This window comes from Archangium primigenium, assembly GCF_016904885.1.
Classification (GTDB): domain Bacteria; phylum Myxococcota; class Myxococcia; order Myxococcales; family Myxococcaceae; genus Cystobacter; species Cystobacter primigenius.
Genome location: NZ_JADWYI010000001.1, coordinates 1,820,513 through 2,051,198, shown reverse-complemented (window position 1 = coordinate 2,051,198; position 230,686 = coordinate 1,820,513). Strand labels below are relative to the sequence as shown.

At 71.7% G+C, this 230,686-nt stretch carries 173 protein-coding genes (2 of these 173 cut by a window edge); 93 read left to right on the top strand and 80 right to left on the bottom strand.

The genetic code is table 11. The features are described from left to right. Positions 1-2,576 carry the 5' portion of a serine/threonine-protein kinase gene (locus tag I3V78_RS08705; protein WP_204485909.1) on the bottom strand. It extends 121 nt beyond the left edge of the window, so 2,576 of the gene's 2,697 nt are visible here — the first part of the coding sequence; the start codon lies at positions 2,574-2,576; the stop codon falls past the left edge of the window. A 99-nt stretch (positions 2,577-2,675) separates the two neighbouring features. Here I3V78_RS08705 and I3V78_RS08700 point away from each other — a divergent pair, with 99 nt between their 5' ends. Further along, positions 2,676-3,626 carry a hypothetical protein gene (locus I3V78_RS08700; protein ID WP_204485902.1) on the top strand — a complete coding sequence of 317 codons (951 nt, stop codon included), beginning with the start codon at positions 2,676-2,678 and terminating at the stop codon, positions 3,624-3,626. 205 nt (positions 3,627-3,831) lie between these two features. Next, positions 3,832-5,115, top strand: a complete 1,284-nt coding sequence (locus I3V78_RS08695) for a hypothetical protein (protein ID WP_204485899.1) — start codon at positions 3,832-3,834, stop codon at positions 5,113-5,115. Positions 5,116-5,639: 524 nt separating this feature from the next. Here I3V78_RS08695 and I3V78_RS08690 read toward each other — a convergent pair. Further along, positions 5,640-6,635: a serine/threonine-protein kinase gene (locus tag I3V78_RS08690; protein ID WP_338023502.1), complete on the bottom strand. Its 996-nt coding sequence runs from the start codon at positions 6,633-6,635 to the stop codon at positions 5,640-5,642. Positions 6,636-6,767: 132 nt separating this feature from the next. Here I3V78_RS08690 and I3V78_RS08685 point away from each other — a divergent pair, with 132 nt between their 5' ends. Next, on the top strand, positions 6,768-7,520 hold the full coding sequence (locus I3V78_RS08685; protein ID WP_204485897.1) for a hypothetical protein: 753 nt from the start codon (positions 6,768-6,770) through the stop codon (positions 7,518-7,520). Here the strand turns inward: I3V78_RS08685 and I3V78_RS08680 are convergent. After that, on the bottom strand, positions 7,423-8,586 hold the full coding sequence (locus tag I3V78_RS08680) for a 4-hydroxyphenylpyruvate dioxygenase family protein (protein ID WP_204485895.1): 1,164 nt from the start codon (positions 8,584-8,586) through the stop codon (positions 7,423-7,425). The genes I3V78_RS08685 and I3V78_RS08680 overlap by 98 nt on opposite strands. A 50-nt stretch (positions 8,587-8,636) precedes the next feature. Then, entirely contained in the window at positions 8,637-9,284 is a 648-nt protein-coding gene (maiA, locus tag I3V78_RS08675) for a maleylacetoacetate isomerase (RefSeq protein ID WP_204485892.1), read from the bottom strand. A gap of 156 nt (positions 9,285-9,440) precedes the next feature. On the opposite strand from maiA, the gene I3V78_RS08670 reads away from it, so the two are divergent. After that, entirely contained in the window at positions 9,441-10,025 is a 585-nt protein-coding gene (locus I3V78_RS08670) for a TIGR02265 family protein (protein ID WP_204485890.1), read from the top strand. Between the two features lie 16 nt (positions 10,026-10,041). Here the strand turns inward: I3V78_RS08670 and I3V78_RS08665 are convergent, their stop codons facing one another. Both I3V78_RS08665 and I3V78_RS08660 read right to left on the bottom strand, forming a co-directional pair. After that, the gene (locus I3V78_RS08665) at positions 10,042-11,079 is read right to left on the bottom strand and encodes a hypothetical protein (RefSeq protein ID WP_204485887.1); all 1,038 of its coding nucleotides are present in this window, start codon (positions 11,077-11,079) and stop codon (positions 10,042-10,044) included. A gap of 207 nt (positions 11,080-11,286) precedes the next feature. Beyond that, a complete protein-coding gene (locus I3V78_RS08660) occupies positions 11,287-13,761 on the bottom strand; it encodes an FG-GAP-like repeat-containing protein (protein WP_204485885.1) in 2,475 nt (824 codons plus the stop codon). 444 nt (positions 13,762-14,205) lie between these two features. On the opposite strand from I3V78_RS08660, the gene I3V78_RS08655 reads away from it, so the two are divergent. From I3V78_RS08655 to I3V78_RS08620, 8 genes are all read left to right on the top strand, one after another. Beyond that, on the top strand, positions 14,206-14,934 hold the full coding sequence (locus I3V78_RS08655) for a response regulator transcription factor (RefSeq protein ID WP_204485883.1): 729 nt from the start codon (positions 14,206-14,208) through the stop codon (positions 14,932-14,934). Then, positions 14,931-16,331: a HAMP domain-containing sensor histidine kinase gene (locus I3V78_RS08650; protein WP_204485881.1), complete on the top strand. Its 1,401-nt coding sequence runs from the start codon at positions 14,931-14,933 to the stop codon at positions 16,329-16,331. Before I3V78_RS08655 ends, I3V78_RS08650 begins: the two co-directional genes overlap by 4 nt. A gap of 152 nt (positions 16,332-16,483) precedes the next feature. Next, on the top strand, positions 16,484-17,794 hold the full coding sequence (locus tag I3V78_RS08645; RefSeq protein ID WP_338023501.1) for an efflux RND transporter periplasmic adaptor subunit: 1,311 nt from the start codon (positions 16,484-16,486) through the stop codon (positions 17,792-17,794). A gap of 15 nt (positions 17,795-17,809) precedes the next feature. Continuing rightward, entirely contained in the window at positions 17,810-18,553 is a 744-nt protein-coding gene (locus I3V78_RS08640) for an ABC transporter ATP-binding protein (RefSeq protein WP_204485876.1), read from the top strand. Further along, complete coding sequence (locus I3V78_RS08635; protein WP_204485874.1) at positions 18,550-19,782, top strand: ABC transporter permease; 1,233 nt, start codon at positions 18,550-18,552, stop codon at positions 19,780-19,782. Before I3V78_RS08640 ends, I3V78_RS08635 begins: the two co-directional genes overlap by 4 nt. After that, positions 19,782-21,143 (top strand): TolC family protein, encoded by a 1,362-nt coding sequence (locus I3V78_RS08630; protein ID WP_204485871.1) that lies wholly within the window; start codon positions 19,782-19,784, stop codon positions 21,141-21,143. Before I3V78_RS08635 ends, I3V78_RS08630 begins: the two co-directional genes overlap by 1 nt. A 40-nt stretch (positions 21,144-21,183) precedes the next feature. Continuing rightward, positions 21,184-22,071, top strand: a complete 888-nt coding sequence (locus I3V78_RS08625) for a hypothetical protein (protein WP_204485869.1) — start codon at positions 21,184-21,186, stop codon at positions 22,069-22,071. A gap of 83 nt (positions 22,072-22,154) precedes the next feature. Beyond that, entirely contained in the window at positions 22,155-23,543 is a 1,389-nt protein-coding gene (locus tag I3V78_RS08620) for an MFS transporter (RefSeq protein WP_338023500.1), read from the top strand. 4 nt (positions 23,544-23,547) lie between these two features. Here the strand turns inward: I3V78_RS08620 and I3V78_RS08615 are convergent, their stop codons facing one another. The 3 genes from I3V78_RS08615 to I3V78_RS08605 form a co-directional block, all read right to left on the bottom strand. Further along, positions 23,548-24,318, bottom strand: a complete 771-nt coding sequence (locus I3V78_RS08615) for a 3-hydroxybutyrate dehydrogenase (protein ID WP_204485867.1) — start codon at positions 24,316-24,318, stop codon at positions 23,548-23,550. A gap of 22 nt (positions 24,319-24,340) precedes the next feature. Further along, positions 24,341-25,720, bottom strand: coding sequence for a hypothetical protein (locus I3V78_RS08610; protein ID WP_204485865.1), 1,380 nt, complete (start codon positions 25,718-25,720; stop codon positions 24,341-24,343). A 104-nt stretch (positions 25,721-25,824) separates the two neighbouring features. Next, on the bottom strand, positions 25,825-27,270 hold the full coding sequence (locus tag I3V78_RS08605) for an esterase/lipase family protein (protein ID WP_204485863.1): 1,446 nt from the start codon (positions 27,268-27,270) through the stop codon (positions 25,825-25,827). A gap of 200 nt (positions 27,271-27,470) precedes the next feature. On the opposite strand from I3V78_RS08605, the gene I3V78_RS08600 reads away from it, so the two are divergent. Both I3V78_RS08600 and I3V78_RS08595 read left to right on the top strand, forming a co-directional pair. Next, the gene (locus I3V78_RS08600; protein ID WP_204485861.1) at positions 27,471-29,549 is read left to right on the top strand and encodes an extracellular catalytic domain type 1 short-chain-length polyhydroxyalkanoate depolymerase; all 2,079 of its coding nucleotides are present in this window, start codon (positions 27,471-27,473) and stop codon (positions 29,547-29,549) included. Between the two features lie 255 nt (positions 29,550-29,804). Beyond that, the gene (locus I3V78_RS08595; protein WP_239576353.1) at positions 29,805-34,790 is read left to right on the top strand and encodes an ATP-binding protein; all 4,986 of its coding nucleotides are present in this window, start codon (positions 29,805-29,807) and stop codon (positions 34,788-34,790) included. Here I3V78_RS08595 and I3V78_RS08590 read toward each other — a convergent pair. The 3 genes from I3V78_RS08590 to I3V78_RS08580 all read right to left on the bottom strand — a co-directional run bounded on the left by I3V78_RS08590 (position 34,766) and on the right by I3V78_RS08580 (position 36,730). Then, complete coding sequence (locus I3V78_RS08590; protein WP_338023499.1) at positions 34,766-35,728, bottom strand: class I SAM-dependent methyltransferase; 963 nt, start codon at positions 35,726-35,728, stop codon at positions 34,766-34,768. The two genes, I3V78_RS08595 and I3V78_RS08590, sit on opposite strands and share 25 nt — an antisense overlap. A gap of 155 nt (positions 35,729-35,883) precedes the next feature. Then, a complete protein-coding gene (locus tag I3V78_RS39855) occupies positions 35,884-36,153 on the bottom strand; it encodes an acyl carrier protein (protein ID WP_204485859.1) in 270 nt (89 codons plus the stop codon). 94 nt (positions 36,154-36,247) lie between these two features. After that, a complete protein-coding gene (locus I3V78_RS08580) occupies positions 36,248-36,730 on the bottom strand; it encodes a GspE/PulE/PilB domain-containing protein (RefSeq protein ID WP_239577439.1) in 483 nt (160 codons plus the stop codon). Positions 36,731-37,000: 270 nt separating this feature from the next. Here I3V78_RS08580 and I3V78_RS08575 point away from each other — a divergent pair, with 270 nt between their 5' ends. Beyond that, entirely contained in the window at positions 37,001-37,378 is a 378-nt protein-coding gene (locus tag I3V78_RS08575) for a SpoIIAA family protein (RefSeq protein ID WP_204485854.1), read from the top strand. A gap of 92 nt (positions 37,379-37,470) precedes the next feature. Then, positions 37,471-38,721: a phosphoglycerate dehydrogenase gene (serA, locus tag I3V78_RS08570; protein WP_204485850.1), complete on the top strand. Its 1,251-nt coding sequence runs from the start codon at positions 37,471-37,473 to the stop codon at positions 38,719-38,721. Between the two features lie 27 nt (positions 38,722-38,748). Here serA and I3V78_RS08565 read toward each other — a convergent pair whose 3' ends face one another. The 3 genes from I3V78_RS08565 to I3V78_RS08555 form a co-directional block, all read right to left on the bottom strand. Continuing rightward, entirely contained in the window at positions 38,749-39,351 is a 603-nt protein-coding gene (locus I3V78_RS08565) for a Uma2 family endonuclease (protein WP_420840449.1), read from the bottom strand. Between the two features lie 88 nt (positions 39,352-39,439). After that, positions 39,440-40,840, bottom strand: coding sequence for an FAD-binding oxidoreductase (locus tag I3V78_RS08560; protein ID WP_204485845.1), 1,401 nt, complete (start codon positions 40,838-40,840; stop codon positions 39,440-39,442). A gap of 78 nt (positions 40,841-40,918) precedes the next feature. After that, entirely contained in the window at positions 40,919-41,710 is a 792-nt protein-coding gene (locus I3V78_RS08555; protein ID WP_204485842.1) for an SRPBCC family protein, read from the bottom strand. 141 nt (positions 41,711-41,851) lie between these two features. Between I3V78_RS08555 and I3V78_RS08550 the strand changes: the two genes are divergently transcribed. Together I3V78_RS08550 and I3V78_RS08545 are read left to right on the top strand one after the other, a co-directional pair. Continuing rightward, the gene (locus tag I3V78_RS08550; protein WP_204485840.1) at positions 41,852-42,499 is read left to right on the top strand and encodes a hypothetical protein; all 648 of its coding nucleotides are present in this window, start codon (positions 41,852-41,854) and stop codon (positions 42,497-42,499) included. Between the two features lie 11 nt (positions 42,500-42,510). Next, positions 42,511-43,077, top strand: a complete 567-nt coding sequence (locus I3V78_RS08545; RefSeq protein WP_204485837.1) for a hypothetical protein — start codon at positions 42,511-42,513, stop codon at positions 43,075-43,077. Here I3V78_RS08545 and I3V78_RS08540 read toward each other — a convergent pair. Beyond that, positions 43,071-43,727: a hypothetical protein gene (locus I3V78_RS08540; protein WP_204485835.1), complete on the bottom strand. Its 657-nt coding sequence runs from the start codon at positions 43,725-43,727 to the stop codon at positions 43,071-43,073. The two genes, I3V78_RS08545 and I3V78_RS08540, sit on opposite strands and share 7 nt — an antisense overlap. Positions 43,728-43,878: 151 nt before the next feature. On the opposite strand from I3V78_RS08540, the gene I3V78_RS08535 reads away from it, so the two are divergent. From I3V78_RS08535 to I3V78_RS08520, 4 genes are all read left to right on the top strand, one after another. Then, on the top strand, positions 43,879-44,952 hold the full coding sequence (locus I3V78_RS08535) for a ketopantoate reductase family protein (RefSeq protein WP_204485833.1): 1,074 nt from the start codon (positions 43,879-43,881) through the stop codon (positions 44,950-44,952). Positions 44,953-45,010: 58 nt separating this feature from the next. Beyond that, complete coding sequence (locus I3V78_RS08530; RefSeq protein WP_338023498.1) at positions 45,011-45,697, top strand: lytic transglycosylase domain-containing protein; 687 nt, start codon at positions 45,011-45,013, stop codon at positions 45,695-45,697. A 58-nt stretch (positions 45,698-45,755) separates the two neighbouring features. After that, positions 45,756-47,420 carry a vWA domain-containing protein gene (locus I3V78_RS08525; protein WP_239576352.1) on the top strand — a complete coding sequence of 555 codons (1,665 nt, stop codon included), beginning with the start codon at positions 45,756-45,758 and terminating at the stop codon, positions 47,418-47,420. 81 nt (positions 47,421-47,501) lie between these two features. After that, positions 47,502-47,759, top strand: coding sequence for a hypothetical protein (locus I3V78_RS08520; RefSeq protein WP_204485828.1), 258 nt, complete (start codon positions 47,502-47,504; stop codon positions 47,757-47,759). On the opposite strand, the gene I3V78_RS08515 is transcribed toward I3V78_RS08520, so the two are convergent. Then, a complete protein-coding gene (locus I3V78_RS08515) occupies positions 47,756-48,694 on the bottom strand; it encodes a hypothetical protein (RefSeq protein ID WP_204485826.1) in 939 nt (312 codons plus the stop codon). The two genes, I3V78_RS08520 and I3V78_RS08515, sit on opposite strands and share 4 nt — an antisense overlap. 30 nt (positions 48,695-48,724) lie before the next feature. Then, on the bottom strand, positions 48,725-49,231 hold the full coding sequence (locus I3V78_RS08510) for a DUF1993 domain-containing protein (RefSeq protein WP_204485824.1): 507 nt from the start codon (positions 49,229-49,231) through the stop codon (positions 48,725-48,727). A gap of 118 nt (positions 49,232-49,349) precedes the next feature. Here I3V78_RS08510 and I3V78_RS08505 point away from each other — a divergent pair, with 118 nt between their 5' ends. Continuing rightward, complete coding sequence (locus tag I3V78_RS08505; protein WP_204485822.1) at positions 49,350-50,708, top strand: S41 family peptidase; 1,359 nt, start codon at positions 49,350-49,352, stop codon at positions 50,706-50,708. Here I3V78_RS08505 and I3V78_RS08500 read toward each other — a convergent pair. Together I3V78_RS08500 and I3V78_RS08495 are read right to left on the bottom strand one after the other, a co-directional pair. Next, entirely contained in the window at positions 50,692-52,359 is a 1,668-nt protein-coding gene (locus I3V78_RS08500) for a M14 family zinc carboxypeptidase (protein ID WP_204485820.1), read from the bottom strand. The two genes, I3V78_RS08505 and I3V78_RS08500, sit on opposite strands and share 17 nt — an antisense overlap. An 11-nt stretch (positions 52,360-52,370) precedes the next feature. Continuing rightward, the gene (locus I3V78_RS08495; protein WP_204485817.1) at positions 52,371-53,111 is read right to left on the bottom strand and encodes a glucosamine-6-phosphate deaminase; all 741 of its coding nucleotides are present in this window, start codon (positions 53,109-53,111) and stop codon (positions 52,371-52,373) included. A 192-nt stretch (positions 53,112-53,303) separates the two neighbouring features. On the opposite strand from I3V78_RS08495, the gene I3V78_RS08490 reads away from it, so the two are divergent. The 14 genes from I3V78_RS08490 (at position 53,304) to I3V78_RS08425 (ending at position 69,191) form a co-directional block, all read left to right on the top strand. Next, entirely contained in the window at positions 53,304-54,341 is a 1,038-nt protein-coding gene (locus I3V78_RS08490; RefSeq protein ID WP_204485815.1) for a 6-phosphofructokinase, read from the top strand. A 116-nt stretch (positions 54,342-54,457) separates the two neighbouring features. Further along, positions 54,458-54,943, top strand: a complete 486-nt coding sequence (locus I3V78_RS08485) for a DUF6321 domain-containing protein (RefSeq protein WP_204485813.1) — start codon at positions 54,458-54,460, stop codon at positions 54,941-54,943. Positions 54,944-54,997: 54 nt separating this feature from the next. After that, on the top strand, positions 54,998-56,512 hold the full coding sequence (locus I3V78_RS08480) for an MATE family efflux transporter (RefSeq protein WP_338023497.1): 1,515 nt from the start codon (positions 54,998-55,000) through the stop codon (positions 56,510-56,512). A 552-nt stretch (positions 56,513-57,064) separates the two neighbouring features. Continuing rightward, a complete protein-coding gene (locus I3V78_RS08475) occupies positions 57,065-58,288 on the top strand; it encodes an inositol-3-phosphate synthase (RefSeq protein ID WP_204485812.1) in 1,224 nt (407 codons plus the stop codon). A 3-nt stretch (positions 58,289-58,291) separates the two neighbouring features. Further along, positions 58,292-59,224 carry an HD domain-containing protein gene (locus I3V78_RS08470; RefSeq protein ID WP_204485811.1) on the top strand — a complete coding sequence of 311 codons (933 nt, stop codon included), beginning with the start codon at positions 58,292-58,294 and terminating at the stop codon, positions 59,222-59,224. 66 nt (positions 59,225-59,290) lie between these two features. Continuing rightward, positions 59,291-60,316, top strand: a complete 1,026-nt coding sequence (locus I3V78_RS08465) for a Gfo/Idh/MocA family protein (RefSeq protein WP_239576351.1) — start codon at positions 59,291-59,293, stop codon at positions 60,314-60,316. Then, positions 60,307-61,143 carry an MBL fold metallo-hydrolase gene (locus I3V78_RS08460; protein ID WP_204485809.1) on the top strand — a complete coding sequence of 279 codons (837 nt, stop codon included), beginning with the start codon at positions 60,307-60,309 and terminating at the stop codon, positions 61,141-61,143. The genes I3V78_RS08465 and I3V78_RS08460 overlap by 10 nt, the downstream gene beginning before the upstream one ends. Further along, positions 61,140-62,630 (top strand): YcaO-like family protein, encoded by a 1,491-nt coding sequence (locus tag I3V78_RS08455; protein WP_204485808.1) that lies wholly within the window; start codon positions 61,140-61,142, stop codon positions 62,628-62,630. The genes I3V78_RS08460 and I3V78_RS08455 overlap by 4 nt, the downstream gene beginning before the upstream one ends. A gap of 44 nt (positions 62,631-62,674) precedes the next feature. Then, complete coding sequence (locus I3V78_RS08450; RefSeq protein WP_204485807.1) at positions 62,675-64,159, top strand: YcaO-like family protein; 1,485 nt, start codon at positions 62,675-62,677, stop codon at positions 64,157-64,159. 3 nt (positions 64,160-64,162) lie between these two features. Then, positions 64,163-65,029, top strand: a complete 867-nt coding sequence (locus I3V78_RS08445; RefSeq protein ID WP_204485806.1) for a sugar phosphate isomerase/epimerase family protein — start codon at positions 64,163-64,165, stop codon at positions 65,027-65,029. Next, a complete protein-coding gene (locus I3V78_RS08440; RefSeq protein ID WP_204485805.1) occupies positions 65,026-66,309 on the top strand; it encodes a glycosyltransferase family 4 protein in 1,284 nt (427 codons plus the stop codon). Before I3V78_RS08445 ends, I3V78_RS08440 begins: the two co-directional genes overlap by 4 nt. Further along, positions 66,306-67,088 (top strand): PIG-L deacetylase family protein, encoded by a 783-nt coding sequence (locus I3V78_RS08435; protein ID WP_204485804.1) that lies wholly within the window; start codon positions 66,306-66,308, stop codon positions 67,086-67,088. Before I3V78_RS08440 ends, I3V78_RS08435 begins: the two co-directional genes overlap by 4 nt. Positions 67,089-67,152: 64 nt before the next feature. Continuing rightward, positions 67,153-67,974, top strand: a complete 822-nt coding sequence (locus I3V78_RS08430) for an aldose epimerase family protein (protein ID WP_204485803.1) — start codon at positions 67,153-67,155, stop codon at positions 67,972-67,974. Between the two features lie 11 nt (positions 67,975-67,985). Further along, complete coding sequence (locus I3V78_RS08425; RefSeq protein WP_204485802.1) at positions 67,986-69,191, top strand: threonine synthase; 1,206 nt, start codon at positions 67,986-67,988, stop codon at positions 69,189-69,191. A 6-nt stretch (positions 69,192-69,197) separates the two neighbouring features. Here the strand turns inward: I3V78_RS08425 and I3V78_RS08420 are convergent, their stop codons facing one another. The 6 genes from I3V78_RS08420 to I3V78_RS08395 form a co-directional block, all read right to left on the bottom strand. After that, positions 69,198-70,241 (bottom strand): imm11 family protein, encoded by a 1,044-nt coding sequence (locus I3V78_RS08420; RefSeq protein ID WP_476756485.1) that lies wholly within the window; start codon positions 70,239-70,241, stop codon positions 69,198-69,200. A gap of 213 nt (positions 70,242-70,454) precedes the next feature. Next, positions 70,455-71,762 (bottom strand): AHH domain-containing protein, encoded by a 1,308-nt coding sequence (locus I3V78_RS40115; RefSeq protein WP_476756484.1) that lies wholly within the window; start codon positions 71,760-71,762, stop codon positions 70,455-70,457. After that, a complete protein-coding gene (gene ddpX, locus I3V78_RS08410; RefSeq protein ID WP_204485799.1) occupies positions 71,759-72,358 on the bottom strand; it encodes a D-alanyl-D-alanine dipeptidase in 600 nt (199 codons plus the stop codon). Before ddpX ends, I3V78_RS40115 begins: the two co-directional genes overlap by 4 nt. A 3-nt stretch (positions 72,359-72,361) precedes the next feature. Beyond that, complete coding sequence (queC, locus tag I3V78_RS08405; protein ID WP_204485798.1) at positions 72,362-73,063, bottom strand: 7-cyano-7-deazaguanine synthase QueC; 702 nt, start codon at positions 73,061-73,063, stop codon at positions 72,362-72,364. Continuing rightward, positions 73,050-73,670, bottom strand: coding sequence for a hypothetical protein (locus I3V78_RS08400; protein ID WP_204485797.1), 621 nt, complete (start codon positions 73,668-73,670; stop codon positions 73,050-73,052). The genes queC and I3V78_RS08400 overlap by 14 nt, the downstream gene beginning before the upstream one ends. 12 nt (positions 73,671-73,682) lie before the next feature. Further along, a complete protein-coding gene (locus I3V78_RS08395) occupies positions 73,683-83,228 on the bottom strand; it encodes a tetratricopeptide repeat protein (protein WP_204485796.1) in 9,546 nt (3,181 codons plus the stop codon). 228 nt (positions 83,229-83,456) lie between these two features. Between I3V78_RS08395 and I3V78_RS08390 the strand changes: the two genes are divergently transcribed. Further along, positions 83,457-86,048 carry a protein kinase domain-containing protein gene (locus I3V78_RS08390; protein ID WP_204485795.1) on the top strand — a complete coding sequence of 864 codons (2,592 nt, stop codon included), beginning with the start codon at positions 83,457-83,459 and terminating at the stop codon, positions 86,046-86,048. Positions 86,049-86,051: 3 nt separating this feature from the next. Here I3V78_RS08390 and I3V78_RS08385 read toward each other — a convergent pair whose 3' ends face one another. The 3 genes from I3V78_RS08385 to I3V78_RS08375 form a co-directional block, all read right to left on the bottom strand. After that, a complete protein-coding gene (locus tag I3V78_RS08385; protein ID WP_204485794.1) occupies positions 86,052-86,792 on the bottom strand; it encodes a CHAP domain-containing protein in 741 nt (246 codons plus the stop codon). Between the two features lie 74 nt (positions 86,793-86,866). Further along, entirely contained in the window at positions 86,867-88,018 is a 1,152-nt protein-coding gene (locus I3V78_RS08380) for a methanobactin export MATE transporter MbnM (RefSeq protein ID WP_239576350.1), read from the bottom strand. A 9-nt stretch (positions 88,019-88,027) separates the two neighbouring features. Continuing rightward, entirely contained in the window at positions 88,028-88,891 is an 864-nt protein-coding gene (locus I3V78_RS08375; protein WP_204485793.1) for an MbnP family copper-binding protein, read from the bottom strand. 143 nt (positions 88,892-89,034) lie between these two features. Here I3V78_RS08375 and I3V78_RS08370 point away from each other — a divergent pair, with 143 nt between their 5' ends. Beyond that, positions 89,035-89,877: a GNAT family N-acetyltransferase gene (locus I3V78_RS08370; RefSeq protein WP_204485792.1), complete on the top strand. Its 843-nt coding sequence runs from the start codon at positions 89,035-89,037 to the stop codon at positions 89,875-89,877. On the opposite strand, the gene I3V78_RS08365 is transcribed toward I3V78_RS08370, so the two are convergent. Beyond that, entirely contained in the window at positions 89,861-92,173 is a 2,313-nt protein-coding gene (locus I3V78_RS08365; RefSeq protein WP_204485791.1) for a TonB-dependent receptor family protein, read from the bottom strand. The genes I3V78_RS08370 and I3V78_RS08365 overlap by 17 nt on opposite strands. 117 nt (positions 92,174-92,290) lie before the next feature. After that, entirely contained in the window at positions 92,291-93,769 is a 1,479-nt protein-coding gene (locus I3V78_RS08360; protein ID WP_239576349.1) for an NHL repeat-containing protein, read from the bottom strand. 176 nt (positions 93,770-93,945) lie between these two features. On the opposite strand from I3V78_RS08360, the gene I3V78_RS08355 reads away from it, so the two are divergent. Beyond that, positions 93,946-95,166: an imelysin family protein gene (locus I3V78_RS08355; RefSeq protein WP_204485789.1), complete on the top strand. Its 1,221-nt coding sequence runs from the start codon at positions 93,946-93,948 to the stop codon at positions 95,164-95,166. After that, entirely contained in the window at positions 95,159-96,562 is a 1,404-nt protein-coding gene (locus I3V78_RS08350) for an HTTM domain-containing protein (RefSeq protein WP_204485788.1), read from the top strand. Before I3V78_RS08355 ends, I3V78_RS08350 begins: the two co-directional genes overlap by 8 nt. Before the next feature lie 20 nt (positions 96,563-96,582). On the opposite strand, the gene I3V78_RS08345 is transcribed toward I3V78_RS08350, so the two are convergent. The 7 genes from I3V78_RS08345 to I3V78_RS08315 form a co-directional block, all read right to left on the bottom strand. Beyond that, complete coding sequence (locus tag I3V78_RS08345; RefSeq protein WP_239576348.1) at positions 96,583-98,040, bottom strand: methyl-accepting chemotaxis protein; 1,458 nt, start codon at positions 98,038-98,040, stop codon at positions 96,583-96,585. 20 nt (positions 98,041-98,060) lie between these two features. Next, entirely contained in the window at positions 98,061-98,675 is a 615-nt protein-coding gene (locus I3V78_RS08340; protein WP_204485786.1) for a RedB protein, read from the bottom strand. A 46-nt stretch (positions 98,676-98,721) separates the two neighbouring features. Then, positions 98,722-100,398 carry a hypothetical protein gene (locus I3V78_RS08335; RefSeq protein WP_204485785.1) on the bottom strand — a complete coding sequence of 559 codons (1,677 nt, stop codon included), beginning with the start codon at positions 100,396-100,398 and terminating at the stop codon, positions 98,722-98,724. Between the two features lie 36 nt (positions 100,399-100,434). After that, on the bottom strand, positions 100,435-105,828 hold the full coding sequence (locus I3V78_RS08330) for a hypothetical protein (protein WP_204485784.1): 5,394 nt from the start codon (positions 105,826-105,828) through the stop codon (positions 100,435-100,437). 100 nt (positions 105,829-105,928) lie between these two features. Further along, positions 105,929-106,777 carry an acetylglutamate kinase gene (gene argB / locus I3V78_RS08325; RefSeq protein WP_204485783.1) on the bottom strand — a complete coding sequence of 283 codons (849 nt, stop codon included), beginning with the start codon at positions 106,775-106,777 and terminating at the stop codon, positions 105,929-105,931. Next, positions 106,774-107,838, bottom strand: coding sequence for an N-acetyl-gamma-glutamyl-phosphate reductase (gene argC / locus I3V78_RS08320; protein WP_204485782.1), 1,065 nt, complete (start codon positions 107,836-107,838; stop codon positions 106,774-106,776). Before argC ends, argB begins: the two co-directional genes overlap by 4 nt. A gap of 105 nt (positions 107,839-107,943) precedes the next feature. After that, positions 107,944-108,630: a GIN domain-containing protein gene (locus I3V78_RS08315; protein WP_204485781.1), complete on the bottom strand. Its 687-nt coding sequence runs from the start codon at positions 108,628-108,630 to the stop codon at positions 107,944-107,946. Positions 108,631-108,806: 176 nt separating this feature from the next. Between I3V78_RS08315 and I3V78_RS08310 the strand changes: the two genes are divergently transcribed. Next, positions 108,807-109,310, top strand: coding sequence for a GNAT family N-acetyltransferase (locus I3V78_RS08310; RefSeq protein ID WP_204485780.1), 504 nt, complete (start codon positions 108,807-108,809; stop codon positions 109,308-109,310). 3 nt (positions 109,311-109,313) lie between these two features. Here I3V78_RS08310 and I3V78_RS08305 read toward each other — a convergent pair whose 3' ends face one another. Further along, on the bottom strand, positions 109,314-110,159 hold the full coding sequence (locus tag I3V78_RS08305) for a hypothetical protein (RefSeq protein ID WP_204485779.1): 846 nt from the start codon (positions 110,157-110,159) through the stop codon (positions 109,314-109,316). Positions 110,160-110,270: 111 nt separating this feature from the next. Here I3V78_RS08305 and I3V78_RS08300 point away from each other — a divergent pair, with 111 nt between their 5' ends. Then, positions 110,271-110,936 (top strand): endonuclease III domain-containing protein, encoded by a 666-nt coding sequence (locus I3V78_RS08300; protein WP_239576347.1) that lies wholly within the window; start codon positions 110,271-110,273, stop codon positions 110,934-110,936. Here the strand turns inward: I3V78_RS08300 and I3V78_RS08295 are convergent, their stop codons facing one another. Beyond that, positions 110,937-112,106 carry a phospholipase D-like domain-containing protein gene (locus I3V78_RS08295; protein WP_239576346.1) on the bottom strand — a complete coding sequence of 390 codons (1,170 nt, stop codon included), beginning with the start codon at positions 112,104-112,106 and terminating at the stop codon, positions 110,937-110,939. A 350-nt stretch (positions 112,107-112,456) separates the two neighbouring features. Between I3V78_RS08295 and I3V78_RS08290 the strand changes: the two genes are divergently transcribed. After that, a complete protein-coding gene (locus tag I3V78_RS08290) occupies positions 112,457-113,041 on the top strand; it encodes a GAF domain-containing protein (RefSeq protein WP_204485777.1) in 585 nt (194 codons plus the stop codon). A 3-nt stretch (positions 113,042-113,044) separates the two neighbouring features. Here the strand turns inward: I3V78_RS08290 and I3V78_RS08285 are convergent, their stop codons facing one another. Further along, the gene (locus I3V78_RS08285; protein ID WP_204485776.1) at positions 113,045-113,293 is read right to left on the bottom strand and encodes a hypothetical protein; all 249 of its coding nucleotides are present in this window, start codon (positions 113,291-113,293) and stop codon (positions 113,045-113,047) included. 84 nt (positions 113,294-113,377) lie between these two features. Here I3V78_RS08285 and I3V78_RS08280 point away from each other — a divergent pair, with 84 nt between their 5' ends. Beyond that, entirely contained in the window at positions 113,378-113,803 is a 426-nt protein-coding gene (locus I3V78_RS08280; RefSeq protein WP_204485775.1) for a hypothetical protein, read from the top strand. 97 nt (positions 113,804-113,900) lie between these two features. Then, positions 113,901-115,721 (top strand): AMP-dependent synthetase/ligase, encoded by a 1,821-nt coding sequence (locus I3V78_RS08275; RefSeq protein WP_204485774.1) that lies wholly within the window; start codon positions 113,901-113,903, stop codon positions 115,719-115,721. Between the two features lie 11 nt (positions 115,722-115,732). On the opposite strand, the gene I3V78_RS08270 is transcribed toward I3V78_RS08275, so the two are convergent. The 3 genes from I3V78_RS08270 to I3V78_RS08260 form a co-directional block, all read right to left on the bottom strand. Then, the gene (locus tag I3V78_RS08270) at positions 115,733-116,023 is read right to left on the bottom strand and encodes a hypothetical protein (protein ID WP_204485773.1); all 291 of its coding nucleotides are present in this window, start codon (positions 116,021-116,023) and stop codon (positions 115,733-115,735) included. Between the two features lie 88 nt (positions 116,024-116,111). After that, complete coding sequence (locus I3V78_RS08265) at positions 116,112-117,896, bottom strand: M48 family metallopeptidase (protein ID WP_204485772.1); 1,785 nt, start codon at positions 117,894-117,896, stop codon at positions 116,112-116,114. 137 nt (positions 117,897-118,033) lie between these two features. Then, positions 118,034-118,369 carry a hypothetical protein gene (locus I3V78_RS08260; protein WP_239576345.1) on the bottom strand — a complete coding sequence of 112 codons (336 nt, stop codon included), beginning with the start codon at positions 118,367-118,369 and terminating at the stop codon, positions 118,034-118,036. A gap of 249 nt (positions 118,370-118,618) precedes the next feature. On the opposite strand from I3V78_RS08260, the gene I3V78_RS08255 reads away from it, so the two are divergent. The 4 genes from I3V78_RS08255 to I3V78_RS08240 all read left to right on the top strand — a co-directional run bounded on the left by I3V78_RS08255 (position 118,619) and on the right by I3V78_RS08240 (position 124,398). After that, entirely contained in the window at positions 118,619-120,163 is a 1,545-nt protein-coding gene (locus I3V78_RS08255; RefSeq protein ID WP_204485770.1) for a DEAD/DEAH box helicase, read from the top strand. Continuing rightward, positions 120,160-121,557: a PDDEXK family nuclease gene (locus I3V78_RS08250; RefSeq protein ID WP_204485769.1), complete on the top strand. Its 1,398-nt coding sequence runs from the start codon at positions 120,160-120,162 to the stop codon at positions 121,555-121,557. Before I3V78_RS08255 ends, I3V78_RS08250 begins: the two co-directional genes overlap by 4 nt. A gap of 102 nt (positions 121,558-121,659) precedes the next feature. After that, positions 121,660-123,336 carry a bifunctional metallophosphatase/5'-nucleotidase gene (locus tag I3V78_RS08245; RefSeq protein ID WP_204485768.1) on the top strand — a complete coding sequence of 559 codons (1,677 nt, stop codon included), beginning with the start codon at positions 121,660-121,662 and terminating at the stop codon, positions 123,334-123,336. An 87-nt stretch (positions 123,337-123,423) separates the two neighbouring features. Then, a complete protein-coding gene (locus I3V78_RS08240) occupies positions 123,424-124,398 on the top strand; it encodes an alpha/beta fold hydrolase (protein ID WP_204485767.1) in 975 nt (324 codons plus the stop codon). Here I3V78_RS08240 and I3V78_RS08235 read toward each other — a convergent pair. Both I3V78_RS08235 and clpP read right to left on the bottom strand, forming a co-directional pair. After that, positions 124,390-124,782 (bottom strand): hypothetical protein, encoded by a 393-nt coding sequence (locus tag I3V78_RS08235; RefSeq protein ID WP_204485766.1) that lies wholly within the window; start codon positions 124,780-124,782, stop codon positions 124,390-124,392. The genes I3V78_RS08240 and I3V78_RS08235 overlap by 9 nt on opposite strands. Positions 124,783-124,849: 67 nt before the next feature. Next, positions 124,850-125,461, bottom strand: a complete 612-nt coding sequence (gene clpP, locus I3V78_RS08230) for an ATP-dependent Clp endopeptidase proteolytic subunit ClpP (protein ID WP_204485765.1) — start codon at positions 125,459-125,461, stop codon at positions 124,850-124,852. A gap of 168 nt (positions 125,462-125,629) precedes the next feature. Between clpP and I3V78_RS08225 the strand changes: the two genes are divergently transcribed. Then, positions 125,630-126,376, top strand: a complete 747-nt coding sequence (locus I3V78_RS08225; RefSeq protein WP_204485764.1) for a hypothetical protein — start codon at positions 125,630-125,632, stop codon at positions 126,374-126,376. 1 nt (position 126,377) lies between these two features. On the opposite strand, the gene I3V78_RS08220 is transcribed toward I3V78_RS08225, so the two are convergent. Further along, on the bottom strand, positions 126,378-126,947 hold the full coding sequence (locus I3V78_RS08220) for a CPCC family cysteine-rich protein (RefSeq protein ID WP_204485763.1): 570 nt from the start codon (positions 126,945-126,947) through the stop codon (positions 126,378-126,380). A gap of 194 nt (positions 126,948-127,141) precedes the next feature. Between I3V78_RS08220 and I3V78_RS08215 the strand changes: the two genes are divergently transcribed. Then, positions 127,142-129,001, top strand: a complete 1,860-nt coding sequence (locus I3V78_RS08215) for a glycoside hydrolase family protein (protein ID WP_204485762.1) — start codon at positions 127,142-127,144, stop codon at positions 128,999-129,001. Between the two features lie 15 nt (positions 129,002-129,016). Here I3V78_RS08215 and fumC read toward each other — a convergent pair whose 3' ends face one another. After that, positions 129,017-130,414 (bottom strand): class II fumarate hydratase, encoded by a 1,398-nt coding sequence (gene fumC, locus I3V78_RS08210; protein ID WP_204485761.1) that lies wholly within the window; start codon positions 130,412-130,414, stop codon positions 129,017-129,019. A 166-nt stretch (positions 130,415-130,580) separates the two neighbouring features. On the opposite strand from fumC, the gene I3V78_RS08205 reads away from it, so the two are divergent. After that, positions 130,581-131,003 carry an MOSC domain-containing protein gene (locus I3V78_RS08205; protein WP_239576344.1) on the top strand — a complete coding sequence of 141 codons (423 nt, stop codon included), beginning with the start codon at positions 130,581-130,583 and terminating at the stop codon, positions 131,001-131,003. Positions 131,004-131,006: 3 nt separating this feature from the next. Here the strand turns inward: I3V78_RS08205 and I3V78_RS08200 are convergent, their stop codons facing one another. After that, a complete protein-coding gene (locus tag I3V78_RS08200; RefSeq protein WP_204485759.1) occupies positions 131,007-131,570 on the bottom strand; it encodes a Uma2 family endonuclease in 564 nt (187 codons plus the stop codon). Positions 131,571-131,908: 338 nt separating this feature from the next. Here I3V78_RS08200 and aceA point away from each other — a divergent pair, with 338 nt between their 5' ends. Then, complete coding sequence (gene aceA, locus I3V78_RS08195; RefSeq protein WP_204485758.1) at positions 131,909-133,195, top strand: isocitrate lyase; 1,287 nt, start codon at positions 131,909-131,911, stop codon at positions 133,193-133,195. Here the strand turns inward: aceA and I3V78_RS08190 are convergent. Both I3V78_RS08190 and I3V78_RS08185 read right to left on the bottom strand, forming a co-directional pair. Then, positions 133,192-136,380 (bottom strand): ATP-binding protein, encoded by a 3,189-nt coding sequence (locus tag I3V78_RS08190; RefSeq protein ID WP_204485757.1) that lies wholly within the window; start codon positions 136,378-136,380, stop codon positions 133,192-133,194. The two genes, aceA and I3V78_RS08190, sit on opposite strands and share 4 nt — an antisense overlap. Next, positions 136,377-137,633 carry a metallophosphoesterase family protein gene (locus tag I3V78_RS08185; RefSeq protein WP_204485756.1) on the bottom strand — a complete coding sequence of 419 codons (1,257 nt, stop codon included), beginning with the start codon at positions 137,631-137,633 and terminating at the stop codon, positions 136,377-136,379. Before I3V78_RS08185 ends, I3V78_RS08190 begins: the two co-directional genes overlap by 4 nt. A 255-nt stretch (positions 137,634-137,888) precedes the next feature. Here I3V78_RS08185 and I3V78_RS08180 point away from each other — a divergent pair, with 255 nt between their 5' ends. The 4 genes from I3V78_RS08180 to I3V78_RS08165 all read left to right on the top strand — a co-directional run bounded on the left by I3V78_RS08180 (position 137,889) and on the right by I3V78_RS08165 (position 142,766). Continuing rightward, positions 137,889-140,633: a CHAT domain-containing protein gene (locus I3V78_RS08180; protein ID WP_204485755.1), complete on the top strand. Its 2,745-nt coding sequence runs from the start codon at positions 137,889-137,891 to the stop codon at positions 140,631-140,633. 141 nt (positions 140,634-140,774) lie between these two features. After that, positions 140,775-141,410: a hypothetical protein gene (locus I3V78_RS08175; protein ID WP_204485754.1), complete on the top strand. Its 636-nt coding sequence runs from the start codon at positions 140,775-140,777 to the stop codon at positions 141,408-141,410. 20 nt (positions 141,411-141,430) lie between these two features. After that, on the top strand, positions 141,431-142,108 hold the full coding sequence (locus I3V78_RS08170; RefSeq protein ID WP_204485753.1) for a hypothetical protein: 678 nt from the start codon (positions 141,431-141,433) through the stop codon (positions 142,106-142,108). Positions 142,109-142,133: 25 nt separating this feature from the next. Next, positions 142,134-142,766 carry a hypothetical protein gene (locus I3V78_RS08165; protein ID WP_204485752.1) on the top strand — a complete coding sequence of 211 codons (633 nt, stop codon included), beginning with the start codon at positions 142,134-142,136 and terminating at the stop codon, positions 142,764-142,766. Positions 142,767-142,773: 7 nt separating this feature from the next. Here I3V78_RS08165 and I3V78_RS08160 read toward each other — a convergent pair whose 3' ends face one another. Continuing rightward, the gene (locus I3V78_RS08160) at positions 142,774-142,962 is read right to left on the bottom strand and encodes a type 2 periplasmic-binding domain-containing protein (RefSeq protein WP_204485751.1); all 189 of its coding nucleotides are present in this window, start codon (positions 142,960-142,962) and stop codon (positions 142,774-142,776) included. A gap of 211 nt (positions 142,963-143,173) precedes the next feature. On the opposite strand from I3V78_RS08160, the gene I3V78_RS08155 reads away from it, so the two are divergent. After that, on the top strand, positions 143,174-145,246 hold the full coding sequence (locus I3V78_RS08155; protein ID WP_204485750.1) for a tandem-95 repeat protein: 2,073 nt from the start codon (positions 143,174-143,176) through the stop codon (positions 145,244-145,246). A gap of 77 nt (positions 145,247-145,323) precedes the next feature. Next, entirely contained in the window at positions 145,324-146,733 is a 1,410-nt protein-coding gene (locus tag I3V78_RS08150; protein WP_204485749.1) for an OmpA family protein, read from the top strand. A 55-nt stretch (positions 146,734-146,788) separates the two neighbouring features. Here the strand turns inward: I3V78_RS08150 and I3V78_RS08145 are convergent, their stop codons facing one another. Beyond that, a complete protein-coding gene (locus I3V78_RS08145; RefSeq protein ID WP_204485748.1) occupies positions 146,789-147,673 on the bottom strand; it encodes a LysR substrate-binding domain-containing protein in 885 nt (294 codons plus the stop codon). 98 nt (positions 147,674-147,771) lie between these two features. Between I3V78_RS08145 and I3V78_RS08140 the strand changes: the two genes are divergently transcribed. Together I3V78_RS08140 and I3V78_RS08135 are read left to right on the top strand one after the other, a co-directional pair. Beyond that, positions 147,772-148,575, top strand: a complete 804-nt coding sequence (locus tag I3V78_RS08140) for an SDR family NAD(P)-dependent oxidoreductase (protein ID WP_204485747.1) — start codon at positions 147,772-147,774, stop codon at positions 148,573-148,575. Between the two features lie 119 nt (positions 148,576-148,694). Then, positions 148,695-149,210 (top strand): peptidylprolyl isomerase, encoded by a 516-nt coding sequence (locus tag I3V78_RS08135; RefSeq protein WP_204485746.1) that lies wholly within the window; start codon positions 148,695-148,697, stop codon positions 149,208-149,210. Between the two features lie 48 nt (positions 149,211-149,258). On the opposite strand, the gene I3V78_RS08130 is transcribed toward I3V78_RS08135, so the two are convergent. Next, positions 149,259-149,807, bottom strand: a complete 549-nt coding sequence (locus tag I3V78_RS08130; protein ID WP_204485745.1) for a hypothetical protein — start codon at positions 149,805-149,807, stop codon at positions 149,259-149,261. A 207-nt stretch (positions 149,808-150,014) separates the two neighbouring features. On the opposite strand from I3V78_RS08130, the gene I3V78_RS08125 reads away from it, so the two are divergent. Then, on the top strand, positions 150,015-150,908 hold the full coding sequence (locus tag I3V78_RS08125) for a lysozyme family protein (protein ID WP_338023495.1): 894 nt from the start codon (positions 150,015-150,017) through the stop codon (positions 150,906-150,908). Between the two features lie 75 nt (positions 150,909-150,983). After that, entirely contained in the window at positions 150,984-151,565 is a 582-nt protein-coding gene (locus tag I3V78_RS08120) for a hypothetical protein (protein WP_204485743.1), read from the top strand. Positions 151,566-151,580: 15 nt separating this feature from the next. Here I3V78_RS08120 and I3V78_RS08115 read toward each other — a convergent pair whose 3' ends face one another. From I3V78_RS08115 to I3V78_RS08100, 4 genes are all read right to left on the bottom strand, one after another. Next, positions 151,581-152,861, bottom strand: a complete 1,281-nt coding sequence (locus tag I3V78_RS08115) for a TIGR04013 family B12-binding domain/radical SAM domain-containing protein (RefSeq protein WP_204485742.1) — start codon at positions 152,859-152,861, stop codon at positions 151,581-151,583. A gap of 107 nt (positions 152,862-152,968) precedes the next feature. After that, positions 152,969-154,504, bottom strand: coding sequence for a S8 family serine peptidase (locus tag I3V78_RS08110; RefSeq protein WP_204485741.1), 1,536 nt, complete (start codon positions 154,502-154,504; stop codon positions 152,969-152,971). 72 nt (positions 154,505-154,576) lie between these two features. Further along, a complete protein-coding gene (gene mug / locus I3V78_RS08105) occupies positions 154,577-155,155 on the bottom strand; it encodes a G/U mismatch-specific DNA glycosylase (protein WP_275583477.1) in 579 nt (192 codons plus the stop codon). Between the two features lie 32 nt (positions 155,156-155,187). Beyond that, entirely contained in the window at positions 155,188-156,195 is a 1,008-nt protein-coding gene (locus I3V78_RS08100; RefSeq protein ID WP_338023494.1) for a polysaccharide lyase family 20 protein, read from the bottom strand. 270 nt (positions 156,196-156,465) lie between these two features. Here I3V78_RS08100 and I3V78_RS08095 point away from each other — a divergent pair, with 270 nt between their 5' ends. Further along, the gene (locus I3V78_RS08095; protein ID WP_204485739.1) at positions 156,466-157,491 is read left to right on the top strand and encodes an arginine N-succinyltransferase; all 1,026 of its coding nucleotides are present in this window, start codon (positions 156,466-156,468) and stop codon (positions 157,489-157,491) included. On the opposite strand, the gene I3V78_RS08090 is transcribed toward I3V78_RS08095, so the two are convergent. Beyond that, a complete protein-coding gene (locus I3V78_RS08090) occupies positions 157,488-158,573 on the bottom strand; it encodes a transglutaminase domain-containing protein (RefSeq protein ID WP_239576343.1) in 1,086 nt (361 codons plus the stop codon). The genes I3V78_RS08095 and I3V78_RS08090 overlap by 4 nt on opposite strands. Between I3V78_RS08090 and I3V78_RS08085 the strand changes: the two genes are divergently transcribed. Next, positions 158,563-161,721 (top strand): ABC transporter substrate-binding protein, encoded by a 3,159-nt coding sequence (locus tag I3V78_RS08085; protein WP_204485738.1) that lies wholly within the window; start codon positions 158,563-158,565, stop codon positions 161,719-161,721. The two genes, I3V78_RS08090 and I3V78_RS08085, sit on opposite strands and share 11 nt — an antisense overlap. A 19-nt stretch (positions 161,722-161,740) precedes the next feature. Here I3V78_RS08085 and I3V78_RS08080 read toward each other — a convergent pair whose 3' ends face one another. The 5 genes from I3V78_RS08080 to I3V78_RS08060 form a co-directional block, all read right to left on the bottom strand. After that, complete coding sequence (locus I3V78_RS08080; protein ID WP_204485737.1) at positions 161,741-162,358, bottom strand: DedA family protein; 618 nt, start codon at positions 162,356-162,358, stop codon at positions 161,741-161,743. Positions 162,359-162,374: 16 nt separating this feature from the next. Next, a complete protein-coding gene (locus tag I3V78_RS08075) occupies positions 162,375-163,469 on the bottom strand; it encodes a radical SAM protein (protein ID WP_204485736.1) in 1,095 nt (364 codons plus the stop codon). Beyond that, positions 163,466-163,705 carry an anti-sigma factor family protein gene (locus I3V78_RS08070; protein WP_204485735.1) on the bottom strand — a complete coding sequence of 80 codons (240 nt, stop codon included), beginning with the start codon at positions 163,703-163,705 and terminating at the stop codon, positions 163,466-163,468. The genes I3V78_RS08075 and I3V78_RS08070 overlap by 4 nt, the downstream gene beginning before the upstream one ends. Before the next feature lie 66 nt (positions 163,706-163,771). Next, entirely contained in the window at positions 163,772-164,386 is a 615-nt protein-coding gene (locus tag I3V78_RS08065) for an RNA polymerase sigma factor (protein WP_204485734.1), read from the bottom strand. A gap of 34 nt (positions 164,387-164,420) precedes the next feature. After that, the gene (locus I3V78_RS08060; protein ID WP_204485733.1) at positions 164,421-165,002 is read right to left on the bottom strand and encodes a DNA-3-methyladenine glycosylase; all 582 of its coding nucleotides are present in this window, start codon (positions 165,000-165,002) and stop codon (positions 164,421-164,423) included. 133 nt (positions 165,003-165,135) lie between these two features. Between I3V78_RS08060 and I3V78_RS08055 the strand changes: the two genes are divergently transcribed. Further along, positions 165,136-166,683 (top strand): 4-alpha-glucanotransferase, encoded by a 1,548-nt coding sequence (locus tag I3V78_RS08055; RefSeq protein WP_204485732.1) that lies wholly within the window; start codon positions 165,136-165,138, stop codon positions 166,681-166,683. Between the two features lie 61 nt (positions 166,684-166,744). Here the strand turns inward: I3V78_RS08055 and I3V78_RS08050 are convergent, their stop codons facing one another. Next, the gene (locus tag I3V78_RS08050) at positions 166,745-167,071 is read right to left on the bottom strand and encodes a hypothetical protein (RefSeq protein WP_204485731.1); all 327 of its coding nucleotides are present in this window, start codon (positions 167,069-167,071) and stop codon (positions 166,745-166,747) included. A 199-nt stretch (positions 167,072-167,270) separates the two neighbouring features. On the opposite strand from I3V78_RS08050, the gene I3V78_RS08045 reads away from it, so the two are divergent. Together I3V78_RS08045 and I3V78_RS08040 are read left to right on the top strand one after the other, a co-directional pair. Further along, positions 167,271-169,481, top strand: a complete 2,211-nt coding sequence (locus tag I3V78_RS08045) for an autotransporter assembly complex protein TamA (protein ID WP_204485730.1) — start codon at positions 167,271-167,273, stop codon at positions 169,479-169,481. After that, positions 169,478-174,208: a translocation/assembly module TamB gene (locus I3V78_RS08040; protein WP_204485729.1), complete on the top strand. Its 4,731-nt coding sequence runs from the start codon at positions 169,478-169,480 to the stop codon at positions 174,206-174,208. Before I3V78_RS08045 ends, I3V78_RS08040 begins: the two co-directional genes overlap by 4 nt. Before the next feature lie 3 nt (positions 174,209-174,211). On the opposite strand, the gene I3V78_RS08035 is transcribed toward I3V78_RS08040, so the two are convergent. From I3V78_RS08035 to I3V78_RS08020, 4 genes are all read right to left on the bottom strand, one after another. Further along, the gene (locus I3V78_RS08035) at positions 174,212-174,484 is read right to left on the bottom strand and encodes a hypothetical protein (RefSeq protein WP_204485728.1); all 273 of its coding nucleotides are present in this window, start codon (positions 174,482-174,484) and stop codon (positions 174,212-174,214) included. Further along, positions 174,471-176,186, bottom strand: a complete 1,716-nt coding sequence (locus I3V78_RS08030; protein ID WP_338023493.1) for a chloride channel protein — start codon at positions 176,184-176,186, stop codon at positions 174,471-174,473. The genes I3V78_RS08035 and I3V78_RS08030 overlap by 14 nt, the downstream gene beginning before the upstream one ends. A gap of 122 nt (positions 176,187-176,308) precedes the next feature. Further along, entirely contained in the window at positions 176,309-178,324 is a 2,016-nt protein-coding gene (locus I3V78_RS08025; RefSeq protein WP_204485726.1) for a HEAT repeat domain-containing protein, read from the bottom strand. Continuing rightward, the gene (locus I3V78_RS08020; RefSeq protein ID WP_204485725.1) at positions 178,321-178,740 is read right to left on the bottom strand and encodes a response regulator; all 420 of its coding nucleotides are present in this window, start codon (positions 178,738-178,740) and stop codon (positions 178,321-178,323) included. Before I3V78_RS08020 ends, I3V78_RS08025 begins: the two co-directional genes overlap by 4 nt. Positions 178,741-179,013: 273 nt before the next feature. Between I3V78_RS08020 and I3V78_RS08015 the strand changes: the two genes are divergently transcribed. The 11 genes from I3V78_RS08015 (at position 179,014) to I3V78_RS07965 (ending at position 191,672) form a co-directional block, all read left to right on the top strand. Further along, positions 179,014-179,190: a hypothetical protein gene (locus tag I3V78_RS08015; RefSeq protein ID WP_204485724.1), complete on the top strand. Its 177-nt coding sequence runs from the start codon at positions 179,014-179,016 to the stop codon at positions 179,188-179,190. A gap of 109 nt (positions 179,191-179,299) precedes the next feature. After that, positions 179,300-180,763 (top strand): sensor histidine kinase, encoded by a 1,464-nt coding sequence (locus I3V78_RS08010; protein WP_204485723.1) that lies wholly within the window; start codon positions 179,300-179,302, stop codon positions 180,761-180,763. Further along, positions 180,760-182,172 carry a sigma-54-dependent transcriptional regulator gene (locus tag I3V78_RS08005; RefSeq protein ID WP_204485722.1) on the top strand — a complete coding sequence of 471 codons (1,413 nt, stop codon included), beginning with the start codon at positions 180,760-180,762 and terminating at the stop codon, positions 182,170-182,172. Before I3V78_RS08010 ends, I3V78_RS08005 begins: the two co-directional genes overlap by 4 nt. A gap of 88 nt (positions 182,173-182,260) precedes the next feature. Beyond that, positions 182,261-183,718 carry a choice-of-anchor D domain-containing protein gene (locus tag I3V78_RS08000; protein ID WP_204485721.1) on the top strand — a complete coding sequence of 486 codons (1,458 nt, stop codon included), beginning with the start codon at positions 182,261-182,263 and terminating at the stop codon, positions 183,716-183,718. A 59-nt stretch (positions 183,719-183,777) separates the two neighbouring features. Continuing rightward, positions 183,778-184,422, top strand: a complete 645-nt coding sequence (locus tag I3V78_RS07995; RefSeq protein ID WP_204485720.1) for a glutathione S-transferase family protein — start codon at positions 183,778-183,780, stop codon at positions 184,420-184,422. Positions 184,423-184,618: 196 nt separating this feature from the next. Then, positions 184,619-186,517 carry a lipoxygenase family protein gene (locus tag I3V78_RS07990; protein ID WP_204485719.1) on the top strand — a complete coding sequence of 633 codons (1,899 nt, stop codon included), beginning with the start codon at positions 184,619-184,621 and terminating at the stop codon, positions 186,515-186,517. Positions 186,518-186,703: 186 nt separating this feature from the next. Next, complete coding sequence (locus I3V78_RS07985; protein WP_204485718.1) at positions 186,704-187,156, top strand: hypothetical protein; 453 nt, start codon at positions 186,704-186,706, stop codon at positions 187,154-187,156. A 193-nt stretch (positions 187,157-187,349) separates the two neighbouring features. Then, on the top strand, positions 187,350-188,153 hold the full coding sequence (locus tag I3V78_RS07980; protein ID WP_204485717.1) for a hypothetical protein: 804 nt from the start codon (positions 187,350-187,352) through the stop codon (positions 188,151-188,153). 69 nt (positions 188,154-188,222) lie between these two features. Next, positions 188,223-189,545 carry a magnesium transporter gene (gene mgtE, locus I3V78_RS07975; protein ID WP_204485716.1) on the top strand — a complete coding sequence of 441 codons (1,323 nt, stop codon included), beginning with the start codon at positions 188,223-188,225 and terminating at the stop codon, positions 189,543-189,545. A gap of 11 nt (positions 189,546-189,556) precedes the next feature. Then, on the top strand, positions 189,557-190,762 hold the full coding sequence (locus I3V78_RS07970; RefSeq protein WP_338023492.1) for a cytochrome P450 family protein: 1,206 nt from the start codon (positions 189,557-189,559) through the stop codon (positions 190,760-190,762). A gap of 10 nt (positions 190,763-190,772) precedes the next feature. After that, positions 190,773-191,672, top strand: coding sequence for a YIP1 family protein (locus tag I3V78_RS07965; RefSeq protein WP_204485715.1), 900 nt, complete (start codon positions 190,773-190,775; stop codon positions 191,670-191,672). Here the strand turns inward: I3V78_RS07965 and I3V78_RS07960 are convergent. Next, positions 191,669-192,712, bottom strand: coding sequence for a hypothetical protein (locus I3V78_RS07960; protein ID WP_204485714.1), 1,044 nt, complete (start codon positions 192,710-192,712; stop codon positions 191,669-191,671). The genes I3V78_RS07965 and I3V78_RS07960 overlap by 4 nt on opposite strands. A gap of 105 nt (positions 192,713-192,817) precedes the next feature. Beyond that, on the bottom strand, positions 192,818-195,481 hold the full coding sequence (locus I3V78_RS07955) for a VWA domain-containing protein (protein ID WP_204485713.1): 2,664 nt from the start codon (positions 195,479-195,481) through the stop codon (positions 192,818-192,820). Between the two features lie 163 nt (positions 195,482-195,644). On the opposite strand from I3V78_RS07955, the gene I3V78_RS07950 reads away from it, so the two are divergent. Beyond that, a complete protein-coding gene (locus I3V78_RS07950; RefSeq protein WP_204485712.1) occupies positions 195,645-197,864 on the top strand; it encodes a patatin-like phospholipase family protein in 2,220 nt (739 codons plus the stop codon). Between the two features lie 22 nt (positions 197,865-197,886). Here the strand turns inward: I3V78_RS07950 and I3V78_RS07945 are convergent, their stop codons facing one another. The 3 genes from I3V78_RS07945 to I3V78_RS07935 are packed head-to-tail and all read right to left on the bottom strand — an operon-like array spanning position 197,887 to position 201,985. Then, positions 197,887-199,632: a vWA domain-containing protein gene (locus I3V78_RS07945; protein WP_204485711.1), complete on the bottom strand. Its 1,746-nt coding sequence runs from the start codon at positions 199,630-199,632 to the stop codon at positions 197,887-197,889. Then, the gene (locus I3V78_RS07940) at positions 199,629-200,495 is read right to left on the bottom strand and encodes a DUF58 domain-containing protein (protein WP_204485710.1); all 867 of its coding nucleotides are present in this window, start codon (positions 200,493-200,495) and stop codon (positions 199,629-199,631) included. Before I3V78_RS07940 ends, I3V78_RS07945 begins: the two co-directional genes overlap by 4 nt. Then, the gene (locus tag I3V78_RS07935; protein WP_204485709.1) at positions 200,492-201,985 is read right to left on the bottom strand and encodes an ABC transporter permease; all 1,494 of its coding nucleotides are present in this window, start codon (positions 201,983-201,985) and stop codon (positions 200,492-200,494) included. The genes I3V78_RS07940 and I3V78_RS07935 overlap by 4 nt, the downstream gene beginning before the upstream one ends. 89 nt (positions 201,986-202,074) lie before the next feature. Here I3V78_RS07935 and ileS point away from each other — a divergent pair, with 89 nt between their 5' ends. The 5 genes from ileS (at position 202,075) to I3V78_RS07910 (ending at position 209,526) form a co-directional block, all read left to right on the top strand. Then, positions 202,075-205,809, top strand: coding sequence for an isoleucine--tRNA ligase (ileS, locus tag I3V78_RS07930; protein ID WP_204485708.1), 3,735 nt, complete (start codon positions 202,075-202,077; stop codon positions 205,807-205,809). A gap of 65 nt (positions 205,810-205,874) precedes the next feature. Then, the gene (locus I3V78_RS07925; RefSeq protein ID WP_204485707.1) at positions 205,875-206,399 is read left to right on the top strand and encodes a gamma-glutamylcyclotransferase; all 525 of its coding nucleotides are present in this window, start codon (positions 205,875-205,877) and stop codon (positions 206,397-206,399) included. A gap of 84 nt (positions 206,400-206,483) precedes the next feature. After that, a complete protein-coding gene (locus tag I3V78_RS07920; protein ID WP_204485706.1) occupies positions 206,484-207,869 on the top strand; it encodes a DNA/RNA non-specific endonuclease in 1,386 nt (461 codons plus the stop codon). Then, positions 207,866-208,654 (top strand): hypothetical protein, encoded by a 789-nt coding sequence (locus I3V78_RS07915; protein WP_204485705.1) that lies wholly within the window; start codon positions 207,866-207,868, stop codon positions 208,652-208,654. Before I3V78_RS07920 ends, I3V78_RS07915 begins: the two co-directional genes overlap by 4 nt. After that, positions 208,636-209,526, top strand: a complete 891-nt coding sequence (locus I3V78_RS07910; protein WP_338023491.1) for a type VI immunity family protein — start codon at positions 208,636-208,638, stop codon at positions 209,524-209,526. Before I3V78_RS07915 ends, I3V78_RS07910 begins: the two co-directional genes overlap by 19 nt. Before the next feature lie 6 nt (positions 209,527-209,532). Here I3V78_RS07910 and I3V78_RS07905 read toward each other — a convergent pair whose 3' ends face one another. From I3V78_RS07905 to I3V78_RS07885, 5 genes are read right to left on the bottom strand one after another with little or no spacing between them, the layout of a single operon-like run. Continuing rightward, positions 209,533-210,429, bottom strand: a complete 897-nt coding sequence (locus I3V78_RS07905) for a hypothetical protein (RefSeq protein WP_204485703.1) — start codon at positions 210,427-210,429, stop codon at positions 209,533-209,535. Then, positions 210,426-211,406 (bottom strand): ABC transporter ATP-binding protein, encoded by a 981-nt coding sequence (locus tag I3V78_RS07900; protein ID WP_204485702.1) that lies wholly within the window; start codon positions 211,404-211,406, stop codon positions 210,426-210,428. The genes I3V78_RS07905 and I3V78_RS07900 overlap by 4 nt, the downstream gene beginning before the upstream one ends. Further along, positions 211,403-213,151 (bottom strand): hypothetical protein, encoded by a 1,749-nt coding sequence (locus I3V78_RS07895; protein WP_204485701.1) that lies wholly within the window; start codon positions 213,149-213,151, stop codon positions 211,403-211,405. The genes I3V78_RS07900 and I3V78_RS07895 overlap by 4 nt, the downstream gene beginning before the upstream one ends. After that, entirely contained in the window at positions 213,144-214,139 is a 996-nt protein-coding gene (locus I3V78_RS07890) for an AAA family ATPase (RefSeq protein ID WP_204485700.1), read from the bottom strand. Before I3V78_RS07890 ends, I3V78_RS07895 begins: the two co-directional genes overlap by 8 nt. 19 nt (positions 214,140-214,158) lie before the next feature. After that, positions 214,159-215,466 (bottom strand): hypothetical protein, encoded by a 1,308-nt coding sequence (locus tag I3V78_RS07885; protein WP_204485699.1) that lies wholly within the window; start codon positions 215,464-215,466, stop codon positions 214,159-214,161. 289 nt (positions 215,467-215,755) lie between these two features. Between I3V78_RS07885 and I3V78_RS07880 the strand changes: the two genes are divergently transcribed. Both I3V78_RS07880 and I3V78_RS07875 read left to right on the top strand, forming a co-directional pair. Beyond that, on the top strand, positions 215,756-218,752 hold the full coding sequence (locus I3V78_RS07880) for a SusC/RagA family TonB-linked outer membrane protein (RefSeq protein ID WP_204485698.1): 2,997 nt from the start codon (positions 215,756-215,758) through the stop codon (positions 218,750-218,752). Between the two features lie 6 nt (positions 218,753-218,758). Continuing rightward, positions 218,759-220,141 (top strand): RagB/SusD family nutrient uptake outer membrane protein, encoded by a 1,383-nt coding sequence (locus I3V78_RS07875; RefSeq protein WP_204485697.1) that lies wholly within the window; start codon positions 218,759-218,761, stop codon positions 220,139-220,141. Positions 220,142-220,210: 69 nt separating this feature from the next. On the opposite strand, the gene I3V78_RS07870 is transcribed toward I3V78_RS07875, so the two are convergent. Continuing rightward, positions 220,211-222,010, bottom strand: a complete 1,800-nt coding sequence (locus tag I3V78_RS07870; RefSeq protein WP_204485696.1) for a M20/M25/M40 family metallo-hydrolase — start codon at positions 222,008-222,010, stop codon at positions 220,211-220,213. A gap of 112 nt (positions 222,011-222,122) precedes the next feature. Here I3V78_RS07870 and I3V78_RS07865 point away from each other — a divergent pair, with 112 nt between their 5' ends. From I3V78_RS07865 to I3V78_RS07845, 5 genes are all read left to right on the top strand, one after another. Beyond that, a complete protein-coding gene (locus I3V78_RS07865; RefSeq protein WP_204485695.1) occupies positions 222,123-222,548 on the top strand; it encodes an SET domain-containing protein-lysine N-methyltransferase in 426 nt (141 codons plus the stop codon). A 60-nt stretch (positions 222,549-222,608) separates the two neighbouring features. Then, on the top strand, positions 222,609-224,318 hold the full coding sequence (locus tag I3V78_RS07860; protein ID WP_204485694.1) for an NHL repeat-containing protein: 1,710 nt from the start codon (positions 222,609-222,611) through the stop codon (positions 224,316-224,318). Positions 224,319-224,554: 236 nt separating this feature from the next. Further along, the gene (locus I3V78_RS07855) at positions 224,555-227,566 is read left to right on the top strand and encodes a serine/threonine protein kinase (RefSeq protein ID WP_239576340.1); all 3,012 of its coding nucleotides are present in this window, start codon (positions 224,555-224,557) and stop codon (positions 227,564-227,566) included. A gap of 8 nt (positions 227,567-227,574) precedes the next feature. Continuing rightward, positions 227,575-228,723 (top strand): peptidase associated/transthyretin-like domain-containing protein, encoded by a 1,149-nt coding sequence (locus I3V78_RS07850; protein ID WP_204485692.1) that lies wholly within the window; start codon positions 227,575-227,577, stop codon positions 228,721-228,723. A 9-nt stretch (positions 228,724-228,732) separates the two neighbouring features. Beyond that, positions 228,733-230,686, top strand: partial view of a DUF4215 domain-containing protein gene (locus I3V78_RS07845; RefSeq protein ID WP_204485691.1) — the 5' portion only. It continues 1,238 nt past the right edge of the window; only the first 1,954 of its 3,192 coding nucleotides appear in the window; the start codon lies at positions 228,733-228,735; its stop codon lies beyond the right edge, outside the window.

The following is a 230,686-nucleotide window of genomic DNA, read 5'->3' as shown; positions in this document are numbered from 1 at the left end:
ACGAGCGCCTCGCGCGCCTGCCCGTCCCCCCGGAGCGCCCGGGCCAGGGCGAAGCCGGACTCGGCGAGCGCCTCGGGCTCCACGGACGCGAAGGACACGGCCTGGCGCAGGGGCGACAGGGCCTCGCGCACCCGGCCCAGGCCCAGGAGCGCCTGGCCCACCCCGTCATAGGAATACTGCAGGGACGCGTCGTCCGGCGCGAGCACCCGGCGCTTGTCGGCCAGGGCGCGCTGGTACACCGCCAGCGCCTCCGGGTAGCGCTTGAGCCCGAGCAGGCTCTGGCCCTCCTCGTCCCGCGCCTCCGCGGTGCGCACGTGCGCGGGCCCATGGAGCGCCTCGTGCCGCCGCACCACCTCGCGCACCTGCGTGAGCGCCCGCTCCAGCTCCCCCTGCTCGCGCAGCGCCCAGGCCAGCGCGTAGTGCGCCGTGACGGTGTCGGGGTGGAGCGCGCCCAGGCCCTTGTCCAGGCGCGCGAGCGCCTCGCGCAGCACCTCCACGCCCCGCGCCGCCTGGCCCTCCTGCACCAGCACGCGGCCCAGCATCACCCCCAGCCGGGCCCGCCGGGGATGCTCCGGGGGCAACACCCGCTGCCACACCGCGCCCGCCCGCTCGAAGAGGGCCCGCGCCGCGGGGAGCTGTCCGCGCGAGAGCGCCAGGTGGGCGCGGTTGAACAGCAGCCCGCCCTCGAGCAGCGCGTCTCCGCCCATGCGGCGCAGCGCGGCCTCCGTCCAGCCGCCCCACTCCTCCGCCGTGTCGAAGTGCTCGCGCCGGGTGTCCACGTAGAGCAGCCGCCCGAGCGCCTCCGCCTTCACGCGCTCGGCCCGGCCCGCCTCGGCCTCGTGGGCGGCGCGCACCAGGTCGCCCCGCGCGGCCTCCAGCTCGCTCAACTGGAAGCGGAGCCAGCCGCGCTGGGCATGCGCCTCGGCCATCAGCGGCGCGTAGCCCGTGTTCTCCGCCGCCTCCACGAGCGGCCCCACCGCCTCGCGCGCGGGCGCGTAGCGGCCCGTGTCCACGAGCACCTTGAGCCGGGCGAGGCGCTCGTCCAGGGCGGCAATCCGCTCGCGCTGGCCCGCGTCCTCGGGCAGGCGCTGTCGCTCGGCGAGCGCCTCCACGTTCTCGCACTCCCCCAGCACGGGCAGGGCGAGCGCCGCGTCCACGGACTTCTCCACCAGGGTCCCGTCCGCCCGCGACAGCTCGTCCACCAGCGCCCGCACGTCCTGGCGGCGCCGCTCCAGACACGCCTCGCGCCGCTCGAGCAGCGCCTCCGTCTGCACCCCCCGCAGCTTCGTGGCCTCGCACGCCGCCACCCGCTGCGCGCTCCAGGCACGCGTGTACCCGTCCAGCACCCCGGCCACCCGCCCGGAGACGTCCGGGGCGAAGGCCAGGCCCGTGGCGGCGAAGGCGCCCTCCACCCGCTGGCGCGCCGCGGGGTTCCACACCTCGGCCATGAGCTCCCCCGCGCCCACGCACACGCGCGAGCGCTGGTACACGGCCGTGCCCACGAGCGACACGCCCACCACCCCCGCCGCCGCGGCCGCCATCCACCCACGCCGCCGGCGCAGCCGGGCCTCCTGGCTGAGCGCCGCGAGCAACTCGCCCATGGACGCGAAGCGCTGGCCGGGCTCCACCGACAGCCCCCGCATGAGGGCCTGGCGCACCCAGGCGGGCACCGGGCTGTCGCGCGGCGGCTCCAGGATGAGCGGCGGCGCGGGCAGGCGCGCGCGGGCCTCGCGCCGCGCGGCCCGGGTGGGCGCGGCGCCGGGCGTCTCGCCGGGCGACTCCGCGACGACGCCGGACTGCACGGCCCGCCGCAGCGCATCCGGCTCGAAGGGCCGCTGCCGGTAGAGCGCCCAGTAGAGCGACACACAGAAGCTGAACTGGTCCGAGCGCACGTCCACGCCCGCGCCCCGGAACTGCTCGGGGGACATGTAGTTGGGCGTGCCCATGACCGAGCCCGTCTCGGTCAGGTCCACCTCCAACATGCGGTGCTCCACGCCCGCGGGCAGCAGGCCCGCGGCCTGGAACAGGGACGTCTGCTCCTGCTCGCCCTTCTCCACCTGGCGCGCCAGGCCGAAGTCGGTGACGAAGACGCGGCCCCGCCGGTCCATCAGCACGTTGCCGGGCTTGAAGTCGCGGTGCACGAGCCCCGCCTCGTGCGCGGCCAGGAGCCCCCGGCCCGCGTCCACGAACTTGCCGAGCACCTCGCGCCACGCGGGGCGCTCGTTCGCGCGCAGCCACTCGCCCAGCGTCTGGCCCTCCACGAGCTCCATCGCCAGGAAGACCTGCTCGCCCCACACGCCCACGTCGAAGATGGGGATGACGTTCGCGTGCGACACCCGCGCCATCGCCTGCGCCTCGCGCAACAGCCGCGCCCGCGCGTCCTCCGAGTTCGCCCGCCCGTCCGCGCGCAACAGCTTGAGCGCCACCGCCCGGTCCAGGTCCGGATCGTAGGCCATGTACACCACGCCCATGCCGCCCTCGCCCAACTGCTTGAGCAGCACGTAGCGGCCCACCTGTTTGAGCGCGGGCACCGCCTTCTTTCCCCGAGGCCGGGAGGAGACCGTCTGTTCACTCATGCGTCGTTCCCAGAATCCTTCTCCCGTGAAGTATCCCCCGCGCCCTCTCGGAATGTAAGATGGAATTACCGGGAAGACGGTTTTCACTGAGAGAGCACCATGAACTTCAAATTCTCGATCAAGGGCAGTGGGAAGATGAGCGCGAGCGTGAAGTCCCCGAGCGACCCGACGCCCTCGAAGGCGGCCGGCAACACCGCCTCGGGCGCCCCCGGGACCGCGCCGCACAAGCCCTCGGATGGCTTCGAGCCCACGTCCGCTTCCGGCCAGTACCTGGCGAGCCTGGACAACGGCATGGTCATCCGCATCACCTACAGCGGCAACGGCACGGGCTCGGGCTCGGTGTCCAACAACGGACAGCTCCTGGCGCGCGCGGGCGCGGACCTGAGCAACGACCTGGCCCAGGTGCAGCTCACCAAGGGGGGCTGGAGCCAGACCACGCCGCCCTTCACCCAGCAGACGCTCGACGACTGCGGCCCCGCGGTGGTGAGCATGCTCGCCGCCTCGCGCGATCAGGTGCGCTCGCGCGACGGCAAGGTGCAGATGGGCGAGCTGAGGAACATGTCGCTCCAGGACGGCAAGGCGGGCAGCTCGCCCAAGGAGATGGGGCGGATGCTGGCGTCGGCGGGACTGGAGGTGACCCAGGGCGTGGCGCACACGGACCCGCGGCTCATCTCCAAGCTGGACGCGTCGCTGCAGCAGGGCCACAAGGTCGTCGCCCTGGTGGACTCGGACAAGATCGACAAGGGCGGGGGCACGGGGAGCGCGGGCACGGCCCACTGGGTCATCGTCGATGGCAAGGACGAGAGCACCGGCAAGTACCTGGTGAAGAACCCGGCCACGGGCAAGGACTACTACCTGTCGCCGCAGCAGCTCCAGGAGGCCTTCACCGGCGGCGGCCACAAGGGCGGCGGTTTCGTCTCCGTGAAGGCCAACACCCACGCGAGCTCCCAGCGCCTGCGCGCGCAGAACACGCTGTACGCCGCGGCGCTGGGCAACACCCCGGGCACCGGCTCCAAGGGCGGCAAGAACGTGAGCATGTCGGGCATCTGAGCCCGCCCCCCCGCGGCGCTCGCAGCTGGCGCCACCGGCGCGTGTCGCGGCGGGGTTGAGGGATGCAGACGGCAGGTGAGGCGGCGGATTGAGGTCTGAAGACAGCAATCCGCCGGGCGCTTCCGAGGGAGGTGGTCAGCGCACGGGGTTGGCCCATCGCTTGCTCAATGTCTCGGCATCCACTCGCCGCACCCCCGAGGCTCCCATGCGCTGCTCTTCTTCCTTCTCCTCCTCCACCACCGTTCGCGTCTCCTCCTCCTGCACCAAGACCCCGCCCAAGGCGCCTGGGTGCACCAAGCCCGCCCCGACGCCCACGCCCGCTCCGGCACCGGCGCCCACCACGGGCCACGGTGGCGGCTCGGTGTTCGAGCCCTCCAAGCCCTCGGCCAGCGACAAGGTGCGCGCGCAGGCCGTGAGCCAGATGGACGCGCTGCTCAACGCGCAGGCCAACCGCAAGCAGGGCTACAACGGCGCCGTCGTCGTCCAGGACGCCTTCAACGTCGAGCGCTCCACCAACACCAATCCCAAGTCCTCGCGCTACAAGGCCGCCCAGGCCCAGGTGAAGTCGCACGAGGCCCTCGAGCAGCAGCAGCTCGCCCGCCTCTCGCCCCAGGAGAGCGCGCGCTATGCGACGGTGCGCCAGGAGCTCGCCGCCGCCAACAACCCCGTGGCCACGCTCGCGCTCCAGAAGCTGCTCGTCAGCGGCCGCCTGGAGAAGGGCTCGGACTTCCTCAACGAGGGCTCCGTCCTCCAGCACCTGTCGGACATCGCGCAAGGCAACGACATCGAGCGGCGTGTGGACCGACAGACGCTGCTCACCGACCTGGTGCAGGAGCTGGCCACCCCGAGCGCCATCAACCAGGGCGCGCGTGGCACCTGCGCCCCCACGGCCATGACCATCGGCCTGAACATCGAGCGGCCCGCCGAGTACGCGCGCCTCATCAAGGCCGCCGCCAGCACCTCGGGCAACGTCAAGCTCGCCAACGGCACCACGCTGCCGCGCGAGAAGGACACGGCCTTCAAGGATGACGGCTCGGGCCGGGCCCTCACCCAGCGGCTGCTCGCCCCCATCTTCATGGAGGCCTCCAATGGCGACCGGGACTACCGCGACTCGGCCTCCAAGGAGAACCGCAACGCGGGCGCCACCGCCCGGGGCCTCGATGCCCTCTACGACGCCGTCTATGACCACAACATGTCCTACGACACCAACACCAAGGACCGCGCCAAGCTCATGGACCGCATCCGCTCGGAGCTGGCCGAGGGACAGAACGTGCTGGCCGGCATCAAGTACCGCAACGGCGGCCACCAGCTGCTCGTCACCGGCCTGGAGAAGCACCAGGGCAAGGAGTACGTGAAGTACATCAACCCCTGGGGCCAGGAAGAGCGCATGGCCGTGGCCGAGTTCCAGTCGCGCATGAACGGCATCAACTACGACACGCGCCCGGCCAAGACCCTCATCCAGGAGAACCGCGCGTTCCTCGCCGCCTGAGTCCCCGTCCCGATTGAGTCCTCCAGCCCCGCCCGGGACACGCTCCGTGGCACCGGGCCTCGGGCGTTCGGAGACAAAGGCCCCTCCGGTCCGGAGCCAATCGTTGTCACCGTGTCCGTTTTCACCAACATCCCTCCTTTTCGGACATGGTCCGTCGTCATCGCGCCCCGGGCGTCCCCGCGTCCACGCTCGTCGGAAGCGCCTTCGACTTGGGGACGGGCCAGAGGCACTGGTCCTTGTACGCGACGGTCTTCCGCGGACAGGCCGGAGGCCGCTGCCAGAGCCGATGCCACATCCACCGGACAGCTCCACCTCCAATCCGTCTTCGCAGAGAGCCAGCTTCTGGTCGCGGGCGGGCTGAGGCGGCGGCTCGGAGGGGCCAGGCGCGGACTCCACGCGCAGGTCCGTGACCCACGCCGCGTCGGGGACGCTTCCCCCCGGCGCGAGCCGCACCAGGGGCAGCAGCATCAAGAGCGCCGCCGCGGCCCATCCCAGTCCCGGGGGCCAACGCCACCGCCCTCGGGTCACGGGCGGCGCGTGGACCTCGTGGGCCGAGGCCTCGGCGGCCGGACGATCTCGTGCTCCTGTGCATCCCACTCGAAGATGGGTGCGTCCCATTCCGGGTCCGTCTCCTCGGAGGCCGCGAGCAGGGCCGCCGCGAGCGCCGCGCCGTCCGGATGGCGGGCCCGGGGGTCCTTCTCCAGCAGCCGCATGACGATGTCACTCAAGGCCCGGGGGACACGCGGGTTGACGCGCGAGGGCGCGAGCGGCAGCACGTGCACGGAGGCCGACAGCAGCACCTCCGGGGGCCAGCCCTCGGGAAAGGGATGGTGCCCGGTGGTGGCCCGGTAGAGGCAGATGCCCAGGGCATACAGGTCATCGGCGGGCTGGAAGAGGTGGCGGACCCCGGCCTGCCTGGAGCTGCGCCACAGGGTGTAGGCCGCCTCGGGGCTGAGGAGATAGGGCGTCGCGGGAGGCAGGGGGCCGGTGGTGAGGGGCGGAGCGCCCTCGTACCAGCCCGCGCCGAAGTCGAGCAGTACCGGCTGCCCGTCCGAGGCGCGCACCCGGATGTGCTCGGGCTTGAGGTCTCGATGCAGCACGCCCCGCGCATGCAGCTCGCCCAGCGTCCGCGCCACCGTGGCCCCCACGAGGGCCAGTCGCCGGAAGGTGGCGCCGGACTCCGCCCAGGCGTCCAGCGCCTGGCCGGGCACCCAATCCATGACGATGCCCAGCCAGCCCTCGCGCGGGCGGGGCCAGCGGGCACAGCCATGGAAGCGCACCACGTGGGGATGGGCCGCCCGGCTCATCATCAACGCCACCTCGCGCTCGGCCCGCTTGTCTCGCGCGTGCAGGGAGAGCTTGAGCGCGTGGAACTCACCTGGACGGGCCCTGTCCTCCACCCGGTAGACCGCGCCCTGCCCGCCCACGCCCAGCGCCTCCACCACGCGCCAAGCGCCCACCTGCGAGCCCGGCCTCAAGGCCTCGGGCCGAGGCGGCCCCGCTCCCTGACTCGTGGACACGCGTGCACCTCCCAGGCGCGCCCTACCACGAGGTGACGGCGGAAGTCACCTCGCGCACAGGACCCACGACCTCCCGTGCGGGGCGCGCGGCCCCGAGTGAGGGATGCAGACGGCAGGTGCGGCGGCGGATTGATGTCCCCAGACAAGGAGCTGGGGGCCGCCACCAATCCCGTGGCCACGCTCGCCCTGCAGAAGCCGCGCGTCAGTGGCCGCCTGGAGAAGGGCGCGGACTTCCTCGACCAGGGCTCCGTGCTCCAGCACCTGTCGGACATCGCCCGGGGCCACGACCTCGACCGGCATGTGGATCGACGGACCCTGCTCACGTGGGCCCCCATCTTCATGGAGGCCTCCAACGGCCAGGACGACTACCGGGACTCGGCCGCCAAGGACAAGCGCAACGCGGGCGCCACCGCGCGGGAGCTCGACGCGCTCTACGACGCCGTCTACGGCCACGACATGGCCTTCGACACGCGCAACAAGTCGACGTGGATGGACCGCATCCGCTCGGAGCTGGCCCAGGGGCAGAGCGTGCTGGCCGGCATCAAGTACGGCTCGGGGGGCCACCAACTGCTCGTCACCGGCCTGCAGAAGCACCAGGGCACGGAGGACGTGAAGTACATCAACCCCTGGGGCCAGCACGAGCGCATGGGCCGCCGCGGAGTTCCACTCGCGGATGAACGGCCTCAACTACGACACGCGCCCGGCCCCGGCGCTCCTCCAGGAGAACCGCGCGTTCCTCGCCGCGTGAGCCGGCGGGAAGCACTTCCCGCCGACCCGTGGAAGCCGCCTAGACGCGGCCCTCGGCCTTCTGCGCGCGCTCGATGCTCTCGAACAGCGCGCGGAAGTTGCCGAAGCCAAAGCCCTGGTCTCCCTTGCGCTGGATGAGCTCGTAGAAGAAGGGCCCGGCCTGCCGGTCCTTGTAGAGCCCCGCCGCGTCCTGCATGAAGATCTGCAGCATGTAGCTGTGCTCGCTGCCACCGTCGATGAGCACCTGCAGGTCGCGCAATTCCTCCACGTCCTCGTCGATCTTCTTGATGCCCAGCTTCTGGATGTGCTCGGGCAGGCCGTCGTAGTAGGAGCCCGGCGTGGGCATGAAGTTCACGGCCTTCTTGTCGCGCATCTCGCGCACCGTGGTGAGGATGTCCTTCACGATGAGCGCCAGGTGCTGCACGCCATCGCCCCGGTGATCCTCGGTGAAGAGGTTCACCTGCGAGGCCTTGAAGAAGGGGCGCAGAGGCTCGTTGTTGGCGAACTTCACGCGGCTCGCCGGATCCCACATCACCTCGGAGCGCAGGCCCGAGCCGTGCGCGCGCTTCTGCTGCGCCTTCACGTCCTCGGTGTGGAACTGCACCTCCCAGAACTTCTCGAAGCCCATCACGTGCTCCATCCACAGGAGCATGGGCTTCATCGTCTGGAAGTTCGTCGTGATGTGGTCCACGTGGCTGAAGCCGTAGCGGTTGTGGCCGCCGCGGGGCTCGGCGTGCGCCACGAAGCCCGGGTACAGGGGCTCGTAGCCGTCGCGCTGGATGAAGCGGAAGGTGGTGTCACCAAAGGGCGTGGTGATGGAGAACTGCGAGAGCTTGCCGCCCTTGTCGTCCGTGAAGTGCTCGATGTCCGTGATGAAGGTGGCGCCGCGCTCCTCGAGCAGGCGGAACGCCTTGTTCACGTCCTCCACCTGGAAGTTGAGCGTGCCCACGCCGTCCGGGTGCTTGCGCAGGTAGCGCCACGCGCGGCCGCCCTCGCCCACCGGCTGGCTCACCACCAGCACGATCTGCCCGGCCTGGAACACGGCCGACTTCTGCTTGCCCCGGGCGTCCAGGTCCGGCGAGGACACGCCCCGCTCGGTGAAGTCCAGCCCCTTCACGTAGAACTGGCGGCTGCGCTCCAGGTCGTTCACGTACCAGTGGATGCTCTCCAGCCCCTTGATGCCCAGCGATTCGAGCTTCGCCATGTGTCGGCTCCTTGCGTGCTTCGGATTCAAAGATGCGATGTCCCGGCGCGTCAGGCCGGAACGGCGTCGGGCTGCCGGTCCGCGTGGGCGGCCTGGAAGGCGGCGAGCCCCGCGCACGCCGCCTCGACGCGCGTGAGCAACCCGTAGGGCCCCAGGTCTACCCCGAACCGCCGCGCGGAGTAGAGTTGGGGCACGAGGCAGATGTCGGCGAACGACACCGCGTCGCCCACGAGGTAACGGCCCGCCGTCCGCTCGGCAAGCGCCTGCAGCGCGCCGAGCCCCCGGTCGATCCAATGGGCGGTCCACGCCCGGTCGTCCCCGTGGAGCTCCGCCTTGACGCGTTGGGTCACCATGAGGTTCTGCAGCGGCTGGATGCCCGAGTTCACCACCTCCGCCAGCATGCGGGCGTGGGCCCGGCCGAGCGCGTCGGCGGGCAGCAGGGCGGGCGACGGGTAGCGCTCCTCGAGGTACTCGAGGATGGCGAGCGACTGGCTGAGGTGGTGGACCCGGCCCTCGTGCTCGAACTCGAGCGTGGGCACGGTGCGCAGGGGGTTGAGTGCCCGGTAGGACTCCGAGTGCTGGGCGCCCCCGTCCTTCACCAGGTGCACGGGCACGTACTCGTAGGCGAGTCCCTTGAGATGCAACGCGATGCGCACGCGCCAGGAACACGAGGAACGCCAGTAGTTGTGCAGTCGCATCCCGCAGCCACCTCGCCCGAGAAGGGTCCGTGGGGAGTCCGTGCTCCCCGCCCCCGGCTTTTCCGCGCCGGAGCACGGGGTGTCAAGCGGCGCCCGATTTTCCACGCCTCGATTTTCCACTCCATGAGGGGTGCCCTATAGACTCCGCGCCGGAATATGCCCTCGAACAAGACCGAATTCGCCGCGCGTGTCGCCCTCACCAAGCCCAACGATGGAGTCCGGGGCATCTTCTTCCGCGTCGTGTTCGAGCTCCTCGAGAAACGGGGCGGGCCGGAAGCGCTGCGTCAGGTGCGCGCCCACGAGGGCCTGGCGCGGGAGATGAAGGATCTGCGCACCTACCCCGCGGCGGACTACCTGGCCATGCTCTACAGCGCCGCGGACGTGCTCGAGCCGAAGGTGGGCGCCGAGGATCAGGTGTTCAACGCCTGTGGCCGCGCGTGCCTGCACAGCTTCTCCGGCGGCATGGGGCAGATCGTCTTCGGCATCCTCGGCAAGGGCAACCCGCAGCGGCTCTTCGCCCAGACGCCCATGGCCTTCAGCACCGTGGTGACGTACGGCCAGCGGGAGCACGTGGCCACGGGCCCCAACACGTGCCTCATCCGCTACCGGGGCGACATGCAGCCCCCCTCCTACCACGTGGGCATCTTCGAGGCCGCGCTGGAGACGCTGGGCATGACGGGCCTCGTCACCGCGCAGCCGCTGGGGCTCGACTCGGTGGACTACCACATCAGCTGGACGTGAGCCCCGGCGCCGGGCGTCAGCGCTCCAGCGCCGTGAGCGTCAGCTCCATGGTGCCCACCACCCGGGTGCCCACCGAGGCCCAGCAGTCGAAGTGGTGCTCGCGGCCCTCGCCGCCCAGCCGATGGGCGTCGAAGCGGACCGTCTCCCCGGCGTAGGCGAGGCTCTCCGCGCGCACGTTGCCACTCTTGACGAGGTAGCGCGCCGAGTCGTTGCCCAGCCACTGGCGCAAGAGCGTGCCCGCCAGCCCGGACAGGCCGCTCATGACCACCGCCACGGGCAGCACCGGGTAGAGCGCGAAGTGGCCCTTGCACAGCTCCGGCCCCACCGGACCGAGCGTGCCGCGCAGGCACTCGCCCTCGCGCACCAGGTCGCGCAGCGGCGGGGGCTCGCGGTGCGGGTTCTGCCGCAGGGACAGGAAGTCGCCGGGGCCCGCGTCGCGCGGCGCGCGCTCGCCCCGGGGCTCGCGGCGCAGTTCCTGGCGCGCCCCCTGGAAGAGCCGCTGGAAGGCCGCCGCCGACAGCACGTTGAAGTCCACGTTCATGGAGAAGAGCGGTTGGCCCTCGGCGCTCGACAGCAGCGTGAACGCGCTGGCCGTGCGCCGCTCCTTGAACTCCGCCTTCGCCTGGCCCCACAGCAGGCCCGGCGCCCGCGGCAGCGGCCCCTCGTGCAGCCGCTCCACCCGCGCGCGCCGCGCCAGGTAGTAGTGCTGCCCCTCCTGGGGATTCACCCGCGACACCGCGCACGAGCCGAGGATGGCCAGGTGCCGCCCCACCTCCGCCGCGCTGATGGGCGAGGCCTCCGCGCCGGGCTCCATCTCCACCGGCACCCGCGCCGTGAGCTCGCCCCGCGCGCTCTCCATCACCTCCTGCAGCGCGAAGTAGGGGTCCCGCACGCAAATGCGCGAGTAGAGCACCTGCCGATCCAACGCCACGAGGGGCTGCTCCCGGGGGTTCGCACAGGCCAGCCCCCACAGCGTGTTCAGCGCCGGCGTCGCCAGCTCGGCGATGGACGAACAGCGCGAAATGGCCAGGGAGGAGCGCAGGACATGACTCACGCGGGAAACTCCTTGGGAGAAGTCAGGGCGGAGGTCCCTGACGACATCATCGGTGTCGGAACGGACACGGGTGCAGCCTACCCCATCCCACCCGGAGGGAGGTACAAGGCAGCTTTACCGTATCCACGGATTCCAACATCTCCCCGGAGTTTCCCCGCGAGTCCGGGGGACCCCTCCGCGTCCGGCGCGGAGGGGTCCCCTCGGGGACTACAGGGAGATGCCCACCTTGATCCGGATGCCGAAGTTGCAGGAAGCGGAGTTGCCGGAGGCATCCTGGGCGGTGCAGGTGACGCGCGTGAGGCCCGGCAGGAAGAGGCCGCCGGAGGGGTGCGAGCACGTGACGGGCACCGCGCCGCAGTTGTCGCTGGCGGACACGGCGTACTGGAGGGAGAGCCCGATGCCGCCCAGGCCAATCTTGGCCTCCAGGCCGAGGGGGCAGGTGATGGTGGGCTTGGTGGTGTCCACGAGGGTGACGTGGCCCACGCACTGGCTGCTCGCCTCGCCGTCCGAGGCCGTCAGCGTGACGGCGTGCCTGCCGGGGCCGAAGCTGGCATTGGGCGACTGGGTGAGCGTCAGCGGCGAGGGGCCGTGATCGGGATCATGGCTGCCGTTGTTCACGCTCGCCTGGGACCGGCAGGACGCGTCGGCGACCACCGAGACGTCGCGGCAGAGGGCCACGGGCGGCACGTTCTTCGCCGGCTCCCCGCCGCCCGGCGTACCGCCATCGCCCTCGCCGGGCGTGCCGCCGTCGTTGCCCGGGCCCTCACCGTCGCCCGGCGTACCGCCATCGCCCTCGCCGGGCGTGCCGCCATCGCCCTCGCCGGGCGTGCCGCCGTCGTTGCCCGGGCCCTCACCGTCGCCGATGACCGGACCGCAGGAGAGCTTGGCCGTGGCGGAGGCGCTGTTGTTGTTCTCGACGCACTCGCGGTCCCGGCCCTGGCCCGTGCCGTCATCGTCCACGACGGCGTAGAGCGTGCTGCCCGCGGCCGCGTCCGCGGCCGGCACGAGGGCCACGGCGTCCACGGTCTCGCCCGGAGCCAGGGGCTCGGTCAGCTCCGCCACGCCCAGCAGCGTGCCACCCGAGGCGGGGTTGCCCTGGTAGAAGGCCACCTTGAGGCCCGCGGCCACCGGGGCATCGCCCTGGTTGTGCACCTGGGCGCCCAGCTCGAGCCGGCCCAGCAAGTCACAGGCGGAGGACAGGCCCGACACCACGAGGTCCGCGGCGTCATACGGCCGCCCCTCGCCGCTCACGTAGTGGGCCACGTTGGCGCGGAACGCGTTGAGGCGCGGATCCAACCACGACGCCCCGGCGCCGGTGGCGGGGATGGCGCCGTTGTCGCGGACGTTCGTCACCGAGTAGGCGTGCTGGTTCCAGAGCCCGCGGGTGCCCGCCCAGCCCTCGGTCGCGTCGCGGAACACGCGCACGCCGCGCTTGTCGCCATAGGCGAAGTCGTTGGTCACCACCACGATCTCCGCGGCCCCGTCCCCGTCCACGTCCACCACGAGCGGGTTCTCGTGCGCCGTGGCCGAGCCGTTGAGCGTGGACCAGCGCACCGCGCCCGTGGCCGCCTCGTAGATGCGCAGCGTCGTCTCGTCGCCGAAGATGATCTCCAGCGCGCCGTCCCCGTCCAGGTCGAACGCCGTGGCGCCCGTGCGCGCGGAGCTCTGATCCTGGATGGGCGAGGTCCACTTCACGCCGCCATCGGACGCGAGCACGGAGAAGAAGCGCTCGCCGCCCACGGCGATCTCCGGCCGACCATCCCCGTCCACGTCCACGAGGAGCGGCGGTCCGCCGTGGCCCCCGCCGGGCACGTCCACGCTCCACACGAGCGAACAGTCGTCGTCCATCAGGCTCACCTTGCCGTAGCCCGAGATGACCACCTCGCCCGCGGGATCCGCGTCGAAGTTGCCCACGGCGGCGAAGCCATGGGGGATGTCCGGGTTGGCGCACTTGAGCGAGCCGTCATGCCGGTAGATGGCCCGGTCGTTGACGAGCTCCTGCTGGCCGTCGCCGTCGATGTCCGCCGCGAAGGAGATGGGGCCGGTGTACTCGGCGCCCCCCATGCCGTCCGAGCCCACCCACTTGAGCGCGCCCGTGTTCGAGTAGACCCGGTTGCCGTCGAGGATCTCCACGGTGCCGTCGCCGTCGAGGTCCGCCAGCGAGGGGCCCCCCCACTCGTTGTAGTCGTACGCGTCCGGCGCCGAGCGGAACTTGAAGGCGCCGTCGTTCTCGAAGCAGATGATGCCGCGGCCGTCCTCGGGGATGCCGCAGATCTCCACCTTGCCGTCGCCGTCGATGTCTCCGGCGGCCAGGCTCGTGGCGGGCTTGGTGCGCACCGCGGGATCCACCGCCGCCCACAACTCGCGCCCGTCATCGCCGCTGATGGCCCGCGGCACGCCGTCCTTGGAGTACTCGGCGCCCTTGAAGGAGTTGAACACGATGTCCGGCACGCCATCGCCGTTCACGTCCACCACCACCGGCGTCATCATCACCTGGCCGTACTCGGGCAGCGTCCCGCCGCCGGACCAGGCCCACTGCTGCTCGGGCTCGAAGTGGCCCGTGAACGGCGGCGGCACCTCGCAGCGCGCCGTCAGCGCGTCGCGGCCTCGCGCCCGGGGCTCGGGAGTGGCCTCCGTGGATTGGCAGCCCAGCGAGGTCATCATCGCCGCCAACGCGAGCATCAGCCCGCGCTCGTACCGCCTGCCTGCCTTCGAAAGGTGCCGCTGGGGTGTCTGTCTCATGGCGCTCCTGGTCGGGGGGTAGACCAGGAAATCAAGAATTCGGACCCCGTGTCTCGACTATTTTGAGCATGAACAGCCCTCCCGGAATTCTACACTTTTCCCTCTCGGACGCGTGTCTGGGTAGGCCTTCGCCCGACACCCAACAGAAGACAGTCGGATTTCGGCGGATGTGTGCGAATCCAGCCAGGAAATATTTCGTCATCGGGCCGAAGTGCGCGGGACATGTGGCGCGGCCAGGGTTCCACTGCGCCCGGGAGGGCTCCGTCCGCTCGCCCCTCCCTCGAGCGGCGGAGCATGATCCCCTCCCGCCTCCCGGTCGTATCTTCCCTCCGGGAGCGCGGGCGGCGAGGACGAGGCAGCGTGCAACAGGAGGCAGCGAGGTCCATGGAGCCGACGACACAGAGCCATCCGGAAGAAGGCGTCATCCAGGTGTTGCTGGTGGAGGACGACGAGCGACTGGCGCGGCTCACCAGCCGCTACCTCCAGGAGCACGGCCTGCTGGTCACCGTGGCGCGCACGGGGCCCGAGGGGCTCACCGAGGCCAACCGCCACGCCTACGACATCATCCTGTTGGATTTGATGTTGCCGGGGCGCGATGGCATCGACGTGTGCCGCGAGCTGCGCGGCCGGAGCGACGTGCCCATCATCATGGTGACGGCGCGGGGCGAGGAGGTGGACCGGGTGCTCGGGTTGGAGACGGGCGCGGACGACTACCTGCCCAAGCCCTACTCCTCGCGCGAGTTGCTCGCGCGCATCCGCGCCCAGGTGCGCCGTGCCCGGGGCCGCGCGGGCCCCTCGTCCCAGCCCATCCAGGCGGGGAAGCTGTCGTTGGATCCGCGCAGCCTGCGCGCCACGCTCAACGGCAAGGTGCTGCCGCTCACCACCTATGAGTTCGGGCTGTTGCGCGTGCTGGCCGAGCGCGCCGGCCGGGTGCTCAGCCGCGAGCAACTGCTCGACCTGGTCAAGGGCAACGCCGATGAGGTCTTCGACCGCTCGGTGGACGTGCACATCTTCCGCATCCGGCAGAAGATCGAGGAGGACCCGCGCAACCCCAAGCTCCTGCGCACGGTGCGCGGCGCGGGCTACCTGCTCGCCACGGGGGACGAGACATGACGTCGCGCCGCCGCCGGGTCACCGGACGGCTCCTGTTCCGCATCGGGCTGGTGTGCCTCGTCCAGTTGCTGCTCTTCATCATGGGCATGGACCTGGTGCGCCGCTCCGCGCTGGAGGAGCCCTGGCGGCGGGGCCTGGAGCGGACCATGGCCTACAACGTCTCGGAGTGGGCCCCGCTGCGCGGCCAGCCCGAGGCGCTCCAGGCGGCCCTGGACAGGGTGCGGCGGCGGCTGGACATGCGGGTGTCCCTCCTCGGCGTCGACGGCCGCCTCATCAGCACCAACACCCGCCGCGACTTCGCGCCCTTGCCGCCCGAGCAGCTCGAGCGGCTCGGGCGCGAGCGGGTCATCACCTATACGGAGAAGTCGGCGGACACGCCGAAGGATCGGCCGGAGCGGCTCGTGGCCGTGGCCATCCCCGAGACGGGCCCGCTGGAGGCCTACGCCATCCTGCGCGAGACCAAGCCGCCCCCGCCCCCCACGCACATGATGGCGCTCATCGGCGTGATGCTCGCCTGCACGGCCATCACCTCGCTCGTGTTCGCCCAGACGCTGGCCATTCCGCTGCAGCGGCTGGCGGGCGCGGCGCGCGCCTTCGGCGAGGGCAAGCTGGACACGCGCGTGGGCATGCGCCGCCGCGACGAGTTCGGCCAGGTGTCCCAGGCCTTCGACGAGATGGCCGAGCGCATCACCCTGCTCTTGCGCTCGCAGAAGGAATTGCTCGCCAACGTGTCGCACGAGCTGCGCACGCCCCTGGCGCGCATCCGCGTGGCGCTGGACCTGGCCAACGAGGGGGACGCGTCGCTCGCGCGCGAGTCGCTCGCGGACATCGCCGAGGACCTGGGCGAGCTGGAGCGGCTGATCCAGGACGTGCTCACCACGGCCCGGTTGGATCTCACCACCGGGCAGACGCCCGGCGCCACGCCGCCCCTGCGCCGCGAGCGCGTGGAGGCCCAGGTGCTGGTGGACAAGGCCGCGGCGCGCTTCCGCTCCGCGCGCCCCGAGCACCGCCTGGACGTGGCGCTGGAGCCGGACCTGCCCGTGCTGGAGGCGGATCCGGTGCTGCTCCGCCGGGCCCTGGACAACCTGTTGGACAACGCGGGCAAGTACTCCGAGCCGAACACCACGGTGCGGCTGCGCGCACGTGTGTCCGGCGGCGGCCTGGAGGTGGTGGTCGCCGACGAGGGCATCGGCATCGACGCGACGGACATGCAGCACCTCTTCACGCCCTTCTTCCGCAGTGATCGCAGCCGGGCGCGCAAGACGGGCGGCGTGGGGCTCGGGCTCGCGCTCGCCCGGCGCATCGTCGTGGCCCATGGGGGCTCGTTGTCCCTGGAGAGTCAGCCGGGACAGGGCACCACGGCCCGCGTCCAGTTGCCGGCGGCGCCCCGGGCCTAGCGGGCGGGCGAACAAGCTCCCCCCTCCGCGTCACATATCGTAATTTGGCCTTCATCTATCGAAACGCGCCAAAGCCTATTCGTTGGACCATGAGGCCCATGAGCGAGTTGCCCCGACGCGAAGAGTCGTCCCCGTCCCCCAGAAGTCCCTCCGTGTCCGGTGAGCCCCCTTCCACGAAGCGCGCCTCCTGGCGGCGCTGGCTGACCTGGGGCGTGATCCTCGCCGTGCTCGGCGGGGGGGCGTTCTGGTTCATGCGGCCCCAGCCGAAGGATCCCTCGGCCGGCCTGGAGCTGGCGGACGTGCAGCGCCGCACCGTCGAGGCGCGCGTGACGGCCACGGGCACCCTGTCCGCCCTGGTCACGGTGCAGGTGGGCAGCCAGGTGTCCGGCCGCATCCAGGAGATCCTCGTCGACTACAACTCGCCGGTGAAGAAGGGGCAGGTGATCGCGCGCATCGATCCCCAGCTGCTCCAGGCGGCGCTGGAGCGGGCCAAGGCGAACCTGCTGTCGGCGCGCGCCAACGTGCAGCGCGCGCGGGTGGAGGCGGAGAACGCGCGGCGGCAGGCCGAGCGCGCCAAGACGCTCCGGGCCCAGCAGTTCATCGCCCAGCAGGACCTGGACACCGCGGAGGCCACGGCCCAGGCGGCCCAGGCCCAGGTGACGTCGGCCGAGGCCTCGCTCGCCCAGGCCCAGGCGGCGCTCAACGAGGCCGAGGTGAACGTGCGCTACACCACCATCGTGTCGCCCACGGACGGCATCGTCATCTCGCGCAGCGTGGACGTGGGCCAGACGGTGGCCGCCTCGCTGCAGACGCCCACGCTGTTCACCATCGCCGAGGACCTGGCGAAGATGCAGGTGGACACCAGCGTCTCCGAGTCCGACGTGGGCCGGCTCAAGGACGGCATGCCCACCACGTTCACGGTGGATGCCTGGCCGGGGCAGAACTTCGAGGGCGTCATCCGGCAGATCCGCAACGCCGCCCAGACGGTGCAGAACGTCGTCACCTACGACGCCGTCATCGACGTGAAGAACCCGGACATGAAGCTCAAGCCCGGCATGACGGCCAACGTCAACATCACCACCGCGCGCGCCGAGAACGCGCTCACCGTGCCCAACGCGGCCTTGCGCTACCGGCCGCCCGCGCCGCCGCCCTCCGCGGCGCCCGGCGCCAAGGAGGGCCGTCCGGGCCGCCCGAGCGCGGCGCCGTCCACGCCGCCCCCGCCCGGGAGCAAGACGGTCTACGTGCTGCGGGACGGGCGCCCCACCCCCGTGCCCGTGAAGGCCGGGGTGACGGACGGCTCGTACACGGAGGTGGAGGGCGAGCTGAACGAGGGCGACCGGGTCATCACCGGGCAGTCCGCGGGCGCCCCGGGTGCGGCGGGCGCGCAGGGTGGCGGGCAGCGGCCGGGCGGGGGTGGCATGGGCGGCGGCATGGGCGGCGGCCGCGGTCGCGGCCCGTTCTAGGCGGGAGACTCGGACATGACGGGCAACCAGGAACGCGAGGAGCTCATCGCGCTGCGCGGCGTGAGCAAGGTCTACCGCACGGGGGACGTGGAGGTGAAGGCGCTGCGCCACGTGGACTTCACCGTGGCGTCCGGGGACTTCGTGGCCATCATGGGCTCGAGCGGCTCGGGCAAGTCCACGTTGATGAACATCCTCGGGTGCCTGGACCGGCCCACCGCGGGCGAGTACCTGCTGGACGGCCAGGACGTGGCGCGCTTCGACCGGGACGCCCTGGCGCGGGTGCGCAACCGGACGCTGGGCTTCGTCTTCCAGAGCTTCAACCTGCTGGCGCGCACGAGCGCCCTGGAGAACGTGGAGCTGCCCCTGCTCTACGCCGGCGTGCCCGCGCGCGAGCGGCATGCCCGGGCCCAGGAGGCGCTCGAGCGCGTGGGCCTGGGCGCGCGCCTCGACCACCACCCGCGCCAGCTGTCCGGCGGCCAGCAGCAGCGCGTGGCCATCGCCCGGGCGCTGGTGAGCCGTCCGCGCGTCATCCTCGCCGACGAGCCCACGGGCAACCTGGACTCGCGCACGAGCGTGGAGGTGATGGCGCTCTTCCAGGCGCTGCGCCACGAGGGCATCACCCTGGTGCTGGTGACACACGAGCCGGACATCGCCGGGTACGCCGGGCGGGTGGTGGTGGTGAAGGACGGACTCATCCTGTCCGACAAACGGCAGACGCCCATGACGGCGCGCGTGCCCCTGGAGGAGGCCGTCCCATGAACATCCTGGAAACGCTCATGCTGGCGGTGCGCTCGCTCTTGCGCAGCAAGATGCGCTCGTTTCTCACCGCGCTGGGCATCATCATCGGCGTGGGCGCCGTCATCGCCATGGTGGCCATTGGCGACGGGGCGCGCGCCAACGTGCAGAAGGTGTTCGACTCCATGGGCACCAACCTGCTCATCCTCCTGCCCGGCTCCACCAACTCCGGCGGCGCGCGGGGCGGCTTCGGCACCCAGCCCTCCATCACCTGGGACGACCTGGAGGCCATCCGCACGCAACTGCCGAGCGTGCGGGCCGCCGCGCCCGAGATGCGCACCAGCGCCCAGGTGTTCAGCGAGGACCAGAACTGGACCACGAGCGTCACCGGCACCACGCCCGACTTCTTCGGCGTGCGCATGTACAGCATCGATCAGGGCCGGCTGCTCAACGAGGCGGACGTGGAGTCGGGCGCCAAGGTGGCCGTCGTGGGCCAGACGGTGGTGGAGAAGCTCTACGGCTCGGGCTTCAACCCGGTGGGCCAGGTCATCCGCATCAAGAAGATGCCCTTCACCATCGTGGGCATGACGGCGCGCAAGGGGCAGTCCCCCATGGGCCAGGACTACGACGACAGCATCTTCGTGCCCGCCACGTCCTTCCAGCGCCAGCTCCAGTCGCAGAGCCTGGGCAAGTTCATCACCGGCATGATCTACGTGCAGGCGGACGCCACCTCCGGCACCGCCCGGGCCCAGCAGGAGCTGACCACGCTCCTGCGCGAGCGCCACCGCATCGCGGACGACGGGCAGAACGACTTCGACATCCGCGACCTGTCGGAGCTCGCCAACAACCGGCAGCAGAGCACCGAGACGCTCAGCCTGCTGCTCGCGTCCATCGCCGCCGTGTCCCTGGTGGTGGGCGGCATCGGCATCATGAACATCATGCTGGTGAGCGTCACCGAGCGCACCCGGGAGATCGGCGTGCGCGTGGCCGTGGGCGCCCGCCCCCGGGACATCCTCCTGCAGTTCCTCATCGAGGCCCTCACGCTGTCCCTGCTCGGCGGACTCATTGGCGCGGGCGTGGGCATGGGCGTGGCGAACGTGCTCGCCCAGCAGTTCCAGTGGCCCCTCCTGGTCCGGCCCGACGTCATCCTCGTGGCGCTTGGCTTCAGCGCCCTGATTGGCGTGGGGTTCGGCCTCTACCCGGCCCGCAAGGCGAGCCGACTCGATCCCATCGACGCCCTGAGGTACGAGTGATGCGCGCTTCCCTTCCCCTCGCCCTGCTGCTGCTCGCCGCCGCGCCCGCGAGCGCCCAGACGCCCGCCGCTCCGGCCCCGGCCCCCACTCCGGCAGCGGCTCCGGCCGCCCCGGCCCCCGTGCGCGTGCTCACGCTGCGCGAGGCGCTCCAGAACGCCCAGGAGCGCCAGCCGCAGTTGCGCCAGGCCCAGGCGAGCACCGCCGCGGCCAACGCCCGCGTGGACCAGGGCTTCTCCTCGCTCCTGCCGCAGGTGAGCGCCAACGCGGCCTACCAGCGCTCGTTCTCCAGCGGCACGACGTTCGGCACCACGGACCCCACCTCCGGCATCATCCGCCGCGAGGGCTTCAACGTGGGCCTGTCCGCCAACCAGCTCATCTGGGACTTCGGCCGCACCACGGGCCGCTGGCGCGTGTCCCAGCAGACCGCCGCGGCGCAGAAGGACACCGAGACCCAGACGCTCGGCAACGTGCTCGCCAACGTGCAGACGGCCTACTTCAACGCCCTGGCGCAGCAGGTGCTCGTGAAGGTGGCCGAGGAGACGCTGCAGAACCAGCAGACGCACCTGGACCAGGTGCGCGCCCAGGTGCAGGTGGGCACCCGCGCGGAGATCGATCTGCTCCAGCAGCAGACGCTGGTGGCCAACGCCAAGGTGCAGCTCATCCAGGCCCAGGGCAACGCCGCCGCCACGCGCGCCGCGCTCAACCAGGCCATGGGCGTGGAGGGCGGCACCGACTACGCCGTGCAGGACGAGGTCGTGGACCTGGTGCAGGGCGAGCAGCGGCCCCCCGAGGAGCTCGTGGACGTGGCGCTCCAGAACCGGCCGGACCTGTCCGCGGCGGCGCACCAGCTCGCCGCCCAGGAGCAGCAGTTGTCCGTGACGCGCTCGAACTTCTTTCCGAGCTTCAACGTCTCCGTCGCCGCGACCGAGTCCGGCCCCAACCCCGCCAACCTGCAATGGGGCGTGACGGGCCAGCTGGGGCTGAACTGGTCGCTCTTCCAGGGCGGCCTCACGCTCGCGCAGATGCGCGAGCAGCGCGCCAACATCCGCAACGTCCAGGCCCAGCGAGACGCGTTGCGCCAGCAGGTGCGACTGGAAGTGGAACGCGCGCAGGTGTTGGTGACCACCTCGCGCGAGAGCGTGTCCGCGGCGGACGAGGCGCTGAGGAACGCCGAGGAGCGGCTGCGCCTGGCGGAGGGCCGCTACCGCGCGGGCGTGGGCAACATCATCGAGCTGGCCGACGCGCAGCTGTCCGCCACCAATGCCGCGGTGCAGCGCGTCCAGGCCGCCTACAACCTGGCCACCGCGCGCACGGAATTGGCGCGCGCGCTCGGGCAGACGCCCCTGGGCAACGGGACGTGAGTGCTAGGGTGGAGGCTTCCCCTTCCACCCGGAGCACCCCATGCCCTTCCCCCGTCACGCGGCCCTGGCCGCGGGCCTCACCACCGCCCTCCTCGCCGCGCCCGCGCTCGCCACGAACTACACGCTGTGGATCCACGGCAAGAATGGCGGGGGCACCCAGGGCGGCAACTACGCCGACTTCTCCAACTGGGGGCCGAGCACCGCCGAGGCGGGCGTGAACAAGAAGGCCGTCAACTGGAACGGCTCGCAGAAGATCTCCGTGGAGAACTACCGGGTGCGCGACGCGCTCGACTGCTTCTGCACGGGTGAGAACTGGTGCTACGTCGCCGTGCACAGCGCGGGCGACCTGCAGATGGGCTACACGCTGTCGCTGCACGGCGGCTCCACGCGCAACAAGAAGGACGCCAAGCCCAACGCGAGCGGCGTGTGTGGCGACGCGGGCGGCACCCAGACGGGCTGGAACATCAAGTGGGTGAACGTGGCGTCGGGCGCGGCGGGCGGCAGCGAGCTCGCGGACAAGGGCGAATGGGCGGTGAAGGATCCCATCGTGAGCGACCTGGTCACCACCACGGCGCGCGCCATGTACAACCACAACACCACGCGCTCGGTGTGGTTCTACAACTTCGCCGCGTCCAAGGGGACGTTCTACTCGGGCATCCTCCCGGGCCAGGACGACGAGGCCGTGGCGTACCACTCCACCGGCGGCGTCTCGGGCTCCGCGGGCGCCTCCTTGTGCAACCCGGGGGACTGGTTCTGTGGCGGCACGCTCAACACCGGCACCACCGCGTGCAGCAGCGGCCAGGCCAAGTGGTCCTTCCACTCGGTGAGCTTCCGCGATGACGCCGAGGCCTTTGGCCACTCGGGCAACGGCAAGTGGGAGGGCATCCCCGGCCGGGTCCGCGAGGACGTGGTCAAGCGCGCCTACTGAGCGCCGGCCGCATCGGGCGCCGCCGACCCGGGTCGTGGTAAGACGAGGCCTCGCACCGAGCAGGTCCATCGAGGACACACGACGTGACGGACTCCCCCACCGCCCCAGGCCCCACCGACCCTTCCACGACCCCCATCTGGAAGGTCGCCGCCGCGAGCTTCATCGGCACGGCGGTCGAGTGGTACGACTTCTTCCTGTACGGCACGGCGGCGGCGCTCGTCTTCAACCGCCTGTTCTTCCCCTCGTTCAACCCGCTGATGGGCACGCTCGCCGCGTTCGGCACGTTCGCGGTGGGCTTCGTCGCGCGGCCGCTCGGCGGCATCATCTTCGGCCACTTCGGCGACAAGCTCGGCCGCAAGTCCATGCTCAGCGCCACGTTGATGATCATGGGCGTGGCGACGTTCGCCATCGGGCTGTTGCCCACGTACGCGAGCGCGGGTGTGCTGGCGCCCATCCTGCTGGTGGTGCTGCGCATCTTCCAGGGCTTCGGCCTGGGGGGGGAGTGGGGCGGCGCGGTGCTCATGGCGGTGGAGAGCGCGCCCGCCCACCGCCGGGGCTTCTACGGGAGCTGGCCGCAGATGGGCGCGCCCGCGGGCCTGCTCGTCGCCAACGCGGTGTTCTCCATCTTCTCCGGGCTGCCCGAGGACCAGTTCATCTCCTGGGGCTGGCGCGTGCCCTTCCTCTTCAGCGCGGTGCTCATCGGCATTGGCGTCTTCATCCGCCTGGGTGTCGCCGAGTCGCCCGCGTTCCGCGCCGCGCATCAGCACAAGCCCGCGGAGAAGAGCACGCCGCCGGTGCTCGAGGTGCTGCGCACCTACCCCCGGCAGATCCTCCTGGCCATGGGGGCGCGCTTCGCGGAGAACGGCTTCTTCTACATCGTCACCACGTTCGTGCTCGCCTACGGCACGAGCATCGGCCTGGAGCGCGCGGCCATGCTCAAGGCGGTGCTGGTGGCCACGTGCGTGCACCTGGTGGCCATTCCCGCCTTCGGGGCGCTCTCGGACGTGGTGGGCCGGCGGCCCGTGTACATCGGCGGCGCGGTGGGCTGCGCGCTGCTCGCCTTCCCCTTCTTCTGGCTCATCGACACGAAGCAGACGGGCGCCGTGTGGCTGGCCATCTCCCTGGGCATCATCGCCCACGGGGCCATGTACGGGCCCCAGGCCAGCTTCTTCTCCGAGCTGTTCGGCACCCGGGTGCGCTACAGCGGCGCCTCGCTCGGCTACCAGCTCGCGTCGGTGTTCGCCGGCGGCCTGTCCCCGCTCGTCGCCACGGGGCTGTTGCAGGCCACGGACAACGCGCCCTGGTCGGTGTCGCTCTACATGGTGGGCCTGGCGCTCGTCACCATCGTGTCCGTGTACCTGTCCGCCGAGACGTTCCGCGAGGGCATCGGCACCGATGTTCCCGGCGGGGCGCCCGGCGGGGCTCCCGGCGCGGACGCCTCCGGGAGCGAGTCCAGGCGCGAGGTGGCCTAGCGCCTCAGCGCGCCGTCCAGCCGCAGTCCATCATCTGGGCGGCGCCGGTGATGCCGCCCGCCGCGTCCGAGCACAGGAAGGTGGCGTAGGCGGCCACCTCCGAGGGCTCCAGCAGGCGCTTGATGGCCGCGGGCGCGAGCATGATGCGCTCGACGACGTCCGCCTCCGTCATGTTGTGCACGCGCGCCTGGTCGGCGATCTGCTTCTCCACGAGCGGGGTGCGCACGTAGCTGGGGCACAAGGCGTTGACCGTGACGCCCTTGTCCGCGGCCTCCAGCGCCACCGTCTTGGTCAGGCCCATGAGGCCGTGCTTGGCGGAGACGTAGGCGGACTTGTACGGCGAGGCCACCACGCCGTGCAGCGAGGAGATGTTGAGGATGCGGCCCCACTTGCGCGCGTACATGTGCGGCAGGGCGTACTTGGTGAGCAGGAAGGGCCCCACGAGCATGATGCGGATGAGCTGCTCCCACTTGTCCTCGGGGAAGTCCTCCACCGGGGACACGTGCTGCAGGCCCGCGTTGTTCACCAGGATGTCCAGCCGGCCCCACTCCTGCTCGGCCCGCGCCACCAGGGCGCGGCAGTCCTCACGCGAGGACACGTCCGCGCGCTGCGCGATGGCCCCGGGGATGCGCTCGGCCACCGCCCGCGCGCCCTTCTCGTCCAGGTCCGACACCAGCACCCGCACGCCCTGGGCACCCAATCCCTCGGCCACCGCCTGACCGATTCCACTCGCCGCGCCCGTCACCAGCGCGCACTTCCCGTTCATCGTTCCCATGGTGTTTTCCTGACGGTCCTTTCTAGAGAATCATCCGCAAGGTGAGGAAGGCGGACACGTCGCGCTCCTCGGCCTCGGGCTTGTCCTGGATCTGCCGGCTGAAGGTGGCCACGCGCGCGCCCAGGGCGATCTGATCGAACATCCACCAGGTGGCGCCCACGTTCACGTAGGTGGTGGTGGTGGCCAGCCGCGGCTCGCTCTGGGGCGCGCTGCCCGTGGCCGGCACGAAGGAGGGCGTCTCGTCCGCCACCCGCGCCACGTGCACGCCCACGCCCGAGCGGCCGTGGAGGAAGACGTCCAGGCCGCCGGACACGGTGAGCGCCTCGAAGGGCGTCTCCAGGAGCGTGTTGGCGTAGCCCGTGGCGGAGTTGAGCACCTCGTTGCGCACGCGCGCCACGTTCACGAAGGGCGTCACCTCGAAGGGCAGCGCGGGGATGAGCCCCTTGAGCTTGAGCTTGAAGTTGCCCCGGAGGTTGTAGCCGTTGAGGGGCGGATCCTGCTGGGAGTTGGTCTGGTAGTTGATGCGGAAGACCTGCGCCATCGCCTTGGCCTCGAAGGCGGCGTGCTCGTAGGAGAGCGAGGGCGCGACGACGCGGAAGTGCAGGTCGTCATCCGGCTGGCCGTTGCGGAAGGTGCCCAGGGGCCGCTCCCAGAAGCGGCTGTTGCCGCCGAAGGCACCGCCCACCATGAACGAGGCCGAGGTGCTCAGGGGGTTGGCCTCGGTGAAGCTCAGGCCCGCGGTGAAGCCCCAGCGCGAGTAGCGCACCTGCGCGCCCTGGCCCCGGCTGAAGCCGCTGTAGAGCAGCGGATCGCGCGTGTACTTGTCCGCGAGCAGCAGGTCGCCCATGTGCGCGGAGAAGAAGTCCACGCTGGCGGGGTCCAGCACGATGCCCACCTCCACCGTGGCGCCCCAGCGCTGCAGGCGCAGCATCTGATCGCGCACGGACAGCGAGGCGGTGCCCTCCCAGATGCCCGAGCCGTGGCTGCGCAGGTTGCGCTCGAACTCGCTGTGGAAGGTGACGTAGGGGCCCAGGCGGCCCTGGGCGCCGAAGCGCGAGAGGGCCACGGTGGTGAGGCGGCCCTCCTTCTCCGGCAGGGGGTTGACCAGCAGGTGCTCGGACTGGAAGCCGCCGGCGATGGAGAGCACCGGGCTGATGAAGTACGTGTCGCTGCCCAGGGCGAACAACGGCCGGGTGGCGGGCGGCGGCGTGGCGAGCACGAGCGCGTCCGGATCCTGGCTCGAGGCGGCATCGGGCCGGGCGGGCTTCGGGGGCGCCGCGGGCGCGGCGGGGGGCTCGGTCGGGGCCACGGGCTCCTGCGCCCCCGTGGGGGCCGCGAGCAGCGCGGACGTCAGGGAGCAGACCACGGCCACGCGCGCCGCGGTGGGGAACAACGGAGTCATAGGGGGGAAGGCTCGCTTGTGCGGCCGCGCACGGAAGACGACCGCCGCCCGTGCGGCGGCCACGGCCACGGGCGGCGGGAGGAGACTCACGGAAGGGGAGCTGACTACTTCGCCGCCAGGAAGGCCAGCACCTGGTTGAGGCCCGCCGGCGAGCGCACCGAGCCGAAGTGGTTGGCGATGAAGCCCTTGTTGAAGTAGCCGCTCGTGTCGTAGTCGCCGAGCGTGGTGAGGGTGTTGTTCACGCACCCGGGCATCTCGATGCGCGAGGCGGACTCGGACACGTACAGGTCCTGGTAGTTGGAGCCCGAGTTGATGTCCGTCATGGTGAGCGTGAGGTACTTCACCGCGTTGCCCTCGCACTGGCCAGTGCGGCCGAAGGCGTAGTCGCCGTCCGCGCACGGCGTGGCGAACAGGTCGCGGGGGCCGTTGAGCGGCTTGTGGAAGTACGTCTGCTGGTAGTTGCCACGGCTGCCCATCTCACACACGATGGTGCCGCGCATGGTGAGGTTCGGGCCACACAGGGCGCTCGGCGGATCGTACGTGGACACGCCGTGGTTGGCGCCCGAGCCCAGGATGACGTGGCTCACGTGGGCGAAGGGGTTGACCGCGCCCGCCACGCCGTCCACGGACTCCACGTAGAGCCGGCGCAGGGCATCGCGCACCACCGTCACGCCCAGCGAGTGCCCCACGAGCGCCACCTTGCGGCCCGGGTTGTTCTGGATGACGGCCTTGACGAGCGACTCGAGGATGGGCGTGGACCAGCCGTGGTCGATGTTGCCCGCCACGTTCTCCGTGGTGTTGTTGGCCGTGGGGTCCACGCTGGCCACCAGGTCCGTGCGGAAGTCCACCGCCACCACCTCGTAGCGCGCGGCGATGAGCGCCTCGGCGAGCTGGGTGCGCGCCTGGGTGTCGGGGTTGAACTGGACGTTCTCGAAGGCGGAGTTGATGGCCGTGCCCGGCGTCAGGAGGAACTTCTCCCAGGAGTGCGGCCGGGTGGAGTTGCCGTGCACGAGGATGACGATGGGCAGCGCGCGGTCCGGGTTGCCCTGGGTGTACTGCTTGGCGGCGCAGGGGAAGCCCGGGATGTCCGCCACGTCCCCGTCGATGAAGCCCGTGGCCGCGTTGGGTCCGCCGAAGGCCTCCTGCCCCGTCCACTTGCCGTCGTTGTTGCCGTCCTTGTACGGCGTCTGGCCGGCGGTGTCGTTCGCGACGTTCTTCTTGTCGTAGTAGAGGTTCGCCGTGGAGCAGCCCGGATGGAGCGCGGGCTCCGGCTGACGGTAGCGGCCGTCGTACTGCTTGTAGGTCTTCGGCGTCTGCGCGCCCGTGAAGGTGGGCTCCTTCATCTCCGGCGCGTCCCGGAAGGACCAGTTGGCCACGTCCACGTTGGCCGCGCGCAGCTCGTCCGTCAGCGCGGCGATGCGCTCGCGGCAGCGCTCCACCGTCACCGGCGGGTTCTTGTCCGGCGTGGGGGTGCCACCACCGCCCGTCGAGGGCGAGCCGCAGGCGAGCAGGGCGCTGGCGACGAGGAGGGAGGACGTGAACGGACGCATGGACGGGCTCCTGGTGGAACGGGGGGGGAGGCGGCGGCGCGCCATCCTAGCGGGAGTTGAGGTCAGGTTCATGTTTGTATGATGGGAGGTTCATGTGGGTTCGCCCCCCGTCCGTGACATCGCGCGTCATCCTTCCCAGGAGCGTCTCGAATCCCAGTCATTGGTGCTAAGCCATGTCTCCCCTTTTCGTGGGAGGACACATGTCGAAGCGACGTTTCGCGGGTGTGACGGGTGCGAGTCTGGCGCTGGGTCTGCTCGGATGCGGAGGGCCTTCAGCGGTGGACGAGGCGTCCGAGCAGGTCGAGGCCTCCCGTACGGGGGAGGTGACGAGCGCCCTGACGCAGGTGACGGGCTTTGGCGGCAACCCGGGCAACCTGCGGATGTGGAAGCACGTGCCCGCCAACATGCCGGCCAACGCGCCGCTGGTGGTGGCCCTGCACGGCTGCACGCAGACGGCCAGTGGCTACACCAACGCCGGGTGGAACGAGCTGGCCGAGCAGCTCAAGTTCTACGTGCTCTACCCCGAGCAGCTGAGCGCCAACAACCAGAACACGTGCTTCAACTGGTTCGAGCCGGGAGACATCACGCGGGGCCAGGGCGAGGCGCTGTCCATCAAGCAGATGGTGGACAAGATGAAGGCGGACCACTCCATCGACGGCCGCCGCGTCTTCGTGACCGGCCTGTCCGCGGGCGCGGCGATGACGCACGTCATGGCCGCCACCTACCCGGACGTGTTCGCCGGCGGCGCGGTCATGGCGGGCATCCCCTACAAGTGCGCCACCACCATGACCCAGGGCTTCTCGTGCATGAGCCCGGGCTCGGACAAGACGCCCGCGGACTGGGCGAGCCTCGTGCGCGGCGCCTACTCGGGCTACAGCGGCCCCTACCCGAGGATGTCCTTCTGGCACGGCACGTCCGACTACACCGTGAAGAACAGCAACCAGAACGAGGGCATGGAGCAGTGGACCGCGGTGCACGGGCTCTCCCAGACGCCGAGCGTCAGCGAGACCGTGTCGGGCTACCCCCACAAGGTCTACAAGGACGGCGCGGGCAACGCCCTGGTGGAGACGTATGACCTGACGGGCATGGGCCATGGCACCGCCATCGATCCGTCCACGAAGTTCCCCGGCGGCTCCGCGGCGTGCGGTACCGCGGGCGCCTACGTGCTGGCCACGAAGATCTGCTCCACCTGGCACGTGGCGCGCTTCTTCGGGCTGGACAACTCGGACACCACCGCGCCGAGCGTGGCCCTCACCGCCCCTGGCTCGGGCACGAGCGTGAGCGGCACGGTGAAGCTCACCGCCTCGGCCTCGGACAACGTGGGTGTCGCCCAGGTGGAGTTCCTGGTGGACGGCGCGTCCGTGGGCATCGACACCGCGGCGCCCTACGAGGCCGCGTGGAACAGCGCCACGGCGGCCAACGGCGCGCACACGCTGCTGGCCCGGGCCACGGACACCGCGGGCAACACCACCCCCTCCAGCGCCGTGTCCGTCACCGTGACCGGCGGCGTCTCGGACACCACCGCCCCCAGCGTGGCCCTCACCTCCCCCGCCGCGGGCGCCACGCTCTCGGGCACCGTCTCCCTCACCGCCACCGCCACCGACAACCTCGGCGTGAGCCGGGTGGAGTTCCTCGTGGATGGGGCCGTGGTGGCCTCGGGCACGCCCACGGGCGGCGGCACCTACACCGCCAGCTGGAACACCACCACCGCCGCGACCGGCACCCACACCGTACGGGCCCGGGCCCTGGACGCGGCGGGCAACACCGGCCTGTCCACCCAGGTGAGCGTCACCGTGGACCAGACCTCCGCGCGCTTCCTCGAGACCTTCTCCCAGAGCGGCCCGGACAACACCGGCTGGAGCCTCACGGAGTGGGCCCTGGACTCGGGCGACCAGACGGGCACCTCGGGCAGCAAGTCCCTCACGGGCTCGGCCACGCCTTCCTTCAGCACCGTCACCCGCACCGCCAGCGTCAGCCTGAAGGTGCCCGCCAACGCGCGCCTCACCTACTGGCGCAAGCTGGACCTGTCCGGCGCCAACACCAGCGCCGCCGTGAGCTTCCAGGTGGTCGTCAACGACGGCTCGGACAAGGTGGTGGACAGCGTCTCCAAGACGCTGGGCAGCGTGAGCGAATCGGCCTGGACCCAGCGCGCCAACCTGGACCTGTCCGCCTACGCGAACAAGACCGTCACCTTGAAGTTCGTCGTCAGCGCCAAGGACCTGAGCTCCACCGTGAGCCGCGCCAAGGCCTGGGTGGACGGCATCACCGTGGGCCCCTAAAGCCCCTTGTCCCGGGGTCCAACCCCTCGCTGCCCCGCTCGCCCGCCCGCTCCCCAGACGGCGGCCCGAGCCATCGCGCCCATGTCCGAGGAGATGCGCGAGCGGGACAGCCGCCTCAATTGAAGCTGCCTACCTTTGGCCGGGAGCCGTTGAGGCATCGGCCCCCTTGGCACCGCACTCCGCGGTCCCAAGTTTGTCGGTATCGCGCCGACCCCACCACGTGCCTGGTGGTGACATCCCGAGGGGGAGGGCTTCATGGCGGAGGGCTACGAACAGGTGGGACCCTCACTCGAAGGCGCGCGCCCCGGACGGCGGTTGGGTGGCCGGTTCGAGTTGCTGCAGCGCATGAAGCAGGGCCGGGGCATCACCACGTGGCTGGGCATGGACCTGGACACGGGGGCGCAGCTCATCGTCAAGACCACGCCCCTGGCCACGCTCGTGTCCACGTCCCGGCGTCGGCTGGAGCACGAGGCCCGGGTGCTGCGCTCGCTCACCCACCCCCACCTGGTGCCCGTGCTGGCGTTCGGGACGAGTGACGACCTGCTCTTCCTGGCCACGCCCTTCATCCAGGGGCGCTCGCTGCAAGAGCGGCTCGCCAGCGGCACCCTGTCGGTGCCCGAGGCGCTCGCCATGGGCCAGTGCGTGCTGGCCGCGCTCGCCGAGGCGCATGCCCACGGGGTACTGCACCGCGACGTGAAGCCCTCCAACATCGTCGTGCAGGGCTACCCCACCGTCACGCACGCGACGCTGGTGGACTTCGGCCTGGCGCGCAGCGAGCGGTTGGATCCCTCCCTGCGCGACCTGCCCGTGGGCACCGCGCGCTACCTGTCGCCCGAGCAGGCCGGGCTGCTCAACCGCCCCGTGGAGGCGACCTCGGACCTGTACGCCCTGGGCGCCGTGCTCTTCGAGGCGCTCGCCGGCCACCCCGCCTTCGACGGCGCGTCCGTGGGCGAGGTGCTGCGCCAGCACCTCACCCCGCGCCCGCGCCTGCGCACCACCGGCGTGGAGGTGCCCCGCGCGCTGGAGGAGGTCGTCGCCCGGCTGCTCCAGACGGACCCCCCGGATCGCTACCAGTCGGCCGACTCGGCGCGCGAGGACCTGCGGGCCATCGAGCTGGCGCTGGCCCGGGGTGAGCAGGATCCGGAGCTGGTGGCGGGCGCGCACGACACCCGCCACAGCCTCACCGAGCCGTCCTTCGTGGGGCGGCAGGAGGAGCTGGCCCTGCTCGAGCGCGAGCTGGAGCGCGCCCGGGCCGAGCCGGGCCGGCTGCTCGTGGTGGAGGCCGAGAGCGGCGGCGGCAAGAGCCGGCTGTTGGAGGAGTTCGCCTCGCGCGCCCGCCAGCACCGGGCGTGGCTGCTGCAGGGCCAGGCCGTGGCCCACTCCGCGCAGCGCCCCTTCCAGCTCTTCGGGGACGTGGCCGCGGGCATCGCCGCGGCGGCGCGGGAGCGGCCCGAGGTGGCCGAGCGCCTGCGTGAACGGCTGCGCGAGCAGGCGGTGGCGGTGTGCACCGTGCTGCCACAGCTCGGGCCCGTGCTGCGGCCGGAGCAGCAGAACCTGGGGCCGGACTCCCTGGGCGAGAGCCGCGGCATCGCCGCCCTGACGGCCCTGCTCGGCGCGCTGGGCACGGACAGCGAGCCCGCGCTGGTGCTGCTCGACGACTGCCAGTGGATGGATGAGCCCACGCTCAAGGCGCTGGAGGGCTGGCGGCAGTCGCGCCGCGCCGGCCTGGGCCACATCCTGATCGTGCTGTCCTTCCGCGGGGACGAGGTGGGCGAGGGCCACCTCCTGCGCAAGCTCCACCCCGACGCGCACCTGCGCCTCAAGGCCTTCGGGCCGGACGACCTCACGCGCATGATGGAGTCCATGGCGGGCCCCCTGCCGCGCGAGGCCACCGAGCTCGTGGTGCGCCTGTCCGAGGGCAACCCCTTCATGGCCTCGGCGGTGATGCACGGGCTGGTGGAGGACGGCGCGCTGGCGCCGGGGCCCGGGGGCTGGACGGTGCGGCCCGCGGCCATGGCGCACGTGCGCTCCTCGCGCCAGGCCGCCGCCTTCCTCGTGCGTCGGCTCAAGCTGTTGCCCGAGGAGTCGCTGCGCCTGCTGTCCGTGGGCGCCCTCTTGGGCAAGCGCTTCGATCTGGAGCGCGTCGCGGCGCTCTCGGGCACCCCGCGCGATCAGGTGGTGGCGGCGCTGGTGGAGCCCCAGCACCGGCACATGCTGTGGGCCGGCCAGGCGGGCCACTACACCTTCGTGCACGACAAGCTGCGCGAGGCGCTGCTCGGCCTCCTGGAGCCGGAGACCCGCCGGGAGCTGCACCGCCTGGCGGCGCGCACCTTCGAGGCCCGGGACGAGGCGGACGCCTTCGAGCTGGCCTACCACTACGACGCCGCGGGCGAGCACGCCCAGGCCCTGCCCCACGCGATGGTGGCCGCCGAGCGCGCCCGCATGCAGTTCGCCCTGGAGTCCGCCGAGCTCAACTACCGCATCGCCGAGCGGGGCGCGGCCGAGGCCGACGCCAGCACGCGCTTTCGCATCGCCGCGGGGCTCGGGGACGTGCTCATGCTGCGCGGCCGCTACGACGCCGCCCAGCAGCAGCTCGAGCGCGCCCAACAGCTCGCCTTCAACCGCCTGGAGCAGGCGCGCATCTCCTCCAAGCTCGGCGAGCTCGAGTTCAAGCGCGGCAACATGGCCGAGAGCAACGCCGCCAACGAGCAGGGCCTGGAGCTGCTGCAGCGCTGGGTGCCCCGCCACAACCTCACCTACGGCCTGCGCGCCGTGTGGGAGCTCGTCGTCCAGGCGGGCCACACGCTCATGCCCCAGCGCCTCGCGCGCCGCGGCATGGAGCACGCCGAGGAGGACCTGCTCGCGGTCCACTTCTACAACCGGCTCACCTACGGCTATTGGTACAAGCGCGGCCCCATCCCCACGTTCTGGGCCCACCTGCGAGAGGTCAACGTGGCCGAGCGCTACCCGCCCACTCCCGAGCTGGCCCAGGCCTACTCCACACACTCGCCGGTGATGACGCAGGTGCCGTGGTTCTCGCGCGCCATCGCCTACCTGGAGAAGTCCCTCGCCATGCGCCGCAGTTGGGGCGACACCTGGGGCCAGGGCCAGACGCTGCACTTCTACTCGCTCGCGCTCTACGCCTCCGGCCGCTACGAGGAGAGCATCGACAAGGCGCGCGAGGGCATGCGCCTGCTCACCCGCACCGGTGACAAGTGGGAGATGCACAACGCCCACTACCACGAGGCCATGAGCCTCTACCGCCTGGGGCGGCTGCGCGAGGCGGAGGCCTCCAGCCAGCGGCTGCACGCCTCCGCCGTGGCCATCGGGGACCGGTACGCCGCGCGGCTCGCGCTGGAGGTGTGGGGCAAGGCGTCCGTGGGCCGCATCGCCCCGGAGCTCCTGCGCGACGCCCTCACCGACCCGGGCATCGACACCCAGACGCACGCGGGCCTGCTCCAGGCCGAGGCCCTGCGCCAGCTGCGCGAGGACGACCGCGAGGGCGCCGTGGCCACGCTGGAGCGGGCGCACCGCCTGGTGGAGAAGGCCCGCCTGCGCAACGAGTACGTCACGCCCGTGGGGCCCTGGTACATCACCGCCCTGCGCCTGCTCGCCGAGCGCGTCTCCCCGCTCGCGCCCCAGCGGCGCGCCGCCCTGCTCAAGCAGGCCCGCCACGTGGCCCGCAAGGCCCGCTCCTCCGCGGAGGCCTTCCAGAACAACCTCGTGCACCTGCTGCGCGAGCGGGGCCTCCTGGAGGCCATGGACGGCCACCCCCGCCGCGCCCGCCGGCTGCTCGAGCAGGCCCTGCGCCTGGCGGAGTCCTTGAAGATGGAGCACGAGCACGCCCAGACGCTGCTCGCGCGCGGCGAGGTGGGGCAGGCGTGGGGCTGGCCCGACGCCCCCGAGGATCTGGAGACGGCGCGGCGGCGGTTGCAGGAGCTGGAGCAGGGCCTGGGCACGGACGCCACCGCCCCCACACGGGCCCCCGAGCGCCTGGAGACGCTGTCGCTCGTGGATCGCTTCCCGCGCGTGCTGGACGCCGGGCGGCGCATCGCCTCCGCGCTCACGGGCGAGGCGGTGTTCGAGTCCGTGCGCGAGTCCATGATGGAGCTGCTGCGGCCCGAGCACTGCGTGGTGTTCGAGCCGCGCACGCTCCTGCCCGAGGAGGAGCTGACGGCCGAGGGCGTGAGCCGCACCGCCGTGCGCCGGGTGCTGGAGTCGGGCAAGCCCGTGCTCATGGGCCAGGGCATGCCCGGGGGCGTGAGCGAGAGCCTGGAGCTGCTCGGGGTGCGCTCGCTCTTGTGCGCCCCCATCCAGGTGCGCGGCCGGACGGTGGCGTGCGTGTGCGCCACCCACCGGCAGGTGGGCGAGCTGTTCGGCGAGGACGAGGAGCGCCTGGCCTCCTTCGTCTGCATCCTCGCCGGCACCGCGCTGGAGAACGCCGAGGGCTTCGAGCGCATGGCCGCCCTCTCCGAGGAGCAGGGTCGGCTCTATCGCGAGGAGCAGGAGGCGGTGCGGCGCCGCGACGACTTCCTGTCCATCGCCGCGCACGAGCTCAAGACGCCGCTCACCTCGCTGCAACTGCACCTGCAGGGCCTGCTCAACCAGACGCGGCCGGGCGCCAAGGAGCTACCGCCCGAGCGGCTCGCCACCCGGCTTGAGTCCGCCAACCTGCAGACGCAGCGCATGGGCAAGCTCGTCAACGAGCTGCTGGACATCTCCCGCATCGCCCAGGGCCAGCTGCTCGCGGAGCTGGAGCCCGTGGACCTGGTGCAGGTGGTGCGCGGCGTGGCCGAGCGCTCCCGCGAGAGCCTCACGCGCGCCGAGTGCGAGCTCACCCTGGAGCTGGCGCCCGCGCTGGTGGGCCGCTGGGATGCCACGCGCCTGGAGCAGGTGGTGCTCAACCTGCTCACCAACGCCATGAAGTACGGCGCGGGCCGGCCCATCACCGTCACCGTGGACGGGGACGCCACGCACGCGCGGCTCGAGGTGCGCGACCAGGGCATCGGCATCGCCCAGGAGGACACCGAGCGCATCTTCGAGCGCTTCGAGCGCGCCGTGTCCGTGCGCCACTACGGCGGCTTCGGCATCGGGTTGTGGATCGTCCGGGAGATCGTCCAGGCGCTGGGCGGCAACATCGAGGTGCGCAGCGCGCCGGGGCAGGGCGCGGCCTTCACCGTGCTCCTGCCCCTGCAGGGCCCGAGGGACCCGGGCGCTCAGCGCCGCTCCAGCTCCAGATAGATGACGTGGCCCACGCTGTCGCGAAACAGGTTCATCGCGCCCACCTGCTTGGGATCGATGCCCTGGGCGAGGCCCCGCATCTCGGCCTCGTCCCGGTAGACGAGCCACCAGTCCATGAAGGCCTCCAGGTAGCCGGCGTCCGGCGTGCTCAGGGCGAAGTTGGCGATCACCAGCCGCCCTCCCGGCCGCAGCATGTGGAAGAGCCGCTGGGTGAGCCGCTGCGCGGTGCACTGCGACAGGTAGTCGTACAGGCCCGCCGTGTAGATGAGATCCTGCGGCTCGAACACGGTGCGCCCGAGCACGATGGAGCGCACGGTGTCACACACCGGGCGCACCACGCCCCCGACGTGCCGCCGCGCCACCTCGTCCAGGCTCGCCTGGTCCTGATCCACCGCGAGGAACTGGCCCACCCGGCGCTCGGCCACGGCGCGTGACAGCTCCGCCTCGCGCAGGTGCCCACAGGCGATGGACAGCACCTTCGGCTGTTTCACCCGCTCGGCGATGGTGTCGATCTCCCGCGCCAGGATGAGCCGCCGCTCGCGCACGCTCTGGGGGCCCGTCTGCTCGAAGAGGAAGCGGTAGATGGCCTGGCCCAGCGGGGGCGCGCCCGTGAGCCGCGGCTCGTACACGTAGTCGATGAGGTCCGCGTCCCCGGCATACCCCCGGGGCCGCTCGTAGCTGTGGCGCGAGTAGGGACACTGGTGCAACAGCTCGCGCAGGGGATGGGCCCGCGTGGACTCCAGGCAGAACACGTGCCACTCCTCGCGGTCACACTTGCGGCGCAGCCAATGCAGCCCCTGGTACAGGGCCGCCATGTCCTCCTCGACCCGGCCCGAGCGCAGGCGCTCGTGGATGCCCTTGAGCCACGAGTCCGCCTGGAGAAACGCGTCACTGCGCTCCACCCAATCCATCACGGGAGCCGCCAATTCGTTTCGCACATGACAGGACTCACCAAGGCCTGCGGGGTGTTTCAAGATGAGGGAGGGATCGTCCATGCCCCGCACAACGGGAAGCGCCCGGCATTCCGTTCCCCGTGGGAAAGGTTCGCGTGTGGCCCTCGCTCCGCCGCCCGGAGACCAGCGGCTCGGCCTCCTCATGCGGGCGACAGCTGACCCGCCGAGCGCTTGCCGGCGATGAACGCGGCCATGCGCTCGATGGTGTCCAGGTTCTCCGGCCCCGCCTCCTCGTCATCCACGGTGATGCCGAACTCGCTCTCCAAGTAGAGGATGAGCTCGAGCGTGTCCGTGGAATCCATCATCCCGGATGCGAGCAGCGAGGTGCCGTCGGACAGCGAGGCCTGCTCATTGCGCAGGAAGGTCGTCCGGATGAACCGGCGCAACTGGTTCTTCGTCTCCGTTTCCATGTTCCCTGGAACCTGCGAGCCCACCTCGCGCCATCCCGGCGCGGCGCACATCTCCAGGAGACCTACCCCGCCCCACATGGGCGAGCGGAGGGACTCAGAGGGCGGCGCTGGGCGCGGCAACGGGCTCGGCGATGGGCTCGGCGCCCAGGCCGTGGGAGGCGAGCACCCGGCGCAAGTCCGAGGCGAGCGCGAGCACGGGCTTCACGGTGCAGCCGGTGACGAGTTCGATCTCCCCGAGCAGCTCGAAGTTGTCCGGCTCGCTGGTGGCCACGTAGACGAGGCCCTGCCCCTCCTCACTCCATTGGATGCGCAGGGGACAGACCTTGAGGCGCCGCAGCACCGCCTCCGGCATGCACTTGAGCAGGGCCCGGGGCACGCGCTCCAGGCCCTCGCGGCGCACGAAGGGCAATTGCAGGTGCTGGGACAGCGTGGTGAGCGTCTGCTCGGGTGTGAGCAGGCCCAGGGCCACCGCCGCCTCGCCCAACCGGCATCCGTGCCGCCGATGGTAGGCCACCGCCTGATCCACCTGGGCCGCCGACAGCAGCCCGCTCGCCACCCACAACTCACCCAGCCGCATCTCCCACACGCCGCACCTCGTCCCCGCTCGACGCCACGCCCCGCCCCGCTCCCGCCCCATCCCACCCCAACTGCATGCGCGAGGCGTGCCAGAGCCGGAGACCATGGATTCCGAGGGCTTGGCGGGCCTGCCCCCGGAAGGCCGGCCCGAGTGGTGGAAAAATTTCAGAGGGGGTGACGCGCCTTTCTCCCGGGGAGCGGGGTGGGTCGGGATGTCGACGAGGGCCCGGTGGGCGCTAGAGTGCGCTACCCCCGGAGCACCGAACCCCGCATGCCCTTTCAGATCACCGTCCACGAGGCGGACCGCATCATCGACGTCGTCTATCCCCCGCAGCCCAGCGCGGAGGACGTGGAGGACTACCTCAAGCGCATTCGCGAGACGATCCTGCGCGTGGGCAGCCCCTGGAGCGCGCTGGTGGACCAGGCCCACCTCCGGGTGATGCCGCCGGACATGGTGGCCACCATGGCCAGCCTCAACGCCTTCGCGCAGCACCACGGCATGAAGCGCTCGGCGCGCGTGGTGACGGACCCGGCCAGCGGCCTGCAGGCCTGGCGCATGACCAAGCGCGCCCTGCTCACCATCCCCACCCAGACCTTCGAGACGCGCGAGGCGGCCCTCGCCTGGCTGCGCAATCCCGAGCACGACTGAGCCGCCTTCCCGCCGCTTTTGAACGGGCGGGGGCCCCCCTCAAGCTCCGGAAGGCTTGACAGCCCCGGGGGCGGGATCTAACGCGGGGGGCCATGAACACGCCCGTCTTCCCCTCGCCGTCCACGCCGGTGTCCATCGACGGCCCGCCGAAGGTCCTGCTGCTGGAGAACATCCACTCGTCCGCCGCGGAGATGTTCGCCGCGGAGGGCTTCCTGGTGGAGCGGCTCAAGGGCGCGCTCAAGCCCGACGAGCTGGAGGAGCGCATCCAGGGCGTGCACGTGCTGGGCATCCGCAGCAAGACGACCATCCACGCGGAGGCGCTGGCCAAGGCGCCGCAGCTGCTCGCGGTGGGCTGCTTCTGCATCGGCACCAACCAGGTGGACCTGGCGTCGGCCAACCGCCACGGCACGCCCGTGTTCAACGCGCCCTTCAGCAACACGCGCAGCGTGGCGGAGCTCGTCATCGCGGAGATCATCATGCTCAGCCGCCAGCTGGGCGATCGCAACCGCGAGGTGCACACGGGCCAGTGGCGCAAGGTGTCCGTGGGCAGCTACGAGGTGCGCGGCAAGACGCTGGGCATCGTGGGCTACGGGCACATCGGCTCGCAGCTGGGCGTGCTCGCCGAGTCCATGGGCATGCGCGTGCTCTTCTACGACGTGGCGACGAAGCTGCCCCTGGGCAACACGCGCGCCACGGCGTCGCTCGAGGAGCTGCTCGGGGCGTCGGACTTCGTGACGCTGCACGTGCCGGCCACGCCCGCCACGGAGAAGATGATGGGCACCGCGGAGCTGGCGCGCATGAAGAAGGGCGCCTTCCTCATCAACGCGAGCCGGGGCACGGTGGTGGACATCGAGGCGCTGGCCAACGCCCTGCGCTCGGGCCACGTGGGCGGCGCCGCGGTGGACGTCTACCCGGAGGAGCCGGAGACGAACAGCGACGGCTTCATCTCGGCGCTGCAGGGCCTGTCCAACGTCATCCTCACGCCCCACATCGGCGGCTCCACCGAGGAGGCCCAGGCCTCCATCGGCAAGGAGGTGGCCACCTCGCTCATCAAGCTGGTGAAGACGGGCGCCACCACGGGCGCGGTGAACTTCCCCCAGGTGGAGGCGCCGCTCATCCCCAAGACGCACCGCATCCTCAACGTGCACCGCAACACGCCGGGCGTGCTTCGCGACATCAACCGCATCGTCTCGGACCTCAACGCCAACATCCACGCGCAGGTGCTGAGCACGGACGCCCACATCGGCTACCTGGTGATGGACCTGGACCAGGACGTGGTCAACCCCGTGTGCCAGGCCATCGCCGGCCTCAAGACGGACATCAAGACGCGCATCGTCTTCTGAGCCGTGCGTACCTCCGGGCCGGAGCCCTCACTCCGGCTCGGGGGACTCGGAGAACCAGAAGCGCTTGAGCTCCAGTTCCAATGCGTCGAAGGGCTCGGCGCGCACCCGCGCGTCGCCGCTCCAGGCGCCGCGCTCCAGCCACGGGTCCTCGTGCCGGCGCAGCACCTCCAGCGTGCGCGCCACCGGGTCCACGAGCCAGACGTACTCGACCCCCTCCCGCGCGTAGAACCGCTTCTTGAGCGTCCGGTCGATGCGCGCCGTCGAGGGGGACAGCACCTCGCAGACCCAGTCCGGGGCCAGGGTGAAGTTCGGCACGGGCCGCCGCACGGGCATGCGGGAGCGCCGCCAGCCCGCCAGGTCCGGCACCACCACGTCCGGCCCCAGTCGTAATTCCGGCTCGGCGAAGAACCACCAGCCCTCCGGCCCGGGGCGGTCTCGCTGGAAGGGGCCGCCCAATGCCCCCGCCAGCGCGAAGTTGGCGGCCGAGTGCGGGCTCGCGGGCCGGGGCGAGACGATCAACTGGCCCGCCAGGATCTCCCCCACCACATGGGGAGGGAGCGCCTCCAGCCGCGCGAGCAGCGCCTCATCGGGTCCAGGCGGTGTGACCTTCGTTGTGCTGCCCCACCCCATCATGTGTCCTCCCCGCGTTCATGCCCGCTCCCGGAAGGTTACTTCCGAGGTCTGACAGGGGCAACTGACCGCAGAGGACACCTCGGGCTCACACGTCGAGGATCTTCCCCGGGTTGAGGATGTTGTGCGGATCCAGGGCGCGCTTGAGGGTGCGCAGCATGTCCAGCTCCCCGCTGGAGCGGGAGAAGGACAGGTAGTCCTTCTTGAGCAGGCCGATGCCGTGCTCGGCCGAGATGCTGCCGCCGTGCTTGCGCACCAGCTCGAAGATGGCCGGGTCCGCCTGCTTGGTGTGGGCGAGGAACTCGGACTTCTCCATGCCCTCGGGCTTCATGATGTTGATGTGCAGGTTGCCGTCCCCGATGTGGCCGAACAGGGCGATCTCCCAGTCCGGGTAGCGCTCGCGGAACACGGCGTCGAGCTCCGCGCAGAACGCCTCCAGGTGGGCCACCGGCAGGGACACGTCGTTCTTGTGCGGCAGGCCCGTGGCCGACAGGCTCTCGCTGATGCTCTCGCGCAGGGCCCACAGCTCGCTCGCCTGGGAGGGGCTCTGCGCGAGCGTGCCGTCCGTCACCAGCCCCTGCTCGAAGAGCGAGCCCAGCCAGTTCTCCACCTCGGTGGCATCGCGCGCCTCGGCCTCCACCAGCACGTAGCAGCCGCTGGGCCCCTCGAAGGGCGAGCGCAGCTTGCGGTGGCGCTGCACGCGCGCCAGGCACTTGTCGGTGAAGAACTCGTAGGCGCTGAGCACCAGCGGCGCGCGGCGGGCGTCGCGAAACAGGCGCAAGACCCCGGCCACGTCCGGCACCGCGAAGAGGAACACCTCCTGCTTGCCGGGCAGGGGCGTGAGCTTGAGCGTGGCCTCGGTGATGATGCCCAGCGTGCCCTCGCTGCCGATGAAGAGCTGGCGCAGGTCCGCGCCCGTGTTGTTCTTCTCCAGCGCGCCGTTGAGCTCCAGCACCTGGCCCTGGGCCGTCACCACCTGCAGGCCCAGCACCCAGTTGCGCGTGAGCCCGTAGCGGATGACCTTCACGCCGCCCGCGTTGGTGGCGATGTTGCCGCCCACCTGGCTGGAGCCCTTGGAGGCGAAGTCCACCGGCCACGTGAGGCCGTGCTCGGCGCAGTGCTGGTGCACCGCCTCCGTCACCGCGCCCGCCTGCACCCGCACCGTGTTACCCAGGAGCTCCACCGGCTCCATGCGCGTCATGCGCCGCAGGGACAGCACCAGCTCGCCCCGCGCGGCCACCGCGCCCGCCGCCAGTCCCGTGCGCCCGCCCGAGGGCACCACCGGCACCCGGTGCGCGTCACACAGGGCCAGCAGGCGCGCCACCTCGTCCGTGGTGCGGGGAAAGGCCACCGCGCAGGGCGCGGCCGCGTGGACCCGGGTCCAGTCGCGCCCGTACTCCTGGAGCTCGCTCAAGTCACGGGTGAGGAAGTCCGCCGGGAATCCTTCGGCAACGGCACGCAGGAACGCTTCGGGGAGCACATCGGCCATGGGGAGCACCTAGTGCAGCACGCCCCCCATGGCAAGCCAGCGCTCGGGCAAGGGAGCACTGCTCCAAGGGAACACGGCTCAATGTGTCGGCCCGGCGTCCTCCGGGGCCGCCTCGGGTAGGGAAGACTCCGCCGACGTGGGTGTGCCCGAGGGCGCGGGCTCCTCGGAGGCCGCGGGGAGCACGCCCGCGTCCGGCGCGTGTCCGGCATCGTGTCCGGCATCCACTGCGGGCGCCGGGCCCGCGTCCTCCATGGGGGCGGGACCCGCGTCGGGGACGGGCGCGGCGACGGCGGGGGCGGTCTCCGGCACGGGCTCGGGCGCGGGCGTGGCCTCGACGACCTCCGCGGGCGCGTCCCGCACCACGCGCTGGAGCTGGAGCAGGGCCTGGTCCAGGTCCCGGCCCAGCCGCGCTTCGATCCACGGCACCAGGTAATGAAGGAAGGGGTTGCCGCCCACATCCCCCGAGTCCACCCACGTCACCCAGGTGCCATCCTCCGAGGAGGCGAAGGCGATGGTGCCCTGGGCGAGGAACCGGCCCCCGTCGAGCGACACGTCATAGGCCACGCCCGTCTCGGGGTCCGCCCGGGTGAGCACGAGCGAGCCCCGCCCCACCCGCTCGCCGCTCCAGCTGCGCACGGCGCCCGGGCCGGCCTGGCTGCCGAAGGCCCACTGCGCCTCCGGGTACGCCGCCTCCTGCCAGGGCGTCCACTCGCGCCACCGCTTCGGGTCCGCCACGTGGGGGTACACCCGCCCGGTCGGCGCGCGCAGCAGGGTCGTGCGCTCGACCCGGTAGGTCGACGGCAACACGAGGCCCACCACGAGCACGCCGCCGAACACGCCTCCGCTGGAGATGAGGATCTTCTTGAGCATCACGCGATTCCGGGGCGCAGCCGCCGCCTGGGGGCCGTCACCCTAGCAGACCCCTTCTCTCCTGGGCCCGGCTCGCGAACAATCGGGGCGATGACGCCCCCTCCACGCGCCGGCAAGGGCCGGGCACGGAACACATGCCTCTTGCCCGTGTTGCTCACCCTACTGACGCCAGGCCCCGGGGCCTGGGCCCAGGAGACCCCGGACGCGCCGCGAGAAGCGGGCGTCCCCGCGCCCACGAGCGTGCCCGCGCCCCCCACCGCCGTGGCCCTGGATGACGCCTCGCCCTGGTCGCCGCGCGTGGGACTGCGGCTGGCCCTGGGCGCCCCGGACGGCGTGGCCCTCGCGGCCCTGCTCCAGCCCCGCCCCTGGCTCCGAGTGCAGCTCGGGGGCGCGCGCAACAGCCTGGGCACCACCCTGCAGGCCGGCGTGGAGCTCTTGCCCATCCAGCTCGTCGTGTCACCCGTGGTGGGCCTGGGCTACGGCCATGCCTTCGCGCTGGACTACCCGGGACTGCTCTCCCGGCTCCACGGCACGCCCACCACCCCGGGCACGGCCCTGCGCAGCGTGGCCGCGGAGCAACTGAGCGCCACCGTGGGCCTGGAGTTCTCCCCCTGGCGTCCGGTGACCATCTCCGGGGGGCTGGGCGTCGGCTACTGGTTCATCCGCGTCACGGACACCCCGGCCTTCATCCGCGAGGCCGGGGAGGATCCGACCATCACCTCCACGCCGCTGCGCCTGGGCCTGTCCACCCCGGTGGCCCGGCTGGCCGTCCTCCTCTACTTCAACTGACGAAAGCGGCCATGCCCCTTCCGACCCGCGCCCTGCTCCTGCTCACGGCCGTGCTGCTCGCTCCGGGCTGCCGGCGCATCGCCGATACCTTCTTCGTGGTGAACGCCGAGACGGACGAGCTCTGCAAGCGCGAGCCCGCGCTGACGTTCGTCCCCGACGGCACGGACACGCTCACACACACCGTCACCTTCCCGCTCGGACAGCTCGGCGCGGACCTGCCCCCGGGCTCGCTGGAGACCGAGCTGCGCCTGCGGCTGTTCGAGCTGGACGTGACGGGGGGCGACGCCACGCTGGACCTGAGCCAGATCGACACGGTGAAGGTGTCGCTGCGGCGCGTGGGCGCCACGGAGTTCATCCGCACGCTGCTCGAGTACGGCAACTCCTCGCAGGGCTTCTCCCCCACCCGGCTCACGCTCCGGGCGGTGGAGGCGGCGAGCGTGCCCCAACTGGCGCGCGACGAGCAGGTGGAGCTGGTGTTCGAGGCGCGCGGCCACCTGCCCACCCAGCCCTGGACGGTGGACCTCCAGGCCTGCGCGAGCCTGCGCGCCGAGGTCCACGCCTTCCAGTTCATCTACTGACGGGCGCTCTGGAGCACCCGCCGCGCCATCCAATCGCGGGCGCGGGCGCTGGGGTGGAGCAGGCCGTCGAAGTGGCCGGCCTCCACGCGCCGCACGAGCGCCAGGTCCTGGGCGATGAACGCCCCGGCGTCCCAGGGGAAGCTCCGGGGCGGGGGCAAGTCCTCGCTCTGGGCCGTGGAGGACGGGGCCACGTCCAGGTAGCGCGCGTAGGTGGCGAGGAAGCCATCCACGCTCGACGCCACGGGAATGGCGTACAGGGTCTCGTAGACGTCCACCCACACCACCGGCTGCGGACCGCCGGGCGCCTCGGCGAGCCACGGCACCGTGGCGTAGCAGTAGGCCAGCCGGTCGTCCTTGCCGAACACGAGCAGCGACGCGAAGGGCTCCTCCCAGTCCTGGCGCCAGTGCGCGTTGACCCGGTGCAGATCGGGCCGCCGCACGTGCCGCGCGGGGAAGAGGTACAGCTCGTCGTGGACCCACAGGTAGTTGGCGCGCGCGTGGATCGCCGCGAGCTGGGCGTCCAGGGGCTGTCCGGCCACGAGCGCGTCCGCCCCCGGGGCCACGGGCGGCTCGAGCTTCACGGGATGGGCCCGCGCGCGGCAGACCTCCAACAGGCGCTCCAGGCCGGGCAACGGACGGTGGGACGGCATGACGGGGGCTCCTCCTCCAGGGTGTCCTCGAAGGTGCGTGGCGACGTGTCCTTCGCGGTCACCTGACTGTAGATGACCGCGAAGGTCATGTCACGGATGTCGACCGAGGGCTCCCCCTCCGCCCGCCGCCCGTGGTAGGCACGCGCCCGCTATGGACTCCTCGCGGACCGCTCCCCGGATCCTCGTCGTCGGCTGTGGTGGCATCGGAGGCGTGGTGCTCTCGCGCCTCCTGGAAGCGGGCCACCCGGTGCATGCCGTGGCGCGCCGGGAGGCGATCGCCCAGGTGCTGCGCGAGCGGGGACCCCGCCTGCACGACGAGAAGGGCGAGCGCGCGGTGCCCGGAACGAACCTGGAGGTCTTCGTGCGGCCGCCGGAGCGGGGCACCTACGACTTCATCCTGCTGGCCACGCCGCCCACGGGCGTGGAGGAGGCGGTGCGGGACACGCGCCACCTGCTCGCGCCGGAGGGCGCCGTGGTCGTGTTGTCCAACGGACTGTGCGAGGAGCGGGTGGCCCGCGAGGTGGAGGCCGAGCGGGTCATCGGCGCCGTGGTGGCCTGGGGCGCCTCGTCCCCGGAGACGGGCGTCTACGTGCGCACGGCCACGGGCGGCATCGTGCTCGGCACGCTGCGCGGGGGCACGGACGCGCGCGTGGAGCGGCTGGCCGGGGTGCTGCGCGCCGTGTGCCCGGTGGAGCTCACCACCAACCTGCGCGGGGTGCGCTGGAGCAAGCTGGCCATCAACTGCGCCATCTCCTCGCTGGGCACGGTGGGAGGAGACCGGCTGGGGCCGCTCATGCGCCAGCGCTTCGTGCGCCGGCTGGGCCTGGAGGTCATCACCGAGGTGCTCCAGGTGGCGCGCGCCGAGGGGGTGACGCTGGAGAAGGTGGCCCCCACGCTGGAGCTGGAGTGGCTCGCGCTGGACGACGCGGAGCGGCGCGCGCGGGGCTCGCCCTCGCTCCTGCTCAAGCACGCGGTGCTGCTGGCCATCGGCACGCACTACCGCAAGATGCGCTCGTCCATGCTGGCGGCGATCGAGCGCGGGCGCGAGCCGGCCGTGGACTCGCTCAACGGCGAGGTGGTGCGCAAGGCCCAGGTCCACGGCATCGCGGTGCCGGTGAACACCTGCCTGTGGGAGACGGTGCACGCCCTGGGACGGCACGAGCTGAAGCCCGGCCTGGACACCCTGCGCGCCGTGTACGCGCGCACGCGGAGCCTCCCGGAGTGAGGAGCCGGACGCGGGCCGGAAGTTGGACGGGACGCCGGGGGCCTCGTAGGAAGGAGGCGTGCGGCGCAAGCGGAGCAGCGGCGGGTTTCCCTGGGTGCGGGTGGGACTGTGCGTCCTGGCGCCGCTCGTGCTGCTCAACCTGGCGGTGGCCTTCTTCGGGGACACCCGCGTGCCGCTCTTCTCCCTGTCCTTCCTCAAGGAGAAGGCCCACGCGCTGAGCGCCTACGCGCGCCACCGGCCCACCTGCGTGCTCGACGGGCACCCGGAGCTCGAGCCCCTCATCCGCGACACCGAGCGCCGCCACCGCCTGCCCCCGGGCCTGTTGCGCGCGCTCGTGCAGGTGGAGTCCAACACCCAGCCCCACCGCATCTCGCCCGCGGGCGCCATGGGCCCCGGCCAGCTCATGCCCTCCACCGCGAGCCTGCTGCGCGTGGAGGATCCGTTCGATCCCGCGCCGGCGCTCGACGGCAGCGCGCGCTACCTCGCCGAGCAGCTCACGCGCTACCGGGGCAACGTGACGCTCGCGGTGGCGGCGTACAACGCGGGGCCGGGCAACGTGAATGGCCGCGTGCCGCGCAACGGGGAGACGGAGTTCTACGTGGACAAGGTGCTCACCGCCTACGCGCGCCTGCGCCCGCCCCCGCCGCCGCGCGCGCCCCCGCCCGCCTCCGCCGCGAAGCGTCAGGGCCGCGCCGCGCCCACCCCCACCCACCCATCGCCCGAGGCGCGACCCTCCGCCGGATGACCGACCTCCTCCGGATGACGGACGCTCGGCCGCTCCGGAACGTGCGATGTGCTGGAGCATGACGAAACGCACCTCGCGGATCCTGGGCATTGTCGGCGGTCTCCTGTTCGTCCTCGGGGTCGTTCCGCTCGTGGTCATCCTCTTCTGGGGCCACAACATCCGCCGGCTCCTCGGCGCGAGCGCGGACAGCCTCTCGGGGCACACGTTCGCCGAGCACAGGGAGTCCAGCGTCCACTACAAGCGGCTCAAGGACTTCAGCAAGGACCCCGACGCGCCCGCCACGCCCGCCCCGGCCCAGGCCGCCGTGGCCCCGGCCCCGGCCCGCGTCGAGTCCGTCCCCGAGACCCTGCGCACGGCGGGCAGCACGCACGAGGCCGTCCGGCCCAACCCCTACACCTTGGTGAGCACGGACCGCTTCTCCACCTTCGCGGTGGACGTGGACACGGCCTCCTACACCCTCTTCCGTCGCTACATGTCCGAGGGCCGCCTGCCGCCGCGCGAAGCGGTGCGCGTGGAGGAGTGGATGAACTACTTCCAGTACCGCTACCCCGCCCCCCAGGAGGGCGACTTCCGCGTGGATCTGGAGGGCGCGCCCTCGCCCTATACCCCGGGCTGGCACCTCATCAAGGTGGGCGTCCAGGGACGCGTCGTCACCGCCGAGCAGCGCAAGCCCGCCCACCTCGTCTTCCTGGTGGACACCAGCGGCTCCATGTTCAGCCAGGACAAGCTGCCGCTCGCCCAGAAGTCCATGAAGGTCCTGGTCCAGGGCCTCACCGCCCGGGACACCGTGGCGCTCGTCACCTACGCGGGCAGCGTGCGGGACGTGCTGCCGCCCACCCCCGCCACCGAGCGCGGCACGATCTTCGCCGCCATCGACGCGCTGAGCGCCGAGGGCTCCACCGCCATGGGCAGTGGCCTGGAGCTCGCCTACCGGCACGCGGCGCGGCACGCCCGCCCCGACAGCGTCTCGCGTGTCATCGTGCTCACCGACGGCGACGCCAACATCGGCAACACCTCGGCGAGCGTGATGTACGAGAACATCCGCGGCTACGTGCAGGAGGGCGTCACCCTGTCCGCCATCGGCTTCGGCATGGGCAACTACCGCGATGACGTGCTCGAGCGCCTGGCCGACAAGGGCAACGGCAACTGCTTCTACATCGACAGCGAGGACGAGGCGCGCCGCGTCTTCCAGGAGAAGCTCTCGGGCACGCTGGAGGTCATCGCCCAGGACGTGAAGGTGCAGGTGGAGTTCGACCCCGAGGCCGTCCATACCTACCGGCTGATGGGCTACGAGAACCGGGCCATCGCCGACAAGGACTTCCGCGACGACAAGGTGGACGCCGGGGAGATTGGCGCCGGGCACACCGTCACCGCGCTCTACGAGGTGAAGCTCATCGGCACGCGCTCGCCCCTGGCCACGGTGCGGGTGCGCGCCAAGCGCCCCGGCGGCGTCGAAGCCGCCGAGCAGCGCTTCGTCCTGGAGCGCGGCCAGGTGCACGACTCGCTGTCGCGCGCCTCGGCCAACCTGCGCTTCGCCGCCGCCGTGGCGGGCACCGCCGACATCCTCCGCGGCGCCCCCCAGGCGGACAACTGGAACCTGTCCACCGCCGAGGCCCTCGCCGAGTCCGCCCTGGACGACCTGAGCGACCGCGCCGAGTTCCTCGGCCTGCTGCGCCGCGTGCGCGGCATGGTTCCCCCCTCCTTCGCCCGCTCCACCCCCTGAGGAGTCTTTTCCATCTTCACGGTTTTCGCGGATTTTACTAGGATGAGACTTCCTTCCCCCCGATTGAGGAGAGTCCGACCCATGAAGATGCGAATGCCGTGGCTGGGAGTGATGGCGCTGCTGGTGGCCTGTGGTGGCCCGGTGCAGGAAGAGGAGACGGTCGGCACGCAGGAGGCCGCGCTCGCCGTGTCCGGCAGCGAGGAGTCCGTCATCATCGGCGGGGGCGCCTGTGGCACCAACACCTGCGCCAAGGGCACCTTCTGCTGCAACTCGAGCTGTGGCTGGTGCGCGCCCGCGGGCGGTGGCTGTCCGCAGGTGGTGTGCGACAAGGTCAACTAGGGCCTTGTGTGGGACCGCGCGGGCCCTGAGCCGGGCTCGCGCCGTGTCCAGGTACCGGGCGGCAGGGGCTGGAGGCCGTAGGTGAAGACGAACACCTCGCCCTGCCGCGTGCGCTCGGTGCCCGCGGTGCCGTCCGCCTCGCACCAGACCCGCTCGTCCTCCTGCACCGCGCGCGTCAGGTAGGGCAGCAGCGTCTGGGGATCCGTCACCAACTCGAACGTCCGCCGCGAGTGGACGCGCTCGCACGGGTCGTCCTCGTGGAGGGCATGCAGGGGCGTGGTCTCCACCCGGAGCCGGACGCAGCGCGTGTCCCCTTCCTCGGGCACGCAGGCGACCCCCGCCTCGAAGGTGGTGCGCTCCTCGGCCTCCACTTCCTCACGCTGGAGCGAGTCCTCCCCCAACCACATCTTCGTCGCGAAGCGCACCGTCTCCCCGGACAGCAGCATCACGTCGCGCCAGTGCCCCACCCGCTGCTCCCAGCGCACCCGGGCCGCTTCCTCCTGCGAGGCCCGCAGGGTGCGCAACAGGTGCTCGCGCTGCTCGGGCTCCAGCGGAAACGCCTCCAGCATCGCCTGCCCGGCGGAGTCCGCGGGCGGCTCGGCGCCGACGAAGGTCCCCTCGGCATCGAAGCGCACCGACATCTCCGGGTGCGCGAGGGCGGCGAGGCCCGCCTCGGGCGAGGCCCCGGGCTCCACCCCGAGCCGCCGCGGCGTCGCGCCCTCCCCGGGCTCCAGGCTCCACCAGTAGAGGCGCTCGCCCCGGGCGTCTCCGTTGAACACGGAATGGGAGACGCGCGCGGACAGCGTCTGGGGCCACGCGAAGCGCAAGACGACCGCGCCCGGGGGAATCCGCGTGGACGAGGAGGTCACGCAGGCGCTCGTCCCCACGAGCACGGCGGCCGACAACAGGACGGGACGGAAGGCGGGAGGCATCACACCGGACGATAGCGCGTCCCCCCGACCCGCTCAGGACTTGCCGAGGAAGTCGGTCTTGCCGACGTCCAGGCCGTTGTGGCGCAGGATGGCGTAGGCGGTGGTGACGTGGAAATAGAAGTTGGGCAGCGAGAAGCCGAGTAGGAAGGCCTGTCCCTGGAACTGCACCTCGCCGGTGCGCATCTTGAGGGTGACGGTGCGCTCCTCGCTGCCGTCCACCTGCGCCGCGGGCACGGTCTTGAGGAAGGCGATCGTCTTGGCGAGGCGCTCCTGGAACTCGGGGAAGGAGGTCTCGGTGTCCGGGAAGCTGGGCAGGTCCATGTTCGCCAGCCGGGCCGCGCCCCGCACCGCCGAGTCACAGGCGATCTGAATCTGCGAGGACAAGGGCAGCATGTCCGGCGCCAGCCGAGCGCCGAGCAGCACCGCGGGGGCGATCTTCTTCGTCTCGGCGTAGGCGGCGGCCTTGTCGAGGATCGCCGACAGGTTGCCCAGCATGCGGATGAAAACGGGAACCGACGCCTGGTACATGGACAGGGACATGGTGCTCCGGGGGGTTGGGGAAGAGGAGGGACGGACCCTCGGGGGGCCGCGTCGGCGCCTCATATGTGCGCCCGGCGATTCGCTGTCAACCGAATGGCATCCTTGCCATGCTCGCGCCATGAAACCGTGTGCACGGCCCCTGGCGTGGGGCCTCGTCTGTGTCGCGCTGGCGTGTGCCCACGCGCCCTCCCCCGTCGTCCAGGAAGCGTCCACCGCCCTGCCCCGAGGCGTCTGGCGCTCGCGGGGTTATGGTCGGCTGTTCCAGGTGGAGGCCACGGGCGTGACGGGATTTCATGTCGCCGGACCTTTCTGCTACCGCGATCCCCGGCCCGAGGCGGACCCGGATGGGTGGCTCGGCGGCCACCAGCGGCTCACGGACGACACCCTCGCCGTGTCCGGCACCCCCGGGGGCACGCGCTACGTGTTGGAGCGGCTGCCCGCCCTGCCCGCCGCCTGCGAGGATCGGACACCGTGGACGGCCGACCGCCTCGCCGCGCTGACGGCGGAGACGTTCGCCACGCTCTACCCGACGTCCGCCGCGCGCGGGCTGGACTGGAGCGCGCGCGCCGCGACGGCCGCGCGCCGACTGGACGCGTCATCCGATGACGCGGCGCTGTTCGAGGCGCTGTCGGAGATGCTCGCGGACGTGGACGACGCCCACGTGGAGCTGCACGCGACCGTGGGCGGCGAGCCCCGGGAACTCACGCCGGGCGAGGCCCCCACGCTGCGCCGCCTCGCGCGGGCGGACATGGACGAGCGCACGTGGCTGCGCGCCTACAAGCGCGGCATCCTGGAGGACATCCTCCGGGGCACGGGCCGGCAGGTGGCCAACCACCGGCTCTTCTGGGGACGGGTGGAGGACGTCGGCTACCTGAACGTGGTGACCATGGGCGCGTTCGACGCCGACGCCGCCCCGGACGACACCACCGCCCTGGAGGCCGCGCTCGACGAGGCCCTCGGCGCCTTCCAGGGCGCACGGGCGGTGATCGTCGACGTGAGCAACAACCGGGGCGGCTACGACGGCGTGAGCCTGCGCCTGGCGGGGCGCTTCGCGTCCGAGCGGCGACTGGCCTACACCAAGGTGGGCTTCGGCGCCCGGGACGTGGCGCCCCAGGCCTTCCACGTGGAGCCCTCGCCGCGCGTGCGCTACGAGGGGCCCGTCTACCTGCTCACGAGCGACGTGACGGTCAGCGCGGGGGAGGTCTTCACCCTCGCCATGCGCGCGCTGCCCAACGTGCGGCACGTGGGCACGACGACCCGGGGGGCGCTGTCGGATCAATTGGAGAAGCCCCTGCCCAACGGCTGGCGGCTGGCGCTGGCCGGCGAGGTGTACCGGGACGCCCAGGGCACCGACTTCGAGCCCCGGGGCATCCCCCCGGCCATGCCCCTGGAGGTGTTTCCCCCCGACGCGCCCGCCCAGGGACATGCGCGGGCCGTGCTGCGCCTGATGACGGCGCTGGCTACTGCACCACGGTGAGGAAGATGGCCGTGGGCACGCCCCAGTTGCCGCTGGCGTCCTGGCTCTCCACGAAGAGGATGTGCTTGCCCGGGGTGAGCGTCGAGGTGAAGACCGTGCCCTGGAGCTGCTCGACGGGGCTGTCGAAGGCGCCGTCCAGGGGGGTGAGCGCGTACGTCGGCGTGCCGGATACCCAGGAAGGCGCGTCCACGCTGTAGCGCGCGGCGGCGATGTTCTGCGTGGGCTCCACCCCGCCGTTGGTGCCGTAGCGCGTGTCATCCGCCTGGGCATAGAGCGTCACCGGGGTGCCCGGACGCACCGCGGCCGCGGACAGGCTGAGGGTGACGGAGTCCGGCCCCGCGGGCGACTGGTACGGCCGCCGCGTCGCCTTGAGGGCGTACCAGAGCGCCGGCATGTTGTTGGGCAGCACGACGTTCTCGAACGAGGAGCAGCTCTGGAAGAACTCGGTGCCCACCTCGATGGTGTAGGACGGCACGCCCAGCACCCCGTAGGCGAACGTGTCCGTCGAGCCCGAGGCCACGTACAGGCACGTGGCGGCCGGGCACGCCTGGTAGCCGTTGAAGTAGTTGAACTTGCGCCCGAGCGTGCGCAGCCGCGCCTCGTTGGGCGCCGCGGAGGTGTCCGCGCCCCAGGGGTAGAGCACCCAGCCGCCATAGCTGTGCAGGCTGATCATCACCCCGGAGGTGTCCTCGGCCGCCGGGTCCGAGGCGGCGGGCCCCCGCCGGTCCGCGTACAGCGAGAGGATGTAGTTCTCCAGCGCCTGGGTCTCCGGCTCCGAGGCCGGCGTGCGCCCGAGGTACGTCTCGCCACAGGCGCTGGTGGTCGTGCCGCCCTGGTTCCAGTCGAAGCTGCTGTTGCGGTTGAGGTCCACGCCCCACGTCGCCGCGGAGCAGGAGCCCTGGGTGGTGTTGGTGTTCTTGCGCTTGGACAGGCCCGTCTCCGCCACGCGTCGGCCGTCCGGGTTGGACTGCACCACGATGTGCACCTCGTGGTAGTCGAGCAGCCAGCGCGCGTCCGCGTCCACCTCGTACCGGTTGACGAGCTCCTCGGCGAAGCGCGCCGCCAGCTCCGCCGTCGCGTACTCGCGCGCGTGGATGGCCGCCATCAGGAAGAAGCGCGGCTTGGCCTTGAGCCGCGCGCGGTTGGTCAACACCAGCACCTTCAGCTCGTCGCCCGGATTGCCGCCCGGGGTCATCCGGTCCCAGCTGTCCCCGATGGAGCGCCACTGGGCCAGCCGCGGGTACGTGTTGGCCAGCTCCTGCATGGACGCGTACGTCTCGTCCACCGTGCGGTAGCAGGCGTAGCCGGAGATGCCCAGGCGCTGCTCGGCCAGACGCTCGCGCGGCGCGTTGAGGCGCCGGGTGCCCTCCTCGAGCAGCTCCACGCGCCGCCCCTCCTTCACCAGGGCGTCATACTCCTCGGGCGACAGCACCGCCTCCACCGTGCCCCGCGCGCGGTCCACCGCCGCGGTCAGGTCCAGGCGCGCGGCGAGCCGGTTGAGGTCGTCCTGCGAGTCGAACGACACGCGGGTGAGGAGCGCGGCGGGACGAGACTCCTTGGCGGGAGGCTCGATGGGAGGCACGGCGGGGGTCACCACGGGAGCCGCGGCGAGCGACGCCGCGGCGAGAAGACTCAGAAGCAAGGCAGGCATGGGCCCGGAGTCTAGCTGGTTCCCTCCAGGCCTCGCCCCGCCTCGGTGTCCACCCACACCTCCACCTGCCCGTGGAGCTGCAACAAGGACGCCGGACAGTGCGAGGTGATGGGTCCGCGCACGAGCGCCGTCACGGCCGCCGCCTTGCTCATGCCAAAGGCCAGCAGGATGATGCGCCGCGCCTGGAAGAGCGCCCCCATGCCCAGGGTGAGGGCGGCCATGGGCACCTTGGACACGTCGTCCCCGAAGAAGGAGGCCATGCCCAGGCGCGTTTCGCGTGACAGGCGCACCCGGTGGCTCGCCGCCTGGAGGCTGTCGCCCGCCTCGTTGAAGGCCACCAGCCCGTTGGAGCCGATGCCCAGCAGCAAGAGGTCCAACCCCCCCGCCTGCGCCAGACGCGCGTCGTAGCGGGCGCACTCCCACTCCGCCCGCTCCGCGCTCCCGTCCAGGAAGTGGATGCGCGCGGGGGCGAGGTTCACGTGGCGGAAGAGGTGCCGGTCCATATAGGCCCGGAGGCTGCACGGATCATCCGGCGGCAGGCCGAGGAACTCGTCCAGGTTGAAGGTCGTCGCCCGGGACAGGTCCGCCTCGCCCCGCTGGTGCAGGTGCACGAGCTGTCGGTAGACGTTGAGGGGCGTGCGCCCCGTGGGCAGCCCGAGCACCAGCGAGGGCTTGTCCCGGAGCGCCTCCGCGATGTGGGCGGCACAGGCGGCGGCGGCTTCCAACTCGGAGGCGAAGACGCGAACGTTCAAGGCGGTCCGTGGGGAGAGGTGCCCCTCAGCATAGCCAATGCCCCTCGGAGCACCAAGGAGGGAGTCACCCAACGCATCGGGCCCGGGGACTGGGGCGGTGTGGGTAGGGTGGCCTGACCTCCAGGCGGACAGGCGGTTTCTCCCTCAACTTCGCGCATGACTCACGCGGGAGGTGAGCTAGAAGGGCACTTCATGAAAGTCGCCGTTCTCACGGGCGGGGGTGATTGCCCCGGCCTCAACGCGGTCATCCGCGCCGTTGTCCGTCGGGCGAGCGCCCACGGATTCGAGATGATGGGCCTTCGGGATGGTTGGCGGGGCCTCTTGGACGATAACCACTTCCGCCTGACGCGGGAGACCACCTCGGGCATCCTCCACCGGGGCGGCACCATCCTGGGCACCTCGCGCGTCAACCCCTTCAAGGTCGAGAACGGCCTGGAGCGCGTCAAGCGCGCCATCGAGCGGCATGAAATCCACGCCGTCATCGCCATCGGCGGCGAGGGCACGCTGTCGGCCGCCACGCGCATGTCCCAGGAGGGCGTGCGCATCGTGGGCGTGCCCAAGACGATCGACAACGACCTGAACGGCACGGACTTCACCTTCGGCTTCGACACCGCGGTGGGCATCGCCACCGAGGCGATCGACCGGCTGCACTCCACCGCCGAGTCGCACAAGCGCGTCATCGTGTGCGAGGTGATGGGCCGGCACGTGGGGTGGATCGCCACCTACGCGGGCCTGGCCGGCGGCGCGGACGTCATCCTCGTGCCGGAAGTGCCCGCGGACCTGGAGCGCGTGGCCGAGCACATCAAGCACCGCCACTCCACCGGCCGCTCCTTCTCCATCGTGGTGGTGGCCGAGGGCACGCGCATCAAGCTCACCCACGAGGGCCAGGAGCAGCTCGTCACCTCGGGCTCGCTGGACGAGGCGGGCCGGCCGCGGCTCGGCGGCGTGGGCGCCCTGGTGGCCAACGAGATCGAGCGGCGCACGGGCTACGAGACGCGCGTGTCGGTGCTCGGGCACATCCAGCGCGGCGGCGCGCCCACGGCGCACGACCGCGTGCTGGCCACGCGCTACGGCGTGCACGCCTGCGACATGGTCGCCCAGGGCGAGTTCGGCAAGATGGCGGCCCTGAGGGGCAACGACATCGTCAGCGTGGACCTGTCCGAGGCCACGCGCGAGCTCAAGAAGGTGCCCGAGGAGTTCTTCAAGGTCGCCCAGGTCTTCTTCGGCTAGCAGGACCCGCCGGGGCGGCCAGGCAGGAAGGCAGCCCGCCCTCGCGTGCACGCCCGCCCGACAAGACCTACCTCTCCTCCTGGAGGGGCACATCCGTGCCCCCGGGAGGAGACACCATGCCGAGCCGATCCACCGCCGCGCGCAAGAACCCGCTCAATAATCCCAAGGGAGGACTGACCGCGGCGGGGCGCGCCCACTTCAAGAAGACGGAAGGGGCGAACCTCAAGCCCGGCGTCCAGGGCAAGGCGGACACGCCGGAGAAGATGCGGCGCAAGGGCAGCTTCCTGCGGCGCCACTTCGCCCACCCGCGCGGCCCCATGCAGGACGAGAACGGTGAGCCCACGCGGCTGGCGCTGTCGGCCCATGCCTGGGGCGAGCCCGTGCCCAAGGACGCCGCGGCCGCCAAGCGCCTGGCCGCCAAGGGCACCCGCCTGCTCGAGCGCTACCAGGCCACGAAGACGTCGGCCGGTGGCGCGAAGAAGAAGGCGAGCGGCACCAAGAGCCGGGCCCGTCCCGCCGCCTCCGCCCGCCGTGCCCGGGCGCCGGCGCGCAAGAAGGCCCCCGCCCGCGAGACCGCCGCGAAGAAGACGACGCGCCGCTAGCGCGCGGGCGCCCGGCGCCCTGTCTGGACTCCGGCCGGGCGCCGGGTGTTGGAAATGAAGCACGCCAGAGGCGTGGTTCCCTGGCATCGCGAAGAAGCCAACCCCTTCGGCGCGCTTCATTTCATGTCCCAGACGCTTTCTCCTGAAATCTTCACGCCTGCTTCCTCCCCCTCCCTCGACGCTCCCTCTGGTTGGTGGTCCACGCTGCGCGAGGCGCTGCGGGGCACGACCCGGGACCTGACCGCCGGTTCCGTCAACCGCGCGCTGCTGCTCTTGTCCATCCCCATGGTGTTGGAGATGGTGATGGAGTCCGTCTTCGCCGTGGTGGACGTCTTCTTCGTCTCCCGGCTGGGCGCGGCCTCGGTGGCCACGGTGGGCCTCACCGAGTCCATGCTGTCCTTCCTGCAGACCTTGCCCATGGGCCTGTCCATCGGCGCCACGGCGCTGGTGGCCCGACGCATCGGGGAGAAGAACCCCGAGCGCGCGGCGAGCGCGGCGGTGCAGTCCTTGTGGCTGGGCCTGTTCCTGTCCGTGCCGGTGGCGGTGCTGGGCGCCCTCTTCGCGCCCCAATTGCTCTCGGCCCTGGGCGCCTCGCCCGAGGTGGTGGCCCACGGCACGCCCTACGCCCGGGTGATGCTCGGCAGCACGGTCATCATCATGCTGCTCTTCCTCATCAGCGCCATCCTGCGCGGCGCGGGGGACGCGGCCACGTCCATGCGCGCGCTCTGGGTGGCCAATGCCCTCAACCTGGTGCTCGCCCCGCTGCTCATCTTCGGCATGGGGCCGCTCGAGGGCATGGGCGTCCTGGGCGCCGCGGTGGCCACCACGCTCAGCCGCGGCGTGGGCGTGCTCTACCAGCTCCGGGCCCTGGCCCGGGGCCGGGGCCGGCTCGTCATCGCCCGGCGGCACCTGGGCATGGAGCCGCGCACGCTCCTGTCGCTCCTGCGGCTGTCCGGCAGCGCCCTGCTCCAGGCCCTGCTCACCATGGGCAACTGGCTGGTCCTCATGCGCATCATCGCCCAGTTCGGCAGCGCGGCGCTCGCCGGCTACACCATCGCCATGCGCATCATCCTGCTCGCGCAGCAGCCCTCCTGGGGCCTGAGCCACGCGGCGGGCACGCTCGTGGGCCAGAGCCTGGGGGCCGGCGACAGCGACCGGGCCGAGCGCGTCGCCTGGCGCGCCAGCTTCCACACCCTCTTCTTCCTGTGCGCGGTGGCCCTGGGCTTCCTCGTGTTCGCCGAGCCCCTGGTGCACGCCTTCACCACCGAGGCCGAGGTCGTCTTCCAGGCCACGCGCTGCCTGCGCATCGTGAGCGTGGGCCTGCTCTTCTACGCCTTCGGGACCGTGCTGCCCCATGCCTTCAACGGCGCCGGGGACACCACCACGCCCACCCTCATCAACCTGGTGTCCATCTGGCTGCTCCAGATTCCCCTGGCCTGGGTGCTCTCGGGCCCCCTGGGCCTCGGGGCCCTGGGCGCCTTCCTGGCCATCACCATCGGCTACTGCGTGCTCGGCATCCTGTGCGCCGTGCTCTTCCGGCGCGGGCGGTGGAAGCTCGGTCGGATCTGACCCACGCGGCTTTTCCCTCTCAAAGACAGACATCGGGCGGCGGAGCGGGGTGTTTTCGACCCCGCTCCGCCGCCCTTTTTTCGATGAAAGGCATTCCACCCGGACCCGGCGTGGCGGTCACTTCCAACCCCACCTCTCACGCCCCGAGAAAGGGTGATTCTCCTCGGAGAATCGGGGTCCACTCCGACCCCGTTTCTCACGGGTCGAGACGCCGGAAGGCCTGCCCTGGGGTCGCGGTCGGTTCCGACCCCGACTCTCGTCGGCCGATAAACCCAGACATCCTGTCGGCCAGGGGACCTTGTCCCTGTGCTTCACGCGACACGCCCCAGGCGGCCTTTCTCGTACGAGACGTTGGCCTCCCTCGCCGGGGATGTATGCCCTTATGGGGGTTGTGAGGGACGGCTTTCATGGCAATTCATTGCATGAACTCGTGGGAGCCCCGGATGAATCGGAAGGCTCGCGCAGCCCTGGAGCTGGGGCGTGCGAGCCCAATCCGACCCGGAGTCGTCATGGGTCCACAGGGCAATGGCCTTCACAACAAGGGGTAGTCACATGGCAGGGACGGAGCGTCTGGGTGTCGCGTTGGTGGGTCTGGGTGGCGCGGTGGCGACGACCGCGGTGGCGGGCATGGAGCTCCTCAAGCGGGGGCTGACGGACACCAAGGGCCTTCCGCTGGCGGGGGTGCGGGGCGTGGGGCTGGCGGACTACGGGGACCTGGTCTTCGGCGGGTGGGACCTGTACGACGACGATCTGGCGAAGGCGGCGCGCAACCACGGCGTGCTCAACGAGACCCAGCTCGCCGCGGTGGGCCCCATCCTCGGCAAGATGCGGCCGTGGACGGCCTCGTCCAACACCAACTTCTGCAAGAACGTGGTGGGCAGCTCCACCAAGAAGGCCAAGGACCTGCGCGACCAGGTCAACGGCATCCTCGAGGACCTGGTGCGCTTCAAGCAGGACCAGAAGCTCGACCGGGTGGTGATGGTGAACGTCGCCTCCACCGAGCGGCCGGTGAACCTCGCCCTGCCCCAGTTCGCCACGCCCGAGGCCTTCGACACGGCGCTCGACGCGAACGATCCGAACATCAGCCCCGCCATGCTCTATGCCTACGCGGCGGTGACCACGGGCATCCCCTTCGCCAACTTCACGCCCAGCGTGGCCGCGGACGTGCCGGCCATCCTGGAGCTGGCGCGCCGCAACGGCTCGCCCGTGGCGGGCAAGGACGGCAAGACGGGCCAGACGCTGCTCAAGACGGTGCTCGCCCCGGCCCTGCGCGACCGCGCGCTGTACGTGGACGGCTGGTACTCCACCAACATCCTGGGCAACCGCGACGGCGAGGCGCTCAACGATCCGGCCTCCAAGGCGTCGAAGATCGACACCAAGGGCGCCGTGCTCGACAGCATCCTCGGCTACAAGGTCCAGGATCACATCGTGCAGATCCAGTACTACCGGCCGCGCGGTGACAACAAGGAGGCCTGGGACAACATCGACGTCATCGGCTTCTGCGGTCAGCCCATGCAGCTGAAGATCAACTTCCTCTGCAAGGACTCCATCCTCGCCGCGCCGCTGGTGGTGGAGCTGGCGCGCACGCTGGACCTGGCCAAGCGCCGCGGGGAGGCGGGCGTCATCGAGGAGCTGGGCTGCTTCTTCAAGGCGCCCATGACGCGCAACGGCGGCACGCCCGAGCACGCCGTGCCCGAGCAGCAGCGCCGGCTGATGAGCTGGCTGGGCAAGGAGAGCGTGCAGACCACCGGCGGCGGCGAGCGCATCCGGGGCTAGGCCATGAAGGACACTGCGCAGGGAATCACCGCGGTCCCCGGCCGCCTGGCCGGGCTTCGCCCCCTGGTGGGCGAGCTGATGGACCTCAAGCGGGTGCGGACACCGGATCAACCGGAGGGACTGGCGGCCCATGGCTTCCGCCGGGCCTGGGCGGCCCTGGTGTCAGGCGTGCATCCGGACACCCTGGCGCTGCGGGAAGCGGCGCTCGCCCTGACCGGCATCCGGTTGGGGGGCATCGACCTGGACGTGCTGTCCCGGGCCGGCATGCCGCACGAGCGCGCCGTGAAAGTCCTCCGCCGGGGCCTGGACGCCGCGGCGGAGCCCCTGGACCGGGAGCTGCGCGAGCGCCTGCACACGGCGCTCGCCGGACTGCCGGTCCCGGGGCAAATCCAGCCGCCCGCCTTCGTCGAGCGGCTGGTGCGTCAACCCCGGGCCGGACCCACGCGCGCCAACACGCCGCGCGTGGTGCTCCTGCCCGCGGAGAGCCACGCCGACCACTGCTACGTGGTGGCCGTGGCGTCGGTGCTCGTCTCCCCGCTCTTCGGCGCGGACCCGGCCATCCCCTTCGTGGCCGCGTTGAGCCACCACTTCTTCAACGTGGTGCTGCCCGACGCGGGGGACTACGGCGACCGGCTGCTCGGAGAGGACGCGGCGCCGCTCATGGCCCGCGTCACCGAGGACGTGCTCGCCACGCTGCCCGAGGGCCTCGCCGCCCTCGTGCGCGAGGCGAGGAAGATCCTGCCGCACACGGACAGCCCGGAGGCGCGCGCCTTTCACGCCGCCGACGCGATGGACCGGGTGCTGGAGATGGACGCGCATGCACGCGCCGCGGGCTTCACCCTGCGCCAGGCGATGGTGGACCTGGACCTCATCCACGAAGGCCCCATGCAGGCCTACGAGAACGCGGTGCTCGCCGCCGCGGGTCTCATCCACTAGCCGCCTGGCCGCGCCAGCAATCCGTTCAGCAGTACCGAGGGGAGGGGAAGTCCGATGATTTGTGCATTGCCTCGCTCACGCCGGCTCGGGTGGGCCATCGTGGGGTGTGGATGGGTGGCCCGGGACTACGTGGCCCCCGCGGTGTTGCAGGCGGGCAATGCCCGGCTCGTGGCGCTGTGTGATCTGGATGCCGAGGCCCTCGCGCGCATGCCCGGCGACGAGGTGCTCCGGCACACCGAGCTGCGCCAGGTGCTGCAGGACCCCGACGTCCAGGCGGTCTACATCGCCACGCCCAACCACGCGCACGCCGCCCTCACGGAGGCGTGCGCCGCCGCGGGCAAGCACGTCTTCTGCGAGAAGCCCATGGCCACGCGCCTGGAGGATGGCGTGCGCATGGTGGAGGCGTGCAAGCGCGCGGGCGTGATGTACGCCACCGCCTTCGACCAGCGCCACCACGCGGCCCACCGCAAGCTGCGCACCCTCATCCACGAGGGCGCCCTGGGCACCGTCACCCAGGCGCGCATCCACTACGCCTGCTGGACGCCGCGCGACTGGACGGCCAACAACTGGCGCATCGACCCGCGCCAGGCCGGCGGCGGCGCGATGATCGACCTGGCGCCCCACGGCATCGACCTGCTCGAGGTGCTGCTCGGCGACGAGTGGGAGTCGCTCATCGCCGTGCAGCAGCGGCGCGTGCACGACTACGCCGTGGATGATGGCGCCGTGCTCGTGGGCCGCATGAAGAGCGGCATCCTCGGCATGCTCCAGGTGGCCTACAACTGCCCGGACAACTACCCGCGCCGCACCCTGGAGATCATCGGAACCCAGGCGCGCGCGCTCGCCTACAAGACCATGGGCCAGACGCCCGGGGGCACGCTGACGCTCACCGACGCGGCCACCGGCGCCGAGCGGCCCGTGGAGCTGTCGCCCGAGGAGGACCGCAGCCCCTTCCTCAACCAGGTGGAGGCCTTCTCCTCCGCCGTGCTGGAGGGCCGGACCTATCCGTTCGCGCCCGAGCGGGACCTGCGGCTGCTCGGCCTGCTCGAGCGCTCGTGCGATCCGCGCACCTGGGGGGACATGTCGTGCCGCTAGTCCGCTACGCCTGCGCCAACTGTGGCACCTGGCAGCCGTGGTTCGCGCACGAGCCGCCCCCGCACTGCCCCACCTGCATGGACGTGCGCAACGCCCTGCCCGAGAACGGCTGGGACTTCCGCTCCGCCGCGCGCGTGTCCGAGCAGCTCCAGACGACCTGGAGCGAGGCCCTGCCCGGCGTGCTCGGCTTCAGCTGCACGCCCGGCTTCGGCCTGGGTGGCACGGGCTGGCTGCTCACGCGGCCCGAGGGCAACGTGGCCTTCGAGGGCGCGCCCTGGTACACGCGCCCGGCGCTCGAGCACATCGCGTCCCTGGGGGGCATCCGCTGGCTGTCCTCCTCGCACGTGCACGGCTTCGGCGCGCTGTGGCAGCTCCAGGAGCGCTTCGATCCGCTGCTGGTGCTGCACCGCGATGCCCTGTCCTATACCAAGGCCTTCAAAGTGCGCTGGCCCGTGGATGACGAGCACACGCTCGCCCCGGACCTGACGCTGCACCACGTGAACGGCCACTACGAGGGCCACAGCGTCATGTACGACGCCCGCACGCGCTCGCTCTTCAGCGGCGACGCGCTCAAGGTGGAGCTGGGCCCGAGGGGCCAGCCCGTGGGCCTGTCGTGTCACAAGGGATTTCATTACGCCATTCCGCTCAGTCACGCGGAGCTGCGTCGCTATCGGGAGGTCTTCGAGCAGTTGCCGTTCGAGAACGTGTTCACGCCATTTGAGTTCGCGCGCGGAGTGACGCGTGAACACGCGCTCGCCCTGTTCGATCGGCTGCTTTCGGGCATGCCGCATACGAACGCCATTGCGTTGGAGGAGTTGTCGTCATGAGCAAGAAGCAGAGTCTGGTTGAAGCGCGCGAGGCCTACCGCAGTGCTTTCCCCCCGGGAGAGCTGGAGATGTTCCGGGAGGATCCCATCGATCGGGTAGGCGTCCCCGCCGTGGCGGCCAGCCTCCGGTTGAAGACGGGCACCCAATTCGCCACCCACGGCTACGGCGCCACGCTGGAGGAAGCCGAGGTGGGCGCCCTGGGCGAGATGGCCGAGGCCGTCTTCACCGACGCCGCGCTGCGCGCCCACCCGCGCGTGACCGGCAGCTACAACGAGCTGGTGCGCCACCACGGCGAGTCCGCGGTGATGAACCCCCTGCGCCTGTGCCTCACGGCGGGCAGCCACTACGACGCGGACATGCCGCTCACCTGGGTGACGGTGAAGCGCCTGCTCACCGGCGAGCGCGTGCTCATCCCCGAGGAGTGGGTGGCCACCTGGGGCGGCGAGCTGCGCGGTCGCTCGCCCCTCATCACGCCCATCACCAACGGCCAGGGCGCGGGCCTCACCCAGGAGCAGGCGCTCGCCCACGGCATCCTCGAGCTGCTCCAGCGCGATGGCAACGGCCTGCAGTTCCGCGCGCTCGACCAGGGCGTGGTGCTGGACCTGACCAACGCCCCGCTCGGCCACGACGTGCGTGACCTGCTCGCGCGCTACCAGTCCCTGGGCATCGAGGTGATTCCCAAGCTGGCCAGCACCGATTTCGGCCTGGTGAGCGTCTACGTGGTGGGGCGCGACCCGTACCTCAATGATCAGCCCATGGCGCTCACCGCCTGCGGCGAGGCGGCGGACCTGGACCGCGAGCGCGCGCTGCGCAAGGCGCTCTTGGAGTACGCCGGCTCGCGCACCCGCAAGGCGTTCGCCAACGGCCCGCTGGAGCTGGCCGCGCGCATCGTGCCGCCGGGCTACTTCGACCGCTTCCTGCCCTACATCAAGCTGGAGGACGAGGAGCCCCGCGCCCTGCACGCCATGGCCTTCTGGGCCCGGCTCAGCGCGCCCCAGATGCGCGCGCTCATCGAGAAGCCGGTGCTCAGCGAGAAGCGCCGTGTGCCCTTCACCGACCTGCCCACCAGCGGCCCGCTCGGGGACGCCAAGGACCGCGCCGCCCTGCTCGTCAACAAGCTCACCCAGGCGGGCTTCGACATCCTCGTGGCGGACCTGTCGCCCTCGGACCACTCGGTGCACTCGGTCAAGGTCATCGTCCCCGGCCTGGAGGTGGAGAGCATGAGCTACCACCGCATCGGCGAGCGCGGCATCGCCAAGCTGCTCGCGCGCGAGGATCCGCTCGCGGGCCACGGCAAGGCGCCCGAGGGCGCCCGGCCCGTGCTCCTCACGCCCGAGGCCGAGGAGCGCCTGGGCGGCCCGGTCTGGTTCAACACGCGCCTGGCCGAGCAGCTCGTGGGCCGCCTGTACTCGCTCTACCGCGAGCCCGAGCGCCACGCCGCCCAGCTGCTCCTGCGCCAGCCCCGCTTCGGCGGCGGCCTGGGCTGAGCCTCACCCACCTTCGATCCCACACCTCACCAGGAGCCTTCATCATGAACTTCAAGGACATCCGTGACGCGTATCTCCGAGCCATGCCCCCCGGTGAGGTGATGATCTTCCGCAACGATGCCCTGGACCGCCTGGGCATCCCCTCGGTGGTGAGCGCCCTCCAGATGGAGGACGGCCAGTGGATTCCCGCCAGTGGCTACGGCGCCACCGAGGACGAGGCCGCGGTCAGCTCCCTGGGCGAGCTGGCCGAGGAGGTGTCCGCCGCCCGGTTCGTGCCCACGCTCCCGCGCTTCACGGGCAGCTACCACCAGATGGTGCGCGAGCGCGGGGCCTCGGGGGTGGCCGACCCCCTCACGCTGTGTCTGCCCGCGGGCAGCCCCTACCACCCGGACATGACGCTCACCTGGGTGGAGACGACGCGCCTGACCACGGGCGAGCGGGTGCTCGTGCCCGAGGAGTACATCGCCACGGATCCCGGGCAGCTCCAGCAGGGCCGCACGCCCCTCATCCGCCCCATCACCAATGGCCAGGGCGCGGGCCTCACGCGGGACCGGGCCATCGTCCACGGCATCCTCGAGCTGCTGCAGCGCGACGGCAACTGCGTGGGCTACCGCGCCCTGGACCAGGGCGTCGTCATCGACCTGGAGGGCGCGGACGTGTCGCCCGAGGTGCGTGAGGTGCTGGAGCTCTACCGCCGCGCGGGCATCGAGATCATGGCCAAGCTGGCCAGCACCGACTTCGGCCTGGTGAGTGTCTACGTGGTGGGCCGGGACCTGCACGCGGACCACCAGCCGCTCATGGTGACGGCCTGCGGCGAGGCGGCCGACCCCGACCGGGACCGGGCCCTGCGCAAGGCGCTGCTGGAGTACGCCGGCTCGCGCACCCGCAAGGCCTTCGGCCATGGCCCCCTCGCCGCGCTCAAGGGCGTGGTCCCGCCCGAGTACCTCCGCAAGGTGCTGCCCGAGGTGGAGAAGAGCCTGGGCACGGAGGAGAACCGGGCCCTGCGCGACATGCTCGACTGGGCGCAGATGTCCGCGCCCGCCCTGCGCGCCCTGACGGCCGTCACGCTCAAGCACGAGCGCTCGGTGCGCTTCAATGACCTGCCCCAGGTCCAGGTCACCCTGGATCCCACCGAGCGGCTCGAGCAGGTGGTGCGCCTGCTGACCGGGTCGGGCTTCGACATCCTCGTGGCGGACCTGTCGCCCGAGGGCCACGCCCTGCACTCCGTGAAGGTGGTGGTGCCCGGGCTCGAGGTGGAGACGATGACGTACGACCGCATCGGCGAGCGCAACGTGGCCAAGCTGATGCAGCGGGGCGAGCGGAGGCTCGCGGGCGTGGGCGCGCCGCCCGAGGGCGCCAGGCCCGTGCGCCTCACCCCCGCCGCCGAGGCCCGGCTGGGCGGGCCCGCCTGGTTCAACGTGCAGGAGGCGGAAAAGCGCGTGGGCCGCCTGTACGCGCTCTACCGCGAGCCCGAGCGTCACGCCGTGCAGGTGCTGATGCGCGACCGCAAGAAGTTTGGAGGAGCCTGAGTCATGACGCTGCGTTTCGCCTACAACACCAACGGGGTGTCCAACCACCGCTTCGAGGACGCCCTGCGGCTCATCGCCGACTGCGGCTACGACGGCGTGGCCCTCACCCTGGACCATCACCACTTCGATCCCTTCGCGCCCGACCTGGAGCGGCGCGCGGGGGCCCTGGCGGGGCTGCTCGACCGGCTCGGCCTGGACGTGGTGGTGGAGACGGGGGCGCGCTTCCTGCTCGACCCCCGCGCCAAGCACGAGCCCACGCTCGTCACCCCGGATGCCGTGGGCCGCGAGCGTCGGCTCGACTTCCTGCGCCGGGCGGTGGACATCTGCGCCACCTGCCGCGGCGAGGCGGTGTCCTTCTGGGGCGGCGTGCCCCAGGCGGGCGTGGACCCCACGCAGTCGTGGGAGTGGCTCGTGGAGGGGGTGGCCCGGCTGTCCGACTACGCGGCCTCGCGCGGCGTGGTGGCGGCGGTGGAGGCCGAGCCCGGCATGCGCGTGGAGACGGTGGATGACTGGCTGCGGCTGCAGCACGACGTCATCGCCCTGGGCGCCGCGCCCATCAAGATCGCCCTGGACGTGGGCCACCTCCTGGTGACCCAGGAGCGCGGGGCCGCGGACGCCGTGCGCGAGCTGGCACCGGTGCTGGGCACCGTGGCCGTGGAGGACATGAAGCGCGGCGTGCACGAGCACCTGCCCTTCGGCGAGGGAGACCTCGACATGCCCTCGGTGCTCCAGGCGCTCCAGGACATCGGCTACCGCCGGCTCGTGTGCGTGGAGCTGTCCCGGGATGCACACCGCGCCCACACCATGGTGCCCCAGGCCCTGGAGTGGTTGCGGGCCCACCTTCCTTCTCAACTGGAGGCCTCGCCTTGAGCCCGAATCCGCTGCGCGTGTGTTTCATTTCCCGGCGCTTCTTTCCCGCCATCTCCGGCATGAGCGTCTATGCCCTCAACCTGGTGCAGGAGCTGGTCTCCTGTGGCCACGACGTCACCATGGTGAGCCAGTACCGCAACGATCAGGCGGGCGCCTCGGTGTACGGCGGGGGCCCTCCGCCCGAGGTGAACGGCGCCAAGGTGCTCGGTCGCGAGGCACTGGGCGAGCAGCGCGTCAACGACGGCCTGCCCGCCAGCTTCGAGCAGGACGTGGAGGACATGGTCGCCATCATCGAGCGCGAGCACCGCCTGCGGCCCTTCGATCTCATCCACGCCCAGTACGGCTATCCGTGCGGCCTGGCGGCGCTGGAGGCGAGCCGGCGGCTGGGACTGCCCAACGTGGTCTCCATCCAGGGCGGTGACGGCCACTGGGTGGGCACCTGCTGCGCCACCCACAAGCAGGCCATGCTGGCGGTGCTCGGCCACTCGGGCGCGCTGCTCATCGGCAGCCAGTCCTTCGCCGAGGAGGTGAAGGGCCACCACGGCACGGGCATGGACCGCTTCACCATCGTCCCCGGCGCCACCGACACCCGGCGCTTCCACCCGCGCGACGAGTCGGCGATTGGCGCCCTGAGCCCCACGCCCGTGCTGCTGTACCACGGCCGCGTGGACGCCCGGAAAGGCGTGATGGAGATGATGCACGCGATGAAGAAGCTCGTGGCCTCCGGCCGCGACCTCAAGCTCATCGTCTCGGGCATCGGTCCGGACGTGGAGGCGGTGCGCGCCAGCGTGGGCGAGCTGGGCCTCGGGGGCCGCGTGGAGATGCCCGGCTACTCCGACTACGAGCACGCGCCCGAGATCTACCGCCGGGGAGACCTCTTCGTGTCGCCCACGTACTCGGAGGGCTTCTCCAACACCATCCTGGAGGCCATGGCCACGGGCCTGCCCATCGTGTCCACGCGGGCGGTGGGCGTGGTGGACTGCCTGGAGGACGGACGCGACGCGCTGCTCGTGCCGCCCAAGGACGCGGACGCCCTGGCCGACGCCATCGCCCGGATGCTGGACGAGCCCGCGCTGCGCGAGCGCCTCGCGCGCCAGGCGCTCAAGGAAGTGCGCGAGCTGTACTCCTGGCAGGCCGTGGGCCGTCAGATCCAGGACGTCTACGCGGACCTGACCGGCACCCGTCCGGACACGGGGTGGACGGGCCTCTACGATCCCCAGACCACCGCGGAGAAGGCCGATCCTTCCTGCCGCTTCCGGAGCGCGCCGCACCTGCTATGAGCACCGCCCTCTTCCTCTCGCCGCACCTGGACGACGTGGCCTTCTCCTGTGGAGGCACGCTCGCCCGTCTCAAGGACCAGGGGTGGACGGTGGCGCTCGTCACCTGCTTCACCCGCTCGGTGCCCCACCCCACCGGCTTCGCCCTGGAGTGCCAGACGTCCAAGGGCATCGCCCCGGAGGTGGACTACATGGCGCTGCGCCGGGAGGAGGATCGGGACTTCGCGACGCTCATGGGCGTGGACCGGCTGGTGTGGGGGGACCTGCCCGAGGCCCCCCACCGGGGTTATGTCCGGGAGACGCTCTTCACGCCGCCGCGCCGGGAGGACGCCATCGAGGGCCCCCTGGTGGACATGCTCGCCCCGCTGATGAAGGAGCTGCGGCCGGACCTCGTCTTCGTGCCGCAGGCGCTGGGCAGCCACGTGGACCATGTCCAGCTGGTGCGGGCCCTGCCCTCACTGGGCCTCGAGCCGGGCCGGACGCTGTGGTACCGCGACACGCCCTACGCCGTGCGCCAGCCCCATGCCGAGCCGGATGACTCCGTGCCCTCGGGCCTCAAGCCCCTGGCCGTGAACGTCACCGCGGAGCTGCCGCGCAAGGTCGCCGGCTGCAACCACTACCGCACCCAGGTGGACTTCCAGTTCGGCGGCTCGCGGGCGGTGGCCCCCACGCTGGACGCCTTCCACCGGCGCGAGGCCATGGCCCAGGGCCGCTCCGGCTGCGCCGAGGTGTTCCTCTCGACGGACCGTCTGCCGCCCGACGTGTGGTCCGCGCTCCAGTGAGAAGGCCGTGAAACCCGGTCCACGCCTGGGCTAGGACACGCGCCCGGCCCAGGAGGTGGATGACATGGTGGTGCTCACGGATGGCGACAGCGTGGTGGAGCTCGTGCCCGAGCGGGGAGCGCTCGTCAGTCGCTTCGACGTCGGCGGCGAGCCCCTGCTCTACCTCGACGCGAGCACGCTCGCGGACCCCACGAAGAACGTGCGCGGGGGCATTCCCGTGCTCTTCCCCGCCGCGGGCGTCATCCCCGGCGGCACCTACCCCGTGGAGGGCCGCGACGTGGCCATGCGTCGGCATGGCTTCGCGCGAGACCTGCCCTGGGAGGTGCGCACCCACGAGAAGCACCGGGCGGTGCTCGCGCTCGTGGCCTCCGAGAAGACGCGGCCCGAGTACCCCTGGGACTTCGAGGCCCGCCTCACCCTGACGCTCACCGGCGAGGCGCTGCGCCTCACGTTCGCCGCCGAGAACCGCGACACGCGGCCCATGCCCCTGCACCTGGGCTACCACCCGTACTTCCACGTGCCCCAGGCGAACAAGGCCATCACGCGCCTGGACACCACGGCCACGCGCGCCTGGGACAACCAGGCACAGGCCCCGGTGCCCTACACGGGCCTGGACCTCACCGGCGCCGAGGTGGACCTGCACGTGCTGGACCCCTCCGGGACACGCACCACGCTCTCGCGGGGCCCGGGCCTGCGCCCGGTGGAGCTGTCCTGGAGTTCGTCGTTCAAGACGCTCGTCGTGTGGACGCTGCGGGGCCGGGACTTCGTCTGCGTGGAGCCCTGGACGGCTCCGGGCGGCGCGCTGCGCTCGGGCGAGGGCCTCGTGCACGTGGCCCCGGGGGAGACCTTCTCCTCGGACTTCGAGATCCGCGCCGGACCCAGATAAGACAGCGCACCATGTCCTTCCTGTCCCATCTGGAGTGCGCCCGCTGCCAGCAGACCCATGACGCGGACCGGGTGCAGAACCTGTGCGTCTGTGGCGGCCCGCTGCTCGTGCGCTATGACTTGAAGGCCGTGGCGCGCGCCGTGCGGCCCTCGGACCTGGCCGGCCGCGTGGCCTCGCTGTGGCGCTACCGCGAGCTGTTGCCGCTGCGCGACGATCGGAACCTGGTGACGCTCGGCGAGGGCATGACGCCGCTCTTTCCCCTGCCCCGGCTGGGCGCGGAGCTGGGTCTGCCGGACCTGTGGCTCAAGGACGAGGGGCTCAACCCCACCGCGTCCTTCAAGGCGCGCGGCGCCGCCACGGGGGTGAGCCGGGCGAAGGAATTGGGCATCACCGCGCTCGCCATGCCCACCAACGGCAACGCGGGCGGGGCCTGGGCGAGCTACGGAGCCCGCGCGGGCATCTCCGTCACCCTGGTGATGCCCACGGACGCGCCCGCCATGAGCGTGCTGGAGGCCTCGGCGGTGGGGGCCCAGGCGTACATGGTGCGGGGGCAGATCACCGACGCGGGCGCCATCGTCTCGCGCTCGGCCAAGGCGCACGGCTGGTTCGAGGCCGCCACGCTCAAGGAGCCCTACCGGATCGAGGGCAAGAAGACGATGGGCTACGAGATCGCCGAGCAGCTCGGCTGGAGCCTGCCGGACGTCATCCTGTACCCCACCGGTGGCGGCGTGGGCATCATCGGCATCTACAAGGCGCTCCTGGAGATGCGGGAGCTGGGCTGGCTGCCGGAGGGCGTGCGCTTCCCCAAGCTCGTGGCGGTGCAGGCCGAGGGGTGCCAGCCCATCGTGAAGGCATTCCGCGAGGGCAAGGACGTCTCGGAGAAGTGGGAGGGCGCGAGCACGGTGGCGCAAGGCATCCGGGTGCCCAAGGCGCTCGGGGACTTCCTGGTGCTCCAGGCGGTGCGGGAGACGGGAGGCACCTGCGTGGCGGTGCCGGACGCCGACACGCTGTGGGGCCTGGAGCGCATCAGCCGCCAGGAGGGGGCCTTCATCTGCCCCGAGGGCGCCGCGCTGGTGGGTGCCGCGCGCCTGCTGCTGCGCGACGGCTGGCTGAACGCGGGCCAGCGCGTGCTCCTGCTCAACACGGGCGCGGGCATCAAGTACCCGGACGTGATGTCGCCCAAGCTGCCCGTGCTGGAGCTCAACGCGACCCTGTGAGCGGCGCTACACCACGGCGCGCCGCCGCGTCCGGGACAGGAGCACCTCGCCATTCTTGGAGAAGCGCCGGGCCAGCTCGGCGTGCCCCTCCGCGCCATGGGCCAGCACGTACGCCAGCTCCGCCGGCAGGAGCACCTTGACGGTCACGAGCCGCACCCGGCCGTAGGGCGTGGAGAAAGCCTCGGGCACGGAGGGCGCGGAGAGCCCCAGGAGGACGGCCACACGGCCCTCGGACGTCAGGAAGGCCTTGGGCAGGCCCTTGCCGGCCACCTCCATGGAGAAGAACCCCGCGAGGATGCCCTCGCGCACGTGCGGGTGCTCGGCCACCTCGTCCGCCACGCGCTCCAGGAGGACCAGGGGCCAGCCCTGGGTGATGTCCTTCACCGCCGCATCCACTTCCAGGGCGAGTTCCAGCCCGAAGCCCACGGAGGGCGTCAGGGTATCGATGAACGCATCCGAGAGCCCATGGCTGACGAGCAGCGTGCGGCCCGCGTCACGCCGGATGACCCGCCAGAGCTGCCGATGACCAGGCCAGGCGCCTCCCACGGCGATGGGCATGAAGACGTCCGCATCCAAGACGCCCAGGGTGCGCCAGGCGGCGTCTCGAGCGGCGGCGGCGGTCTCCAGGAGTTCTCGCAGCTGGCGACTCCGCTCGCGCGCCTCCGGACTGATGTCGCTGGGACCGGTCACCTCCGTGAAGCTCATGCCGGTGACGCCCAGACGCTCCAGCGCCTCCTTGATGGTCTCGGAGACGATGATGCTGACCGTCCAGCCCCAGGTGCGGAAGACCTGTGCATCACCCACTTTCGAGGGATCGATGCGCATGCCGATGACGGACCGGTACTCGCCGAGCTGCTCTGGCAGCTCATGTTCGGGCGTGACGTAACGAACCTCGTCGGAGGCCGCGTCATCGATGCACTTCACGACCCGGGTGATGTTGAGAAAGAAATACAGGTCGCTCTGCCCATCGATCCGCGCGGGAACAAGCTCCACGTCATGGGGAGCCAACTCCCTCAGCACGGCCGCGACCCTGGAATGAACGACGGGCACCGAGGTCCCCGCCACGAAGGAGAAGTCGAGGGCTTCTCCCGGAACGTAGAGAGGAACTCGAAGCGTTTCCTCGACGTGTGAGGGCGTGCTGTTTCTAAACAGGTTGATCTCGACCGCACGCCCTGTCGAGTCCAAGGGTTCGTCCAGATGCCATCGTCCCGGGACATAGACATCTTCGAACACACCAAAGAATTTTTCCGCCACGCACAGCTCCTATGGACGAGCCCCACGGGTCAACAAGTCGTAGAGCCTGCTCCCTTGGGTGGAGATCTCCTCGGCCAGCTCGCGCAGGCCTTGCCTCAAGGCCAAAGCGCACGCCTGCTGGCTTGCGCATTTGTATGTCTTCTCCTCCAAGAGCTTGAAGACGATTTCGTGATACCTCCTGGGGTGAGGTCCGTAATGCCCAGAGAGCTTGACCTTGTTGGCGGGGTCATCCATCGACATGCCCGCCTTGTCGAACATCTTCCTGAACGCCGGAGTCCATGGCCCGCCTCGCGCGGTGGACGTCTCGTTCTCCACGGTGGCGATGTGGTGCACCTGGAGCCTCGGCGACGAAGATGAACCACGCAACACCATGGCCATGGCGTTCGCTGGCAGTACAGCGCTGAAGGTGCCCTCGGCGACCGCGATCTGGACCGTGTCGGCCTCTTGAATGGCCACGAGGACATCCGAGATGCCCGTCTGGGACTCGAGCCTCGCCGCGGCAGTGCCGAAGCCCGGCAACGTCGGAGCCTTGGAGACGAGGGCCGCGGTCTCCCCGATCGCCGCCGTGCCCAACAGCAGGAGGATGCGCATGCTGTTGGGCCCGATGACCCGTCCGAACCGGTCTCCCGCCGTGCGCAACTCCTCGAAGGTGCTCGCCTCCGCCGACTCTTCCCAGAGCTGGAGGTACGCCTGGATCAGGTCGAGGAACTCCCAACCCAGATAGCCCCACATGAGCAGGGCGAGCGCGGAGGCCACGCCCTTGGAGATAGGCTCCGGGGCCACGAGCAACGCCAGGTAACCCGCGAGGGTGATGCCCACCACCAGGGAGAGCCGTGTCGCGGAGAACGTGGCACGCACCTCCGCGTCCAGGGACTCCAACGCCGTCCCCACGGAGAGCGCCAGGGCGAGGTCTCGCTTGTCCCCGCCATCCAGGCCCGGCCCGTCCTCGAACAACCCCAGGCAATCGCCAGGCGTGCCGCTTCGCTCGCAGTGGAGCCCGTAGGACCTCGCCAGCGGAGTCCGCCACGACTCGCCCGTGAGCGATGAGGCCGTCCGCGCCAGCACCCGGCGAACGGAAAGACGAGGCGTCGGCGCGACGACCTGAAGCGGAATGCCGAGGACCAGCTCGGCCAGAGCCGCGTCGAGTTCCGTCGCGCTCACCCGGACCGCGTCCGCGCCCATGGGTGAGGAGACAGGTTCCGCCCGGAAACTGTAACGCCGCTCCCGCGCCGGAGCCTCTTGAACGACGCGCGGAGTGCAGGCGGAGTGGAGGAAGAGGACGAGCAGCAGCCATCCGCCCCACCCCTGGAAGCTCATGGGGACTTCGTGAAGGGCACGTCCAGCACGGGCAACTTCGTGGCGCCCGGCAGATCGTAGTGCCACCACTCCATGGGGTTGCGCTTGAAGCCCGCGCCCTCCATCGCCTTGAGCAGGATCTCCCGGTGCTCACGCGAGGCCTTCGTCCCACCCGGATAGGAGTGGTGCGCCGAGCGCTCGAAGGAGTCGAAGGCCGTGGGCATCTCCACCTCCTGACCCTCCAGTGTCACCAGCGTCAGGTCCACCGCCGCGCCCCGGTTGTGGTTGCCGCCCTTCTTCGGGTTCGCCACGTAGCCGGGCTTGGGCAAGATCTTCCACATCTGCCACTGCACCGCGATGGGCCGGTAGCAGTCATACACCTTGAGCCGGTAGCCCTGGCCGCGCAGCGTGTCCGCCGCCTTCTTCAGGCGCTCGGCCGTCTCCGGCAACAGCAGACAGCGCGCGTCGTCCGGGTACACCTTCTGCTTGAGGAAGTTGTCCGGCGTGGCGTAGCGCATGTCCACCACCAGGTCCTTCACCACCTCGGTCGCGTCCACCACCGGCGCGCCCGCCGTGGCCAGCCACACCCCCATCATCAGACTCGCGGCACCGGCCATGGCTCAGGCCCCCGCCGTGTAGAGGGTGGGATCCAACACGCCCGCCTGCTCGAAGCCCCGCCGCCGCAGCGTGCAGCTGTCACACCGCCCACACGCCCGGCCCTGCGTGTCCGGGTCGTAGCAGGAGTGCGTCATCGAGTAATCCACGCCCAGCCGCACGCCCTCGCGGATGATCTCCGCCTTGGTCATCCCCGACAGCGGCGCGTGCACCTGGAAGCGCGTGCCCTCCACGCCCGCCTTGGTGGCCAGCGTCGCCATCTGCTCGAAGGCCCGGATGAACTCCGGTCGGCAGTCCGGGTAGCCGCTGTAGTCCACCGCGTTCACGCCGATGTAGAGGTCGCTCGCGCCCACCACCTCGGCCAGGCCCAGCGCCAGACTCAGGAAGAGCGCGTTGCGCGCGGGAACGTAGGTGATGGGGATGCCATGGGACATCTCCGTCTCCGGGCGGTCCTTGGGCACCTCGATGTCCGCCGTCAGCGCCGAGCCGCCCACCTGCCGCAGGTCCACCGTCACGATCCGGAAGTCCGTCACGCCCAGGGCCTTGGCCACCCACCGCGCCCGCTCGAGCTCCACCGCGTGCCGCTGGCCATAGGACACCGCCAGACACACCGGCTCGAAGCCCGCCGCCTTCGCCATCGCCAGACAGGTCGTCGAGTCCAGACCCCCCGACAACAGCACCACCGCCTTCTTGTCACTGGCCGCCATTGAAACGCCGCTCTCCTTCCAGGCCGTACACCGCCGTGCACGCCGTCTTGCATTTACAGCCCGGGCTGGTGCCCGGCAGGAACGTCACCGACAACGTCCCGCAGGCCCGCTGGGCGTCATAGCCGTTGGCCGTGGGGGCCGGCACGGAGCCGTCCGGCAGTCCTCCCGCGGGCAGGTTCACGCATCGGCTGCCCATCGACCGGTCCTGGCTGTCGCTGAGCACCACCACCGACAGCGTCTCCTCGATCTGCGCGCCCGTGCAGTTGTCGCCACAGCTCGGCACCTGGGCGGGTGCCTTCTCGCTGGAGACGTAGCGCTGCGCCGGCACGCTGTAGGTCGCCGGGCGCGCGTAGCCATCCACCGTGAGCCAGGCGCCGCCGTCCACGCTGTCGCGCGAGAACGTGCCCGCGAAGTCGAAGCCCCCGTCCGTCAACCGGGCGAAGTCGCCCCCGTCCGCGTTGCAGTCGGTGCGCGCCCAGTCCGCCTGGGCGTGGAAGCTGAACAGGCCCACCACCACGTCCCCGGGGTACGTCGTCTCGGACACACAGGCCGCGATCGCCACGAGCACGGGCAGGGACAGCAGGAAGCGGCGCTGGGAGACGGACATGGCCTCCCGACCTTACACGCTGTCCAGGGCCGCGAGCGCCACCGCGTGGAACGCCGAGCTGTCGCGCAGCACCGTGCCGGACTCCACTTCGGAGGGATCCGCGCCGCGCACCTCGGGGGCGAGCCGCGCCAGCACCCGCGACGCGGCGAGCGAGGCGGGCACCGCCTGGAAGGCCTCCACCGCCGCGTCGTCGAAGCCCGGCACCACCCCGGGCCGCGACAGGGCCTCGCCCGCCTCGCCCAGGCAGAGCGCCAGGGCGCACAGGTAGCCCAGCTCCACCGGCCCGAAGGCCGCCAGGGCCCCCGCGCCCAGCACCAGCGCGTCCGGCGAGGCGAGGTACGCCTCCACCCCGCCCTCGGGCCACAGGTAGAGCCGCACCTTGCCCGCTCCCAGGGACTTCAGGGTGGGCCGCAGGGCCGAGTCCAGGCGGGGCATCGTCGTGCCCGACACCTCGAGGACCCGCTCGGGCAGCGAGTGCTGGAAGCCACCGGGCACGCGCACCGAGGAGATCGTCGCGGCCGGGGCGCGCGCCGTGCTCGACACGAGCGCCGCGCCGAACCCATCCACCCGCGCCACGTCCACCGGCGCCGACTCATTGTCCGCCGCCAGGGCCTCGGCGTAGAGCGTCCACCCGTCCGCGTCCACCGGCCGCTCCCGCAGCAGCTCCGGCCACAACCGGCGCGCCAGGGGCGCTCCCTGCGGCGTGGGCGACAGCCGCTCGGCGACGAGCCGCCGCGACTCGGGGGACAGCTGCTCCGCGGCGAGCAGCCGCTCGGCGAGCTGCACCGCGAACACCACCAGGTGCGCGTCCAGGTACTGGCGCAGGATGGCCTCGAGCTTCTCCGGCTCCTCCGTGAGCCGCTCGCGCAGCCGCAGGGCCTCGCCCGTGAGGCCCTGGGCCTCGGCCAGGCGCGCGCGCCGCTCCAGCCGCTCGGGCGTCTCCGGCAGCGACACGAGCTGCGCGGAGGCCTCGGCCAGCCGGCCCAGCGCCTCGTAGGCCTCGGCCAGTCGCTCGCGCCACACGCCCATGGCCGCCGGACCCGCGAGCAGCGCGGCGAGCTGCTCCGCCACCTTCACGAAGCGCGCATGGTCGCGCGTCTCCTCGTACAGGGGCAGCAGGAACTCCAGCGCGCGGATGGAGCCCGGCGCGTCCTCCAGGGCCTTCTCGAAGGACTCGCGCGCGCGCTCCTTGTCCCCGGCCCACATGAGCATGTCACCCTGCTCCACGTGCAGCTCGCCCCGGACCTTGGGGCTCGTCTCCAGCAGGATGAGCAGCCCGAGCGTGTCCGCCGCGTCCGCCGTCCAGCCCGCGTCCCGCTGCAGCCGGAAGCGCTCGCGCAGGAGCTTGCCGCGCCGCTCGGGCCAGCCGTCCGCCGCCTCGCTCAGGGCCTCGATGCGCTCGCTCACGGGCAGCTCGCGCACCCGCGCCAGCACCGCCTCGGCCAGCGCCTCGGGGCTCCCACCCAGCCCGGGCAACAGGCGCCACAGGCGGGGGGTGAAGCCCGGGGCCAGCGACAGCCGCTCCAGGGCCCGCAGTCGACTGTCCGGGAGCGCCCCTTCCGCGGACAACACCTCGTCCCACAGCGCGATGGCCTGGGCCTCGTCCCACGCGGAGAGCACGTCGGCGAGCCGCAGCAGTTCCTCGCCGGGGCCGTCCGCGCGAAGCCGACGGCTCAGCTCGGCGACCTGCGAGGACTCGGCCTGACCGGCCTCCACCAGGGCCCAGAGCGCCTGGAGGATGCGCGGGTCATCCCCCGCCCGCTCCGCGAGCGCGAGCGCGCCCGGCAGGTCTCCCGCCTCCAGCGCGGGCGCGAAGCCCACCTCGGCGGCCCGCGCGGGCGCGCCCAGCCGGAGGAAGCGCTCGGCCAGTGCCGTCGCCTCGTCGCCGCCCGAGGCCTTCGCCGCCAGCCGCTCCAGCACCTCCAGGGCCTCGGCGTTCTCCCCCGCCGACTCCCACAGGTCCACGACCTCCAGCAGCAAGGCGGGCCGCTCGGCGGACGGCACGAGCCGGGCCGCCTGCAGCAGCGCCTGCGCGCTCCGTCCGGGCTCGCCCAGGGCCTGGTGCAGGGTGGCCACGCGGCGCAGGGCGTCCGGGTCCGGCTCCACGGCGACGGCGGCGCGGGCCGCGCGCAGGGCCTCGGCGAGCCGACCCACGCTCTCGAACTCCCGCGCCGCGGCCAGGAGCCACGCGCGGCGCTCGGCGTCGGGGAGGATCTCCGCCCGCGCCAGGTACACCTCGCCGAGCCGACCCGAGTCCTCCACCAGCAGGGGCTCCAGGGCCTCCAGCGCCTCGGCGTAGCCCGCGCCCGACGCGCCCCGGGCCACCACCACCTCCAGGGCCTCCCGCGCGAGCGTGTCCTGGCCGTCGGCGCGGGCGAGCGCCGCCAGCTCCAGCCGAAGCAGCGAGGCCTCGTCCGCGTCGTCCGTCGCGTCCACGAGCCGGGGGAGGGCCTCCAGCAACGCGGCCGTCTCGCCGCGCGCGCGCAGCCCGGCCACCCGGGCCCGGAGCGCGGGGACGTGCGAGGGGTCCGCCTCGGCGGCCCGTTCCCGGAGCCGTTCGGCCCGGGCCGTGTCATCCAGCTGGCGGGCGGCCACGTCGGCGGCGGCCATCAACAGCTCGGCGGCGCGGGTGCCGCCCGCGGCCTGGGCCCCGGCCTCGTAGACGGCGAGCAGGTCCGCCGGACGGCCCAGCGCCATGAGGCCGCGCACCGCCCGGTCGATGATGCCGCCATCGGCGGGACGCAGCCGCGTGAGGTGCAGCAGCGCGTCGATGGCCTCCTTGGGGTCCGCGAAGAGGTCCGCGGCGCGGCGGTAGAGCACCTCGGCGGTGGCGGCGTCCGCCTTGCGCGCGAGCTTCAGCGAGGCCCGGTACAAGCCCCGGGCGTCCCCGATGCGGCCATACACCTCGGCGAGCAGCGACAGGGCCTCCTGGCCCCGGGCACCCTCCCCGTCCAGCGCCACCACGGCCTCGAAGGCCTGGGCGGCGTCCTGGTGGGCACCGGCGGCGAGCGACGCATGGCCGAGCCGCAGGTGGGTGCGCACGCGCACGGGCACGGGCAGCGCGTCGCCGCCCGCGGCCAGCAGGCGCCGGTCATAGGGCCAGGCCGCGCGGGGCCCGCCGCCCTCGGCCGCCAGGTCTCCCCGCGTGGCGAGCGCCTCCACGTCGTCGGCGGCGCGCTCCAGGAAGTCGTCGAAGGCCTGGGCGGCGAGCAGCACCTCGCCGGCCTCGAGCAGCAGGTGGGCCCGCTCGCGCAAGAGCGGCACGGCCTGCTCGGGGGACACGGCGGAGGCGCGCAGGGCGAGCAGCTCCGCCTCACGGCGCGCGTCCCCGTCCGCGCGGGCGCGCAGCAGGTGGAAGGCCTCGGCGCTGGCGGGGGCGAGCTCGAAGGCCCGGTCCTCGCACAGCAGGGCGCGCTCCAGGGCCCCGGCCTCGCGGAAGGCGCGGGCGGCGCCCAGGTAGCTCTCGGCGGCCTCGGCGGGCGGCTGGCGCTGGGCCCGGCGAGACAACAGCGCCGCGAGCGACTGGAAGTCCTCCGTCTCCGCGAGGAAGGCCCGGTGGCGCGTGTACAGCGGCTCCACGAAGGGGTCGGCCTCCAGGAGGAGCGCGTCGAACTCGGCGGCATCCGCCGCGCGGCCCATCTCCTGGAGCAGGTCGGCCACCTGGCGGGTGAGGCCCAGGTCATCCGGCAGCGAGGCGCGCGCGGCGATGAGCGCGATGGCGGCGGCGTCCGGACGCTTGGCGCGCTCGCGGTAGAGCGTGGCGGCGCGCAGCAGCAACCCGGCGCGCTGGGGGCCCTCCGGCTCGAGCGCCGCGGCGTCCTCGAACCACGCGGCCAGCTCCGCCACGCGGCCCTCGCGCTCGAACAGGTCGCACAGGAGCGTCTCGGCCTCGGTGAGGGAGCGATCCAGCCGCAGCGCCTCGCGCAGGAAGCCCTCGGCCTTGCCGGTATCGCCCAGGCCCTCGAGGTACAGCCGCGCGAGCCGCAAGAGCGACAGGGCCTTGTCGGACGTGGCGGACAGGAGCGGCAGCGAGCGCTCCAGCCACCGCGCCTCGGTGGGGGCGTCGTCGCGGCGCACCGCGAGCTCCAGGCCCATGCGCGCCGTGTCGAGCTGGCCCGACAGCGCGAAGGCGCGCTCCAGGGAGGCCTCGGCGGCCGTCAGGTCCAGCTTCGCATCGCGCAGCATCTCCGCGCGGTGGCGCTCGCAGTCGGCGGCCTCGTCCAGCCGACCTTCCTTCTCCAACAGGAAGCGCAGCGCCTTGAGCGAGCGCAGGCACTCGTCCACCCGGCCCGCGCTCTCCGTGAGGCGCGCGTGCTCCTGGCAGGCGGCGATGGCGCCCTCGATCTCCCCGGCCTCCTGGCTGAGCGCGGCCACCACCTGGAGCTGGGCCATCAGCTCGGAGGTGAGGCCCGCCTCGCGGTAGAGGTCCGCGAGCGAGCGGTGCAGCGGCAGGGGCTCGTCCGCCATCTCGGCGGCGCGCGCCAGCAGCGAGGCGGCGAAGGGCACGTCCGCGAGCGACTCGCGGGCCCGCTCGGACAGCACCACGAGCCGCACCGCGGTGTCGTTGGAGGGCGGCAGGGCGCGCGCATGGGCCACGAGCACGTCGAAGGCGGCGCGCGGCTCGTCGTTCTCCCAGAGCGCGGACAGGCGCAGCACGGCCACTTCGTTGAGCGGGCTCTCGGCGAGCAGCCGCTTGTAGGCGCTCGCCGCGCGCCGGGTGTCGCCCAGCTTCTCGGCGAGCGCGCCCAGGCGCAGCCAGGCCTTCTCGGCGTGCGCGGCGTCGGTGGAGAAGTCCGCCGCGGTGGCCAGCTGCTCCTGCAGGGGCAGCGCCTCGCGCACGTCGCCGTGGAGGAAGAGCAGCTCGGCCAGCTCGGCGAGCTGCGCGTCGCGCGCGGGCACGAGGCCCTGGGCCCGGCGTGCCAGCTCCAGCGCCCGCGTCATGTCGCCCGCGGCCCGCGCCAGGGCGCACCCCTCGCGCAGGAGGGCGGCCGTCTCGTCCTCGGGCAGCAGCCCCTCCTCCACATCGAGCAGCTGGGCGGCCTCGGCGAAGTCCCCCCGCTCGGAGACGAGCGCCACCAGGCGGCGCCGCACGGGCGTGTCCTCGGGCGCGAGCCGCACGGCCTGGCGCAGCGCGGCCTCGGCGGCCTCGGGCTGGGCGAGGTGCTCGGCGTACAGGGTGCCCAGATCGGCGTACAGGGCCGCGGCCTCGGGGGCCGGCAGGTGGGGGGCCTCGGTGGCGAGCAGGGCCGCCAGGCGCGTCCAGTCCTCCAGGGCGCGCAACACGCGCTGGAGCGCGGAGGTGGCGCCCGGCTGGCGCGGCACCAGGGTGAGCGCCTGCTCCAGGCTGTCCGCGGCCTCGGCCAGCGTGTCCGACTGCTCCAGCAGGTGCGCGCGCGCGAGCAGGGCGTCCACCCGGCGGGCCACGGGACCCTGACGGGCGGCCTCCGCGAGCGCCTCGGCCTCGGCCTCTGGCTGCTTGTCGCGGCGCGCGAGCGTGGCCAGGGAGAAGAAGACCTCGCAGCGCTCGGCCGGGGCCAGCGGCAGGCTGGCGGCGGCGCGCAGGGCGGCGCGGGCGAGCTCGCGCGCGTCGCGCTCCAGCAGCACGGTACCCAGGGACAGCAGGCGGGCCTGGGCGCGCTCGGCGAGCTCCGGCTCGGCGGCGAGGACGTGGCGCCACGCCTCCAGCTCGGCCACGTCCTCACCCGTCTCGCGGGCGATGGCGGCCAGGGCGAGCCACAGCGGCGCGGGCCGGCGGGACAGGCGCGTGGCGGCGAGGAAGTCATCGCGCGCGGCGGAGGTACGGCCCGCGTGGCGGTGCAGGGCGGCGCGGCGGGCGAGCAGCTCGGCGCGCGCCTCGCCCTCGGTCGTGACGATGAGGGTGCCCAAGAGCACGAGGCGCTCGGCCTCCTCGGCGGCGCTGCCCGTGTGGGGCGGCGGCAGGAGCTCCAGCAGGGCGCGCGTGGCCCAGGCGTCCTGGGGCTCCTCGGCGAGCAGGCCGCGCAGGGCCTCGGTGGCCTCGGCGGGGCGGCCCAGGGTCAGGGACAGCTCGGCCAGCTCGCGCCGGGCGGCGCGGCGGGGGGCGCCGGACAGCCGGGGCCAGAGGGTGGCGAGCAGGTCCGCCAGGGGCTCGTGGGCGCCGGCCTGCCGGTGCAGGGCCGCGAGCTCCAGCTGGGCCTCCATGTCCTCGGGGGACAGGGCGCAGTAGTGCCCGAGCAGACGCCGGGCGGCATCCGGACGGCCCGCGCGCACGGCGCACGCGGAGGCGCGACGCGAGAGGTAGAGCAGCTCGTCCTCGCGCGGCGCGTCCGGATCCGTCGCGGGCAGGGCCAGCACCGCCTCGAAGTCCTCCAGCGCGGCGCGAGGGTCCGTCTGCAGGCGCAGCTCGCCCCGGCGCAGCCGCGCGGGCGCGAAGGACGCATCGCGCTCCAGGGCCTCGGCGAGGAAGGACTCCTCGCGGCTGGAGCCCACGGACAGCACCGAGGCGCGGTGGAGCAGCCGGGCACTGGCGCGCGGCTCGGACACGAGCGCCGCCTTGCGCGCGAGCAGCCGCGCGGCCTCCAGCCGCTCGCCCCGCTCCAGCTCCAGCTCGGCGAGCGCGTCCAGGGCCTCGGCGGCGAGCGGCCCCGAGGGACTCGCCTCCAGGGTGGCCGACAGGCGCAGGAGCGCGGGGCCCTTCTCGCCCCGGGACAGGAGGACGCGGGCGCTCTTGAGGAAGAGGGGCGCGGCCTCCTCGGCGCGCTCGGCGGCGGAGAGGGCCTGGGCGCGCGAGGCCCACAGCTCGGCCAGCTCCCGCGTCTCGCCCGCCTCCGTGTAGAGCGCCTCCAGCCGCTCGGCGAGCGCGTCGTCCAGCCGGCGCAGGGGGAAGGCCTGCCCATAGGCGGTGATGGCGGCCTCGCGGTCCCCCATCAACTCGCAGGCGCGGCCCAGGCGGGCACGCAGATCCGCCAGCCGCTCGGGCGCGGTGGTGCGCGGCAGCGAGGCGAGCAGCGTCTCCAGGGCGCGCCGGGCGTTCTCCGGCCGCTCGCAGCGCAGGGACAGCTCGGCCAGCTCCAGCAGCACGGCCTGCTCCGGCGAGAGGCGCGCGGCCTTCTCCAGGGCGACCAGGGCCTCGCCCAGCCGACCCAGCCGGGCCTCCAGGACATGGGCCAGCTCGCGCAGCGCCGCCGACGCGAGCCGCTTGTCGCCTTGCGCCTCGGCCACGCGGGCGCGCTCGCCCAGGGCCTCGGCCAGGCCCGCCATGTCCGAGCGCTTGCGCTGCAGGGCGCACAGCTCGCCGAGCACCGCCAGGTCCTCCGGCTCGGCCTTGAGCACTTCCTTGAGCGCGGTGGCGGCCAGGTCCAGATCGAAGGCGAGGTCGCGCGCGGCCACGGCGAGCCGGCGGTACTTGCGCGCGCGCTCGTCGGGCTCGGGCGTGAGGCGCGCGAGCGTGGCGAGGCAGCGCGTGAGCAGGCCGCCGTCGCGGCGCGCCTCGGCGATGGCCAGCAGGGACTCGAGCGCGGGCGCGTGGTGCGGGTCGGCCTCCAGCGCGGAGGTGAGCAGGCGCTCGGCGCGCTCGGGCTGCTGGAGCCGTCCCCGGTGCAGTTCGCCGGCCTCGGCCCAGAGCGCGGCGCGGCGACCGGGCTCGGGGTGCACGGCGGCGGCCTTCTCCAGCGACTCGGCGAGTTCCTGCACGCGGCCGGTGGCGCGGAAGTAGGGAATCAGCTCGTCGAGCGCGGCGGTGTCGCGGGGGTCGAGCGCGAGCGCGGCCTCCAGGTGCTCCCGTGCCCGGGCCGGGTCGCCCAGCTTCGTGCGGTACAGGCGCGCCAGGGCATGGTGGCTCTGGTGCGCGGCGCGGCGCACGCCGTCCGTGCGGGGCGAGGGGCCGGCGAGCTCCAGCGCCTGCTGGTAGCCCGCGAGCGCCTCCTGCAGCTTGCCCAGGCCCTCGGCCACGCGCGCGGTGGCGAAGAGCGGCTCGGGCTCGCCGGGCAGGAGCGACGTGGCCTCGCGGTAGCGCAACAGGGCGTTGTCCGGCTGGCCCAGGCCCTCTTCCCACACGCGGCCCGCGAGCAGGTTGGCGCGCCCCACCCGCTCCAGCTCGTGGCGGGCCATGCCCACCTCGCGCAGGCGGTCCAGGGCCTTGAGGGCCCGCAGGTGCTCGCCGCCCCGGTGACACAAGTCGCCGAGCAGGAGCAGCGCGTCCGGGTGGTCCGGCGACAGGCGCAGCGCGGCCTCGCAGTGCAGCCGCGCGCCCGCGACGTCGTCCTCCGTCTGGGCGCACAGGTCGGCCAGGTGGACATGGGCGTCGGCGGCCTCGGCCGGGTCGCGCGCGAGCGCGGCGATGCGGCGGTAGGCACGCACGGCGCCCGCGCGGTCGCGGCTCAGGTCCGAGGCCCGGGCGAGCGCCTTGAGCGAGGGAAGGTGGTCGGGCCGCAGGCCCAGCACCTCGTGCAGGGCCTTCACCGCCACCTGGGGGGCGTGGTCGCGCGCGGCGCGGGCGGCGGCCTCGGCGGAGAAGAAGGCGGCGGACTCCTCGGAGGCGCGGCGCGACAGGGCACACAGGGCCAGGTAGCGCTCGGCGGCGCGCGCGTGCTCACCCCGGCGCTCGCGCACCACGGCCTCGCCCCAGAGCGCGGAGGGGCTCTTCTCGCGGCGGCGCAGGAGCGTGGCCGCCACGTCCAGCGCCAGGTCATGCGCCTGCGGGTCCGCGACGAGCAGCGACAGGAGCCGCTCGGCGGCGAAGGGGTGCGCGTCCTGGACGTCGCCGGACTGGAGGAAGGCGTCGCGGGCCTCGGCGAGCCGCCCCTGGGCGAGCAGGGCCTCGGCGTCGGCGAAGGCGCGCGCGCCCTCCAGCGCGAGCAGCAGCTCCTCGTCCGGCGGCGCGGCCGGCGGCAGGCCTCCCGAGGAGAAGCGCAGGCGCAGGCCGCCCACGCCCACCTCGGCCGAGGACAGGCGCGCGGTGTCGAGCAGGGGCATCTTGAAACCCCGGCTCACGGCGGCCTTCTGGCAGAGCGCGGGCAGCACGCGGGTGGTGAAGCCCGTGGCGCCCCGCACCTCCAGCTCGGGCAGGAGCGCCAGCTGGGACACCGCCGTGGCGAGCAGCCCCGGCACCCGCACCGACGGCGTGGCGGAGAAGCCGTACAGGCGCACGTCGTAGAGGTAGACGGCGAGCCGCTCGCCCTCCGCGTCGAAGGCGATCTTGAAGGTGAGCGGGGTGCGCTCCGGGGCCTGGAGGAAGGCCTGGCCCTCCAGGTAGCCGGGGCGGAAGTGCAGCTTGAGGCCCTCCAGCCCCGTCACCCGCCCGGCCAGCTCCGCCACCTTGCGCGCCACGAGCGCCGCGTCGACGTGCAGCTCCAGGAAGCCGAAGTGCAGCTTCTTGCGCTGGTAGCGCGAGGCCCCGGCGCTGACGTTGAAGGGGAAGGTGACGTCGGGAATCTGCAGCGCGAAGTCGGCGATGGACAGGCCCGGCGCCAGCTCGAGCGGCGGGAACCCCACGAAGGCGCGCCGATCCAGCAGGCGCAGCTCGGGGGCGGCGGCGGGTGCTTCGGACGCGGGCGGGGGAAAGTCGCTGTCGGTGGCCATCGCGGGGGGGCGGTACGGAAAGGAAGGCAACGTTAACACGCGAGCCAACCCCTCGGAATTTTTGCCAATCCCCTGTCCGGGATGTTCACCGTGCGTCCCACGCGTCCGCACGTTGGCTGAAAAGCTACCAGTTCACTGCCCTCCTGGACGACGGGGAGGCAAGGTGGCGGACACAGTCCACACAAGGCACTGCCCGGGCCGCGCGTTTTTGGCGAAGATGCCGCGCGCGTGCTCGACTCAGGAACCCTCGTCCTCGATGACCGTTTCCGTGTCCTCAAGCTGCTCGGAGCCGGCGGCATGGGGGAGGTGTATCTCGGGGAGCAGGTGTCCCTGGGGCGCAAGGTGGCCATCAAGGTCCTGCACTCGGACCTGATGGTGCACCCAAGCATGATCGAGCGCTTCAAGCGCGAGGCGCGCCTCTTGTCCGCGGTGGACCACCCGTCGGTGGTGCGCGTCATCGACTACGGCGAGACGGGCGTGGGCGCCTGTCTGGTGATGGAGTACGTGGAGGGGGACAACCTCTACGACGTGCTCCAGTCCGGGGCGCTGTCCCCAGGGCGGGCCCTGCCCCTGCTCTACCAGCTCGCCGAGGGCCTGGCGGCCATCCACGACCGGGGCATCATCCACCGCGACCTCAAGCCGGAGAACGTGCTGCTCACCCGGAGCACGCGCGGCGAGCAGGCGCGGCTCCTGGACTTCGGCATCGCCCGGCTGGTGGAGCCGGACAAGAACGGCAACCTGAGCCAGGTGGGGCTCGTGGTGGGCACCCCCGAGTACCTCTCGCCCGAGCAGGCCGTGGGCGCGCCGGTGGACCCGCGCAGCGACGTGTACTCCTTCGGGGTGCTCGCCTACCGGGTGCTCTCGGGGCAGCTGCCCTTCCGGGGCCCGGGCCCCACCCAGTACGTGGCCCAGCATGCCTCGGCCTCGCCCCTGCCCCTCATCGAGGCGGCGCCCACGCTCGCCGGCCACGCGCCGCTCGTGGCGCTGGTGATGCAACTGCTGCGCAAGGACCCGAACCAGCGGCTGCCCCACGCCAACGCGCTGGTGGACGCGCTCGGGACCCTCGCGGCCACCACCGCCCAGACGGTGAGCATGCCCCAGGCGCTCGTGTCCGGCGCCATGGCCGCCTCGGCCTCCATCTCCGCCTTCACCCTGGAGCCGGCCCCCTCGCCCCCGAGCGGCACGGTGGCCTTCGCCTCGCCCGCGCCCGTCCCGGCGCCCTCGCCCCCGAGCGGCACCGCCGCGTTCGGCCCCGCGTCGCTCGAGCCGCCCGTGCCCGCGCCCGCGTCCTCGGGCCGCACGCCCTCCCAGGCGCCCACCCGCGCCTCGCCGGGCCGGCAGATTCCCGAGGACGCGTTCTCCCCGTCGCGCGCCTCCACGCACCCCTCGCCCGTGGCCATGCACGCGGTGGCCGCGCCCCGGGTCGCCGCCCCGCCCGCGACCACCGGCTCCCTGTCCGTCAAGCCGCAGAACCTCACGGTGATGCTCACCGACCTGCGCGGCTACACCGAGCGCACCTCGCGCCAGACCCACGAGCAGAACGCGCGGATGCTCGAGACGCATGACCGGCTGCTCCTGCCGCTCGTGCGCGACTACAACGGCCGGCTGGTGCAGAAGCGCGGCGATGCGCTCCTGGCCGTCTTCACCTCGCCCACCCAGGGCGTGCTGTGCGGCATGGCCATGCAGGACCGGCTCTGGCGGCACAACCAGCAGTGCGCCCAGGAGGAGCGGCTGCCCGTGCGCATCTGCCTGCACACCGGCGAGGTGCTCGTCACGCGCGACGCCGTGCTCGGTGAGCCCGTGGAGGTGGTCAAGGCGGTGGAGCAGGTGGCCGAGGCGGGCGAGGTCGTCTTCACCGGCTCGGTGAACCTGGCGCGCACGCGCGTGGAGGGCGACGCCGAGCCCTGCGGCAGCGTGCCCCTGCCCGGCTCGGGCGAGGGCCTGCCCCTCTTCCGCTGCCGCCGGTCCGAGGAGGGCCCGCCCTTCGGGGGCCAGGACGAGGTGACCATGCGGCCCGCGCTCAAGGACCGCCTGGAACAGGCGCTGCGGCCCGTGTGGATGGCCCGCGACGCCCTGATGTGGTCCGTGCGGGAGGCCGCGGTGCGCGGCGGCGCCCAGGCCCGGGCCCACCCTCGTCGCGCGCTGGGCGTGGGGCTGGGGCTGTGCGTGCTGCTCGGCCTGGGCACCACCGCGCTCGTGCGCCGCGCCGACCCCACCTACCCCGCCCGCGTGCTGCTCGACGAGGGCAAGCCCCGCGAGGCGCTCGAGCAGTTGCCCAAGCTCGCGCCCAAGGAGAAGCCCACGCCCATGGCGCGGCAGGTGCGCGCGCGTGCCCTGCATGCCCTGAGCGAGCACGACGCCGAGCACACGGAGCTGCTCGCCCTGGAGCCGGAGGCCCGCGCCGAGTTGGAGAAGCCCCTGCTGTCCGGGCTCGCCGAGGACTTCGGGGAGAACGAGGTCGACAAGGAGCTGCGCGCCCTGCTCGACTCGCTGCCCCGCGATCCGCTCAAGAAGCACTTCGAGGACCTGGCGGAGGAAGCGCCCTCGCCGCGCCAGTGGGGCGCGCTGCGCTACCTGGAGGCGAGCCAGGCCACCGACGGCCTCAACCTGGTGGCGCTCTACGCCCAGGCCCTCCAGTCGACGAACTGCGGCACGCGCGGGCGCTCGGCCCGGCGGCTCGCGGGCCTGGGAGACCCGAGCGTGGTGCCCGCGCTGCAGGCCCTGAGCCAGCAGCCCCGCGACAAGGCGCTCAACCGGGGCCGCAACTGTGGCCAGGAAGAGGCGCGCGAGGCGCTCGAGACGCTGACGAAGCAGAAGTAGGTGCTACAGCGCCTCGGGCGAGGCGAAGCCGGCGAACAGCTCCCCGGTGAGCCAGGCGCGCTGTCCCCGGGCCGCCGGCCGCAGGTAGTCGTTGAGCACGGCGCCGCTCGTCCCCGCGCGGTGCGTGGCGGGAAACGCCAGGTTCATGCGCGAGCGGGCGATGCCCTTCATGCCCCGGTGGATGAAGGTCAGCGCGCCATCCGCCTCCACGCGCTCCACCACGGCCACGTGGGTGAGGCCGTCATTGCGTCGGCCATCCCGGTTGCGATCGTACGTCTCGCGGAAGAAGACGAGGTCCCCCGGCTGGGGATTGTCCTGGTGCACGGCGCCCCGGGACTCGGCGCGCCGGTAGATGGCGGAGACGGCGTTCTCCCCCGCGAGGAAGCCATGGCTCACCAGGTCGATGCCGCCGCGCAGGTAGGCGAGCCGCACCAGGCCCGAGCAATCGTCCGGCACGTGGCGCGCCACCTTGCCCAACCGCCGCGTGCCCACGAGTTGCACCGCGCGCTCGACGATGGCCGCCGCGAGCACCCGCGCCGCCTCGCTCGGCGCGCGCCAGACCCCGGCCACGGCCCCGGGCGGCTCGGGCGGAAGCACGGGGGCGGGCGGGGGCGCGAGCTCCGGCAGGGGCACGGGCTCGGCCACCCAGAGGGGCGCACGGGGGGTCTCGGAAGGCCGGACCCCGGGCGCACGGCTGGCACAGGCGGCGAGGAGGCACAGAGGGGCGAGGAGCAGTCGGCGCATCAGGGGGGGGCACCTTAGCCGCCCTGACGCTCGCCGGCACCCTCTCCGTGCGAGCGGACGTGCCGCTCGGGGCTTCAGGGATGGAGCGCGGGGTCGGCGAAGCGCGGATCCGTCAGGAAGTCCGTGTCCGTCAGCGCATCGAAGAAGGCCAGCACGTCCTCCTTCTCCTGGGGCGTCAGGACGAAGCGGCGCACGAAGCTGCTCTGCACGGGGCTCACGCGGCTGGCGTCGAGCCCATGGGCCCGGCCGCCCGCGGCGTAGTGGTCCAGCACCTCGGAGAGCGTGGCGATGCTGCCGTCGTGCATGTAGGGCGCGGTGACGGCCACGTTGCGCAGCGAGGGCGCGCGAAAGCGGCCCATGTCCTCGGGCACGCCCGTCAGCTCGATGACGCCCCTGTCCTTGAGCGGGTACGCCCCCTTGCCGTCCTCGTTGTAGAGGCCCGTGTTGTGAAAGGGCATGGTGGCCTCGGACGAGTCGGCGTGGACCGTGGCGTCCTGGAAGTTGAAGCCCGCGTGGCAGTGGTTGCACTCCAGGCGCTCGGAGAAGAACAGCTCCATGCCGCGCTTCATCTGCGCCGTGAGCGCGTCCTTCTTGCCGCCGTAGAGGTACTGATCGTACGGCGCGTTGCCCGACAGCAGCGAGCGCTGGAAGCTGGACAGGGCCCGTACGAGCGTGCCCAGGGACACGGGCTCGGCCTCCTTCGGGAAGGCCTCGGCGAAGCGCGCCACGAGCTCCGGATCCGCGCGCAGCCGCTCCAGCAACACGTCCTGCTTGTCCCCGAAGCCCAGCTCCACGGGCTCGTTGCCGAACAAGGGCGTGAGGGCCTGGGCCTCCAGGGTGGTGAGCGCGGGGTTGGCCCACGTGAGGCTCGTGGCGTAGGCGATGTTGGCCAGACCCTGGGCGTTGCGGCGGTGAACCTGTCCCGTGCTGCCCACGCCGTGGAGCTTGCCGTCCGTGAAGGCACGCGCCTGCTCATGGCAGGAGGCACAGGACTGGGTCTCATTGAAGGACAGCCGTTCGTCGTAGAAGAGGCGCCGGCCGAGCTGCACCTTCGCCTCAGTCATCGGGTTGTCCCGAGGCACCTGCGGCTTGGGAAAACCCGCCGGCAGGCGCCAGTCGTAGGTGTCCTCCTCGGGTGTGGGCTCGGGCGCCGGGCCCTCGCAGCCCGCCACCAGCCAGGCCGCCGCCATCCATCCCATCCACCGTGTCGCCATGCGCCGTGCCATGAATCCTCCTCACTCCCAACGAACGAAGGCCTGCGCGGCGGGGTTCGCCGCCTGGGTTCCAAACGCGAGCCCCAACCGCTGGAACAAGGGCGCGCAGTCCGGATCCCACTGGTCCGCCATGCACCCGATCGAGGTGTCCGGTGTGTTGGTGTCCAGGTTGGAGCCCTCGAACAAGCGCATCAGGTCGAACACGACCTTGCCCTGGCCCGGCACGAAGCCCACCAATTCCACGGGGACGGTGTTGGGGAAGGCGCATCCGGTGGGCGCGGTTTCCCGATTCACGTCGGGACAATCCGTGCTGCCCAGGTGCATGTTGTGCCCCGAGCGCAAGCCTGTCGTGCGGCCATCGATGCGCGTGAAGAAATAGCCCCGGCGCCAGCCCCAGAACAAGCCCGTGTCCTTGAACGGTTTCGGCGCGAAGGTGACGTCCTGGTGGTTGAGCGACAAGGGCAGGCCCAGTGTGAGGCGCAGGCCCCGGTAGTCCCCCTCCGGCACCGTGCCGACGAGGCGCGTGTTCGTCCCTTGCGTTCCCTCGGAGCACTGACCCGTCTTGTCGGCGAAGTCGAGCAGCGCCGCGCCGCTGTACTGCCACAGGTCATCGTCCGTGAGCGTGACCGGCACTTCCTTGCCGTCCGCCGCCACCAGCCGCACGTCGTGCACGTACACGCGGAAGTCCTTGGGCTCGTAGGTCGTCCCCGTGGTGCCCAGGCCCGTGTACACGCGGCCACAGGCGAAGGGCTCCGCGCCCACGCGGGCCTCGAAGGGGATGTCCACCGCCACGGGCTTCGCCTCGGGCGGATCACTCACCCCACACCCCCACGGACCGGCGAACAGCGAGGCGACGAACAGGAAACGCGACGCGGAGGACATCATGCGCGGAGACTCCAAGGGCCAAGGGTTGCATCGCCATAGCGCGCCCGCCCCGCGCCCCGGAACGTGACATATTGCCACACCCGCATGGCGCGTCGCCCCGGTGCCATGCTCCCTCGCTCGCTGTCTCGGAGATGACCCTTCCCATGGCCCCTCCTCTCCACGCGGACGCCGCGCTCGCCCGACGGCTGGAGCACGTGAACGCCCTCACCCTCGCGGACTACGCGCACGGCTGCGCGCGTCTGCTGCCCGACAGTGGCTCGGAGGTCCTGGACCTCGCGGGCGGCAAGGCCTGCTTCACGCGTCCGGATCTGCCCCTCAACCGCGCCGCCGGACTCGCCATGGCGGGGCCCGTCACGCCCGCCGAGCTCGATCGCCTGGAGGCCTTCTACCGCTACCACGGCGTCCCCGCGGTCGTGGAGGCCTGCCCGCTCGCGCACCCCTCGCTGTACGAGGGGCTCGGCGCGCGGGGCTACCGCGTGCGCCACTTCCTCCAGGTGGCCTTCCATCCCCTCGGCGCGGCCCTGGACGCGCTGCCCCCACCGCCCGCGGGACTGGAGGTCTCCCTCGTCGGCGAGGCGGAGCGCGAGACGTGGGTGCGCACGCTGGCGCGAGGGTTCGGCGAGCGGGAGGAGGACGCGGCGCTGAGCTTCGTCGACCTCACCATCGGCCACATCGCCTCGACCACGCCGCGCGTGCGGCTCTACCTGGCGCGCCACGGAGGCGAGGTGGTGGCGGGCGCGGGACTGCGCCTGCACGAGGGCATCGCCACGCTCTTCGGCGCCGCCACGCGCGTGGGCTACCGGCGGCTCGGCGCGCAGACGGCGCTCATCCACGCCCGGCTCCGGGACGCCCAGGCGCTGGGCTGCGAGCTGGCCCTGGTGGCCACCGCCCCCGAGGGCGGCTCCCTGGCCAACGAGGCCCGCGCGGGCTTCCGCGTGGCCTACACGCGCGTGCTGATGGAGGGCGCGCTCACAGGGAAATCTTGAGGCCCAGCAGGCCCGTGCGGGGCGCGTTGGGCCGGGCGCCGAAGGGACGGCGGCCCACGATGCCCAGCTCGTTCGTCACGTTGCGCACGCTCAGGTAGAGCTGGGCCCAGCGCGTGAGCTGGTAGTTGGCGTTCACGTCGAAGGTGAGCAGGGCGTCGGTCTTGAGCCCGTCGGGGATCTCCCCCTGCCCCGCCCGCTCGCGCATGACGTCCACGAAGCTGGCGCTCGCGTAGGCGCCCCAGCGCGCCCCTTCCACGCCCACGGTCGCGGAGAGCAGGTGCCGGGGCACGTAGGGCAGCTCGTCCCCCGCCTGCACCAGACCGAACTGCGGATCCACCGACCGGAAGGACTCGAGCAGCCGGGTGCGCGTGTACGTGTAGGCCAGCGAGAGCGGGAACGTCACGCCCCACGCGGTGCGCACGGTCTTGTCCGCGTACGCCTCGAGCCCGTAGATGTGCGCCTGGCCCGCGTCGAACTGGCGGTCGAGGTTGTCGTTGAGACAGCCGTTGGAGAAGGTGCAGACGTCCGTGAGGTTCGAGTAGTCGTTGAAGAAGCCCACCACCTCGAAGCGCTCGCCCCGGCGCGTCCACCGGGCGCCCGCCTCGTAGTTGATGCTCTGCTCGGGACGGACCGCCTCGGGCTGTCCGGGCGCCGGCGGGGAGAAGCCCCGGTAGGCTCCACCGAACAGGCCCAGCTCGGACGTGAGCGCCCCGTAGACGCCCACGCCGGGCATCAGCACCTGGAGCCCTCCGTTGTCCACCGTGTCGGCCAGCCGGTCCTGGGACTTGGAGCGGATGAGCTCCATGCGCACGCCCGGCGTCACCACGAGGCGGCGCCAGGTGAGGGCATCCACCAGGTGCAGCGCCAGGGCGTGCGTCGAGTCCTTGTTGTCGGCGGTGACGTCCGTCTTCTCGCCGTCCGGCACGAGCTCGCCGCCGATGATCCGGAAGCCGTCCTCGGTGTGCAGCCGGTCGATGCTGTCGTAGTGGTAGCGCACGCCCGCTTCCACGTTGTGGCGCACCGGGCCCGTGGTGGTGGTCCACCGCGCCACGCTCTGCACGCCCTGCGACACGAAGACACGGTGGTTGGGCCCGATCATCAGCGTCTCCTGCCGCGTGGAGGCGTCGATCTGGCCCGTCAACACGCCGTAGTAGATGCTGTTGCGCGCGCTCGTCGGATCCCCGAGCACGTCCGTGATGGACGCGCCCCGGAAGCGGTTCACCTTGCGCCACTCCCGGTCGATGTCCTGGCGGTAGACGCTCGTCGTGAGCGTGAAGTCGTCGCTCTCCAGCACGTGGCTGAGCACGCCCTGGGTCCGGTAGAACACCATGCGATCCATGCGGCTCGCGCCGTAGCGCCGCAGCGGATTGTCCCGGAAGTCCGCGTCGGTCAGCCCCAGGTACGTCTCGTCCGAGACCTCGTCCGAGTAGCTGAGCTTGAGCTGGAGGCTCTGGCGCACGGGGCCCTCGGGCACGAGCCGGTAGCGGCTCTTCACCACCCACTCGTTCTTGCGAAAGCCCGTGTTGCCGTTGCCCTGGAAGCCCCGGTCCGGGCCCCCGTCGAGCACCTTGAAGCCGTCACTGCGCAGGTGCACGCCCTCCACGAGGAAGCCCATGCGCTCGGTGCTCGCGCCGTAGAAGCCGTGGGCCTTGCCGTACGCGTACTGGCCACCCGCCAGATCCAACCCGAAGCTCTCGGTGGAGGGGATGTCGCGGGAGAGGAAGTCCACCGAGCCGCCCACCGTCTGGGGACCCTGCTGGATGGCCGAGGGGCCCTTGAGCACCCGCACCGACTGCATGCGCGTCATCACGGGGAAGAAGTAGGCGGCGGGCGCCGAGTAGGGCGCCGGGCCGAAGAGGACCCCATCCTCCAGGAGGGTGACCTTCTTGCTGCGGTCCGGGTTGGCGCCGCGCAGACCGATGTTCGGCCGGAGCCCGAAGCCGTCCTCGCCTCGCGCGTAGACACCCGGCACCGTCTGGAGGATGGCCTGCGGGTTGTCGAGCTCGAAGCGCTCGAGCTTCTCCGGCTTGATGATGTGCACCGAGCCGCTGGTGCGCGCCTCCGAGGTGCCCACCACCACGCTCTCGAACCTGGGCGGGGGCGCGAGGTTGGGGATCGCCGCGTCCGGGGGGCGCGCGGGCGCATCGGGTGCTTCGGACGCCTCGGGCTCGGCCGGCACCGACGGCGGCGCGGGCTCCGGGCTGGCGGGGGAGGCGACTTCCGCATCCGGAGGCTGCCCCGCGACAGGCGTGCCACCGAGAATGAACACCGCGACGAGCCCCGCCGGAACCCACATCGAGCCTACTCCTGGTGAAGAACTTCGAGGGCGAAAGTGCCAGGAGCCGATGCGGGAGCGCCTCCTCGGGAGGCACCACGCACCGGCTCCAGATCGCTTCGCGAACCGCGGGGAGGACTACTTCGCCTCGGCGACACCCGCCAGGACGATCTTGCCATCGGCCTGCACGAGCACCGCGCGCACGGCCTCCTCGGTGCCGCCCGCGATGACGTTCACGGTCACCAGGCCGCCGGTGCCGAACGTCGTGTCGCGCGAGCCGTCCGTGTTGAAGCGCGCCACCGCGAAGCGCTGGTCCCCGCCCTCGTTGATGAAGCCCGCCCCGTAGACCTTGTTGGCGGCATCGAAGGTGACGGACCAGAAGCGGTCATTGCCCGTGTTGGACAGGGGCACGGGCTGCGCGAACTCAGCGCCATCCGCGGGGTTCACCGGCGCGATGAACAGCAGGGCGTCATCCACGGCGGCGCTCGCGCCATTGCCCGTGTAGCCCGCGGCGGCCACCCACTTGCCGTCCTTGGACACGGCGGACTTGAAGAACGCCTCGTCCGTGCGGCTGAAGTCGAAGGACTTGAAGGCGTCCGAGCCCGAGCTGAAGCGGGTGTCGCGCTGGCCGTCCTTGGTCAGCAGGAACACCAGGGCGTCCACGTTGTTGGTGGTCTTGACGGTGCTGCCCACCATGAACACCCGGTCATCCGGCAGCACGGTCAGGTCACGGCCGCGATCGTCCCCGCCCGCCACGTCCAGGACGAAGGCGCCGTCGGTGCCCCACGTCCGGTCGAGCCGACCGTTCGCGCCGTAGCGGAAGGTGACCACGTCCAGCGTGCCCGTGGCGGCCGAGCGGCCGTAGCCCGTGGTGACGTACTTGCCGGACTGGTGGCCCGCGGCGTACGCCTCGGCGAAGCCCCACTCCTGGTTGAGGGGATCCGCGGGCAGCAGGGGCGCGGAGTTCACCACACCCTTGGAGCCGAAGGTGTTGTCGAGCTTGCCGTCCGCGTCCACGCGCGTGAGCACGATGCGGTTGGCCATCTGCACGCCCACGCCCGTCGGCTGGCTGGTGTAGCCCGACGCGACGATCTTCCCGTCCGGATCCACCCCGCCGTGGCGGGCCTGGTCGGCCAGGTTGCCGATGTTGAGGACGTTGTAGCCGTCGGTGCCGAACGACTTGTCGAGCGCACCGGCCGGGGTGAGCCGCGCGATGACGCGGTCCGCGTCGATGCGGTCCCCGCTGCCCTTCTTCGAGCCGAACAGGATGACGCGGCCGGAGGCGTCGAGCGCCGCGCTCCAGAGCGCGTCCTTGGCGCTGCTGGCGCCCGGGCCCATGTCCAGGCGGGCGATGCCGCCGGTGCCGAAGCTGGTGTCGAGGCTGCCATCCGCGTTGAGGCGCACGATCGCCAGGTCCGTGTCATTGGCCAGCGCCGGCGGCGTCGTGGGCGTGCCCGAGTCGGGCGTGCCCGGCGTACCGGAGTCGGGGGTCGGCTCCGCCGCCGGCGGGTTCTGCGGGGGGTTGTTGTCCTCGCCGCCTGCCTCGTCCCCGCCACAGCCCAGGCCATACGTCAGCGCCGTGCCCAGCATCAGCACGCTCGACAACGCCAACCGCATACCCTTCGCCTGAGTGTTCCGCATTTAAGCCAGCCTTTCCGGAATTCCGGAGCTTGAAACAATTCGTAATGCGACAAAAAAGCGAGCGCTTGATAGCCTGGGCAGTTTTTGCCCGTCAAGGATTCTGATTTTGATAATGGTTGTCAGTTGCAACTCGTACTGATAAATCGCGGGGCATGACCCAGCCCCGAATCTCCGCCCCGTCCGCGCCTCCGCGCAGGACGGTGGCGCTCGTCGTCACGCTGCTCACCGCCCTGCCCGCCTGCCGCGAGTCGACGAGCAAACCCCGGCCGCCCGCGGGGACGGACACGGTGCGGGCGGAGCTGCTGAGCGCCGCGGGCACGTGCGTGCTGACGACCGCGCGGGAGTTCCAGACGCGGGCGGTGGCGCTGGAGCAGGCGGCCCAGGCGTACGCGGCGGGGCCGGACGCGACCACGCGCGACGCGGTGCGCACGGCCTATGGGCGGGCCATGGACACGTGGCAACAGCTCGAGGTCATGCAGGTGGGCCCGGCGGCCCCGCGCAGCCAGCCCGGTGGCGGCGACGTGCGGGACAACATCTACTCGTGGCCGCTCATCAACCGCTGCAGCATCGAGGAGCAGGTCGTCTCCAAGGGCTATGAGGCCTCGGGCTTCAACACCACGCTGGTGACGCGGCGCGGGCTGTTCGTGCTCGAGTACCTCTTCTACTACGAGGGCGCGGACACCGCGTGCGGCGCGTCCTCGCCCATCGTGTCCTCGGGCTCGTGGGCGGCGCTGTCCGAGACGGAGCGGGAGGCGCGCAAGCGGGCCTATGCCGGGGTGCTGGCCACCGACGTGCGCGCGCGCGCGGACGAGCTCGTGCGGGCCTGGGACGCGGGCGGGGGCGACTTCCAGCGCACGCTGGCGACGGCCGGCTCGGGCAACGCCGTGTACCCCTCGACGCAGCTGGGCATGAACGCGCTGAGCGACGCGCTGTTCTACCTCGAGGGCATCGTGAAGGATCAGAAGCTCGCGCGGCCGCTGGGCCTGCGCGACTGCGAGAGCAACATCTGCCCGGAGGCCCTGGAGTCCCCGTTCGCGCGGCGCACCAAGGCAAACCTGCGCGCCAACCTGGAGGGCTTCCGCCGCGTCTTCGAGGGGTGCGGGACGAACTACGAGGGCGTGGGGTTCGACGACGTGCTGACGGCCGCCGGCTCCGAGGCGCTGGCGACGAAGATGCGCGAGCGGCTGGTCTCGGCCCAGGCGGCGCTCGACGCCATCCAGGCCCCGACGCTGCACGAGGCGCTCGAGAAGGACAAGGCGTCGGTGCGCACCCTGTACGACCGGGTCAAGGGCGTCACCGACGTGCTCAAGACGGAGCTCGTGTCGGTGCTGGACCTGGAGCTGCCGAGCACGCTCGAGGGAGACAATGACTGAGGCGGCCTCGCGCCTCTGGGCCTGGCTGCTCGCGCCGAAGGACATCGCGGCGCTGGTGGCCTTCCGGGTGGCGCTCGGCCTGTTGGTGACGGTGTCGGCGGTGCGCTTCCTGGCCTATGGCTGGGTGGAGGAGCTCTTCAACCGCTCGCGCATCCGCTTCACCTACTGGGGCCTGGACGGACTGACCGCGCCCTCGCCCGAGGGCATGCGGTGGGTGTTCGTGGGGCTCGCGGTGCTGGGGTTGTGCGTGGCGGCGGGCGCCTTCTACCGCCTGTCGCTCGCGCTGCTGTTCGTCACGTTCACCTACGTGCAGCTCCTGGACGTGACGAACTACCTCAACCACTACTACCTGGTGAGCCTGCTGCTAGGGCTCATGTGCGCGGTGCCCGCCCACCGCGCCTTCTCGGTGGATGCCTGGCGGCGCCCCGCCCTACGCCAGTCGTGGTTGCCCGCGGGGTGCACGTACCTGCTGCGCTTCCAGGTGGCCGTGGTCTACGTGTTCGCCGGGCTGGCCAAGCTCTCCGGCGACTGGCTGCTGTACGCCCAGCCGCTGCACATCTGGCTGTCGGCGCGCACGGGCCTGCCGCTCGTGGGCCCCCTGCTGGATGAGCGCTGGGTGGCCTACGTCGCGGCCTGGAGCGGCTTTCTCTTCGACACGACGATCGTCGCCTTCCTGCTCGCGCGGCGCACGCGCCCGTTCGCGTACGTGGCGGTGGTGGGCTTCCACGCGGCCACCGCGGCGCTGTTCCCCATCGGCATGTTCCCCGTCATCATGGTCACCGCGGCGCTCGTCTTCTTCGACCCGTCCTGGCCCCGGCGCCCGTGGCGCTCGCGCGGCGCGGCCCCCGAGCTTCCCGCCCCGCCGTCCCCACCGCGTCCCGGACGTGGCGCCTGGGTGGGACTGGGGGTGGCGGTGGCCTATGGACTGGTGCAGCTCGTCCTCCCGCTGCGCACCCACTTCTACGGCGGCAACGTGCTGTGGCACGAGCAGGGCATGCGCTTTTCCTGGCGGGTGATGGCCCGGGAGAAGAACGGCAGCGTGCTGTTCCTCGTGAGTGATCCGCGCACGGGCCGCGAGTGGCACGTGCCGCCCAGCGCGTACCTCACCCGGCTCCAGGAGCGGGAGATGTCCGTGCAGCCCGACCTCATCCTCCAGCTCGCCCACCGCATCGCCCGGGACTACGCGGCCCGGGCGGGCGGGCCGGTGGAGGTCCGGGCCGATGCGCGCGTGTCCCTCAATGGCCGGCCGGCGGAGATCTTCCTCGACCCCCAGGTGGATCTGGCGCGCGTGGAGGAGGGCCTGGCGCCCAAGCCGTGGATCCAACCCGCCCCCGAGGGACCGCCCGTGCGTCTGCGCGCGGCCCGAACCCGGGGAGCGGGGCCCGGCTCCAGCTAGCGCGTCCGGCCCGAGCGGGCTCAGCCGTGCACCACCTCGGCGATGCGGCCCGAGGCCTCGTGCAGGGAGCTGGCGGCGCGGTCCGTGGAGTCCAGCCGCTCGAGCGCCTCGTCCATCGTCGCCGTCAGTTCGGTGACGGCCTGGAAGATCTGCGTGACGCCGAGGTTCTGCTGGCTCACGGCGGCGGTGATCTGCCGCACCGACGAGGCGTTGTCCTTGAGGATGCCGGACAGCTCGCGCAAGGTCTCCCCCGAGGCACGGGTGCGCCCGAGGCTCTCCTCCACCTCCCGCGCGCCCGTCTCCGAGAGGGCCACCGTCTCCCGGATGGCGCTCGAGAGTTCCTCGAGCACGTCGCTCACGCGCCCGGTGGCCGTGAGCGACTGGTTGGCCAGGTTGCGGATCTCCCGCGCCACCACCGCGAAGCCCTTGCCGTGCTCGCCCGAGCGCACCGCCTCCACCGCGGCGTTGAGCGCCAGCATGTTGCTCTGGTCCGCCAGGCTCTTGACCGTGTGGGTGATGGAGCCGATGCGCTGGGTGCGCTCGTTGAGCCGCACGATGTGCTCGGAGAGGGCCCGCACCCGCTCGCCGATGTCGGCCAGTCCCCCCAGGGACGCCTCCACGGCCTGCTCGCCCGCGCGCGCCATCGTGTCCGCGCGCTCGGTCACCTTCAGCACCGCCTCGGCCTTCTGCGCGGCCATGGCGCTGGTGACCTGGATCTCCTTCGCCGTCACCTGGGCCTCCTGGAGCGCCGCGGCCTGGCGCGTGTGGGCCTGGCGCTGCGCGGAGGTGGAGGCCGTCAGCTCCTGGGACGCATCCGACAAGAGGCCGACCGACTCGCGCAAAGGCCGCATGAGCAGCGTGTTGGTCGCCTCCAGCGACGCCTGTTGCAGACACGTGGCCTGGGCGTCGCGCACGCCGCGCAGACACGCCTGGATGAGGAAGGCGTCCTCGAAGAGCACCCAGGCGGTGTGCTCGAGCCAGCGCCACGGGCCCACGCCCAGCGTGCCGTAGATGGACAGCGGGAAGGCGTAGCCGCGCACCAGGTGGTCCATGGCCACCACCAGCGAGTAGGTGACGAGCACCCGGTAGTCCCGGTAGATGGCGAGGAACGCGAGCGAGCCGAAGATGTGGAAGTGCGTCTCCATCCGCCCGCCCATCAGGTGGATGAGCAGCGCCGAGGCGAACGCCTGGCCCACCGCGATGACCTGCCGGGTGAGGGGTTTGCCCGGGTGGACGAGGGCGAAGAAGGCGGGCACGCCATTGATGGCCCCGCCGAGCAGCAGCGCCAGGTAGACATGCAGGTGCGTCTGGCTCTCGGCCCCCGTCCACGTCCGGGGAGACAGCAGCAGCGCGGCGAGCAGCCCGGCCACGAACTGCAGGCCCATGAGCACCGCGAACATCCGGTCGGTGCTCGTGTGGAGCTGGAGCTCCTGGGCCTCATACAGCTCCTGGGCGCGGTGCTTCGTCCATTCCGACATCGATGCGTTGGACTCCATGCTCATGGGCTCCCCCGTTCCCGGGCGCGCGCCCCGGGCGCACGCAATCCACAGCCGTACACGTCCGCGCGGGCTTCCCCCGGCACCTCACGCCGCGCGAGCGCCAGGAGGGCTTCCGCGCCCGCGCCCTCCTCCGGCTGACCGCGCGCCGGGGTGAGACCCCCGGAGAACACCAGGCGCCCGTCCGCGCCGTACACCACCGTGTGGCCCGAGGTGAGCGCGCCAAAGCGCCGCGCCTCCTGGCCCTCGACATCCGCGTGGACCTGGACGCCGGGAATCTCCCGGGCCCGCCGCCACAGCTCGCCCTCGTGCCAATCCGCGTTCCCCCGTCCGGGCACCCACAAGAGGACATGCGCGGACACCCGCCCGCGCGCCCGCTCCATCACCGACGCGAGCACCTGGAGGCTCGCGCGGCTGCAGGGACAGCGCGGATGGGCGAGCATCACCAGGGTGAGGCCGGTGGGCCCGCGCGTCAGGACCTCGGTCCGGGGCCACTCGCCCGGCGAGTCCTCCCGCGCCCCGGGCGTGTGGTCATAGCGCCACTGGAGCGCGAGGCCCCCCGCCACGGCGCCACACCAGAGCACGAGCACTCCGACCACCCGTGAACGCGACAGCATGGAACCACCCCCTGGCGCGAGATCTCACCAGAACGGCGCACGCGCATCAATGGAGGGGCCCGGACCCGCGCGGCTCGGGCGGCGGCGGGGGGATGGTGACATCGAACGGCACGGAGAGCGGGAGGACCTCCGCCGCGTGGAGCCACCGCACACGCGCGGGAGGTGTGTCGAAGTGGTACTCGCGCCGGGTGACCTTGCCCTCCGTGCGAGCGGGCTTCACCTCGCCCGAGAGCACCTGTCCGGCGGCGCCGAGGAACAGGGGATTGTCGCGCACCCAGGCGGGGGCCTCGCCCACGGGCACGAGGCTCCGCTCGGCCCAGGGCGAGTCCTGCTCCAGCGTGACCGTCTTGCCCGCGAACGTGGCCCGGACCCCGTCGGCCCGCGGCGCCTTGGGTGACAGCTCCACGACCCGAACCCGGGGCCAGCGCACGCGGACCTCGCCTCGGACCCGCGCGAGCCGCTTGAACACGGGCTCCGGGGAGCGTGTCGGCAGCGCGGAGGAGAAGGACACCGGCACCGAGAACGAGGCGTGCTGGAAGCCCTCCTCCTGGAGCCGCACCTCGGGAAGGGCCTCGCCCGCGGCGGTCAGGTACTTCAGGCCCTCGAGCCGCACCTCGGCGAAGGCGCCCTCGTCGCAGGCGGGCAGGCGCACGAAGAGCACGGGCGTGCCGAAGCGCTCCCCCCGCGCTCGCGACGCGTCCACCCGTACGGCCAGCGAGAGCGCCGCCGCGTCCAGCGCGCACCACCGGGGCTCGGGGGCGGGCTCCTCCAGGGTCGCGGCGGGCGTGTCCTCGTCGGCCGACACGAGCTTGAGCTTCACCACGCGCTTCACGGGTGCACCCGGGACGAAGACGTCCAGCCGCGCGGGAGGCGCGCTGTAGTCCCAGGTCAACACCACCGCGTCGTCCTCGTCGGGAGCATCGAGCCGCTCGGGGACGTCCTCCCACTTCTGGCGCGAGAGCTGGCGCGCCAGGTCGCGCTCACCCACGGCGAGCCGGGAAGTCTTGATGGGCGCGAGCACGAGCCCGTTGTCCGCGAACGCGAGGAAGGTGGCCTCCCGCCCGGCGACGGGGGTGTAGCGCACCTGCACCCGCGCGCCCCAGGCCTCCAGGGTGAAGCCCTGCGTCGTCTGGCCCACGTCCTTGGCCTCGAAGCGCACCGGCTCGGACACGGCGGGCAGCGCGAGCACCACCTCCGCGGTGCCGCTCCACTTGGAGAAGCCCTGGAGGTCCACGTCCGGCGAGAGCGCCCCCGAGGCGAGCAGGCGGCCCGCCTCGATGGGCGCGAGCGCGTTCGGGGTGAAGGCCACGGGCCGGCCCTTGTCGTCCTTGAGCGAGAGCGCGCGCAGCTCGGGCGTCACGCCCTCCAGGTTGGGCAGGGGCGCGAAGGCGGCCTCGAGCTGGAGCTGCTCGTAGGCGTTGCGCAGGAGGAGCGTGCGCGTGCGCGCGAGCGCCTTCTGGAGCCGGGCCTCGCTCGCGGGCACCAGGTTCGGGTCCCGCAGGTATTGAGGAGGCTGGAACCAGCGGGCCACGAGGGACTGCGCGTCCGGCGGATCCGCCTCACCGGTGGGCGAGGTGAGGCGGCTCAAGTGGCGCTGGAACGCGCCGAAGTCCTCTCGGGAGACGGACTCGCCCAACAGTTGCTTGCGCGAATCCCCCTCCTCGGCCAGGGCGGGCCATGCGACCGCCGTGCACAGGAGCAACGTCGAGAACGAGCGGAGCATGGAGACCTTTCCAAAGCGAGACATCATCCTGGGCCCTCATCCCTCCCAGGTGTCGAGCATCGCGCGCACCCGCTCGTAGCGGGAGAGCAGCTCGGCGCGCTTGGCGGTGAAGAGCACCATGAAGGCCACCACGCCCAGGCCGAGCACCGTCAGGAAGGCCGCGCCCACGTGCCGATCCCGCGTGCCGAAGCGCACCAGGTTGGCCACCACGCACGTCACCATGAAGGCCGTGCCCAGGTAGACGTAGGAGCGGATGCGCAGCGCCACGCCCACCACCACGCCCACCACGCACACCGCCACGCACGAGAGCGTCGTCTGGACGTCCGGGAACATCACCGCCCGCCACGAGCACGACACGTAGACGCAGGTGATGACCGCCCCGCGCAGCCACACCTGGGTCTCCGGCGCCATGGAGTCGCGGAACACCCGCAGCAGCACGAGCATCGACAGCGCCGCGGGGATGATGACGAAGCGGGGATCGTCCGCCCCCGCCCCCAGCCAGAGCATGAGGAGCGCCGCGTTGAAGGCCGCCGCCGACAGGAGCGAGCCCACACCCCGCTGCGACGGCTGCACCGCCAGCGTGGCGAAGTGCGCCGAGTGTCCCACGAGCAGCGCCGCCGCGACCATCGGCTGGTGCCACGGCGCGGTGAGCAGGCCCGCCATGGGGAAGAGGAACGCGCCCCACAACGCCGGCCGACGGAAGGCGGGCAGCCCCGCCCCCTCGCGCCGCGCGAGGACATACAGCCCGGAGAAGAGCACGCCGCCCACCAGCGCCACCACGCTGTCCTCCGTGCCCAGCCCCGAGCCCCACGCGTGCAACCGCGCCGCGAGGTAGCCAGACGCGAGCGTCGCCTGCGCCAGGAAGGCCGAGGTCTCGTCCTCCTCTCGGATGCCACGGCGCACCAGCGCGAGGCAGAGCACCGCCAGCGCGCCACACGCGATGACCGCCCCGCGCACCGAGTACGGCGAGCCGGACACCAGCACCAGTCCGAGCACCACCTCGCCCATGGCGACCACCGCGAAGGCATGGCCCATCACCCGGCGCATGCGCTCACCCGCGAAGCGCAGGGCCGCCGAGGCCAGGAGCGCGCTGCCCGCGCCGAACAGCGGCAGGATGAGCGCCGCGCCCCTGCCCGTGGAGTTCACCGCCCCCACGTGCAGCAAGAGCGCGTGCTCGGCCACGAGCGAGGCGATCCACCCCACCCACTCGCGCTCGCGGCGCCGGTACACCACCGCCCACGCCGAGCCGAGCGCGAAGAGCATGCACAGCGGCATGGCCGGGTGCGTGAGGCTCCTCAGGCCCCCCACCGACACGAGCGACATCACCCAGCCCGAGTGGTGCAGCGCCGCCCCCACCTCCAGGTCCTGGTTCTCCAGCCACGTGCCCGCCATGCACAGGAGCAGTCCCGTGCCCGCGAGCACCGCCGGTGCCCACTCGGGCGGCACCGCCGCGACCAGCACCCCACCCAGCAGCGCCGTGGCCACGTTCGTCATCCACCGCTCACGCGCCACCATCAACACGAGCGCGGTGAGCACGCCGAGCGCCGCCACGTGCAGCGGCAGGCCGCCGAAGTCCCCGATGCCGAGCGAGCGCATCACGGGCACGCCCAGGGTGAGCACGCCCGCGACCCACAAGGGCTCGCTCCACGTGGTGTCGAGGCCCGGAGACAGCCGCGCCGCCGCCTGCTTCAGCGCGCGCTGCACCCCACCCCGCTGGCACAGCGCCGACACGAGCGCCGCGCCGAACGCCACGCCCACGAAGGCCAGGGCCGCGCCCGGACGCCACTCGAGGAAGCCGTGCGTGGCCGTGCGGCCCAACGACGCGCTCGCGAGCATGAGCAGCGACACCGTCAGCATCCACGCCTGGGACAGCAGGAAGGCGCCCAGGAGCAGCACCCCCGCCAGCACCACCAGTTCCTGGGGCGAGGGGCCCGTCAGCAGGGGCACCGCGGCGAGCACGAGCGCGCCCACCACGGACACGGGCCGCAGCCACGCATCCTCGGCGGCCCGGAAGAAGCGCGCCACCCGGAGCGGCACGTGGTGCGTGAGCAGACCCAACGCGAGCAGCAGCCCCAGGGCCGGTACCCGCAGGGGCGGGAAGAAGCTCACGAGGGCCGTGCCCAAGCCCACGCGCACCGAGGGGTGGGCTCCCGGCAACAACACGAGCGCGGCGATGACGGGGAAAGCCTCGCGCACCGCCTCGGCGCCTCGCGTCACCAGCAAGGCCCCCATCAGGGTCAGCGCCCCCTGCATCCCGACGGACAGCCGCTCCAGGTCCGTGTCCTCCCCCCGGCCGAGCAACAGGCGGCGCACGGGGAGCCACTGCCGCGCGGCCCGCACCAGGGCGAGCCAGAGCCACGGCAGCGCCTGCCAGGTGAAGTCGAGCCGCGGGGACGCCGCGTGCAGCACGACCAGGGCCAGCAGGGGCGAGAAGGTGGCCAGCAGCGGCTCGCGGTTGGCCCGCGTCCACATCCAGGGCAGCACGAGCGTGGCCAGGAGCGCCCAGGGCGCCGTGGTGGTTCCTCCGCCCACGACGCAGACCCCGCCCAGCACGACCATGGCGCACACGGTGGCGACATGGGCGAAGCGGCGCCCGCCCGCGAAGATCCGCGAGAACGCGGGGACCGAATCCAACAGCGCGAGCACGCTGAGCACCGTGGCGAGCAGCAGCCCCCACGGCTCGCCGAGCCAGTGCTTCGCCAGCAGCCCCAGCCACAGGGTCGCGGACACCACGGCGACGGACGGATTCAGCGCGCGCGCGGTGAACAGGGCCGCGAGCATCCCGCCGAACACGAGCCCGGTGGACAACGGCCGACCCGCGAGCAGCAGGAGGCACGGGGTCAGCACGAGCACCGTGACGCCCGCGGTGGACGCACTGGGGCTCCGGCCCCGGCGCGCGGCGACGACCGACGCGCCCAGGGAGCCCAGGACGAACAGGGCCATGGAGAGCCCCGGCGTCATCCAGGGCCACAGCGTCGCGCCGCCCAGCCGAGGCATCAGCGCGACGCCCCCGAGCACCACCGCCAGCGGACGCACCTTCGGCAACAGGCGCGAGGCCTGTGCCACGGCGGCGGAGGCCAGCGCCACGGTCACGCCGAACCAGGGCCCGCGCTCGCCCAAGCCCCACACCACGCCCAGCAGCGCGTAGGCCACGCCGGACACCGCCAGCAGCCGCAGGCGCTCCGCGCGCCCGCTCAGCACCGCGAGGCCACAGGCGGCCAGGGCCATCGCCGGAGGCACCCAGTTCGGGCCCAGGAAGCTCGCGATCTTGGGCACCACGGCCGCGGCGACACAGGCCGCCAGCGCGAGCAGCTGGGGGTTGGCCCTCTGCCACGCCACGAGCAGCACGGCCGCGCCCGACAAGGCCATGCCCGCCACGGCGGGCACCCGGGCGCCCGCGCCCAGGGACAGGCTGAAGCCCACCAGGGCCAGCCAGCCGGCCGCCGCGTGGAAGCCCTGGCGGGCCCCCGGCGAGGACACCGGGTAGAGCGCCGCGAACCCCAGCGCGAGCGCCCCGCAGGCCACCGACGCACCGGCGTTGCCCAACACGCCTGACAGCGAGAACGGCAGCAGCAAGGAGCAGCCCGCGCCCACGAGCGACAGGTAGGGCCGCTCGAAGCGCCAGCCCACACCCACGCCCAGGGCCAGCACCGCGAGCGAGCACACCAGGGCCACGGGCGCACTCGAGCCCGCGTGGCTGGTGAGGGCGATCAGCCCGCCGGCCGCGGCCGTGGCGCGCAGGAGGATGTCCGCGCGCGCCTCGTCGTCCGCATCGGCGTCGGCGGGCTTCGCGCGCGACAAGAGCCACGCCGCTCCGGCGGCGCCCGCCAGCAGGAAGGGCAGTGCCGAGAACGCGCGCAGTTGCATCTCGGAGGCGTCGTTGAACCAGGAGTCCCGGAAGGTCGCGAGCGCGGCGCGAAGTCCCTCGGGCAGGAGCTGATCCCCGGACGTGTAGGCGAACCAGGCCCCCGCGTAGACGGCGTACAGCCACGGCAGGCGGCGCGCATCCCCCCGGGACAGGCCGAGCGCGGTCCAGACGAGCGTGAGCGCCGTGAGGAAGAAGGCCGGTGGCGCGCCCGTGCTCGCCATCACCCCACAACCCACCTGGAGGGCGACGACGCTCACGGACAGCGTGTCCGCGGGCGCGTCCGTCTCCTCCGTCCGGAAGCGCAAGCACGTGACGAGCAGGAAGGCGAGGAAGGGGGCGTAGCTGCCCAACGCGGGCGGCAGGCCCTCGACGCCGAGCGCCAGGTGCAGGCGCGCGCCGAAGAGCAGCGTCAGGTACGCGGTCGAGCCGAGCACGAAGGCGAGCGCCGGACCCGCTCGGGGCTTGTCGAGGGGCTGGCGCGCGAGGACGGCGAAGAAGGCGCACGGCAGCGCCTGGAGCCAGAACGCCGGGGCACCCATTCGCGCGAACAGCGGCGCCAGGCCCATCATCAGCGTGGTGCCCACCAGGGCGCCCTGGAGCAGCCGTCGCGAGGGCGTGTCGAAGGCCTCGGCCGGTCCGCGCACGAGCCGGGCGGAGGCCAGGGACCAGCCGACGAGCAGGGGCACGAGCAGCAGGGGCGAGAGGCCCGCCATGCCCAGGCCCCCCACGGGCCCCAGGGCGAGCCCCGCGAAGGGCGCCACGGCGGCGCCGATGAGGCCCAGGATGCGGCCCGCGCTGGCGAGCGTGTCGCGGCGGCACATCAGCGCGCCACACACGGAGAAGGCGGAGGAGTAGCCCGCGGTCATCCCGAAGACGACCAGGGACCGCGAGGAGGACGTGAGCCCGGCCCAGCTCTCGAAGGCCAGGTAGAGCGAGCCCGCCACGATGAGGAAGGCGCCGATGAACCAGCCGATGCTCTCGTAGAGGAAGGGCTTCCAGATGGTGTTCCAGGTGGACACCTCCTCCACCAGGCGCGCGGTGCGAACGCGGCGGACCGGCACGTCGAACAGGGGCTCGGTCGTCACCGGAGGCAGGGGCAGCGGCTCGGGCACCTCCTGACGTGCGTCGTCCTGGGCCGACTCGTCCTGAGCCGCCTCGGCCCGGAACGCGGCGTAGGAGAACGCCTCCTCTGGCGCCGCGGGGGACGGCGCCTCGGCGGGAGGCGGCTCGACCGGGGCAGCGGCCATGACGGGCGCGGGCGGCGTCGGCTCCACGGCGGGCACGGGCGGCGCCGGCTCCGGGGCCATGACACGCGCCGCGGCGGGCTGGCCCTCGAGCACCAGCCGCAGGATGCGGCACTGCCGCTCGTAGCGCTGGGTCAGGTAGCGGAGGGCTCCAGAGGGCACGGACGCGGTGTCCCAGTGCGGAAGCTCCTCGAGCAGGAAGTCGATATGGGCGAGCTCCAGCTCCAGGGTCTCGCGTGAACGCGACTCCATGGACTCGCCGCACGCCGCGCAGAGCTGGCCACCCAGCCGCTCCTGCCGACAGGACGCGCAATACATGACGGGACAACCCCTTCGCAGGCGCCCCCCCACCAACCACGACCGAGGCGCGTGCGCGCCAGCCTAGCGCACACGCCCCCGCGGACGCACGCCCGCCCCCCTACTCCCGCAGGAAGGCCGTGCCGTGGCTGCCTGCCCGCTCGGCTTCGCGCAGGATCGCGTCCGGCGGCGACAGGCCCACGATGTGGATGGCCTCGATGCCCTCCTGCAGCATCTCCAGGCTCTCCTCCACCTTGGGGATCATGCCGCCCTGGATGATGCCCGCGTGGATCTTCTCGCGCGCCTGCGCGGGCGTGAGCGTGGGCAGGCGGGTGGACGGGTCGTCCTTGTTCGCGAGCACCCCGGGCACGTTGGACACGAGGAAGAGCTTGGCCGCGCCCAGCTTCGCCGCCACGCGCGTGGCCACCGTGTCCGCGTTGATGTTGAGCGCCTGGCCCTGGGCATCTCCCGCGAGCGAGCCCAGCACCGGCACCAGCCCCGCGGCCGCGACGCGCCCGAGCGCCTCCGTGTCCACGCTCACCACGTCTCCCACCAGGCCCAGGTCCACCGGCTCGGGACCCGCGCCGCTCATCACCCGGGGCGGTCGGCGCTGGGCCACGACGAAGTTCGCGGACATGCCCGTGGTGCACAGGGCGGGCACCCCGGCGAGCCGGAACGCCGCCGCCACGTCCACGGACACCTGCCCCGCCAGCGACATCTTCATCACCTCGAGCGTGGCCTCGTCCGTGTAGCGCCGCCCCGCCACCATCCGCGGCTCCAGCCCGAGCTTCTTCTGCAGCTCGGTGGCCTGCGGCCCGCCGCCGTGGATGACGGCCACGCGGATGCCCGCGTCGAGGAAGGCGCGCACCGCGGCGCCCACGCTCGCGGCGAGCCGGGGCCGGTCCTGCGCCAGCTCGCCGCCGATCTTCACCACGAACCAACGTCCCCGGAAGTCCGCCAGTCCGCTCACGGCCACAGCCCCGGCTCGGCGAGCGTCAGGCGCTCGTCCCAGCCCATCATCACGTTGAAGCTCTGGATGGACTGGCCCGCGCCGCCCTTGACCAGGTTGTCCAGCGCCGAGAAACACACCACGCGCCGCGTGGCCCCCGTCACCGGGCCCAGCGTGAAGCCCACCTCCACGTAGTTGCTGCCCGCCACGCCCACCACCTCGGGCTGACGGCCTCCGCTGATGATGCGGATGAAGGGCTCGTTCGCGTACGTGTCCTTCCACGCCTGGGTGAGCTGCTCCTGGGTGGTGGTCGCCGGCACCTCCACGAAGGACGTGGCGAAGATGCCGCGCGGCAGCGGCGCCGACACGGGCACGAACTCCAGGCTCGTCTGGGCGTGGGCCCCCGCGGCGCGCAGCGTCTGGAGGATCTCCGGCACGTGCTGGTGCTCCAGCGGCTTGTAGGTGCGCAGGTTGGCGGCGCGCAGCGGGTGGTGCGTGGTGATTTGGGGATTGGCGCCGCTGCCGGACGAGCCCGTGGCCGCCACGGTGTGGATGGCGCCGGAGAGCAGCCCCGCGCGCGCCAGCGGCATCAGCCCCAGGGTGATGGTGGTGGCGAAGCAGCCGGGGCTCGCGATGTAGCGCGCCTTGCGGATGGCCTCGCGGTTGAGCTCGGGCAGGCCGTAGGTGAAGGCCTTGTTGGTGAGCAGGTGCGGCGCCGGGTGCTCCGCGCCGTAGTACTTCGCGTAGGCCGCCGCGTCCTCCAGCCGGAAGTCGCCCGACAGGTCCACGATGCGCACGCCCGAGTCGAGGATGTCCATCACCACCTTGGCGGTGGCCTTGTGGGGCATGGCCAGGAAGGCCACGTCCGCGCCCGCCACGGCCTGCACCGGGGGCATTTCCTGGAAGGTCAGCTCCGAGAGCCCCGCCAGGTTGAAATGGACGTCGCCCACCTTCTTGCCGATGTTGTCCACCGACGTGATGCGCACCACCTCCACATGGGGGTGGAAGAGGAGCCGACGGAGGATCTCCGATCCGCCGTAGCCGGTACCCCCGATGAGGACTGCCTTGACCTTGTTGGCCATGTGCGATGTCTCCGAGTGGGACTTCCCGGGCGGGTGTATAGAGGCGCCCCGCCGGGGAATCCACCCCACCGCGATGACACGGTGGGCCACGGACACCCGCCGGGCTCAGGGATAGTTGACGTCCGAACCACTCGACGTGGACACCAGGCGGACCTCGGGCTGGCCCTCGCACACGAGCCGCGCGCCGCTCGACAGCTCGCCCGACACCGCCCCGGTGACGTTGGCGTGCACCCGCGCCCCGCTGCTCGCCTGCACGTGGAGTTCCTGGAGCACGAGCTCGCGCAGGTCCGCGTCCCCCTGACTCGACGCCTCCAGGGAGAGCCGGCCCGCCTCGCCCGCCAGGGCCACCTGGGCGCCACTGCTCACGTCCAGCGCGAAGTCCGCCGAGTCCACCCCCACCGCCCGCGCCCGCGCCCCCGCGCTCGCCTGGAGCCGGTTGAAGCGCGGCGTCACCACCGTGAGGCGCAGGGGCTCGGTGGGCGTGGGCGGGTTCTGCTCCCAGAGCGCGTCGCGCTGCAGCACCAATTGGCCCTGCACCACCTTGGGCTGCAGCCGTTCGAGCAGGTTGTCGTCCCCGCGCAGCACCACCCGCTCGGGCTCGCCCACGGTGATGTCCGCGTGCACCCCGAAGCTCACCCGCACGCCGGTGAAGCCCGTCACCGCCAGCTCCTTGTCCACGATGCGGCCGCTGCCATGGTCCCGCGCACCGCCCTCCTCGCCGCAGCCGGTGAGCGCCAACCCAACCACTCCCGCCCACACCCGCGTCCGGGCACTCCACGAGCGCATCCGCATGACCGACGTCCCCCCGGAGAGCCCGCGGGCCCGCGCCAGTGCGAGCGGACACGACCTCTCCGGGCCTGAATCTTCCCCGGGGCGCGGATTCGGGAAGGTCCCCGGGGGCAGGCCGGCGGATAGGGAACGCGCGGAGCGCTGGCCTCTGAACGAAGGCCGTGAAAGCGTGCCCGCTCATGAGCACGGAATGGAGAATCCGCCCCATCCAGGCGCGGGACGATCAGGCGATGGCCGCGGTCATCCGCGCGGTCATGCCCGAGTTCGGCGCCGACGGCCCGGGCTTCGCCCTGCACGACGTGGAGGTGGACGGCCTGAGCGCCGCCTATGCGCTGCCGGGACGAGCCTATTGGGTGGTGGTGGACGACGCGGACCGGGTGATGGGCGGCGGGGGCATCGCGCCGCTGGACGGGGGCATCCCGGGCATCTGCGAGCTGCGCAAGATGTACTTCCGCCCGGAGGCGCGCGGCCGGGGCCTCGGCGAGCGGATGCTGCGCCAGTGCCTCGCCTTCGCGCGGGAGGCGGGCTACCGCACCTGCTACCTGGAGACGCTGGCGGGCATGACCCAGGCCCAGACGCTCTACCGGCGCCTGGGCTTCCAGCCGCGCGACACGCCCCTGGGCGCCACGGGCCACTTCGGGTGCGATCGCTGGTACACGCTCGAGCTGGGCACGGGCGGGTAAGGCTCAGGGCCGGTTCTTCACCGCGTCGAGGTCCGCGAGGCAGGCCGCGTCGAAGCCCAGGTTGGGCGCGTCCCCGAACAGGCCGATGAGATCCGCCAGGCCGCTGGAGCCCTCGTAGGCCCAGTACATGATGCACGTGTCGCTGGCGTCATGGGCGCCGTGGGTCTCGTCCTTGTGGGGCGTGCTCATGGCGAGGCCGTTGCTCACCAGGCCCAACTGGTGCCCCACCTCGTGCGCCCACACGCCCAGCTCCGCCTTGGCGCATGGGTTGAGCGGCGAGCCCTTGTTGCACAGCGTGTCCATGGTCTGGCGGAAGAGCACCAGGTGCGTCCACGGAAAGGCCAGGCCCAGCACCCGGCCCTGGTCCGTGTCCATGGCCGAGTGCCCATCCACCAGCAGCACGTGCAGCTTGATGGTGCCCACGGGCACCTCCAGCGTGCCGGTCTCCTCCGCGAGCGCGAGCAACTCCTGATTCGTCCACGCATGGTCCTTGCCCTTGCCGGGGAAGGCCTGGTCGACGCGGACCTCGACGCTCTCCTTGTCCAGGATGCCGAGCAGTCCCTTCGTGAGCTTGTCGGCCACGGAGGCCGTGGGCGTGTAGCCGCCCCACCCGTCCACCTCCAGGACCATGCGGGGATAGGGCTGACGGCGGATGTAGTGCTCGAAGCGGGGCACGTTCGTCGTCGGCGTGCCCGCGTCCGGCACGGGCTCTCCGGGCGGCGTGCCGGGCGGCACGCCCGCGTCCGCGGCGGCGCCAGCATCCGGGAGGGGCGTGGGGTCCGGGGAGGAGTCCTCGCAGGCGGACAGGGCCAGCAGCGAGGCGAGCAACAACCGACGGGCGTGCTTCATGGGGCGCCATTCTAACGCCCGACCTCCAGGGCAGCACGGGTGACCGCGCCGGTCACCTCTTCCATCCGACGCCCGGAGTCACCATGCTTCCCGGGGAAAGGACGGTGGGACATGGCGTCAGGAGGTCCTTGGGAGCCCTTCGACATCGACACGGCGCTGGAGCGGGTGCGCACCGCCATCCAGGGGTACGCGGCCGCCGCCATGTTCGAACTGGCGGAGCGCGGGCACGCGAGCCTCTTCGAGCAGCTGGTCGCCTGCCTGCTGTCCATCCGCACCCGCGACGAGGTGTCCCTGCCGGTGTCGCTCCAGCTGCTCGCCCGCGCCGCCACGCCCGAGGCGATGCGCCAGCTCGGCCCCGAGCGCATCGAGGCCCTCATCCGGCCCGTCACCTTCCCCGAGCCCAAGGCGCGCACGATCCACGCGCTCGCGACCCGGACGGTGGAGGAGTTCGGGGGGACGTTGCCGGCGGACGCGCGAGTGCTGCGCTCCCTGCACGGCGTGGGGCCCAAGTGCGCGCACCTGGCGCTCGGTGTCGCGTGGGGTCAGGAGTACATCAGCGTGGACATCCACGTGCACCGCGTCACCAACCGCTGGGGCTACGTGCACGCGCGCACGCCCGAGCGCACCCTGGACGCCCTCGAGGCGAAGTTGCCCCGGCGTCACTGGGTGGAGCTCAACCGGCTGCTGGTGCCCTTCGGCAAGCACGTGTGCACCGGCACGCGGCCCCACTGCGCCACGTGCCCGGTGCGTGCCATGTGCCCCCGCGTGGGCGTGTGACTAGCGGTCCAGCGCGAGCAGCTGCGTCACCCGCCGCGCGAAGCGGCGCCAGGGGTTGGTGTGGCCCCGGCCGCCGCGGTTGAGGGTGATCTCCTTGGCGCAGTTCATGTCCTGGTGCCAGCCCGCCTCCAGGCCCGTGGCGAGGTTGCGGTCGGCCACCACGAGCGAGCCCTCGCGCATGCGGTGCAGGGACAGCGCGTCCAGGTTGGTGGAGCCCACCACGCCCAGCCAGTCGTCCACGAGCACCGTCTTGGAGTGCAGCATGGAGGGCTGGTACTCCCAGATGCGGATGCCGCCCTTGAGCAGCTTCTCGTAGGTGGCGCGCTGGGAGGCGCGGACGATCCGCCAGTCATGCACCGGGCCCGCGGCGAGCACCCGCACGTCCACGCCCTGGCGGCGCTTCTCCAGGAGCTGCTCCAGGATGGCCTTGGGCGGCGTGAAGTAGGCGTTGGAGATCCACAGCCGCTCGCGCGCGGCGGCGAACACCATGCGCAGCATGCGCTCGGCGTCGGAGATGCCCGACACGCCCGAGCTCTCGATGAAGCTCGCGTGCGCGTTGCCGCGCGCCGGCAGGGGCGGAAAGCAGCTCTCCGGCAGCAGCGCGCCGCCACACTCCTGCCACATGCGCGCGAAGGCCAGCTGCATCTCGTGCACCGACGGGCCCTCCACGCGCACGTTGGTGTCGCGCCACTCGGTGGGGCACAGGCCGTCCCCCACCCACGACTTCCAGATGCCGAAGCCCCCGGTGAAGCCCACCTTGCCGTCCACGATGACGAGCTTGTGGTGCGTGCGCCCGAAGATGCGGCCCAGCCAGCGCTCCGACAGCGGCCGGAAGTAGTGCACCTCCACGCCGCCCTGCCGCAGCCGCTGCTCCACCGTGGGGCCGAAGTTCTCCACCTCGCTGCCCCAGGGGTCCACCACCACGCGGCACGACACGCCTTCCTTGGCGCGCTCGAGCAGCGCCTCCACGATGCGGTCGGACGGCTCGCACTTGCGCCAGATGAAGACGACGATGTGCACCGACTCCTTGGCCTTGCGGATGGCGTCGCAGATCTGATCGAACACCAGCCCGTTGTTCACCAGCTCCACCTGGTGTCCCGGCTGGGGACGCAGGCACGTGGACTGGTAGAGCGCGTGGCTGAAGGCCTCGAACCCCGGAGGCAAGCTCATGGGTCCGCGCATCTCGTTGTGATCGTTCTGCGTGTTGGGATCCTCCCAGCGGACCAGCGCCGACGGGGAGGTGTCGAAAATCGAGGAAGGAGAATCCATGGCCGGACAAAGGTATGAACGCCGCCCGCCGCCGGAAGCCCTCTTGTCACGCAGCGTGCACGTGCACCGCGCCGCCACCCGGCCCCCTTTTTCCTCTCGGAGTGCTCGCGATTTCGCATGGAGCGAGAAAGGAGTGCCCACATTGACACTCGTCTGCTTTTCCCGTTTAATCCGGTTGTTCCTGTCAAGAAATTGGCATCTCGCGGGCTGTCCATCGCCCCGGAGTTGGCCCTCGACCCCCGGAGAGCACCATGTCCGTCGAAGCGTTCGCGAAGGTGACCGAAGCCTCCAAGTTATTGGTGGAGCAAGGATTCGCGGGACCCGCGGTGACGAAGGCGCTGGAGCTGGTGGGCCGGGCGCTGGGGGTGGATCGGGCGCTCATCTACGAGAACAGCACCGAGACGATGCCCGGCAAGCGGCTGGCGCCCCTGCGGCACGCCTGGGGCTCGGCGCCCATGCCGCCCCTGCTGCGCACCTTCCCGCTGAGGGATCAGATGCCCGGCTGGGTGGAGATCCTCTCGCGGGGCCAGCCCCTGTGGGAGCTGACGCGCAACGTGCCGGGCTCGCTCAACGTGAACCTGGAGGCGCAAGGGGTGCGCTCGGTGCTGCTCAGCCCCATCAACGTGGGCACGGTGAACGCGCCCTGGTGGGGCTTCTTGCGGCTGGACGACTGCAAGAGCGAGCGGCGCTGGCCGGACGCGGAGCTCACGGTGATCAAGACGCTGTCGCGCTCGCTGTCCAACGCGCTGCGCCAGGACTTGCGGCGCGAGGCCATGGCCCAGACGCGCGAGGACCTGCGCACGATGATGGCCATCTGCGCGACGGGCACGCGCTGAGGCTCAGCGCCGGTCGCGCCGGAGGTCATTGAGGATCTTGCGCAGGTACCAGGCCTCGGACTTGCCGGGGTGCTGCTCCTGGGCGCGGGCCATGTGCCGGGCGAGCGAGGCCTCGGCCTCGGCGCGGGGCTGGTGGATGTGCAGGAAGTACTGATCGCGCAGGCGGCTCGCCTCGGTCCGGTGCAGGAACCAGTAGAAGAACGCGAGGATGAGCACCGCGCCCACGACCAGGATGACGATGTCGGAATTCACGCGCCGAGGCTATCCCGAGTCCGGGAACGCGCCAGCCGCATCCGACATCTGAGGAAGCGCTGAGCCTGATACAAGCAAGTATCCATGAAGCGCCTGCTCCTGCTGCTCGGTTGCGTGAGCCTCGTCCCGGGCTGCGCGCTGCTCGGTCACTTCGGCTACTACAAGCACTCGAAGCCCGACCACGCCCCACCCGAGGCCGCCGCGGCCATCACCTTCCCCGACACCTATGAAGGTGGGACGCGCCTCGATGGGGCCATGATGAGGGCCCTGTCCGTGGCGATGAACGACTACCTCCCGCCCCATGTGCGCGCCGAGGACCTGGAAGGTCCCGAGTTCCAGTGCCTCGCGCGGTGGGAGAACTACCGGACCGTGGTCATGCGCGCGAGCGAGGACCTCATCTTCGTGCTGTTCTCTCCCGACCTGTCCACCTGCGCACCGGGCTTCGCCGTTCCCGACGCGGGCGCTGAGTACGCCCTCGACGGGCAGGGCCGCATCCTCGCGCGGCGATAGGCCCCGCCCGCGTCTCATCCCTCGGGAATTCTCACTTCGACGCTCCGCGGCATTTCGGAGCGCCGCGGCGCGTCGACCGTAGTAGGGTCCGCCGCCCATGAGCGACACCTCGCAACTCAAGGAATTCGCGGGACAGGGTCACGTGTCCCTTCCCCCGGACGGCCACCTGCTCCAGCCCCTGCTGAAGCACGCGCGCGAGACGCCGGACAAGGTCCTGTTCTCGCGCCGCGTGGGCGACCGCTTCGAGCCCCTGACGGTGAAGGAGATCGTCGACACGGTGCGCCGGGTGGCGCGGGGCCTCCTCTCGCTCGGCGTGGAGCCCGGCCAGCGCGTGGCCCTCATGTCCAAGACGCGCGTGGAGTGGGCGCTGCTCGACTTCGCCATCCTCGCCACCGGCGCCACCACCGTGCCCATCTACGAGACCTCGTCCGCGGATCAGGTGGAGTGGATCCTCCAGGACAGCGGCGCGCGGATCGCCTTCTTCGAGACCGATGCCCTGCACGCCCTCTACCGCAAGGCGCAAGACCGGCTGCCGGAGTGCCAGCACACCTTCGTCATCGATCAGGCCGCGCTCGAGCATCTGCAGAAGCTCGGCGACGCGGTGGACGAGGCCCGGCTCGAGGAGCGACTGGCGGCGCTCACCCCCGCGATCCTCGCCACGCTCATCTACACCTCGGGCACCACCGGTCGGCCCCGGGGCTGCGAGCTCACCCACGGCAACATCCGCGTCAACTCCTTGCAGGTGCTCGACCACGTGGGCCGCGTGTTCAGCGGAGAGGATCGCACCCTGCTCTTCCTGCCCCTGGCCCACGCGCTCGCGAAGATCCTCTTCCTCGCGTCCGTGGAGCGCGGCGTGTCCATCGCCTTCGCCACCAGCGCCGGCAAGCTCGTGGAGGAGCTCGCCCTGGTGAAGCCCACCTGGTTCGGCACCGTGCCGCGCGTGCTGGAGAAGGTGTTCCAGACGGCGCGGCAGAAGGCCGAGCAGGCCGGCAAGGAGCGCGTGTTCGACCAGGCCGTGGAGACGGCCGTGCAGTACTCGCGCGATCGCGCCGAGGGTCGGCTGGGGCTCGTCACGCGCATCAAGCACGCCGTGTTCGATCGGCTCGTGTACGCCACGCTGCGCCGCATCCTCGGCGGCCAGCTGCGCTTCCTCGTGTCGGGCGGCGGGCCGCTGCAGGAGCGGCTCAACCACTTCTACAACGGCGTGGGCGTGAAGGTGCTCGAGGGCTACGGCATGACGGAGACGAGCCCGGTGATGACCGTCAACGCCGACCACGCCAATCGCATCGGCACGGTGGGTCAGGCGGTGGCGGGCACCACGGTGCGCATCGCCGAGGACGGGGAGATCCTCGTCCAGGGGCCCCAGGTGCTGCGCGGCTACTGGCACAACGAGGCGGCCACGAAGAACGCCTTCACCGAGGACGGCTGGCTCAAGACGGGCGACCTCGGCCGCCTGGATGCCCAGGGCTTCTTGCGCATCACCGGCCGCAAGAAGGAGATCCTCGTCACGGCCGCGGGCAAGAACGTGGCGCCCGGCCCCCTGGAGGACCGCATCCGCGAGCACCCGCTCGTCAGCCAGGCCATGGTGGTGGGCGAGGGCAAGCCGTTCGTCGCGGCGCTCGTGACGCTGGACCCCGGGGCCTTCACGCACTGGTGCAAGAAGAACGGCAAGGAAGGCCAGACGCTGGAGGCCCTGACCGAGGACCCCACGCTGCGCGCCGAGGTGGAGCAGGCCGTGGAGGGCGCCAACCGCTCGGTGTCGCGCGCCGAGTCCATCCGCAAGTTCGCCATCCTCGCCCACGACTTCACCATCGACCGCAACGAGCTGACGCCCTCCCTCAAGGTGCGGCGCCACGTGGTCAGTGAACACTACGCCCCGGTCATCGAGGCCCTCTTCGCCAAGGGCGGCGGTGACTAGGGCGGTGCGCCTCAGGCGATGATGTTCGGCGGCTGGCCGGGCGTCGTCGGCATGGGCGGCGGCGTGTGGATGCCCGGCGTCGACGTGTCCGGCCCGGGCGAGCCCTCCGGCTCCCGGATCTCCGGCTTGCGGCTGGGCGGCTCGATCTCCGGCACCTGGGGCGTGGGCGGCTCGCGTTTGGGCACCTCGGGCTTGGGCGGCTCGCGCTCGGGAGGAGGCGTGACCGGCTCCTTCTGAGGTGGCGTCCGCGGCTCGGGCTCCTTCACCGGCGCATCGGGTGTGGTCGACGGCTTCTCTGGCATGCACTCCCCTCCTTGATGGGACAAGGTGTGCATGGCCGTCCGGACGGGAAGCCGCGCGCGGCCGAGTGTCCAGCCACGAACGCTCGGCTCACGCGTTGCTGCGCTGGATGAGCCGCGCGTACTCCCAGGTGGGCACCTCCAGGGTGATGAGGTCCGACTCCTCCTCGTAGTGGCGGACCTTGAAGGCCTTGTGCGGCTGGTGCGCGTGCGCCTGGCAGACGGGCACCGGGAGCGTGACGTCGCCGTCGTCGCGCAGCATGCCGCCCACGTGGAAGCGCGTCTCCACGTGGCGGGCGCGCTCGCCGCCGCACAGGGCACAGCACTCGGGCAGGCCCAGGCGCGAGAAGGGCGCGCGCACCACCACCGCGCCGCCCGTGCGCTCCACCGTCACCGGGGCCCGGGGCTCGAGCGCCTCGGCGCGCGCTGACTCCGGCACACGCCACGCCGCGTCCGCGTCCACCGCCAGCCGCTCGCGCAGCCGCTCCAGCGTGTCCGCGCCGAGCGTGCCCGCCAGCAGGCCGTCCACCAGGGCCACGGGCTCCACCGGCTCCCCCGCGCAGTCGAGCCGCAGCGGCTCCCCCGGCGAGGTGCGCCACGCGAGGCCCTGCGCGGAGAGGATGCTCGCCAGATACGCGCTCACCGAGCCGGCCACCACTTCCCGCACGCGCTCGGCCCGGTCCGGCGCCCGGTAGCCCACCAGCCGCGGCTGGATGGCCTCCGCGAAGGGCTCCCACGCGCCCGCGTCCTTCACCAGCGCCGCCACGCGCGCCAGGCTGAAGTCCGGCACCCGCGCCTGGACGCGGCTGGCCGTCTCGTTCCACAGCGCCCGCCAGTGCTCGCCCGCCGCGCTCCAGGGGATGAACTCCACCGCGCGCGGCCACAGCCGCGCCGTGAAGCGCCGCTCCAGCGCCTCCGCGTCCGACAGCAGGGTGTACGCGGGCCGCTCGTCCGGGGGCACGTCCGGCGCCTCCAGCCGCTCGGCGAAGGCGATGCGCTCCTCCAGGCTCGGGTGCGAGTCGTACGGGCAGCTCGCCGGCTCGCACGCGGCATCCCACTCCCGCAGGCCCTCGGCCCAGTCCGCGCTCGCCAGGTAGCGGCGGTAGCCCTCGAAGAGGTTGTCCGGCACCACGCCCCGACTCGCCAGGGGCAGCACCTCGCGCGCCAGGTAGCGGCGCCAGGCGCGCGCGTGCAGGGCCTCCCAGCGCAGGCCGGACAGGTGCGCGCGCTTGCCCGCCAGCCGCACGCTCCACGTGTCCGCCACCAGTTCCTGCCGACGGCTCAGGGCTTGCGTCAGGCGCAGGAAGGTCTCCGGGACCCAGGAGAAGAAGCGCCACCCGCCCAGGGTGCGGATCATCGCCGAGCGCGTGGCGCACAGCAGCCCCACGAGCCGCGTGTCCCCGCCCTGGAAATGGCCGAACTCGTGCGCCACCGCCGCGCGCCACTGCGACAAGTCGTCCACCGCGAGCAGGCCCAGGCCCACGCAGAGCACCCGCTGCCCGCCCAGTCCGAGCACGCCGCCCACCTGGAGGACATACGCGTTCACGTCCTCCACCAGGTACACGGCGTCCGGCATGCGCGTGCCCATGCGCCCGGCCACGTCGCGGATGGCGGCGAACAGCCGGGGATGCTCCGCCTCGGTGAGCCGGAGCCCCGGGGGCACGAAGCGCTCGAAGCGCGGCCAGAGGCTCCACACGAGCGCGCCCGAGCCCGCCAGGCACAGCACGGTGAGCAGCGCGTGGAAGCGGTGGGTCGTGTACAGCAGGTAGGGCAGCGCCAGCAGCAGCCCCGCCACGCCCAGGGCGCCCGCGTAGAACAGCAGCAGGAAGCCCACGGCGGTCATCGCCTGGATGGTGGAGGAGGATCGAGCCCCCAAACGGCGTCTCCCTTCGTGACGCTCGGGAGTCTACCGGCTCGCTCCGCGCCGCGCCCTCCCTTCCAGGGCTCACCCGAAGAGGCGGACGAGCGGGCAAGCCCTCGGTGCGGAAACCATCCCCGGGCCTGTCCGGGTTCCTAGGCGGGCACGGGCGAGGAGACGCGGTGAGACAGCCGCCAGGCCCCCACGGACGCCGCCAGCACGGACAGGGTGACCAAGAGGAGGGCCAGCGCGATGTTGTGCAGCGACTCCTGGAGCCCGAGGGACAGGACGACCTCTGGGCGCACGTCGCCCGCGGACGTTCCGAAGCCGCGGAGCATCGCCATCACGCCGGTGACGAAGCCGAGCGCGCCCGCCATCAACGTGAAGAGCCCCAGACAGAGCATCAAGGGGACATGACGGGCCTCGGGGCGGCGGGCGTAGCGCAGACAAGCGGCCAGCAGTCCGAGCCCCGCGAGCAGCGTGGGGTACATCCCGAATCCTCCAGCAACGAATGCATCCAGCATGGCGGACCTCCGTGGAAAGAGACGCCCGCTCGGACACCCGGCCAGCCAAAGAGTTCCCGCGTCTCCGCTCATGACGGAAACCGGTGGCCATTCACGGGAGCCAGTTCAACAAGCACATTGCCCCTCAGCATGACTGCGGTGTCATACCTCCAAGGGGGTATGGAAAGGGCAGGAGCCGTCCGCCATGTTTTTTGCGTCACTCTCCATGAGGGATGCATGAAGTTTAGCCTACCCGCGAACCACGGTCTTCCTGATGCACTCCTCGGTGACGCGGAGCTCGTTCCCAGAACGAAAGAGGGCGCACCATCCCTGACCGACGTCCAGCATGAAGCATTGAGCCAGGGAGTTGCGCGAGGCGAGTCCCTGCTCGTCGTGGCACCGACGTCCACGGGAAAAACCCTCGTCGGCGTGTGGGCCCTGTCCAGTTGGATCTTCTCGCGCAACTCCCGCCGCGCCGTGTATCTGGTCACGCATCGCGCATTGGCCAGGCAGAAGTTCGAGGAACTTTTGAAGCTTCTGTGTGACCGCCACCTGAATAAGGACAGGACGAGCATCGTCCTGGCGAACGGCGATACCGTCGAGGATGGTGCGGGAAACATTCCGTCGGAGCCCTTGAACTCGTCCATCCTCGTCGCAACCTACGAGAAGTATCTCGCGATGATTTCTGGCACGGGCATCAGCACGGACATGTCCCACTGCGCCATCGTCTGCGACGAAATTCAAATCCTTGGGGATGAGAATCGGGGCCGTAACATCGAGGTCTTGCTGACACTCCTCCGGAAGGCGCGCTGGGGACAGTTTATCGGCCTCTCAGCGGTCATCGACGCGCGCGATGCGAGAGACTTGAAGGACTGGCTCGAAGTCATCCTCATCCGGCTCGAACGCCGGGAGAAGCACCTCCATTACGAATGCCGGACTTCCACACGGGCGCTCACATTCAAGACGGATCAGCCGGAAGCAGGTGTTTCCGAGAGGAACCGTTCACCCCAGGAAGGGTACAACCCCGACACGGTGCTCATGAACCTGGTACAGGACAAGTCGAACCTGCCCATCGTGGTCTTCTGTATGTCCAAGAAGCGGGTAGAACAATCCGTCCAGAACTATGCCCGGGTCCGAGGAGTGCGCTTCTCGCCCAAGCAACCGCTTCTTCCCCCTCTGAGAGAACCCACAGCATCCGCGAGGACACTGTCCAGCATCATTCCTCAGCGGTTCGCCTTTCACACCTCCGACCTGCTTGAGGAAGAACGGATCGTGGTGGAGGAGCAACTAAACTCAAGAAAACTCGATGTGGTCTTCGCGACCAGCACCCTGGCAGCCGGGGTCAACTTCCCCTTCAAAACAGCGGTCTTCGACGACTGGAAATTGTGGGACAGCCGGAGCAAATCCAAGAAGCCCCTGTCCGCGAGCGAATTCCACAACATGGCCGGCAGAGTCGGGCGCATGGGTTCCCAGCACTCGCATGGGAGCGTTATCTTCATGGCCACGGATCAATTCTTTGAGCGACAGACCATCGCGACTTATCTCACTCCCGATCAGACCACTCCCCTCACTCCTCGGATTGATCCGAAGGTATTCAGTCAACTGGCGCTTCAACTCGTCTCCTCGGGCGTGTGCCAGACCGCAGATGACATCGACGAATTTCTCTCGGGTAGCTTCAGCGCGATGAGGGAACGAGGGGCCAACCGCACCGGACTTGCCCACTGGAAGGAATCCATGAGACAAGCCGTCCTCGAACTCAAGTCGTGGGGATTCATCCTATGACGGCGCTCCATGCGACAGAGGTCGGACGGCAAGTCGCCTTTAGCGGACTGCTTCCGAGCACCGCCTCCTACCTCTTGGAATACCTGTCACTTCGTGGCAACGAACTCAGTGCGCTGGTGCCCGGTGGTGAGCAACACCCGGGCGACGCCATGCAACTGAACTACTGCCTGCTCAATGCATGCCTGACCGCGCCCGAGTTCTCCAGCAATAATCGGACACGCACGATTCCCTACGGCTTCGACGAAACCGTCCAGAACGAGCGGGTCGAGCGTTATGCCTCACTGCTCGCGGAGCCTACCTGGCAGGCGTATCGTTCCGCAGCGAACGCCGCCACCCTTCTCATCGACTGGAGCGATGGCGTGCCCATGAACCTCCTGGAGGGACAGCTTCCTGGAGTTCGGGCAGGCACCATCAAGGGCCTCTGCCGAGATGTCTCCTGGGTCCTCTCTGGACTCGCCAACATCCTCGCGGCGGCCACCAAACCGACAATCTCGGTCCAGGAGCGACCCCTGTGCCTGAGGGCTTTCTCGCGCCCCGCGCTCAGCGAACTGCGCAAGCTGCTTGCGCCAATACGCCGGCTCCAATGGCGCCTAGACGTCGGTCTTCCCTCTGCCGTTCTGTGGATGACCCGGCTCAAGACCGCGACCGGAGAGCGCGCTGTCGGTCGGCAAGAAGCGTTCTCCCTCCATCAAGTTGGCCTCGGCTCATTCGAGAGTCTTCGGAGACGAAGCAATTGGAACACTCTCGTTGAAATCCTGACCGCGGATGGCGTGAGTAATCCGCATGAGCGCGCCAAGGAAATCCAACAGCTCGCCAACAACTGGCACACCACCGTTCGCGAGCGGCATCTGCAGCAGCAGATTGACCGCGTTGACGAGGCGGATCGCCACTTGATCGAGGAGTTCTATCGCAGCCGAGGAAAGGAGTTTGAGGTCGCCTTCCAGAACCTTCTGAAGCGTGTGGGGATTGAATACAAGCTGTTCGACGCAGACCAGAAGGCAGGGGCGTTCGACTATCTACTCCAGTTCGACGAGCGGCCGGACGTCGTCGTGGAATGCAAGACCAAGCAGGGAAAAGAACTCGTTGACCTCACCGCCGCCCGGGTCGTCCTCGCGAGTTCAGAGCAATACGGCTATCGGGACAATTTTTGCGTGACGCTCTGCCAGCCGGGAGTCGATCCCAACGTCCCCGAGAACCTCGAATCCATCGCACGGCTGTGTGTCGTGGAAACCCATGATCTCGCTGAGGCATTCACCCGCCTCATGAAGGACTCCATGAGCCTTCAGTCGTTCCATGATTGGTTGACCCAACCCGGTCAGGCCCGGATGGACACACTCATGGTGCACACCCGCTCGGCCATCGAGCCCGAAACCCCTGGTGGGGAGCCGATATGAGCGGACGGCCACAGCTCCTTTCTTGAAACGACAGGAGCCGTTTTCGCCAAGCATGTCATACATCCCGGGCAGATCTTCTCGGGTTGTGAGAAGAAGTCGCTCATGACCTTCCGCCCGTCCCGTCCCACCGCCCCGCTCGCCCTGGCGCTCGGGGCCTCGCTGTTCGTGGCCTGCGCGCACACGGCCCCGGCGCCCAAGATCCCCGAGGCGCCCACCCCCGTGCACCTGCGCCTGCTCGCCATCAACGACTTCCACGGCAACCTCGGGCCGCCCGAGGGCTCGTCCGGGGAGATCCGCACCGGCGACGAGCGCGTGAAGGCCGGCGGCGCGGCGTGGCTCGCGAGCCACCTGGAGCAGCTGCGCGCCTCGGCGCCGGGCGCCACGCTGATGGTGTCCTCGGGAGACCTCCTCGGCGCGAGCCCGCTCGTGTCCGGCCTGTTCCACGACGAGCCCACCGTCGAGGCGATGAACCTCATGGGCCTCGCGCTCAACGCCGTGGGCAACCACGAGTTCGACGAGGGCGCGGCGGAACTCCTGCGCCTGCAGACGGGCGGCTGCCATCCCAAGGACGGCTGCGTGGGCAAGGAGCGCTTCGAGGGCGCGCGCTTCCAGTTCCTCGCGGCCAACGTGGTGGATGCGCGGGGCGCCACGCTCTTCGCGCCCTACGCCGTGCGCGAGTTCGACGGCGTGAAGGTGGCCTTCATCGGCATGACGCTCCAGGGCACGCCGGAGATCGTCGACTCGGCGGGCATCCAGGGCCTGCGCTTCCTCGACGAGGCGGACACCGTCAACGCGCTCGTGCCCGGGCTGCGCGAGCAGGGCGTGAAGGCCATCGTGGTGCTGGTGCACGAGGGTGGCATCCAGCAGCCGGGCGGGACGTATGACGGGTGCGAGGGCCTCACCGGGCCGCTCGTGGACATCGTGCGCCGCATGGACGCCGAGGTGGACGTGGTGCTCAGCGCCCACACCCATCAGGCCTACAACTGCGAGCTTTTCGGCAAGCGCGTCACCAGCGCGGCGTCCTACGGCCGGCTCATCACCCGGATGGACCTCACGCTCGACCGCGCGAGTGGCGACGTGGTGAAGACGGACGCGCACAACGTCATCGTCACGCGCGAGGGCCCCGGCGTGGAGGCGGTGCGCGCGCTCGTCGAGCACTACGACGCGCTGTCCGCGCCACTGCGCGACCGGGTGCTCGGCCGGCTCACCGCGCCCCTGCGCAAGCCGGACGCGAACGTGTGGCCCTCGGGCGAGTCCTCCCTGGGCAACATGATCTCCGACGCGCAGCTGGAGGCCACGCGCGGCGCGGGCGCCCAGGTGTCCTTCATGAACGCGGGCGGCATCCGCGCGGAGCTCGACGCCGGCGACGTCACCTATGGCGAGGCCGTCACCGTGCAGCCCTTCGGCAACGCCCTGGTGACCTTCACGCTCTCCGGCGCCCAGTTGCACGAGCTGCTCGAGTCCCAGTGGCGCGGCGGCGCCACGCACATCCTCCAGCCCTCGCGCGGCTTCACCTATACTTGGCGCGAGTCGGCCCCCGAGGGCCAGAAGGTGGACCCCGCGAGCCTGCGGCTCGATGGCGCCCCGGTGCGCCCCGAGACCCTCTACCGGGTGACGGTCAGCAGCTTCCTCGCGGGCGGCGGGGACGGCTTCCGCGTCTTCGCCCTGGGCACGCATCGCCAGGGAGGCCCGCTCGACGTGGAAGCCATGGATTCCTACCTCAAGGCGCATTCCCCGCTCGCGCCCCCCGCCACGGACCGTATTACGCGCGTGAAGTAGTCACCCGGCGACACTTGGCCCCCCGACGCACGACATTTGCGACCTTCGGCCAAGGCGCGCCGGGAGCGGGAGACACACATACGGGCCATGCGTGTTTCGCGTCCTCAAGTCGTCGGATGGGCCATCCTGTACGTGCTGGTCGCATCGTGTACGCACCAATCCCTGCTCGGCGGCGGCAAGAGCGTCGAGGTGGGCGAGTACCAGGAAGTGCTCAACGGCGTCCGGCTGTACTACCGGGTGGCGGGCGCCGAGGGCCCCGCGTGGCAGGCGCCGGTGCTCTTCCTCCATGGAGGCCCCGGCTACAACAGCTACAGCTTCGCCCGGCTCATGGGCACGCGCCTGGAGAAGGGCCGGCGCATGGTCTACCTGGACCAGCGCGGCTGTGGGCAGTCCGAGCGGCCCTGGGATGGCAACTACAGCCTGGAGGCGCAGCTCGGGGACCTGGAGGCCCTGAGGCAGGAGCTCGGGGTGGAGCGCTGGGTGCTCATGGGGCACTCGGTGGGGGCGACGCTGGCGCTGGAGTACGCCACCCGCTACCCGGAGCGCGTGGCGGGAGTGGTGTACGTGAGCGGCCTGTCGGATGCGCCCGCCTCCTTCGCGAGCTGGAAGAAGGAGCTGGAGCGGCTGCACCCGGGACGGCTGAGCGCCACGGAGCTGCCCGGCGAGCAATCCGACTACGCCCGGGTGATGCGCGCCCTGCGGGGCCTGGATGCCCAGACGTTCTTCAACCAGCTGCAGTTCCACGACGTCGTCTACCAGCAGCAGCAGGAGGCGGTGGACGAGGAGAGCGGCCTGCGCAACACGGGAGAGCTGTCCCGGGCGCTGTTCTCCACGGAGCTGCCCGCCTACCGCTTCGCCGCGGCCGAGCGCGTGCACACGCCCGTGCTCGTCATCGCGGGCCGCCACGACGGCTCCATCGGCGTGGACACCCTGTCGGCGCTCGCCAAGAAGCTGCCGACGGCCACCTACCTCGAGTACGAGCGCAGCGCGCACTACCCCTACCTGGAGGAGGCGGACCGCTTCGAGAAGGACGTGTCGGGCTTCCTGTCCTCGCTACCGTGAGGGCGGGCCGCCGGGCAACACCGGCGTGAGCGGGCCCGAGCCGCCCGTGGCCAGGTCCTCCACCTCGGTGGAGCCCACCACCCGGCCCTGGGCCTCGTCGAAGCTCAGGTCCAGGGCTCGGCCCGAGCCCCGGGGTGCGAGGCCGAAGCGCACCCGCCAGAAGTTGGGCTGCACGCGCTGGGCCTCGGCGACGTCCGCCACCTCGTAGCCGTGGCCGGTGGCGTACTCCTGGCTCAGGCGCACGACGTCGTTGTAGCCCAGCTCCCGCTGCACCGTGGGCGGCGGCTCCGGCACCAGGCGGCGCTCGGGAGTCGACATGCCCGCGCAGGCGGGCACCAGGAAGAGGGAGGACACCAGGAGGGCCACGGGGCGTGCGAGGACCATGATGGTCCAAAGGTGGACACGTCCCCGCGTCCAAGGCGGCCCCTCGTGACGGGCCGCCCGCCGCTCGCTAGCCCTTGGTGGGGGCGGGCGTGGGCACGGCGATCTGCTTGGTCACCACCTCGTCGATGATGCCGTACTGCCGGGCCTCCTCGGCGCTCATGAAGTAGTCGCGCTCGGTGTCCTTCTCGATGCGCTCGATGGTGTGGCCGGTGTGCTTCACGAACAGGCCGTTGATGTAGGAGCGCAGGCGGAGGATTTCCTTGGCCTGGATGTCGATGTCCGCCGCCTGACCCTGCGCGCCGCCCAGCGGCTGGTGGATCATGATGCGCGCGTTGGGCAGGGCGTAGCGCTTGCCCGAGGAGCCGGCCAGCAGGAGCAAGGCGCCCATGGAGGCCGCCTGCCCGACGCAGATGGTGGACACGGGGCACTTGACGTACTGCATCGTGTCGTAGATGGCCAGGCCCGCCGTCACCGAGCCGCCCGGCGAGTTGATGTAGAGGCTGATGCCCTTGTCCGGGTCCTCGGACTCCAGGAAGAGCAGCTGGGAGACGATGAGGTTGGCCACATCGTCGTTCACCGGCGTGCCCAGCAGGATGATGCGGTCCTTGAGCAGGCGGCTGTAGAGGTCGTAGGCCCGCTCACCGCGGTGGGTGGTCTCGATGACGAAGGGAACGTTCATGGCCCGGCAACACTAATGCGCTCCGCGCCCGGACGCCCCCTCGTTCTTCGCGGACCGTACGCCAGCCCACGCTCCGGCCCCCGGACAACCCCCCCGCCAGAGGTGGCCCCGGGGCGGGTCCATCCCCACCTTGCCCCCTGGAGCCCGGCAACGGAGACGGAGGCGGACATGGACTCGTGGACGGAGTGGGTGGGCAGGACGGTGGGACGGCTCTGGGAGCCCCCCTTCAAGGCGGTCGCGGCCCAGCGCCAGGCCCGCTCGCTGCACGCCGAGGGCATCTGCCTGCGCGCCGAGGTCCTGCCCCAGCTCAACGAGCCCGGCTTCCAGGACGTGGCGGCGCGCCTGGCGGGTCCGGCGCTGGTGCGGCTGTCCACCGCCACCTGGCGCGGCGGCAAGGAGTGGCCGGACATCCTCGGCGCGGCGGTGCGCCTCTTGCGCGAGCCGCGCATCACCGAGCAGGCCCACCCGGGGGATCAGGATCTGCTCTTCAGCACCATGCGGCACATGTGGACCCTCCTGCCCGCCATGTTCACCACCCAGGTGCACGACTGGCTGGAGAACGACTACTTCGGCATCGCGCCCTTCGAGGTGGACGGTGGCGCCCGGCTGATGCTGCGCCTCACCACGCCCCGGCGCTCGGCGCCCGCGCGCGGCACGCGGGTGGAGCGGCTGCGCCATGCCCTCACGGCGGGCACCGCCCTGCTCACCCTGGAGGCCCGCTCGCTGGAGGCCGGCCGGCCCCCCACGTGGACGCCCCTGGCGGACCTCTTCCTGCGCGAGGAGGTGACGCTGGACCCCGAGCGCCTGCGCTTCAACCCCTTCCTGACGGGGCTGGGCATCCGGCCCACGGGCTTCCTGCACGCCATGCGGCCCTCGGCCTACCGCGGCAGCCAGGAGGGGCGCAGCGAGCACTGAGTCAGCGCTCGTAGCGCTCGTACTTGAGGGCGTACCCGGGGTCGCCGCGCTCCGCGTCCCGCCGCGCCTCGTAGCGTCGGCGGAACTCCGCGCGCGTCATGTGGTGGGGCAGGCTGAAGCGCTCCAGACGCGCCGGCCCGTCCTCGAAGGTGTCGTCGGCGGACTCGTCCTCCCACTGGCAGACGGGGCAGATGTCGTACTCGCCCCGCCACTCGAAGGTGCGAAAGCCGCAGCACGGGCACGGGTGGGCCACGTCGGGCAGGCCCTCCACCGAGGGCACCTCCAGCCCCAACAGCGCCGCGGCCTCCAGGCGCAGGGCCTCGCCCCGCACGAGCCGCCGCGCGTCCTGCTCGACGAACTCGAAGAAGGCGTCGTAGGTGGAGCGCCAGATCCACGGCGGCGAGCCCGCGCGCTGCAGCAATTCCTCGCGCACGCGCGGGTGCAGGAGCGCCCAGCCCGGGGAGTCCTCGTCCCAGTTCCAGTACGCGGGCAGCGCCCGGAGCTTCTCGTGGGGAGGCCGGCGCGCCACCACCTCGCGGGCGATGAGCTGGATGAGCTGTTCGCGGCGCATGGGGACGGGCCCTATCGGGACACGCGGAAGCCCAGCGCCGCGTCCGACACGGGGACACGCCCGGGAAGCGGCTCCCTGGACGTCAGCTCGTTCATGCGTTCATCCATCGCGTGACCTCCCGGAGAGACGGCCCTGGCCTTCCCGCTACCACATCCCAACTTTGAGCTGGGAACTCCCGCCGAAGGAAGGTCCCCATGGCCCGCCGCGTCATCCCCACCCTCCGCGCCTGGGTGCTCCTGGGCGCCCTGGGCGCGCTCGCCCCACCCGCGCGGGGCTTCGACGAGGCGGCGGCGGAGCGGGCCCTCGCCTTCGCCCGGCGGCAGTTGGAGCACACCGCGACCGACCCCGCCGTGCCCCCCACCCAGTCCCCCAAGAGCAGCCTGGGCGGACCGTGGAAGCGTGTGGCGAACACCGACCGTGTGGGCTGGACCCAGGGCTTCTTCCCGGGCCTGTTGTGGTTCATGCACGAGCCCGGGCGCGAGGCCGTCTGGCGCACCCGGGCGGACACGTGGACAAGGCCCCTGGAGGTGCAGAAGGGCAACCGGGAGACGCACGATCTGGGCTTCAAGTTCATGCCCAGCTACGGCCACGCCTACCGGCTCACGGGCGACCCGTACTACCGGGACGTGCTCCTCGAGGCCGCGCGCTCGCTCGCCTCGCGCTACCACCCGGAGGTGGGCGCCATCGACTGTTGCGACTGGAACGACCCCCCCTGGCGCGTGGCCACCGTCACCGACACGCTGGTGGACCTGGAGCTGCTCTTCTGGGCCGCGCGCAACGGGGGAGATCCGGCGTGGAACGACCTGGCGCTCCAGCACGCGCTCACGGCCGCGCGGGACATGGTGCGCCCGGATGGCGGCACGTGGCACGTGGTGGACTACGACGACACGGGGCGGGTGCGCTCCAAGGAGACCTTCCAGGGCTACGCGGATGACTCCACGTGGTCGCGCGGCCAGGCGTGGGCCGTCTACGGCTTCACGATGGCCTACCGCTACACGCGCGACCCCCGCATGCTCCAGGCCGCGCGCAAGGTCACCGACTCCTACCTCGCCCGGCTCCCGGCGGACGCGGTGCCGCCGTGGGACTTCGACGCGCCCCCGAGCCAGCAACAGAAGGACTCCTCGGCCGCCGCCATCGCCGCCTCGGCGCTCCAGGAGTTGAGCACCTACGCGACGAGCACCGCCGAGGCCCGACGCTACCGCGAGGCCGCCCTCGCCATGCTCGACAGCCTCGCCTCTCCGGCCTACCTCGCCGAGGGCACGTCCAACCCCGGCATCCTCCTGCACGGCACGGCCTTCTACCGCACCCCCCTCAAGCCCTCGGGGGACGACATCGACGCGAGCCTCATCTACGGCGACTACTACTTCGTCGAGGCCCTCGGGCGCTTCCAGCGCGCCGCCGCGGGCGGTTGGCTCTCGGCGCTCGCCTTCCCCGGCGCCCCGCATGCGCTGGGCACGAGCCACACGGGCGTGCGCGTGGTGGACTTCGACGTCACGCCCCTGAGCCAGCCCATCGACGGCGTCATCGGCTACGCGGACAGCGCCACGACCATCACCGGCTACACGGACCTCGCGCTCGCCGTGCGGCTCAACGCCGAGGGCCTCGTCGACGCGCGACGCGGCGACGCGTACGGCGCGCTCGCGGCCGTGCCCTACACGGCCCACAGACCCCTGCACGTACGGTTGTGGGTGGACCTGCCCGCGCGGACGTACAGCGTCTGGGTGACCCCCCAAGGCGAAGCCGAGATTCTGCTCGCCGAGCGCTTCCCCTTCCGCGCGGACGCCCCGCCCACGGACGACCTGGGACAGGTGGCATTCAAGAGCGAGCGCTTCGACGAGGCCTACCGGGTGAACAACCACACCGTGAGGGCCCCGACGCCCCAGGAGCTGCTCGACGGGCGGCCCGCCACGGAGCAGCCGGCCCCGCCCGACGCGACCGCCCCCCTGGCCGAGCCACCGGGCCGCGCCGGCATGGGCTGCCAGGCGGGCACCGGCGCGCTGCTGGGGCTGCTCGGCCTCGTGCCCTGGCTCGCGCGCCGGAGACGCGCGCGATAGAGCGCGACGGGTTCGCTACAGGTTGCCCGTCATCTTCTCCGGGCGCACCCACTGGTCGAATTGCTCGGGGGTGACCAGGCCCAACGCCACGGCGGCCTCCTTGAGCGTGGAGCCGTCCTTGTGGGCCTTCTTGGCGATCTTCGCCGCGTTGTCGTAGCCGATGTGCGGGTTGAGCGCGGTGACGAGCATGAGCGAGCGCTCCAGGTTCTCCTGGAGCTTGGGGCGGTTGGGCTCGATGCCCACGGCGCAGTGCAGGCGGAAGCTGCGCATGCCATCGGCGAGCAGCCGGCAGCTCTGCAGGTAGTTCTGGATGATGAGCGGCTTGAAGACGTTGAGCTCGAAGTTGCCCGAGGCGCCGCCGAGGGCCACGGCCACGTCGTTGCCCATCACCTGGGCGCACAGCATGGTGAGCGCCTCGGACTGGGTGGGGTTGACCTTGCCGGGCATGATGGAGCTGCCCGGCTCGTTCTCGGGAATGACGAGCTCGCCGATGCCCGAGCGCGGCCCGGACGCCAGCCAGCGCACGTCGTTGGCGATCTTGAACAGCACGGCGGCCAGGCCCTTGAGCGCGCCATGGGACTGCACGAGCGCGTCGTTGGCGGCCAGGGCCTCGAACTTGTTGGGCGCGGTGACGAAGGGGTGGCCGGTGAGCCGGGCGAGTTCCTGGGCCACGCGCTCGGCGAAGCCCTTGGGGGCGTTGAGGCCCGTGCCCACGGCGGTGCCGCCGAGCGCCAGCTCCGACAGGTGCGGCAGCGCCAGCTCCAGGTGCTTGCGCGCGTGCTCCAGTTGGGCCACGTAGCCGCTGAACTCCTGGCCGAGCGTGAGCGGCGTGGCGTCCTGCAGGTGCGTGCGGCCAATCTTCACGATGTCCCGGAAGCGCTCGGCGCGCTCGGCGAGCACGTCCCGCAGGGCGATGAGCTCGGGGAGCACGTTGCGCGTGACGGCCTCGGCGGCGGCCACGCTCATGGCGGTGGGGAAGACGTCGTTGGAGCTCTGCCCCTTGTTGACGTCGTCGTTGGGGTGCACGCGCCGCGCCTCGCCGCGCTCGCCGCCCAGGAGCTCCGAGGCGCGGTTGGCGAGCACCTCGTTGACGTTCATGTTCGTCTGGGTGCCGCTGCCCGTCTGCCACACGAGCAGGGGGAACTCCTCGTCGTGCTCGCCGCCGAGCACCTCGTGGGCCGCCTTCACGATGGCCTCGCCCTTGTCGCGCGCGAGCGAGCCGTTCTCCATGTTGACGAGCGCGGCGGCCTTCTTCACCAGGACGAGCGCGCGGATGAGGGCCAGGGGCATGCGCTCGGAGGAGATGGCGAAGTTCTCCCGGCTGCGCTGCGTCTGGGCGCCCCAGAGGCGCGCGGCGGGGACCTCGATGGGGCCGAAGGTGTCCTTCTCGATGCGAACGTCCGGATTGCTCATGGGGCTGCCTCCTCGGCGGGCGAGCCCGCGCGATAACACCGCCCCCTCCGCCCCCGCCCCTGCATCCGTGTTGCGCGGGGCCAACGGCCCTCGCAGGATTCCGCTAGTGGACACTCCCTCCGGTACCATTCGCGCCCTGCTGCTCGCCCAGGAGCGAGGCACTCCCATGAAGCGGGTCCCCGAGGCCGAGGCCGTGGAGGGCCGGGGCTTCGTGGGGGACCGGCACGGCAAGAAGAAGCCTCACGGCAAGCGGCAGTTGCTGCTGCTCGACGAGGCCTCGCACGGCGCGCTGGGCATGACGGCGGGCGAGCTCAAGGAGAACGTGGTGCTCGCGGGCGTGCCCCTGGAAGCGCTGCCCGCGGGCCAGCGCCTGGCGCTCGGCGCGGAGGTGGTGGTGGAGATCACCGAGCCGTGCGTGCCCTGCTCCAAGCTCGAGCGCATCCGCCCGGGCCTGCTCAAGGACTCCTGGGGCCAGCGGGGCCAGCTGGCCCGGGTGCTGCGCGGGGGCCTCGTGCGCGAGGGCGACGGCGTGCGCCTGCTCGACGTCAACCCGGACGCGCCCCGCCCCATCCGCCCCAAGCTGCCCTGAGGCTCAGCGCTCCCAGAGCGCGCCCAGCTCCAGCTCCACCGCCTCGAAAGGCTCGGCGCGGACGCGCGCCTGGTCCACGTGCACGGGCAGCACGCGCCAGTGGCCCTGCTCCCAACGGTAGACCTCCAAGGTCCGGGGCGAGGGGTCCACGAGCCACAGGTGCCGCACCCCCTCGCGGGCATACACCCCCATCTTCCGCGCCCGATCCAGCGCGGCCGTGGACGGCGAGAGCACCTTGCACACCCAGTCCGGCGCCAGTCGGATGCCGACCCCCTCGGGGAGCTCGGGCATGCGCTCCCGGCGCCAGCCCGCCAGGTCGGGCACCAGCACGTCCTCTTCCAGGTGCAGTTCGGGCTCGTCCAGCAGCACCCAGCCGCCGGGTCCGCCCATCCCGAAGTCGAAGGGACCCCCGAGCACGATCCCCAGCCGGGTACTCGCCCGAGCGTGCCGGATCGCGGGCCGAGGGCTGACGTACAGTTCCCCCCCCACGATCTCACCCACCACGTTGGGTGGCAGCTTCTCCAGCTCGGCGTACAGCGCATCCCGTCGCGAGGGCCCGTCCGTCATGCCCTCAGCATGGGGAGTTCCCTCGACGAGTGCAACCCGACTCCGCCCCCTCACCACCCGGTCCTGGTCCATGCGAACGAGTGTGGACCTGACCTCTGACATCACCTCGGCGCACCAGACGGGCCGGGGCCGCCCGTGCCTTTGACCGTTTTCGCCCCCACGTTTTTACAGTTTTAGCGCCCGACGTGTTGACCGCTCCACATCCCAGTCAATCCGCACCGGCCGGGCTTCCCTTCACCTCGTGGAGGGCGCACATTCTGACGCATCGCGTGTTTTACAACGCACCACGCCAAGGGCTTTTGACACGCCGTTCCACACCCACCCTGCCGGAGTCACCCATGTACGACGCCACGACGACGACGAACGACGCCTCGCCCCACGCGAAGCTCCATTCCCAGCGCTTCGAGGGCATCACCCGCACCTACTCCCCGGCGGACGTGGAGAAGCTCCGGGGCTCGCTGCGCGTGAGCCACACGCTGGCGGAGGTGGGCGCCCGGAAGCTGTGGGAGCTGCTCCACACCCAGGACTACGTGGCCGCGCTCGGCTCGCTCACGGGCAACCAGGCGGTGCAGATGGTGCGCGCGGGGCTCCAGGCCATCTACCTGTCGGGCTGGCAGGTGGCGGCCGACGCCAACACCGCCGGGCAGATGTACCCGGATCAGAGCCTGTACCCGGTGGACAGCGTGCCCAACGTGGTGCGCCGCATCAACGCGTCCCTGCGCCGGGCGGATCAGATCGACCACGCCGAGGGCAAGCAGGACCGCTACTGGTTCGCGCCCATCATCGCGGACGCGGAGGCGGGCTTCGGCGGGCCGCTCAACGCCTATGAGTTGATGAAGGCGATGATCGAGGCGGGCGCCGCGGGCGTGCACTTCGAGGATCAGCTCGCGAGCGAGAAGAAGTGCGGCCACATGGGCGGCAAGGTGCTGGTGCCCACGAGCCAGTTCGTGCGCACGCTCACGGCGGCGCGGCTCGCCGCGGACGTGATGGGGGTGTCCACGCTGCTGGTGGCGCGCACGGACGCGGACAGCGCCAAGCTGCTCATGAGCGACGCGGACGAGCGCGACCATGCCTTCATCGACCGCGAGGCGGCGCGCTCGGCCGAGGGCTTCTACCAGCTCAAGGGCGGCGTGGAGTGCGCCATCGCCCGGGGCCTGGCCTACGCGCCCTACGCGGACCTGGTGTGGTGCGAGACGAGCACGCCGGACCTCGCCCAGGCGCGCAGGTTCGCCGAGGGCATCCACGCGAAGTTCCCCGGCAAGCTGCTCGCGTACAACTGCTCGCCGTCGTTCAACTGGAAGAAGCACCTGGACGACGCCACCATCGCCAGGTTCCAGCGCGAGCTGGGGGCCATGGGCTACAAGTTCCAGTTCGTCACCCTGGCGGGCTTCCACGCGCTCAACCACGGCATGTTCGAGCTGGCGCGGCAGTACAAGGAGCGCGGCATGGCGGCCTACTCCGAGCTGCAGCAGAAGGAGTTCGGCTCGGAGAAGGACGGCTACACCGCCACGCGCCACCAGCGCGAGGTGGGCACCGGCTACTTCGACAAGGTGGCGGAGATCATCTCCGGCGGCAGCGCGAGCACGCTCGCCCTCACCGACTCCACCGAGGCCCACCAGTTCTAGCGGCCCGCGAGCCGCAAGCCCACGGGAGCCACCGGCGCGCCCTCCCGGCCGGTGGCGCTCCCGCCCAGCTCCACCACCCGCGCGCCCTTCTCCTCGAAGAGCGCGCGCAGCCACGGGTGGCAGGTGAAGGCGATGACCTGGTGGCGCTCGGCCATGCGCGCGAGCAGCTCCACCGTGCCCCGCGAGCGCCCGAGGTCGAAGTTGACCAGGATGTCGTCCAGGATGAGCGGCAGGGCGCCATGCGTCTCGCCGAAGTCCTGGATGACGGCCAGCCGGAACGCCAGGTAGAGCTGCTCCCGGGTGCCGCGCGAGAGCTGCTCGGGACCGCGCTCGCCGAGGGACCCCGCCACGCGCAGCTCGCGCGAGCCGCCCGCGGGCACGAAGACGCGCCGGTAGCGGCCGTGGGTGAGCGCCGCGAAGTGCTCCGAGGCGAGCTGGATGACCCGGGGCTGCTGCTCCTGCTCGAAGCGCCGCCGGGCCCGGGACAAGAGCTCGAGCGCCAGCGTGTCGCGCGTGTAGCGCGAGGCCAGGTCCGCCGCCTCGGCGCGCAGCCGCTCCTCCTGGATGCGCAGCTCGGCCAGGCGCGTGTCGTCCTCCCACTGCCGCAGTTGGTTCTCCGCGGCGCCCTGCTCGGTGTGCAACTGCTTGAGGCGCCCGTCGAGCGCCGGCTCCTGGATGCGCAGCTGCCCCAGCCGCTCGCGCAGCCGCTCCTCGCCGCCTTCTCCGTCGAGGCTCGCGCGGGCCCGGGCCTCGGACAGCCCGGTGGCCGCCTCGACCCGGGAGGTGCGCGCCTCCACCTGCCGCATCAGCTCCTCGAAGCGCTCGGCCTGCCGGGCGCGCAGGCGGAAGGACTCCTCCGAGTCGCCCCCGCCCTGGGCCAGCAGGGACGCCACGGACTGGGCCTCCGCCTCGTGCAGGCGCGAGAGCCGGGCGTCCTCGGCGTGCAGCTCCTCGGCGCGCGCGCGCAGGGCCCGCGCCTCGGCGTCCCGCGCCTTGCGCTCCTCCAGCGCGGCGGCCACCCGCGAGGCCACGGCCTCCGCGCTCGCCTCGTCCTCCCCCAGCCCGGCGTCGCGCGCCTCGGCGAGCAGGCGGGACACCACGGCCTCGCACCCGGCCGCGTCCTCGGCCAGCGCGCGCCCCTCGGCGTCCAGGTCCACGAGCCGCCGCCGCAGCTCGGCCACGTCCCGCCACAGCGACACCGCCCGCTGGGGGGCCAGGTTCGCCGGCAAGCCCCGCGCGTCGAGCAGCAGGGACAGGTCCCCTCGCAGCGAGCGCACGCGCATGTCGGCGCGCCGCGACGCCAGCTCCGCGGCCTGGACGTCCTGCAGCGCGCTGTCGTGCTCCGCCTCGCGGGCCTCCCGCTCGTGGGCCAGGTGCTCCGCGCGCTCCGCCTGTCGCAGCGCCTCGGCGAGCGCCGCCTCCACCGAGGCGAACCCCGTCACGGAGTCGTCCCCGGTGACGCCCGCCTCGCCCATCGTCCCCGCCAGCTCCCGCTCCACCGCGGCGCGACGCCCCGTGAGCGCGTCCAGGGCGGACTGCACCCGGGCGATCTCCTGGGCATGGTGCCGCTGGCGGACGTCCTGGGCCTCGGCCTGGTGCTGGTGGTGGGCCAGGGCGCCGCGATGCAGGAGCACCATCGGCACGACGAGCGCGAGCGCGCCCAGCAGCGTGAGCAGGCCCGGCCCCACGCCCGAGGCGACCCCCACCCCCAGCGCGCCCACCAGGGCCAGACCCACCGCCACGCCCACCCACACGGACGTCGGCGCGGCCCCGAGCGGCGGCTCGGCCTGGGCCCGCAGGGCCTGGAGCCGCTGCTGCAGGTCGGCGCGTTGCGCGAGCACCTGCTCGCGCTCCATGCGCAGCAGCCGTGCCCGGCCCAACGCCATCTGCCGCTGACGCACCTCCGCCGGGGACAGGGTCGGCGGCTTGCCGCGCTCGCCCTGGAGCCGGGACAGCCCGGACGCCAGACGCTCCCGGGCCGCGCGGGCGCGCTCGAGCACGCCTTCCGCCTCGTGGCGCTCGCCCTCGGCCCGCGTCAGCCGATCCGCGAGCGACTCCAGCTGTCCCCGGGCCGCCGCGCCCAGCTCCAGGGCCCGCACGCCGTCCGCGTCCAGCTCCAGCCCCAGCCCCTCCAGGGCCCGCAGCACCTCCTCGCGCCGCGCCTCGAGCGCCACGCGGCGGCCCGGCAGCGTGCGCAACGGCTCGGCCCGGGAGGAGAAGGCCGTCAGGGCCGCTCGCAGGGCGTCCTGCCGCGCGTCCACGGGGGACACCTCGGACAGCCGCGCCGCCTCCCGCTCGGCCGAGTCCCGCTGGGCCCGCGTCCGATCCCGCGCCGCGTGAGCGTCCTTGCGCCGCTGGAGCAGCTCCTCCAGGCGCACCACGCCATCGCGCGGGAAGGTGGCCAGATCGGGCAGTCCCGCCAACTCGTGCTGGAGCCTCGCCAGCGCGCCCAGGTCCCCCAGGGCCTCCTCCAGCCGCGCGAGCCGCCGCAGCTCACGCTGGGTGAGCTCGAGCGTCCCGCGCGTCTCCTCCAGCTCCCGGCCCAGGGACAGCAGCCGCGCGCGCTCCTCCAGGTAGCGCGCGGGCCGATCCTCCAGGGCCGCGAGCTGTCCGCGCACGGCCTCCAACCGGTTGAGCACCTCGTTGAGCCGGGGCTTGCGACCGCCCTTCTTGAACAGCTCGCCGGTGCGCTTCTCCAGCGCCTTCTCCACCTCGGGCAACCGGCGCGCCCCCCGGAGTCCGGCGGCGAAGAGCGCCCGGGAGACGCCGTCCTCCTTGGACAGCCGCTCGAAGCTCGACAGCTCGTCCAGACTGAAGGCGAAGACCTCGTTGAACAGCTCCGCGGACACCTGGGCCCGCGCCTCGGCCAGCACCGACTCGGACAGCGTCAGACCCTCGGGGCTCGACACCGACAGCGTCTTGCCCCGGCGGCTCGCGGCGCGGCGGATGACCAGGGGCCCCGCGGCGGAGCTCACGCACAGCTCGCCGCCCCAGGTGCCCGACTCGGGCTCGTAGCGCGCGTCGAAGCCGAACAACATGCCCCGGAGGAAGGCGAGCAGCGTGCTCTTGCCCGCCTCATTGGGGCCGTACAGCAGGTTGAGCCCGGGCCGCAGCTCCCACTCGGCGTTCGTGAAGTGTCCGAAGCCCTGGATGCGCAGCACGTCGATCCGCAGTCCGCCCCTCATGGGCCGTCCTCCTCGTGCAGCGCCTCCACCAGCCGCGCCCCCGCCTGGCTCACCCAGCCCGCCTGGGGCGTCTCCAGCACGTCCACGCCCAGACGGCGCAGGCGCAGGCGCAGCGCGCGCAGCTCCGCGCTCTCGTCCCACAGCGCCTCCAGGGCCGCGGGGTCCGCACTCGTGGCCTCGGCCTCGGCGAGCAGCGTGCCGGCGAAGCCGCCCCCCAGCCGCGCCGCCACCAGATCCAGCTCGGGCCGGCTCGTGTCGCGCAGGGACTCGAGCAGCACGGGGGGGTGGCGCTGGGCGAGCTGCTCGCGCAGCTCCGCCTCCAGCTGGGCGAGCGCCTCGGGCGGGGACAGCTCGCGGTGCAGCGGGCCCCGCCCCACGAGGGTGAGGCGCACCGCGTGCCCGTCCAGGGTCTCCGCGCACGCCCCGTCCACGCGCTCGACGAGGGCGGCCAGGAGCGCGTCGAGCGAGCCGATCCCCGCGAGCGACACCTCCAGGCGGTGCCAGCGCACGCGGTCCACGGGCACGAAGCGGCGCTGCGAGCGGCCCTCCTCCACCTCCACCAGGACACAGCCCCGCGCGCCGGTCTCGTTGACGTGTCGGCCCTGGGGGTTGCCCGGGTACACGGCCACCGCGCCGTTGGGCAGCGGGTACTCGGCGCGGGTGTGCACGTGGCCGAGCGCCCAGTAGTCCAGCCCCCGCGCCGCCAGGTCCTCCAGGGTGCAGGGGGCGTAGTTGGCATGGCCCTCGGCGCCCCCGAGGTTGGCGTGCAAGAGGCCCACGGTGAAGCCGGGCGCGGTGCGGTGGAAGCGCGCGGACAGGTTCTCGCGCACCTCCACGTCCGGGTAGGACACGCCCTGCACGCGGCAGAGCACCTGTCCCTCGCGGCGCACCTCGACCTCCTCCCACGCGGCACCGAACACCTTCACCGAGTCCGGCAGGGCGAGCGTGCCCCGGTCCCCGCTGAGCGGATCATGGTTGCCGTGGACGATGAACGTCTGGATGCCGGCGGCGTGCAGCCGCTCCAGCTCGCGCCGCAGCGCCAGCCGCGCGCGCACCGAGCGGTCCTTGAGGTCGAACAGGTCGCCCGCGAGCAGCAGGAAGGTGACGCGCTCGCGCAGGCACACGTCCACGATGCCGGTGAAGGCCCGGAAGGTGGCCTGCTGGAAGGCGCCCAGCAGGGCCGACTCGACGGGCACACCTCGGAACGGGGTATCCAGATGCAGATCGGCGGCGTGGACGAAACTGAAGCGCATCGTGGATGAAGCGTAGCCCCCCGGCAGGGGGAGCTCCCATCCCCCCGTCCCCGCGGACAACGACCCGCGTTCACTGAATGTATGAATCCTGAACGGAAATCTTCCAACGGACCAGAATCCGACATCCACCCGCACCGGAGTCCCTCTCGCGGAGCGAAAACGCCCCGCACGAGGGGTCGCGCCCTCCTCCTTCGTCGCCTGTTGCTCGTGCTCGCCTTGAGTTGCGCGGCATGTGCCACCGTGCAGCACCCGCCGATGGACCCCGTCCTGATGAATGCCCGGCGGTCCATCGCCGAGGGACTTCGACTCAAGGAGCAGGGTCACTACGCCCAGGCCGTTCCCCTCGTCACGGACGCGATGTCGCGCCTTCGCGAACGTTTCGGACCCATCCACCCAGACATCGGTCGGTGCCTGGAGCTCCTCGGCGGCATCTACTGGCGACAAGGCAATTACGCGGAAGCCAAGCGGCTTCTCATCCAGGCCGTCTGCGACCAGGAACGGGCACTGGGCAAAACCCATTGGGGTGTCGCCAATCCCCTCATCACCCTCGCCAATTTTCATGCACATCAAGGCGATCTTACCCGCGCCGAACGTCTCTACCTGCGCGCGATCCAGATTCGAGAGGAGGCATTTGGGCGAAGTCATCCCCAGGTCGCCAAGGTCCTCAACAACCTCGCCCATCTGCATGAAAGGGCACTCTCCGACAAGGCGGCAAAAGCGCTGTACGAGCGCGCCCGACGCATCCTCGAAGCAGCACCCGGTGAGCACCACCGTCATGTTGCCGCGTCCCTGGCGGGCCTCGCCAACATCTCCATGCGCGAAGGACAACTCCAGCGTGCCGAGAACCTCTACAGCGAAGCCCTTGCCCTCCAAGAACGGGAATTCGGACCGAATCATCCCTCCGTCGTCCAATCGCTCAATGACCTCGCGAGATCACTGACCGCACAGAAGCGTCTCGACGAAGCATTGCCACTCATCGCGCGCGCGCTCGCCTTGAGAGAAGAGCATGTGAAGCGTGAACTCCGCTCTCTGCCAGAAGCGCCCATGACACGTGTTCTGTCCACGCTCCGCATCGACGAGGAAGCCCTCTTCAGGCTTGTCCGCGCCGATCTGGCGAATGTTCGACTCCAGCGACTCGCGCTCTCCGCGACCGTCCACCGGAAGGGCCGCGCACTCCAGGAGAGCGCACTCAATTTTCGCACCATCCACCAAGGTGCCGCCGACAAAAACCTCCTGTTGTCGTTCGCACTATTGTCCGCCATGCGAGAGAAGATTTCCGAGGCGATGCACGCGAACACAACTCCGTATCTCGAATCAGATCAATCACCCCGAAGCGCGGCTCCGCGAAGTTGGATAGGGGTCGAGTCCATACAAAATCGGATTGATGTCCATCGCCGAAAAGAGAAGTCAGCGCGCAAAGTCAACTCCAGGTATTTCTGGCTGCCGAGTGAGGATCCCGCCACCGACAGCGCCTTATGTGACATCTGCGCACTGCGAGAACTTGAGAAACAACTCGCCAGCAGGAGAAGCACATTCCAGACAGATTATCAATTCAGTACGCGCTCTGGACTTCGCGTCTTCAAGCAGCCTGGTGAATCCGATTGGAATAGGACCCAACGGCTCATCGAGCTCACGGAGTACATCGAGGAGAAAATCGCCAAGCAGTCCGCGTCAATCCGAGCGAGCACCGCGACGGACGACGACCCCTCAAAGCTCTTGAGCCAGATCGCCAAGCGACTTGCTCCTGGCAGCGCACTCATCGAATTCGTCACGTACACCGACGAGCCGATCGTCCCTCGAGCCGACGATCCACTCGGGCGCCAGCGACGCATGTATCTCGCCCTGGTGCTCTTTCCGAACGGAAGCACCTCCGCCCTCGACCTGGGCCCCACCGCACCAATCGACGCGGCCATCCACGCCATGCACCAAGCCATGGATACGAAGGGAGAAGCCTACCTGGTGCCGACCCAGACACTCTACGATCTCATCTTCCGTCCCTTGGAGGAAACGCTTGGCGGGCGTCGCCGCCTCTTCGTTTCCCCCGAGGGCCCACTGGCCCTGGTCCCCTTCGCCGCGCTCCACGACCGCCAACAGTTCCTGGTTGATCGCTTCGACATCACCTATCTCATCTCGGGCAAGGACCTGCTCACCTCGCGCGAAGACATCGCCCCCGCCCGTTCCGTCTCGGTCCTGGCCGCTCCCACCCTCGGCTCCGCGTGGGCCGCCCTGCCGGGTGCGCGCGACGAGGCCAACGCCATCCAAAAGCTTCTTCCACAAGCCAAACTCATCCTGGGACGTGATGCCACCAAACAGGCACTGAAGAGCATGGCTCCACCCGGCATCCTGCACATCGCAACCCACGCATTCTCGATGTCATCGGCCCCCCGACCCGAGAAGGCTCGCGCGGCGGTCGGCTTTGGCATGGGAAGCGACGGGGCATCGCCCCGATGGACCTTCGACCATCCCCAATTGCGCGCGGCCCTGGTGCTCGCGAGCCCTCCTCCGCCGGACACGACAGCCGGGAGCACCCCACCCGAGGATGCTTGGGTGACACCCATGGAACTGTCGGGCTTGAACCTGTGGAGGACACAACTCGTGGTGTTGTCCGCATGTGACACCGGCCGGGGTGATGTCCTCTACGGGCAAGGTATCTACGGTCTGCGGCGAGCCCTGGTGATCGCGGGTGCGCAGACCGTGGTGACGAGTTTGTGGAAGGTCAACGACGAGACGACCCGACACCTCATGGAGCTCTACTACCGGGGCCTCTTGGAGGGGCAGGGCCGCGTCACCGCGCTTCACTCGGCCATGAAGACGCTGCGCCAGACCCATCCGCATCCCGCCCACTGGGCCCCTTTCATCGCCATCGGGCAGGATGGCCCGCTCCAGGGCGTGGGTCCCTTCCAGCAGAATCGCGCGTCCCCTTCGCCCGAGCCCTGTACTCACATGCCCGCGCGCGGCACGGGCAGTTGTTGCGCACGGGGCTCCGCCACGGCCGAGTGACCCCGCCACGGATTTCCGTGGGGCCCGGGACAGGCCCGTCCTGACCTGCATGCGGAAACCCTCGCGCCCGCCGCGTTCCCGTGCTGGCCCAGCCCTTGCTTTGGCGTCCGCGCCACGAAGAAAGCCGAGGGGGCGCGTCGAATGAAACCGCTGTGCGTGGCACTGTGTCTGGTCGCGGGTGGGGCGTGGGCCCAGGAGGAGGCAAAGGCGCCCGAGGAGCGGCGCCCCGCGTTCTGGCTCCAACCCGTGGCGCCCATCCTGGTCAACGCGGCGTTGTTCACGGACGGCGCCTACATCGCCACGCTTCCCGTGGGCCTGAACCTCCCCATGAGCAGGCGTTGGGACCTGGTGCTCGAGCTCACGCCCATCCTCAAGAACCACCGCTATGGAGGAGGCGCGGTCGCGATGGCCGCGGCCGTGGGCACCGCGTGGTTCATGCAGCAGCGGCCCGCCCATGATGGCTTCTTCCTCCAGCCCAAGCTCGTGGGTGTCATCGCCTACGACAGGCGAAACGACTTCTCGGAGAGCTATCAAGGGCCCTTCAACCCCGTGGAGAAGCAGCTCTCCCTGGGGCTGGACCTCGGCTACCGCATCGCGGTGCGGGGCGGATTCCTGGACCTGCTCCTGGGGGGCAGCGTGGGGTGGGGATGGAACGTGCCCTCCTCGGACAACAGCCTCTTCCTCTCCCTGGCCGAGCAGCTGCCCAGCGGGTACCGCGAGGATAAGCGCGTCTGGGATCCCAACCTCCATCTGCTGCGCATCGGCCTCACGCTTTGACCCGAACCCCGAGCACACCCATGAACGCCAAGGGATTGCATCGATTGAGCCCCCTCTGCGGGGTGTTGTGTCTGGTCGCGAGCCTGTCGTGGGCCCAGGCGGAGACGAAGGCCCCGGAGGCGCAACGCCCCTCCCTCTGGGTCCAACCCGTGATGCCATACTTCCTCAACACCCTCTTCATTCCGCGGGGTGAGTACCTGGTCACGCTCCCCATGGGACTGAGCCTCCCCCAGCGGGGCAAGTGGAAGCAGTGGGAGCTGATGTTCGAGATCACGCCCATCTACCGAAGTGACCGGGCGACCTATCCGCGCACTCCGGTGAACAAGGTCTTCGCCTTGGCCCTCGCCGGGGGCGCGGCCTGGTTCAGCCACGAAGGCGCCACCCACCAGGGCTTCTTCCTCCACCCCAAGCTCGTGGGCGCCATCAGCCATGACCCCCGAGGGAGCCCCCTGCCGAGCAGGAGCCTCTCTCTGGTGGCGAGCCAGCTCACGCTTGGACTGGACATCGGTCGTCGCTACGCGTTCCGCGGAGGCCATCTGGACCTGCTCGTGGGCGGCAGCGTGGGCTGGGGATGGAACGTGCCCGCGGAGTCCCCCAGCCTCTTCTACTCCGTCATCGGAGGCCGGTCCCCGCGCCGCACGAGCAAGCTCGTCTGGGATCCCAACTTCCACCTGCTGCGCATCGGCCTCACGTTTTGAAACCATCCCCCCGGAGAAGCCTCGGATGAAAGCATTGTGCGTGGCGCTGTGTCTGGTCGCGGGCGCGTCGAGCGCCCAGGAGGAAGCGAGTCGCCCCGAGCCACACCGGCCGGCCTTCACGTTCCAACCCGTGGCCTCGCTCCTGGTGCTCACCCGGGGCGCGAGCCTTGACGAGTCCTTGCTGTTCATGCTGCCCGTGGGCATGAGCGTTCCCCTGGAGGAGCGCTGGAGACAATGGGAGCTGATGCTCGAGCTCACGCCCATCTATTCACAGGGCAGCGCGAGCAGATGGAGCCTCGCGCTGGCCCTGGCCGCGGGCGCGACCTGGTTCAAGAACGACACGTCCCCGCACCAGGGCTTCTTCCTCCAACCCAAGCTCATGGGCGTCATCCTCCGAGACATGTCCGACAGAGACAGTCAGCGCTCGTCCATGGCGACCCAGGTCACGGTGGGACTGGATATCGGCTACCGCGTCCCCGTCGAGATCGGCCAGTTGGATTTCCTCGTGGGAGGCGGCGTGGGCTGGGGATGGAATGTGCCCCGGGACGCCCCCAGCCTCTATCTTCCGCTGTTGGGCTCCAGCTACGGCTACGACCGCACGAACAAGGTCGTCTGGGATCCCAACCTCCACCTGGTGCGCCTCGGCTTCACGCTCTGAGGCCCGCTCAGACCTTGAGCATGTCGCTCAAGGCCCGGAGCGCGGCTAGGACGTGGCGGCGGCTCGGGGAGTACAGGAAAAAGCCCGGGAACGGGGGACACCAGTCCGCGAGCACCCGCACCAAGAGGAGCCCCACGCCGTCCAGGGCCGCCCGCCGCATGAGCTCGGAGTCCTCGAGCACCAGCGGCCCCTGCACCGCCCCCATCGAACCGCAAGGCCGTGACGTCCTCCCCTGTCCGACCGAAACCCTTTCACCACAACGGTCTTGCGCCAGGGGCCATTCCGGCTCACGGAGATCAAGACGGCGATCCTCTCCCCGTCATGAATTCCCTACCAACCCAAGTGAAAATGTGTCAGGTCGCCGCCCTGAAGTGTTTGCCCTCTGACACCTGGGATCGGACTGAATCATGATGACACGGTACCCGCTCTTGGTAGTGCTTGCGCTGCTCGTCGCCTGCGGAGACAACCAGAAGCCCAACCTTCCTCCCACGATCGCGGACGTCGACGTCACGACCCTCGAGAACACCCCGGTGGTCATCACCGTCTCCGCGCAGGACGCGAACGGTGACACGCTCGAGGTCACGTTCGCCCCCCCCAACCACGGCACGCTCGCGGGCACGGGTCCCTCGGTGACGTATACGCCCACGGCGAACTTCAGCGGGGAAGACGCCTTCAAGGTCACGGTCTCCGACGGCAAGGCCACGGCCATGGCCACCGTCCGGGTTACGGTTCAAGAAGTCAACAGCGCTCCGGTGGCGGGAGATGACACGGCCACTACGGACGAGGACGTGGCCCTGACGCTGGCGGCCAGCGTGCTGCTGGCCAACGACACCGACGCGGATGGAGACACGCTGACCCTCAGCCGCGTGCAGAACCCGAGCGGCGGCGCCGTCGTCCTCTCCGGCACCACCCTCACCTTCACCCCCGACGCCAACTTCAACGGCACGGCGAGCTTCGAATACGTGGTGACGGACGGCAGCGCCAACAGCATCGGCCGGGTCACCGTGACGGTGGACCCCATCAACGACGCCCCCGTGGCCACCCCCGTCACGGTCTCGACCCCGCAGAGCACCAGCGTCACCATCACCCTGGTCGCCACGGACGTGGACGGCGATGCGCTCACCTTCACCACCACGACCCCCGCCCACGGAACACTGTCCGGGACGGGGGCGACCCGGGTCTACAGGCCGACCCCGGGCTTCTTGGGACAGGACACCTTCACCTTCGAGGCCAGCGATGGTTCGCTCACCTCCAACACCGCCACGGTCACCCTCACGGTCACCCCGCCCCCCGTCTGCGGCGACGGCACCACGGATCCGGGCGAGGTGTGCGACGACGGCAACCGGACGGCTGGAGATGGTTGCCGGGCCGACTGCCGCGGCGTCGAGGTGTGTGGCGATGGGCTGGTGGACAGCACCGTGGGGGAGCAGTGCGATGATGGCAACACGGCCTCTGGGGATGGCTGTGACGCCACGTGCAAGCTGGACACCTTCTCCACTGTTCCGGCCCAGCTCATCAGTGGGACGTTGAATTGCACCACGCAGGTCTCCAATTCGGGGCGCAAGGTGGCGGTGGATGCGCTGGGCCGCTTCTTCGCGGTCATGCGATGCAATAACACCGTCCATGTCAGCGTGAGCGTGGACCGCGGACAGACCTGGGTGGGCCCGACCTCCCTCGGCATCTCCAACGCGTCGGAGGTCGCGATCGAAGGGGGGCCCACGGGAGTCGCCTACGTCGTGGCCGCGGCGAGCCCGGGCAAGCTGCTCTTCACCCGGACCCTGGACGCGGGCGCGACCTGGGAAGGCCCCCGGGAGCTCACCAGCGTGGCGACTGCCACCCTTGGCCTGGACTCCCTGGGTGACGCCATCTACATCTCCGCCAAGGTCAACGGCACCACCCTGCGCGTCCTGCGGAATTTCTCGCGGGGGGAAGACGCCTTCGAGTCCACGGATGTGACGCAAAACAGCGCCTTTCACGACCTCGTCGTGGACAAGATCAGCGCGGATGTTTTCTCGGTGAGCGACAGCCCGGCGTTTCGCATCCGCCGCAGCAGCGACATGGGCATCAGCTTCGGTCCCGAGAGCACCCCTCCCGGACAGGCCTTCTACTCGGACTGGACGGGGTCGAACGGGTTTCTCTACGCGGTGGGCACCAATGGCGATGACAACGTCGATGTCATCCCCGTGTCGGCGCCCGGGACGAGCACCCAAGTGACCGGCCTGCCCACGGACGTTGGCGCCACCTCCAACCGGGCCATCGACGCCGATGCCCTTGGCAACGCGTATGTCGTCACGGGCCGCAACACGGGCGACGTCCAGCTTGATCGAATGCGCGTCGGGGCCACCTCGATCAGCGCGGCGGACGCCCGGAGCATCGGTGCCGGTACGTTCCCGGCGGTCGCGGCGCTTCCCTCCAACTCCGGCGCATTCGTGGCCTACACGAATGGCACCAGCGTCTACGGCGCGGTCGTCGCCTACTGAGACCCAACCCCCGTCATCGCGTCCTTTCAGAGGTCATGTTCATGCGGAAGTTCGTTTTCGAATCGTGGATGTCAGCCGTGGGGTGGGTGTTGGCCACCTCGGGCCTGTGGGCGGTGCCCTCCGCGCGGGCCGAGGAGCGCACGCCGGAGGGCCGCCTGGAGGCGGGCCTCTTCGGGGGCGTGCATTTCTTCTCCAGGAATGGAGAGCTGGGCGTGGCGGACTATCCGGGCCTGGTTCCCTCGCTCCGCCACTCCGGTCTGGTGGGAGCACGGCTGGGGTATGAGCTGCGCTCCCGCCTGTGGGTGGAGGGCGAGTTGGCCGCCATTCCCACCTCGGACACCTTCGCGGGCACGCCCGTCTTCGTGCTGGGGTGGCGCGCCCACGGCCTGTTCCACTTCTGGAACCCGGGGCGCTGGCGGCCCTTCGTGCTCGCGGGCCTGGGCGCCCACAGCTCGTTCACGGGCCGCACCGGCGTGGATCAGGTGGGGAATGACTCGGACTTCGCCTTTCACTGGGGCCTGGGGCTCAAGTACGACCTGGCGCCGCGGCTGTCCCTGCGGGCGGATGCGCGCCACCTGCTCCCTCCCTCCCGCCAGGGCATGGGCGTCACGAATGACTTCGAGTTGCACGCGGGCCTTTCCTACCGTTTCGGTGGAGCGGCCTCCGTCCAGTCGCCACCTGCCGGACCCCGGGACACGGATGGGGATGGCATCACGGACGACACGGACAAATGCCCCCTGGAGGCCGAGGACAAGGACGGCTTCCAGGACGAGGACGGCTGCCCGGATCCCGACAACGACCAGGACGGCGTGCCCGACGCGGTCGACCAGTGCGTGAACCAGGCCGAGACGGTCAATCAGGTGGACGACGCGGACGGTTGCCCCGAGACGGACGAGGACGGAGATGGCGTCCTGGGTTCCCAGGACAAGTGCCCCCTGGAGGCGGAGGACAAGGACGGCTTCCAGGACGAGGACGGCTGCCCGGACCCCGACAACGACCAGGACGGCGTGCCCGACGCGGCCGACCAGTGCCCGACCGAGCAGGAGACACGCAATGGCTTCCAAGACGGGGATGGATGCCCGGATGAGCTGCCAAAGGGCGTGCAGCGCTTCACGGGTGTCATCAGCGGCATCCAGTTCAAGGCGGCCTCGGACACCATCCAGGCCAGCTCACACGCGCTGTTGAACGAGGCGGTGACGGTCCTCAAGGAGCACCCGGACGTGCGGCTGGAGATCTCCGGACACACCTCGGCGGACGGAGACGCGCAGCTCAACCAGGACCTGTCGCAGCGGCGGGCCGAGGCGGTGAAGCAATACCTGCGGGCCAGGGGAATCGAGGCGAGCAGGTTGTCGGCCCAGGGCTTCGGTTCCTCCCGTCCGCTGGCGCCGAACGACACGGCGGCGGGGCGCGAGAAGAACCGGCGCATCGAGTTCCGACTCCTCCAGGACAATCCCGCGGCGGGGAATACCTCCCCCAAGGAAGAATAGGGCCGCGCTCGCGAAGCCCCAGGGTCACCCCTTGGCTTCACGCGCCGAGGCCCGCTCAGACCTTGAGCATGTCGATCAAGGCCCGGAGCGCGGCCGGGACGTGCCGGCGGCTCGGGTAGTACAGGAAGAAGCCCGGGAACGGGGGGCACCAGTCCTCGAGCACCCGCACGAGCCGCCCCTCGCGCAGCTCCTCCGTGACATGGCTCTCCATGGTGCAGATGAGCCCCACGCCATCCAGGGCCGCCCGCCGCATGAGCTCCGAGTCCTCGAGCACCAGCGGCCCGTTCACCGCCACGGTGTGCTTCTCCTCGCCCCGCTCGAACTCCCAGCGCACGAGCGCTCCCGTGGACAGGCGGTAGCCCACGCACCGGTGGTCCTTGAGGTCCAGCGGTCCGCGCGGCGGCGCGCGCTCGCGGAAGTACGCGGGGGAGCCCACGATGGCCAGACGCTGGTCGGGCGTGACGCGCACCGCGACCATGTCCTGGCCCACGTTCTCGCCCAGCCGGATGCCGGCATCGAAGCGCCGGCCGACGATGTCCACCAGGGCGTCCTCCACCGTCACCTCCAGCGTGACGTCGGGGTAGGTCCGGGTGAACTCGCCGAAGCGCGGCGCCAGGACCCCCAGGGCCACCAGGCGGGGCATGTTGAGCCGCACCGTGCCCGTGGGCTTGCCCCGGAAGTCGTTCACCGTCTCCACCGCGCGCGAGATGTCCCCGAAGGCCGGCGCGAGCTGGCTCAACAGCTGCTCCCCGGCCGCCGTGGGCGACACGCTTCGGGTCGTCCGGTTGAGCAGGCGCACCCCGAGCCGCGTCTCCAGCGCCCGCAGGGAGTGGCTCACCGTCGACGGCATCAGCCCCAGCCGCGCCGCCGCCCGCCGGAAGTTGCGCTCCTGCGCGACGGCGACGAACGCGGCCAGCTCGGCGAACTCGGATCCCTTCATTGGTGGCTCCTGACCATCAGTGCATACGGCAGTCCCCGCGTTATCACCAGCAGTTCCGCCCTCTACCTTCTCTCCATCCCCCTCCCGGAGAGACCCCCATGACGCCCCCCACCCCCGCCGCGCCCTCCACCCCGCCCTCCCGCCGGCTCGAGGGCCGGGTCGCGCTCGTGACGGGCGGAGGCACCGGCATTGGCCGCGCCGCCGCCCTGGCCTTCGCCCGGCAGGGGGCCCGGGTCGCGCTGGCCGGCCGCCGCGAGGCGGAGCTCGCCGACACGGCGCACCAGATCGAGGCCGAGGGCGGCACCGCCCTGGCCCTGACGGCGGACGTCTCGCGCGAGGCGGACGTGGCGGCGCTCGTGGAGGCCACGCTCCGGCGCCTGGGTGGGCTGGACTGCGCCTTCAACAACGCGGGCATCCAGGGCACCTTCGCGCCCCTCCTGGAGCAGACCGAGGCCGACTTCGACCAGGTGGTCGGCATCAACCTCAAGGGCGCCTGGCTGTGCATGAAGCACGAGCTGCTCGCCCTGCGTCGTCGGGGCACGGGCGGCGCCATCGTCAACACCTCGTCCTGGCTGTCCCCGGGCCCCGTGGCGGGCTCCTCCATCTACGCCGCGAGCAAGGCGGGGCTGGACGCGATGACCCGCGCCGTGGCGCAGGAGGTGGGCGCCCAGGGCATCCGGGTCAACAACGTGAACCCGGGCATCATCGACACCCCCATGTTCCGCAAGACCGTCCCGCCCGGGGCCGAGCAGCCCTTCGTGGCCGCGACCCCGGCCCAGCGGCTCGGACAGCCCGAGGACATCGGGGACGTGGCGGTGTGGCTGTGCACCGAGGAGGCGCGCTTCATCACGGGCCAGTCGCTCCTGGTGGATGGCGGCCTGACCCTCGCCGGCTTCCGCTGAGCCCGCCCCGTCCGTGTGCGATACCCATCGCGAGCGCAACGTCGCCGTCGACAAGCCCGAGGGCGATCGCCTAAGTGGGTCGCCGAGTCGTAGAGCTCGCAGCCCCCAAGGAGAGCACCATGGCGGACATCAAGGATCCCGAGAACACCCTCATCCTGGAGACGACGAAGGGCAAGGTCATCATCGAGATGCGCCCGGACGTCGCCCCCGGCCACGTGGCCCGCATCAAGGAGCTGGCGCGCGAGGGCGCCTATGACGGCGTGGTCTTCCACCGCGTGATCGACGGCTTCATGGCCCAGACCGGCGACGTGGAGTACGGCAAGTCCACCGGCCCCAAGTTCGATGCGCGGCGCGCGGGCATGGGCGGCTCGTCCAAGAGCGACCTGAAGGCCGAGTTCAACAACGAGAAGCACGTGCGCGGCGCCTGCTCCATGGCGCGCACGAACGATCCGCACACGGCCAACTCGCAGTTCTTCATCGTCTTCGGCAACGCGACCTTCCTGGACAAGCAGTACACGTACTGGGGCAAGGTCATCGAGGGCATGGAGAACGTGGACAAGATCAAGCGCGGCGAGCCCGTGGTGGACCCGGACAAGATCGTGTCCGCGAAGGTCGCCGCCGACGTCCAGGGCTGAGCCCACGCGCCCCGCGGCCATGGGTCCGGGCCCGCGCTGCCCGGCCTCTCACTCCTTTATCCGAATGGCGGAGAGGACCTCGCGCCGCAAGGCCTCCACCGAGGGATAGGTGGCGCGAGGCGTCCCGGCGGGAGGGGCCAGGATGGTCCATCCCGAATCGTAAGGGGCGGGGATGCTCCCTTCTTTCCTCACGGTGGGCAGGGGGCCCCGGAAGCGCTCTGGGTCGAACCCTGGGTAGGACAACCAGAGGGGGGCGGAAGTCCCGGGAGCGGGCAAAGGCGCGAGCAGCGTCACCCGCCCGCCGGCGAACATGGGCCTGGCCACCATCTCCACGGCGGTCGTGTCCAGGACGAAGCTCGGCGTGGACAGGGCGGCGCGGGGCATGAACTTGGCCGTGCTGAATCCCTCCAATTGGATGAGCAGCCCGTCCTGCAAGCTCAGCCGCTCGCCCTCCCGCCAGACCTCGAAGCCCGCCTCCACCCGGACCGGCCGTACGGACAGCAGTTTCTCGGGCCGTGGCCTCAAGGGCCTCGGCGCGGGGGGAGGACTCGTGCAGCCCGCCACGAGCACCCAACACGACAGCAGCGAGCGCATCATCGGTCTGTCCTCCCTTTTCCGGACCCAGGTCGACATCCACCCACACCCCCAGTATCATCCCACGCCCACGCACTTGTCACTCCAACGAGGCCCCCCATGGGCGTTGATTCCGTCAGCGGTTCGTCTTCCAGTCCCAAGTCGAGTCCGGTGTCCTCGTCCAGTGGGGGCTCGAGTTCCCCGTCGCCGTCCAGCGCGAACGCCGCGAGCGTGAACCCGACGCCGAGCACGCCGCCCGCGCGCACGCCGACGGTGAACTTCGAGCGCAGCGGCTTCGATCCCGCCGGGGCCGTCCGCTCGACGCCGGCGCTCCGGGACGCCACGCCCCTGGCGCGGGCGGGCTTCGACCCGAACAGCCGCTTCGAGCCGGCACAGCCGGGCGCGTCGGTGCCGGGCCTCTTCGACGCCACGCCGATGAACCCGGTCGCCCAGACCTTCACCCAGCCCCTGCCCGCCCTCCCCGAGAACTTCGAGAGCGCCTTCAAGGTCCCCAAGGGCCAGCTCACGTTCGACGCGGAGGGCATGGAGACGCGGGGCGCGTTCTTCAGCCGCACGCCCCACCACCCCACCCTGGGGTCCGGGGTCACCATCGGCCGGGGCTACGACATGAAGTACCGCACTTCGGAGCAGGTGGTGGAGCACCTGACGGCCGCGGGCGTGCCCCAGGCGGATGCCGAGCTGCTGGCCCAGGGGGCGAAGCTGACGGGCCAGGATGCTCGGGACTTCGTCAACCGCCCCGACGTCGCGGCGATCGAGATCAGCCAGAGCGCGCAGAAGAACCTGTTCAACACGGTGTATGCCGAGCATGAGAAGGACGTGCTGGACATCTCCAATTCTCCCTCGCGGCTCGAGGCCTTCGGGCGCGTCGATTGGGAGAACCTGGACCCGGCGCTCCTGGACGTCGCGGTGGACCTGCGCTTCCGGGGTGACTACAAGCCGGAGACGCGCAAGGACTTCCAGCCGCTGCTCGTCAACAATGACCTCCAGGGCCTCAAGGATTTGCTCTCCGACGAGGACAAGATGCTCAACGACTGGAAGGTTCCGCGCGATCGCTTCGAGCGGCGCCGGGACTACGTGGCGGACGCCGTGGCTGGAGCGGCCTAGCGGCCCGCCCCGAGGAACCCGCGAGGGGTTTGGAGTAAGCTCCCGTCATTCCTTCCCCAACAGGAGCTTCACCCCGTGTCGACCTCTTCGCAGCGTCCCGGTCCGCAGTCCGCCCGCTTTCCCTTGCGTCTGCCGTTGATCGCCATGCTCGGCGTGATGACGATGGGCAGCGGGTTGGGCAATCCCGGATGCGGGAGCTCCGACTATACGCCGTCGCCTCCCGCCATCTGTGATGACACGTGTGATGTCATCGCGGGCACCTACGCGCTCACCTTCCCGAAGCTCCAGCTCGTCGGTGATTGTGATCGGCTGGGCCTCAAGCTGCCCACCGAGATGAAATTCGCGCGCGATGGCGAGGCGGTGAAGGGCAGCATGAGCGACATTCCGCTCGCGGGCCGGTACGAGCCCGGCACACGCCCGCGGATCGTCATCGAAGGCGAGAACACCCAGAAGCTCGCCGACGGAAACATGCACCGGCTCAGCGCCTCCATCGTCGGCCAGTTCAACACGGTGCCCGCGAGCGCGAGCGCTCCGTCGAGCTACACGGGCCACTACTACTCCTACCGGTTGCCCCCGGAGGGACAGCCCTCGGACGACGTGCGCTGTGACATCAGCGCCGACTTCACCGCGACCCGCATCGAGCCCTGGGGCGGCTGAGCGCCGGGCCCCGGCTCACCGCCGGGGCTGACGCCGGGTGGCGATGCCCTGGGCGAGCTGTACCTGCTGCTTCCAATGGCCATACAGCCGCCCCTGGGACGCCAGGCGGTCCAGCTCCCGCCGGGTGTCGTCGTCCACCGCGCCCGGCGGCGCGTCCCGGTAGGGCGTGCCCGGCAGCGGCATGAAGGTATGCCCATGCACCTTGGCGCCCAGGTCCGCCAGCCGCCGCATCAGCGCGAGCGTGGCCTGGATGTCCTCGGAGGACTCCCCGGGCAGGCCGAGGATGAAGTCCACGTTGGGCACGAAGCCGTGCTCCACCGCCAGGCTCGCCGCGCGCACCACCGTCTCCACGTCGTGGCCCCGGTGCATCTCCTGGAGCACGCGCTCGCTGCCCGACTGCCCGCCGATGATGAGGTTGTCGTTGCGCACGTAGCGCTTGAGCAGCACGAGCGCCTCGGGCGTCACGTGCTCGGGCCGCACCTCCGAGGGGAACGTCCCGTAGAAGATGCGCCCCTCGGGTCCCGCCGCCTCGCGCACCGCGCCCAGCATCTGGTCGATGGCCTCCAGGTTCATCGTCTCGTCCTGGGTGCCGTAGGACATGGACGTGGGGGTGATGAAGCGCACGTCCCGCTTGCCCGCCGCGCGCATCACCCGCACCCAGTGCGCGATGTTCTCCACGCTCCGGTGCCGGAAGCGCGCCTTGTTCAAGAAGGGCGTCTGGCAGAAGCGGCACGCGTAGATGCACCCGCGGGTGATCTCGATCGCCCCGTACTTCGCGTGCCCCGGCGCGAAGGGCGGATACGCGTCCAGCACCACGCCCTCGCCCCGGCCACGCGGCACCAGGCGCCCCTCCACCAGGCGCGACCAGCCCCGCGTCTCCCGGGGCTCCTCGCCGCGCACCATCCGCCGCAACAGCTCCAGCAGGATGACCTCGCCCTCCCCCACCCCCACCAGGTCGAAGCCCGCCCGGAGCGTCTGCTCCGTCTCCGCCGTGGCGTGCACGCCGCCCGCGAGGCACAGCACCTCCCGGCCTCCCAGGCGCTCGCGCAGCCACGCCAGCTCCTCGGCCGCCGCGGGGAAGCTCGCCGAGTAGAACGACCACGCCACCGCCACCTGGTAGCCCGCGTCGAGGCACTCGAGCACCGAGGCCAGCAAGGACTCCCGGTCCCGGGGAAAGCGCAGGGCCACGTGCTGGCCCACCGCGTCCGCCTCCACCGCGCCCGCGAGCACGGTGAGGGCGTACTTGCCCGGGTACTGGTAGCTCAGGACGAGCGCGACCTTGTTCGAGGAAGCCATCGCCCCAAAGGCTAACACGCACGCCGGGGGAGGGCGGCCTCCACCGGAGGCCTCCACCGGAGGCCTCCACCGGAGGCCTCCACCGGAGACCCCCCGTGGCCTCGGGCCTAGCGGCAGGAGGTGCCGCTGGCCCACACCGGGGTGGCGTTCGCGTTGTAGATGACGAGGTTGCAGTCGTCCTGCATCCACAGACGGGTGCCCGAATGGCCCGCGGTCCTGGAGGCCCAGAGGGGCACGTTCCCGGGCGCGTACAGCACGGCATTGCCGTCCGCCTGCATGGTGAAGGAGGAGGTCGCGCGCCCGGCGGTGCCCGTCGACCACAGGGCGCCCAACCGGTCGTAGATGACCACGTTGCCGTCCGATTGGTGAACGAGCGTGGCGGTGCCGGCGCAGGCGCCGAGCGACTGGCCCACCAGGAGGGACGCGCCTCCGGAGAGCAATCCACACGACGAGGAGGCCGACACCCGGCTGTGGAGCAGACGGTTGGAGGCGGCCGGGTTGGCGACCTTGCCGAGACTCGCCTGGGTGAGCAGCGCGGCGGTCACCGCGCCCGGCGAGGCGCCAGGCACCCGCTCCAGGTAGAGCGCAGCCGCGCCCGCCACGTGGGGAGACGCCATGGAGGTGCCACTCATGTTGGTGGAGCCCCCCGAGGAGGACGCCGAGGTGATGTTCACACCGGGCGCGAACAGGTCCACGCAGGCGCCGTAGTTGGAGAACGACGCGCGCGTGTCCGAGCTGTCGGTGGCGCCCACGGTGAGGGCCTCGCCCGTGCGCGCCGGCGAGCGCGAGCAGGCATCCGTGGACTCATTGCCCGCGGCCACCGCGTAGACGACCCCCGCGTTGATGGAGCGGCGCACGGCGTCGTCCACCGCCTGGTTGGCCCCACCGCCCAGGCTCATGTTGGCCACCGCCGGCTTGACGTGGTTGCCCGTCACCCAGTCCACGCCGGCGATGACGGACGACCAGGAACCCGAGCCCGTGCAGTCGAAGACGCGCACGGCGTGCAGCCGGACGTTCTTGGCCACGCCCCAGGTGGTGCCCCCCACGGTGCCCGCCACGTGCGTGCCGTGGCCGTTGCAGTCCCCCGCGCCCCGGCCGTCATTGATGGCGGTGAAGTCCCCGGTGGCCCGGCCCCCGAAGTCCGCGTGGGTCGTCAGGATGCCGGAGTCGATGATGTAGGCGTGCACCCCGGCGCCAGTGGTGTCGTAGGTGTAGGCGCCATTGAGCGGCCGGTCGCGCTGGTCGATGCGATCCAGGCCCCAGGTGGCGCCGGACTGGGTGCCGATGGCCTCGGCCCGTCCGTCCTCCACCACGTAGTCGACCTCCGGCTCCTGGGCGAGCGCCCGCGCGCCCCGCTCGTCCGCGCGCACCACGAAGCCGCGCAGCGCGTGGGCGTACGTGAGGGTGACGGCCGCGCCGTGGCGCGTGGCCAGCGCCTGGGCCCGCATGGGCACCTGCGCCTTGCCGACCTCGGCGTCCTTCAGCACGACGATGTACTGCCCGGAGATGGCCTCGGGCGAGCGCAGGAACTTGCCGGCGACGACGGGGGTGAGGGCCTCCGGCTGCTGCTCGGAGGCTTCCGGCGCGCACGCCGACAGGGCGAGACAGGCAACGGCCAGCATGGGCTTCTTCGGGATCCGCATGGACAGCTCCCCTCGGTGACAGGATTGGAGGACCGTCTTATAGGACATCCCTGACAAACCCTCAAAACCGCCCTACCTGGGGAACGACTCCACCGCCTCGCGGAAGACCCGGAACAGCCGGGCCAGGTCCACGGGCCGGTAGTGGGCGTTGAGGCCGCTCGGGTTGGGGAGCACCCAGACGCGGGCGCCCCCCAGGGACTCGGGCTGGGGGCCCAGCACGGCGCGCGGCTTCTGGAAGGCCGTGCGCCAGGCGCCGATGCCGAGCACGGCCAGGAAGCGTGGGCCGTAGCGCCGCACCCGGGCCTCCAGCTGGCGTCCCCCCTCGGCGTACTCGGCGGCCGTCAGCGTGTCCGCGGACACCGAGGCCTGGGCGACGACGTTGGTGATGCCGCAGCCGAGCGCGAGCAGTTCCTCCTGCTCGAAGGGAGAGAACAGGCGGGGCGTGAAGCCCGAGGCATGCAGCGCGGGCCAGAAGCGGTTGCCCGGCCGGGCGAAGTGGTGGCGCACCACGGCCGAGTACACGCTCGGGTTGATGCCGCAGAAGAGGACCTTCAGGCCGGGCGCGATGACATCCGGCATCGTCGCGCCCACCGCGGCGAGCAGCTCCTCCGGGGTGGGCCGGGGCCTGGGATTCGACGTCGGGCGTCCCATGGCCCCAGACTACTTCTGCCGTCGCCCTGGCGCTACCGGCGTCGCGAGCGGCGCAGCAGGCCCCCGAGCCCCAGCAGGCCCAGGGCGCCGAGCGGGCCACCCGCGCTGGTGCAGCCCACGTGCGGGCCGATGGCCTCGACGGAGGGCGTGTGGGCCGGCGGCGTGTCCACGACGGGCGAGGGGGAGGTGGAGTCCACGATGGGCGACGGCTCGGTGGAGGGAGCGCCCGCGTCGGCCTCGGGCTCACCCGCGTCGGGGGCCGGAGGCGTGCCCGCGTCGGGCTCCGCGGGCGTCGGCTCCGCGGGCGGCACGGGCACGGGCGTGGGGTCCGCGGGCTTCACGTCCTCCCACGCCGTCGCCTGGGTGAAACCGTCGTGGTACACGACGCCCACCGGCTGCACGGTGTCGCTGCGGTACAGGCCCAGCTTCAGGTAGATGCCGTCGTTCGGGTACATCGTGGCGTGCTTGAGCTTGGACAGCACGAGCTTGCCGTTGTGCCACAGCTCCACGAAGCCCACGGACGCGCTCGACGACCACTTCACGTGGAAGATGAAGTCCTGCCACTCGCCGCGCACGAGCTTCGTCTTCCACGGCGTCGTGGTGTTGGTGAGCGTGAGGCGGATCTCCTCGCCCTTGACGAAGAACTCCACGGGCGGTGAGCCACAGCAGCCCTCGTGATGCCATTGGGTGAAGACCTGCCAGGTGTTCGCGCTGGGGTAGTCCGGCGCGAACTTCACCTGCCAGCGATAGTAATACTCGGACCCTTCCCGCTCCTTGCCCATGTAGACGAGCTCGTTGCGGTTGCCACTGGCGTTGATGGGATTGTCTCCCTGGCGCACCGTGGCCTTGAGCACGTAGCGGCTGTCGGGGGTGGCGCCCGCGGCCTGAACGACTTGCAGCCGGTCCGCGCTGACGCGCTGGGTGCTCGTGTACTGCCCGATGTTGCCGGTCTCGAAGTCCCCCCGCCAGACCACACCCGCCCACGACGAGACTGGCAACAGCACGGTGAGCAAAGAAAGCAGGAGTCTTCTCAAAGGCACGCACTCCCTCGTCGAGGTTGGAACGCCAACGGCGACGTGCACGCTCTCATTTTGGAGTTTTATTTCAAGCGGCTGTCATTTCTTCTCCCTTGACAAAAGGGCAGACAGACGGCCGAGCGCCCGGGCCGCGAGAAGCAGACAAAGCGGGAGCAGCGACGCGGCGCGTTGCCCGCTCGGACGGGGAGCGCGGCTGACGCGCCTCCCAGGTGGTGTAAGGTAGCCCTCCCTGTCAGCGGACCCCCGGCCGGAAGGGGGGGACGCGGGTGCCCCATGCTCGTCCTGCGCGATGTCCAGAAGACCGACCTGCCCGGGCTCAAACGGCTCGCCGCGGTGCTCAACACCGTCAACCTGCCCAACAACGAGGAGATGCTCGAGGCCATCATCGACACGTCGGTGAAGAGCTTCTCGGACAAGGTGAAGAACCCCTTCGAGCGGGAGTACCTCTTCGTCCTGGAGGACGTCCGCAACGAGATGCTCATCGGCACGTCGATGATCATCGCGCAGCACGGCACCTACGAGGCGCCGCACATCTACTACGACGTGTCCGAGCGCGAGCACTACTCGGTGAGCATCGGCCGGCACTTCCGGCACAAGGTGCTGTCCATCGGCTACAACTACGAGGGCCCCACGGAGATCGGCGGCCTGGTGGTGGACCCGCCCTACCGCGCCACGCCGGACAAGCCCGGCAAGCAGCTGTCCTACGCGCGCTTCCTCTTCATGGCCATGCACAAGCGCTCGTTCCGGCCGCGGGTGCTCGCCGAGCTGCTCCCGCCGCTCATGCCGGACGGGCGCAGCCTCTTGTGGGAGGCGTGCGGCAAGAAGTTCACCGGCCTGGACTACCAGGAGGCGGACCGGCTGAGCCGGCAGAACAAGGAGTTCATCAAGGAGCTGTTCCCCTCCTCGGACGTGTACGCGTCGCTCTTCCCCGAGCGCGTGCAGAAGGTGCTCGGCGAGGTGGGGCCCAACACCCAGGGCGTGCAGCGCATGCTCGAGCGCGTGGGCTTTCGCTACGTGGAGCGCATCGATCCGTTCGACGGCGGGCCGCACTTCGAGGCGAACCTGGCGGACATCACGCTCGTGCGCCGCTACCGCTCGGTGAAGCTCGCGGCCGAGGACTTCGACATGGAGGGGGATGACGTGCTCGTGGGCTACGAGCGCGAGTCGGGCCGCAACCGCTTCCGCGCGGTGCGCACCACGGCGCGCCTGGACGACAAGACGGCCTACCTGCCCGCGCGCGCCAAGGAGCTGCTCCAGGCCCCCGTGGGCGCGCGGCTGTCCGTCATCCCGTTCGACTAGGGGCCCGCGCGCACCACGCGGTGCTCGCCCCGGAGCAGCGCGAGCCAGCGCTCTCCGGCCTCCACCGCCGGCGTGCCCGGCTCGGCCAGGGCGAGCGGCAGGTGCGTGTCCGGGCGCACGGCGTCCAGCGAGGTGGGATCCAGGTCCAGGGTCCGCCCGCCGGCGAGGCCCACGCGCACCCAGGCATGGGGCCGGCCCGGGCCCCCGTCCACCACGAGCAGGCCCTGCACGAGCGCCACGCGCCGCCCCCGCTGGGCCGCCCGGGCCGCGAAGCGCGCCGCGTGGGCCAGACACGCGCCGCCCTCGCCCTCGCCCGTGTCACTCCAGTCCGCCGCGCCGGGCGCCTTCTCCGCGAAGGCCGCGTGGACCTCGGCCGCGAGCGCCCGCGCCTCGTCCGCCCGCCAGTCCGTCACCCACGCGGGCCGCGCCACCAGGGGCCAGGCGGGCTCGAAGCGCAGCGCGCCTCGCGTGCCGCCCTCCACGGCCACCCCCTCCACGAAGAGGTCCGGCGGCGGCCGCGTCCGCGTGCCCGGCGCCACCGCCACGAAGCGCGACGCGCCCACCACCACCTCCCGCAGCCGACCCCGCGCGTCGTAGTCCGCCGTGAAGGCCTGCCCGAGCATGGTGCCCTCCACGTGGCCCTCGCGTGCCCCGGTGACACAGTGCGGCCCCTCGCGGCCGGACAGCTCCTCGCGGCCGGTGACACAGCCCGGCGCCGGCGGCCCCCGCCACAACCACCACGTCTGGGGCACGCTCCCGCGCCCCTCCACCCGCCCCTTCGCGTCCAGCACCAGCGCCACCTCCCGGGTGCGCTGCCCCACGTGTCCACCGCGGGTGTGCACGTGCCGGGACGTGTAGAGGAAACGCCGCGCCTCCGGGGCGAAGGCCAGGGTGACGGTGCCGAGCGGAATGCCCCGCCAGGAGAAGACGAAACGGTCCTCCCCGGAAAGCTCGCCCGCGTGGGTCGTCCAAGCGAGTAATACCGCGACAACCCCGGCGGTGGGGCGGCCCGCGCGAGCACGGAGGAGGAACCGCGCGGCGAGGCGAGGTACGGTGCGGCCTCGGTCTCCCATGGGCGCCAACAAGTATCTCCTCTCGTTCGTCATCGTCGCCTCGTTCGCGCTGTCCCTCGTGCTGGGAGGACTGCTCTCGCTCGTCGGCGAGCAGCCCCTCAACGGGGCCAGCTGGGCCGTGGTGTTGCTCGGCCCTCCCACGGTGGTGTTCGGCTCAAGCTACCTGTTCTGGTTTCTCTGGGCGAGGGACCGCATCCGCCAGCGCGCGGGGCTGCTCGCGCGGCTGGCCGAGGGCGACCTCACCAACGGCGCGTACTACAGCGGCACGCGCGAGCAGCGCGAGGCCCACCGGCTGCTCTTCTCGCTGCGCCGCGCGCTCGGCCAGGTGCAGCGGGTGACGGGCAACGTGCGCCGCACCTGCCAGGAGGTCTCCGACAAGGTGGGCATCCTCCTGGAGGCCGCGCACCGCCAGGGCGGCGCGGTGGAGCGCTCGCAGCAGTCGGTGGTGAGCATGGGCCACAGCCTCCAGGCCGCGGGCAAGCGCGTGGCGCAGCTGGAGACGTTCGCCCAGGAGACCAACGGCTCGCTCACGGACATGTCGGACCGGCTCGGGCAGGTGGCCGAGGCGCTGCTCGCGCTCGATGACTTCTCGCACCGCACCACCCAGCAGGTGCAGTCCATGAGCGAGCGGCTGCACCACATCGCCTCCTCGGGCGACGAGCTGGCGCGCTTCGCGAGCGAGGCGGAGGCCTTCGTGCAGGTGGTGCAGTCGGGCATCGACGCCGTGCGCCACCGGGCCTCGGAGACCAACCAGCTCGCCCACGCGGTGACGGCCACGGCCGAGCACGGCGCGGTGCTCGTCAACGACTGCGTGCAGGGCATGTACCGGGTGGAGGAGACGGTGCGGAAGACGGCCGAGCTGGTGGACTCGCTCGGCGTGCGCTCCACGCAGATTGGCCGCATCGTGGACGTCATCCAGGAGATCGCCGACCAGACGAACCTGCTCGCGCTCAACGCCGCCATCATCGCCGCGCAGGCCGGCGAGCAGGGCCGGCCCTTCGGCGTGGTGGCGGACGAAATCCGCAGCCTCGCCGAGCGCACCGCGCGCTCCACGCGGGAGATCGCCACCATGGTGGGCGGCATCCGCCGCGAGGTGGGCACGGCGGTGTCCCTGGTGAAGGAGGGCCGCGAGCAGGCGGGCGTGGGCGTGCAGCTCGGAGACCGGGCGGCCGAGGACCTGCGGGAGCTCCGCGCCATCACCCAGCGCACGTTCAGCGCGGTGGAGGCCACGGTGGCCGAGACCAAGCGGCTGGAGGCCCAGGGCTCCACGGTGGTGGAGGCGAGCCGCCGGGTGGCGCGGCGCGTGGATGACGTGACCCGGGCGGCCATCGAGCAGGCGGGCCACGGGCGCGAGCTGGTGCACCAGACGCTGCAGATGGCCAAGCTCGCGCAGGAGGCGTCGCAGAAGGCCGAGGGCCAGGCGCGCACCGGGCGCGACCTGTCCACGGCGGTGGTGCGGCTGAGCACCGCCATCGAGGAGATCCGCGCGGCGCACGGCGTGCTCATGCGCGGGGACGCGGCCATTGGCGAGGAAGTGGCCCAGGTGCGCCAGGACGCGCTCCAGGTGATGCACATCGGCGATGGCCTGAGCCGCTCGGTGGAGCAGCTCGCGCACGAGGCGCGCAGCCTGGATGGCGAGGTGTTCCGCTTCCGGCTGCCCACGCCCACGCCGGGCGGCACGCTGCGCGCGGCCGTCCACCAGGCGGCCTTCGCGCGCGCCCAGGGCGGGTTGGATCCGCTCTTCTCCGTGGACAACCAGATCCTGGAGATGAGCTCGTGCGTCTTCTCCAGCCTCTTGCGCCTGGAGGACGGGGTGCTGGTGCCGGACCTGGCCGAGCGCTGGGAGGCGGACCCGTCCGCGCGCCGCTACCGCTTCCACCTGCGCGCGGGCGTCACCTTCCATGACGGCACGCCGCTCACGGCGCGCGACGTGAAGCGCCACTTCGAGCGGCTGTTGGACCCGGCGGTGAAGTCCCCGGACCGGGGCCTCTTGGAGGACGTGGAGGGCGCCCGGGCGTACCTGGAGGGCCGCGCGCGCGAGGTGACGGGCATCGAGGCCGTGGACGGCGCGACGCTGGAGATCCGCCTGGAGGAGCCCAAGGCCTTCTTCCTGCAGCTCATGGCCCTGCCGGGCACGGCGGTGGCGCGCATGGACGCCCGGGGCCAGACGGTGGGCGCGGGCCCCTTCCGGCTGGTGGACTTCGGCCCGGAGCGCATCACGCTCGAGCGCAACCCCGCCTACTGGCGCCGGGGCCAGCCCTTGCTGGACCGGATCGAGTTCAACCTCATGGAGTCGCGCGAGCAGGCGGTGACGGCGCTGCGCCAGGGCACGGTGGACATGGTGTCGCACCTGTTCGCGCGGCAGGTGGAGGCGCTCGAGCGCGACGGACACCAGGTGGTCACCAGCACCACGCCCTCCACCACCTTCCTCGGCTTCAACCTGCGCGAGTCGCCCTACAACGACGTGCGCGTGCGCAAGGCGCTGCGCGCGGGCCTGGACGTGCGCTCGCTGGTGGACGACTTCCACAAGGGCGCGCACGTGGCCCGCACGCTCACCCCGCCGGAGCTGCTGGAGGACGACGGGCCCATGCCCGAGCTCCAGGCGGATGTCTCCCTGGCGGAGCGGCTCCTGCGCGAGGCCGGGGTGCGCATGCTCCCGCTCACGCTCTACCACCCCCAGGGCCGCGACACCTCGGCCGAGGACGCCCTGCTCTTCCGGCCGCTCGTGGAGGCCCGGCTCGTGGACCTGCGCCACGTGGAGCTGCGCGCCGAGGACTACAGCGAGCGGCGCCGCGACGGCACGCTCGCCGCCTTCCGGGTGAACTGGATCGCCGACTACCCGGACCCGGACAACTTCCTCTACTTCCACCTGAACTCCAAGGCGCAGCTGCTCTACTCGCTGGGCTACCTCAACGCGGAGTTCGATCGGCTCACGGTGGAGGCGCGCGTCACCATCGATCCGCAGAAGCGCAAGCGCCTCTACCGGCTCGCCGAGCGGCTCGTCTTCGACGACTGCCCCGTCATCCCGCTGTTCCACAACCGCATGCACACGGCCGCCAATGCCCAGGTGCAGGGCCTGCGGCTACAGCAGACGCCCCCCCAGGTGCGCTTCGAGCACCTGTGGATGGATCAACCCACCGTGCCCCCGCGCGGCTGAGCGGGCGCCCGCGCGGGGCTCACGTGGCGCGGGCCTGCCGCTTGAGCAGCACGCGGATGAGGGCGACCCCCAGCGCGATGCCCACGAGCAAGAGGGCCCCGCGCTGGTAGCGGTTCATCAGCTCCACCAGCCGGTCCAGGTTGCCGCCCACCGTGGCCCCGAGCGTGAGCACCAGGGCGGTGTGCGCCATGGCCGACAGCATCCCGAAGAACAGGGCGTTGACGCGAGGCATGTGCGCCGCGCCCGCCGCCACGAAGATGAGCCCGCGAATGCCCGGCAGGAAGCGGTTGATGATGAGCAGCCAGGGCCCGCGCCGCCGCATGCGCGCCTGGAGCCCCTCGAGCTGCGCGTGGGTGATGCCGAAGAAGGGCTTGCCCGGGTGCTGCTCAAAGCGGGCGCCCAGCCAGTGGCCCACCTGGTAGTTGATGAAGGCCCCGAGCACGCTGCCGGCCACCACCACGCCGAACATCAGCGGCCAGGGGTGATGGCCGCGCACGGCGTACACCCCGCCCAGGAGCGTGATGGTGTCCCCGGGAAAGGGCGGCACCACGTACTCCAGCGCCGCCGCCAGGAAGAACAGCCCCAGGCCCCACCACAGGCTCAGGTTCGCGATGAGCTGGTCCAGGTACTCCACCATGAGCGGCCTCCCGGACTCAGCTGGGGCGAAGGGCCGGGGCGGCGGTCGGCTCCGCGGCCGGCGCGGGCAGCACCACGCCTCCGTACTGCGAGGCCTCCAGGGTGCCGCACGCCGCGCCGATCTCCTTGCCGCCCGAGTAGCGCCGCGCGATGGGCGCGCCCACCACCTGCAGGTGGTCCCGGAACGCCTTGAGCTCCTCGGCCGAGGGCGGCAGGTACTTGCCCGTGGGGTCCGTCACGTCGATGAGGTCCACCTTGATGCGGATGCCCTCGAAGACCTTCTTGAGCGCCAGCGCGTCCTCGAGCCCCGTGTTGAAGCCGCTGATGGCCACGTAGGCGATCATCGCCCGCTCGCGCCGCACCTCGGCGTACTCGCGGATGGCCTCCACCAATTCCGGCAGCGGGTGCCCCTTCTCGATGGGCAGCACCTTCACGCGCTTCTCCGGAATGGCGCTCGTCACCGAGAAGGCCAGCCGGTAGGGGTGCCCCTCGCTCGTGTAGCGCCGGATGGCGGGCACCAGGCCCGCGGTGGAGAAGGTGATGGCGTCCCCGGCGATGGCGAAGCCCGCCGGGTGCGAGAGGATCTGCGCGGCGCGCAGCGTCTCCGTGTAGTTGAGCAGGGGCTCGCCCATGCCCATGAACACCACGCCGCGCACGGGCCGGTCCGCCTCGGCGCGGATCTGCAGCACCTGGTCCAGGATCTCCCAGGTGCGCAGGTTGCGCTGGAAGCCGAGCTTGCCCGTCATGCAGAAGTCGCACGCGAGCGCGCAGCCCACCTGGCTGGAGATGCACACCACGTACTTGTGGTCGAAGATGGGGATGCGGACGGCCTCCACCCGACCCCCGAGCGGCGAGGCGAAGAGGTACTTCACGAAGCCGTCGTCCGCCTGGCGGCGCTCCACGATCTGCAGGCGGCTCATCTCCGCGTTCTGCCGCAGGAAGTCCGCCACGCGCTTGGGCACCTGGGGGGCGGTGCACACCTCCTCCAGGGTGGAGGCGCCATGGGCGAACACGGAGGCGAACACCTTGCGCACCGCGACGGGGGAGGGCGCCGCGGGGGCCAGGGCCTCCTGCAGCTCGGGCAGCGACAGCGTCTTGAGTTGGAATTTCACGAGGCGGACTTGATGCGCGCGCGCAGGTACTCGGTGAGCTTGGCGGACACTTCCTTGGGCATCTGCTCGGCGAGCGCCTTGCGGCACAAGCCCGGGGTGGCCCGGTAGGTGCGAAGGAAGTCCACGCAGGGAGAACAGCCCGCCAGGTGTTCGCGCAGGTGCTGCCGCTCCTCCGGGGACATCTCCCCGTCGAGCATGTTCAGCAGCAGGTTGATGGCGTCTTTACACGTGTACATCCGAACCTCGGCCGTGGCCTTCCGCGTCCTTGTCCTTCACGCAGATGCGCCGGCCCCTGATGGGTTTCACCCGCTCGTGTCGCCCTGATTGTAGAACTGGTCGATGGCTTCGCGAAGGGCGAGCCGCGCCCGGTGCAGTCGGCTCTTGATGGCGGGGATGGAATTCCCCGTCACCTCGGAGATCTGCTCGTAGCTCAGCCCCTCCACGTCCTTGAGGAGGAACACCTCCCGGTAGCCCTCGGGCAGCCGGGCGGTCGCCCGCTGGATGGCCAGCCCCAGCTCGGCGTCCAGGATGCGGTCCTCCGCGTCCCGGCTCCAGTCGCGGGTGGGATAAGCGCTCAAGCTCCCCCGCTCGGTGAACTCCGGGCCCTGGAGCTCTCCCTCGGCCGCCTGCACCACGCGCCGGTGGCGCAGCCGCATGAGGGCGTTGTTCGCCGCGATGCGGTGCACCCAGGAGCCGAAGGCGGCATCCCCCCGGAATTCCTTGAGGTGCTGGTAGGCGGAGAAGAACGTGTCCTGGGTGATCTCCGCGGCATCCGCCTCCGAGCGGGTCATCCGCAGCGCCAGGCCGTACACCTTGTCGCGATGGGCATCCACCAGGGCCTCGAAGGCGCTGATGTCGCCCCCCTGGGCGCGGTCCACCAGCTGGCGGTCCTCTTCCTTGACGGCCTCGTCGGACATTTGGGGCGCACCCTCCCAGTCTGGCTCCTGGCCGTCAAGCGGACTCGCGGGACCCGCGACCGGGGGGCCGGCTGACGTGTTGACTGCCACGGACCCAGAGTCGAAAAGGCTCCAGTGCCCACGCCCCCGCGTAGTCCACGCCCACGCGGGGCCCGCGCGCCACCTGGGACTCGGGCACGGGCGCGCCCGCCTCCAGGTAGAGCGGCGGGTGCGCCAGGTCCCAGCGGTTGTGCGCGAGGCTCAGCCCCAGCGCCCGGCACAGCCGCCCCGGCCCGTCCGTGCGCACCGCCGCCCCCAGGCCCTCGAGCGGCTCGGCGCCGCGGATGAGCACCGCCGCCGCCACGCCCTCCGTGTCCGTCACCACGTTGAAGCAGTGGTACATGCCGTAGATGAGGTAGACGTAGGCGCGCCCCGGGGGACCGAAGAGCACCTCGGTGCGGGGGGTGCGGCCCTTGGACGCGTGACAGGCCAGGTCGTGCGCGCCCACGTAGGCCTCGGTCTCCACGATGCGCACCACGCGTCGGCCCGACTCGGCCTCCACCACCAGGTGGGCGCCCAGGAGCTCGCGCGCCACCGTGAGCGCGGGACGGGCGTAGAAGGACAGGGGCAGTTTCACGGACCGAGGGATGCCGCGCACGCCCCCCGCGCGTCAATGTGTTGTCTGTTGGAGGTCCCGAGCGACCCCAGGCGCACGTCCAATGGCCAGGACAGTTCACAGCACGGGGCGCGTGGTGCATTGTGCGCGCACCATGGCATCCACCGGCCGCGTCTCAGGCCTTCTGCTCCCCCTGTTCTCCGTCCGCTCGAAGACCGATTTCGGTATCGGTGACTTCGGCGGTCTCGATGGTCTCTTCCGCTGGATGGCGGAGGCGCGTCAGCGGCTGCTGATGCTGCTGCCCCTCCTGCCCACCGCGCCGGGAGACCCGAGCCCCTACGCCACGCGCTCCGCGTTTGGCCTCAACACGCTGTTCATCGATCTGGGCAGCCTCCCCGAGTTCCAGGCCACCGGCGGCGAGGCGGCGCTGTCCGACGAGGACAAGCGGCTGCTCGCCGAGGCGCGCGCCGCGCCCCGGGTGCGCTACGACCTGGTCTTCAAGCTCAAGGGCGCCGCGTTCCGCCGGGCCTACGAGCACTTCGAGCGCACCGAGTGGCCCCAGGGCGAGCGCGCCCGGGCCTTCAGCGCCTGGAGGACGGAGCAGGGCGAGTGGCTGGAGAGCTACGCGCTCTACACGGCCATTTCCGAGGAGCGCAACCACGCCCCCTGGTGGGAGTGGCCCGCGCCGCTGCGCGACCGCGAGCCCGAGGCCCTCGCGGCCGAGTCGGCGCGGCTCGAGCGCCAGGTGCGCTACCACGCCTGGCTGCAGTGGGTGGCCGAGACGCAGTGGAACGCGGTGCGCCAGAAGGCGCGCGAGCACCAGGTGCTCCTGTGCGGCGACGAGCCCTTCATCATCGGCCAGGACAGCTCGGACGTGTGGGCCCACCGGGACATCCTGCGCCGCGACGCGCGCCTGGGCGTGCCCCCGGACGACTTCTCCGCCACGGGCCAGGACTGGGGCCTGCCCTACTTCGACTTCGCCCAGATGGAGAAGGGCGCCTACGGCTGGCTCAAGGAGCGCGCCAGGAAGGCCGCCAGCTACTACGACCTGCGCCGGGTGGACCACGCGGTGGGCTACTTCCGCCAGTGGATCCGCGACGACAAGACCCCCACGGGCCGCTTCGTGCCCGACAACGAGGAGGCCTGGCGGCGCCAGGGCGAGCACCACTTCCGCCTCTTGTCCGAGGGCGCCGGCATCGTGGCCGAGGACCTGGGCGTGGTGCCGCCCTTCGTGCGCGCCATCCTCAAGAACCTGGGCCTGCCCGGCTACCGGGTGATGCGCTGGGAGCGCGATGACGGGGTGTACCGCGACCCGCACGCCTTCCCCGCCGTGTCCCTGGCCACCACGGGCACGCACGACACCGAGCCCGTGGCCGACTGGTGGGAGGCCGCCACGGACGACGAGCGCACCGGCATGGCGCGCGTCTACCCGGAGTTCCAGGGCGTGCACGTCACGCGCGAGTTCTCCCCGGACGTGCACCGCGCCACGCTCGCCTCCGCGCTCAACTCGGGCAGCGACCTGTGCGTGCTGCCGTGGCAGGACGTGCTCGGCACCAAGGACCGCATCAACCTGCCGGGCTCGGTGGGGGACGCCAACTGGGGCTACCGCATCGCGCAGAACACCGAGGACCTGCTGACCGACGCGCGCACGCGCGAGGCCGCCCAGAAGCTGGGGCTGCTCACCGCGTCCGCCCGCCGCTAGGCCGCCCCGCGGCGTGAGGGGTGCGCGAGGCCCTTCTCCCCCCGGGGGAGAGGGGCCTCGTTCATTCCCGGGGCTCGATGCACTTCACCTGCCCGGGGAAGCCATCGAAGATGGCGCACTGCTGTCCCGCCTGCTGGCACTCGAGCCGCTCGCAGATGTCCGGCGCGACGCACACCGCGGGCGAGCGGCCGTACTCGAAGAAGACCTGGACGCAGAACTCGTCCTGGTAGCCGCAGCCCAGGGCGGTGCAGTTGCGCAGGCCGCCCCGCCCCGCCACGCCCAGCGTCGCGCCCTCCTTGAGCCGCACCGCCTCGTCGTCGCTCACCCCGCAGGCGGCGAGCCCCACGAGCGCCACGGCGCCCAGCACTCCCTTGGTTGGCCATCGCATACGGCCCGACTCTGGAGCAGGCGCGCCCGGGATGCACGCCCCGGGCCCCTCCGGCCCCCCAAAATGTCCGCCAAAGGTCGCTCACCGGCGGGGAAACGACCTTGAGGGGGGTGGCCTCGAGGACAGGGCTTCCCTCTGGAAACTTCCAGACTATGTACCGCTTGTGGACGTCGCCTCCTTCTCGCCCCTCCGTCGCCGTATGTTGCCCCTCGTCACCGCGCTGGCCGTGACGGCCGGGTGTGCCCACCAGCGCGCCTCCCAGCCCCCGGAGCAGCCCCAGGTGGTCGCGCTCGACCTGAAGGGCACCGACCAGGTCAAGGCCTCCGACATCAAGGAGAAGATCCTCACCACCAAGACACCCTGGTGGCAGCGGCTCAACCCCTTCGGCAAGCCGAGCACCTTCGACCCCAACACCTGGCAGGCGGACCTCAAGCGCATCGTGCGCTACTACCAGGCCCAGGGCTTCTACGGCGCCCGCATCGAGTCCTCCCAGCAGGAGCCCCGGGGCGAGGACAAGGTGGCGCTGGAGGTGGTCATCAACGAGGGTGCCCCCACGCTCGTGGCGGCCGTGGAGGTGTCGGGCCTGGAGGAGCTGCCCGACGAGCACCGCAAGAAGGCGCTGGAGGGGCTGCCCGTCAAACAGGGCGAGGTCTTCCGCGAGGAGCAGTGGGCGGGCACCCAGGAGCAGATCCAAGCGCGGCTGCACGAGCTGGGCTACGCCGAGGCGGAGGTGGGCGGCGAGGTGCGGGTGGACCTGGCCACCCAGGGCGCCACGGTGGACATCCGGGCCAACCCGGGGCCGCGCTACCGCTTCGGCAACATCTTCGTGGCCACGGACGCCAACCCCCAGGTCAACCCCCGGCGCATCATCGAGCAGGCGCAGGGCTCGGTGAAGAAGGGCGAGTGGTTCACCGAGTCGGCGCTGTCCGAGGCCCAGGCACGCGTCTTCCGCATGGGCGTGTTCGGCGCGGTGAAGGTCAACCGGGGCGCGCCCGACCGGGAGGCGCGCACGGTGCCCGTGGTGGTGGACGTGCGCGAGGCGCCCTTCCGCTCGGTGCGCGCCGGTGGCGGTATCGGTCTGGACGCGGCCCGGCAGGAAATCCGCGTGCTCGGCGAGTGGACGCACCGCAACTTCCTCGGCGGCCTGCGCAAGCTCACGCTGACGAGCCGCGTGGGCTACGCCTTCATCCCCAACATCACCGCCGCCTTCGACCGGATCGACACGGACGGGGACGGCGTGGCCGACGCGCCCAACGAGACCACGCCCCACGGGCCCATCTTCCAGGTCTCCGCCCAGTTCGAGCAGCCCCGCTTCCTCGCGCGCGACCTGCGCCTGCAGACGTCCCTCACCGCCGAGCGCGGCCTGGAGCAGGCCTACAACTTCATCGGCGGCCGGGCGCGCGCCGGTGTCGTGTGGCAGCCCCGGGCGGACCTGTCCCTGTCCCCCACCTACAACCTGGAGCTCTACAACCTGCGGGGCCAGCGCGGCAGCGTGGACCAGACCACCGCGCCCGCGCTCGTGCTGGGCTGCCGCGACACCACCACCTCGGACCGGTGCAACATCTCGGTGAGCTACCTGGAGCAGTTCATCGAGCTCAACCGCCGCAACGACTCGCTCGCGCCCACCCAGGGCTACTACGCCTCGCTGTCCTTCCAGGAGGGCGGCAAGTTCCTCGGGGGCGACTACGACTTCGTGCGCGTGCTGCCGGACGTGCGCGGCTACTACACCTTCGGCCCCAGCGAGCGCTTCACCCTGGCGGCCCGGCTGCGCCTGGGCACGCTGCTCACCTCGGTGGAGGGCGGCGTGCGCACGGACAGCGCCATCGTCAACCGCTTCTTCTCCGGCGGCGGCGCCTCCATGCGCGGCTTCAACAGCCGCCGGCTCTCGCCCATGAACGTGCTCAACCTGGACGCCGAGCAGCCCTCGGACCGCGTCGTGCCCGTGGGCGGCAACAGCCTGGTGGAGACGAGCGTGGAGGTGCGCGCCCGGCTCATCTCGGACCTGTCGCTCGCCGTCTTCCACGACTCGGGCCTGACCGGCAGTGGCGCGCTCACCTTCGGTCCCCGCCAGGACGACCCGCTCAAGGAGAGCGGCCGCATCTTCGGCGACTATCACTACCAGGCCGTGGGCCTGGGGCTGCGCTACAACACCGTCGTCGGTCCCATCCGATTGGATGTGGCCCGGAGGTTGAATATCGGCAGACCACTGCCCATCTTCTTCAGCGCCCCCGGCCAGACGACCACCATCGGCACCATTGGTGGACTGGGTGACTGTTTCGGACTGGGAGTGAAGAAACAGACCATCACGGGCCCGGATGGCACGCCGCGGACCGTCAACGTGGAGAGGGAGTACGCGGGAGCCCCCGAGGGTCTTTGCACGTTCTTCCTCTCGATTGGAGAGGCGTTTTGACCACCGCCACCGCGCCCACCCCTCCGCCGCCCTCCAAGCCCCGCCGCTGGGGACGCCGCCTGCTCTGGGGGCTGCTCGGCCTGGTGGGCCTGGTGCTCCTGCTCGTCGTGGGAGCGCTCGCGTACCTGATGAGCCCGCCGGGCGAGGCCCGGCTGCGGGACTTCGCGGTGGCGCAAGCCAACGAACAATTGATGGGGCACCTGGAGGTGGGCGGCCTGGCGCTCAGTCCGCGCTCGGTGATGCTCACCGGGGTGACCCTGGATGATCCCGAAGGCGAGCGGGTGGTGGAGCTCGGCCGCCTGGAGGTGCGCTTCGCCCTCTTGCCCCTGCTCGGCCAGCACGTGCGCGTGCGCTCGGTGGTGCTGGGTGAGCCCCACCTGACGCTGCGCCAGGACGCGCGGGGCCTCAACCTCTCGCGCGCCGTGGCGATGAAGAACCCCTCCCCGCCCGAGCCCGAGGATCCGAACGCCCCGCGTGGAAAGCTGCGCTTCACCCTGGAGTCCCTGCGGCTCGAGGGCGGCCAGGTGTCGCTGGTGACGGTGAGCCCCGAGGGCAACCAGGAGGTGCGCCTGGAGACGCTGGACGCCACGGGCGCGGCCTCGTGGGCGGCGGCCACCGAGGCCCTGGCCGCGAAGCTCGACGCCACCGCGGCGCTGGACAAGCCCCAGCGCGGGCCGGTGCGCCTGGCGGTGTCCGCGCAAGGAGAGGAAGGCGCCCTGAGCGGCGACGTGGACTTCACCGCCCCGGGGCTCGTGCTCCAGGCGAGCGGTGGCATGGAGGGGGAGAAGCAGCTGCACGCCGAGGTGAAGCGCCTCACGCTCGAGCCCACGCTGGGGCGCGCCGTGCTGCCCTCCTACCCGCTGGCCGCGCCGGTGTCCCTGGCGGGCACCGTGGGCATGACGGGGGACGTGGTGAAGGTGGACCTCAACGCCCAGGCCGCGGACGGCACGCTCACGGCCCAGGGCGCGGTGGACCTCGAGAAGTTCACCACGGACGGCTTCACCGCGCGCCTGCGCGGCCTGGACCTGGCGAAGCTGCTGGGCGGCGGCCCCGCGGCCACGCTCGCCGCGGACCTGAGCGTCAAGGGCGGCGGCAAGAGCCTGGACACGCTCGACGGCCAGCTCGACTTCTCCATGCCCGCCTCGCCCATCGCGGGCCAGCAGCTCGGCCCCGTGGAGATGCACGTGAACGCCAAGCAGGGCCGCTTCACGCTCGCCCGGCTCCAGGCGCTCGCCCCGGGCGTGACGCTCACCGCGGATGGCGTCGCCACGCAGCAGGACGTCAACCTCAAGGGCCAGCTGCTCGCGGACAACCTGGGCACCTTCGCCGGCACCGTGGGCCGGCTGGGCGGCGGCGAGCCCCTGCCCCTGTCGGGCAAGGGCGCCCTGAGCTTCAACGTCTCCGGGCCCTTGCAGGCGCCCGCGGTGAGCCTGGTGGGCGGCTTCGACACGGTCGCCTGGGCGGACACCGCCGTGAAGGCGCTCACCGTGGACGTGCGCATGCCCGACGTCACCCAGCCGCTCATCACCGACGCGCGCATCCGGGCACGTGAGCTGAGCGCCGGGGGCCGGGACTACCAGAACCTCGCCGCCACGCTCGCCACCCAGGGCCGCAAGCTCGACCTGTCCCTCACCACCGAGGGCCAGGAGAACCTGACGCTCGCGCTCGCGGGCCTCGTGGACAAGGACAACCAGGGCCTCACCCTCGACGACCTCACCCTGCGCTACCCCGAGGAGGGCTGGACGCTCAAGTCCCCCACCCACGTGGCCTGGGGCAAGGCGGTGGAGATCAAGCCCGCGCTCACGCTCACCTCGGGCGAGCAGCTCCTGTCGCTCGGGCTGCGCATGGAGGGCACGCGCCTGCAGGCCCACACGGAGCTGCGCGCCTTCGACCTGTCGCGGCTGCCCAAGGCCTTCCTGCCGCCGGACTTCGACGTGGAGGGCCTCTTGTCCGGCACCGTGGCGGTGAGCGGCACCACCGCGCGTCCGGACGCCCGCGCCCAGATGACGCTGCGCGGGGGCCGCTACCAGCAGTACGACGACCTCGCCTTCGAGGTGGATGCGCGCTACGTGGGCGACAAGGCCAAGGGCACGTTCTCCGCGAGCGCGCCGGCCTTCCGCGTCTCCAGCCGCTTCGACGTGCCGGTGCAGGCCCTGCTCAAGCAGCGCCGCGAGGCCGTGGACCTGCTCGTCACGGTGGACCACCTGGACCTGGGCCCCACGCTGCGCATGGCCCAGCAGCCCGAGACCGTCACCGGCCAGGTGACCGGCACGCTCACGCTCAAGGGCATGGCGAACGATCCGCGCCTCCAGCTCACGCTCAAGGGCTCCGAGCTGCGCTACTGGGGCGCCACCGCCACCGAGGCCGCGCCCGTCATCATCGCGCCCGGCGCCCTGCCCGCCGACATGCTCGGCAAGCCGCTCGCCTTCGAGCTGACGGCCCAGTCCGACGAGAAGGACGGCGCCCTGAGCGCCAGCCTCCACTTGGACGGGCTCGCCGAGAAGGCCACCGCCTCGCTGGCCACGCCCTTCACCCTGGGCCGGCTCATCGCCAAGACACCCACGTCCACGCAGATGATGAACACGCCCATGCGGGCCATCGACGCGGAGATCTCCGAGCTGCCCCTGACGCTGCTGGCCCAGTTCGGCTTCGCCACCGAGGCGGGCGGCACCCTGTCCATGAAGACGCACCTGACGGGCCCCGTGCTCTCGCCCGTGGGTGAGCTCACGCTGACGGCCAAACGCGCCACCGTCAACGGCGTGGTGCCCATCGACGGCGACCTGGCGCTCACCACCAGCGCCTCGGCCGTGAAGGTGAAGCTGGTGGCCAAACGCGACGCCACCCTGCTCGCCCAGTTGGAGGCGCAGGTGAACGCCTCGCTCGAGGCCCTGCAGGATCAGGACGTGGTGGGCCGGGTGCCCTTCACGCTCAGCGCCAAGGCGGGCCCCATCTCCCAGCGCGAGCTGGAGGGCCTGGCCAGCGTGTCCCCCAAGGCCGGCGCGCTCGCCCGCTGCCGCGCCGGGGAGCGCGTCTTCGCCCAGCCCTCGGACTCGGGCACGCCCCAGAACGTGATCGCCCTGACGCTGCGCGCCCGGGGCACGCTGGAGGATCCCCAGGTGGACCTGACCGCCGGGTTGCAGAACATCGGCGTGGACCAGATGGGGCTCGGCCACGCGAGCGTGCACTACACCTACGCCGACGCGAAGTCCGCCTTCGAGGCCCTGCTCACCTCGCCCACCGGCGGCACGCTCATGGCGCGCGGCAGCGCGAAGCAGGACCTGTCCCTGTCCACGCTGCGCAAGGGCATGGACCCCAACCGCATCCCCATCGAGGTGCAGCTCGACTCGCACCAGTTCGACCTGGGCTTTCTCTCCGGCTCCCAGCTGCCCATGGTGCGCACCCTCGGCGGCGAGCTCATCATGGAGAAGTTCCGGGTGGACGGCACCGTCGGCTCGCCCGTCATCAAGGGCCGCGTGGAGTGGAACAAGGGCCGGCTCGCCCTGGAGGGCCTGGGGGACTACCGCGACGTGCACGTGGCCCTGCGCGTGGACGACCAGCGCATGGAGCTCACCGACTTCTCCGCCAAGAGCGGCGGCGGAAGCCTCCAGCTCAAGGCCCGGGGCGATCGCACCCCGTCGGGCGCGTACGTCCTGAGCGGCGAGGGGCAGATGGACGACTTCCCGCTCGTGCTGGACGACCAGCTCTTCGCCATCCTGCAGCTGCGCACCCAGTTCGAGGGGGACATCTCCAAGTCCACGCAGTTCGTGAACGTGAAGAACCTCTCCATCCCCGAGCTGCACGTGAAACTGCCCGACGCCAAGCGCAAGGATTTGCAGCCGCTCGAGCGGCCCGAGGGCATCGTGCTCACGTGCGCGGGCGAGCCGCTCAACCCGCCCAAGACCGCGTCCGCCGAGGCCAGCGCGGACGGCGCGACTCCGGGCAGCGCCACGGGGGGCGCGGGCCCCTCGAGCGCCACGCGCCGCATCCGCGTCACCCTCAACGCCCCGCGCAACCTCTGGGTGCAGGGCGCGGACGTGAACGTGGAGCTCGGCCTGTCGGAGAACTTCTACGTGGAGACCGCGGACACCTTGACCATGAACGGCAACGTGCTCGTCAAGCGCGGCGACGTGGAGGTGCTGGGCCGGCGCTTCAGCGTGCAGAACTCCAGCCAGGTGCGCTTCACGGGCCCGCCCGCCGCGCCGTACATCAACGCCACGGCCGAGTACAAGAACGAGAGCGCGGGCGTCACGGTGTACGTGGCCGTGCGCGGGCAGGGCAAGGACTTCACCATCAAGCCCACGAGTGATCCGCCGCTCGCCGAGACGGACATCTATACGCTGCTGGCCACGGGCCGGCGCACCCTCAAGGCCGGCGGCTCGGGCGCGTCCATGAACCAGGGCCAGGTGGCGTCGGTGCTTGGCTCGGTGCTGGCCGCCCAGGCCAAGAAGGCCATCTCGGCGAAGGTGCCCCTGGACGTGCTGTCCATCGAGTCCGGCGACGAGGGCCTGGCGGGTGCGCGGCTGGAGGTGGGCAAGTACCTCACCGACAAGCTCTACCTGGGCTACAGCGGGCGCATTGGCACGCCGCAGAACCAGTCCACCACCCGGCGGGAGAACGCCAACTCCGTGCGCCTGGAGTACCAGTTCGGCCCGCGCTGGGGCGTGGAGGCCCAGTACGGCGACGCGCAGGTGGGCGGCGCGGACCTGCTCTGGAGCAACGAGTACTGACGCTCAGGGCCGGGGCAGCACGAAGTAGACCCAGGGGGCGATGAGGGGCGCGTCCTCGCGGGGCTCGCGCTCCCGCGCCTCGGGCTCCGGGGCCCGCGCGCGTGGAGGGGACGCGGGGGCCGGAGTGGCCCGCGCGGTGGCGCGGGGACGGCGGCGCGGGGGCGTGCGCGGGTGCGGGGCGTAGCGCACGCCCACCCCCAGCAGGGCCAGGGCGCCCACCAGGGACGCCACCACCCAGCGCCGGGCGTCCCGCTTCTGTCTCTCAGAATCGACCATGGCGCAGCAGCTCCCTCTTGGAAATGGTGCCCAGGAGCAGCCCGCGCGTGTCCACCACCGGCAGGCGCTCCACGGCGGTGTCGCCGAACAGGTGGGCCACCTCGGACAGCGACATGTCCGCGCGCACGGTGGGCACGGTCAGGTCCATCACGTCCGCGGCCAGCGTCATGTCCAGCAGCTCATGGTCCGGGATGTGGCCCTTGAGCGAGTCCAGGACGACGACGCCCAGCAGCCGCCCCGCCTCGTCGGTGACGTAGAGGTCGAAGCCCGCGGGCACCTCCAACAGCCGCACCACCACTTCCCGGAACGAGGTGCGCGGGTGCACCGTGGGCGCCTCCCGCGTGAGCAGCGCGGCCACCCCCGTCGGGCGCAACCAACTGGGGCCCTGGCGCTCGGGCAGCCGCACGTTGCGCCGGGAAAGACTGGAGGTGTAGAGCGAGTCCGGGCACAGGCCCCGGCTCACCACCGTCGACAGCACGCACATGAGCATGAGCGGCAGGACGATGTCGTAGTTGCCCGTCAGCTCGAAGATGATGAGCACCGAGGAGACCGAGGCGTGGGTGGTGCCCGCGAGGATGGCGCCCATGCCCAGGAGCGCGTAGGCCCCCGGCGGCGCCACGCCCGGCCACACCCACTGGGCGAGCGAGCCCAGCGCGCCCCCGAGCAGCGCCCCGTAGAAGAGCGAGGGCGTGAAGAGCCCGCCGGGAATCCCCGCGCCCGCGCACAGGGCGGTGGCCACCATCTTGAGCAGGGGCAGCAGCAGCAGCAGCATCAGCGGCAGCTGGCCCTGCAGCGCCGCGTTCACCGAGTCGTACCCGTTGCCCAGCAGTTGGGGAAACCAGATGGCCGCCCCCCCCACCGCGCCCATGGACACCACGGGCAGCAGCGCGGCGCGCACCGGAGGCGCGCCCTCCAGCGCCACCGCGAAGGCATTCACCGTGCGCACGTAGAGCGCCGAGGCCACGCCGAGCACCGGCCCGAAGAAGATGGCCAGCAGCATCTCCCGCGGGTTGAGCAGGTGGTACTGGGGGATGAGGTAGCTCGGGTGGTCGGCGATGAGGATGCGCGACACCAGCGTGGCCACCACGCACGACAGCACGATGGGGCCGAACAGCTCCAGCGCCAGGCCGCCGAGCAGCACCTCCAGGCCGAAGAGCGCGCCCCCGATGGGGACGTTGTACGCCGCGGCGATGCCCGCCGAGGCCCCACACGCCACCAGCAGTCGCACCCGATCCGGCGGCAGGCGCAGCTGCGTGCCCAACGCGGACGCCGTGGCGGCCCCGGACTGCAACAGCGCCCCCTCGCGGCCCAGGGGCGCCCCGAGCCCCACCGCCACGATGGACACCACGCCCCGGAACAACGTCCGGGGCAGCTGCATCCGGCCGGACTTCACCCAGATGGACTCGATGATGCCGGCGGTGCCATGGCCTCGCAGCGGCTGGCGGATGAGCAGCACCAGGGCCGACACCAACCCCCCCGCCAGGACCGTCACCCCCACCCGGTGGGCCGCCGAGGTCTGCTCCACGGACGCCAGGAAGGTGTCGGCGCCCTCGGACCAGGCGAGGCGTTGCACCCAGCGCAGGAAGGAGACCAGCAGGACCGCGCTCAGCCCGCTCGCCAGGCCGGTGACCACGACCAGGACCCAGAAGCGCTGCGCGTCCCCCAACAGGCGCCGCAAGGGCCGGAGCGGATGGAGGATCACGCGGAGAAAGGAGGAGCCCACACGTTCGACCATAACCCCCGCCCCCGTGCCCTCCACGTGGGATTCACCCCCTCCGCGCCTTCCCCGACAGGCGCGGCGAGGGCTCGCGGGCCCGGCCGCTCTCAATGCCCCGGCGCGCCCCGCAGCAGGTTCAGGCGCCGCCGGGCCCCCCGGTTCTGGGGCTCGAAGCGCAGGGTCTCCTCCAGCCGCTCGCGGGCCCGGCGGATGTCTCCCTGGCGGGCGTAGGCATCCGCGAGCAGCACCAGCACCCCGGTGTTGTAGGGCTGCAGGTCCAACGCGCGCTCCAACCGCCGGGTGCCCGTGGTGAAGTCCCCCTGGCGCAGCGCGAGCTGACCGAGCGCGATGTGCGGCAGGGGCAGGCCCTCCGAGGCGGGCGCGCGCGCCAGCGCCTCCAGGGCCTGGGTGCCCCGCGCATCCCCCGCCCCCGCGAGCGCGAGCGCCGCGGCCTGCCGCACCCAGAGCGACGGGTCGTCCAGCAAGGGCACCACCCCCGCCAGGGCCCCGGGCACGTGCGTGGCGGCCAGCGCCGCGACCACCTCCGAGCGCAGGCCCGCGTCCGGGGCCGAGGCGAGCGCCGTCACCAGCACCGGCACCGCGTCCCGGGAGAAGCGCTGGGCGAGGATGCGCGCCGCCGCGCCCCTCAAGGACGGGGCCTCGTGCGTGTCCAGCACCACCTGCTCGAGCGCCGGGCGGCTGTCCCGGGCGGTCTTCACGGCCAGCGCGTCCGCCAGCCGCAGGCGCCGGGCCTGCCGCGCCTTCGCCCGCGGCCACCACCGGGCGAGCGCCGCGTCCATGGACGCGGGGGAGGCCTGGGCGTGCGTGTGGCAGGCGTTGCAGGCGTTGGGGATGCCGTGCTTCACCGTGTTGCCCGGCACGGGCACGTCGAGCGCGTGGTCCGCGAAGGTGTCGAGCACGCCCGTGACGGTGGGCGGCATGTGGCAGGCCACGCAGTCGGGCGCCCCCGCCGAGGCATGGTGCGTGTGCCGCGCCCCCTCGGCCGTCTCTTTCGCGTGGCAGCCCTGGCAGCTCGCCGCGCCCACCGGGGCGCCCGGGCGCGGCGGGGGCAGCTCGTTGCTCCCGTGCGCGGCATGGGGCGCGCTGTGACAGGTGAGGCAGGTGGCGCCGCCCTTCAAATGACAGCGCGACTGGAGGAGCGCCTGGTACTCGAAGCTGGACGTCCTCGGCCGCCCGTCGTCGAAGAAGTCCCCCGAGCGCTCCTCGTCGAGCAGCACCACCAGGGGCTGGTAGCGGTCCTCGTAGCGCTCGCCGGGCGTGAAGTGGTGGGGCGCGTCCAACGAGGGAAAGAGCGTGCGGTGCGGCCCATGGCACTGGCCGCAGACGGCCAGGCCCTCGGCGGGCGCGACCCGGGCGGGCTGGACGATGTCGCGCGCCTGCTGCGTCTCCACGTGGCGCGAGCCCGGCCCATGGCAGCTCTCGCACGCCACGCCCGCGTCCGCGAACCCCGTGCGCCACTGGTGGCTCGCGCGGTCGTAGCGCGTGTCGAGCCCCGTCACGTGGCAGTCCAGGCACGCGTGCTGCGCGGTGCGCTGCCAGTTGGTCCAGAAGAAGGGGTGCTCCGGCGTCAGCGCGCCCTGCTTGGACTCCGAGTAGTCCACCCACGCGCCAGGGCCCGTCACGTGGAAGTAGACGGGCAGCACCTGCCAGCGCCCGTCGGGCAGTTGGGTGAGCGGATCCTGCATCCGCTTGCCCCCCACCACCCAGTCCACCGGGTAGTCGGCGAGCGCGCCCGAGGCGCCCCGGGTCCGCATGAAGGCGCGCGTGTCCCGCCGCGTCATCCACGCCTCGCTGGAGGTGCCCTGGTAGTGGGCGTTGGCGAAGTCGCCCACCACCCACTCCGGGCGCGCCGCCGAGAGCGCCCGCGCGTGCCAGTCCTGGCGCCACGCGGCGTGCTCGTCCTCGTGGCACTCGGCGCAGCGGGCCGACCCCACGTACCCCGACGCGGGCGAGGCCAGCACGGGCGCCGCGACGGGCGGGGGCGGAGACGCCGCGGGCACGGGCGCGGGCGCCGGACGCGCGCTCCGCGAGGCCACGAGGCCTCCGAGCCCGAGCAGGGCGGCGGCGCCCAGGACGAGGAGCGGGACGCGCGCCGGCCTCACATGAGACCCGAGGCGGTCTCGCGCACGGTCGCCCGGAGGACGTCCAGGTCCACCGGCTTGTCCAGGAAGGCGCTCACCCCGAGCCGCCGGGCCTCGGCGCGCGTCTCCTCATCCGCGAAGGAGGACAAGAGGATGACGGGGCAGGACAGGCCCGCGGCGTGGAGCTGCGCCAGCACCTCCAGGCCGGTGCGCCCCGGCATGCGGATGTCCGAGAGGATGAGGTCCGGCGCGCGCAGGGGGCCCCCACACACCTGCGTCAAGGAGACGTAGTCGGCCAGCTCGTACCCGTCCTCCAGGGCCACCACCGCGTAGCCCGCGCGCGCCAGGGTCAGCGTCAAGAGCGCGCGCATGTCCTCATCATCCTCCGCCAGGAGGATGCGCAGGGGCCGGGGCTCGGCGGGAAGAAAGGACATCATGACGGACGCTCCCGATGAAGAATCACCTCGAAGGACCACCTCGGGCGCTTGAGCATGGCGCGTGCCAGGGCCCTCCCGGGCGCGCGCCGGCCCCCCGCGCCCGACGCCACGGGGCACGCTGCCCCCCTCGGGGCATTCCGCCTCGCGCTTCGCCCCGCCCCGGCGCCCCCCAGCCCCGGGTCTCCGAGGAGAAGGCGCCTTGGCATGCGCGATGCTTTGAGTGTCGGGCGTGGAGGCCGCACCTCGCGGTCCTCCCTTGAGGAGGCAGTTCCCATGAAGCGCTCGTCCATCCTGCTCGGTGTCGCCGTGTCCCTGCTGTCCGTTGGCGCGTTCGCGGCCCCGAAGGAGGCTCCCAAGCCGACGACGTCCGCCCCGGCGAAGAAGCCCGCCAAGAAGGCCACCAAGCCCACGGAGAGCCAGAAGCCTCCGATGCACAAGACGAAGAGCTGAGCCCCCGCTCCCCCACCCCCTGGCCCCGGGAGTCGTCCGTTCCTGAACCCGGCCAGGGTGTGCACCGTTGTGGGGCCCGGGCGCTCGGCTAAGACCCGGAGCCCCTGTCATGAAGCTCGCCCGGAAGATCGTCCTCGCCCTCGTCCTGCTCGCCTTCGCGGTCATCGCGGGGCTGGAGACCATCGAAGTGCGGCGGGAGCTCGCCCGCTCCATGCGGGACATGGAACATGACCACCGCCTGCTCGGCCACATGCTGGGCGGCTCGTTCGTGCGGGCCTGGGAGCTGGAGGGCGAGGAGGAGGCGCTGCACATCCTCGCGGACGCCAACCGCTTCCAGGAGCAGATCCGCCTGGGCTGGCTGTGGCTCGACTCGCCCCCGGGCCAGGCCCTGCCCGCCCCCATCCTGCGCGGCCTGCGCGCCGGCCATGACGCGTCCTTCGTGGACACGGGCCCGGTGCCGGGCGTGCGGCGCTCCTTCACCCCGGTGATGATCGACGAGCGGCGCGGCGCCATCGAGCTGACCGAGGCCCTCACCGAGCAGCGCCAGCACGTGCGCCAGACGGTGACGGGCACCGCCGTGGCCACCGCCGCCATCACCTTCGCCTTCTTCCTGGTCGCCATGGCCATGGGCCGCCGGCTGGTGGGCCGCCCCGTGGAGCAGCTCGTCGCCATGGCGCACCGCCTGGGCCAGGGGGACCTCGCGGCCCGGGTGCACCTGCACCAGCAGGACGAGCTGGCCACGCTCGCGGGCGCGATGAACCAGATGGCCGGGGACCTGGCGTCCGCGCGCGCCCAGGTGGACGCGGAGACGGCGGCGCGCCTGGCCACGCTCGAGCACCTGCGGCACTCGGACCGGCTGGCCACCGTGGGCAAGCTCGCCTCGGGCGTGGCGCACGAGCTGGGCACGCCGCTCAACGTGGTGCTCGGCCGCGCGCGGATGATCGCCGCCGGCGAGGCCGAGGGCGAGGAGGTGCCCGAGTACGCGCGCATCATCGCCCAGCAGGTGCAGCACATGACGGGCATCATCCGCCAGCTGCTCGACTTCGCCCGGCGGCGCACGCCCCAGCGCGCCCCGGAGGACCTGTCCCAGCTCGTGGCGCGCACGCTCTCGCTCCTGCAGCCCCTGGCGGCCCGGCGCCACATCCAGCTCGCCCAGGAGTCCCCGGGCCCCCTGCTGCTGGAGGTGGACGCGGGCCAGCTCCAGCAGGCCCTCACCAACCTCGTGGTCAACGGCCTGCACGCCATGAAGCAGCCGGGCACCTTGCGCGTGCGCCTGGGCCACGCGCGCGCCCTGCCCCCCACGGACCTGGGAGGCCCCGAGGCCGAGTGGGTGCGGCTGGACGTGGTGGACGAGGGCGAGGGCATCGCCCCGGAGGTGCTGCCCCGCGTGTTCGAGCCCTTCTTCACCACCAAGGACGTGGGCGAGGGCACGGGGCTGGGCCTGTCCGTGTCCTATGGCCTCATCCGGGACCACGGCGGGTGGATCTCCGTGAGCAGCGAGCCCGGACGCGGTAGTTGTTTCTCCATCTTCCTGCCGCCCGAAGCGGGCCCATCACCGGAGGCCGAGACATGAGCACCCCCCCCAAGGGCCGCATCCTGGTCGTCGAGGACGAGCGCGAGATGCGCGCGCTCCTGGAGAAGGGCCTCACGCGCCGGGGCTTCCAGCCCACGGTGCTCGCGAGCGCCGCGGAGGCCTTCTCGCGGCTGGAGGCCGAGGACTTCGACACCGTGCTCACCGACCTGCGCATGCCAGGCATGGACGGGCTGGCGCTGTGCGAGCGCGTGGTGCTCAACCGGCCGGACATCCCCGTGGTGGTGGTGACGGCCTTTGGCAGCATGGAGACGGCCGTGGCGTCCATCCGCGCGGGCGCCTACGACTTCGTGACCAAGCCGGTGGACCTGGACGCGCTGGTGCTCCTGCTGGAGCGGGCGGTGCGGCACCGGGCGCTGCGCGAGGAGGTGCGGCGGCTGCGCCGGGCGCTGCACGACGCCTCGGCCGACGGCGGCGTGGTGGGCGAGAGCCTGGCGCTCAAGCGCGTGTACGAGCTCATCGACCGGGTGGCCGACGCGGACGCGTCCGTGCTGGTGACGGGCGAGAGCGGCACGGGCAAGGAGGTGGCGGCGCGCGCGCTGCACGCCCGGAGCCGCCGGCACGCGGGGCCCTTCGTGGCCATCAACTGCGCGGCCATGCCCGAGGCCCTCCTGGAAAGCGAGCTGTTCGGCCACGCCAAGGGCGCCTTCACCGACGCCAAGGCCGCGCGCACGGGCCTGTTCGTCAAGGCGAGCAACGGCACGCTCTTCCTGGACGAGGTGGGCGAGATGCCCCTCACCCTCCAGCCCAAGCTCCTGCGCGCGCTGCAGGAGCGCACCGTGCGCCCGGTGGGCGGGGACACGGAGGTGCCCTTCGACGCGCGCATCGTGGCGGCGACCAACCGGGACCTGGAGCTCGCCGTGGAGGAGAACCGCTTTCGCGAGGACCTGTACTACCGCCTCAACGTCATCGGCCTGGAGCTGCCGCCCCTGCGCGCCCGGGGCAACGACGTGCTCCTGCTCGCCCAGCGCTTCCTCGAGCACGTCGCCGCGCGCAGCGGCAAGCGCGTGCAGGGCCTGAGCCCCGCGGTGGCCCAGAAGCTGCTCGCCTACGGATGGCCCGGCAACGTGCGCGAGCTGCAGAACTGCATCGAGCGCGCCGTGGCCCTCACCTCCTTCGAGGAGCTCACGGTGGAGGACCTGCCCGAGCGCATCCGCGACTACCGCGCCTCCAACCCGAGCGCCCAGGCCAGCGACGTGTCGGAGCTCGTGTCCCTGGAGGAGATGGAGCGGCGCTACATCCAGCGCGTCATCGAGACGGTGGGCGGCAGCCGCACCCTCGCCTCGCGCATCCTCGGCGTGGACCGCAAGACGCTCTACCGCAAGCTGGGCCGCCGCCACCCCGTGGCCGCCTCGCTCGCCGCCGAGGACAAGGAAGACCCCAGGGAGTAGCGGCGCGGCGGAGGACTCCCGACAACCTCCCCAGGAGTTGAAACCCCTCCTAGGATGACCGCCCCCTCGGTTCTCCCCGGAGTGCTTCATGGCTTTACGCAACGTCCTTGTCCTGGTGGGCCTCGCGCTGCTCGCGGCATGTGGGCCCGGCGCTCTCCCCGCCGCCTCCGAGAACGCCCCCCCGGCGGGTGAGGCGCCCGCGCTGCGGTTCGCCTTCGCGGGGCCCGAGGACACGCTCGACCTCGGCACGAGCACGCCCGTCCTCGACTTCGGGCCGGTGCGGGTGGGGACGCAGAGCGCCCGCGTGCTCGAGCTGCGCAACCTCGGCTCGACGCCCGTGAAGCTCGAGTCGCTCGCGCTCTCCGCGGGTCAGGCCTTCACCCTGCGCTCCCTCCCGGCGCTTCCCTACACCCTCGAGCCGCAGGCCGTCCTGAAGCTCGAGGTGGGCTTCGCGCCCCTCGTGGAAGGGGCGCTGGCGCAGACCCTGAAGCTCACGAGCAACGATCCCGCCACGCCCCTGCTCACCGTGGACCTGCGGGGCCTGGGGGTCGCGCCCAGACTGGTCGTGACCCCCTCGTCGGTCCTTGAATTCGGAGCGGTGCGCGTGGGGCACGCGAAGACCCTTGAAGTCCAGGTCCAGAACCGGGGCACGGGGAGCGTGACGATTCCCGCCGTGAATGTTCAAGGCGCCTCCGCCTTCGTGCTCGACGGAGCGCCGATCTTCCCCCTCACACTCGCTCCGGACGGCATCTTCACCCTGCGGGTGCGCTTCACGCCCATGGGGGAGGGCGCCTTCGCCGCGCAGCTGTCGCTGAAGAACGACGACCCCTCCGCCGAGCCCCTCGGCGTCGCGATGCGGGGCCAGGGCGCGATGCCCCGCCTCGAGACGCCCTACGCCACGCTCGATTTCGGAACGGTCGCCCTGGGCACCTCGAGCGTCCAGCGGGTGTTCCTGCGCAACACGGGTTCGGGCGACACCTTCCTCCACGCGGCGGACATCGCGGGCGCCCCCGCCTTCTCCCTCCACGGGGCGACCTTTCCCCTGGTCCTGCCCGCCGGCGCCATGACGACGTTCGAGGTGAAGTACCACCCCACCCAGGCGGGCGCGAGCCTCGGCAAGCTCACCTTCGTGACCGATGAAGGCCTCTCGCCCCTCTCCATCACCCTCCAGGGCCAGGGCGGTGGGGGCACCGGCACGGACCCGGACCTCGTCTGGGCCCCGTCCGCGATCGACTTCGGCGCGCAGCGCAAGGGCACCACCGCCACCCGGCTGCTCACCGTGACCAACGAGGGCACCGCCCCCCGGATCATCACCGCCGTGGCGCTCGACGCCCACGCCTACCCCGTCTTCACCGCGACCACGCTCCCGCTGCTGCCCTTCTTCCTCGCTCCCGGCTCCAGCGTGCAGTTCCAGGTCACCTTCAACCCGGTGGGCACGGGGGCGTTCGCGAGCGCCCTGACGCTCACCACCTCGGATCCGCTGAGCCCCTCCACCTCGGTGCCGCTCACGGGCACGGGCACGGGCACCGCGTTCGGCGCGGACTAGGGGTGTCCTGGCGCGCGGGGCGCTAACCTGGGGGGCCCCCACCCCCAGGAGACGCCCCCATGCTCACGCTCCACCACCTCAACCACTCCCGCTCCCAGCGCATCCTGTGGCTGCTGGAGGAGCTGGAACTCGACTACGCGCTCGTCCCCCACCAGCGCGACGCCCACACGAACCTCGCCCCCCCGGAGCTCAAGTCCGTGCACCCCCTGGGCAAGGCCCCGGTGCTGGAGGATCAGGGGCGGGTCATCGCCGAGTCCGGCGCCATCATCGACTACGTGGTGCGCCGCCATGGCGGGGGACGGCTCGCGCCCCCGCCGGACTCGGTGGCGTTCGACGCCTACGTGGAGTGGCTGCACTACGCCGAGGGCTCGGCCATGCTGCCCTTCATGCTCGGGCTCTACCTGAGCCGGCTCGGCGACGCGGCGGCGCCGCTCCAGCCCCGCCTGGGCAGCGAGGTGCACAACCACCTCACCTACATCGCCAATGCCCTGGGCGAGCACGAGTACCTGGTAGGTGACACGTTCACCGCCGCCGACATCCAGGTCGGCTTCGTGCTGGAGGCCGCTCAATCCAGTCACGCCCTGGGCCGCTTCACCAACCTCGTCGCCTACCTGCGGCGCCTGCACGAGCGGCCCGCCTACCAGCGCGCCCTCCTGCGCGGCGGCCCCTTCGACCTCTCCGCCATGCGCAAGCGCAAGGACTGACACGTCCGGCGGGGGGGTGGCCCCCGTTCCTGACGTGTCAACCGCCCGGCGGACACGTCCATCGGGCCCGGCCGCCGCCCGCGCACCGAGGAGGCGGACACGAACCCCCTCCATGCACGTCTGGCATTGGATCTGCAATCATGCGCGGCACGGACCCGCGCCCCCAGCCGGGTCCGCCACTCTCCCGGGGGTTCCCATGTCATCCGCTCAAACCGTGTCGTCGCGCAGCGAGTCGTCCGCGTCCGAGTACCAGTACAACTACACGTACGTCGCGCCCCTCGCGATGGCCCAGGGAGTTCCCGCCAACCAGCGGCCCACGCTGGAGTGGTGGGGACAGGTCATCACGCAGGTGCTCCACATCGCGAGCAACCGCCTGCACTGGGTCCAGGAGCAGGAGCAGCGCAAGCACGGCGGCGCGGCGCCGGCCCTCTCGCTGCACGTGGACCTGTCGCACGTGGGCGTGGGCGCGCTGGACCTCGGCCACCTCCAGGCCCTGCCCGCGCCCTCCACGCTGGCCGGCAAGCTGTTCGGCGAGCTGCACGAGTTCGGCGAGGCCGCCGAGCTGGCCGGAAAGGCCGCGCTCCTGGCCCGCAAGGCCTTCAACCAGGAGCTGGGCAGCGTGTTCGACGTGCTCAAGCTGGTGCTCGAGGCCATCACCACCAAGCCCACGGGCCGGCCGGGCTCGATGCAGGACTACTTCAACCTCTTCACCACCCTGCCCCTGCCCGCGGCGGCCTCGAGCTACGAGGAGGACACCACCTTCGCTTGGATGCGCGTGGCGGGCTTCAACCCGCTCGTGCTGCGCCGCGCGCACACGCTCGAGGACACGCTCGGCCTCCAGGACGCGGCGCTCGGCGCCGTGCTCGGCGAGGGCGACACCGTCCAGCGCGCCCTGGACGAGGGCCGCCTGTACCTGGCGGACTACAAGGCGCTCGCGCGCGTCGTCAACGGCAACGCCCCCGTGAGCCCCAAGTACTGCTTCGCGCCTCGCGCCCTGTTCGGCCTGCCCGCGGGCAGTGGGCTGCGGCAATTGCGTCCCCTGGGCATCCGCTGTGGCCAGGACGCGAGCACCTATGCGCTCTTCACGCCCGCCGACGGGGAGGCCTGGCTGCAGGCCAAGACGACCGTCAACGTGGCGGACGTGAACTACCACGAGATGATCTCCCACCTGGGCCACACCCACCTGCTCGTGGAGCCCTTCGTGGTGGCCACCCACCGCAACCTCCCGGACGACCATCCGGTGAGCCTGCTCTTGCGGCCGCACTTCGAGGGCACGCTCTACATCAACAACGCCGCGCAGGCGAAGCTCATCGCCCCCGGCGGAGACGTGGACATGCTGATGGCGGGCACCATCCAGGCCAGCCGCACCGTCTCCGTGGAGTCACTGCTCGACACCCAGGACTTCGACTTCAACCAGGGCATGCTGCCCAACGCCCTGAAGCAGCGGGACGTGAACGACCCCGACCTGGACTACCCCTACCGTGAGGACGCGCGGCTCGTGTGGGGCGCCATCGAGAACTGGGTGCGGGCCTACGTGGGCCTCTACTACACCTCGGACACGGCGGTGGCCCAGGACACCGCGCTCCAGGCCTGGAGCGCCGAGGTGGTCGCCCAGGAGGGAGGCCGGGTGAAGGGCTTCGGCGAGGACGGCGTCGCCGGCAAGCTGACCACGGTGGACTACCTCATCCAGGCCCTCACCATGCTCATCTTCACCGGCAGCGCCCAGCACGCGGCGGTGAACTTCGCCCAGGCCGGGGTGATGACGTTCGTGCCGCTCGCCCCCGCGGCCGCCTACCGCGCCGCGCCGCCCAACCGCGCCGACGCCGCGCTCAACCCGGGCCTGGATCAGTACCCGCCCCTGGACATGGCCGCCGAGCAGCTCAGCTTCCTGTCCCTGCTCGGCGGGGTGCACCACACGAAGCTCGGGGACTACCCCTTCCTGTGGTTCAAGAACCTGCACGTGCACGGCCACCTGAAGAACTTCCAGGCGGACCTGGAGCGCATCGGCGCCACCATCCAGGAGCGCAACACGACGCGCCGCTTCCCCTACCCCTACTTCATCCCCTCGGCCATCCCCCAGAGCATCAACATCTGAGCCGAGCCCCCTGAGCGCTCCCGCCCGGCGGACACGCTGTCCCGCCGGGCCCCGCGGCTCCCGGTCAATCTGTCACGGCGCGGCGGCCGGGAGGCGTCGTCTCCGAGAGGGAACCGCCGCGTGACACGTCGCATGAAGTGTCTGTCTCGCGAAAGCGAGGCACACCTGATGCGATTCCACGGGGGGATGGGTCTCACCTGTCTGGTGTGGGCGGCGGTCGCGGGGGCGGCGGGGCCCGACATGCGCGCGCACTTCAAGGCCGACGACGGGAACCAGGGCTTCGAGCAGCTCATGGCGTCACATGTCGCCCACCGCGACGGAGTGCCCGCCGAGGGCACGCTCGACAAGGCCTTCATCGCGCTGCTCGCCGATGCCCTGCGTCCCCCGGAGCGCTTCAAGGTGGCGGACTGGGTGCTCTGCGTGTCGCCCACGCGCGAGGAGGACGGCACGGTCCTCCTCGTCGACTCCGTCCAGCATGTTCCAGAGGCCGAGCAGCGGGCCCGGGGCGCGGATCTCATCGTCCACTACCGGCGGGTGAAGGCCCCCGGCGAGCACACGACACGCCGGGTCTGGCCCTACGCCGTCCTGCGCACGCGCGGGCTTCACGGCAAGGTCCTCTGCCAGGCCGTGCCGGAATGACAGGGCACGTCCCGCGCGCTCACGGGGAGAGGCCGCCGGGACGAAAGCCGTGGCCCATGTCCGAAAACGAGGGATCCCACCAAAACGGACACGGGTCAGCCCCTGTCGACCCGGGCCCCGAGCGCATCGGACCCCGTTGTCGGCCTACATTGGCGCCCCACGGCCCCGAGGCCGCCCTGGGAGAACCCGTACCGTGAGCCCCGATCCCGTCCACGACGCGCAGTCCTTGAACCCCGAGACCTCGCGCCTCCAGGCCGATTCGTCCGAGCCCGCCCCCAGTCGGACGCGGGCGCTGATGGCCACCGCCGGGCGCGCGGCCGCCACCATCGCCGGGCGCACACTGGGCTTCGGGGTACTCGGCTTCGTGCTCGGCCTGGTGGTCTTCGCCGTCGAGCTGGGCACGGGAGCGCTCAGGACCCCGCCCGGGGACGCGTGGCGCTACGGCGTCTATCTGCTGGGTCCGCTCTACTTCGCGGCGGGGGTGGTGGGGCTCGGCGCCGCGGGCATGTGGCGGGGCATCGGCCGCGTGGCGATGAACCTGGTGGAGCAGCACCGGCTGTCCCAGCACCTCGTGGAGCGGGTCATCGAGCGCGCCGCCCTGCTCGCGGAGGGAGCCGCCACGCCGGCCGTCCTCCGCAGACCCCTGCCCATCCAGAAGCTGCGCGCGCTCATCCACGAGGCCAGTGAGCGCACCGCGGCGGACGAGGAGGGATATTCGAGCCTCGGCGCGCTGTCTCGCGCCATCCTCGGCAAGGTGCGGCGCGGCGTGGTCGGCCTCATCGAGGAGCGCCTCGACGCCCTCATCGGTGAGCAAGCGCACGACACGAGCACCGTGGAGCTCACGCTCGCTCGGCTCAACGACCTCGCCCGGGAGCAGCTCCAGCAGTGGGTCCTGGACGCCCTGGACGGAGCGCGCAACAAGCAGGCGCTGCTGTGGAGCGGCCTGTTCGTGGCCGTGGTGGCGCTGCCGCCCCTCGCGCTCGCGTATCTGCGCTGACGCGGGAAGCGAGCGGGGGGCACTGGACAACGCGCCGGAGTTGGATGAAGGGGGAGGCCTGGAGGCGCCATGGAGACCCAGGATCCCGAGCCCATCTTCCCGCACGAGCTGCGCGACGCCTGGCCCGCGCTCTCGCGCGATGAGCGCGTGGAGAGCTTCCGGCTCGTCCCCCACGCCACCGCCGACGACTTCTTCCTGTCCTTGTCCGCCCAGGAGCAGGCGGCGCTGCTGCTGTCGCTCGGGCCGGGCGAGCGGCGCACGTGGCTGCGGCTGCTCGCCCCGGACGACGCCGTGGACGTCATCCAGGGCACGCCGGCCGACCTGCGCGCGTCGCTCCTGCACGAGCTGGACGAGAGCACCCGCCGCGAGGTGCAGGCGCTGATGGCCTACGCCGAGGACCACGCGGGCGGCCTGATGAATCCCCGCTTCGCGCGCGTGCGGCCGGACATGACCCTCGACGAGGCCATCAGCTACCTGCGCCGCCAGACGCGCGAGAAGGTGGAGACGGTCTATTACGCCTACGTGCTCGACCCCCAGCAGCAGTTGCTCGGGGTGGTGTCCCTGCGCCAGCTCTTCCAGGCGGCGCCGGACAAGCGCGTGGCGGACGTGATGAGCCGCGACCTCATCACCGTGGCCGAGGACATGGACCAGGAGGCGGTGAGCCGGGTGTTCGCCGAGCACGCGCTCATGGCCATTCCGGTGGTGGATGCCCAGCGGCACATGAAGGGCATCGTCACCGTGGACGACATCGTCCAGGTGGTGCGGGAGGAGGCCACCGAGGACATCCAGAAGGTGGGCGGCATGGAGGCCCTGGACGCGCCCTACTTCGACGTGGGCCTGCTCGCCATGCTCAAGAAGCGCGCGGGCTGGCTGCTCGTGCTCTTCGTGGGCGAGATGCTCACCGCCACCGCCATGGGCCACTTCGAGGACGAGATCGCCCAGGCGGTGGTGCTCGCGCTCTTCGTGCCCCTCATCATCAGCTCGGGCGGCAACTCGGGCAGCCAGGCCACCACGCTCATCATCCGCTCGCTGGCGCTGGGGGAGATCCGCCTGCGCGACTGGTGGCGCGTGGCCCGGCGCGAGGTGCTCGCGGGCGTGGCGCTGGGGACCACCCTGGGCCTGGTGGGCATCGTGCGCATCCTCGTGTGGCAGGGGCTGTTCCACTCCTATGGCGAGCACGCCGTGCGGGTGGCGCTCACCGTGGGCCTGTCGCTCGTGGGCGTGGTGACGTGGGGCACGCTCTCCGGCTCCATGCTGCCCTTCCTGCTGCGCCGCCTGGGCTTCGATCCGGCGAGCGCCTCGGCGCCGTTCGTGGCCACGCTCGTGGACGTGTCCGGGCTGGTCATCTACTTCTCCGCGGCGAGCCTCATCCTCAAGGGCACACTGCTGTAGGCTCACCCGCCGTGAACACGATCCTGCCTCCCCACGAGCTGTGGGCACCCCACGTGCGCGCCCATCCGCATCCCCTCTACGCGCGCATGCGGCGGGAGGGGGCGGTGTTCGCCCAGCGGGACCTGGCGCGGGACATCCCCGTCTGGGTCACCACCGATTACCCGACGGCCCTGGAGGTGCTGCGCGACCCGCGCCTCACCAAGGACGAGCGTCTGGTGCCCGCCGAGGCGCGGCAGTCGCGCACGCCGGAGATGCTGGCGATCAACCGCAACATGCTCATGTCGGATCCACCGGACCACACGCGGCTGCGCACGCTCGTGTCCCAGGCGTTCACCCCGCGCCGGGTGGAGGCGCTGCGCCCGCGCGTGGAGGCCATCACCCACCGGCTGCTGGACGCGCTGCCGCGCGAGGGCCCCGTGGATTTGATCGACACCTTCGCCTTCCGGCTGCCCGTGACGGTCATCGCCGAGCTGCTCGGGGTGCCGCCCGAGGACCAGGATCAGTTCCGCGAGTGGACGGGGGCCATCACCGCCCCGCCCACCCAGGCGCGGCTGGAGGCGCTGCGCCGCGCCAGCCTCGGGCTCAAGGCGTACATCCAGGCGCTGGCGGAGCAGCGGCGGGCCGCGCCGCGCGATGACCTCATCAGCGCACTGCTCCAGGCCGAGGAGCAGGGGGACCGGCTGTCGGCCGAGGAGTTCATCGGCATGGTGGTGCTGCTGCTGGGCGCGGGCCACGAGACGACGGTGAACCTCATCGGCAATGGCGTGTGGGCGCTCCTGCGCCACCCCGAGCAGCTCGAGCGGCTGCGCAAGGACCCGTCCCTGGCGGGCCCGGCGGTGGAGGAGGTGCTGCGCTACCGGGGGCCGGTGGAGGTCGCCACCCACCGCTGGGCGCGGGAAGACCTCGCGCTGCGGGGCCAGGTGGTTCCCGCGGGGCACACCGTGTACGTCTCGCTGCTGGCGGCCAACCACGATCCCGCGCAGTTCCCCGAGCCCGAGCGCTTCGACATCACCCGCGAGCCCAACCGGCACCTCGGTTTTGGCTTCGGCATCCACTACTGCGTGGGGGCGCCCCTCGCGCGGCTGGAGGCCACGCTCGCCCTGCCCCTGCTCTTCGAGCGCCTGCCGCGCCTGCGCCTGGCGGTGGCGGAGCACGCGCTCCCCTGGAGCGAGGGCATCATCATGCATGGCATGAAGCAGCTGCCCGTGGCGTACTGAGCCCCCTCCCATGCGACCCCTCTGTCCGACCTGTCAGCGGCCCTTCACCCCAGGGGCCACCCTGTGCGCCGCCTGCGGCGCGTCCCTGCTCCTGGAGGCGCGTCCGGGAGACACCCTGCCCGTGTGCGCCGAGCACCCCACGCTCCGGGGCCTGGGCACCTGTGAGCGCTGTGGGGCGTTCGCCTGCGCGCGGTGTCTGCGCACGGATGCCCTGGGGGGCACGCGGTGCGCGCGGTGCGAGGGCCTCGACCCGGACCAGCCCCTGCCCTGGGACCAGCGCGAGGCGCTGGGCACGCTGCCGGCCTTCTGGAAGACGCTGGTGCAGGTGATGCTGCGGCCGGACACGCTGCGCCTGGCGCGCGCCGAGGACAGCGTGGGCAGCTCGCTGTATTTCACCCTGCTGTGCGCCCTGCCCGTGTGCGTGGTGACGGGGCTGCTCTACCTGGGCATCTTCAACGCCATGCCCTCGATGATGCAGTACCTGCTGCCCCCCGAGAAGCTCAAGGGCGATGGCTCGGGCCTGGAGATGGTCCGCTGGATGGGGTGGGGCTTCTTCGCCGTGAGCGTGTTCCTCGGCCCGCCGCTGTTCCTGCTGCTCACGCTGGCGAGCGCGGCCGTGGACCACCTGATGCTGCGCGTGACGGGCGGCGTGCCGCGCGGCTTCCGGGTGACGCTCCGGGCCAACGCGCTCTCGCAGGCCGCCTGGACGCTCGGCGCCATTCCCTTCCTCGGCACGCAGGTGGCGCCCTTCTGGGCGCTCGTGTCCCGCGTCTACGCCTACCGGGGACTGCACCGGACCACCTGGGGCCCGGCGTTCGCGGGGGCGCTGCTCGCGCCCCTGCTGTCCTGCTGCCTGTGCGGCGGCGGCTACCTGGCGCTGCTCGTCTTCCTCTTCAAGCACGCCCCCTAGAGGGCGTAGGTGGCGTAGCAGCTGCCGGCGGGGCCGCCGCCCGCGCTCTCGGCGTTGGGCGCGGACAGCCACGCACCCTCGGCGCCGCACTGCTGCCAGGCCGCGGTGGAGCGCGACTGCACGCAGGTGCGCGTGGGCACCGAGCGGCCCAGGGTGACGGAGCTGCACCAGGGGTAGGAGATGGTGCAGGTGGTGGGCCTGGCGGTGGTGCCGGCCGTGAACTCCCCGTTGACGCACTGCCGCCAGACGCCGTCGGACGAGGACTGCACGCAGCCGCCCGCCTTCACGTCCCCGTCCACCGTGCCCGAGTAGCAGGCGGTGCTGGTGGACGCGCTCCAGTTGTACTCGGCCTTGAACTGGCTGAACTTGAGCGCCACGAGCGACGAGCCGCCCACGGTGGTGCGGCCGCACTGCGTGGCGTACGCGCCCACCCAGGGGGTGTACGTGTAGAGCGCGGCGGTGGCCTTGTTGGCCGGCTTCACCGTGCACGGGTCCGACGTGCTCTTCGACACGTTCACCTTCCAGCCCGACACGGTGGCGCGGCCCGCGTCCAGGTCCGTGAGGTAGCCGCGCAGCTTCTTGGCCGAGCACTCCACCTGCTTGCCGAAGCCGGCGTAGGACGTGCTGCACCCGCCGCTGTCCGGACAGCCACAGCCCGTGGCCTTGGCCAGGTTGGTGGAGGTGCCACTGGTGACGAGGCTCGACTCCGTCTGGATGCGCGCGAGCATGTACAGGGGGCTGATGCCGCTGGCCTTGGACTGCTCCACGATGAGCGCCGCCGCGGTCTTGTTCCACGCCGGGTCCGTGTAGCCCGCCAGGTAGGAGCCCTTCTGCTGGAGGAACTGCTGCACCTGGGCCGTGGTGATGCCCTGCCCGCCGGTGATGTCCGTGTCCTCCAGCAGGCGGTGCATGTCGAAGCTCGTCGTGGCCGGCTCGAGCAGCTGCCCCGTCAGCTCGTCCACCACGGCGGGCGCCTCGGAAGCAGGGCCACACGCCACCAACAGCGCCGGCAGACACCACCACATGCGTCGCGGATTCATCACGGACCTCGGAGGGGGAAGGCGGCCAGGTTCGGACCGCGAGGGGTCCCCCTCATAGCACCCGGAAAGAGGTGATTCCTCGTTTTTCTAGAATCCGAGAAGAAATCAACGTCCCAGGCGTTTCCGGGCCCGGGCCCGCGCCGCGTCGAGGGCGTCGCCCACGTCGGCGGCCTGCGGGGACGGCTCGGGGGACGGGGGCGCCGCGGCCGGGGAGGCGGCCGGGGCGCGCCGCAGGGGCCTCGGGCCCGAGAGGAAGCGGCGCACGGCGACCTCGGCCAGGAGCGCGCCCAGGGCGAGCGCCACCAGCCACGGCGCGAGCGCCACCCGCCCCTCGGAGCCGGGGGTGCGCGCGAATACCCCGGTGAGCGACAGGAGCTCCACGCCCCCGCCCACGGCCGCCACCCCGCGCAGCACCTCCAGGCCCTCCTGGCGCGAGCCCGGCTCGAACTCGGGCGCGTAGGGCAGCGTCACCGGGGGCGCGCGCAGCACCCGGGTGCCCAGCTTCACCACGGGGTGCCAGGAGCCGCTGCCCGGCAGCGTGTACTCGGCCACCATGCGCTCCTCGTCCTCCCAGCGCAGCGGCACCTCCACCGGCGCGCTCCGCCCGTCTCCCGGCAGCACCACCAGCGAGGGCAGCGCCCCGGGCAGGGCCTCGCCCGGCGCGAAGTCCAGCGACACGCGCAGCCGGTCTCCCCGCCGCTCCGAGCGCGCCACCGCCGTCCCGCCGCCGCCCGCGCCGCCCAGGGCCCAGCGCACCATGCCCTCGAGCGTCCCGCGCAGGCCCGTCCACGTGCGCAATTCACCCGTGTACTCGCCATCCACCTCCGCCAGGAAGGCCACCGCGCGCCCCGCCCCCCGCGGCCACAGCGCCAGCACCGGGGCCGCGTGGTCATCCAGCGTGCGCAGGGCCACGCTCGCGCGCGGCCGGAGGTAGGCCAGGTTGTAGCCGCCCACCTGGGGCAGCCCCAGCGCGGGCAGCGGGCCGAGCAGGGGCAGGTCCGGCGCCGCCTCCAGCGAGGTGGGCGTGTCCACGAAGGTGGCGCGCGCCACGGTGAGCGTCTCCTGGCTGAAGATGCGGGGCAGGCTCGCGGCGTCCTCGGCGAAGTACATGCGGCCCCCGCCCCGCTCGGCGATCTCCCGCAGCAGCGCCGCGTCCGGATCCTTCTCCGTGCCCAGGCCGATGACGGAGACGGTCACCTTCTGTTGGCGCAGCGCCTCGAGCGTCTCCCGGTAGTCCGCCGCCTGCTCCGAGTCCGCCGCGTCCGAGAAGAGCAGCACGTGGCGCGTGGCCTTCTGGCTGCCGAGCACCTGGTCGCGGCCCTCGCGCAGGGCGGTGCCCACGTAGATGCCGCCGCCGCCGCTGAAGCCCCGGGCCACCTCGTTGAGCGGCAGGCCCCGCTCCACCGGGCTCATGGGGAAGAGCCGGTGCACCTCGGTGTCCACCATGGCCACGGACGCCTCGTCCTTGGGGTTGAGCAGGGTGAGCGCGCCCACGACGCCCTCGGCCGCCAGCTCCATCTTCGTGCGCCCGTCGGGAATCTGCACGCCCATGGAGCAGCTGCAGTCCATGAGCACGCTCAGGGCCACGTCGATGCGGCGCTGCTCCTCGCGCATCTCCAGGGACACGGGCAGGAGCGGCTCCACGGGCGAGTGGCGGTAGCCGCCCTCGGAGAAGCTCGCGCGGCCGCCCGTCATCACCAGGCCGCCGCCCGCCACCTCCACGTACGCGGCCACCGCGCGCAGGCCCGGCTCGCCCAGGCGGTTGGCGTCCACGTTCTCCAGCACCAGCGCGCCCACGCCCTCGAGCGCCTCCAGGGTGAGGCGGAAGGGCGCGCGCACCTCCAGCGTCAGGCCCGCCGCGCGCAGGGCCCGGGCGAGCGTGCCCTCGGGGCTGTCGGTGAGCAGCAGCACCCGGGGCGGGCCCTCCACCCGGACGATCGCCTGGCCCACGTCGTTCTCCACCACGCCATCCCCCGGCGCCTCGACCGTCAGCCGGTAGGAGACGAGGCCCGGCGTGTCCACCACGTCCCGCAGGGGCAGCAGGTTGGGGCCGGCCTGGAAGTCGAAGGGGCCCTGGAGGAGCACGCGGCCGTTGCGCTCCAGGCGCACCCTGCCCGTGACGGGCGCCGTCGCGCGCACCACGCCCGTCATCTGGAAGGGCTCGCGCGCGGTGACGGACGTGGGCGTGTCCAGGGAGAGCACGGCCAGGTCCAGGGGCACGTCCTCGCGGGCGAGCTGGCGGAAGTCCACCGCGAGCCCCCGGGCCGCGAGCCGCCGCGCCGCGCCGCGCGCATCCGCGCCGGTGGCCCGTCCGTCCGAGAGCACCACCACCCGCCCCGTGCGGCCCGGGGGAATGAGCGCCCCCGCCGCGTCCAGCGCCGCCGACAGGTCCGAGGCCTCCGCGTCCACCGGGCGGGTAAAGCCCCCGAAGTGGCCCGCCTCGCTCAAGGGCTGCTCCACCCGCGCCTCGCGCCCGAAGGCGATGACGCCCACGCGGTCTCCCGCGCGCCGCTGGGCCTCCAACAGGGCCACCGTCTCCGTGGCCTCGCGGCCCGCGTCCCCGGGCATGGAGCGCGAGCGATCCACCACCACCACCACGTCGCCGCCCGCGTCGCGCAGCGTCCACGAGGGGCCGGACAGCGCGCCGAGCACCAGCACGAGCAACAGCCCGCGCAGCACCAGGGGGGGACCGGGCCGCCGGCCCGTCTTCCACACGAGCAGGCCCAGGGGCACGAGGAGGATCCACACCTGGGGCAGAGTGAAAGTCATTCGCGGAGCGCCTGGGAGCCCTATGTAGTCCAGTCCCAGGGGAAACACACGCCGCGGCCCGCGCGTGTGTTTCGAATCACAGCACCGGGGCCCCGCCGGTGCCAGGATGTGCCACTCCAGACAAGAGGGTCCATCCATGTGGAGTTCAAGACGAATCGCGCTCGTGCGAAGTGCTCTCGCCGTGTTCGCCGCCCTGGCGAGCCTGAGCCCGAGACCTGGCCTGGCGGAGTACAAGACGAACTACGCGGACAGGCCCGTGGCGCTCACCATCAGCGGTGGGGTGAGTCTGGGTTCGTATGAAGCGGGCGTCAATTGGGCGCTCGTGCGCGTGCTGAGAGAGGCCAACGCAGAGCTCGTGACGGTGACGGGCGCGTCGGCGGGCAACATCAACACGCTCCTCACGGCCTACTCGTGGTGTGGCGTCGATCCCCAGTTCCAGACGCCAGAGCAGAGCCTCTTCTGGAAGTCGTGGATTCCCGTCGGCCTGGACAAGCTGATGCCTCGCAACCAGTTCGAATCGGGCTACGCGGACAAGAACGAGGGGCTCTTCACGCGCACGGCCTTCCAGGAATCGCTCGCGCACCTCGCGGCCATCTCCTCGCTGCAAGCCCAGCAGGACTGCGCGCTGCGCCTGGGAATCACCCTCTCCAAGAGAGACCCGGGCACCCTCGTCATTCCCGCGGGCAAGAAGGATCTGGACATTCCCGCGATGCGCTATGTCGTTCCGTTCAAGGCCGCCGCGGCCAAGGGCCAGCAACTCAAGTTCTCGGCGCCCACCGTCGATGAGATCGAGGCGTGGAACATCAAGAACCTGGGGTTGCACCTGATTCCAGGCGAGCCCGGGGTCGAGTTCCCCCTGGACCCGCAGCTGCGCGACTACGTCCTCGCGGCGAGCGCCTTCCCCTACGCCTTTGGCTCCCTGTGGCTGTCCTATTGGGCGCCCAGCAAGAATGGCGGCGGCTATGCCTCCGATACCGGCGTCTTTCTCGACGGAGGAGTCTTCGACAACATCCCGGTGGGTCTTTCCCTCCAACTGCTCACCGAAGGCGCCACGACCGCGCCCGCGCCAGGCACCCGCCAGGGCCTCATCTTCGACATCGACCCCGACCAGCGCCGCCAGAGCTTTCCCCCCGCGAGCACGCCCGGCAATGTCCCGCTCGCGGGAATCGCCTCGGTGACCGCGTTCCTGGATGGCGCCGTGTCCTCCGCGCGGAAGTACGAGCTGCAGACCCTCGAGCGGTACGGCCTGCGCAACGCGGAGCTCCGCTTGACCGACCGGACGACCAACGTCTTTGGTGAGTATTACTTCGCCTTCGGGGCCTTCACCGAGCAGCGCTTCCGCGAGATGGACTTCTATCTGGGGCTCTTCGATGGGCTGATGTCCGCCGCGGAATGGTCCTGCGAAACGGTGACCGCCCCCCTCGAGCAATGCGTTGTCGGCGAGGTGCTCGCGATGAAACAGCAGTTGCAGCTCGCTTCGCGCTCGCCCATCTCCGCCTACGTCGTCGATCGGCTGCTGACCTGGCTCTACCCCGCCGAATCGGGCCGCAGGAAGGTGACGCCCGATCCCAGTGGCATCGGTCCGCAGGGAGATCTCACCGCCCCGGAAGTCGAGGTCATGCTCGATGTGCTCACCACGCGGGAGTACGGCTCCTTCGCGGAGCTCCTCGACGCCCTGCGGACAACGGGCTCGGACAAGGGCGTGGAGTGGGACGCCCCCGTCATCGCCCATCCGCACGGGTTCTTCGCCGAGTACAGCAACCGAGCGCTCACGCGCGCGCTGACGATCGAGCGCGCCAATGGCACCGCGGGGGTCATTCGTCCCCTCGCGTTCGCGAACCTCGTGGCCCGCTCCATGGCGCCTCAACTCGAGTTCGAGTGGGATCCCTCCACGATTCCGGATGGAAGGGACGGCTTCGCCACCCCCGCGGCGACCGTGGGACACCTGTTGCCGTACTACCTGGGGTTCGAGTTCTTCCCCAGCGGGGAGTTCGGCTTCCGGGCGCAATGGAGGCCCACCGTGCCCTTGAGCTCCCGCTGGCGCCTGACCTTTCCCGTGGAGGCGGCCTGGTTGGGCGTTTCCCATGGCTCCCGGGTGGGCGCGGGCCTCGGCGCGAAGCTCATGCTCGCGTCCTCGGTGGGCATGAGCGCGGATGTCGCGGTGGGTGGAGGGCTCTGGGGGCGGGAGCTCGTCGACCGGGTGCGCGCCGACTCCACGACGCTGTGGGTCGATCCCTCCCTGCAGGCGGGACTCACGCTCTTCGAGTCCTTCCGGGTGGGCTACACCTACCACCCGGGGCCCCAGCTCCACGGCATCTCCCTGGGCCTCAACGACTTCAACGGCATCGCCTACTGGTTGGGGCGGACCGTCGTGGGGAAGTGAGCCCCGGGCGCCGAGGAGGGACTCAGGGCACCTCCCGGCGCCGCGTGAGGTGGAAGTCCGCCAGCAGCGCCGCGAGCAGCACCCACAGGGGCCAGGAGGCCCGGCCCTCGGAGGCGCCCGCCCCGCGCGCGGGCGTCACGCCCCGGGCCGCCACGTCCCCCGCGCCGCGCGTGCGCAGGTCCGACTCCCGGGGATCCAGGGGCAGCACCTGCACCGCGTCCACGCCCGTGCCGTCCCGCTCGAGCACGTAGCGGCCGGGCGCCTCGGGGGGCGGCAGGCTCAAGGCCCCCACGCCGAAGAGCGGCCGGGCGCCTCCGGGGCCCGCGAGCGTGTAGCGCGCGCCCGCGCGGGTCACCACGGCGAGGGACTCGCCGAGCGGGTACTGCCGCTGGACGAAGCCCTCGCGCGCCCGCCGCGCCTCGCGCAGGACGTTGCCCAGGAGCACGGGCCACGCGGGCGTGCGCTGCACGTTGGAGCGCGTCAGGTCCAGGTTGAGGTGCACCCGGCCCTCCTCCTCCGACACCAGCACGCCCTCGCCCGCTGTCATGAGCGCCCGGCCCGGAGGCGCCTCGGCCCCGGCCGCCCAGCGCACGCCGCCCAGGTGCACGTCGTCCAGCAGGGGGTGGTTCTTCTCCGCGAAGAAGGGGCCCACGTACGTGCGCACCGCGCCCGTCGCCCCCACCGTCAGCCGCGCGTCCGAGTCCCGGGGGCCCATCTCCAGGGCGCCTTCCTGGGTGTCCGGGCCCGGCGTCAGGTCCACCCCCGGCGCCACCGCGAGGAAGCGCTCCAGGGCCGTGCGCGCTGGCGCGGCCAGGCCCTCGACGAGCGCCACCCGCACGGGCCGCTCGGGCGCGGGGGGCAGGTGGACGAGCCCGTCCTCGGGCAGCGCGTCGGGCGGCAGGGACACCTCCACGTCGCCCGCGTCCTCGAAGGTGAAGCGCAGCGTGACGGCGCCCTCGTCGGGCAGCCGCACCCGCTCGCGCCGCTCGGTGCCCTCCCTCGCGCCTGGGCCCGGCCGCGCCACCACCCGCACCTCGGTCTCCTCGGGCCCGGCCCCGAAGCGCGCCACGCGCAGCGTCACCGTGGCGGTGGAGCCCTCGTCCCGGCGCCACGCGGACACCAGCGCCACGTTGTCCCGCGGCTCGCCCAGGGCCGTCCACCGCACCGCCTCGGGCAGGGGCACGTCCGCGGGCGGCGGCGCGTCGGTGAGCAGGTGCACCGCCTCGCCTGGCCCCGCCAGCTCGCGGGCCCAGCGCAGCGTGGGCGCCACGTCATGGTCCGCCCCCAACGCCCGGAAGGACTCCAGCGCCGCCAGGGCCTGGGAGGGCGGGGCCTCGGGGCCCGCCAGCACGCGCGGCACCGTCCCGCTCACCACCACCGTCACGCGCGTGGCCGCTTCCTCCTCCACCCGCCGCGCCGCCTCGCCGCGCACCTTCTCCAGCACCGTGCGGCCGTCCGCTCCCCGCGCGGACAGGGACAGGCTCCCGTCCACCACCAGCACCACGTGCCGCGCGCGCCCCTCGCCGCCCAGGCGCACGTCCGCGAGGAAGAGCGCCGCGGCCACCACGGCCAGCGCCTCCAGCAAGAGCGACGCCTCGCGGGTGAAGCGCTCGAAGCGCGGGCCGGCCTCGGCGCGGGGCCGGGGCGTGCGCCAGAGGAACAGCGCGCTCACCACCACGGGCTTCTGCTTGCGCTTGAGGAAGTACGCCGCCACCAGGGGCACGAGCGCGCCCAGGGCCAGGAGGCCCCACGGAAAGCCGAAGCTCATGCGCCGCCCGCCGGGAGGAAGAGGGGCCGCAGCGCGCCCAGCGCCAGGGCGCGCAGGGACTGGGGCGCCGGGGCCACCAGGTGCACCGCCCGGGCCCGCGCCGCCGCCGCGCCCAGGGCCTTCTGGTGCTCGGCGAAGCGCCGCGCGTAGGCGGCCAGCACGTCCTCGGTGAGCAGCTCCTCCAAGGCCGCGCCGCTCTCCGCGTCCACCAGCCGCGCGCCCTCCCCGCCCGTGGGCGCCAGGTCCTCCGCGTCCAGCACCTGCACCAGGAAGAGCGCCGCCGCCCCGCGCGCCAGCCGCGCCACGAGCGCCGGCAAGGGCGCCTCCACGAGGAAGTCGCTCACCACCACCCGCAGGCCACACGGGCGCAGGGGCGGCAGCCGGTTGAGCGCCGCGTTCAAGTCGTCCCCCGCGTCGAAGGCCACCGCGCGCAGCGCCGCCCGACACACCGGGCCCTGCACCCGCTCGGGCCGGGCGCTTCCCACCAGCAGCGTGGGGCCCAGGCCCCCGCGCTCGCCCACCTCGGTGGTCAGCAGGGCCAATTCCCGCGCGCACCCCGCCTTGCGCGGCGACAGCGCCATGCTGCGCGAGCCATCCAGCACCACCTCCAGCCGGGGTGACACCTCGTCCTGGCGCACCCGGAGGATGAGCTCGCCCGTGCGCGCCACGGCGCCCCAGTCCATCTGCCGCAAGTCGTCGCCCGGCTGGTAGACGCGGAAGTCATGCAGCTCCAGCGAGGCCCCGGCCGAGGCCGCGCGCACCTCGCCCACCCGGCCCCGGTGCGGGGTGCGCGGCAGGGCCAGGGCGAGCCCCGGCGCCAGGCGGCCCACCTCGGCCTCGTCGAAGTCGGGCGGAGCGCTCATGGGGCGGAAGCGTGCACCTCGCGCTCACGCGCCGCGAGGGCGCGGTCCGCGAGGAAGACGGAGAGCCCGGTGAGCAGGGCCATGAACGTCCACAGCGTCCAATCCGTCCCCGCGCCCATCCGGTGGTAGTCCCCCTCCACGAAGTTGGCCAGCCCGAGGAAGGGGTTGAGCAGGTTGATGAGCGTGTCGCTGGCGCTCCCGCTCACGACGAGGGCGAACAGGGGTGGCAGGATGCCCGCGAGCCCCACGAGCAGCACGAACAGCACCCGCACCACCAGGGGCGACGCGGACGGGCTCACGCGCATCAGCCGGACAAGCCACAGCGGCAGGGACAGGTAGAGCAGCCCGTACACGGGAGGCGCGAGCACCCCCGCCAGGGAGGTCTTGTGCCAGCTCGACCCCACGGGGGTGAGCTGGTAGAGCAGGGCACTGAACGCCCCCCACCCCAGCAGCAGCACCACGGCGAGCCGCAGTCCGCGCAGCGCGCCAGGCCGCAACAGGGACCAGGGGCGGGTCGCCGCGCGCAGGGCCCGCGCCTGGCCATCGGCATCCGTGGCCAGCACGAGGCCGCACACGGTCAGATACAGGCACCCCAGGACCCCCACGTCCTCCGCCCCGGAGCGGGGCAGCGCCTCCAGCCACAATCCCAGGACCAGCAGGGCCGAGAGCACCGTCTGGACACACAACGCCAGCCGGGGCCCGCGCGTGTAGTTCTCCGTGGGCAGGGACAGCCGCGCGGCGGCCGTCTCGAAGAGCAGCCACCCGCCGGTGAGCATCATCCACAGGAAGCCGAGGGTGAAGCGCACCAGGGCGCGCTCGCGCGAGAAGGCGCGCAGGCCCTCGTCGCTCAGGACGTAGGCCGCGGTCAGGCCATACACGCACGCCAGCCCCAGGCCCCCCAGCAGGGCGAAGTGCACCAGCGCGCGGCCGATGCGGTTGTCCCCGAACGTCGCCGCGCACACCGCCACCACGGTGAGGAAGACGAGCCAGCTGGCGCCCAACGCGAGCACCAGGAGGATGGCGGGCAGCTCGATGCCGTTGAGGTAGTAGCTGAACAGCAGGAAGGGCCCGATGGCGGAGGCGTACAGCCCGGCCTGAATCAGGAAGGAGGCCACCTTGCCGCGCAGGATGCGCCGGGGACCCAGGCCCGTGAGCACGAGCAGCACCCAGGTGTCGTCCTCGCGCTCGCGCGCCAGGGAGCGGTAGGCGGTGTAGGGGATGACGACGAAGTGCACCACGGCCAGGCACAGGAAGAAGGCGAAGAAGACGCCCTGGCCCAGGGGCTTGAGCCCGCCGCCCTCGTCCAGGGTGGAGATGAAGGCCATCAGGGCGATGCCGAAGCACGCCAGCAGCATCAGCCCGAAGAAGGCCCAGAAGGCCCGCGAGCGCAGGCCCTGGCGCACCTCCTTGACCACCAGGGGGTTGAGCCGGTCCCCCCACCGGGAGAGCACGGTCTCGCTCACGAGCCCCACCCCAATCGTCTTGGACATCCCGGACCCCTCCCGCGCGGCGGGGCCAGTATAGGCGGAGTGGACGAGAGGGTGCCCAGGAAGCCCCACCGGTGCTACGACAGGCCCCCATGTCTCCTCCTGCCCCCCTGTTCACCGCCGTTCCCGCTGAACTGGACTTCCCCGCGGACGAGCGCCGCGTCCTCTCCTTCTGGAAGGAGCGCCGCATCTTCGAGCGCACACTCCAGGGCCGGGACGACGCCCCGAGCTTCGTCTTCTACGAGGGCCCGCCCACCGCCAACGGCCTGCCCCACAACGGGCACGTGCTCACGCGCGTCATCAAGGACCTCTTTCCCCGCTACAAGAGCCTCCAGGGCTACCGCGTCCCGCGCAAGGCGGGCTGGGACACCCACGGCCTGCCCGTGGAGGTGGAGGTGGAGAAGGAGCTGCGCATCCACGGCAAGGCGGAGATCGAGCGCTACGGCGTGGAGCCCTTCACCGAGCGCTGCATCGAGTCCGTCTTCCGCTACACCTCCGAGTGGGAGCGGCTCACCGAGCGCATCGGCTTCTGGGTGGACCTGCCGGACGCCTACGTCACCTACCACCGGGGCTACGTGGAGAGCGTCTGGTGGGCGCTCGCCGAGCTGTACCGCAAGGGCCTGCTCTACCGGGGCCACAAGATCGTCTGGTGGTGGCCCCAGGGCGGCACCGCGCTGAGCTCCGGCGAGGTCGGCATGGGCTACCGCACCGTGGACGACCCCAGCGCCTACGTGGCCCTGCCCCTGGTGGACGCCCCCGACACGGCCCTGGTCATCTGGACCACCACGCCCTGGACGCTGCCCTCCAACATGTTCGCCGCGGTGAACCCCGGCGTGGACTACGTCACCGTGGACGCGGGCGAGCGCAAGCTCATCCTCGCCGCCGCCCTGCGCGAGGAGCTGGCCAAGAAGCTCAAGAAGGACCTGCCGGTGCTCGCCACGCACAAGGGCAGCGAGCTGGTGGGCCGGCGCTACCAGCCGCCCTATGACGTCTATGCCCGGCGCGTGGGCGACACCCGGCTGCCGCTCGCCCAGGGCGGCACGGACACGCCCGCCTGGCGCGTCATCGGCGCGGACTTCGTCACCCTCACGAGCGGCACGGGCATCGTGCACATCGCCCCCTCCTTCGGCGAGGACGACTACGAGGCCTTCCGCCGCGAGCGCGCGCGCTTCGCCGACCCCGCCGCCGTGGAGATGTTCTGCGCCATCCGTCCGGACGGCACCTTCGGCGAGGACTTCCCCGCGCTCACCGGCCGCTTCGTGAAGGACGCGGACAAGGACATCCAGCGCGAGCTCAAGGAGCGCGGCCGGCTCCTGCTCATCGAGCAGTACCGCCACGACTACCCGTTCTGCTGGCGCGCGGATGACGACCCGCTCATCCAGTTCGCCCGGCCCGCCTGGTACATCCGCACCACGTCCGTGAAGGACAAGGCCATCGCGAACAACCGCCAGGTCAACTGGGTGCCCGAGCACATCAAGGAGGGCCGCTTCGGCGACTTCCTGGCCAACAACGTGGACTGGGCGCTCTCGCGCGAGCGCTACTGGGGCACGCCGCTCCCCCTGTGGGTCCACTCCGAGACGGGTGAGGTGGAGGCCCACGCCTCGCTCGAGTCCCTGCGCGCGCAGCCGGGCAACACGCTCGCCGCGGTGGAGGCCGAGCTCAAGGCGTTCCTCGCGAGCAAGCCGGACTCCGCGGGCGCCGAGCACCTCATCGTCCACAAGCCGTGGATCGACAAGGTCACCTACGAGAAGCCCGGCACCCCGGGCCGCTTCGTGCGCGTGCCCGAGGTGGTGGACGTGTGGTTCGACTCGGGCTGCATGCCCTTCGCGCAGTGGGGCTACCCCCACGCCCCGGGCTCGCACGAGAAGTTCACCCGCGCCTTCCCCGCGGACTTCATCTCCGAGGCGATCGATCAGACGCGCGGCTGGTTCTACTCGCTGCTCATGATCAGCACGCTCGTGTTCGACGAGGAGACGCAGCAGCGCCAGGGCATCACCCCGGCGCGCGACTTCCCGCTGCCCTACAAGAACTGCATCGTGCTCGGCCACGTGTCCGACAAGGAGGGCAAGAAGGAGTCCAAGTCCAAGGGCAACTACACCCCGCCGGAGATCATCCTCGACGAGGTGCGCATGGACTTCGCCGTGCTCGACGACGCCCGGGCGGGCGTGCCGGGCGTGGCCGGCGAGGCGCTCATCGCCCGCGAGGACCTGGAGGGCCTGGACCTGCAGGAGGGCGTGAAGCTCCAGGTGTTCCGCCCGGACGCGCCGGGCAACGCGCTCACCCTCACGGTGAAGGCGCACAAGAAGCTCAAGCGCCGCGTGGTGCTGCTCGCCGCCCAGGATTTGGCGGCCCTGGGGGTGAAGCCCTCGGCGCGGGGCGCGGACGTGATGCCGGTGGAGGTGCCCCGCCTGGCCGCCGCCGAGCGCGTGGTGCTCAAGGATCCGGCGAGCAAGGCGCCGGGCGCGGACGCGTTCCGCTGGTTCTTCTTCGCGGCCAGCCCCACCTGGTCCAACACGCGCCACTCGCTGAGCAACGTGCGCCTGTTGCAGAAGGACTTCCAGATCAAGCTGCGCAACGTCTATTCCTTCTTCACCATCTACGCGAACATCGACGGCTTCTCCCCGGCCCAGGGCAACCCGGAGGCCACCGAGGCGCCCTGGCGCGCCATCCAGAAGAGCACCGGCTGGCGCCCACCCGCCGAGCGCCCGGTGCTGGACCGGTGGATCCTCTCCGAGGTGCAGCTCGCCCTGCGCGACGTGACGCGCGCCCTGGACGCCTACCACGTGTACGACGCCGCCCAGCGGCTGGTGGCGCTCGTGGACGCGCTGTCCAACTGGTACCTGCGCCGCAGCCGCGAGCGCTTCTGGGCCCCGGGCCTGGAGGCGGACAAGCGCGACGCGTACTTCACCCTGTACGAGGTGCTCACCACGCTCACGGCCCTGAGCGCGCCCTTCACCCCGTTCTTCGCCGAGGAGATGTGGGGCAACCTCGTGCGCCAGCCCTGGCCCACGAGCCAGCCGGAGAGCGTCCACCTGGGCCGCTTCCCCGAGCCGGACACGTCCCTCATCGACGAGGCCCTGTCCACGGAGATGGGCGCGGTGCGCGAGCTCGTGTCGCTCGGCCTCAAGGTCCGCACGGACAACCGGCTCAAGGTGCGCCAGCCGCTCGCGCGCGTGGACGTGGTGCTCGCGCGGCGCGAGTTGCAGGAGCGCGTGGCCGGCTACGAGCACCTGCTCGCCGACGAGCTCAACGTGCACGCGGTGCGCTTCCTCGAGGCGGGCCAGGAGGCGGACGTGGTGCGCTACAAGGTCCGCCCCAACCTGCGCGCCATGGGCAGCCGCCTGGGGCCCAAGCTCGCCCCGGTGCGCAAGGCCTTCGACGCCGCGGACAGCCGGCTGCTGCAGGGCGAGCTCGCGCGCGAGGGCAAGGTGGCCCTCACCGTGAATGGCGAGGCCATGGTGTTCCCCGCCGAGGAGCTGGAGGTGCTCGTGGAGGCCAACGCGGGCTACGCGGCGGCGGGCTCGGGCGTGGGCGTGGTGGTGCTCCACACCGAGCTGACCGAGGCGCTCGTGGACGAGGGCCTGGTGCGCGAGCTGCTCGCGCGCGTGCAGGCGGCGCGCAAGGACCTGGCGCTCGGCTACACGGACCGCATCCGCCTGTGGGTGGACGGCGATGCCCGCGTGCGCAAGGTGACCGAGGAGGCGCGCGAGCTCATCTCCCGCGAGACGCTCACGGCCGCGCTTCATGTGGGCCCCGAGGGTTTCACCACCGAGGAAGAGGTGAGCCTCAACGGCCTGCCCGCGCGCGTGCGCGTGGAGCGCGCGTGAGCGCCGCGTAGCGTCCGGCGGCACAGTGGAAACGCGGGGCCCGACGTGCGCACACTGCGCGCCGCATGTCCGGCCCCGCCTCCTCCCATTCCTGGTTCTGCTTCTCGCTGTCCCTCGCGCCCGGCCTCGTGCGCGAGCGGCTCCAGGGGGTGCTCCTGCCCGCCGTGCCCGAGGGCGAGCTGGCCGAGGCCCTGGACGTGGAGCTCGTCTACGACGTGAGGGCGCCGGACTGGGACGGCCGGGTGGCCCGGCTGGTGGCCGCGCCCGGTCAGCGGCTCGCCGGACGCCTCCGGGCCGTGCCCCCGCCCTTCTGGCCCCAGGTGCGGGCCCTGGAGGAACAACTGGCCCAGGCCACCCACGCGCACCCCGTGCACGTGCGCACCGCGTCCGGCGCCCTCGTCACCGCCCAGGCCTTCACCCCCCCCGCCCCGGCCTCGCCCGACCGGGGCCCGGTCAGTCAGGACTTCCTCGGCGCCCTGGCCCGGGCCGCCGCCTACGCCCGGCTGCCGCCCCCCTACGTGACGCGCCTCCAGGCCGAGGCCCAGCTCGTCCAGACCGTGCAGCGCGCCCAGACCGAGCGTCCGCGCTAGCAACTTCCCCGGGCCGGGGACGACAATTCCGTGACCCCCCACCCTTCATTCCGCGCGGGATGAAGCCCACGGAAGGCCTCCCGGATGCAGCTGCGCCCCCCCCGCACGTCCTTCGTTCCGCCCCGTGAGGTGTCGGTGAAGGTGGGCAATACCGTGCCCGCTCCGGGTGGGAGCTGGGCGCGGGCCGCCGAGAAGGAGGTGCCCATCGCCGAGCTGCAACGGAAGTTCGGCTGGGCGGAGGGCAGCTGGCAGGCGGACCTGCTGCGCGCGGCGGACGGCGCGGCCACGTCCCCGGGCGAGCGCCGGGGCAATGGCGGCGTCTCGGCGGCGGAGGTGGAGCGCTACCTGGCCGAGCCGGACGACGCGCGCTTCCTCACCTCGGCGGCGCTCCAGGGCCAGCGGGCGGCGCTGGACGAGCGGCTCGGCGGGGGACGCCAGGCGGTGGCGGTGGATGGCTTCGACAGCGCCTGGCAGAACACGGTGGCGCACCGCGCGGACACGCTCGCGGGCAATGGGGACGGGCAGGTGAGCCGCACCGAGCTCAACGCCTTCCTGACGGACGTGAAGGACGGCCGGGTGGACGGCACCGCGTGGATGCCGGATCAGCGCGAGGCGGTGTTCGCGAGCCGCATCGCCGAGAGCGCGGGCGAGGCGGACCCCTTGCGTCCCCTGGGCGAGGGCGGCGGCCTGTCGATGGTGAAGGAGTACATGCGCACGACGATGGGCGATGGGACGAACGTGCCCACCTTCGTGAGCTACCTGCTGTCCGCGGCGGACATCCAGGAGACCCCCGCCGCGGTGAACCGGAGCGAGAGCCGCTTCCAGCCGGATCCGGAGCTGGGCCGGGACGCGGTGGTGGACTCGGACTACACGAACACGGGCTATGACCGGGGCCACATGAAGCCGGCGGACGACTCGCCCACCCAGGAGGCGATGGACGAGAGCCACCTGTTGAGCAACGTGGCGCCGCAGCACCCGGACATGAACCGCCAGACGTGGCGCACGCTCGAGGCGGCCATCAACGACCTGGTGGAGTCCACGGGGGGCAAGGCGTCCATCCTCACCGGCAACCTCTACCTGGACGCCCAGGGCAAGCCGCTGCCGCCCGAGGCGCGGAGCACCACGGGCGCCAACGCGCGCCGCATCGACGTGCCCACGCACCAGTTCAAGACGGTGCTCCTGGAGCTGCCCAACGGCAACCTGAGCATGTTCGCGTACGTGGTGCCGAACATCCCGAACGCGCCGACGAAGAAGTCGGACATCACGCCCTTCCTCGAGGCCTCGCGCACGTCGGTGGACCGCATCGAGGAGCTGCTCGGCCAGGACCTGTACGCCCAGCTGCCCCCGGACGTGCAGGCGACGCTGGAGAAGGACACCTCGGCGCGCGTGCGCTTCCGCGATGCCAGCCTGTACGAGGCCGCCTCGCTCGTCTGGCCGCAGGGAGGCCCGCGCGACAACGACGCGTGGTGAGCGCGCGGCGCCTGCTCGGGCTCGTGGGCGGGCTGGCCCTGCTCGCGGGCTGTCTGGCCGAGGAGGCGCTCTGCACCCCGGCCGACAGCACGTACTCCTGCTGTGTGAAGCAGCACGCCGCGCGACCCCAGTCCTGTGGCGCCGAGCCAGGCCTGTCCGGCACGTCGATGACCACGGGCACCTTGATCGCGGCCGCGACCCTCGCCTCCGACGAGGCCGTCCTGCCCGTCACGACTCGGGACGCGGTGGAGAAGATCTTGAAGGAATGCGCCCTTGAGGCCCACGAGGCCGTGAACCAGAAGCACTTCGGCGGCGAGCCGACTCGGTCGCAATGCCGCGAGGTCTTGGGGAAGGACTCTCGTGGGAACGACATCACCCGAGCCACTCAAATCGGGCAGGAGAAGCATCGGGCGGCGCGAGCATGCGTTGAAGAACGACTGGGAGAAACGTTTCCGGGACGCTTCAGTCTAGAACAGCGCTACCGGTACGACCGCGAGACACAACGAATCGAACTCGTGAGCGATCAAGAGCGCGTTGCTTCGTTGAGACAAAATCAAGGCCTTGATTTGAAGGGAACCCTAGCGCCCGATGTCGTCATCCACATAGGGGATCCTTTGAAACCTCAAGCGGTCTACGACTTCAAATTCCCTTGTCTTCGCATGACAGCTCCAGTCTGGACCGTCTACCCACCCGGCCATCCCCATGAGGATAGGACCCAGGGGATGGTCTACCAGGAGGCTTTTGGCTCCGCCTCTCGCATTTCCCCATGGGAACTCATCCGATGAACCACCCGCTTCCCCGATTTGAAGGACGCTCACCCGGCGGCCTTCACATCTTGAGCGATGGGATTCTCATCGCCTTCTTCATGAAAGCCCCTCATCGAAAGATAGGGCATGTCGTTCATCGAGCTTGGGACCTGTATCAACGACACACAGGTCAGGAAAAGCTGGCGTACTACACGGGCACCGAAGGAATCGTCCCCATCGACAACTGGGCACGGTCAGACATCAAGGAGCGGCTGTTGAACGCGGACGGGTGTCTGCTCGAACTCTGGGAGCATGACGACCAACTGGGAGGCTACCGAGTCGAATACCGGGGACGAATGCTCGACCAGCCCCCGTACGCGCACGAGCCGGAGGCCGTCAGCGGCGTGGCCTTCTGGCTCCCCACCGACTACCTGGAGCAGCAGGGCCCGGCACGGGTGAAGGAACTCGCGCTCGCGCTCGCCCGGGAGCTGCCCTTCAACACTGGCTACGTGAGCCCCGCCTTCAACGGTCTCATGGACATGCAGATGGTCCGCCCGTTGATTCACGACCTGTGCTTCCGCTACCCCGGCCTGGACATCTTCGACAGCGAGGTGACGCGGCGTCTGGGCACCCGCCCCAAGGGCGCCTACTGGCTCAACTTCTACGGCCCGCCCCTGCTGAACGAGTTGGGCGGCGTGACGGGCTTGGCGGAGCGGCTGCCCGGCCTCTCCGTGCAGCAGTTCGCGCCGGACAAGGTCCTGGTGGAGCTGGGGGATTGGCCCGAGGTGGACGGCGACATGCCCGCCTACCGTCAACTCGCGCGCGTGCTGGAGCCCCACCTCTACCAGGAGACGCGGCCGCCCCTGCCCCCCGAGGACATGCGCCGCTGGGAGCGTCGCTTCCTCGACTGAGGCCCCCTACTTCCCGGCATCCGGGCGACCGGGCGCGAGCACACACGCCCCGGACTCTCCGCCCATCGGCACGCAGACGAAGTCCTCCAGACAGGGCTCGCGCTCCATGGGCGAGCAGTACTCCCAGCACCGGCCGTCCAGACAGGCACCCAGCCCATCACAACCCCGCGCGGCGGACCCCTCGCCCTCGCATGGCGTGGCGCAGGCCATCCACGCCTCGCCCGGACGGAACGGGCGCGTGTCCACCCGGCAGACGCGCCCTGGCGCACAGGGCTCGCGCTGGCAATTGCTCCCATGCACCCGGGCACACACGGAGACGCCTCCGTCCCTCCGGACACAGTCCTGGCCCTTGGGGCAGGCGCGGCCCTCGCAGGTGGGCAGACACACGGGGCCATCCGGGCCCTCCAGCGCGCAGAAGGTGCCCTCCGGGCACGCCCCGGTCAGCCACGAGCCACACCGTCGGCCACACCAGTCCGCGCACACCAGGTGCGGCTCGCACCCCTCGTCCTCCCGCTCGCCCAGGCGCACGCACGGCGCGCCTTCCGGCAGGACCCCCGAGAACGCGCAGGCGCTCACCGCCACGCGCGCGCCCGGATCCTCCGAGGGAATCCACCGGCAGACGGTCGAGGGCGGGCAGTCCGAGTCCGTGGTGCAATCGCTGCCCACGCAGATACGGGCGCGAAACGCGGAGGCGTACTGGCACACCAGGAGCGCGTCGCAGTCGGCGGAGGACTCGCACGGGCGCAGGAAGGTCGGCAGGGCCTGACGCGCGTCGGCGGGGAGCATCGGCAGGCGCCGCCACCCCGAGGCCGAACGCGCTCCCCCGCCCCACTCCACGAGCCCCGCGATGACTCCCACCAGCACCAGGCCCAGCCCGACGCCCACCCACCTCCGTCCGCTCACCCCACCCGCCCCTTCGTCACGTGCAGGAAGGCATCCTCCAGGTTGCGCTCCCGATGCCCGAAGGCGCACACGGGCACGCCCGCGCCCACGAGCACCGTCAGCAGGCGGGCCGCCGCCTCATCCACCCAGGCCGACTCCGAGCCCTCCCGCTCCAGGCGCACGCGCAGGCCCTCGCCCTCGCGGGAGACGCCCTTCACCAGGGGCTGCTCCAAGAGCAGCCGCTCGGCACGCGCCCAGACGGCCTCGCCCTCGGCGCCGGGAAACAGGCGCACCACCAGCTCCGCCACCGCCGTGCCCGCCGCCTGCGCGAGCAGGTCCGCCACCCGGCCCGTGGCCAGCAGCCGTCCCTGCTCGATGATGGCGCAGCTGTCGCAGATCTCCGCCAGCTCCGTGAGGATGTGGCTGGAGATGAGCACCGCCTTGCCCTGATCCGCGAGCGCGCGCAAAAGCTCCCGCAGCTCGATGCGGGCGCGCGGGTCCAGGCCGTCCGCCGGCTCGTCGAGGATGAGCAACTGGGGGTCATGCAGGAGCGTGCGCCCGAGCGCCACGCGCTGCTTCATGCCCTTGGAGAGCGCGCTCGTGGCCTTGTCCGCCAGGGGCCCGAGCCCCGTGAAGTCCATCACCGACGTCAGGCGCCGCCGCCGCTCCTCGCCCTTCAAGCCATAGGCGCGCGCGAAGAAGTCGAGGAAGTCGAGCACCGTCACGTCGTCGTAGGTGCCGTAGCGGTCCGGCATGTAGCCGATGAGCGGGCGGACGCGGTCCGGCGTGTCCACGAGCGAGTGGCCCTGCAGGAACACCTCACCCGCGGTGGGCGTGTCGAGCGTGGCGAGGATGCGCATGGTGGTGCTCTTGCCCGCGCCATTGGGCCCGATGAACCCCAGGATGGAGCCCGCCTCCAGCTCGAAGGACACGTCGTCCACGGCGCGCAGGGCCCCGAAGTCGCGCCGCAGTCCCTTCACCTCCAGCAGGCTCGTCATGGTCCATCCACCTGGCCGCGCACCAGGTGCAGGCCCTCATGCAGTTTCATGTCCAGCGTCGCCGTGGCCATGTCCGCGCCCGGCCCACCGGTCTTCACCACGAACTCCCCCGGACCCAGGGGCGCGAGCAGCATGTCCCGCACGTGGGTGGAGAAGCGCTTGGAGACGCGCTCGGAGAAGCCCAGCGTGGACAGCGGGCCCTTGAGCGTGTCACCCACGGCCACCCGCGACGCCGTCCCCTCCGCGCCCTCCGCGAGCTCGGGCAGCGACCACACCACGTCCCCGTCCCGCACGTACCCGGCCACGATGGGCGCGCCGAGCGCGTTGAGCACCCGCGTGCCCTCGGGTCCGGAGCGGAAGGTGAGCCGGGCACGCGAGGGCCGCACCCCCAGCTCGCCCCACTCCCGGTAGGCGCGCGCGGGAAGGAAGCCGCCGAGCACCCGCTGGCCCTGGGTCCAGTCGGATTCCAGGTGGGTGCGCGAGCCGTCGTCCACGGTCAACAGCACGCTCGAGGCGGGCAGTGAGAACGGGGCCGGCGTCAGGTTGGCGTAATAGCCGCCGACGCCCGCCGTCAGCGCGCGATCCCGGGGCCTGTCCAGCCAGGTGACGCTGTAGCGCGCGGCGGAGAGCGACAAGCCCTCGACGACCAGGGACCAGAGCACGATGGCCAGACAGGTGAGGAGCGACACGCCCGGCACCGCGATGAGCACGGCCACGGGCCCCTTGCGCCGGGCGAGCATCAACCCGCCGGGGCCCACCACCAGCACGAAGAGCGTGATGAGCAGCAGGAAGCGGCCCACGGGCGCATGGACTCCCGGCAGCAGCGGTTCGGCGAGGTGCTCGGAGTTCCAGTGGGAGTAGCGTCGCGAGCCACGGCTGACGAGCTTGGGGTGGAGGGGGCCCACCTCCTCGGTGCTCGTCTTGCTGGCCTCGGCCACGGACAAGAGCTCGCCGCCACAGGCCAGTCCCTCCGAGCACCTCCGCACCCACCCCAGGACATAGGGCTGGAGCACCGACTCGGCCGGAGCGTCGCCCGCGAGCAGGGGCAGGCGCTGTGCCAGATCCCGAGGGGACTGGAGCAGGACGAGCTGGCCGCCGGTGGCGGCATAGGCCTCCAAGGTGCTCCAGACGTCCGCGTGCAGGTCCGCGGGTGGCCCCGCGACGACGACCTGCGAATACCCCGCGTAGGAGGCGAGCTCGCGCGGCGCGCTCTCCGCCGCGAGGAAGCGCACCGGCAGATTGCCGCGCTCCACGGACACCAACCCCGTGCCCTTCTCGAACACCTCGCGCGTGCCCACGACGAGCACGGCGTCCGCGCGGTTGACCGTGTAGACGGAGAAGGCCCGCGAGAAGGGCTCCGGCGAATGGAGGCGCACCACGCCGCCCCGAGCACTCGAGGGCACCGGCAGCCAGACCACCAGCGACTGGCGGGGGGCCACCTCGACGGTCCGCGTGACGAGCGTCGCGGAGCCATCCGACTCGCTCAGCGTGATCTGGACCCGCCGGGGCGTCCCCTCCAGGTTCTGCAGCCGCACGTCCAGCGGGACATAGCCCCAGTGCGGTCCGAGCGCACTGCCCACCACGGAGACCCGAAGGCCCTCGACCACCTCGCTCTCCGACTCACCGCGGATCTCATGGTAGCTGTTGGGGGGCGGCTCCTCCGGCTCGCCGGGCAACGACGCGCGCGCGCTCGCCGCGCCGAGCAGCCACGCGACGAGCAACGCGGCCCCCAGCACCTCACGCACGGGGCACCTCGGGAATGGCCTCGAGCAGGGCGCGCACCACGTCCTGGGCGCCCACCTTCTCCAGCGAGGCCTCGTAGGCGAGCACCAGCCGGTGGTTGAGCACCGCGGGCGCGCACGCCACGACCTCGTCGAAGCCCACGTTGGGCTTGCCCCGCGTGAGCGCGAGCGCGCGGCCAGAGGCGGCCAGGGCCAGGGCGGCGCGGGGACTGGCGCCAAAGCGCACGAAGCGGCGCACGGGCTCGGGCGCGCCCGGACTGTTCGGATCGCTCGCCTCCACCAGGCGGCCGATGAAGTCCGCCACCGGCACGGGCAGGTGCACGCGGTCCACCGCGGCGAACAGCTCCCCGAGTCGGGCCGCGTCCGTCACGGGCGGCAGCGCCGGGGGCGTGCCCCGCACGCGCGTGGTGAGCAGGGTGGTGAGCGTGCGCGCGCCCACGGGCGGCACCTGGACGCGGAAGAGGAACCGGTCGAGCTGGGCCTCGGGCAGGGGGTAGGTGCCCTCCAGCTCGATGGGGTTCTGCGTGGCGAGCACGAAGAAGGGGTCCGGCAGGGGCCGCGTCTGGCCGAGCACCGTCACGCCCCGCTCCTGCATGGCCTCCAGCAGCGCCGCCTGCGTCTTGGGACTCGAGCGGTTGATCTCATCCGCCAGCACCACGTGGGCGAAGAGCGGCCCCTCGCGGAAGGTGAAGTCGCGGCGGCCCTCGCCCTCCAGGACGTAGGTACCGGTGATGTCGCCGGGCAGCAGGTCCGGCGTGAACTGGATGCGGCGGAAGGGCAGCCCGAGCAGCCGCGCGAGCGCCTTGCACAGCTCCGTCTTGCCCAGGCCCGGCAGGCCCTCGAGCAGCACATGGCCCCGCGCGAGCACCGCCACCACCACCTGCTCCACGACCCGCGGCTGATCCAGCAGGACTTGGTTCAACCCCTTCTGGAGCGACACGATGCGCTCCGCCGCGTCACGTGCCTCGGCGGGGCTCAACAGTTCCGACACGGCCACCTCCCCTTCTGCCCTAGGGCTGCTCCCCAAAATAGCGCTTCACCAGCTCGCGGTTGCGCGGCAACAGCGGCCCGGTGCCATGGCCCGCTTCCGCCCCGCCCCGGGCGCTCGCGCCCGTCCCGCCACGCGCCGCCCCCGCCTCTCGCGGCTCCGGCTCCGCGGCCCGCAGGCCCCACAGCTCCTGCCCCTCGCCGCCCTGTCCGCGCGGCAGGGCCTTGAAGGCGAGCCGATCGGGATCCATCTCCGCCTTCTCCCCGAAGACCAGGGGCTGGCTCTCGCCTCCCCGGCCCGCGCCCGCGCCCGCGCGCGTCCTCTCGCGGCTCGCGTGTCCCTGCCCCTGCCCCTGGCCTTCTCGTTCCGACGCCGTCGGCCGCCCCGCGCCTTGACCGAAGCGCTGGGCCAGTTCCTGCTGGCGGCGCTCGAGCGTCTCGCGCAGCTGGGCCAGCTCCGCGCGCGAGCGGGGCGTGCCCGTGCCGTCCGGAGACGGGGCGGAGGCCTCCCCCTTGGAGGCTTCTTGGGGCGACGGGCCCAGGGCCATCAGCGCGGTCTCCAGGGCCTCGCGCCCCCGGGCCGCCTCCTCGGCGCTCGCGGCGGCATCCAGGGACGCCTCCAGGTCCCGCGCGGCGGCGGAGGCCGCGGCGAGCGCGGCGGCGGCCGTGGCGGCCCGCTCCTCCAGGCGCCGCTCCAGACGATCCGTGGCCTCCCAATCGGCGGCATCGAAGCGCTCCTCGGCGACCTCCTGGGCCAGCCGACGCAGCTCCTCGTCGACGGGCGTTCCCGTGGGCTCCTCCCGCGCGAGCGTCTCCGCCTGGGCCTGGACGGCGGCCACCCGGGCCGCGGCGGCGGCGTTGCGGGGGCCCGTCCGGGGCGCGGGTCGGGGCAAGGACAGACCCAGCACGAGGAAGGCGAGCGCGGCGGCCCAGGCCCCCGCCGGACGCGCCCAGGAGACGGTGGGCGGCGTCACCGCGCGGGCATACTGGTTGGCGGACAGCTCCCACTCGCCCACGGGCCGCTCCAGCCGGGTGAGCAGCAGGCCGCCCGCGCCCGCCGAGCGATCCGCCAGCACCGCCGCCTGGGTGAGGGACACGCGCCGGGCGCGCGCGCGCAGGAAGGCCCAGCCCCCGGCGGGAAGCCAGGGCAGCACCAGGGCCCAGGGCGCCGGCTCCGGCAAGAGCAGCCGCAGCAGCACGCTTCCCGTGGCGGCGGCCCAGAGAGGCGCGACGCTGGCCTCGGCGAACCGGACGGCGTTGAGGCGGCGCCGGACACGCCGGACAGGCGCGAGGACGAGGGCCTGGAGACGGCGTTCATCACTGGCGGGCATGGACGGTCCAGTCTCCGGCAGGCCGCTCCATCCCACAAGCCGCGCCGCCCCCCCCCACCCCCGGTGTACGCCCCATCGTTTGACCCGAAAGGTCTTCCCTCCTCGGGCCCGCCAATCCCAGACGGCTTCCCGCGCGGCGACCTCGGGGGAAGGATTTTCGTATCTGTTCGGAAGAAGAAGGATTGACGATAAGGGCCCGAAGCCGACACGATGAGGCGTTTAACGCAGCCCGTCAGAGGGGGGCTGTGCCATCCGTGGTTGTTCATTCCTAGACGAAGGTACAGAGCGAATGACGCTGAAACAGGCGTTGATGTCGGGGTGCGCTGTCGCACTCCTCTCCGTGGAAGCCCAGGCTCAAACCCCGCCGGCTTCTCCCGCCACTCCCCCGCCGGCACCGCCTGCCAGCTCCGCTCCGGCCAACACGCGCCGCATCACCGGCAAGGTACTGGACGCGCTCACCCAGGACGGCCAGCCCTTCACGCGCATCATCATCAAGGGCACCACCACCGGCACCGAGTCCGAGCTGGACGGCACGTTCTCGCTCGAGGTGCCCAAGGGCCCGGTGACGCTGCTGTTCTCCAGCCAGGACCACAAGGAGCGTGAGGTCACGGTGGGCGCCAACCGGGACAGCGTGACGGTGTCCCTGGATGCGAGCTTCGTCGAGGAGATGGTGGTCGTGGGCCGCGCGAGCGAGGTGGCCCGCAAGAACCTGGCCAACTCGGTGGCGAGCGTGAACACGGAGGAGCTCAACCGGGCCCCCGCGGCCACGGTGGACCAGGCGCTGCAGGGCAAGGTGGCCGGCGCCAACATCCAGAGCAACTCGGGCGCGCCCGGTGGCGGCATCCAGCTGCGGCTGCGCGGCACGTCCACCATCAACGGCTCGTCCACGCCGCTCTACGTCGTGGACGGCGTCATCATCAGCGACGCGGCGATCGCCTCGGGCATCTACCAGGTGACCGACTCGGTGGGCGGCTCCAACCCGAGCCCCACGCAGGACAACCAGGTCAACCGCATCGCGGACCTGAACCCCAACGACATCGAGAGCATCGAGATCCTCAAGGGCGCGTCCGCGGCGGCCATCTACGGCTCCAAGGCGAGCAACGGCGTGGTCATCATCACGACCAAGCGCGGTCGCGCGGGCGCGGCGCCCAAGCTGGACGTGACCCAGCGCCTGGGCGTGTACTCGCTGATGAACACGCTGGGGGCGCGGCGCATCGGCTCGCTCGACGAGGCCGTGTCCGCCTTCGGCCCCGAGGCGGCCAACTACTACGTGCCGGGCTACTACGACCACGAGCGGCAGCTCGCGGGCCGGCGCGACCTGTCCTACGAGACGCTCGCCAGCGTGAGCGGCGCCTCGGGCGACACGCGCTACTTCGCCTCCGCCCAGGTGCGCGATGACAAGGGCATCATCGCCAACACGGGCTACCAGAAGCAGTCCTTCCGCCTGAACCTGGGCCAGAAGCTCGGCCCGGACATCGAGCTGAACGCGACGACGAACCTGGTGCACTCCACGAGCGATCGCGGCGTCACCAACAACGACAACGCCAACATCTCCTACTACATGGTGTTGCCGGGCACGCCGAGCTTCGTGGACCTGCGTCCGGGGGCCAACGGCATCTATCCGTTCAACCCCGCCTTCGGCAACGGCTCCAACCCGCTGCAGACCGCGTCGCTGGTGGCCAACGCGGAGAACGTGTGGCGCCTGCTCGGCTCGGCCGACGCGGTGTGGAACGCCTACAAGACGGACACGCAGAGCTTCCGCGTGCTCGGCAACCTGGGCGTGGACCGCTTCCAGCAGGAGAACACCCTGCTGTTCCCGCCCCAGCTCAACTTCCAGCAGGGCCAGGAGCGCCCGGGCGTGTCGCTGTTCGGCACCAGCCAGGTGCTCAACCTCAACGCCGGCTTCAACCTGGTGCACAACTACAAGGCGCCGGGCGGGGGGCTCACCGCCAACACCTCGGCGGGCTACCAGTACGAGCAGCGCGGCCTGGACACCATCTACATCAACAGCCGGGGCCTCACCGCGGGCCAGCCCAACGTGAGCTCGGGCACCCAGGTGGGCGTGGTGCAGAACCGCCAGCTCGTCAAGGACAGCGGCATCTACCTGCAGGAGGAGGCGCTGATGCTCGACGAGCGCCTCACCCTGGTGGGCGCGGTGCGCGCCGAGCAGAGCAGCAACAACGGCAACCCCAACGCCTTCTTCTTCTACCCGAAGGTGGCCACCGCCTACCGCATCCCCTCGTTCCACCCGGTGGTCAACGAGTTCAAGGTGCGCGGCGCCTACGGCGAGACGGGCAACCAGCCGCTCTACGGCTTCAAGTTCATCGGCCTGTCGCCGAGCAACAACATCGAGGGCCAGGGCGGTCTCATCACCACGGGCATCGTGGGCAACGCCAACATCCGCCCCGAGCGTCAGCGCGAGTTCGAGGTCGGCCTGGACACGGTGCTGTTCAACGGTGACGCCGTGTTCGAGCTGTCGCTCTACCAGCGCAACATCAGCGACCTGCTCCTGCAGCGCGCGCTCGCGCCCTCCACGGGCTACACGGTGGAGCTGTTCAACGGCGGCACCATGCGCAACCGGGGCATCGAGGCCATGCTCCAGCTCACCCCCGTGCGCAACAGTGTCCTGGAGTGGACGAGCAACACCACCTTCACGCTCAACCGCAGCCGCATCATCAGCCTGCCCGTGCCCGCCTTCAACACGGGCGGCTTCGGCACCAGCCTGGGCACCTTCCGCATCGAGGAGGGCGCGAGCGCCACGCAGATCGTCGGCAACGACGGCCTCCGGGCGGACGGCACCTGCTGCGAGGTGCGCAAGATTGGCGACACCGAGCCCACCTTCCGCATGGGCTTCTCCAACACGTTCAAGAGCGGCCCCGTCGCGCTCTCCTTCCTGGTGGACTGGCAGCAGGGCAGCGACGTGCTCAACATCACGCGCTTCCTCTACGATGCGTCGCGCAACTCCCCGGACTACACGACGGGGGGCATCGCGCGCCAGGCGCTCTGGCAGAACTACGCCTCCGCGTATCTGGAGCGCGCCACCTTCGTGAAGCTGCGTGAGTTGACGGTCACCTACAACCTGCCGGACACTTTCGTCACGCGCATTCCCGGCGTGAAGACCGGTCGGCTGAGCTTGAGCGGCCGCAACCTCCTCATGTTCACCAATTACTCGGGGTTGGATCCCGAGGTGAGCAACTTCGGCAACCAGGCCATCGCTCGCAACATCGACGTGGCCCCCTTCCCGCCCAGCCGCAGTTTCTGGACGTCCCTCGATGTGGGTTTCTAGAGCGCCATGAAGATCCGCGACATGAAGATGACGAAGGTGATGCTGGCCCTGTCCACCGCGATGGGGCTGGCGGGGTGTGACTTGACGGTGCCGGACCTCAACCGGCCGAGCGTGGACAGCCTGGAGCTCACGCCGACCCGCCCCGCGGTGATCAGCGCCGCGGAGGGCCTGCTGGTGGGCAACCGCGCGGGCTACGCCGCCCAGAACGGCTACGTCTCCATCCTCGGCGTGCTCGGCCGCGAGGCGTACATCCTGGACAAGGCGGACCCGCGCTACGTGGGCGAGCTGCTCGCGGGCCCGGCGCTGGATCCCGGCAGCCCGGCGTTCGGCGGCAACTTCTGGGTGGGCCCCTACGCCAACCTGCGCAACGCCAACACCCTGCTGCGCGCGCTCGAGGTGGTCCCGGGCATGAGCGACGAGGAGAAGGAGGCCGTGCGCGGCTTCGCCAAGACGATGAAGGCGCTGGACTACCTGGTGCTCATCAACACCCGGGACACCAACGGCGTCGTGCTCGACGTGGACCGCCCCATCGGCGCGGCCCTGGCCCCCATCGTCACGGATCGCGAGCAGGTGCTCGCCTTCATCGCCGCCCTGCTGGACGAGGCCCTGGTGCACCTCAAGGCGGGAGGCACCACCTTCCCCCTGCCGCTGAGCAGCGGCTTCCAGGACTTCGACCGGCCCGACATCAAGATGACGGTGCCCAACTTCCAGAAGGTCAACCGCGGCCTCAAGGCCCGGGTGGACGTGTACCGGCAGAAGTGGGACGAGGCGCTGGTGGACCTGGCGGGGTCCTTCGAGAACATCAACGCGCCCCTGGAGCGGGGCGTCTACCACGCGTTCGGCGCGGGCTCGGGTGACACCACCAACGAGCTGAGCCCGGCCATCAACCAGAACATCTACGCCCACCCCTCCATCCTCAAGGACGCGGAGTACCAGGAGGGCAGCACCACGGAGCTGGACGCGCGCGTGCAGCGCAAGGTGCGGCTGGCGACGACCCCGGGCAACTACCAGGGCGTCAGCTCCGACTACTGGTTCAGCAACTACCCCTCGGGCACCTCGCCCGTGCCCATCATCCGCAACGAGGAGCTCATCCTCCTGCACGCCGAGGCCTCCTACCAGGCCGGCGACATCTCCAACGCGCGCACCCTGCTCAACTTCATCCGCGTGACGTCGGGCGGCCTGAGCGAGCTCACGCCGGGCGAGGGCGGCTACGACTTCATTACCGAGCTGCTCAAGCAGCGCCGCTACTCGCTCTTGTTCGAGGGCGGGCACCGGTGGATCGATCTGCGTCGCTACGAGCGGCTCAACGAGCTGCCCATCGACGTGCCGGGCCACCGCGTCCACCCGCGCTTCCCCGTGCCCGAGTCCGAGACGAACGCCCGGCAGTAAGCGGGTCCGGGTTGGGAACGACGCCCCGGAGCGCTGGCCTCACGGCCCGTGCTCCGGGGCGTTGGTGCGTCAGGGCGTGGCGGCCGCGCCCACCGCGAAGACCAGGTCATCGTGGTCGTCGTAGGTGCCGGTGCCGCACGCGCCCGCGGCGCCGCCGTAGCGGAAGCGCGCGCGCAGGGCCTGCCGGCCGCCCGCGGGCAGGGTGTAGGTGGTGGACAGGGTGCTCGTGCCCGCGCTGGTGGGGGCGAGCGTGCCGATGAACGTCCACGTGGGGCTGTCCGCGTTGGCCGCCGAGTAGAGGTCCAGCCGGTCATCCGCCGTGGAATAGGTGAAGACGGTCACGTCGACCTTGACCGCCTTGCCCGCGACCATCTCCGTGCCGTCCGGGGTGCCCACCTTGATGCGGTCGATGGACTCGTCGTGGTGGAAGATGCCCGAGGTGCCATCCGGGCACGCGCCCTTGAGGGTGTTGGGACGGGTGACCTCCGGGCCCAGGTTGGCGCGGCCGTTGAGCAGCGCGCCGGAGTCACAGCTCAGCCCCTCCTCCGCGCAGCGCGGCACCTTGTAGGTGGCGTCCAGGGTGGCGGTGTTGTTCAGGGCCGGGCCCACCCGGGGCGGAACGTTGCCCTCGGAGGCGCCCTTGGCGACCTCCGCCATGAAGGCCGCGCCCAGCTTGGCGAACTTCACCGAGTGATCCGCCGTGCCGCCCATGTACGTGAGCGTGTCCTCGGGGGTGTGGATCTTCTTGTTGTCCGTGTTGATGGTGGCCTCGAAGGGCATGCTCGCGGGGAAGCCCGCGCTGGTCCACGAGGCATGGTCCGAGCAGCCATAGCCGCAGTTGAACTGCGTATAGGTGAGCGTCGGCAGGTAGGTGGTGATGAGGTTGATGACGTGGGTGTTGAGCGCGGGGCTCGTGCGGTCCATGGTGATGCCGAAGTCGTAGGCCGAGCCCTTGTAGTTGGTCATGTCCAGCTGCAACACGCCCACCACGTTGGCGGCCTCGTTCTTGTGCGAGTTGGCGATGGCGGCCGAGCCGTACAGGCCCACCTCCTCGCCCGCGTAGGCCATGAACTTCACCGTGCGCGCCGGCCGGTAGCCCTTGGCGATGGCCACGCGGAGGATCTCCGTGAGGCAGGACACGCCCGAGGCGTCGTCATCCGCGCCCGGCGCCACGCCCGCGGAGGGGCTGCTCTGGTTGATGGAGTCCAGGTGGCCGCCGAGCACGACGATCTCGCTGGGGTGCGTGGTGCCCTGGATGGTGGCGATGACGGACTGCTGCTTCCAGCTGAAGTGCTTGAAGAACGCCACGGAGATGTCCGGACGATCCTTGGCCAGGTCCGCCCACTGGCCGCGCAGCCACACGGCGGCGTCCTGGCCCGTCTGCGCGTTGTAGTAGCGGTTGGTCCAGTTGGTGGACAGCGAGTTGATGGTGTTGCGGATGTTGAGCTCGCGCACCTCGGCGAGGAGCGCGTTCACCGAGGGGGCGTTGTTGATGGAGTAGGTGGGCGTCGCCAGGTTCTGGGCGGGCGCCGCGTCCGCCTTGGCCGCGGCGATCGCCTCCGCCTCGGAGTCGTGGGCGATGAAGCCCGCGCAGCGGTTGAGCTCCTCGTGCACCGACTGGCCCAGGCGCAGCACCTGCGACTCGCTCAGCCGCATCACCGCCACGCCCTCCGTCTGGAACGTGGGGGCGGGCAGCGCCACGCCCTCGCGCTGGAAGGAGGAGCGCACGGGCTGGAGCGCGTCGGTGCCGATGGTGATCCACACCTCGCGCTCCTGCTGGGGGGCGACGGCTCGCGACGGGGGGGCCGCGACCGCGGGGGCCGCGCACGCGAGCCATGCCACGACCGGACCAAACTTGTTCATTGCCATGTACGTCACCTCGGGTACCGCGCTGGCGGGGGAGGAGGCGAACCTATGGCACCCGGAGGCGCGCTGGGAATGACCTGGGATGTGACCTCCCGGCCGTGGTAGCAACGCCGCCATGCAGCCAGGCGAGCCGCTCTTCATCCATCCGGGCCTGAGGGTCCAGCCGTGCCAGTGGGGCTACGGGGTCTTCACGAGCGAGGACATTCCCGAGGGCTCCGTGCTCGAGGAGTGCCACTACCTCAAGGCCCCCTTCCGCTCGGTGCGCAACTCCCCGCTCACCGACTACGTGTTCAACATCGAGTGGGGCCCCCACGAGGAGGACCGCGGCGGGGAGTGGGTGGCGGTCGTGATGGGCTTCGGCATGGTCTACAACCACTCGCAGGAGCCGAACGTCTCCTACTACCGGGGCTTCCAGAAGGGGCACTCGCCCAAGGACGTCTTCACCTTCTACGCCCTGCGGGACATCGCCGCGGGCGAGCAGCTGTGCATCAGCTACGGCGAGAACTGGTGGCAGACGCGGGGCCAGGAGATGCCCCCCTGAGCCCCGGGGGCCCTCGCTTGTCCCCCTCGAGAAGCCCGTGACATAACCCCGGGCATGCGCATGGCTCGTGCCGGACTGTGGAGCGTGGCGGCGTGGATGGCCGCCTGTGGCGGTAACCCTGGAGACGAGGGCACCAAGCCCCCCGCGCCCCCCACCGAGACCCCGATGTACGCCGTGAAGGGCACCGTCAGCGGCCTGGCGGGCGAGCTCACGCTCCAGCTCAATGGCCAGGAGCGCCTCACCCGCGCCGCGGACGGCCCCTTCGCCTTCGAGACCCGCCTGGAGAACCAGACCGAGTACACGGTCGGGGTGCTCGGCGCGCCCGCGGAGCAGGACTGCGCGGTGGAGGGCGGCACGGGCCGGGTGGCGGGCGCGGACGTGGAGTCCGTGCGGGTGCGCTGCGCCGCGAAGACCTATGCCCTGGGCGGCACGGTCGAGGGCGCACGTGGAGCACCCACCCTGACGCTCGGGACCGAGACGCTCGCACTGCCCGTGGACGGCCGCTTCACCTTCACCACCCGGCTGCCGCGGGGGGGGACGTACGAGGTGAGGCTGGACAACCCGGTGCCGGGCCTGCGCTGCACCCTGGACAAGGGCAGTGGCCGCGTGGCGGGCGCCGTGGAGGACATCACGGTGCGCTGCCATGACTGGTACACGCTCGCCACCCACGCGGCGGCGCGGGGCGTGCTGGGCCAGGCCGACTTCACCCACCGCGCGGAGGAGCGGGGCGGGCCCACCGGCGCGGGCACGCTCAACGCGCCCCTGGGCAGCGCGGTCGTCGTGGACGCGCGGCTCTATGTCTCGGATCGCGGCGCCCACCGGCTGCTGGGCTTCTCGCCGGTGCCCACCCTCCCGGGCGCGGACGCGGGCTGGGTGCTCGGCCAGACGGACTTCACGGCGGATGTGCCGGGCACGAGCGACCTGAAGCTCAACCAGCCCGCGGGGCTCGGGGGCGCCGGCACGCGCCTGGCCGTGGCGGACCAGCGCAACAGCCGCGTCCTGCTCTACACGCCCCCGCCCCTGCTCTCCGCCACGCCCGCGACCCTCGTCCTCGGGCAGGAGGGCTTCGACACGAGCGCCTTTGGCTGCACGCCGCGGACGCTCGGCTTTCCCCAGGGCGTGTTCCTGAGCCGGGACAAGGTGCTCGTGGCGGACACCGGCAACCACCGCGTCCTGGTGTGGAACACCCCGCCCACCACGAACGGCCAGCCCGCGGACCTGGTGCTCGGCCAGCAGGACTTCACCCACTGCCGGCGCAACGACGCCAATGGCGATGGCACCTCCGAGAGCAAGCCCGGCCCCACCACGCTCTACAACCCGACGGGCGTCTGGACGGACGGCCAGCGCCTGGTGGTGGTCGACAGCTTCAACAACCGCGTCCTCGTGTGGACCACCTTCCCCACCACCCATGGCCAGCCCGCCGACGTGGTGCTCGGCCAGCGCGACTTCACCACCAGCACGGCCGGGCTCTCCGCCACGGCCATGGACAACCCCACCGCCGTCACCTCCACGGGCGCGCAGCTCTTCGTGGCCGACACCCTCAACCACCGGGTGCTCGTGTGGAACACCCTGCCCACCACGTCCGACACGCCGCCGGACCGCGTGCTCGGGCAGGCGGACTTCACCCACAACGACCGCGAGGACCCCCCCACGGGCAACACCCCCAGTGCGCGCAGCCTCGCCGAGCCGAGCGGCATCACGCTCGCCTGGCCGCACGTCGTGGTCACCGACTCGGCCAACCACCGCGTCCTCCTGTTCGCCAGCGAGTAGCCGGGCGGCCTTGGACGCGGGGCGGGTAACCCCTACCTTGCCCGCCCCCCCGCACCACGCGACGTGACAGGAGGGTCACGGACTATCGGGAGGACCGGGACCGTGTAATGATCCCGGCCGGTCGGAACGACAAGACGGGGGCTGGCTCCACGGGCGTTGGGCCCGGTGCAAGGCAGGTGGCGCCTCCCCCGCGAACCCCCCGGTTCGCGAACGATTCGTAGGGGATGCCGCGGGACATGAAGAAGAATGAAGCTGGTGCCCTGAGTTGGCCCGCCACTCCAGCGGGCGCGCTGGACGAGCGAACCGTCGCCGCGGATCTGGAGTCGCTCTTCTCGCCTCCCGGGTCCACGACGCCGCCGCCACCCACGGTGGACACGCCCTCGCAGCGCTCGCACCGCTCCTCGGGCACGTGGGACACGCCGTCCCGGCCCAACACGTACAGCGACACGTCGCCGGGCCTCGGAGGCCAGAAGCTGCGGCCGGGCACGCGCCTGCAGCACTACGAGCTCATCCGCGAGCTGGGCAGCGGCGGCATGGGCACCGTGTTCCTGGCGCGCGACGTGCGGCTCGGCCGCCGCGTGGCCATCAAGTTCCTGCACACCCAGGACACGGACCTCACCCAGCGCTTCATCCTCGAGGCGCGCGCCACCGCGCGCTGCAGCCACGAGAACATCGTCATCATCTATGAAGTGGGCGAGTACGAGGACAGCCCCTTCATGGTGCTGGAGTTCCTCCAGGGCCAGCCGCTCACCAAGGTCCTCGGCAACCACCGGCTGCCGCCCGCGCGCGCCGTGGAGCTGATGGTGCCCGTGGTCAAGGCGCTCGCGTGCGCGCACGAGCAGGGCATCGTCCACCGGGACCTGAAGCCCGAGAACATCGTGGTGACGGACACGGGCGGCATCAAGGTGCTCGACTTCGGCATCGCCAAGCTGCTGCAGCAGGGCACCGAGGCCCCCGAGGGCGCCGTGGCCCCCGGCGCGCAGCCCCAGCTGCATGCCCCCGCCGCGGCGGGCGCGGACACGGGCAACCTCACGCGCAGCGGCGCCATCATGGGCACCATGGCGTACATGTCCCCGGAGCAGTGGGGCATCGGCGTGCCCATCGACCACCGCACGGACATCTGGGCGGTGGGCATCATGCTCTTCCGCATGTTGAGCGGAAAGCATCCGTTGGACCCGCTGCGCGGCCCGCAGCTCATGGTCACCGGCATGCTGGACGAGCCCATGCCGCGGCTGCAGCAGCTGGCCCCCGACGTGCCGCCGGACCTCGCGGCCGTGGTGGACCGCTGTCTGCTGAAGAAGAAGGACGAGCGCTTCGCGGACGCCGCGGCGCTCCTGCGCGCGCTCGAGCCCTTCTTGCCAGGGCGCTTCAGCCGCGAGCTGAAGCTCGACGAGAGCCCCTACGCGGGCCTGTCCTCCTTCCAGGAGGCCGACGCGAACCGCTTCTTCGGGCGCACCAAGGAGATCGCCGCGCTCGTCAACCGCATCCAGGACCGGCCGCTCCTGGCGGTGGTGGGCCCCTCCGGCACGGGCAAGTCCTCCTTCGTGCGCGCGGGCCTCGTGCCGGTGCTCAAGCGCTCGGGCACGGCGTGGGAAGCGCTCGTCATCCGTCCGGGCCGCTCGCCCCTGGCGTCGCTCGCCAGCTGCGTGGCGCCGCTCATGTCCTCGTCCACCACGGTGGAGGAGGACATCGCCGAGCAGCAGCGGCTGGTGCAGCGGCTGTACGCGGAGCCCGGCTACGTGGGCAGCGTGCTGCGCAGCCGCGCCCGGCACCAGCGCCGGAGGATCCTCGTCTTCATCGACCAGTTCGAGGAGCTCTACACGCTGGTGCCCGACGCGCGCGAGCGTCAGGCCTTCACCGCGTGCCTGTCGGGCATCGCGGACGACGCCACGTCGCCCATCCGCGTCATCCTCTCCATCCGCTCGGACTTCCTGGACCGCGTGCCCGAGGACGAGCGCTTCATGGCGGAGCTGTCCCAGGGGCTGTTCTTCCTCACCTCGCCCCACCGCGACGGCTTGCGCGACGCGCTCGTGCAGCCCGCGGAGATGGCGGGCTACCAGTTCGAGACGCCCGCGCTGGTGGACAACATGCTCGAGCACCTGGAGTCCACCCAGGGCGCGCTGCCGCTGCTCCAGTTCGCCGCCACCCAGCTGTGGGAGTCGCGCGACAAGAAGAACACGCAGCTCACGGTGAGCGCCTACAAGTCCATGGGCGGCATCGCCGGCGCGCTCGCCAGCCACGCGGACAGCGTGCTCGCGGGCATGACGAGCCAGGAGCGCACGCTCGTGCGCGCGCTGTGCCTGCGGCTCATCACCCCGGACCGCACGCGCGCCATCGTGTCCGCGGACGAGCTGCGCGAGCTGACGCAGGACACCGCGGAGATGCAGCGGCTCATCGACCATCTGGTCCAGGCGCGTCTCTTGGTGGTGCAGACGGGCGGCGGCGCCACCGGCGCCACGGTGGAGATCGTCCACGAGTCGCTCATCCACAGCTGGCCCACGCTGCGGCGCTGGCTCGACGAGGGGCAGGAGGACGCCGCCTTCCTGGAGCAGCTGCGCAACGCGGCCCGGCAGTGGCAGGGCAAGAACCACGACAGCAACCTCTTGTGGCGCGGCGAGATGGTGGAGGAGGCCCAGCGCTTCCAGCGGCGCTTCCGGGGCGAGCTGCCGCGCGTGCAGCAGGAGTTCCTGGAGGCAGTGTCCTCCCAGGCGCGCAAGGGCCGACGGCTGCGGCGCGCGCTGCTCATCGGCAGCGCCAGCTTCCTCGTGCTGCTGGTCATCGCCGCGGCGGTGGCCCTGGTCGTCATCCGCAAGTCCCAGCAGCAGGCCGAGCTCCAGGCCGCCGTGGCGCAGGTCGCCGAGGCCCAGGCGCGCAGCGCGGAGCGGGTAGCCCGGAGCGCGGAGACCGAGGCGCGGCAGCGGCTCGCGGAGGTGCAGGCCAAGGAGCTGGAGCGGCAGAAGGCCCAGAAGGCCGCCGAGGCGGCCAACGCCCAGGTGGCGCTCTCCAACGCGGAGCTGCTGGCCAAGAACGACGAGCTGCTGGCCGCCCTGGATCGCGCCCAACAAGCCCAGACCCGGGCCCGCTCCGCCAAGAAGCGCGCCGAGCAAAGCGCGGTGTCCGCGCGCGAGGCCAAGGAAGACGCCATCCGGGCCGCGCAGGATCTCGCGACGCTGCTGCAGCGCGAGAAGGAGCGCGTGCAGCGCTTGCAGTCCCAGCTGGGCAGTCCAGTCATCGAGGTCCTGAAGTGAGACGAGCCGTGAACAAGGTGAACATGACGGTGGCCCTGCTGGCGCTGGCCGCGGCGCCCGTGCACGCCCAGTCCTCCGGGAGCAAGCCAGGCGTCTCCCGCAAGTCCGGCGCGCGGGGCAAGGCGACCCCGGCCCCCGTGCCCACCACCGCGCCCGAGCCACCCCCCTCCACGACCCTCGCGCCCCCGCCGCCTCCCGAGGCCGCGGCCCCCGTGAACAAGGGCCCCGAGCCGGAGCGGCCGTGGGCCAAGGGCGTCGCGAAGCGGGACCAGGAGCGCGCGCTCGAGCTGTTCCGCGCGGGCAACGCCCTGCTCAAGGAATCCATCTTCGTGCAGGCCAGCGACAAGTACCGCCAGGCCCTGGCGCTGTGGGGCCACCCCGCCATCCACTACAACCTGGCCCTGGCGCTGATGAACCTGGACCAGCCCATCGAGGTGCACGAGCACCTGGTGGCCGCGCTGCGCTTCGGCGCCGAACCGCTCGAGGCGGAGAAGTTCGAGTACGCGCGCAACTACAAGACGCTCATCGAGAACCAGCTCGCCCACGTGGAGGTCGTCTGCGACCAGCCCGGCGCCGTGGTGATGCTGGACAACAAGCCCCTGTTCACCGCGCCCGGCCGCTACTCGGGCCTGGTGCGCCCCGGGGCCCACAGCGTCTCGGCCACCCTCGCGGGCTACGTGCCCAGCGACGAGACCCGCAGCCTGCTGCCCGGTGAGACGCTGTCGCTCGACATGAAGCTGTTCACCGCCAACGACCTCACCCGCTACCGGCGCCGCTGGTCCGCGGCGATGCCCTGGCTGGTCATGGGCGCGGGCGCGGCCCTCACCGGTGGCGGCGTGCTGCTGCACCTTCAGTCGCGCGAGCGCTTCAACGCCTTCGACACGGGCATCAACGCGTGCGGCGGCTGCGTGCCCCCCACCCCGCTCGCCGCCCAGCTCAACCAGGGCAACCTGATGCAGCGCGCCGCCTTCGGGGGTTATGCCCTCGGGGGCGCGGCCCTCATCACCGGCGCCGTCCTCGCCTATCTCAATCAACCCGAGTCCTACCGCATCGATCCGAACCAGGTCGATCCGAACCCCCAGACCCAACCCCGGGTGAGCATCCTGCCCGTCCTGGGCGGGGGGTCGAGTGGTGTCCAGGCACTGCTGCGCTTCTAGAGGTGACGTGTGAACCGAATTCCCTCCACGCCGTGGGCCTCGTGGCTGCTACTGCCGCTGCTGCTCTTGCTCGGCGCGTGCTTCGAGCCCGAGAGCGTCGTCTGTCCCTCCGGCCTGGTCTGTCCCTCGGGCCAGCAGTGCGCCGCGCGTCAGGACGTGTGCATCAAGGATGACTGTGGCGATGGCGTCATCCAACTGGGCGAGGCCTGTGACGACGGCAACATCGTCGATGGTGACGGGTGCAGCCACGAGTGCCGGTCCCAGGAAGTGTGCGGCAACGGCATCGTCGACCTCGTCAAGGGCGAGAAGTGCGACGACGGCAACACGAACAACGGGGACAAGTGCAGCGCGGACTGTCTGTCCAACGAGGCGTGCGGCAACGGCATCATCGACCGCGCCATCGGCGAGAAGTGCGACGACGCCAACAACGAGAACGGCGATGGCTGCAGCGCCGACTGCCTGTCCACCGAGGTGTGCGGCAACAAGTACGTGGACACCGCCCGCGGCGAGCGGTGCGATGACGGCAACACGCTCGACGGCGATGGCTGCAGCGCGGACTGCCGCTCGGTGGAGATCTGCGGCGACGGCGTGGTGAACCCCGGCCGCGGCGAGGTGTGCGACGACGGCAACACCACCGACGGCGACGGCTGCAGCGCCAACTGCCGGTCCAACGAGACGTGCGGCAACAGCATCGTGGACTCGCCCAAGGAGGTCTGCGACGACGGCAACACCATCGACGGCGACGGCTGCAGCGCGGACTGCAAGTCCGGCGAGGGTTGTGGCAACGGCGTGCGCGACCCCGACGAGGAGTGCGACGACGGCAACAAGCTCGACAACGACAACTGCCTGTCCAACTGCCGGCTCGCCGTCTGCGGCGATGGCAAGGTGGACCGGCAGGAGCCGCGCGTGGAGGACTGCGACGGCCAGGGCGAGACCATCAACTGCAACATCAACTGCACCTGGCGCACCTGCGGTGACCGGATCGTCAACACCACGGCCGGCGAGCAGTGCGACCCCGGCACCGGCGCGGACACCGCCGACTGCAACCGCGACTGCACGAGCGCCCGGTGCGGAGACCGGTACGTCAACGTGCCCGCCGGCGAGCAGTGCGACACGGGCGGCACGAGCGCCACCTGCGACGCGGACTGCACCGCGCCGGTGTGCGGAGACGGCTTCGTCAACGGCCCCGCGGGCGAGGAGTGCGATGCCCGGGGCCTCTCGCGCCTGTGCACCACGACCTGCAAGGTGTCCTACTGCGGTGACGGCTTCCACAACTACCTGGCCGAGGAGGAGTGCGACGACGGCAACGGCGCCGAGGACGACGACTGCCTGCCCACGTGCCGGGCCAACCGCTGTGGCGATGGCAAGGTGAACGTCAACGGCACGCGTCCGGAGGCCTGTGACGACGGCAACTCCATCAACGAGTCCGCGTGCCCCTATGGCACCGCCGCCTGCACCACCTGCAACGCCAACTGCACGGCCGAGCTGAACCTGACGGGCCATTTCTGCGGCGACAGCAAGACGACCGACGGCGAGGCCTGTGACGACGGCAACACCGTCACCGAGACCCAGTGCGCGTACGGCACGCGCACCTGCCGCCTGTGTGACGCCTCGTGCTCGGCGCCGCTCAACCTCCGGGGCAACTACTGCGGCGACACCTTCGTCACCGACAGCGAGGTGTGCGACGACGGCAACTCCATCGAGGAGACCACCTGCGAGTATGGCAGCGCCACCTGCACCCTGTGCTCGGCGGACTGCAAGAAGGAGCTGAGCCTCCGGGGCAACTACTGCGGCGACAGCAAGACGACCGACAGCGAGGTGTGCGACGACGGCAACACCACCAACGAGACCGCCTGCGCCTACGGCACGCCCACCTGCACCACCTGCAACGCCAACTGCACCCAGCGGCTCAACCTGGCGGGCCCCTTCTGCGGCGACACTCGCACCACGGACAACGAGGCGT

What these genes read in the sequence shown, in the direction of transcription:
- I3V78_RS08700 (WP_204485902.1), top strand. Translation starts at nt 2,676, where the DNA reads ATGAACTTCAAATTCTCGATCAAGGGCAGTGGGAAGATGAGCGCGAGC.
- I3V78_RS08695 (WP_204485899.1), top strand. Translation starts at nt 3,832, where the DNA reads ATGCGCTGCTCTTCTTCCTTCTCCTCCTCCACCACCGTTCGCGTCTCC.
- I3V78_RS08685 (WP_204485897.1), top strand. Translation starts at nt 6,768, where the DNA reads ATGTCCCCAGACAAGGAGCTGGGGGCCGCCACCAATCCCGTGGCCACG.
- I3V78_RS08680 (WP_204485895.1), bottom strand. Translation starts at nt 8,586, where the DNA reads ATGGCGAAGCTCGAATCGCTGGGCATCAAGGGGCTGGAGAGCATCCAC.
- maiA (WP_204485892.1), bottom strand. Translation starts at nt 9,284, where the DNA reads ATGCGACTGCACAACTACTGGCGTTCCTCGTGTTCCTGGCGCGTGCGC.
- I3V78_RS08670 (WP_204485890.1), top strand. Translation starts at nt 9,441, where the DNA reads ATGCCCTCGAACAAGACCGAATTCGCCGCGCGTGTCGCCCTCACCAAG.
- I3V78_RS08660 (WP_204485885.1), bottom strand. Translation starts at nt 13,761, where the DNA reads ATGCTCGCGTTGGCGGCGATGATGACCTCGCTGGGCTGCCAATCCACG.
- I3V78_RS08655 (WP_204485883.1), top strand. Translation starts at nt 14,206, where the DNA reads ATGGAGCCGACGACACAGAGCCATCCGGAAGAAGGCGTCATCCAGGTG.
- I3V78_RS08650 (WP_204485881.1), top strand. Translation starts at nt 14,931, where the DNA reads ATGACGTCGCGCCGCCGCCGGGTCACCGGACGGCTCCTGTTCCGCATC.
- I3V78_RS08640 (WP_204485876.1), top strand. Translation starts at nt 17,810, where the DNA reads ATGACGGGCAACCAGGAACGCGAGGAGCTCATCGCGCTGCGCGGCGTG.
- I3V78_RS08635 (WP_204485874.1), top strand. Translation starts at nt 18,550, where the DNA reads ATGAACATCCTGGAAACGCTCATGCTGGCGGTGCGCTCGCTCTTGCGC.
- I3V78_RS08630 (WP_204485871.1), top strand. Translation starts at nt 19,782, where the DNA reads ATGCGCGCTTCCCTTCCCCTCGCCCTGCTGCTGCTCGCCGCCGCGCCC.
- I3V78_RS08625 (WP_204485869.1), top strand. Translation starts at nt 21,184, where the DNA reads ATGCCCTTCCCCCGTCACGCGGCCCTGGCCGCGGGCCTCACCACCGCC.
- I3V78_RS08615 (WP_204485867.1), bottom strand. Translation starts at nt 24,318, where the DNA reads ATGGGAACGATGAACGGGAAGTGCGCGCTGGTGACGGGCGCGGCGAGT.
- I3V78_RS08610 (WP_204485865.1), bottom strand. Translation starts at nt 25,720, where the DNA reads ATGACTCCGTTGTTCCCCACCGCGGCGCGCGTGGCCGTGGTCTGCTCC.
- I3V78_RS08605 (WP_204485863.1), bottom strand. Translation starts at nt 27,270, where the DNA reads ATGCGTCCGTTCACGTCCTCCCTCCTCGTCGCCAGCGCCCTGCTCGCC.
- I3V78_RS08600 (WP_204485861.1), top strand. Translation starts at nt 27,471, where the DNA reads ATGTCGAAGCGACGTTTCGCGGGTGTGACGGGTGCGAGTCTGGCGCTG.
- I3V78_RS08595 (WP_239576353.1), top strand. Translation starts at nt 29,805, where the DNA reads ATGGCGGAGGGCTACGAACAGGTGGGACCCTCACTCGAAGGCGCGCGC.
- I3V78_RS39855 (WP_204485859.1), bottom strand. Translation starts at nt 36,153, where the DNA reads ATGGAAACGGAGACGAAGAACCAGTTGCGCCGGTTCATCCGGACGACC.
- I3V78_RS08580 (WP_239577439.1), bottom strand. Translation starts at nt 36,730, where the DNA reads ATGCGGCTGGGTGAGTTGTGGGTGGCGAGCGGGCTGCTGTCGGCGGCC.
- I3V78_RS08575 (WP_204485854.1), top strand. Translation starts at nt 37,001, where the DNA reads ATGCCCTTTCAGATCACCGTCCACGAGGCGGACCGCATCATCGACGTC.
- serA (WP_204485850.1), top strand. Translation starts at nt 37,471, where the DNA reads ATGAACACGCCCGTCTTCCCCTCGCCGTCCACGCCGGTGTCCATCGAC.
- I3V78_RS08565 (WP_420840449.1), bottom strand. Translation starts at nt 39,351, where the DNA reads ATGGGGTGGGGCAGCACAACGAAGGTCACACCGCCTGGACCCGATGAG.
- I3V78_RS08560 (WP_204485845.1), bottom strand. Translation starts at nt 40,840, where the DNA reads ATGGCCGATGTGCTCCCCGAAGCGTTCCTGCGTGCCGTTGCCGAAGGA.
- I3V78_RS08555 (WP_204485842.1), bottom strand. Translation starts at nt 41,710, where the DNA reads ATGCTCAAGAAGATCCTCATCTCCAGCGGAGGCGTGTTCGGCGGCGTG.
- I3V78_RS08545 (WP_204485837.1), top strand. Translation starts at nt 42,511, where the DNA reads ATGCCCCTTCCGACCCGCGCCCTGCTCCTGCTCACGGCCGTGCTGCTC.
- I3V78_RS08540 (WP_204485835.1), bottom strand. Translation starts at nt 43,727, where the DNA reads ATGCCGTCCCACCGTCCGTTGCCCGGCCTGGAGCGCCTGTTGGAGGTC.
- I3V78_RS08535 (WP_204485833.1), top strand. Translation starts at nt 43,879, where the DNA reads ATGGACTCCTCGCGGACCGCTCCCCGGATCCTCGTCGTCGGCTGTGGT.
- I3V78_RS08525 (WP_239576352.1), top strand. Translation starts at nt 45,756, where the DNA reads ATGACGAAACGCACCTCGCGGATCCTGGGCATTGTCGGCGGTCTCCTG.
- I3V78_RS08520 (WP_204485828.1), top strand. Translation starts at nt 47,502, where the DNA reads ATGAAGATGCGAATGCCGTGGCTGGGAGTGATGGCGCTGCTGGTGGCC.
- I3V78_RS08510 (WP_204485824.1), bottom strand. Translation starts at nt 49,231, where the DNA reads ATGTCCCTGTCCATGTACCAGGCGTCGGTTCCCGTTTTCATCCGCATG.
- I3V78_RS08505 (WP_204485822.1), top strand. Translation starts at nt 49,350, where the DNA reads ATGAAACCGTGTGCACGGCCCCTGGCGTGGGGCCTCGTCTGTGTCGCG.
- I3V78_RS08500 (WP_204485820.1), bottom strand. Translation starts at nt 52,359, where the DNA reads ATGCCTGCCTTGCTTCTGAGTCTTCTCGCCGCGGCGTCGCTCGCCGCG.
- I3V78_RS08490 (WP_204485815.1), top strand. Translation starts at nt 53,304, where the DNA reads ATGAAAGTCGCCGTTCTCACGGGCGGGGGTGATTGCCCCGGCCTCAAC.
- I3V78_RS08485 (WP_204485813.1), top strand. Translation starts at nt 54,458, where the DNA reads ATGCCGAGCCGATCCACCGCCGCGCGCAAGAACCCGCTCAATAATCCC.
- I3V78_RS08480 (WP_338023497.1), top strand. Translation starts at nt 54,998, where the DNA reads ATGAAGCACGCCAGAGGCGTGGTTCCCTGGCATCGCGAAGAAGCCAAC.
- I3V78_RS08475 (WP_204485812.1), top strand. Translation starts at nt 57,065, where the DNA reads ATGGCAGGGACGGAGCGTCTGGGTGTCGCGTTGGTGGGTCTGGGTGGC.
- I3V78_RS08470 (WP_204485811.1), top strand. Translation starts at nt 58,292, where the DNA reads ATGAAGGACACTGCGCAGGGAATCACCGCGGTCCCCGGCCGCCTGGCC.
- I3V78_RS08455 (WP_204485808.1), top strand. Translation starts at nt 61,140, where the DNA reads ATGAGCAAGAAGCAGAGTCTGGTTGAAGCGCGCGAGGCCTACCGCAGT.
- I3V78_RS08450 (WP_204485807.1), top strand. Translation starts at nt 62,675, where the DNA reads ATGAACTTCAAGGACATCCGTGACGCGTATCTCCGAGCCATGCCCCCC.
- I3V78_RS08445 (WP_204485806.1), top strand. Translation starts at nt 64,163, where the DNA reads ATGACGCTGCGTTTCGCCTACAACACCAACGGGGTGTCCAACCACCGC.
- I3V78_RS08435 (WP_204485804.1), top strand. Translation starts at nt 66,306, where the DNA reads ATGAGCACCGCCCTCTTCCTCTCGCCGCACCTGGACGACGTGGCCTTC.
- I3V78_RS08430 (WP_204485803.1), top strand. Translation starts at nt 67,153, where the DNA reads ATGGTGGTGCTCACGGATGGCGACAGCGTGGTGGAGCTCGTGCCCGAG.
- I3V78_RS08425 (WP_204485802.1), top strand. Translation starts at nt 67,986, where the DNA reads ATGTCCTTCCTGTCCCATCTGGAGTGCGCCCGCTGCCAGCAGACCCAT.
- I3V78_RS40115 (WP_476756484.1), bottom strand. Translation starts at nt 71,762, where the DNA reads ATGAGCTTCCAGGGGTGGGGCGGATGGCTGCTGCTCGTCCTCTTCCTC.
- ddpX (WP_204485799.1), bottom strand. Translation starts at nt 72,358, where the DNA reads ATGGCCGGTGCCGCGAGTCTGATGATGGGGGTGTGGCTGGCCACGGCG.
- queC (WP_204485798.1), bottom strand. Translation starts at nt 73,063, where the DNA reads ATGGCGGCCAGTGACAAGAAGGCGGTGGTGCTGTTGTCGGGGGGTCTG.
- I3V78_RS08400 (WP_204485797.1), bottom strand. Translation starts at nt 73,670, where the DNA reads ATGTCCGTCTCCCAGCGCCGCTTCCTGCTGTCCCTGCCCGTGCTCGTG.
- I3V78_RS08395 (WP_204485796.1), bottom strand. Translation starts at nt 83,228, where the DNA reads ATGGCCACCGACAGCGACTTTCCCCCGCCCGCGTCCGAAGCACCCGCC.
- I3V78_RS08385 (WP_204485794.1), bottom strand. Translation starts at nt 86,792, where the DNA reads ATGCGCCGACTGCTCCTCGCCCCTCTGTGCCTCCTCGCCGCCTGTGCC.
- I3V78_RS08380 (WP_239576350.1), bottom strand. Translation starts at nt 88,018, where the DNA reads ATGGCACGGCGCATGGCGACACGGTGGATGGGATGGATGGCGGCGGCC.
- I3V78_RS08375 (WP_204485793.1), bottom strand. Translation starts at nt 88,891, where the DNA reads ATGATGTCCTCCGCGTCGCGTTTCCTGTTCGTCGCCTCGCTGTTCGCC.
- I3V78_RS08370 (WP_204485792.1), top strand. Translation starts at nt 89,035, where the DNA reads ATGGCCCCTCCTCTCCACGCGGACGCCGCGCTCGCCCGACGGCTGGAG.
- I3V78_RS08365 (WP_204485791.1), bottom strand. Translation starts at nt 92,173, where the DNA reads ATGTGGGTTCCGGCGGGGCTCGTCGCGGTGTTCATTCTCGGTGGCACG.
- I3V78_RS08360 (WP_239576349.1), bottom strand. Translation starts at nt 93,769, where the DNA reads ATGCGGTTGGCGTTGTCGAGCGTGCTGATGCTGGGCACGGCGCTGACG.
- I3V78_RS08355 (WP_204485789.1), top strand. Translation starts at nt 93,946, where the DNA reads ATGACCCAGCCCCGAATCTCCGCCCCGTCCGCGCCTCCGCGCAGGACG.
- I3V78_RS08350 (WP_204485788.1), top strand. Translation starts at nt 95,159, where the DNA reads ATGACTGAGGCGGCCTCGCGCCTCTGGGCCTGGCTGCTCGCGCCGAAG.
- I3V78_RS08345 (WP_239576348.1), bottom strand. Translation starts at nt 98,040, where the DNA reads ATGTCGGAATGGACGAAGCACCGCGCCCAGGAGCTGTATGAGGCCCAG.
- I3V78_RS08340 (WP_204485786.1), bottom strand. Translation starts at nt 98,675, where the DNA reads ATGCTGTCGCGTTCACGGGTGGTCGGAGTGCTCGTGCTCTGGTGTGGC.
- I3V78_RS08335 (WP_204485785.1), bottom strand. Translation starts at nt 100,398, where the DNA reads ATGCTCCGCTCGTTCTCGACGTTGCTCCTGTGCACGGCGGTCGCATGG.
- I3V78_RS08330 (WP_204485784.1), bottom strand. Translation starts at nt 105,828, where the DNA reads ATGTATTGCGCGTCCTGTCGGCAGGAGCGGCTGGGTGGCCAGCTCTGC.
- argC (WP_204485782.1), bottom strand. Translation starts at nt 107,838, where the DNA reads ATGGCCAACAAGGTCAAGGCAGTCCTCATCGGGGGTACCGGCTACGGC.
- I3V78_RS08315 (WP_204485781.1), bottom strand. Translation starts at nt 108,630, where the DNA reads ATGCGGATGCGCTCGTGGAGTGCCCGGACGCGGGTGTGGGCGGGAGTG.
- I3V78_RS08310 (WP_204485780.1), top strand. Translation starts at nt 108,807, where the DNA reads ATGAGCACGGAATGGAGAATCCGCCCCATCCAGGCGCGGGACGATCAG.
- I3V78_RS08305 (WP_204485779.1), bottom strand. Translation starts at nt 110,159, where the DNA reads ATGAAGCACGCCCGTCGGTTGTTGCTCGCCTCGCTGCTGGCCCTGTCC.
- I3V78_RS08300 (WP_239576347.1), top strand. Translation starts at nt 110,271, where the DNA reads ATGGCGTCAGGAGGTCCTTGGGAGCCCTTCGACATCGACACGGCGCTG.
- I3V78_RS08295 (WP_239576346.1), bottom strand. Translation starts at nt 112,106, where the DNA reads ATGAGCTTGCCTCCGGGGTTCGAGGCCTTCAGCCACGCGCTCTACCAG.
- I3V78_RS08290 (WP_204485777.1), top strand. Translation starts at nt 112,457, where the DNA reads ATGTCCGTCGAAGCGTTCGCGAAGGTGACCGAAGCCTCCAAGTTATTG.
- I3V78_RS08280 (WP_204485775.1), top strand. Translation starts at nt 113,378, where the DNA reads ATGAAGCGCCTGCTCCTGCTGCTCGGTTGCGTGAGCCTCGTCCCGGGC.
- I3V78_RS08275 (WP_204485774.1), top strand. Translation starts at nt 113,901, where the DNA reads ATGAGCGACACCTCGCAACTCAAGGAATTCGCGGGACAGGGTCACGTG.
- I3V78_RS08270 (WP_204485773.1), bottom strand. Translation starts at nt 116,023, where the DNA reads ATGCCAGAGAAGCCGTCGACCACACCCGATGCGCCGGTGAAGGAGCCC.
- I3V78_RS08260 (WP_239576345.1), bottom strand. Translation starts at nt 118,369, where the DNA reads ATGTACCCCACGCTGCTCGCGGGGCTCGGACTGCTGGCCGCTTGTCTG.
- I3V78_RS08255 (WP_204485770.1), top strand. Translation starts at nt 118,619, where the DNA reads ATGAAGTTTAGCCTACCCGCGAACCACGGTCTTCCTGATGCACTCCTC.
- I3V78_RS08250 (WP_204485769.1), top strand. Translation starts at nt 120,160, where the DNA reads ATGACGGCGCTCCATGCGACAGAGGTCGGACGGCAAGTCGCCTTTAGC.
- I3V78_RS08245 (WP_204485768.1), top strand. Translation starts at nt 121,660, where the DNA reads ATGACCTTCCGCCCGTCCCGTCCCACCGCCCCGCTCGCCCTGGCGCTC.
- I3V78_RS08240 (WP_204485767.1), top strand. Translation starts at nt 123,424, where the DNA reads ATGCGTGTTTCGCGTCCTCAAGTCGTCGGATGGGCCATCCTGTACGTG.
- I3V78_RS08235 (WP_204485766.1), bottom strand. Translation starts at nt 124,782, where the DNA reads ATGGTCCTCGCACGCCCCGTGGCCCTCCTGGTGTCCTCCCTCTTCCTG.
- clpP (WP_204485765.1), bottom strand. Translation starts at nt 125,461, where the DNA reads ATGAACGTTCCCTTCGTCATCGAGACCACCCACCGCGGTGAGCGGGCC.
- I3V78_RS08225 (WP_204485764.1), top strand. Translation starts at nt 125,630, where the DNA reads ATGGACTCGTGGACGGAGTGGGTGGGCAGGACGGTGGGACGGCTCTGG.
- I3V78_RS08220 (WP_204485763.1), bottom strand. Translation starts at nt 126,947, where the DNA reads ATGCGCCGCGAACAGCTCATCCAGCTCATCGCCCGCGAGGTGGTGGCG.
- I3V78_RS08215 (WP_204485762.1), top strand. Translation starts at nt 127,142, where the DNA reads ATGGCCCGCCGCGTCATCCCCACCCTCCGCGCCTGGGTGCTCCTGGGC.
- fumC (WP_204485761.1), bottom strand. Translation starts at nt 130,414, where the DNA reads ATGAGCAATCCGGACGTTCGCATCGAGAAGGACACCTTCGGCCCCATC.
- I3V78_RS08205 (WP_239576344.1), top strand. Translation starts at nt 130,581, where the DNA reads ATGAAGCGGGTCCCCGAGGCCGAGGCCGTGGAGGGCCGGGGCTTCGTG.
- I3V78_RS08200 (WP_204485759.1), bottom strand. Translation starts at nt 131,570, where the DNA reads ATGACGGACGGGCCCTCGCGACGGGATGCGCTGTACGCCGAGCTGGAG.
- aceA (WP_204485758.1), top strand. Translation starts at nt 131,909, where the DNA reads ATGTACGACGCCACGACGACGACGAACGACGCCTCGCCCCACGCGAAG.
- I3V78_RS08190 (WP_204485757.1), bottom strand. Translation starts at nt 136,380, where the DNA reads ATGAGGGGCGGACTGCGGATCGACGTGCTGCGCATCCAGGGCTTCGGA.
- I3V78_RS08185 (WP_204485756.1), bottom strand. Translation starts at nt 137,633, where the DNA reads ATGCGCTTCAGTTTCGTCCACGCCGCCGATCTGCATCTGGATACCCCG.
- I3V78_RS08180 (WP_204485755.1), top strand. Translation starts at nt 137,889, where the DNA reads ATGGACCCCGTCCTGATGAATGCCCGGCGGTCCATCGCCGAGGGACTT.
- I3V78_RS08175 (WP_204485754.1), top strand. Translation starts at nt 140,775, where the DNA reads ATGAAACCGCTGTGCGTGGCACTGTGTCTGGTCGCGGGTGGGGCGTGG.
- I3V78_RS08170 (WP_204485753.1), top strand. Translation starts at nt 141,431, where the DNA reads ATGAACGCCAAGGGATTGCATCGATTGAGCCCCCTCTGCGGGGTGTTG.
- I3V78_RS08165 (WP_204485752.1), top strand. Translation starts at nt 142,134, where the DNA reads ATGAAAGCATTGTGCGTGGCGCTGTGTCTGGTCGCGGGCGCGTCGAGC.
- I3V78_RS08155 (WP_204485750.1), top strand. Translation starts at nt 143,174, where the DNA reads ATGATGACACGGTACCCGCTCTTGGTAGTGCTTGCGCTGCTCGTCGCC.
- I3V78_RS08145 (WP_204485748.1), bottom strand. Translation starts at nt 147,673, where the DNA reads ATGAAGGGATCCGAGTTCGCCGAGCTGGCCGCGTTCGTCGCCGTCGCG.
- I3V78_RS08140 (WP_204485747.1), top strand. Translation starts at nt 147,772, where the DNA reads ATGACGCCCCCCACCCCCGCCGCGCCCTCCACCCCGCCCTCCCGCCGG.
- I3V78_RS08135 (WP_204485746.1), top strand. Translation starts at nt 148,695, where the DNA reads ATGGCGGACATCAAGGATCCCGAGAACACCCTCATCCTGGAGACGACG.
- I3V78_RS08130 (WP_204485745.1), bottom strand. Translation starts at nt 149,807, where the DNA reads ATGATGCGCTCGCTGCTGTCGTGTTGGGTGCTCGTGGCGGGCTGCACG.
- I3V78_RS08115 (WP_204485742.1), bottom strand. Translation starts at nt 152,861, where the DNA reads ATGGCTTCCTCGAACAAGGTCGCGCTCGTCCTGAGCTACCAGTACCCG.
- I3V78_RS08110 (WP_204485741.1), bottom strand. Translation starts at nt 154,504, where the DNA reads ATGCGGATCCCGAAGAAGCCCATGCTGGCCGTTGCCTGTCTCGCCCTG.
- mug (WP_275583477.1), bottom strand. Translation starts at nt 155,155, where the DNA reads ATGGGACGCCCGACGTCGAATCCCAGGCCCCGGCCCACCCCGGAGGAG.
- I3V78_RS08095 (WP_204485739.1), top strand. Translation starts at nt 156,466, where the DNA reads ATGCTCGTCCTGCGCGATGTCCAGAAGACCGACCTGCCCGGGCTCAAA.
- I3V78_RS08085 (WP_204485738.1), top strand. Translation starts at nt 158,563, where the DNA reads ATGGGCGCCAACAAGTATCTCCTCTCGTTCGTCATCGTCGCCTCGTTC.
- I3V78_RS08080 (WP_204485737.1), bottom strand. Translation starts at nt 162,358, where the DNA reads ATGGTGGAGTACCTGGACCAGCTCATCGCGAACCTGAGCCTGTGGTGG.
- I3V78_RS08070 (WP_204485735.1), bottom strand. Translation starts at nt 163,705, where the DNA reads ATGTACACGTGTAAAGACGCCATCAACCTGCTGCTGAACATGCTCGAC.
- I3V78_RS08065 (WP_204485734.1), bottom strand. Translation starts at nt 164,386, where the DNA reads ATGTCCGACGAGGCCGTCAAGGAAGAGGACCGCCAGCTGGTGGACCGC.
- I3V78_RS08055 (WP_204485732.1), top strand. Translation starts at nt 165,136, where the DNA reads ATGGCATCCACCGGCCGCGTCTCAGGCCTTCTGCTCCCCCTGTTCTCC.
- I3V78_RS08050 (WP_204485731.1), bottom strand. Translation starts at nt 167,071, where the DNA reads ATGCGATGGCCAACCAAGGGAGTGCTGGGCGCCGTGGCGCTCGTGGGG.
- I3V78_RS08045 (WP_204485730.1), top strand. Translation starts at nt 167,271, where the DNA reads ATGTTGCCCCTCGTCACCGCGCTGGCCGTGACGGCCGGGTGTGCCCAC.
- I3V78_RS08035 (WP_204485728.1), bottom strand. Translation starts at nt 174,484, where the DNA reads ATGGTCGATTCTGAGAGACAGAAGCGGGACGCCCGGCGCTGGGTGGTG.
- I3V78_RS08020 (WP_204485725.1), bottom strand. Translation starts at nt 178,740, where the DNA reads ATGATGTCCTTTCTTCCCGCCGAGCCCCGGCCCCTGCGCATCCTCCTG.
- I3V78_RS08015 (WP_204485724.1), top strand. Translation starts at nt 179,014, where the DNA reads ATGAAGCGCTCGTCCATCCTGCTCGGTGTCGCCGTGTCCCTGCTGTCC.
- I3V78_RS08010 (WP_204485723.1), top strand. Translation starts at nt 179,300, where the DNA reads ATGAAGCTCGCCCGGAAGATCGTCCTCGCCCTCGTCCTGCTCGCCTTC.
- I3V78_RS08005 (WP_204485722.1), top strand. Translation starts at nt 180,760, where the DNA reads ATGAGCACCCCCCCCAAGGGCCGCATCCTGGTCGTCGAGGACGAGCGC.
- I3V78_RS08000 (WP_204485721.1), top strand. Translation starts at nt 182,261, where the DNA reads ATGGCTTTACGCAACGTCCTTGTCCTGGTGGGCCTCGCGCTGCTCGCG.
- I3V78_RS07995 (WP_204485720.1), top strand. Translation starts at nt 183,778, where the DNA reads ATGCTCACGCTCCACCACCTCAACCACTCCCGCTCCCAGCGCATCCTG.
- I3V78_RS07990 (WP_204485719.1), top strand. Translation starts at nt 184,619, where the DNA reads ATGTCATCCGCTCAAACCGTGTCGTCGCGCAGCGAGTCGTCCGCGTCC.
- I3V78_RS07985 (WP_204485718.1), top strand. Translation starts at nt 186,704, where the DNA reads ATGGGTCTCACCTGTCTGGTGTGGGCGGCGGTCGCGGGGGCGGCGGGG.
- mgtE (WP_204485716.1), top strand. Translation starts at nt 188,223, where the DNA reads ATGGAGACCCAGGATCCCGAGCCCATCTTCCCGCACGAGCTGCGCGAC.
- I3V78_RS07965 (WP_204485715.1), top strand. Translation starts at nt 190,773, where the DNA reads ATGCGACCCCTCTGTCCGACCTGTCAGCGGCCCTTCACCCCAGGGGCC.
- I3V78_RS07960 (WP_204485714.1), bottom strand. Translation starts at nt 192,712, where the DNA reads ATGAATCCGCGACGCATGTGGTGGTGTCTGCCGGCGCTGTTGGTGGCG.
- I3V78_RS07955 (WP_204485713.1), bottom strand. Translation starts at nt 195,481, where the DNA reads ATGACTTTCACTCTGCCCCAGGTGTGGATCCTCCTCGTGCCCCTGGGC.
- I3V78_RS07945 (WP_204485711.1), bottom strand. Translation starts at nt 199,632, where the DNA reads ATGAGCTTCGGCTTTCCGTGGGGCCTCCTGGCCCTGGGCGCGCTCGTG.
- I3V78_RS07940 (WP_204485710.1), bottom strand. Translation starts at nt 200,495, where the DNA reads ATGAGCGCTCCGCCCGACTTCGACGAGGCCGAGGTGGGCCGCCTGGCG.
- I3V78_RS07935 (WP_204485709.1), bottom strand. Translation starts at nt 201,985, where the DNA reads ATGTCCAAGACGATTGGGGTGGGGCTCGTGAGCGAGACCGTGCTCTCC.
- ileS (WP_204485708.1), top strand. Translation starts at nt 202,075, where the DNA reads ATGTCTCCTCCTGCCCCCCTGTTCACCGCCGTTCCCGCTGAACTGGAC.
- I3V78_RS07925 (WP_204485707.1), top strand. Translation starts at nt 205,875, where the DNA reads ATGTCCGGCCCCGCCTCCTCCCATTCCTGGTTCTGCTTCTCGCTGTCC.
- I3V78_RS07920 (WP_204485706.1), top strand. Translation starts at nt 206,484, where the DNA reads ATGCAGCTGCGCCCCCCCCGCACGTCCTTCGTTCCGCCCCGTGAGGTG.
- I3V78_RS07910 (WP_338023491.1), top strand. Translation starts at nt 208,636, where the DNA reads ATGGGAACTCATCCGATGAACCACCCGCTTCCCCGATTTGAAGGACGC.
- I3V78_RS07900 (WP_204485702.1), bottom strand. Translation starts at nt 211,406, where the DNA reads ATGACGAGCCTGCTGGAGGTGAAGGGACTGCGGCGCGACTTCGGGGCC.
- I3V78_RS07885 (WP_204485699.1), bottom strand. Translation starts at nt 215,466, where the DNA reads ATGCCCGCCAGTGATGAACGCCGTCTCCAGGCCCTCGTCCTCGCGCCT.
- I3V78_RS07880 (WP_204485698.1), top strand. Translation starts at nt 215,756, where the DNA reads ATGACGCTGAAACAGGCGTTGATGTCGGGGTGCGCTGTCGCACTCCTC.
- I3V78_RS07875 (WP_204485697.1), top strand. Translation starts at nt 218,759, where the DNA reads ATGAAGATCCGCGACATGAAGATGACGAAGGTGATGCTGGCCCTGTCC.
- I3V78_RS07870 (WP_204485696.1), bottom strand. Translation starts at nt 222,010, where the DNA reads ATGGCAATGAACAAGTTTGGTCCGGTCGTGGCATGGCTCGCGTGCGCG.
- I3V78_RS07865 (WP_204485695.1), top strand. Translation starts at nt 222,123, where the DNA reads ATGCAGCCAGGCGAGCCGCTCTTCATCCATCCGGGCCTGAGGGTCCAG.
- I3V78_RS07860 (WP_204485694.1), top strand. Translation starts at nt 222,609, where the DNA reads ATGGCTCGTGCCGGACTGTGGAGCGTGGCGGCGTGGATGGCCGCCTGT.
- I3V78_RS07855 (WP_239576340.1), top strand. Translation starts at nt 224,555, where the DNA reads ATGAAGAAGAATGAAGCTGGTGCCCTGAGTTGGCCCGCCACTCCAGCG.